The sequence below is a fragment of the Streptomyces sp. NBC_00080 genome (genome assembly GCF_045041255.1).
Taxonomy (GTDB): Bacteria; Actinomycetota; Actinomycetes; order Streptomycetales; family Streptomycetaceae; genus Streptomyces; species Streptomyces coriariae.
The window spans coordinates 4,344,902-4,570,654 of sequence record NZ_CP108235.1 but is presented as its reverse complement, the minus strand read 5'-3'; the positions used below and the strand labels follow the sequence as shown (position 1 = coordinate 4,570,654).

The following is a 225,753-nucleotide window of genomic DNA, read 5'->3' as shown; positions in this document are numbered from 1 at the left end:
CGCGGCACAGCGTTCGGGCACGTCCACGTCGATCCGGCAGGGCACCGCGCAGTCCGCGGCGAGACCGGAGAGGGCGCCCGCGAGCCCCCGGTCGGCCAGCACCGGCGGCAGGATGCCGCGTGCGACCGTACGCAGTTCGGCCAGCGCCCGCTCGGCCGCGGACTGGGCGCGCTCCAGGAGTTCGTCCGCGCCGGCCGGGTCACGGGCCACCATCCGGCGGGCCGCCCCGACCAGCACGGTGACGGAGACCAGCCGGTTCTGGGCGCCGTCGTGCAGGGAGCGCTCGATGCGGCGCAGTTCGGTGGCGTGGGCGTCGAGGGCGGCGGCGCGGGTGGCGGTCAACTCCGCGACGCGCAGGGAGAGATCGGCATCGGGACCGGCCGACAGGAGCCGCCGCCCGGGACCCGACTGGAGCCGGGCCATGCCAGGACCCAGTCCCAGGATGATGGCGATCCAGCCCACGCCCAGCAGCGTCACGGCGAGGGCGTCCGGCCAGGTCCGCGCGTTGCCCATGCCCACGGAGGTGGCGGTCGCGCCCTCGGGCATGAACGTCCAGTACAGCGGGAAGGCGGTGTCCCGCACGGCGAGGACCGGCAGCAGGACGCCGAGCAGCCCGAGCAACGCCCCCACGGTGGAGTGCCGGACCAGCCAGCCCAGTTCGCGCCGGGTCGTGGGGTCGACGAGGGCGGCCCGCAGCCGCGTGGGAGGGGGCTCCGGGGCGGCGACCTCGGGACCTCGGCGGGCCAGCCGGTCGCGTTCCCGGCCGGCCAGAGCGTGCAGGGCGCGCAGGAGCACGGGCGCCATGAGCAGCCCGACTCCCACGACGCTCGTCACGGCGGTGGCGGCCAGCCACAGCAGGACGACCAGGGCGAGCAGGGCCGTGCCGAGACCGGAGGCGAGCTGGGCGATCGCCCGACCGGCGGCGCTCAGGGTCCGCAGGGCGATGTCCTCGAGGCCTTCGCGTCGGACCGCCACCGCACCTCCCGCCGCCGTCTCGCTCGTGCTTCCCGTCATGCGAACGACCTTATGCCGTAGGCCAGTTCTTCGTGGCCCAGGGACGAAGGAGTACAGCCTGCCGTACCCCGAACCGGGCGGACTGCGGGATCGGCCCGAGCGGTGCCGGTCCATAGCGTCGGTGACGACAGCGGGAACGGCACACGGCCCCCGCGGGACCACCCCACAAGACCCGGGAGCAGCCCCCATGCCGAACACGACGACCCCCGATCCCGCCGACCGGCTCAGCTCCGGGGACATCGCCCGCACCCTGCTCTGGGCCGTGGTGGTGATCAGCGCGGTCACCAACATGGCGGCCTCCTTCGGCGGTGCCGACACCTGGGTGCACCTGGTCTGCGGCGCGATCACCGTCCTGTGCGCGGGCACCCTCGTCGTACGGAACCTGCGGGGCCGTCGATGAACGCCACCCGCACCGCCGTCGGCGCCCCCGCCATCGCCCTGACCGGGGTCAGCAAGGCCTACCCGGGTGGCGTACGGGCCCTGGACGACGTGTCGTTGACCGTGGAACGCGGCACCTTCCTCGCCGTGATGGGGCCGTCGGGGTCCGGCAAGAGCACGCTGATGCACTGTGCCGCCGGGCTGGACTCCCCGACCTCGGGCAGCGTCCGCATCGACGGCCACGAGATCGCCGGGCTGAACGAGACCCGGCGCACCGAACTGCGCCGGGAACGCGTCGGCTTCGTGTTCCAGGCGTACAACCTGATCCCCTCGCTCAGCATCGAGGACAACATCACGCTGCCGCTGCGGCTGGCGGGACGCAGGCCGGACCACGACTGGCTGCGGACGCTGGTGGAACGGGTCGGACTGGCCGACCGGCTGACCCACCGCCCTGCCGAACTCTCCGGCGGCCAGCAGCAACGGGCTGCCGTGGTGCGGGCGTTGGTGGCCAGGCCGGCCGTGGTCTTCGCCGACGAGCCGACCGGCGCGCTCGATCTGCGCAGCGCCCACGAGGTCCTCGACCTGTTGCGCGACCTGGTCGACGACCTCGGCCAGACGGTGGTGATGGTCACCCACGACCCCGCCGCCGCGGCCCGCGCGCACCACGCCCTGGTGATGGCCGACGGCCGGGTGGTCGAGGCCGTCGAGGCGCCGACCGCGCCCGAACTGGCAAGCCGCCTCGTCGCGTTGGGAGAGGTCTGAGTCATGTTCCGTTTCGCGATACGGATGGCCGGACACCGGATCACCGCGCTGATCGCCGTGGCCTGCGCGGTCCTCGGCGGTGCGGCACTGATCACCGCGACCGGTGTCCTGGCCGAGTCCGGCCTCCGCTCCCAGCTGCCCGTCGGCCGGCTCGCCGGCGCCGACGTCGTGGTCGCGGCCGACCAGGAGTTCCGACCGCCCGGTGAGCTGCCGCTCGCGCTCCCGGAGCGGCGCAGGGTCCCGTCCCGCCTGGTCGGCGAGCTGGCCGGGCTGCCCGGTGTCACCGCGGCGGTCGGCGACCTCAGCTTCCCCGCGGCTCTCCTCGACGCCCGCGGACAGGTCGTACCGACCCGGGACCCCCAGGTGGCGGGGCACGGCTGGTCCTCGACGAAGCTGGCGGGGCCGTCGGCCGGCGCACACCTCGACGGCGGCGCGCCGACCGGTTCCGGCGAGGTCGCCGTGGACAGCGCCACCGCCGCCGCGGCGGGGATCGCGGCGGGCGACAGCGTGCGGGTCGTCGTCGACGGCCGGCCCGCCGCCGGCTACCGGGTCTCGGCGGTCGTCGACGTACCGGCTGCGGGCGTCTTCTTCGCCGACCCGACGGCCGCCCGCCTGGCGGGTCACGGGGACCGGGTCGATCTGGTGGGCCTGCGCGCCGAGCCCGGTGCCGGGCAGCGCGTCGCCGCCGAGGTCCGGACGAGGCTGAAGGGCACCGGTCTGCTGACCGTCACCGGGCCCGACCGGGGCGACACGGCCGCACCCGGCGCCGGCGCGTCCCGCTCGCTGCTGGTCCTCCTGGCCGGTTCGCTCTCCGGGATCGTCCTGTTGATCACCGGGTTCGTGATGGCGAGCGCGCTGGCCGTGTCGATCGCCGGACAGCGCCGCGACCTGGCGCTGATGCGGGCCGTCGGCGCGACCCCGAAGCAGATCCGCCGCCTGGCCGCCGCCCAGTCCACCGTCGCCCTGGCCGTGGCCCTGGTGCCCGGCGTGGGGCTCGGCTATGTGCTGGCCGGGCAGTTCCGGCGCCTGCTCGCGGACCGCGGCGTCGTACCGTCCGAACTCCCGCTGACCTACAGCCCGTTGCCGGCCCTGGCGGCGATCCTCCTGCTGGTCCTTGCCGTCCAGGTGTCGGCCCGCTGCTCGGCCTGGCGCACCTCGCGGATGCCGGCCACCGAAGCGGTCGCGGAATCGCGCAGCGAGCCGCGCGAGCCGTCGCGGACCCGAACGCGTGTCGGCGTGCTGGTCATCGTCGCCGCGACCGCGCTGTCGGCGCTGCCGCTGTTCTCCCGCACGGTCATCGGCGCGACGGCCACGTCCATCGCGGGCATCATCGGGGCGATCGGCCTGGCGCTGGCCGGCCCGGCGCTGGTCCGCGGCGTCGGCGGCGCCGCGGCGCGTGCGACCGGGGCGGGCGCCTCCGCCCCCACCTGGCTGGCGATGGCCAACCTGCGCGCCTACGCCCTGCGCAACGCGGGGATCGTCAGCACCCTGGCCATGGCGGTCGTGTTCGTGCTGACGTACACCCTCACCCAGACCACCGTGCTGGCCGCCACCGCCGACGACACCCGCACCGCCACCCTCGCCCAGCAGCGCCTGACCGCTCCCGGCCTGGGCGGACTGCCCACCGGCACGCTCGCCGCCGTACGCAACACGGCCGGCGTGCGGGCCGTGGCCCCGGTCGGCACGACCACCGTGGTGTGGCAGTACCGGCAGTTCGGCGACACGGTGAGCGAGTCGGCTCCCGCGACGATCCTCATCCCGGACGCCTCCGACGTCCTTGATCTCGACGTGACCGACGGCAGCCTGGGCCGCCTGCGCGGGGCCACCGTCGCCGTCAGCGGCGACGCCGCCGACACCCGCTCCGCGACCGTGGGCCGCCGGGTGAGCCTGGTGCTGGGCGACGGCGCGCGGGTCGAGGCCGAGGTGGTCGCCGTGTACGGCCGCGGCCTCGGCTTCGGCTCGGTGGTGCTCTCCCACGACCTGGCCGCCGGACACACCACGACGAAGCTCGACCAGTCCCTCCTGATCCGTACGGACGGCACGGCGACGGCCCGGCAGAGCCTCACGGCCCTCGCGGCGTCCCGCCCCGGCCTGAGACTCCAGCCCGCGAACCTGCCGTCCGCCGGCGGCCTGGAGGACGCCCCGCCCGAGGTGTGGATCAACCTGGCCACCATCGTGGTCCTGCTCGTCTACCTGCTGCTCAGCATCGCCAACAAGCTCGTCGCGGCCACCGCCCAGCGCCGGGTCGAGCTGGGCGCCCTCCGGCTGAACGGCACCACACCCCGGCAGATCCTGTCGATGATGCGCCGCGAGGCCGCGGTGACCGCCGCCACCGCGCTCGTCACCGCGCTGCTGCTCTCCGCGCTCCCCCTCGCCCTGCTGGGCCAGGGCTTCCTCGGCCGTCCCTGGCCCGCGGGCCCCGTCTGGCTCCTGCCCGGCCTCGCGCTCACGGTCACCGTCACGGCCTTCCTCACCATCGAACTCCCCACCCGCCAGGCACTGCGCACCGCGCCGGCCGACGCCGTCCGCGCCCACTGAGCGACGGCACCCGGCGGCAGGAGGGTGACAGCGGACAGATGGCCGTTACTCACTTTCGGGTGACGGCCTGTCTCCCGGTGGGGTGGCGCGCCATGGCGTCCGGGCCGTACAGGCCAACTCCCGCAAGGGGTCATCAGCTGTCGTAACGTCAACTTCAGTACTTAGTCACCTAAATGGACGTTGCAGCCGAGAGTCACAGAGATATGGACAACAGGTAACACACGCCACGTTTCCTACCCATCTCCCGCACTCCGTGGACAGAGTGTGTCTGCGGCCAGCCGACCGCACCCGCACATCGCACCCACCCCCACGGCGTCCACGAAGGCCGCAGTGGGAGGGTGCCCGCACATCCCAGGGGAACTCTTTGTCCACTTCCGCTTCTGTCACCGCTCGTCGTCTGACCGCCACCGCCCTCACGGCCGGCGCCCTGGTCGGAGCGATGGCACTGCCGGCGTCCGCGTCCGACCACGCTCGTCCCAACCGCCCGGAGGTGCGGATCAGCGCCGTCCAGTACGACGCCCCGGGACGTGACGACCGCTCCCGGAGTTCGCTGAACAGGGAGTGGGTGGAACTCACCAACACCACGCGTCACACGATCAACCTCGACGGCTGGACCCTCAAGAACGAGGACGGCCGCACCTACACGTTCCACCACTACCGCCTGGAGGGCCGCTCCACGGTCCGCGTCCACACCGGCGAGGGCCGCGACACCCGTCGGGACCTCTTCCAGGACCGTAACAGGGAGGTGTGGGACAACCGCTCCGACACCGCCACCCTGCGCAACGACCGCGGCCGCTTCGTGGACGACGAGTCCTGGGGCCGCAACCGCCACCACGGTGGCGGGCACCACGACGGCAACCGCCACCACGACGGCAACCGCCACTGACCGACCCACACCCCGGTGAGCCGATGACCACCTGACTCGGCACACCGGCGCGCAACAGACGGCGCGCCCCGGCCCTCCAGGGCCCGGGCGCGCCGCTCGCATGTGTGGCCCTCGGGGCCACGGGGCCGCCGTCAGCCGGTGATGACCTCGTTCTTCGCGAGGCTCTCGGTCCGTGAGGTGACCGTGCCGCCGAGGGACTTCGCGGTGGCGGAGACTCCGGAGGTGTCGGCGCCCGCCCGCTTCGCCCGCGCGGCGAGGGAGTCGAGGGCGTCGAGCGCGTACCCCGAGGCGTAGAACTCCTGGTACAGCTTCTTGTAGGCCGCGTGATACGCGTTGTCGAAGGCGTCCGCCGCCAGGAACCGCTCCTTGAGGAGGTTGCCGCCCATGCCGCCGCCACCTCCACCGCCGCCCGGACCGCCGGCCTCCGCCGTGTCCGCGTCCTGCCGGCCGTCCTGCTGACCGTTCCCCGGAGCCTGCGGCATCCCGGACGGCATCACGGACGGCGTGTCCGCCCCTCCGTCCTGTGCGGCGGCACCCGGCATCCCGCCTCCTCCTCCGCCTCCTCCTCCGCCCATGCTCGTACTGTCGTCGGGCCCGGTGGTGGCGGTGCCGCTGAAGGTCAGGTTGAAGTCCCAGCCGAGGACGGAGAACTTCTTGGTGCCGAGGTCGTACCAGAGCACGTAGTTCTTGCCCGGCCCGGCCATGTCGTCGAAGTTCAGGAGCAGGTTCTGTGTCGCCACGTACTCCGAGAAGGACTCCACGTCGACGTACCTGTCGAGGTTCTCGGCGAACTCCGCGTCCGACGCCTGGTTGACCCACTTGAGGAGCTTCATCACCGGCGAGAGGTCCTGGCTGCCCTTGAGGTTGAGCTGCTTGAAGGACTCCTCGTAGTCGGTGGGGTCGTCTCCCACGTAGTCGAAGCTGCTGCCCGCCCGGGCCTTGTAGGCCACGCCCGTGCCGCCGAGTTCCGCGTCGACGTAGTCCTTGCTCGGGTTCTCGACCATGAGCCGGGTCGCGACCGGACGGCTGTTGACCTTCACCGCGGTGAAGGCGAACTTCTCGGCCGTCTGACCGGACTTCTTCATCAGCGACAGTGACAGGGCCTCGTTCAGCGGCAGGGCCTCGTCGACGCCGGGGCGCAGCGAGAGCTCGCGGTGGCCCTCGTAGGCGCGGCCTTCGACGTACTCGTCGATGCTGATGAGCCAGGGCAGTTCCTCGGGTTTGGAGGCGGAGAGGCTGAACTGTGTCATCCCGCCGCCGCCACCGCCCCCACCTGCGGCCATGCCGCCGCCCTGCGGAGCCTGCTGCCGACCGCCGTTCTGCTGCTGGTCACCGTTCTGCGCCCCGGTGTTCTGCCGCTGACCGCCGTCCTGGCCCGCGGGGCCGCCCTGGCCGCCGCCTCCCGTGGTGCCGCCGCGCAGGCTCTGGAGCGTGGAGTTGCCCTTGAGGCGGATACCGACGTCGTTCAGGTACACGCCGTCGACGGTGAGGTCGGCCTTGATGTACTCCTTCTCGCCCTCGTCCTGGTACTTCTCCATCATGTCCGTGAAGTCGGTCTCGCTGTACTCGAGTTGGATCGAGTGCGTCCGTGAGTCGTCGAACAGGTCGACCGCCCCCGTGACGTTGTCCGTGATCTCGTCCCCGTCCGCCGTGGAGGCGCTGGTGACGAAGGGGGTGACGCGTACGTCCCCGAAGAAGATCAGCAGAACCGAGAGCCCCACGGCGAGGGAGCCGGCCGGCTTCCAGTGGTGGCGAAGCCGCAGCGGGACGCGGTGCGCCAGCCGCTTGCGGGGGGCGGTCATCAGAGGTCCGTCTGGTCGTAACCGGTCAGCACGGTCACGCGCTGCCCCATGGCGCGCTCCTGGAGCGCCGCGACCAGCTCACCCGGCTCGTGGCCCTTCTTGATGCGGACCGTGTAGAACACCTCGGTCAGGGTGCCGCCGCGGATCGACTCCGTGCTCACCAGCTCGAACTCGTCGGTGTGGCGCAGCAGGACGTCCTGGATCGCGTGGGTGTGGTCCTCGCCCGCCGGGACCTGGACCTTGACGACCTGACGCTGGACGTTGAGGGCGAACCAGTCGAACTTGCTCATCGCCAGGATGATCAGGGCGATCACGGTGCCGCCGACCGCGGCCAGCGTGTAGAAGCGGGCGCCGCACGCCATGCCCACGGCCATCGCCAGGAAGATGAAGCCGACGTCCCTGGTCTCCTTGACCGCGTTGCGGAAGCGGACCACCGACAGCGCTCCGACCAGGGAGAAGGCGCGAGCCAGGTTGGAGCCGACGACCAGCATGATCAGGGCGACGATCATGCCGACGATGACCAGCGTCTGCACATAGGACTGGCTGTAGGAGACGTTCTTGTGCGTGGCCCGGTAGACGTAGCCGATCATCGCGGAGAGCACGAAGGACAGGGTCATGGCGAGCACGATGTCGGTGACGCTGAACGTACCGCTCAGGTCCTGAACGTTGAGATTCACGAGTGGGATGCCTCCGTGGGGCGTCGCGTCGTGGGGGACGCGGGCGTGGGAACGAGGGGGACGAGGGCGGGCGCCTGCGGGAGGTCTTCCTCCCGGACGTGGAAGACGGACCTGGGGGCCAGCCCGAACGCCTCGATGCTCTGGACGTACTTGGAGACCCGGACGAGGCTCAGGTTGCGCCTGGCCGCCAGGTCGGTGATCCAGTACGGGGTGCGCTCGTTGACCTTCACCTCCATCACCGACAGGTGCGGTGGGACGGTGAACCGGTTCTGGGCGTTCGGCGTGCCGAAGTGGAAGTCCCGGTCGCGGCCGCGGATGCGGCGGTCGAAGGTGACGCGCAGTCCCGTGTCCTGGTCGCGGCCGACCAGCGCCTCACGCTGGTAGCCGGTGATGGCGGTGGGCCGGAGGTTGAGCCTGACCACCAGCTCGAGGACCTCGTCGACGAAGGCGTTCTCCTTCGCCGAGTGCTCGATCATCTCCCGCTCGTCGCACAGCTTCCGGGCGGTGGCGTAGGGCACGGTGATGCGGCGCTTCTGGGTGACCCGGTTGACCCGCTGCTTGATCTCCACGCAGACGGGGGAGTCGTCGGTGACCCCGTCCAGGTCTCCGTAGTGGCGGATGCGCAGTTTGCGGCGGAACTTCAGGCCCTCGATCTTCTCCCAGTAGAAACGGAGGTGAGGAGTGTCGTAGTAGAGGCTCCACACGCCGTAACCGCCGACGGGGCTGTGCAGGTCGCGGTCCATCCGCTCGCCCAGCTCGTCCCGGATCTGTGCCGCCTGCTCCACCGGAACCAGGTACTTGAGCTCGTACCGGTTGAAGGCGTGGAGTCTGCTGGCCACCCGCAGCGCCTCGTCGTCCGCGAACTGCGGCGGCGATCCCCCGGCCCGCACCGGGGTCTCGTCGCCGCCCGGCCCGCCGTCGCCGGAGCGACGGCGCTTCAACCAGCCAGTCATGACGTCCCTTCAGATCGTCGGCCTTCAGTCACATCCCTGTAAGAAACAGGTAAGAGATGAAAGGCCGATGAGGGGCGTCTCTGAACAGCGTTAGTACCGGGGGTGAACTCGAAGTGAATGCGAGGGGGGTGGACGCGGGGACGGTGCGTGCGGGGACGGGGTCCCCGCGGATGTGCCCCTACTCCGGGAGGTCGCGCTTCTCCAGCGGGCGTACCGCCGGGCCTTGCAGGATCTGTCCGTCCGGGGCGAAGCGGGAGCCGTGGCAGGGGCACTCCCAGGCCTGCTCGCCGTGGTTGAAGGACACGATGCAGCCCAGGTGGGTGCAGCGCGCCGAGACCGCCCGGAGTACGCCGTTCTCGTCCCGGTGGACGGCGTACTGCCGTCCGCCCAGGCGCAGCACGGCGCCGTGGCCCCGGGGGATGTCGTCCGGCGCGGGGGCCGTCACGGCAGGCAGCCGGTCGCCGATGAAGTGCCGGGCCACCTGTGCCTGGTGTTTCAGGAACGTGGTCCCCTCGCGGACCACGGACGCCAGGCGGCGCGGGTCGTAGAGGCCGCTCCAGGCTGACTCGCGCCCGTTGATCAGGTCGCCGAGCAGACGGCCCGCCATGATGCCGCCGCTCATGCCCCAGCCGCCGAAGCCGGTGGCCACATAGGTGTGGCGGCTGCCGGGGTGGAGCGGTCCGACCAGAGGTACGGAGTCGGTGGAGTCGTTGTCCTGGGTGGCCCAGCGGTGGGTGAAGGTGAGACCGGCGAAGCGGTCGTCGGCCCAGGCGGACAGCCGGGCGAACCTCTCCTCGGCGTCGGCGGTGCCGGGGGTGAAGTGCTCCCCGGTGACGATCAGCAGACGCTTGCCGTCGCGGTACGGGGCGGTGCGCACGGAGCGGGTGGCCCGTTCCGGCGTGATGTACATGCCCCGCGGGGCGCGGTCCTCGTCGATGGTCGCGGCGACGACGAGCTCACGGCGTGGGCTGAGCCGGGTGAACAGCAGGGCCCGGTCGAAGACGGGGTGGTGCGTGGCGACCACGACCTCGCGGGCGCGGATCGACACACCGGCGTCGGTGCGCAGCACGCAGGGTTCGCCCTCGGTGAGGCCGACGACCCGAGTTCCCTCGTACACCGTGCCGCCCCGCCGGAGCAGGTCGTCGGTGAGCGCCAGCAGGTACTTGCGGGGATGGAACTGGGCCTGTCCGCTCACCCGGACCGCGCCGGCGACCGCGAAGGGCAGCTCGGTCTCGGTCACGAACTCGGCCGGCAGCCCCGCCTCACGTGCGGCTTCGGCCTCCGCCCGCAACTCCGCGACGTGCCGGGGATCCTCGGCGTAGGTGAAGGCCGCCGCCTCCTCCCACGCGCAGTCGACACCGAGTTCCGCGACGATCTCGGCGGCGTGCCCGATCGCCTCGGTCTGCGAGCGCGCGTACAGGGCGGCGCCCTCGGGGCCGCGGGTGCGCCGCAGATGGTCGTAGATCAGGGTGTGCTGGGCGGTCAGCTTGGCCGTCGTGTGGCCGGTGACCCCGGCGGCGATCCGGTCGGCCTCCAGCACCGCCACCTCGCGTCCCTGCCGGACCAGCTCCCAGGCCGTGCTGAGGCCGGCGATGCCGGCGCCGATCACGGCGACGTCGACGGTGAGGTCACCGGAGGGCGGCGGAGCCGGGGCGCCGGGCGGCGCGGTCTCCAGCCAGTAGGAGCCCTGGGTTCCTGTCTCGGCGTTCATGGCGGCCGAGTGCCCGCAGGACGCGGTGATACGCGGTATTGCGCCCTCATGTGTGGATATTCCTTCCTGTCGGGTGCGCATCCGGCCCGGTGACCCGGCCATCCGGCCCGGTGAACCAGGCTCGGCCCGCTGAACGGCGGGTGCGTCTCGTCCCTGATGTGGCACTCGCTGTGGCATGGAGTGGACGCGTAGGGCGACATGGGTTGTTCGGCGGTGGGCCGGCTCCGTCGTGGCCGCGGTGCGGCGGGCGGGGGAGGGGCCGGGCCGGGAGCGGGACCTGGCGGTGCAGGCCGGCAAGGCGGCGCTGGCCGCCTGGCTGGCGTGGGCGGTCGTGGGCTGGTGGCTCGAGGCGCCGATGGCGTTCGTCGCGCCGTGGGTCGCCGTCGTGCTGGTGGAGGCGACCGTGTACCGGTCGGTCGCGCACGGGCTCCAGCAGCTCGCGGCGATCGCGGTGGGTACGGCGGTGGCGACGGCCGGGGCGCTGCTGCTGGGCAGCACGATGGCCGCGATGGCCCTGGTCCTTCCGGCGGTGCTGCTGCTCGGGCAGTGGCAGCGGCTGGGAAGCCAGGGCGTCTACGCAGCCACCGGTGCGCTCTTCGTGCTGACCGGTGGCCAGGTGAGTATCGTCTCGTCGGCCGCCCGCATCGCGGAGGCGGTCTTCGGCGCGGTGGTCGGGGTGGCGGTCAACGTGCTGATCCGGCCACCGGTGTACCTGCGCGACGCCCGCGCCGCGCTGGAGGACGCGGCTCGTGAGGCACAGGAGATCCTGGACGCGGTGGCCGACGGCCTGGCCGACGGCGAGTGGGACGGGCAGGCGGCGGGGAGCCGGCACGAGCGGGCCCTGCGGCTGGGCCGGCTCGTCGACCAGGCCCGGTCGGCGATCGGCTGGAGCCGGGAGAGCATGCGCGGCAATCCGCGGGGGCGCCGCACGCGGCTCCTTTCCTCACCCGGCAAGGCCTACGACGACGCGCTGGTCGTGCTCGACCATGTCGCCGTCCACACGGTGGGGGTGACCCGGACCGTGTGGGAGATCGCGGAGCGCGGGGAGGCGGCCCGGCCGCCCGCCGGCATCACCCACGCCTACGCGGACTTCCTGCGCCACACGGCCCGCGCGGTCCGGCTGTACGGTCGGACCCGGTTCGCCGCCGGTGGCTCCGACGACCGCGCGGCGGAGCGACTGCGCGAGGCGGTCGAGGACCTCCACCGCAATCTCGACGAGTTCCGCCGGCAGCTGCCAGGAGCCGTGTCCGACGACCCGGACGCGCTGGAGACGTACGGAACGCTGCTGGCCCAGGCACACCGCCTGGCCGACCAGCTCGTCCGGGACTGACGCCCCGGCCCTCGCCCTCGCCGTCCCCGGATCGCCGGGGCTCGCGCGGCCGCCCGCGCCTAGGTGGCCCGCGCCTGTGTGGCCCGCGCCTGTGTGGTGGCCTGCGCCGGGTCGGTGTCGGGCCGTGAGCGGAAGGTCCGGCGGTAGGTGTCCGGAGGCACGCCGACCGTACGGTTGAAGTGCCGGCGCAGTGTCGTCGCGGTACCCATGCCGGTGGCCGTCGCGATGACGTCGACGACGTCGTCGGTGGTCTCCAGCAGCTCCTGTGCTCGGCGGATCCGTTGGGTCAGCAGCCATTGCAGCGGGGTGGTGCCGGTCACCGTCCTGAAGTGGCGGCCCAGGGTGCGCGAGCTCATCCCCGCCCGGCGGGCCAGGTCCTCCACGCCGAGGGGTCGGTCGAGCCGTTCGATCGCCCAGGGGAACAGGGAGGCGAGCGGGTGGTCGTCCCGGGCGGGCACCGGGGCGGCGACGAACTGGGCCTGGCCGCCCGCCCGGTGCGGCGGCACGACCAGGCGGCGGGCGACCGCGTTGGCGACGGACGAGCCGTGGTCGAGGCGGACGAGATGCAGGCACAGATCCATCGCGGCGGCCTTGCCCGCGGAGGTGAGCACGCTGCCGTTGTCCACGTAGAGCACGTCCGGGTCGACCTCCAGCCGCGGGTAGCGGGCGGCCAGGACCTCGGTGTGCGCCCAGTGCGTGGTCGCGCGCCTGCCGTCCAGCAGTCCGGCGGCGGCCAGCACGAACGCGCCCGTGCACAGGGAAGCCACGCGCGCACCCGCCTCGTGGGCCGCGCGCACCGCGTCGACGAGTTCGGCGGGCGGCTCCTCGTCGACGTCCGCCCAGCCGGGGACGATCACCGTGTCGGCGCGCCGGAGGCGGCGGAGGCGGTCGAGCCCCTGGTCGGGCTCCAGCCGGAACCGGCCGACCCGCACGGCGTCCGACCCGCAGACCTCGACCTCGTACCAGGGGACGGTCACGCCGACCGGGGCGGCGCCGAACACCTCGTACGCCATGGACAGTTCGAAGTGCAGCATCCCCTCGGTGACGGCCAGCGCGACGGTACCCATGTCCGAAAGTGTACGGGGCATGTCGTTCCGGACACTCCCACGGAGCCCCCCGCCCTCGCCAGGATGTTCTCGACGGATCACGCGGGTCATGGGGATCGCGCGGATCACGCAGATCACGGATCTTTCAAAGGCGGGGGACGAACCATGGCATCGGCATCGGCATCGGCATCGGCATCGGGAGCGGGAGCGGGAGCGGGAGCGGCGTCGGGGCCGGGAGCGGCCTCGGTGCCGGGGACGGCCGCGGTGCCGGGGACGGTGCCGGCGTCGGGGTCGGGGCGGACGGTGACGGTGTACGGCGCGTACGGCCACACCGGACGCTTCGTGGTGGCACAGCTGCGGGACCGCGGGTTCGTTCCGGTCTTCTCCGGCCGCGACGCCGAGAAGCTGCGAGCGACGGCGGCAGCGGCGTCCGCGCCCGCGCCCGCACCCGGACCGGAGGTCCGGCCGGCGGCGGTCGACGACCCCGCCTCGCTCGACCGTGCCCTGGCCGGCGCGGACGCCGTGATCAACTGCGCGGGGCCCTTCGCCACGACCGCCGCTCCGCTGATCGAGGCGGCACTGCGTGCCGGGATCCCGTACGTCGACGTGGCGGCCGAGATCGAGGCCAACCTCGACACGTTCGCGCACTTCGCGGACCGCGCCCGCGCGGCGGGAGCCGTGATCGTCCCCGCGATGGCCTTCTACGGCGGTCTCGGTGATCTGCTGGCCACCGCCGCGATGGGCGACTGGACGGCGGCCGACGAGGCGACCGTCGCGTACGGACTGAGCGGTTGGCATCCGACCCCCGGGACGCGCACCGCCGGTACGGTCTCGCGGGAGCGGCGCGGCGGCCGGCGCGTGCGCTACACCGGCGGGCGGCTGGAGTACCACGACGACCGTCCGACGCTCCTGAAGTGGGCGTTTCCCGACCCGATGGGCACCAGGGAGGTCGTCGGGGAGTTCACCATGGCCGACGTGGTCACCCTCCCCAGCCACCTCGCCGTCCCCGCCGTACGCACCCACATGACGACCGAGGCGGCCACGGATCTCGCGGCCCCGGACACACCGGCGCCGACCGCGGCCGACGGGAACGGCCGGTCCGACCAGACCTTCGTCGTCGACGTCGTCGTGCGCTCGGGCGACACCGAACGGCGCGCCGTGGCGAGCGGCCGGGACATCTACGCGGTCAGCGCGCCGCTCGCGGTGGAGGCGGTCCACCGCATCCTCACCGGCCGGACCCGCACGGTGGGTGTCGCCTCGGCCGGCGAGATCTTCGACGCGCCGGACTTCCTCCGCGCCCTGTCCCCGCACATCTCCCTCGAGCCGCTCCAGGAGCGGACGGTGTCCTGACCTCGCATGCGGGCGGCGGTGCGCCCCGGCCGCCGCCGGGTCAGGACCCGAGGCGGCGGCGGTCCTCCTCGTCCCACTTCCGGGTGTCGCGCGGCTGGACGTACGGCTCCTCGTCGGCCGGGTGGCCACCGGCGACGGCGCGCTGGCGGACCATCTCCGCGTCGAACTCCAGGCCGAGCAGGATGGCCAGGTTGGTGATCCACAACCACACCAGGAAGATGATCACACCGGCCAGCGTGCCGTAGGTCTTGTTGTACGAGCCGAAGTTGGCCACGTACAGCGCGAACCCGGCGGACGCGACCATCCAGATCAGCAGGGCCAGGAAGCTGCCCGGGGTGACCCAGCGGAAGCCACGCACGCGTGCGTTCGGAGTGGCCCAGTACAGGACCGCGATCATCACCGTGACCAGGACCACCAGCACCGGCCACTTGGCGATCGACCACACGGTGAGCGCCGTGTCGCCGACCCCGAGGGTGGTGCCGGCCTGCCGGGCCAGGCTGCCGGTGAACACCACGATCAGCGCGCTGATCACCGCCATGACCATCAGTACGACGGTCACGCCGACCCGCACCGGCAGCACTTTCCACACCGGACGGCCCTCGGGGATGTCGTAGACCGCGTTGGCGCTGCGGATGAACGCGGCGACATAGCCGGACGCCGACCACACCGCCAGCACCAGACCGACGATCGCCATCACCGAGCCGACCCCGCCCTTGCCCTGCATCTGCTGCACCGCGCTGCGCAGGACGTCCTGAGCCGCGCCCGGCGCGAGTTTCTGGATGTTGTCCAGGACCGTCTGGGTGGCCGACTGCCCGACGATCCCCAGCAGCGACACCAGCGCCAGCAGCGCCGGGAACAGCGCCAGGATCGAGTAGTAGGTCAGGGCCGCCGCGCGGTCGGCCAGCTCGTCCTTCTTGAACTCCTTCAGGGTGCCTTTCAGTACCGCTCCCCAGGAGCGTTTGGGCAGGTCCGTGGGCTTGTCAGGGGCCTGCTGCTCCACCTGCTCGTCCGGACCGGCGGCGACCGGATCCTGCCCGGCCCCGCCCTCGCGGTCCGCCGTCTGCTCGCCGTGCCGCTTGTGCGGCTTCAGTGTCCGTGCCATGCCGTACGGGTATCCGGCCGATCGGCACCCATGCGCAGATATGGAACATGTCGGACCTTGCGGCGATGGTGGCCACGGCGGTGCTTCCCCGGGCGCCGGACGCGGTTCTCGGGCCCCCGCACCGCCGCCCGCCGCGCGTCCCCGCGGGTCAGCCGCCCACGTACCAGCTGAATCCGCCGTTGCTGGCGGCCACGGCCAGCAGCACGATCCACAGCACCACGTCGACGATGCCGAGGATGATGCCGGCCCGCGCCATTCCGGCGCCGTTCCTGACCGCCGCCTGGCGGCGGGCGACGGCACCGAAGACGATGGCCAGCGGCCCCAGGACGATGTTCAGGATGAACAGTCCGACGATGCCGCAGCAGAGGCTCGCGATCGCCAGGCCGTTGGCGCGTGATCCCGAGGACGCGGTGGAAGAGCTGCCATAACTCGTCATCGAATACTCCCGGTTGTCGGTTGCACGGACCGAACGGGCCTCGCGCTCCTCACTTTCGACTTGCTCCTCCGAGTGCCCCTCCGACGCGTTCCCATGTCGACGGACCGTCAGTTGCGTTGCGGATAATGCAACTTAGAGGTCCCGACCCGACTCTCGGTGCGGGGGCAGCCCGGTCTCGCCGGGCGGAGGTGCGGTGCGGGGAGCCGCCCCCGGGGGCACACCCGGCGCGTCCGTGCGGTCGGCGTACGGGACGGGCCCAGGCGCAGGCACAGCTCCAGCAGACCCAGACCCAGACCCAGCAGACCCAGACCCAGGGACCGGCACAGGCACAGGGGCCCAGGAGACAGGGACGTGAGCGGCGAGGGCCTGGGGGTGCGGGCCGGGGAAGGGCCACGGCGGCAGGACCGGGACCGGGGGCGGTGCTGGTGCCGGTGCCGGTGCGGGGACGGTGCGGGTCGGCGGGTGGCGACGCGCCAGCCAGAGGACGGCCGCCGTGTACAGGGCGATGCCGACCAGGTCGAGGGCCACGAGCTGCCAGGGAGCGTCCGCGGCGGTGTCGTCGCTCTTGAGGCCGTCGACGACGGCGGCCGAGACGCCGAAGGCCAGCAGGTTGTTCACGGCGTGCAGGCCGATGGCCGCCTCCAGCCCGCCGGTGCGTACGGTGAGCCGGCCCGCGACCACTCCGTACAGGACCAGGTCGGCGAAGCCCCACGGGGTGCCCCAGCCGTGGGCGGCGGCGAACAGGACGGCCTGGGGCACGAGCGCCCACCAGGGAGAGCGCAGGAAGGCGCCGACCGCCTGCGTGAGCCAGCCGCGGAAGACGTACTCCTCGGCGGCCGCCTGCAGCGGTACCAGGACCACCAGCATGGCGAGGGCCGGGCCGAAGACCTCCCAGCCCGCCCACCGCGACGGAGCGGCATCGTCCGCAGGCAGCAGGAGCACGGCCCCGGTGCTCACGGCGAGGACCGGGAGGGCCACCAGCACGCACCGGCCCAGCCAGGGCCACCGCAGTCCGCCCGTCACGGACGAGACCGTGCCCGCCGGGCGACGGCCGACCCAGCGCACCGCGAGCAGGACGACGGGTATGGCGGAGGCGATCGCCAGCAGGTCGAGGGCGGTGCCCGAGACGGGCCCGAACTCGACGGTCCCGTCGGCGGCTTCGGGGTAGCCCCTGGCCGCTCCCAGGGCGGAGCCGAGGGCGTAGAGCAGTCCGGCCACCAGCACGCACGCCACGGCCACGAACCCGGTGCCGAGCACGGGCCGCCACCATCGGTGACGTGCCGAGACGCGGGCCATGCGGTGATAGGGGAGCAGTTCGGGCAGGAGCGCGGGCACCGGGGCGGCGAGCGGATGCGTCATGGCGACAAGCCTCCCCGCGGGCCCGTTCCCCCACATCGGCCGCGGGCACGAACGGCGCCTCTGCCGGAGGGTGGAGAGCGGCGTCCTCCCCGGGGCCGGTGCCGCGCCGCCGCACCCCGGCCTACGCTCGTGCCGAGATGGAGACGATACGCAACTGGCTGCTCCCCGCACTGCTCGCGACCGGACAGATCGCCTGGCTGTGGCCCGGAGCCGGTCTGGCCGGCGAGGAGGTGCCCGGGGTGGCGGCACTCGTCGCCGTGCTCGGCGCGCTGGTCGTGGAGACGGCCGCGCTGGGCCGTCGACGGCAGGCGCCGGTCCGGGCCCTGGCCTGGTCCCTCGGCGCTCTCCTGGTGGGCCAGACGGCCTGGCAGGACGGCTACTTCGGGGTGGGTGCGCCGGTCGCGCTGTATTCGGTCGCGGTGCGCTGCCCCGTGTCCGTGACCGTACGCGCGGTCGCCGCGGCCGTGGGCGTCGAGTGGCTCCTGTCGCTCGTCCATGTCGGGGTCCGGCCCGCGCTCGCCTCCGAGTGGGTGCTCGGCGCGCTCCTGTACGTCGTCTGCGCGGGGCTCGGTGAGGCCCGCAGGCAGTGGCTGAAGGGACGGTCGCTCGCGACCCGACTGCTGGCCGGCGCGGAGGAGACCCGGCGGCTGGCGGGCGACACCGAACGGCGGCGGCTGGCCCGTGAACTGCACGATGTGAGCGCCCATCACCTGACCTCGGTCGTCATCACGGCCGACGCCGCGCGAAGACTCGGCGACAGCAGGCCCGAGCTGACGGCCGAGGCGTTGTCGTTCGCCGAGCGCACCGGCATCGAGACCCTGACGGCGCTGCAACGGCTCGTCGGTCTGCTGCGCGACGCCGACCGTCCGGCTCCCCCTCCGATGACCGCGCGCATCGAGGAACTCATCGCCGGATTCGGCCGGTTGGGGCGACCGATCGACGCCGTGCTCCCCGACGACCTGGCCGGACCGGCGGCCGAGGCGGTGCACGGGATCGTCCGCGAGGCCCTGACGAACGCCCTGCGGCACGCCCCGGGCTCCGCCGCGCACGTCGGCGTCCTGCGCGGGGAGGGCGTCCTGGAACTGTGCGTCGACAATGCTCCCCCGCGCGGCTCGGCACCGGACGGCGTCGACGCCGTCGGCCCCGTCGACGGGCTGGGGTCGGGACGCGGCGTCACGGGGATGAAGGAGCGGGCCGCGGCCGTCGGCGGAAGACTGACGGCGGGCCCCGCACCCGGCGGTGGCTGGCGGGTCCGGGCCACCCTGCCCGACGTGACGGGACCGTGGGGTCCGCCCGAGGGCACGGGCCGGCGCGACGTGCTGCGGGAACAACGGCTGGCCGATCCCGCGCTGGTGTGCACGGCGACGCTCCTTCCCCTGGTGTTCGCCCTGGTCACGGCGGAGGAGTGGTCAGGCGCGAGCCTGCGCGCCGCGGTGCCCGGCCTGCTCGTCGTGGCGGTGCTGCTGACCGCTCACGCGGTGCCGCTGCTGTGGCGACGGCGTGCCCCGTGGCCGGCGCTTCTCGGCGTGCTGGCCACGTCGTGGCTGTGGCCGGTGGCGGTCGCCGGGGCCGGGCTGCCGTCGCGGGTGTTCGTGTTCTTCGCCGGCGGCGCGCTCGCGGAGCTGCTGGCGGTGTACGCGGTGGCGGTCTACGGCCGGGGCGCCGCCCCTACCTGGCCCGCGTGGGGCGCGGCGGCGATCTCGCTCTCCGGGACCCTGGTCGCGACGGCGGGCGCGGACGGCTCGTTGTCGGGCGAGGAGTCGATGGGGCCCACCGCCGTGGTGATGTTCGTGCCGCTGGCCGTGGTGCTGGGCGCGGTGTTCGCCGGCCTGTGGGGTGCCGGGCTCGCCGTGCGGCGCCGCCGGCTGCGGCTCCTGGCCCTGGACGACTTCGCGTTGGCGGGCGCGCTGTGGCACGCGGAACGGGCCGCGGACGCGGAACGGCACCGGCTGGCCGCGAAGTTGCGGGACGCCGTCCTGCACCGCACGGCGGCACTGGTCGAACAGGCCCGGCAGGGGCGGCTGGAGGCGGTGGCCGCCGAGGCCCGGTCGGTACTCGCCGCCATGCGCGAACTCCTGCACGGCCTGGGCGAGTCGGAGGATCCCGGGCACGGACTGGCTCCGGCGCCCACCGTCGCGGACCTCGGCACACTGTGCCGGACCGCGCGCGCGGCCGGGCGGGACGTGGCCCTGCGGGGCCTGCCGGAGGCCGCGCGGGACCTGCCGCCCGATGTGGCCCTGTCGGCGTACCGGATCGTCGAGGCGGCGCTCGGCGCGGGCGATCGAGGACCGGCCCGGGTCACGCTGAGGCGACGGCGGGACATCCTGCGCGTGACGGTGTCGGGCGTACCGCTGGCCGTCACCGGCCCCGTGGCCGAACGCCTGAAGGTGCGAGCGGGAACGGGTGCCGGACGTATCACTCTCGAACGGGCCGGTGTCGTAAGGGCGTTGCTGTCGACCGGGCCCAGTCCGGCGCCCGCACCGGAGGTGTCCCCGTCGTCACCCATGTGACGGACGGGGCGGGGCCGTACCCCGGCCCGGCCGACCTCGACCGGCGGATCCTCGCGCTCCTGCTGGCCGGCCTGACCGACCAGACGACCGCAACCCAGCTGGGCCTGTCACCCCGCACGCTCCACCGCCGCCTGCGCCACCTCATGGACACGGCCGGAGTCCGCACCCGCATGCAACTCGGCGCCCATGCCGTCCGACACGGCTGGTCGGAACCACCGGTACCGAGCGGGCCGTAACGACACCTGCCCGCCACACGACCACGGTCCTTCCCGAGGGAGGAGGTCGGTTGCTCCCGCGCGCGGCCCAGCGCCAACGGGGCGGGGTACGTGCGAACAGGGCTTCTGAAATGCGGAAGCCCTTCCGACACGGTCTTCCGCCCTGGACGGATGGCCGCTTGCCGTCTGTCCAGGGAGTGCGGTCAGGGCTAGCGTGTGCGGTACGGCCCGAGCCCCCGGCAGCGTCGAACACCTCTCGCGCTCCTTCGAGGGCGCACCTCGCGCATCAGTGCCGGAACCGCCCCGACCCCAACGGGGCGCCCCCGCCGTCGCCACTCGATCCCGGCGCCGCACCGATGCGCCCCATGCGGGCATCCCCCCTCCGCTGCCCGCCGCGTCGCACGCAGCCACCGCAGGCGGTACGCATGTACGTACTGATCGTTCCGGCTTCTGTCCCCTTCGTCCTGCTCGCCACCGTCATGGGCCTGTCCTGGTGGGAAGACCGCATCCTGCCGGCGGCGCCGGCCGAGCCGGTCGACCCTCCCGCAAAGGCTCCGTTCGTCCCAGCGGCCGAAACACGGCCCTTCCCCCAGCTGCTGTTGCGGCAGGGCACTGTCGGTGACCAGCCGGTGAGTGGGAGCGAGGGTCTCCACCTTCGTGTCAGGCAGGACGAGGATGCCGGCCGCGTCGCAGCCGTCGACCAAATCGGTGACCCGTCCGGCGTCCCAGCTTCTGCGGGTCCATGACACCGTCACCGATGCGGAGGCCGTCTTCGCCGGCATCCGCAGCAGGGATCGGTGATCTGCTGTCTCCGGTGGTGGGTGCGCGGTGTGAGCCGGCCGGCGAGGAGGCTGGGTCAGGCGATCCCGGTGCCGCGCAGCAGCAGCAGCGCCACGTCCACCACCACCACCGCGACCGCCGCAGCGAACGCCGCCCGTTCGCAGCGGCGTCCCAGCACCGTCCCCGTCACCGCGACCAGGCCGGCCACCACGAGCGCGGCCGGTCCCCACCTGCCGGGGGGCCCGGCAGGACCCAGCACCAGAACCGCGGACGCGGCCACCAGCGGCACCGGCAGCAGCAGCCGGGTGCCGTCCGGGCCCAGCCGGTGCGGCCATCCCCGAACTCCCGTCGCCAAATCCCCGCGAATGTCCGGCAGCACGTCACCCAGATGGGCGCCGACCCCCAACAGCGCCCCGGCGGTGACGACCCACCAGGCCGGCCATGGCTGCCCCGGCAAGGCCAGCGCGACGAACGCCGGGAGCGCGGCGAAGCCCACCGCATACGGTGCCCAGGACCATGCTGTCGCCTTGAGCCGCAGGTCGTAGGCCCACGCCGCCGCCACCCCGGTCAGGTGAACGGCGCCCGCCCGCAGGCCACAGGCGAGCGAGAGCGGCACGCACAGTGCCAGCGCGGCATACGCGGCCACCCACACCTCCGTCACGCCGACCGTGCCGTCGACGACGGGTTTGCCCCGGCGGCCGGCGGCGATGTCCCGGCGCGCGTCGAACGCGTCGTTGCACCAGCCGACGGACAACTGCCCGGTCAGCACGGCGGCGGCGGTCAGGACACAACGCGCGGCGCTCTGGCCGGCGGTGACGGCCAGAGCCGCCATCAGGGCGGTGACCGCCACGACAGGCCCGGGGTGGCACGACCCGGCCAGACCAGCCACCCGGTCGGCCCAACTCGCCGTCGGGCCGTCGGCCGTCGACTGCTCGGGAGTGACCACCGGCCAATCCTAGGCGCCCGAGCCCCACCCGGCTGGAGCACACGCCCCCTCGGGAGGAACGGCCGGACGGGCCATTCATGGTGTCGAAGTCCCGGTCCGGGGAACATGTGGGGAGCAACTCACCCGAGTTGGGAACCGGACGGGAACCATATGACGCGGATCGCAGCCGTTCACGGTGCCCTGGCACCGCACCGTCGTACCCAGTCCGAGATCACCGACATGGTCGCCCGCACCTGCCTGCCGGAGGGAACCGACCGCAGGGTTCTGGACCGGCTGCACCTCAGCGCGAAGGTCGGCGCGCGTCACATGACGCTGCCGCTCGAACGGTATGGGGAACTGGACGGTTTCGGCGCCGCCAACGACGTCTTCATCGCCGCTGCCACCGACCTGGGCGCCAAGGCCGTCCAAGACGCACTGGACATGGCGGGTCTGTCCGCGGCCGACGTGGACCTGCTGATCTTCACCTCCGTCACCGGCATCGCCACCCCCTCGATCGACGCACGGCTGGTCGGCCGCCTCGGACTGCGGCCGGATGTCAAACGGCTGCCTCTGTTCGGCCTGGGCTGTGCCGGCGGCGCAGCCGGCCTGGCCCGTATGCACGACTACCTGCTGGGCCGGCCCGACCACGTGGCGGTACTGCTGTCCGTCGAACTGTGCTCGCTCACCTTCCAGCGCAACGACGCCTCCATGGCCAACATGGTCGCCACCGGACTCTTCGGCGACGGCGCCGCCGCGGTCGTTGCCTGCGGGGCGAACCGCCCGGACCGCCCGGACGAGACCGCCGGCCCGACGATCGTGGACACCCGCAGCCACCTGTACCCGGACACCGGCCGCGTCATGGGCTGGGACATCAAGGACTCAGGCTTCCAGGTCGTCCTCGACCCGCAGGTCCCCGATGTCGTACGCCGTTACCTCGCCGATGACGTCGAGGGGTTCCTCGGCGACCACGGGATCAAGCCGAAGGACGTGACCGCCTGGGTGTGCCACCCCGGCGGCCCCAAGGTCCTTGAGGCCGTCACCGACGCCCTCGGCCTGCCCGACGACGCACTCGATGTGACCTGGCGTCACCTGGCCGATGTCGGCAACCTGTCCTCGTCATCGGTGCTCCACGTACTGCGCGACACCCTGGCCCAACGCCGTCCACCGCCGGGCACCCCGGGTGTACTGCTGGCCATGGGGCCCGGCTTCGCCAGCGAACTCGTTCTACTGCACTGGTAGTTCGAACCGACGAGGAATCACGAAGGGCACAGGACGAAGGACACATGATCTGGTACGGACTGCTGGTGGCCGCCGTCGCCGCCGAGCGCGTCGCCGAACTCGTCGTCGCCCGCCGCAACGAACGGTGGAGCACCGCCCGCGGCGCGACCGAGACCGGACAGGGCCACTACCCGGCCATGGTCGCCCTCCACACCGGCCTGCTGGTCGCCTGCCCGGCCGAGGTCTGGCTGGCCGACCGGCCCTTCGTACCCGCCCTGGCCTGGCCGATGCTGGCCGTGCTCGCGGGCGCCCAGGCGCTGCGGTGGTGGTGCATCCACACCCTGGGACCCCGTTGGAACACCCGGGTGATCGTCGTACCCGGCCTGCCGCTGGTGACCGGCGGCCCCTACCGGTGGCGGTGGCTGCGGCACCCGAACTACGTGGCCGTCGTCGCCGAGGGCCTGGCCCTGCCCCTGGTGCACACCGCCTGGATCACCGCGACCGTGTTCACGGTACTCAACGCCGCCTTGCTCACCGTTCGCGTCCGCTGCGAGAACCGGGCGCTGGCCGCCGCGATCACGCCGACCACGACCGCGCCGGCGTGATCGACGTCCTGGTGGCCGGCGGCGGACCCGCGGGACTGGCCGCCGCCATCCATGCCGCGCTCGCCGGCCTGGAGACGGTCGTCGTCGAACCCCGGACCTCACCGGTGGACAAGGCATGCGGAGAAGGAGTCATGCCCGGCGGTGTAGCCGCGCTGCGGGCACTGGGCGTCGAGGCCAGTGGCCGCGAACTGCGCGGCATCCGCTACGTGGACGGTGCCGTCCGCGCCGAAGCGTCCTTCCGCGGCCACAGCGGGCTGGGGATCCGCCGTACGACGCTGCACTCCGCACTGCACCAGCGCGCTCTCGGCCTCGGCGTGCGGATCGTGCCGGGCAAGGTCGGCGAGGTGCGACAGAACGCGGACACGGTCACCGCCGCCGGAACCACAGCCCGTTGGCTGATCGCCGCCGACGGCCTGCACTCCCCGGTGCGCCGCGGACTGGGGCTGGAACTGCCGGGCCGCCCCCACGGCCGCTACGGGCTGCGCAGGCACTACCGCGTCGAACCGTGGACGGACTTCGTGGAGGTCCACTGGTCCCGGCACGGCGAAGCCTATGTGACACCGGTCGGCGACGACCTGGTGGGCGTCGCGGTCCTCAGCCGCAACCGTCGCGGGTACGACGAGCACCTGGCCGACTTCCCTGCCCTCACCGCCTCGCTGCGCGGCCCGGCCACGACGGAGGTACGCGGCGCCGGACCACTGCGACAGCGGGTGCGGCACAGAGTCGCCGGCCGTGTCCTGCTCGTCGGCGACGCCGCCGGCTATCTGGACGCCCTCACCGGCGAGGGCATCGCCCTCGCACTGGCGACGGCCGGGGCCGCCGTCCGCTGCCTTGCCGCCGGACGGGCGGACGCGTACGAACACACCTGGACCCGGCTGACCCGCCGCCACCGACTGCTGACCGGAGCCCTGCTGGCCGCGAGCCGCCGTCCCGGCACCGCCCGCCTCATCGTCCCCGCAGCATCCCGGATGCCCCCGGTGTTCTCAGCAGCGGTCCACGCACTGCAGTAACGGTAGGCCGGCCCTGGAGACCGCCTGGGCGTCTCCTTCCCCGACCTGCCTGCCGGGTCTGCGAAGACCGACTGCAGTGCACCGGCGACGCCGACGGCCGAGGCCGCCGCGACATCCTCCTGTCGCGGCCTTTGCGACAGATCCGGACCTCGGTCCGACGCGAGCAGCGGTCTTCCCGTCCTTGGGCCAAGTGCCGTGCAGGGCAACGGATATGAGTGCGCCGTCACACTTCGACATTGTCCACATCCTGAGATGAGGAGGTTTCGGACCCTCCGTCGCACTGGGACAGGATTAGCATGCCGTACAAGCGTCCCAGACCCCGGCGGCTTGTCGTTTCGCGACACAGATGGCTGCGTGGAGCGGACCTGTCGTCCGTCACCCGACGCATCCCTGGAGAGAACCGGGCGGGCCCCATGTCCTGTTGCGCAGGCACTCGGACCGGCCGTCGTTCCGCCTCCGCCGCACGTACGCCCCCGCCGGCAGCGCGCCACGAGGAGCCGGGACTCCCGGCGTCCCCGTCTCGCTGCCGGATGGTCTTTGGAACCGAGGCGTCATGCCCCTCCCACGGCTCACCATCAATCGTCATGACCGGCGGAAACGGGCACTGATCACCCTCGCCGGTGAGATCGACCTGGAATCGGCACCGCTGGTGTGCACAGCACTGGCGCGATGCCTGAGCGACGGCATCCGCATCGTCGATGTCGACCTCACCCCTGTGGCCTTCTGCGACTGCAGCGGCCTCAATGCCTTCCTCTACGCCGCGCAGCGGACCAGGGAGGCCGGCGGGATCCTACGACTGCACAACCCGCCACCGTCACTGGCGCGGATCCTCGAGCTCACCGGCTGCGGGTTCCTGGTGGTCGGCCTTCCGCTCGGGCATCTGCCACCGTCTCTCGGGGACGTCCCTGACCCGGTCGCTCCAGCCCTGCCGGACCGGAGTGTTCCGCTGGTGGCTGTCCTCTCGGGCGATGTGCGGTGAAGGCCCGGCCCAGGCAGGGGCAGCCGCACGAGTCGCATGCAGGCGAGTCGTCCACCACGGACGCGGTGCGGTTGCGCCGCGTGAACCGCTGGCTGGCGCAGGACTTGGCCGGAGAGCTGGCGGATCTGTACGTCGACTCCCGAGAGACGTCCGCCGCCGAGGCGTACCGCAGCCGCAGCCGTCAGGACTTCCTGAACCGTCTCACCGGCGACATCCGGCGGCCGGGGTTCGCCATGGTGATCGCGGAGACGGACCACCTGGTGGGATGCGCTTTCGGCTTCCCGGTGGCCGGTGACGGCATCTGGTGGCTCGGGTTCCACGGAGCACAGCCGCGGAGCATCGAGCAACTCACCGCCTCCGGCGGCGTCTTCGCGATCACCGGCATTCTGGTCCAGCCACACCCACAGAACCAGGACGTGGCCCGCCGGTTGCAAGAGCGGCTGCTGAGCGGCCACCGGGCATCCCTCGGCGCCGCCTTGGTGGATCCGGACGATCACCCGACCCTCGCGTCCCTCCGCTCCTGGGGATGGCTGGACATGGGAGAGGTGTGGCGGCACGCGGGCCCGACAGTGTTCCGTGCGCTGGTATTCCCCCTCGGAGAACGCACCACGGCGCGGCTGGAGGGCCTGGCCGACGATGAATGGACGCGGTGGCCCGGATGAGGGCCGACAGCCGGTCGGCCCTCATCCAGGTGCTGGTCGCCGAGCAGGCGGCCCGACGCGGCGCGCCGGTCGGTGTGGTGGACGTGTGCACCGCGGCCGTGGCCGCATTGCCGGTCGGCGGAGCCGGGGTGTCGGCGATGTCCCGGACCGCCGCGAGCCATCCGCTGTGCAGCACCGACGACATCAGCCAGCAGTTGGAGGAGCTCCAGCTCACCCTGGGTGAGGGCCCCTGCGTGGACGCCTTCACCCACGGCTCGGCCGTCCTGTCCCCCGATCTGCTGACCGGCGGGCTGCAGGACCGCTGGCCGGTGTTCGCCGACGTGGCCTTGGAAGCCGGGGCACGCGCCGTCTTCGCACTCCCCCTGCAGATCGGGGCGATCAGCCCGGGAGTCCTCGACCTGTACGCCGACGTGCCGACCGTGCTGGACGCGGAGGAGCTGGCCGACGCGCTGGCGTTCGCCGATCTCGCCACGCTGCTCCTGCTCGACGCGCGGATCGACGAGACGGGCGCGCAGGCCGGCGCACCGTCACCGGACCACGGCTTCGAGGACCTGGGCGGATACCGGGCGGAGATCGACCAGGCCACCGGCATCCTCACCGTCCAGCTCGAAGTCGGCATCGACGAAGCCTTCGTCCGGCTGCGCGCCTACGCCTATACGCAAGGGCGCCGGCTCGCCGACGTGGCCGCCGACGTGGTGGCCCACCGGCTCCGATTCTCCCCGGACAGCGAACCGAAACGGAGCGACAACGGCAACTGACCCATCGGCTCGGGCCGACGAACGTCCTGCACTTCCCGCCCCCTCCCGGCGGGACCAGTCTCAATCGAGGGTGTCACGATGAATCAGCAGCTCCTGGCCAAGACCTTCGTCGAGCTGGCGGACAACCTGGTCGCCGACTTCGACCTCATCGATTTCCTGCGCCTGCTCACCGACCGCTGCGTGAGCATGCTCGATGCGAGCGCCGCCGGGGTGCTGCTCGCCGACCGGGACGGCAAACTGCGCGTGATGGCCGCCTCCGACGAACAGGTGCGCCTGCTGGAGCTCTTCCAGCTCCAGAACGACGAGGGCCCCTGCCTGGAGTGCTTCGGTACCGGCGCACCGGTGATCGTCCCCGATCTGACCCGGGAGGTCGACCGCTGGCCGCATTTCGCAACGGCGGCCCACCGCAGCGGCTTCGGCGCTGTCCAGGCCCTGCCCATGCGGCTGCGGGACGAGACCGTCGGTGCGCTGAACCTCTTCCGCGCCGCCCCCGGCCCCTTCGACCCGCCCGCCACACTCATCGCCCAGGCCCTGGCCGACGTCGCCACCATCAGCCTCCTACAGCAACGCTCCACCCACCGCAGCACCGTGCTCAACGAACAGCTGCAGACCGCGCTGAACAGCCGCGTACTGATCGAACAGGCCAAGGGGAAACTCGCCGAACGCCAGAGCATCGACATGGAACGGGCGTTCACTGCGCTGCGCGGCTACGCCCGTGCGCACAACCGGCGACTGTCCGATGTGGCCCGCGCCTTCATCGACGGCTCCGAACCCCTCCCCGGGCTGGTGGCCTGACCACCCCGGAGACCCCGGCCGCGGCGAACACCACGCCACGCGCCACGCCTCCACCCACGCCCAGAGCGGTGACGACCTGCTTCGTACGGCGGCTCATGGCGGCGGTGTCCAGCTGCCGCGGGAAGCGCCGCATGGCCGCCCGGACGGCGAGTACCGCGCCGATCCGATCAAGAGGCAGCCCGCGGCTGACCTCGCACGGTATCCACCACCGTCGAACGGGACTACGCTCTGGTGTGAGGCCCCAGTCCCCGGTATCGATGCAGAGTCCAACTCCCGGGGAGGCCCCCTGTGTTCGTCCTGCTCCTCATCCTCATCGCCGCCCTGTTCGGCCTCGGCTTCCTCCACCCGATCTGGTGGGTGGCCGCAGCGGTGCTGGTCTACGGCGCGACCCGGCACGCACGCGACCGTGGCGGAGGCCGGAGCCGCAGCGGCGGTTCCGACCGCGAGGACTACCGGGACTACCGGGAGCGCCGGGATCGTCAGGACCGCTGGGACCGCCGCTACAGCCGCCAGAACCGGGTGCGCTGGAGCCGCGAGGACCGTCGGGACCACGAACACCGCAGGTGACTCGTGGAGCGACCTGGCAGTCATGTGTTCCGGACGGCTTCGGCCGGGCCGGACACGTCGAACTCGTTGAGAGGTACATGCCATGCATCGCACCACCCTGCTCCGTGAGGACTATTGGAAACTGCGGGCCGAGGCCACGTGGGGGAACGCGTCCGCGGGAGAGGATCTCGTCGCCCTGCGCGCCGAGAACGATCAGCTGCGGCGGGCGCTGGCCGGTCGCGCGGTCATCGACCAGGCCCGCGGCATGATGATGGTCCTGACCCCCTGCACCCGGGAGACGGCCAGGGAGCTCCTGGTCGACATCTCTCGGCAGTGCAACACCAAACTTCCGGCGGTGGCCGCGGCCGTGGTCGCCGCCTGGGAGGGCAAGCCGCTCTCGGAGCGGATGCAGCGGGCGCTGCGGCGTGCCCTGCGGCGGCTTCACGCCGAAGACCGACGGTGCGACTCACCCCCGGCCGATGAGCGGTCCAGGTAGGGAGAGGCCATGATCCACGCAGCCGACGTCCGGGAATGGCGCAACCGCGACGTCGTCGACACCGAGTCGCGCAAGATCGTTGTCCTGGAGGCGGTCTACCTGGACACCACCAGCGACGAACCGGCCATGGCCCCGGTACGGACCGGACTGCCCTACCGGGCCGGTGCGGCCGGCGAACGGCAACTGGCGCGCCGCTGGGTCCAGACAACGAACAAACCCCAGACCGTCGGCCTGGGGTTTCAATCTGGAGCGGGTGACGAGAATCGAACTCGCGCTCTCAGCTTGGGAAGCTGCGGACATCGAGGGCCTGGTGTGGGCGCTGACCTGCTCGAACGGCCGGTTCGAGGCTTCTGCAGGCTCAGCTGCTTTCACCGTGATTCCCCGCTGTTCCCCGCTCGTTCTGGTGCGGTTGTGGTGCAGCCACCGTCGACATGGAGCTACACGAGTCGGCGCGTCTGCAAGCGCATCAGAGGTGTTGCTTGGCTTCTCTGACGAGTCGGCTGATGTCGTCACGGGTCCGTGCCCTGGCGTCGTCGAGTTCGGTTCTGCTGTCTGTCTTGGACAGCACCGTAACGTCTGCCAGCACGTCCTCCGCGGCCCGGCTCAGCGTCTCGTCATCGGTGAGCATCTGTACCCGGAACAGCGCCTCTTGGGCGTTGGAACGTAGATCGTAGGCGCGGATCCGCACAGCGTCGGGGTCCTCCGGTGGTGGCTGTTCGTTCTCGCAGAACCAGAGGTGAACCAGGCAGCGGCGGTAGTTGACCAACGCACCGGCGTAGACAGAGTAGGCATCGAGCCGTTCCTGCCGGAGCTTCTCGCGGCGGGTGAACTGGTGGCTCCTGTCGGCGGTTCGCTGCTGGAAAGCCAGGGTGATCCCCGAACCAAACAGCGTCCCCAGGACGGCTATACCGCTGGCGATGATGGTCTCCACACCCCAAGCTCATCACGCCTTGCCGTCCTCGGACGCCCAACCCAAGTCCGATCTCAACACGCTTTCCAACTGTGGTGGGGTCTTGGGCCGGGTGCAGGGGTGTTCACCTGCGTTCATGGGCGGCCAGCCATCGGGGCGGGGGCGGCTCCGGGTCTCGTCTGAACGGCCGTGAACGGCGCTGAATGAGACGGAAACTGAGGCGGAGAGCAGGGCCGGACTCGCTAGCATCGACGCTGTTGAAGGGGGAGTCATGGCGCTGGTCCGCAAGGGTTCACGACGGATCTTTGTCGACGGCACGGTCTACCGCTGGCGGCTGCGAGGCAGGCCGACGTACTTCCAGGGGCTGACTTGGTCGCCGTGCACGTTCGCGGTCGAGCATGCGGACACCCCGGGCGTGACGCTCGTGGTCACCACCGACCAGCCGCATTTGAGCAACTGGTTCGGTCGTGAGGCTGAGCCTTTACTGCCGTCCGGTGTTGCCGCGGCTGTTCGACGTGCCCTGCGGGAGGGTTGGACTCCGACGGCTCCGGGCTCCGCGTTCCACCTCGATCAGTCCGCCGGCTTCACGCCTTCGAACTGACCGGATGCGGGGCATTGTTGGTGCTCGTACCTCAGCCGACGACAGTCAGCCACGATCGCGGGTTCGTCAATGGATCAGGCGGGCGTGTGCCTCGCTGTACCCCCACTGGCCTCAGCCACGCTGCCTGGTGACGTCCGTCAGAGCATGCGGCAACGGCGGAACCGTGGTGACGAAGCATTGGGCAAGGACTTCTTCGTCCCGAAGCAACTTGGGTGGGGGTGCCGCCTTGGGCTGGTGTGCCTCTTACCTGCGCTGACGGTCTGCAGACGTTCGCGCTCGTCCGCCGTTGTTCGTCGGCGTTGTCACGCAGTTACTGACCTTTTCGGTTTGGCTTCGGGTGGTGACGATGGGTGATCGCTGCGGTATGCCGGTGTTATGCGGTATGCGGAGGGTGGGGGCCTGACTGCTGAGCGTCGGGCTGTGCGCGAGGTGCTCCGGCTGGAGGCCGGAGAGAGGTTCGCACGTGATGACAGAACGTCGGACATCGCCAAGGACCTGCGGGTGAGCGAGCGTTCGGTGGAGCGCTGGCGCCATGACTGGCGTGAAGGCGGCATGGCGGGTCTGAAATCGAAGGGTCCGGCGAAGTTACCGAAGCTGTCGGACGAACGATTTGCCAGGCTGGAGGAAGAGCTGGCCAAGGGTCCGGCTGCACATGGCTGGGAAGATCAGCGGTGGACCCTGGAACGTGTGCGAACGGTGATCGGCCGCCAGTTCCAGATCAGCTGCTCCATCGCGGGAGTGTGGCGGCTCCTGCACCGCCACGGCTGGTCCTGGCAGAGCCCGGCCCGTCGCGCGCTGGAACGCGACGACCATGCGGTCGAGCTCTGGAAGAAGGACGTGTGGCCGCAGGTGGAAGGACCGCGGCGGCGCTCGGGGCCTACATCGTCTTCGAGGACGAGGCCGGGTTCGCGATGACGCCGCCACGAGCCCGCACCTGGGGCCGGCGCGGACAGACTCCCGTGGTCAGAGTGCGGGGACGGTCCCGGCGACGGATCTCCATCGCAGCGATGTGCTGCTACCGGCCCGGTGAACGCTCCCGGCTGATCTACCGGCCCCGCTTCCACACGCTCCTCAAAGGAGCACGCAAGAGCTTCGCCTGGCAGGACTACCGTGACCTCCTGGTCCGCGCGCACCTGCAACTGGGCGCCCCGATCATTGTCGTCTGGGACAATCTGAACACCCATCGCACCGCCGGGATGCGCACGTACGCCGCCGGCCACGAATGGCTCACGATCATCCAATTGCCGCCCTACAGCCCGGACTTGAATCCCGTGGAAGGCATCTGGTCGCTGTTACGGCGCGGTCCGATGGCCAACACCGCGTTCACCGATGCCGACCACCTCACCCGCACCCTCCGTCGAGGACTCGCCCACATCCAGCGCCATCCCGAACTCATCGACGGCTGCCTCACCGAGACCGGACTGACCCTCACCTCGAGTCACCCGAAGCTAACCCGAAAAGGGCAGTAGACACTCACCCCCGCGGCTCCAGCTCACTTCTTGCGGCGCTTGCTCGTCCTCTTCTTCAGCTCGGCTTGGCCGCGCTTCGTCCAGTCGCCTTGGTGGAGGTAGCAGCGCGATGTGCCCTTCACTGTCTTGTTCTGGCACCGACCGCCGGCCGCCGTTGGCCAACCACACTTCCCTTGCTTCCACTCGCCCACCGTCAACCCCCGGTAGTCCAGCTCCACCTGTCGACAACCAGCGTGCGTGGCCTTGCAGCCGTAGGGGAGGGCGCACGGCAGGCGGCACCCGGGCCCCACGCGCACGCGGTCAGTACATCCGGCGCACCTCCCCGATGTGCACGCCTTCCGACTGTGGTTTTGGGGCGGTGGGGCGCGGGCAGGGGTGTTCACCTGCGTTCATGGGTGGCCGGTCGTCTGGGCGGCTACCGCCTCCGGTCTCGTCTGAGCGGCCGTGAACGGTGCTGAATGAGAAGGAAACTGAGACGGACGGCGGGGCCGGGCTCGCTAGCATCTTCGCTGTTGAAGGGAGCCATGGCGTTGGTCCGCAAGGGATCACGGCTGATCGTCGTTGACGGTACGGCCTACCGATGGCGGCTGTGAGGCCGGCCGACATACTTCCAGGGCTTGGCCTGGTTGCCGTGCACGTTCGTGGTCGAGCATGCGAACACCCCGGGAGCGACGCTCGTGGTTACCACCGACCAGTCGCATTCGAGCAACTGGATTGGTCGAGAGGCTGAGCCTGTACGGCCGTCCGGTGTTGCTGCGGCTGTTCGACTTGCCCTGCGTGAGGGGTGGACTCCGATGGCTCCGGGTTCCGCGTTCCACCTCGACCAGTCCGCCGATTTCAAGCCTTCGCACTGAACAGCCTGGGGAATTGTCGGGGCTCTGGTGAGCGTACCGTCGGCCTGAAGTCACGAGGAGGTGGTCGGTGTTGTACGCACACGAGGTGATCCTGAACGAACTTGCGCAGGGGCTCAGGCCGGTGGTCGAGGGTGTCGAGTGGTTCGAGGGCCTCGTGGAGGATGACCAGCGCAAGGTCCTTCATGCACTGGTGCTGTTCTGCGGACAGGCCCGCGCCTGCGAGGAGGACGTGCCGGAGAGCATCGCGCGTTCCGGCATCCGTCCCTCTTACACGCCGGCGGTGATGCTCACGAAGTGGCGTTTCGGAATGGATCGACTTCCGGCCTACGAACTGACCAAGTCGTTCCGCCTGCTCGTCGCCCTCTTCAGCATCGCGGATACCCGCAGGCGGACGCTGTATTGCGCCGATGGGTGCGGTCACGACTGGCACAACCTGTCGGACCCGCGGCGGGATGCAACCTAGGTGTCTTCTTGCCCTGGGTCTTCCCGGGGATCTTGGTGAGCTGGGTTTTGCTGGTCAGGGCAGTGCTCATGGCCGGCCAAATGGTCGTCATTGGTCGTTGTTGGCCACCATCGAGCGACCTCGGACGGCCCAGAGACGGCCCAGCTTTCCGGTACAAGGACGCGTTCGGTCGACGGCGGAGACGAGCAGAACGCGCCCAGCGCCGTATAGGTAATCCACGGTCACCCCATCTGCCATGCCAGCCAAGGGGATTGAGACGGGGCTCACTTGTTCCTGGATCGAGCTGCGATCTTGCCTGGGCTTGACCTACCATCAGTTCTGCGCGCTGGAGTGCAACATCCTGCGCGCAGTCGAAGCCCTTTGCGTCGCTTCTTGTGATCTGCGCCCCGATGGTGCAGGGAGTTCCAGGAGGCGCGGGACCGGGGCGGGGCACGCAGGGTCATATACCTGCAAGTCCTGGCCCAATCGATGTCGGCCCGCAAAGTCGCTTGAGGAGCATTCGGCTTTCTATGGACCCACTAGCTACACCACGTTTTGCCGAGCGCACCCGCCTCGGCCACTGAGACACCCAGCGTTGCGTCGAGCGTAGGGCTTCTCGGTTCGAGCCACTTCACCGTGGCCGAGCTGACGAATGCCCTGCGCAAGAGACCCGGCTCGGTCACCTGACCTGAAAGGTACTGAGACTGTTGGACGCGGCCGTGACGCTCGGCATCCTCGCGATCTTCGGGGTTCTATCGATTCTGCTGTTCGCTATTCGGGGGTTCCTCGACCAATTGCCTGATGTCTTCGCCTCAGCGCATCGCGCTCGGACTGCTTGGCGGGACCTCAAGCAGACCCATACTGAGCAGGGGCAACCGGAGAGTTCTCGCTCTCAGCCCTCCCCATAGGCCGTCCCGTGCTCAGGAAGGCATAAGCCAGATGTCGAAGGTCCCGGACCATGATCGGTCCGGGGCCTTTGGCTGGTGCCGTCGGCAGATTCGAACCTGCGACACCCGCTTTAGGAGAGAGGCGGGGGAGTGGGGGCGCTGACCTGGAGCTTCGATACCTGGCCGGGCCACCGAGAACTCGACCGCGAGACACCGCCGTTGACCGTGACTGACCCCTGGATCTGGCACGGCAGTGGCACGAACCTCAGCCGACGACAGTCAGCCACGACGGCGAGCGCGCCGAACGACCACGCACGCGTGTGCCTCGCTGTACCCCCACCGGCCTCAGCCACGCTATAGGGGTTTGTCGTCGATCAGAGCAAGCGGCCATGGCCGGCCGTGACGACGGCCGGAGTCCTCAGCATGGGAAGCTGAGGTGATCTCTGGTCCTATAGCTTCGTCGGCTTCGGTGACGGTGTCCCAAGGACTGATCAGCCTGATGATGGAGCGTCATATTGTGCTACCCACCTGCGGTCTGGCGAATTGCGTTCAGAAGTTCGGTCAGTTCTTTAGACTGCAATTCCCTCCAATCTCCAATCTTCTTTTTCGGTGACATCATTTGATCGTGAATTCGCTCGCACGTGGCGACCGTCTCTTCGATTACGAAAAGCAGGCCCGCCCAATCCTTCACATCGATCGGGATCTCGTCATCCAATGCCCAATAAGCCACTGGCCAGCGGTCAAAACTTGCAAAATTAAGAGCCTCTTTCATTTGCGACAAGCGCGCCAAGATGGGGGACATAATCGCGCTATTCCCTGGCAGGCCAAAGGCTGAGGATGGTCCAACGTAGTGGGCGATTCGCTTGGCCCGCTCTTCTTCAGTCAAGTCCCAGAGGGAGTGGAATTCGTTCTCAAGTGCAGTGATGCGGTCTTGTAGTCCCCTCACTTTAATGGCCGCTAGTTCATGTTCCGCATTCTGGCGAAAGTCGGTAAGGCTAGTTAGAGTGAGATTGGTATTTCTCGCGACCCGGATCGCCCCAGCCTGAAAACCCTTTTCGGCAAAAACAAGGCCACGGTCCGCACCCACATCGGAGACAATTGCGGAGAACGTGAGAATGCGTTCTTTTGGTACGGCCCGATTCCACCTCTTGCATTCAACTACCCACAACTGGGTGACACCTGCCGACTTGATCCGTGCAGTTACGTCGATATCGTGTTCACCCCGTGCGCCTACTACTTTCTCCTCGACTCTTGCCGTAAAACCCAGTTGAGTCAGAGTTGCTGCGACTTCATGCTGATACTGCTGCCATTTTGGCCTGCTGTCGGCCAACGTAATTCCCCTTGTGGGTAGTTGTATGCTGCTTGACTGCGTTGTAAGTAATCCGTCCATGGAAGGGCCGCGCTTATCTGCGCGAGGTGCAACTTTCAGGCATGCGATCAGGAAGGCGTTTGGCTAAACCGAAATCCCAACAACGCATCTTCCGGGCGCGCGTCTCCCAGTTGCAGCCTTACATAATCCTGCCAGTGAAGGCCGATGTCGCGGAGATCTGTCAGCGGTAGGTTATCGCTATTGATGAGTGCAATATATTGGAAGCCAAGGTCCTCGCTACTTTGCTTGGCATAGTTCAAAGCAAGGGCGATCTGGCGCTCATCCACACCTTCGAAAAGCAAACTATCGTGGATTAGGAACCCAGCCCTGTGCTCTGCTGTCTGCCAGACCTGCGTGAGCGCAATGTCGTAAGAATAGATCCCCATAAGGTCTACTCCGTTTGAGCCACGGCGCTGCATCTTTGTTTCGAAGATGAACCCGTTTTCATTCAGGCCGAAGTTGATTTCGCCCGGCTGTCCGTAAAGATACTGCGTGACCTCGACAAATCGAGATGTTACGGTCGACCACTTCGGGCGACGCTCCGAACGATCCAGCAGTGCGCGACTGAGCAAGGCTTGGCGCCCAGACGCCACTGTTGCTTCCTTGGCGGCCGAACTTTCAAGGCTAGTAATTCGCTTTTCGATCTCTTCAAGACGTTCCTGTGTTCGGCCCAAGCGAAATTGTAGCTGGCCGAGATCCTCGACCGCGCCGCCCTCGTTGAGTAGTCGCATCAACTCGGAGCGTTGATCATCCAGGAGATCTAGCCTGCTGGAAATCTCGCCAGCCCGTGTTCGGAGGCGGACGATCTCGTTCTCCAAGTAATCTCTGCGATGCGTCGTTACTTCATTGTGGAATCGAATTACATCAGAAAGATCCCTGCTCACGCTGTCCGGGAATAGGAGGCCAGCTTCCCTATAGATATCTTTCACCCGACTGAGGTCTCCAGCCGACTCTGCTGACATTTGCTGCTCGTATCGAGAGATCTTCTGCTTTAGGATATTCGACTCGTTCACGAGTTCGCGCATCTCTGTCGTGAGGTGCCGGGTTTGTTCCTCAACGGCAGAGTATTCAGGAACAATGCGAAATTCTTCCACCTGACTGCGCAGGCGTTGTTGGTCGGCGACCAGTCTAACTTGTTCGTTTTCCAAGGCGGCCAGTGTGGACCTTTTTTGCAAAGCGGAATCCGGTGACGGTGTGCGCACACTTTTTTCTTGGTCTTTAAGTACTTGCCATTCGGACGCGTGTCGCCAGTTAAGTCCCACCAGGAACGCGTTGTACACCTGCTTCTGGTAGCTACGGATCTGGCGAGATGTCGTGAACGGATCGAGATAGGCATCCCGACCAGACCGAGCAAAATACGAGATCAGTGAGCGGAATGTCGGCGCGTACTTCTCTGCTGCGGTCGCTTCAGTGAGGCCGAAACAGATCTGACCCAAAACTTCCTTCCACGCCTTGGTGGTGATTTCAATTTCGCCATTCAATGAGACTTTCGCCCCATCCATCAGGGGCAGGTCGCGCGCCGGATTAGTGAGAGTGACGGCGGTCGGCTTACTCAAGGAGCGGCGCACGGTGAACGCGCGGTCTCCGTACTCAACGTCAAGAGAGAATTCCCAGTCGTCATCGCGAAGTTGGTGGATAACGTTCTTCTGGGTAACCGAAGAGCCGAGGCAAAAGTGCACAATCTCAACAAGCGTGCTCTTCCCTACGCCGTTGCGTGAGTCGCGATCGGTGGAAGTCGCGTTCCTCTCGGCCACGATCAAATTGAGGCCGTCCGTGAACTCCACCTCGCGGAACGATTCTTTGTTGGCCCTCACCTTCCTAATCTTTAGCGACGCCATGATAGAGTTCCTTTGTCTAGTTCGACGATTCCGACGGTATACAAGAAATCGAGGCAAAGGATAAATCGCTCGTAAGAGATATCCTCTCTCGCTTCTCTCACTTCATCCCAAAGGGATGATACTGTCGTGCTATTTTTGCGCAACGCCAGAATAGAACTCGCCTGCCCCAGGATAGAGTTCTTCGTGTTGACGTATTTATTGGGCGCGATCATGATGTGGTCTCAAAGATGTCGCAGACCTGGAATAGGTGGGCAAGTACAGCCAGGCCGGCTGCGTGGCGCTCGAAGTCCGCTGAACCACCGGCAGCGAAATGCTCCAGCAGGACGAAGAGGCCATCGCCCTTGGCGCCGGTTCTCCGATGCTTGTCGTACTCTTGCCGAAATCCCGAGATCAGTCTAGGTGGGAAGTCTGGATCCACGTGAGTGACCATACTCTGCAGGTAGTTCGCGACGAGTGGGGCCTGCATCAGCCCCATGGTGATCTTCTTTGCACTGCTGGGACCAAGGTCGTTCAAGCTGATCTTGTCTTGAGGGGGCAGCGAATTGAATGCCGTCGAATCGGCAATCTCGCTTGAGATGATCCGTCTGCACACGACTTCAAGTTCGGGGAATCTGATGTCGCTCATCTCATTTTCAAGGTTCCTGTCCACCCAATCCAGGTGATCAAGCTTCATTGCTCTCAGCGTCTCATCGGGGTAATCGTCTGGTTGGCCGTCGACGAGTCGATGGCAGGCAGCGCACAATAGTAGTAGATTCTCGAAAGTGTTCCTGTCCTTGTCGGGTATGGCGGAATTGGCACGCGGACCTTCATTCGAAAAGGCCAATATATGCGCGATGTCGCCGATAATGGTGGTGCTGCTCTGCTCTGTAGCGGGATGAATCAATTTCCTCCGGCACGACGGAAACGCGCAGCGGCCAGCGGCGGAACCGAACAACTGCTTGATCGTCTGCTCGGTGTAGGACCTCGACGCCATGCTCCCCCCAACTTCGTTACACACAGAGTATGTTCGTGCGGGATGGCGTGCCAGATCAAGGTGGTTCCATGGTTCTGGCTGCGGCGGGGGAGCGTTATGCAGTCCTCCGTTTCTGGAGGATCCGAGGAACCGGAGCACTCACGTGCAACGTGCTGGAAGCGCCGCCGGTCACTTGGGAACCCAGGTCAGCGGAGCGGGTTTGGCCGGTGTCCTGCCCGGTTTGGGGTTGAGCGTGATCAGGGGGCCATACGCTGGCCGGCAACTCGGGCAGGCCGTGATCATGCCCGGAATTTGAACGAGTGGCCTGCTCTTGCGTCAGGCGTCTGATTGTCGTGCGCGCGGCACGGGCGCCGGCCGGGCTGGAGCGGGGCGGAGACAGGAGCGCAGGCCCGGCCGGGGGCCGGGCCGCGCGCGGTGAGCGGAGCGAGCCGCCTTGAACCAGTAGAGAAACTTTGAATCATGGCTTGGGTGCTCGGTCGTGACGGCCATCGCTGGCGGGTCCGGCTCTGACTGCCGTGTGGTGTAGAACCCTCGGTATGGGGAGTGAGCGACGAGAGCTGATGAGGGCGCTTGGGGCACGCCTTCGAGGGCTTCGCACGGAGGCCGGTCTGACTGGTGCTGTTCTGGCGCAGCGTGCTGGCGTGGGGCAACCGACCGTGTCCAAGGTGGAGAACGGACGCATGGTCCCCAGCCTCGACGTGTTGGGACGCCTGTTGCTCGCTCTCGATCTCGACGCGTCGACGTCTCGCGAAGTGCGGGAGCTCTTGGTGGCCGTAGAAGCTGCGCCTGACGCAGTCGAGGCCAACGGCGTGGCTCCGCTCGGGTCGGTCCTCGATGACGCGGTGCGGTCTGCTCGGCTGGTCAGGTCGTTTCAATGCGTCGTTCTGCCGGCCATGCTTCAGAGCGCCGAGTACGCCAGGCACATCTTCGCGAGTGCGCCGTACTCGACGCCGGAAGCCGTCGGTCGCGCTGTCGCTGCTCGTGTCGAGCGGCAGAGCCTCTTGTACGAGCCGGGCCGTGAGTCGGTGTTCGTGTTGACCGAAGCGGTGTTGCGAACCTGGCCGGGGGATCCTTCGCTCATGCTCGCCCAGTTTGACCGGCTGCTCGCTGTCGAGAGTCTGAGCACCGTGCGCCTTGGGGTGATCCCGTGGCGTCGCGCGGTGCCGGTCATGCCCCGGCACGGGTTCACCTTGTGTGACCGGCGGGCGGTCGTTGTGGAAGCCTTCCGCGGTGAGCGAGTCGTCGAGGACTCCGACGAGGTTGCCGCGTACGAGGAGACCTTCCGGCGCTTCGAGGAGGCGGCCGTCTTCGGCCGCGAGGCGCGCGAGCTCCTGGTTCGTGTGATGCGGGAGTTCCAGGAGTTGGAGGACTCCACCACCCGTTAGAGGAATAATTCCTAAAGATGCCTGGCCTGCTGGTCGCGCGTAGGAATACTCTGCTCGCTGAGTCGTCTAGCCCCCTAGACGAGGAGGAGTGTTTCTCATGCCCAAAAGCTGGTGCCGGATGTTCCCCGGCCTGACCTGGCAGGTTGCCCAGGCCCGTCACTTCGTCGCCGCGTTGCTGGAGGACGAGACCGCAGAGCTGGTCGACGACGCCGTCCTGGTCGTCGGCGAGCTGGCGGCCAACGCCGTCAAGCACACGCGGAGCGGCTGGTACCGAGGATGGTTCCTCGTGCTCGTCCACTTCGCGGATGACCTGGTTCGTATCGAGGTCGTCGACCAGGGCGGCGACGAGGAACCCATGGTTCGCAACGTCACCAGGCACGTGGAAGAGGACGGCCGCGGGCTGATGCTGATTTCGGCCTGCGCCAAGAACTGGGGTGTGAAGGACCGGCCTTCGGGTGCCCGCTGCGTCTGGGCCGAGCTGGTGCGGACCGGCTCGTGATGGGTGGCTTTCCCGCGGTGATCGGTGGCAGCCTCGCGGGCAGTGGGGGGTGAGCCCCCGGGGAGTGCCTGGGCGTCGGGCCGGCTTCTACGTGATCGGGGTTCATTCGGGCAGGCGACTCCCGCCCATTCCGTCTAGGGCCCTAGACTCCTGGTTACTTCTAGGAGGTGTGGTCATGTCGGACGAGTTGCAGCGGATCATGGCGATCGATGATCCGTACCTGCTCCTGCGTGAGGTCACGACACGGTTGGCCGACGCGCAGCAGGAGGTGACCGAACTCGCCCGGCTCCGCCGTCGTGTCGTTCAGGACCTCCACTCGCAGGGGTTGTCCTACGCGCAGATCGCCGAGAAGGCCGGTCTGAGCCGCGGGCGGATTCACCAGATCCGCCACACGGGCCCGGCGCCCGAGGGTGCTTTCCTCGGCGCGGGCGCCGTCACGGTCGTGACTCCGCTGCGGTGGGACGACGAGAAGAAGCGGCCGGTCGTCGCCATGGCGGACGTTAACTCTGGCAGGCGGCTGGAAGAGCTGGCCAAGTCGTACGGGCTCGACGTCAGCTCCGGCCACGTCCTGGTGAGCGGTGAGGTCGACCTCAACCGTGACGGCCTGGTCGTCGTCTGTGGGCCGGGCATGTCGCAGACCATGAGCGACCTCTACGCGCAGGATCCCGTCCTCAGCTGGGAACACCCCGAAGACGAGCCGTGGGCGCTGCTGGATCGACGTACCGGCACCGCGTACCGCGCGGGAGCGGACACCGAGCCGCAGCGGCCGCACGACGTCGGATACCTCGGCAGACTGCCCCGCCCGGACGGCAACGGCTCCGTACTCGCGATCGCCGGTATCCACACCGCGGGCTCCCTCGGAGTCGTCCAGCTGCTCGCCTCCGACCTGAACACGCTCTGGGGCCAGGTGGGAGAGCATCACTTCTCCACGCTCGTAAGCGTCGAGTACGACCCCGAGACGGACGAACCGCAGTCCGTAGAACTGCTCACCCCTCTCTACCGGCACGACGAGGAGACGACGGCGTGAACGTCGCCATCGCCTCACTGCCCGCAGAACCTGGACAGGCGAACGAGGACTTCGCCGCCGCCGCTTCCGGGGCGGCTGTACTGCTGGACGGGGCCGGCGTCGCTGGGGCAGATACCGGGTGCACGCACGGCATCGCCTGGTTCTCCTCAACGCTGGGGGGCCTGCTGCTGAGCACCATCACCGCACACCCTGCCCGGCCGCTCGCCGGCTGCCTGGCCGACTCGATCCGGGCTGTTCGGTCCTTGCACGAGGACAGCTGCGATCTGTCCTATCGCGCGAGTCCAACCAGCACGGTGGTCGCCGTCCGGGCCGGCGCAGAAGCTCTGGAATACCTAGTGCTCGGCGATTCGACGCTTCTCCTCGCCGACCAGGACGGGAAGACAACCGCGATCACAGACCAGCGCCTGGACGAGGTCGGGAAACGACTTCGCGGCCCGGTCGACGAATTGCCTACCGGCTCACCCGAGCATGCCGCCGCCTTGGCCGATTACCGCGACGCTCTGACGGGGCTCCGTAATCGGCCCGGCGGCTTCTGGATCGCTGGACCTGATTCGCGAGCGGCCGATCACGCCCTCACGGGGACGGTTCCAGTGGCGTCGCTGGCGTCTGCCACGCTGCTCAGCGACGGTGCGACACGGCTCGTCGACTCCTTCGACCTGGACACCTGGGAAGAGACGCTGACTGTTCTCGGTTCATCCGGGCCGGCTGAACTCATCCGCCGCGTCCGGGCGGCAGAGCTCGACGACCCCGATGGCCGGCGCTGGCCCCGCGGCAAAGCACAGGATGACGCCACGGCGCTGCACTGGACGTTGTCGTAGCGCTCGGCCGCTACTGCTTGGGCTGGGTGCTCTCCCGCAACTCGCTGATCAGCACTCCGTCGAGTGGTTGGAACGGTGGCAGCCCCAGGCTTTGCCGACATGCGGCGATCCGTTCCAGAGCCCAGGACTGGACTGCGTTCCCGTCCTGAACGATCTGCAGGAGCTCCCGCACCGATCGTTGAGCGTCGTCCATCCAGGGGGCGACAGGCTCACCCTTGAGCGCTGCCGCGAACCGATTCTGCGCCACGGGGACATCGCCCATGAGTGCGGCAGCGACTCCGGCATGCCAGGACTCCCAGAACCATCCGAGCCTGACCGGCTGGGCGATCAGGTGATTCGCTACGGCCTCCAAGTCGGCGAACCTACTGCGGAGCTCTTGCACTTTTGACCCAGCGCGTGAGGCAAGGTGCTCTGCTTCTCGCGAGAACTGCTCATCGTTGCGGTAGTGCTCAGTCGCTCCCACCCGCTCACTGACGTTGAACGTGAAGTGGTCCGAGTCTTGCCAAAGCCACATAGCTCCGACGTGCAGTCCGCTGCCCTGACTCCATTGAGGCGAGGGGAACTCGACGAGCCCCAGCCACCAGCCATGATCGTCTAGCCACAGGCGAGAGCGGCCATGCTGGCGAAGCCCAAGGGGTCGGAGTCGAGCCTTAGCGGCCGCAGCCACGAGCCGCGATGCGGGAGATGTGGACGCCATGACGGCATTCTCCTCGCCGGCCGTTGCGATCCGCCATGACCCAACCACCTCGTATACCCCCCTAGACAGTTGACGGCCCGTCGGTCTACTGTGGTCGTCAACCCCCCTAGACAGCTAGGGCGGGCCACTCCTCTGCTGTCTAGGGGGGTATTCAGTCCCAACGATGCGGCTTGGTCGCATCACCAACCAAGTGAGGTTCAAGAAATGCGTGTCATCCCCGTAGACGTCTCGGCCGCGACGCTCCTCGTCACCAAGCTCCCCGAGGTCAAGGTGAAGGACCGCCAGACCGGTGAGATCGCCATCGACCCGGTCACCAACGACCGGCTCATGGTGCTGGAGCTGGTGTTCATCGCGGCGGGCGGTTCGGACATGATCAAGGTCACCGTTCCCGAGAAGGGCATCGGTGAGGGCCTGGTGATGGGAGCTCCGGTCATCCTGCCCGGCCTCATCGCCCGGCCGTGGGAGAGCGAGTTCGGCGGGCGGATGCGTCACGGCATCGCCTACCGCGCGGACGCTGTCATGGTCAACGCCCCGGCTCCGGTGCAGGGCTGAACGCCATGACTGACACCGTCTGGACGCTGGCACTGTGCCTGCTGGCAGTCGCCGCCCTGCTGGTCCTGCGCCGCCGTGCACCGGTCGCGTTCTGGTGGCTCGTCGGCTACCCGTTCGTCGCGCTCCGCGTGCTCACCACCTACCGGGCCACGATGGACGCGTGCGGCCTGACGGTCCCGGCCTCGGCCGTCCGTCGGGCCACGGCCCGGATGATCGGACGGGAAGCCGCGCCCGTCCCGCCTCGGCGGTCGCTGCCGTGGCCGACTGGGTCCGGGCTCGTGATGCGGCTGCGCATGGCGACCGGCCAGGCCCCCGAGGACTTCATGGCCTCGGCCGACCGGCTGCGCCATGCCTGGGCCGCGCACGCCGTGCACATCCGCCCCACCAAGCCCGGCTGGCTCGAACTGCGCCTGATCGGCTGGGACGTTCTCTCCGACGTGCAGCCCGCACGGCGCTGGAAGCAGCGCGGGCCGCTCACCCTTCCGCTGACGCTTCGCGATGACGGACGGTGGCACGTACGGGACTTCCGCGCCGTGCCGCATGAACTCATCCTCGGAGCAACGCAGTCCGGCAAGTCCGTGTACCTGCGGAACCTGGTGTGCGGCCTGGCCCGGCAACGGGTCGTCCTCGTCGGCGTCGACTGCAAATGGGGCGTCGAACTCGCCCCGTTCGCACCCCGGTTGTCCGCACTCGCCGACACCCCGGACCGGGCGAACGAACTCCTTGACGTCCTGCTGGACGAGATGGAGGCACGGTTCCGCCTGATCGGTCTGTCGTCCGCTGCGGGTCCGGATGCCGTGCTCACCTCGGACGTGTGGGGGCTGCCGGACGCGGTGCGGCCGGTGCCGGTCGTGGTCGTCGTCGACGAGGTCGCGGAACTCTTCCTCGCCGCGAGCCGCGACGACGAGAAGCGACGCGACGCCATGGTCACCAAGCTGATCCGCATCGCCCAGCTCGGCCGCGCGGCCGGCATCTACCTCGAAGTGTGCGGGCAGCGCTTCGGCTCCGAACTCGGCAAGGGCGCGACCATGCTCCGCGCCCAGCTCACCGGCCGCATCTGCCACCGCGTCAACGACGAGTCCTCGGCGAACATGGCGCTCGCCGACATCTCCCCGGAAGCGGCCCTCGCCGCCACCTCCATCCCGGCCGAACGGCCCGGCGTCGCCATCGTCGGCGACTCCTCCGGCGGCTGGTCCCGCGCCCGCTCACCGCACCTGTCCCTGGACGAGGCGGCGGCCATCTGCCGCGAGACGGCCGCACTGGTGCCGGAACTGCCCCGCCTCGACTCCTTCCGGCCCACCGTCGCCGTCGAGTCCTCCAAGACGCTCACCCCGGCCAGCGTGCCTACCGCCCGCCCGGTGACCGAGTAGCCGCACCCCCTCCCCACGGTCGGCGTGACCGCCTCGCGCCGCGTCCCTACCCCTCCCATGCCTCGAACAGGAAGGAACCCGAGCCGATGCGCGCCCAGTTGGCCCGTGTGGACGCCGTGATCGTCCAAGCCGTCATCGCGGGTGCCCTGTCCTTCTCGCACCTTCACGACCTTGCCGATGCGGCCGGGCAGGGCGGTTGGAAGGCATGGGCCTATCCCGTTTCCGTTGACCTGCTGCTGGTTGCCGCCTGGCGTCGGATGCGCGAACAGCAGCGCGCCGGACAACCGGCCGGGGGACCGCGGCTGTGGTTCCTGATCGCCCTGGCCGCGTCCCTCGGGGCCAACATCGCCACCGCCGGGCTCCTCGACCTGGACGACGTCCCCGCGTCGCTCCGCGTCGTGGTGGCCGGCTGGCCCGCCGTCGCCTTCTTCGGGGGAACCCTGCTCGCCCACACACCCCGCACCCCGGACGCACCGACGGCCACGGCTACGCCCGAGACGGACACCGAACCGGCCCACGTTCCGGCTGCGGTCGACGCGCCCGAACGTGCCGCGCTTCCGGCCCTGGTCACCGGCCCGGACTCCGATTCGGAGCTGGCCGCAACCCCCGAACCAGTTGCGGCTGTCCCCGCTCCGACGCCTGCCCCGGCCGTCACCCTCCCACCCGCCCTCGTCGACCGCGCCCAGGCCCTGGCCGAGGAACACCGCGCCACCACCGGTCTCGCCCCCGACCCCGACGCGGTCCGTGCCCGCCTTGGACTTCCTCCGTCCATGACGCCCTCTGTCGCCGCCCACCTCTGAGAAGGGACGAACACCGTGAACCCGCGCTTCCGCAACGTCCGCCGCACCGGCCCCGTACAGGTCGCCTCCTACATCGCCCGTGGCCGCAACCGCCACCTCGCCGCCTGTACCGCACCCCGATGCGACTTCTCCACCGAGTACGACAGCCGCGCCGCCGCCGAACTCGCCGCCCGCACCCACCGCTGCAAGGCCTGACAGGAGACCGCCGCCATGACCGTCCCGCTCTGGTTCGCCGTGCTCGTCGTCGCCGTCCTCGGCATCCAGCTCGCCCGCCCTCCGTGGTGGCTGGTCGCCCTGCTCCTCCTCGGCGGCTACCTCGTCGCCAACAGCGTCCTCGCCCCCGCCGTCGCCACGCTCCTCGACTGACCCACAGAAGGGACCGCCCCGTGTTCACCCCCAAGTACCCCCGCCCGGACACCGCCCCGATCCCCACCATCACGCCCCCGACGACCTACAGCCCGTCGGTCTACACCCCCACCGCCTACGCCCCGGCCCCGGTCCCGATGGCCCCCGCCTCCAACCGGCCGGCGGTCCAACTCACCCCGGGCAGCCTGCTCACCCTCGCCGCCGGTGGGGGAGCCCTGGTCCTGGTCGTCGGCGCCGTCCTGGTCTCCATGCTCCTCGCCGTCGCCGTCACGGCCGCTTCCGTGGCCGTCTGCGCGGTCGTCATCCGCTCGATCCTCAAGAGCGACCGCCGCTGACCTCACCTGCGCAGCATCCCGGCCTGCCCACGCTGTCTAGCCCCCTACGCAGGCCGGGGTGCCCGTCCCAAACTTCCACCCCTCCAAGGAGGCACCCGCACATGCGCCCCCAGGCTCCCACCGGAGCCATCCGCCAACTGGCAGCCCTCGCCCAGCACGGCGACCTCAGCACCTACGCACACCAGATCCAGCGTCTCGGCGGCTGCGAGCGGCCCGTACGGATGGAGGGCCACCGCCTCGACGTCCACGCCGCAACCGGCGAAATCGTCCGTGAGATCTTCGACCACGACCTTCCCGCTGGACAGCTCCTCATCCGCTGCAACAACCGCCGCGCGACCCGCTGCGCCGCCTGCGCCGAGGTCTACCGCAAGGACACGTACCACCTCGTCACGGCCGGCCTGAGCGGCGGCAAGGGGATCGGCCCGGCCGTCGCCCAACACCCCCGCGTCTTCGCCACCTTCACCGCCCCGTCCTTCGGCCCCGTCCACAACCGGCCCGGCGGCGGTCGCTGCCGCTGCGGACGCCTCCACCCGGACGACGACCCCGCTCTCGGCACCCCGCTGAACCCGGAGCGGTACGACTACCGCGACGCAGTCCTCTGGAACGCGCACGCTGGTGCCCTGTGGGCCCGCTTCACCACCTACCTACGCCAACAGATCGCCTCCCGCGCGAACGTCACCCGCTCCGAACTGCGCCACTGCCTGAAGCTCTCGTACGCCAAGGTCGCCGAATACCAGCGGCGCGGAGCCGTGCACTTCCATGCCGTGATCCGCCTCGACGGCCCCGAAGGTGCCGAGGACGCCCCGCCCGTCTGGGCCACGACAGAGCTCCTCACCGACGCGATCCGCTCGGCCGTCCGGCTCGCCGAGACCCCCGGCCCGACCCTCGACGACCGCGCCCACACCTTCCGCTTCGGCGAACAGCTCGACATCCGCCCCATCCGCTCCGCCGACTTCACCGGAACCACCGACCTGACCAGCCGGGCCGTCGCCGCCTACATCGCCAAGTACGCCACCAAGGGAGCGGAGAGCGCGACAGGCACCATCGACCGCCCGATCCGCAATCCCCTCACCGACCTGATCGGCACCGACGTCACCGACCACGCCCGCCGGATGATCCTCACCTGCTGGCACCTCGGAGGACTGCCCGAACTCGAAGAACTCCGGCTGCGCAAGTGGGCCCACATGCTCGGCTTCCGCGGCCACTTCTCCACCAAGTCCCGCGCGTATTCCGTCACCCTCGGCGCCCTCCGCCAGGAACGCGCCGACCACAACGAAGCACTCACCCGCGAACGAGCAGCCCTGGCTGGCCACCCCCTCCCGGACCCGGACACCGTCCTGGTCCTCTCGCACTGGCGATTCGCTGGTACCGGCCTGACCGCCGCCGAATCCTGGCTCGCCACCTCACGACGACCCGACACACACGACTCGGAAGGAGAACCCGCCGAATGACCGACCGCTATCTGTCCGTCGACCAGGTCGCCGAGTTGCTCGGCACGACCAGCCGCTTCCCCCGGCGACTGATCGAGGAACGGCGCATCCGGTACGTGAAGGTCGGCCGACATGTCCGCATCCCCGAGAGCGCGGTCGAGGAGTTCGTTCAGTCCCGCACGGTCGAGCCGATCAGGCTCCGTCGTCGCACCGCACTTCGGAGGGTTGCCTGATGGCCAACAGGAAGGGGAGGCGTCGCCGCTTCGGTGCGGTACGGCAGTACCGGTCCGGCCGCTGGACCGCGTCGTACCTCGGCCCCGACAACGAGCGCATCCGCGCGGACGAGACGTTCGAGACCAAGAAGGACGCGGAGATCTGGCTGTCCCAGGTTGAGGCAGACCTCAGCCGCGGAGACTGGCGCGCTCCCGACGTCGGTGCGGTCAACTTCCGGGTCTATGCCGAGAAATGGGTCGAGGAACGGGAGCTGGCTGTTCGGACCGTGGACTTGTACGAGCACCTCCTCAGGCTCCACATCCTCCCGACCTTCGCGGCGCTCGACCTGGACGAGATCACCGCGCCCCGCGTCCGTGAATGGCGGGCCGAGCGGCTCCGCACCACCAAGACCAAGACCACCGTTGCGAAGGCATACCGCCTCCTCAAGGGCATCCTCGAAACGGCGGTTGACGACGACCTGATCAGCCGCAACCCGTGTCGGATCAAGGGTGCGGGCAAGGAATCCGCGGCTGAGCGCCGTATTGCCACCGTCGCCCAGGTCGACGCCCTCGCCGACGCGATCGGAATCCGCTGGCGGCTCATGGTCTACCTCGGTGCGTACGGTCCGATGCGACCTGAGGAACTGGCCGGCCTGCGCCGCCGGGATGTCGACCTCGACAACCTGGTGATCCGCGTTCGCGTCGCCGAACCGGAGCGGACCAACGGCAAGCGCGCCCCTGGAGAGACCAAGTCCGACGCCGGTGTCCGTGCCGTCGTCCTCCCTGGCTTTCTCCACAAGGAGGCGAAGCAGCACCTCGCCTGGTTCGCCGAGAAGGAGCCTGACGGCCTGGTCTTCGTCGGGGAGAAGGGTGCCCCGTTCCGGCGTACGTCCTTCGGTCGGAAGTGGGCCCGTGCTCGCGCCGTCGTGGGCCTCCCGGACGGCTTCCGGTTCTACGACCTTCGTCACACCGGACACACGCTCTCGACCCGGTCGGGCGCCACCCTGAAGGACACGATGGTCCGCGCCGGACAGTCCTCTGAGAAAGCCGCGCTGATCTACCAGCACTCCGACGAGGAGCGTCAGCGTGACCTGGCGGCCGGCCTCGACGACCTGGTCCGCGCCGAGCGTGCGAAGCACCACGAGGGCAAGGATCACGACCCCGCGCACCACAACGAGAAGCCCACGGGTAGCTAGTCGCGCCCTTGTGGTGCGGATGTGGTGCGCGCCCCGCTCACAGGTCTGGACAACAAAGAACCCCCAGGTCATCGACCTGGGGGTTTCACATGGAGCGGGTGACGAGAATCGAACTCGCGCTCTCAGCTTGGGAAGCTGATGTTCTACCATTAAACTACACCCGCGAAAGGCACCGGTTCGACCGGTGTCGGAACGCTCCGTCACTCTACCTCATGCCGGGCCCCGGGCGATGAAGCCATGGGGTCCGAGCGCGTTTCAGGGGATGGATCCTGCTGCGAGCGGCCGGAGTTGGGGCGTACGGTGGGGTGGTGGAAGTGGGGTCGGGCGGGGTCGGAGTGCCGCCTGGAGGGTCGTCCCGTTCGTCCCGTAATGTGGCTTTCGTGGTCCGGCGGGCAGCAGCCGGACAGGGCTCTTGGGGAAGGGACTCGAGGACTTGATGGAGCGCACCGTCGTCCGTTGTGCCGATGGGCACGTGTTCAGCACCGCTTCGTTCCCGATGCAGCAGGCCGAGCGGCTCGGTCCCGGGCGGCTCGTCCGGTGCCCTCGGTGTACCCGGTTGCGGAGTGCCGTACCGGTGATTCTCGAGAAGCGGTAGCGGCAACAGGAGCCGGAGGCGCTGGAGGCGCCGCCGGTCTGGCGCGCGGAGTCGTCCGATGGTGGTCGCTCCGCGCGCTTTGCGTATCCTCGGGACGTGCTTCTCTCAGACAAGGACATCCGGGCCGAGATCGACGCCGGGCGAGTGCGGATCGATCCCTACGACGAATTTATGGTGCAGCCTTCGAGCATCGACGTACGGCTCGACCGGCTGTTCCGGGTGTTCGAGAACCACCGGTACCCGCACATCGACCCCTCGGTCGAGCAGGCCGACCTGACCCGGCTCGTGGAGCCCGAGGGCGATGAGCCGTTCATCCTCCACCCGGGGGAGTTCGTGCTCGCGAGTACCTACGAGGTCATCACGCTTCCCGACGATCTCGCCTCGCGGCTGGAGGGCAAGTCCTCCCTCGGGCGGCTCGGGCTGGTCACCCACTCCACCGCCGGGTTCATCGACCCCGGGTTCTCCGGGCATGTGACGCTCGAGCTGTCCAACCTCGCCACCCTGCCGATCAAGCTCTGGCCCGGTATGAAGATCGGTCAGCTGTGCATGTTCCGGCTCACCTCGCCGGCCGAGTCCCCGTACGGCAGCGAGCGGTACGGGTCCAGGTACCAGGGCCAGCGCGGGCCGACGGCCTCACGGTCCTTCCTCAACTTCCACCGGACCCAGGTGTGAGCGGCGACGACCTGACCGGCGCGGGCGTGACGCGGGAGAACCTGACCTACGAGCAGTTCGGCACCGCGGTCCGTGAGCTCGCGCAGACCGTCGCCGACGACGGCTACGTACCCGACGTCGTACTGAGCATCGCCCGCGGCGGAGTGTTCGTCGCCGGCGGGCTCGCCTACGCCCTCGACTGCAAGAACATCCACCTGGTGAACGTGGAGTTCTACACCGGGGTGGGGACGACGCTCGAGATGCCCGTCATGCTCGCACCCGTCCCCGACGTCGTCGACTTCTCGGACAAGAAGGTCCTGATCACCGACGATGTCGCCGACACGGGCAAGACGCTCAAGCTCGTCCGCGACTTCTGTCTGGACGCCGTCGCCGAGGTGCGCAGCGCCGTCATCTACGAGAAGCCGCAGTCGCTCGTGAAGTGCGAGTACGTGTGGAAGCGGACCGACGACTGGATCAACTTCCCGTGGAGCGTCCTGCCGGTGGTGCGTAAGGCGGGCGAGGCCGTCACGCCCTCCAGGGAAGCCCTCTAGGGAAGCCCTCTGGGGACCCCGTGGGGCATGGCCCTGCGGGAGTGGGCCGTCTGGGCATGAGGGGGGCCGGCCGTTTCTGGTGGCGGCCGGCCCGGTACGGCTCATGTTTTCTTCTGTTTCTCCGCGTTGCCGTCCGTCACTTCGCGCGGAGTACTTTGACGCCGTCCCGCTCGAAGTCGTAGACGTAGTCGTTGAGCCGGAGGCCGTCGACCGCGCCGGTCCACATGAAGTCGCGTCCCTTGCCCACGGCGACCGTGTAGACCGTCGGCTTGGCGTTGACGTTGGTGAACGAGGCCCTCAGCTGGGCGAAGGTGCACTGGGCGGCCTGGGTGCAGGTCGTCTCGCCGCCCGTGAGGTACCAGTAGCCCGTCCGGGTGGCGTCGAGGAAGGGGCTCCAGCCGTTCGTCACCGGGGACGCGGCCGGCACCCACACCAGCGTGGAGTAGTCGTCGCTTCCCGTCACGTTCGGGTCGATCTCGAACCTGATGTTCGGCATGTTCGGCGTGGAGCCCCCGTAGCCGACGTTCTCGCCCGTCTGGAACACGTGGAAACCGATTCGGCGCAGCCCCAGCAGCTGCTTCCCGAAGAAGTCCACTTCATTGCCGAAGTCGACCTTCTCCACCACCGTCGGAGTCACCGTCTGGGTGGCGCCCAACACCTCGATGCCGAGGCTGCCCCGCCCGTACGGGGGCCTGGCGGCCGTGCCCGTGGCGCCGAACGGGCCGAAGGGGCCGTTGCGGAGTTCGGCGACCGGCGAGCCGATCGTGTTGCGGGCGATCACGCCCCAGTGGTCAGAGTGGGCTCGGCCGTCGTCCGTCCGGGCGGCTGCCGATCCCGGGAGGATCAGGGCGATGACGGCGACCAGCAGGGCGGCCACGAGCGCCGTTCCCCGCCTCACGCCAAAGCGAGCTTTCACGCGCACTCCTTGTAGGAGGTGTAGGGAACAGTCACAATATATTACGCTCTGTAGTTATCACGGTGCGACATGCGGTATTTCGGATGGTTCGTTCCGGCTGGTGGTCGCGAGAGGTTGCTTCAGGTGAGGGCATGCCAAGGGCCCCCGACCATCCGTCGGGGGCCCTACCGGTGTCCGCCAGGTACTAGAACGTGCCCAGCTTCACGATCGACAGCAGTGCGATCAGCTGGATCGACGACGCGCCCAGCGCCTTCGGCCACGGCAGGTCGTGGGAGCGGCTGACCATCAGGGTCAGCAGGGCGCCGGCCGCCACCCACGTCACCCAGCCCAGCAGCTGTACGAACGACGCGTCGCCGCCGAAGAACATCGCGACGACCAGACGCGGGGCGTCCGTGAGGGACATGATCAGCATGGAGAGGCCGACGGTGGGCTGCCAGGCGCCGTCGCCGCCGAGCTGGCGGGCCAGGGTGTGGGTGACCACGCCCAGGATGAAGGAGCTCAGCACCATCGCGACGGCCGTCGTCAGGACGATCGGGATCGCGTTGGACAGCGTCGCGTTGATCGCGTCCGCGCGCGTGTCGTCGAAGCCGAAGACCGCGAGCAGGCCGTAGAGGAACGTGACGACGAGGGCGGGGCCCCACATCGTGTAGTCCCGCATCTGGAGGAAGGTCTGCTTGGGGGTGAGGACGATCCCCTTCAGCAGCTCCTTCCAGTGCAGACGCGGACCGACCGGGCCCGCCGGGGCGGAACCCGCGTGATACGTACCACCCTGGTTGTACTGGTCGTACTGCTGGTGGTCGTCGATCGAGAAGGCCTGGGTGTGCCCCGGGTTGTTCGCGGCGTACGGGTCGTGCGGGGCACCCCCCGGGCCGCCGGGGCCGCCCGGAGCGCCGTACGGGGCGTCGCCGCCGAAGTACTCCGGCTCGTCGCCGTTCTGGCCGCCGTTCGCCTGCGGCCACTGGCCGCCGCCCGCGCCCGTGCCGCCGTACGGCGGACGCTGCTGCGGGTACGGCGGCTGGGCCGACGGGTAGCCGTACGACGGCCCCGAGGGTCCCGACGGTCCCGAGGACCGCGACGGTCCCTGGGGCGCCTGCCGCCCGTGCGGAGGGTCTTGCGGTCGCGCTTGCGGGGCACGGTTGTCCCGGCCGCCGCGTCCCATCCTGAATCCAGCCACGCCTTCGAACGTACCTGGTCCCGGAGAGTGACGTGGCGGGGCCGACCGTCCGGGCACGGCTTTGCTGCTGAGCTGTGACATCCCCTAAGGGGAGTAACGGGGCGGGATTCAGTGGTTCTTCAGGGGAGGGTCGTAGGGGGTGGGGAGGTTGTGCAGCGACGCCCCCGTGTCCACGGTGGGACACGGGGGCGTCGGTACAGCTGGGGCGAACCTGGGGCACAGCCGGGGTGCGGCCGTTCGGGTTACTCCACCGGTTGGGGTTCCGGTTCGTTCTCGGTCTGTGCCTCGCCCGCGGGGGGTTCGTCGTCGACCGGGGTCTTGACGGATTCCAGGAGGAGCTGGGAGACGTCGACGACCTGGATGGATTCCTTGGCCTTGCCTTCGTTCTTCTTGCCGTTGACGGAGTCGGTGAGCATGACGAGGCAGAACGGGCAGGCGGTGGAGACGATGTCGGGGTTGAGGGAGAGGGCTTCGTCGACGCGCTCGTTGTTGATGCGCTTGCCGATCCGCTCCTCCATCCACATCCGTGCGCCGCCGGCGCCGCAGCAGAAGCCGCGTTCCTTGTGGCGGTGCATCTCCTCGTTGCGCAGGCCGGGGACGTTGGCGATGATCTCGCGCGGGGGCGTGTAGATCTTGTTGTGCCGGCCCAGGTAGCAGGGGTCGTGGTAGGTGATGAGGCCCTCGACCGGGGTGACGGGGATGAGCTTGCCCTCGTCGATGAGGTGCTGGAGCAGCTGGGTGTGGTGGATGACCTCGTAGTCGCCGCCGAGCTGCGGGTATTCGTTGCCGAGGGTGTTGAGGCAGTGCGGGCAGGTCGCGACGATCTTCTTCGCCGACTTCGGCTTGCGTGACTCCTCGGTGACGTTGCCGTCGTCGTCCGTCTCCTCGCCGAACGCGGCGTTGAGGGACATGACGTTCTCCATGCCGAGTTCCTGGAAGAGGGGCTCGTTGCCGAGGCGGCGGGCGGAGTCGCCGGTGCACTTCTCGTCGCCGCCCATGATCGCGAACTTGACGCCCGCGATGTGCAGGAGTTCGGCGAAGGCCTTGGTGGTCTTCTTCGCGCGGTCCTCCAGGGCGCCGGCGCAGCCGACCCAGTACAGGTACTCGACCTCGCCGAGGTCCTCGATGTCACGGCCGACGACGGGGATGTCGAAGTCGACCTCCTTGAGCCATTCCAGGCGCTGCTTCTTCGCCAGGCCCCAGGGGTTGCCCTTCTTCTCCAGGTTCTTGAGCATCGTGCCCGCCTCGGACGGGAACGCGGACTCGATCATCACCTGGTAGCGGCGCATGTCGACGATGTGGTCGACGTGTTCGATGTCGACGGGGCACTGCTCGACGCAGGCGCCGCAGGTGGTGCACGACCACAGCACGTCCGGGTCGATGACACCGTTCTCTTCGGCGGTGCCGATCAGCGGGCGTTCGGCCTCGGCGAGCGCGGCGGCCGGCACCCCGGCCAGCTGCTCGGCGGAGGCCTTCTCCTCGCCTTCCACGGTCTTGCCGCCGCCGGCCAGGAGGTAGGGGGCCTTGGCGTGCGCGTGGTCGCGCAGCGACATGATCAGGAGTTTGGGGGAGAGCGGCTTGCCGGTGTTCCAGGCGGGGCACTGCGACTGGCAGCGGCCGCACTCGGTGCAGGTGGAGAAGTCGAGCAGGCCCTTCCAGGAGAACTGCTCGACCTGGGAGACGCCGAAGACGTCGTCGTCGCCGGGGTCGGCGAAGTCGATCGGCTTGCCGCCCGACGTCATCGGCAGCAGACCGCCCAGCGCGGTGGCACCGTCGGCGTTGCGCTTGAACCAGATGTTCGGGAACGCCAGGAAACGGTGCCAGGCCACACCCATGTTGGTGTTCAGCGAGACCACGATCATCCAGATGAACGACGTCCCGATCTTGATCATCGCGACGAGGTAGACCAGGTTCTGGAGCGTGCTGACGCCCAGGCCCTTGAAGGCCAGGACGAGCGGGTACGAGGCGAAGTAGCCGGCCTCGTAGTGCTCCACGTGGTGCAGTGCACCCTCCAGGCCGCGCAGCACGTAGATGGCGAGGCCGATGGTGAGGATGACGTACTCGACGAAGTAGGCCTGACCGGACTTGGAGCCGGCGAAGCGGGACTTGCGGCCCGCGCGGGAGGGCAGGTTCAGCAGGCGGATCGCCATGAGGACGACGATGCCCAGGATCGTCATCACGCCGATGAACTCGATGTAGAGCTCGAACGGCAGGAAGTCGCCGATGATCGGCAGCACCCAGTCGGCCTCGAAGAGCTGGCCGAAGGCCTGGGCGAGGGTCGGTGGCAGCGTCAGGAAGCCGATCGCCACGAACCAGTGGGCGAAGCCCACGATGCCCCAGCGGTTCATCCGCGTGTGGCCGAGAAACTCCCGTACCAGCGTCACGCTGCGCGCGTAGGGGTTGTCTGTCCGGGTTCCGGCGGGGAGCGGCTGGCCCAGCTTGAAGTACCGGACGAACTGGCCGATGGCACGTGCGATCAGGGCGACGCCGACCACGGTCAGAAGCAGCGACACGATGATCGCGGCGAGTTGCATTTGGGGGCTCCTCGGGCCTGCGAGGGAAATTACTAAGCGGTAACTTATGCAGTCCGTTTGAGACTACCCCGTATTCTCCGTCGCACTGTAGCGGGATGCTGAGTGATCTCAGTCGCTGAGGGTTGCCTCAGGATCGGGTCGGATTCGAGTGGGCGGAGTGTCGGGTTCCGGTTGAGGTCCGGTCGGGTTCCGGTTGAGGTCCGGTTGAGGTCCGGTTGAGGTCCGGCTGGGATCCGGTGGCGAATCGGCCGTGTTATTCGTACCAAATTGGTACATATGTGACTAATTTATATCCGTGCTCTACGGGATCGTCGCCGCCATCACCGCCCTGTTCCTCGCCGCCGTCCTCGCCGCGCTGCTGCGCGTACCCGCCCTGCGCCTGGGGTTGCTCGACCGGCGGCAGCGGCAGCGGCGGGTGCCTCTCTTCGGGGGTGCCGCCGTGGTGCTCGCCACCTGTCTCGTCGCGGTCGCCGGGGACTGGACGGGCATCGCCCCGCTCGGCGACGGCATCGAGGTGCTGCTCGCCGCCGGGGGCGCCGTCGCCGCGCTCGGGCTGGTCGCGGACGTGTGGCGGCTCAACGCCCGGTTCCTGGTGATCGGTACGGCGGTCGCGGCCGCCTTCGTGGTGCCGTACGGCGACACCGGAGTGGTTGCCGGAGCGGCCGGTGTCGGCTGGATCACCTTCGTCGCCCTCGCGTTCCGGTCGCTGGACCACGCCGACGGAGTGGCCGGAACCGTCGGGGTCGTCACCGCCTTCGGCGTGGCCGCCTGTGCCGCCGTCGAGGTCATGGACGGGCTGGCGGTACTGCTGAGCGTGTTCGCCGCCGCGCTGACGGGCTTCCTGATGCACAACTGGCCCCCCGCACGTGTCGCCCTCGGGGCGTGCGGATCGCTCTTCGCGGGGTTCCTCCTTGCCGCGGCCGCCGTGATCGCCCGCGCGGGGCATGATCCGGTCGCCGGGGCGGGGGTGCTGGTCGCGCTCACCGCGGTCGCCGCGGCCGACGTCGTCCTGGTCGTGCTGTCCCGGCGGCTGGCCCGGCGGCCGTTGCTGCGCGGCGGGTCCGACCATCTCGCCCACCGGCTGCGGCGGTTGGGGCTCACCGCGCAGGGCGTGACCGTCCTGGTCGCGGTGGCGGCCTTCGCCGCGGTGCTCGTCGGGGTGCTGGTGCACGCCGGATGGGCCGACGCGCGGGCGGTGTTGTGGGTGGCCGGTGGGGCACTCGTCGTCGTGCTCGGGATGCTGCGGGTCGCGGTGTACGGGCCCCCACGCGCGCGTGGCCGACGCGACCGGCGGGCTCGGCGTGCCCGTACCGCGGGTGCGGCGAGGGGGACGGGCGGTGCCGGTCATGGTGCCGGCGGCGGTCTTCGGGAGGCGCGGGCCGCGGGTCGTTCGGCGCCCCGCCCCGAGCAGCGTCCCGGGTCGGGTTCGGCGTCGGTGTACGCGCCCCGGCGTCAATCCGAGGACCAGGCGCATCACCCGGAACCCGGTGTGAGGAGAACCGGTCGATCCGTATCGCCGCAGGTCAACGCGTCCTTGCGTGTAAGGAACGGATAAGAGTTGAGTGGGTGCGACTCAGGTCTGTTGACCGAGAGGTGAGCCTCGTGCACACTTGAGTCCGTTCCACTCAAGTCAGCTGGAGGAAGATCACCATGGCACGTGCGGTCGGCATCGACCTGGGCACAACCAACTCCGTCGTCAGCGTTCTGGAGGGCGGCGAGCCCACCGTCATCACCAACGCCGAGGGTGCCAGGACCACGCCGTCCGTCGTCGCCTTCGCCAAGAACGGTGAAGTGCTCGTCGGCGAGGTGGCAAAGCGCCAGGCAGTCACGAACGTGGACCGGACCATCCGCTCCGTGAAGCGTCACATGGGCACGGACTGGACGATCGAGCTCGACGGGAAGAACTTCAACCCGCAGCAGATGAGCGCGTTCATCCTGCAGAAGCTCAAGCGCGACGCGGAGGCCTACCTGGGCGAGAAGGTGGCCGACGCGGTCATCACCGTCCCGGCGTACTTCAACGACTCCGAGCGTCAGGCGACGAAGGAAGCCGGTGAGATCGCCGGTCTCAACGTCCTTCGTATCGTCAACGAGCCCACCGCGGCCGCGCTCGCGTACGGCCTGGACAAGGACGACCAGACGATCCTCGTCTTCGACCTCGGTGGCGGCACGTTCGACGTGTCCCTCCTGGAGATCGGTGACGGCGTCGTCGAGGTGAAGGCCACCAACGGCGACAACCACCTCGGTGGTGACGACTGGGACCAGCGTGTCGTCGACTACCTGGTGCAGCAGTTCAAGGCCGGCCACGGCGTGGACCTCGCCAAGGACAAGATGGCGCTGCAGCGTCTGCGTGAGGCCGCCGAGAAGGCGAAGATCGAGCTGTCCTCGTCCACCGAGACCTCGATCAACCTGCCCTACATCACGGCGTCCGCCGAGGGCCCGCTGCACCTGGACGAGAAGCTCACGCGCGCCCAGTTCCAGCAGCTGACGGCCGACCTGCTGGAGCGCTGCAAGACGCCGTTCCACAACGTCATCAAGGACGCCGGCATCAACCTCTCCGAGATCGACCACGTCGTTCTCGTCGGTGGTTCGACCCGGATGCCCGCCGTCGCCGAGCTCGTCAGGGAGCTGACCGGCGGTCAGGACGCCAACAAGGGCGTGAACCCGGACGAGGTCGTCGCCATCGGCGCCGCGCTCCAGGCCGGTGTCCTCAAGGGTGAGGTCAAGGACGTCCTGCTCCTCGACGTGACCCCGCTGTCCCTCGGTATCGAGACCAAGGGCGGCATCATGACCAAGCTGATCGAGCGCAACACGACGATCCCGACGAAGCGTTCGGAGATCTTCACGACGGCCGAGGACAACCAGCCGTCGGTGCAGATCCAGGTCTACCAGGGCGAGCGCGAGATCGCGGCCTACAACAAGAAGCTCGGCATGTTCGAGCTGACCGGTCTGCCGCCGGCGCCGCGTGGCGTCCCGCAGATCGAGGTCGCCTTCGACATCGACGCCAACGGCATCATGCACGTCACGGCCAAGGACCTCGGCACCGGCAAGGAGCAGAAGATGACCGTCACCGGCGGCTCCTCGCTGCCGAAGGACGAGGTCGACCGCATGCGCCAGGAGGCCGAGCAGTACGCGGACGAGGACCACCGCCGCCGCGAGGCCGCCGAGTCCCGCAACCAGGGCGAGCAGCTCGTCTACCAGACGGAGAAGTTCCTCAAGGACAACGAGGACAAGGTCCCGGCCGAGGTCAAGACCGAGGTCGAGGCCGCCGTCGAGGAGCTGAAGGCCGCGCTCAAGGGCGAGGACACCGCCGAGATCCGCACGGCCACCGAGAAGGTCGCCGCGGTCTCGCAGAAGGTCGGCCAGGCCATGTACGCCGACGCCCAGGCCGGTCAGGGCGCCGACGCTCCCAAGGCCGACGCCCCGAAGGCGGACGACGACGTCGTGGACGCCGAGATCGTGGACGACGAGCGCAAGGACGGTGCCGCGTGACGGAGGAGACCCCGGGCTTCGAGGAGAAGCCCGACGTCCCCTCCGGCGCCACCCCTGAAGACGCCGAGCCGAAGGCCGATTCCTCCTCCGCTTCGGCGGCGGGGGCGGCCCCGGCCGGGGACACGAACCAGACAGCCGGTCTGGTGGCCCAGCTGGACCAGGTGCGCACCGCTCTGGGCGAGCGCACCGCGGACCTCCAGCGCCTCCAGGCCGAGTACCAGAACTACCGCCGCCGGGTCGAGCGCGACCGGATCGCGGTCAAGGAGATCGCCATCGCGAACCTCCTGACCGAGCTCCTGCCCGTCCTCGACGACATCGGCCGCGCGCGGGAGCACGGCGAGTTCGTCGGCGGCTTCAAGTCGGTGGGCGAATCGCTGGAGACCGTCGCGGCCAAGATGGGCCTCCAGCAGTTCGGCAAGGAGGGCGAGCCCTTCGACCCGACGATCCACGAGGCCCTGATGCACAGCTACGCGCCCGACGTCACCGAGACGACGTGCGTGGCGATCCTTCAGCCCGGGTATCGGATCGGCGAGCGCACCATCCGCCCCGCGCGGGTGGCCGTCGCCGAACCGCAGCCCGGTGCACAGGCGGCGAAGGCCGACGAGGCCGAGGCGGCCGACGACAAGGAGAGCGGTGGCCCGGACGAGGGCTGAGCTCGATCGGATGAGTGATGGGGAGGAGGGACGTCGAGGATGAGCACCAAAGACTTCGTCGAGAAGGACTTCTACAAGGTCCTCGGCGTCCCCAAGGACGCCACCGAGGCCGAGATCAAGAAGGCGTACCGGAAGCTCGCCCGTGAGTTCCACCCGGACGCCAACAAGGGCAACGTCAAGGCGGAGGAGCGCTTCAAGGAGATCTCCGAGGCGAATGACGTCCTCGGTGACCCCAAGAAGCGCAAGGAGTACGACGAGGCCCGCGCCCTCTTCGGCAACGGCGGCTTCCGCCCCGGTCCGGGCGCGGGCGGCAACTTCAACTTCGACCTGGGCGACCTCTTCGGAGGCGGTGCCCAGGGCGGTGGTGCCCAGGGCGGCTTCGGCGGCGGCATCGGGGACGTGTTCGGCGGCCTGTTCAACCGCGGCGGCCCCGGCGGCACGACCCGTACCCAGCCCCGGCGCGGCCAGGACATCGACACCGAGGTCACCCTGACCTTCACGGAGGCGATCGAGGGCGCGACGGTCCCGCTGCGCATGTCCTCGCAGGCCCCCTGCAAGGCCTGTTCGGGGACGGGCGACAAGAACGGCACCCCGCGCGTGTGCCCGACCTGTGTGGGCACGGGCCAGGTGGCGCGGGGCTCGGGAGGCGGCTTCTCCCTGACCGACCCCTGCCCGGACTGCAAGGGGCGCGGCCTGATCGCCGAGCATCCCTGCCTGGACTGCAAGGGCAGCGGCCGCGCGAAGTCGTCGAGGACCATGCAGGTCCGCATCCCCGCCGGGGTGACGGACGGTCAGCGCATCCGGCTGCGCGGCAAGGGCGCCCCGGGCGAGCGTGGCGGCCCGGCGGGCGACCTGTACGTCGTCGTCCATGTCGGCGCCCACCCGGTGTTCGGCCGCAAGGAGGACAACCTGACGGTGACCGTGCCGGTCACGTTCACCGAGGCGGCACTCGGTGGCGAGATCAAGGTGCCGACGCTCGGCGGGCCGTCCCTGACCTTGAAGCTTCCGCCCGGCACGCCCAACGGCCGCACCATGCGGGCGCGGGGCAAGGGCGCGGTCCGCAAGGACGGCACCCGCGGCGACCTGTTGGTCACCGTCGAGGTGAGTGTTCCGAAGGACTTGTCGGGGAAGGCTCGTGAGGCGCTGGAGGCGTATCGCGAGGCGACCGCGGGCGAGGATCCGCGGGCGGAGCTGTTCGAGGCCGCGAAGGGAGCATGAGAGTGATGGACGGCCGTCGGCGTAACCCGTATGAACTGACCCAGGAGACTCCGGTCTACGTCATTTCGGTGGCGGCCCAGCTCTCGGGCCTGCATCCGCAGACGCTACGCCAGTACGACCGCCTGGGTCTCGTCTCCCCCGACCGCACCGCCGGCCGGGGGCGCCGTTACTCGGCCCGCGACATCGAACTGCTGCGCACGGTGCAGGCCCTGTCCCAGGACGAGGGCATCAACCTGGCCGGCATCAAGCGGATCATCGAGCTGGAGAACCAGGTGGCCGCGCTCCAGGCCAGGGCCGCGGAGCTGGAGGCCGCGCTGGACGGCGCGGCCGCGGCGATGCAGCAGCGGGAGGCGGCGGTGCACGCCTCCTACCGGCGGGACCTGGTGCCGTACCAGGAGGTGCAGCAGACCAGCGCGTTGGTGGTCTGGCGGCCCAAGCGGCAGCAGCCGACGGACTGACACCTGGCGGTACGTATACGAAGGAAGGGGCCCGGAGATTCGTCTCCGGGCCCCTTCCTCGTTCTCCGCGGCCGTCACTCGCCCATGTCGACGCCCGGCTCCGGCCGCTCGGGACCCGGCGGCTGCTGCTCCGGCTTCCGGACGGGAGCGGGGGGCCGGTTGCCGCCGCCCCGGGGCACGCCCATCTGCCACAGGTGGGAGCCGGGGATGTCCGGAGCGGGGGAGGGGGCCGGTGCGGGCGCCGGGGGCGTCGTCGGGGCCGGGGCCGGGGCCGGGGTCTGGGGCGATGCAGAGGCAGGTCCCGGTGCCGGACTCGGGGCTGTCGTCGGGGTCGGGGACGGGGACGGGGTTGTCGTCGGGGTCGGGACCGGGGCTGTGGCCGATTCGGGGGCGGGGACGGGTTCCGGGTCCTGTTCTCGTCCCTGGTCCTGATCCTGATCCTGGGCCTGTTCCCGTTCCCGTTCCCGTTCCGGTGCGGGCCTGGCCTTCTCCTGGTGCGGGGCGGCGCTGCCCGTGCCCGCAGCCGGTGGCTGCGCCTCCGTGCCTGTGCCCTTGCCCGGGTCCGTGCCCGGGTCCGTGCCCGCGTCCTGATGCCGGTCCTGCCCCAGGTCCGGGCGTCGCCAGCGGTCCGGGATCGTCGACAGGCGTCGTACGGCTTCGGGGTCGCCCGCCGCTGCCGCCGCGACGGCGCGTGCGCGCAGGGCGCTCTGGCGGGCGATGGGCGAGAAGCCGGGAGCCGCGTTGCCGGTCTCCGAGGGCAGACCGCGGACGCCCATCCCGTTCAACTGGCCCTGGATTCCCGTCTCCGGGGTGAATATCTCGCGCGGCAGCTGCCAGGAGGCCGCGCCGTCCACGTCGACGCGGTGTTCCCTGCCGTCCACGGCGAAGGTGAGCCCGTAGCCGATGTACTGGTCGTCCTTGTCGAACAGCAGGTCCCCGGAGATCTCCCCACCGCGGTCGCGCACCTCGTCGGCGAGGACCTGGAGGGCGGGCGGAAGGGGGTTGGTGCGGCCGAGACTGGTGACGTATCCGTCGCTGCGGGCCACTCTCTGTTCCTTGGTCCCCTTTTCGACGTAGGGGACCTGGAAGCGGGTCTCGCCCTTCTCGTCCTGGTACGTCTCGATGGCCCCGACACGTGCCTCGACGAAGCTCAGACGCTTCTCCCCACCCTCGCCGTGGCCGAACTTCGCCTCCATCGCCGGGAACTGGACCTGGTGCTGCAGTGCCGGCGGCGGTCTCGAGCCGATGATCGTGACGTGGGCGTCGGGATTCTGGATCAGGATGATCTCCGCGTTGGCCACGGCGGTTCCGCCGGATCCCACGACGATCCACTCCCGGGCGGCGTGCGGGTCGAAACGGCTCTCGGCGACCTCGTCGCCCAGTAGTGCCCGCCCCTCCGCGGCCTTGCGCGCCGCCTCCCACTTCTGCGTCGAGTCGAGAGCGGTGAAGCAGTTGCCCATGCGGGCCTCGTCCGCGGCGCCCAGGCCGGCCGAGAGGGCGTCCTTCAGTTCCGCGTAGGAGTTCAGGGCGCCGAGCACGGTACCGGCGTCCGTGCCGCTCCGCTCGGCCCGGGTCAGCCAGGCGCGCATCTCGCCCGCACCGGCGAACCCCTGTCCCTCCAGCTCTCGCAGCCGATCGCTGATCAGGCGGACGGCTTCGCCGCGGCTCTCCACGGCGAATTCTCCGCGCGGCATTCCCGGTACGAGTTCCGGTGTGAGGCCGGTGGCGATGCTGGGGGTGCCGTCGCAGGCCACCCAGAGGGGGGTCGCGCTCTCCGCGCCGTCCTCGCCCAACGTGCGCACCTCGGCGAGGAGTTCGCCGTTCTGCCCCAGGCGCAGCCGGGCGTGGCCGTTCACCACGTCGCCCTGCGTGGCGAGTTGGTCCTCCCAGACGCGGACGGCGTGGATGGAGATGCGGTGCCGGGGATCCTCCACCGCCGAGTACGGGTCGACGCCCATCCACTGAACGAGGTCGCGGTCCTGATCCGCCGACTGCACGATCCCGGCACCGGGGTCCAGGTGCCAGCGGCCCGCGCCGTCCACCAGCAGCGCCTCCGGATCCCGCCCGGTGAGACTCGCCCCGCCACCGATCACGACTTTGCGCAGCGGGAGTTGCCCCTCGGCGAGCTGCCCCTCCAGCGTCCGGACGGTGCGCTCGCTGACCTGGGCGCGGTACTCGGCCCACCGCTCGGCGGCCGGTTCCAGCTCGTCGCGGGGAAGCGGCAGCCCGTTCTGGTCGTAGCCGGGCATGGGCATGGTGACGTCACGCCGCCCGATGAACGCCTCGACCTGCCGCTCGGCCCGCAGCGCTGCGTCCCGGGACGCCTGGAGCGCGGTGGCGTCGGCGGGGGAGAGGTTTTCCATGGGGCGGGCGAGGGTGGTGAGCAGGCGCCGGGAGCCGGCGGAGAGGAAATCGGCCGACACCCGGTGGCGCACCTGTGCCGCCCTCTCTTGGGGGCGGAACGCTTCCTCGTCGCTCATGACGGCGGTCGGCCGGATGCCGTAGGGATCGAGCAGCGCCGAGAACTGCGCACGCGCTTCCAACTGCTGCTGTGGAGAAAGATCGGGGGCCGCGCTCCGCGCGGCGAGCCAGTTGAGCTCACCTATGCGGCCTCGGTCCGCTGCGGACAGCTCCTGGTGCGCGGGGAGTTCGGCCCCTTCGCGCAGGAGATTGTCCCGTACGGGGGTGAGACCATCGGCGGCGCGCTCGCGCACGGCGGCGAGCTCACCGAGTTCGTGGGCGAGGACTCGTCCCAGCATCGCGGTGGGAAGGCGGTCGGACACCCGGATGACGTAGTTCTGCGAGGCGGTGTTCGTCGCCGTGTCGGCGATCGCTCCCGTCGTCAGCGGAATGGCGTCCACCCAGATCTGGGCGGACTCCCCCTGACTGTCCTGCAACACGAAATACTGACGGCCGTCCGCGGTCTGGGCCGGAGTGAGGGAGGCCAGTCTGTCCCCCAGGACGACGGCCGCCACCGCACCCATGTCCCGCCTCGCGGCCCACACGAGATCCTGCTGCTGCGCGGGTCCGCCCGTGCGGAGCGTGCCCATGGCGATCTGCGGATCGGCCGATGTGTCCACGTGATGCCCTCCCCCAGGCTCTGTACATATGCACACCGCACAACAGACTTTAGGATCATCCCATGTTGAGAGCCCGTTCTTCACTCGAAGCGCACCTGTACATGGACCTGCACCCATGCGAGTGCGGGAGCTCCGACTTCGTCCGTCGGCACCGCCTGGAGCAGCGCGGTGACGGCATCGTCGCCGTGTACGAGGGGCCGTGCACCCAGTGCGGCCGCAACCGGAACTTCGCCTTCCTGATGGCCGACGAGATCCCCCCGCCTCCGCCGGCCTTCGGCGGCCCCGAGCCCTCCGAGATCATCGACCCCGGCGAGTTCGCGGAGGTCGCGCACGACATCTCGCGCCGCGCGGGACTGGACATGCTCAACTCACCCGAATCCGAGCACCACAAGTACCGGGGAGCCATGGCGTACGCGCTGGCCGCCTTCGAGGAAGTGGTGAAGTTCGTCCTCCCGGGGCAGGACGCGGTTCCCGCCTCGGCCTTCACCTCCGAGGTGGGCAGGGCCCGTTACGAGCGGGAGCCGGCGAAGTTCGACCGCGACATTCTCGAGATGGACATCGACCTCACGCGGAAGATCCTCGCCGACATCGACGAGGTCAGCCCTCCGCCCGGGGGGACCGGACCCCGGGCCTGAGGGCGGGCTCGGCGGCGCGGACGGCTCAGCCCAGCTGTTCCGTCGTGCCGTCCGGGTGGATCAGGAGGCGGATCGCGCCGCCGTAGCGGTTGTCGGTGATGGTGGCCGGGGTGGGGGCGCCGAGTTGCTGGGCGCGTTGCTGGAGGATCGCCAGGACCACGTCCTGGATGTCGCCGTAGGGCGGGGCGGTGACCGGGACGCCGTCGATCAGGCCGGCGTTGGGGGAGAAGACGTGCACCTGGGCGTCCGCCGTGGCGGGGGGTGGCGGCGTCGGTTCGGTCATCGGGGGTCGGGGTTCCTTCCGGCTCGGTTCCGGCTCAGGCGCTCTTCGCCTCGTCCTGCTCGGGGACGTCCACGGCGACGTCCATGGTGACGTCGACGGTGCGAGCGTACGTGCCTCGGGCGAGGCGCTGAAGACGGCCCGACTTGACGAGGGCGGACAGTACGTTGCTGATCGTCTTCGAGGGGTCGCCGTAGACGCCGGGCGGGAGGGCGCGCAGGACGTCACGGGCCGAGAAGGGGCCGGGGAAGGTCGACACGGCCGTCTCCACGGCCGCCCGGATGCTGGGGGCGCCGGAGGGTGCGGGGGCGGCGGCCTGGCCCGTGCCGGTGGACGTCCTGCCGGTCGGGGCCGGATGCGGGAGGCAGGCGCGGATGCCCTGCAGCGCGGTGCGGATCGGCTCCAGGTGGATCTCGTCGCCGTCCGAGGCCTCGGTCGCGGCCAGCATCGTCGCCACCTTCTCGATGTTGGCGAGCGAGGAGGCCAGCTCGCGCAGCAGCGGTTCCAGGAAGTCACGGCGCAGGGCCGCGACCGGGTCGGTGGTGGCGAGTTCGACGGAGACCGAGCCGGTGAGGGCGCGGAGCGGGCCGGCGGTGTCCGGGGTGCCGTCGGCGGAGTCGCAGGAGCCTCGGCCCCCTTCCGGAGCCAGTGCCTCCACGGCCTTGCGTGCGGCGCGGATGGTGTCCGGCATCTCCGGCGCGATCTCGCCGCCGGGCACGCTCGCCAGCATCGTGACCAGCTGCTCCAGGCCGGTGAGCGTGGGCAGGGCGGAGCGGATCAGGGGGGCCAGCAGAGCCTGTCGTACGGCCTGGGCGGGATCCTCGTACGAGAAGGCGATCCGCTGCCCGGACTCGGCCGCTGCCATGTCCTCGCTCCTGCTTTCCGGGTGGGTGGGTCTGAGCTGGTGGCCGCCGCTGTGCGGCTGCTGTGCGGTGGTGTGCTCGTGCAACTGCCTCGGGATGCCGGGCAACTCGCGTCGTGGCCTGGCCAGTTGGTCCTGGCGTGCGTCGAACGCGTCGAGGATTCGCTCCAGCGTGGGCTGGCCGCGCTCGGCGTCGTGCCGGGCGGCCGTGTCGGTGCTGCGGGAGCGCAGGCGCAGCAGTCGGCGGGACGTTTCGCCGGAGCTGTAGCCGGGGCCGGCGCCGGGGCCGTCCGCCGTGTGGGTGGGCAGGTCGCCGTTCGCGTCGCCGACGCCGAGGGCGCGGCGGATCCAGCGGCGGTCGTCGAGAGTGGTCGCGGCCGCGTAGCCGTAGGGCTCGGCGTGGGCGACGGCGTCCTGGAGGCATTCCGCCCACAACGGACAGGAAGCGCACAGGTCGCGGGCGGTGCGGAGCAGCACGAGGTGCTGGTGGCGCTGTTCGGGCGAGGTGTACGGAATGTCCGTGGGTGCCTCCAGCAGCGGGTGCTGGAAGACGTCCGGTCGGCGCTGGCAGGGCAGAGCGGCGTCGGGAGTGTGGACCCCCGTCCCCGCCCCCGCTCCCCGTACCGGCCCGCGCGCGGGGCGCGTGGGCAGCGCCGTATGGCTGGCCATAGGCATGTGTGTTGTCCCCCGTGGTGATACGTGATCGGGGGGGACTCTAAAACGTTCCGTCAACCCGGTGCAACGCATCTGCAAAGCATGTGCCGACTTGGCACAGTGACGAGACGAAACGTTCACACGGGCCTCAACTGTCCGACGGGTCACTGGCTTTGCGCGTCCGCAGGCGGTCAAGTGCCTGGCGGGCGCGGCCTGCAACCGCTTTCGCGCTGCTTCCGCGCATCGCCAGTACGCCGAGCACGCCGAGGAATCCGAGTGGTACACCCGCTTCCGGCAGGAACATCCCGACGACGGAGGCGATGACGAGGATCACATCCGCGAGGACGACGGTGACGCCCCGTCGGCCCGGGTGCTCCTTCACCATCCACGCGCCGAGGAGCGCCATTCCGGCGAGGGCCCAGTAGCCGAAGGCGGCTGTGCCGGTGACGGTGGCGCCGGCGTCCTCGCTCGTGCGGGCCGCGTCGCCGACCGCGGAGAAGTAGCCGGTGAAGGCGATGGCGAGGATGCTCACCCCCATCGCCAGGAGCAGCTGGGTGCGGCGGCGCAGGAGCCAGAGCACGAGGCCGAGGAGCAGCGCGGTGACGACCGCGAAGAAAGCGGAGCCGCTCTGGGAGGCGAGGGTGATCACCGTGTAGAGCGCGGCCACGCCGAAGACGATGCGGGGGAGGAGGCGGACGGCCCAGGCGTCGCTCTTCTCCTGGCGGAGGAAACGGCGGAGGAGCGGGAGGGCCGGGGCGGTGGCAGCCGGGGCGTCGGGTGCCGGGGCGGTGGGGGTGTCCGGTCGGTCGGTGGTGGGCCTGGGGGTGGTGCGCGGGGTGCGGGCGTCGCCCGGAGTGCGGCTCATGGGCCGGTCACACTCCCATTCCGGTGTCGTTCGACTGCTCCGGGGCCGGAGGCGCCTTCGGGGGAGCCGTCGGGGTGTCGGTCCTGTTCGGGGCGACGACCGACTTCGCCTGCGGGGTGACGCCCGGGAGGAAGCTGTGCGCCTGGACGGTAGCTGCCCCCGTTGTCGGGAGGGTGAGTGATTCGAGGGTGGCCGGTCCCGTCCTGGCGTTGACCGTGACGCCAGGGAGGTACGGGGCGTGGGTTCGGATCTCGGAAGTCGGCGCTGCTGTGGGCACCTGTGACAGCTGCTCCTCGACGCTGGGCAGAACCACCTCGTGATCGGGGCGCAGCACTTTGATCTCTTCGACGAGCCGCTCGACGTCCGCCTCACGACCGACGCCGTCCAGAGTGGCCACACGGGCGCAGACTTCCAGGACGGCCGCGCGCTGGGCTTCCGGTGTGGGCAACGACCTGAGCTGCTCAACATCGAGGTACCCGGCGGTCCAGTACTTCTGGGGCGGTGGGCTGTTCTCGTCGGGCGCGCGGAAATGTACGTGGGAGCGCACCCAGCCTTCGGACAGCAACTGCCTGCTCTCGGACGGAAGCCCCTTCAGCACGTCCTCTGGCAGGTCGTACATGAAGTGGATGTTTTCCGGCCCCGTCGTGCAGCGCAGTTGGGGCATCTCCGTCTCATAGGCGACACTCCACGGCACCATTTCTCCGGTGAAGACGATCGCCTCACCATCGGTGGCCTTGGCGTAGTTCTCCGAGAGGGCGCTCCAGGCGTCACGGGCCAGGGCATCGCCCTGTGCCTTGTTGAGGCCCAGGACCGTGTACACATCGGCGTCCCACAGGTGGAGTTGGCCCAGTTCCTCCCCGCCAGGCGTGCCCTCCAGGTAACGCGCGCTGCCGTCGACGCTCGCGTTTTCCATATCGGTCCAGACAGAGGCCAGGAACTGGCTGCTGAGTACCTGGTCCTGCGGCAGATCGGGGTGCGGAATGCCGAAGGACCAGAAAGCAGACTTCATGCCCTCGCGGGGGGCTTTGACGTCGAGCTTCCTGGCGTAGTCGACGATGTACTCCTGGGGGCTCTTCCCGGCTTTGTCCGCAGCCTCGATGATCTCGTAGGCGATGCGTTCGCCCTCCCCCTCGGGAAGAGCGGCAGCTGCGGCGGTCTGCCGGGCAAGGGCCTGTTGGACGGGAGTCCTTACGGCGGTGGCCTCGCTCACTCGATCTCCTGCGGGTAGCAGTCCACGTTGATGGTGACGCCACGGAGGCCCACCCCCGTGGGGGTCACTCCCCCGCTGAAGACTTCGAGCATGATGACCGGCTCCTCCGGGCTCGCGCCCCGCCATACGGCGAGTCGGTACGGATTGCGGTTGCGCAGACGCCTCTCACGGGAGGGAAGCCGGTGGCTTCGGCTTTCGGGGAAGTCGGGAGCATCCCAGCCGCCCGAGAATTCCGGCGCTCCGAGCACGTCCCTGGCGGCGGCTTCGTAGTGGGGCCATACGTTTGCAGCTTCCTCGAGTACCGAGTCGTTCTCGCCGGACGATTCGGCCCTGAGATGCCACGTCGTCCAGCCGAGCGACCTGACCGGGCTCCACCCGCCCTCCACGACGGGCGTGAGGCTCAGTCGGCCACCCGTCGCGGTACGCACGGCGAGTACGCGATCCTCGGGCAGCGGCTTCCAACCGAACAACGCGCACCAGTCGTCCAGTGCGCGGCCCGGGGTGGGCGGGCCGGCCCATACCGCGGGCCAGTCCACGTGCCCGAGGCCGGTCAGCTCCTGGGCAAGGTGCTGCGGCGATTCCTCGATCTCGTAAGTCGGCATGTGTGCTCCCGCCTCAGTTTCTTCGTACGTCAGTGCCTTGAGCCGGCTCATGGTTGTCGGGCTCGCGAGGACCATGACAGCTGAGCTCGATCCTCGCATCGGCCGCTGTCGGCCGATCCTCGGAGCCGGTTCCCAGCGTTGCCTTCAGCTCGAACACAGGGGCTCCCGGCGTGCGGAACCGCCACACCGCGACCCGGTACGGATCACGCTGGTCCAGGCGCCACTGCGGGCTGTACCAGGGCCCTCGACCCGGCAGTTCCGGGAAGTCCGGGGTGTTCCAGGTGCCGTGCCAGGTCGGGTTGCCCAGCAGGCCGCGCAGGGCGGTCAGGCAGGCGGTCCAGTGGGCCTCCGCCAGGTCGGTGACGAGGGGGTTCTCGTCCGTGTCCCGGGCCCGGGCCGACCACACCGTGTGGTCGATCCGGGTCACCGGTCCGCCGGGGGCGGCGGAGGCGAGATACAGGCGGCCGCCCAGGCTGGTACGGACGCGCAGTCCCGCCTCGGCCCACAGCGGACGCCAGTCGAACCCGGCGCACCACCGCGCCCGCTTCTCCGCGTCCTCCGGGACCCCCGCCCACACCGTGGGCCAGTCCACGCCGATGAGCCGCTCCAGTTCCGCGACCAGTTGGTCGGGACTGCGGTCGGCGGTCAGGGCGGGCATCGGATGGCTCCTTGGTGGGGGAGGGGCGGCGGGGGTGACAGGACTGGGCTAGACGCGGCCGCTGGGGTCGCGCGGGTCCCTGCGGGGCGGCGTGGGTGCCGGGGCGGGTGCCACCGGCGGCTCGGCGGGCCGGGGGCGGGGGGCCGGCGCCTGCCGTACGGGCGTGGGAGCGGGTGCGGGTGCGGGTGCCGGGCGGGACTCGGTCGGCGTAGTGGACTGCGGAGCCGGCGCACTGCTGGACCCGCTGACCCGGCGGCCTCGGGTGCGGGGCGGCTCCGGAGCCGGCGACTCCTGGCCTCCCTGCTCGCCGAATTCCCGGTCGTAGTTCTTCTGGGCGACCTGCGAACTCTGGTAGGCCGTCTGCCGTTGCTCACGCTTGGACTGACCGAGCCAGCCCTTTTCCTGCATCTTGGCCCGGCCCTTGCCCTTGAAGGCGAGCTTGTCCACCGCCCAGGCGGTCCCGCGTGCCGTGCTGCCCGTAGCGCGGGCCGTGCCCTTGGCCGTGGTGCTCGCGACGCGGCCTGTGGTGCGGGCGGTGGAGCCTGCGGCGGACGCGGCCAGACCGGGAGCCATGGCGGTCACCTTGCCGGCCATGTCCCCGACGCCGAGAGCGTCGTCCGCGCCCTGGACCTGCGGGCTGAACTTCCCGGACAGCAGGTTCTTGAGCAGCATGATCACTGCGACCGTGACCAGCAGGAGCATCAGCAGCTGCATGCCCAGCGGGACCTGAAGCGGCAGGATCAGCTGGTAGAAGAGCAGCAGGATCGTGAGGATGACGCCGAATCCGGCGCGCAGGACGAAGCTGTGCACGAAGGTCTGCCACCAGCCCCGCAGCAGCTTCTGCTGCGTCGGGTGGATCGAGATGATCGCGACCAGGGGCAACAGGATCACCATGATGAGCGTGACCGCGTGCCACAGCAGTGTCAGGGCGCTGAGCACGACCACCATCAGGCCGACGATGAGCGAAGCGACCAGGGCGTAGACCCCGATGCTGATGCGGTTGGCGGGTTTGTCGCCGGACCACTGCTCGTAGATGCGCGCATCCTCGTTCTTGGCGATGTAGTTGCGCAGCTCGCCGTACTGGTTTTCCTTTGCCTTGATGATGTCGCCCTCTTCGCCTTCCTCGACTTCGACCGGCGAAGGGTGCTGGTAGTACTCGATGTTCGTCACCGACTGGATGATCACCTGCTTGACCCGCAGGTCGGTGCAACGCTTGCCCGTGCCGAAGTCGCACTTCTCGGTGCCCTTGTACTCCATGCGAGCCTTGCCCGGGTCGCCGAACTGGCCGATGGCCCACGGGCGGAACGCGAGGGTGTCGTACATGGCACAGCTGGAGATGCGCATGCCGCGCTGCGGTGCGTTGTCGGGCAGGTCGCAGGGCGGGTCGACACCGTCGATCGCGCCGTCCAGCACGGCCTCGGTCAGGGCCGCGTTTCCCTGCGCGATTCCCGAGTCGGCCGTTTCGACCACGGCCACGTAGTTTCCGTTGACGAGGAACGCCGACACGGCGATGACGACGAACGCGGCCCAGCCGACGCCCGACCAGACCTCGCGCATGTCGCCCTTGCGCCACTTGCCGAACACCCAGAGGCCGGTGAGCAGGATCATGGTGGGCACGGCGAGCTTGAAGACGCCGTTGTTCAGGCGGTCGACGACGCTGTCGTCACCCGAGACCGTGCCGTCGTAGAGGGCGGCCAACGGGCTGGGGTTGGAGGAGATCTCCTTGATGCTGATCGCGGCCCGGCTCATGATCTTGCTCAGGTCGAAGATGGCCTGGGCGACGCCGTTGTAGATCTCGTTCTGGAGGCTGCACTCGTCGTCGTCGGCGGCCTGCCCGCGCTCGCCCTGCTTCGCATCGTGTTGGCTCTGCTGGGTCGAGGCCCAGTTGAGACCCCGCATGGCGCTGAGTTCGTAGAGCGTGTACTTCGACGCGGGGCCGTCCATCTTCGTCGCCCCGGCGACGAGTTCGCGCTTCCCGTCCCATTGCTTCACCGAGGGGAAGATGTTCTCCGCGGCGGGGCCTGGCATGTCGGCCTTCTGGTTGATGCTCTGCTGCGCCCAGTCACAGGTGTCGAAGAGGGCCTGCGCCTGCTGTGGAGCGGAGAACGAGAGCGCGATCACCCCGAGCACCAGGAACAACATGGCCCGCGCGGCGATGCCGGTGCTGATGAGTTTCTCGCGCAGGGAGCGCCTCGTCCGGGGCCGTGCCGGACGGCCGGAGCGCGGCCGGATGCGGGTCAGCATGAAAAGCCCTTCGGAGGGATCAGTTGGCGTAGTAGTTCGTGAGGACGCACCCGTCCACCTGCGCAGGCTCCTGCTTGTAGCCGCTGGGGATCTGGCGTTCCGGATCGCACGACAGGGCCACGAGGCCGGAGGTCTTCAGGTCCTCGATCGTTTCGGTGCCGCCCGGCTCCACCGCGAAGTCCTTGCCGATCAGGATGGAGCTGTAGTTTCCGGCGTGCATGGAGGTCTGGAACTTCTTCATGTCCGACAGCACCAGCAGCGTGCTGGAGTCGTCGTAGTTGTCCCGGCAGACGGCACGTTCCTTGATCCCCCAAGCGGGGTCGCGGGTCATGTTGTCATCGCCCCAGGCGGGATCATGGTCTGCCAGGGAGGAGTCGTCGTACTCGGCGCCCGGCGTGAGATCCAGGCAGGATCCGTACTGGTTGAGGTAGTACGCGATGGACGCCATGTCCGACGCCTCCGGCAGCTCCGTGCTCGCCGACTCGCCGCTGTCGCCCTTGCCGGCGCCCGTGCTCGCGCTGCTCTTGCCGTCGCCGTCGCTGTTCCCGGTGTCGCCGTCGTCGCCGCCGCAGGCCGTCAGTGACGCCGACATGAGGAGGACGGCGCCGATGGTGATCGCTCGCCTGATTCGCATGGTGTGTCTCGCCTTACTCGGGGACGTAGTTGGTCAGGACGCAGCCGTCCACGAGGGCCGGCTCCTTCTCGAAGCCGCTCGGCACCGCGAGGTCCGCATCGCACGTCAGGAATCTCAGGTCGGACTGCCGGAGGCTGCGGATCGCCTCGTCGCCGACCGGTACGACCGCGAAGTCCTCGCCGACCAGGAACTCGTCGCCGCTCGCCTTGGCGGCGGTCTGGAACTCCTTCATGTCGGAGACGGTGAGCAGCGCGATGGGCCGGTCCGACCCGTCCGTGCACACGGCGCGCTCCTCGATGCCCCAGGCCGGGTCCTCCGACTCGTCCGTACCCCAGGCTTCACCGTCGTGCCCGCCGTCGTACTCGTCGCCCGTCACCACGCCCTGGCAGGGCGTGTACCGGTTCAGGTAGCTCGCGACGGACTCCGTGTCCGACGCCTGGGGCAGGCCACCGGTCGTGGTCTGCCCGCTGCCGCCGTCCGACTCGGCGTCCGAGCCGAAGACGGAGTCCGCCCCGGTCCTGGCCCCCGAGCCGGACTCCGAGTCCGACCCGCACCCGCTCAGCGTCGTGAGCAGGGCGAGGGTCGCGGCCCCGGTGGCGAGACTTCTGGACAGGCGCACGGTGGGACGGGCTCCTCGGTGGGTGGGTGTGCGGGTGGGACCGGTGAGGCGCGTCATGCCGTTGCCGTCGCCGTTTCCTGCGTGGGTGTCGCCGACTGTGCCGGGTCCTCCTCCGCCTCCTGGAGGAACGTCCAGTCCCAGACGCTCAGCGGTGGGTTGATGCCCTGGCGGGCCGGGCGGGTGGTGCCGTTGGTGTCCGTGGCGGCGAGGATCTCCTTGAAGACCAGGTCGACGGCGACCGTGCCGACGCGCTTGTCCGCGTCGCGCTGGAGGCAGACGCCGGTGCGGAGTTCCTGGAGGGCGGCGATGACCTTCGGGTCGTTCTCCGGGCGGCCCAGAAGCGGGGCCACCAGGGACGCCTCCTGCGCCGACTTCTGCTTGAAGGCGAAGACCGTGTGGATCTGGTTGGCGCCGCCGCTGCGGGCCTCGGAGTCCTCGATCTGGACCAGGTCGATGGCCTGCTGGGTGATCAGGACGGTGACGGCCAGGTAGGAGCGGCCCTGCTTCAGCGCGCGGCGCATCAGGTCGCGGCCGGACTCGGTCGCCGTGACGACGTACGCCTCGTCGACGAAGAGAGCCTTCGGGCGCAGGCCGATCTCGCCGGTCACCGGGTTCTTCTCGTAGCCGACGTCGAGCATCTGGCTGCCCAGTTCCACGACCGCCATAAGGGCCGTCGCGGCGAGGCGTTCCGCCGGGTTCCAGCTGCGCGGGTCGGAGGCCGCGGGCGACTGGAAGCCGCGCAGGGTGATGACCGTACGGCGCTTGCGCATGCTGGACAGGGGCTGCGGGCGCTCCGCGAAGGAGAGCCGGGCGTAGGGGAGCGTGCGCAGCTCGGTGAGGAGCATCTGCGCGAGCTTCAGGTCCTTGATCGCCTCGCGGTCGCCGCTGGCCACCGCGTGGTCGTACGCCGCGACGACTTCGTCCACGACCTGCCACAACGTCGGGCGGGGGACGGCGAGTTCGGCGTCGCGGGCCGTGTAGCCCTGCTCGACGGCCTGGCGGATCGCGGAGTTGTAGCGGCCGATGACGGTCGCCATGCCCTCGATGACGGGGAGGCGTACGCGCTGGTAGTCCTCGTCGCCGAGGAAGCCCCGGAGCATGGACTCGGCGAGCAGTCGGCCCGCGGGGACGTCGCGGGCGATGACCCACGGGTCCAGGACGCCTGCCTGGCCCTTCAGGAGGTCGACGACCTCCGTCTCCGCCCAGAAGTCCGGGTTCACCGGCTGGAACTTGCTGGCCGGGGTGCCGAGGAGGCCGGTCTCCGCGTCGCCGGCGAAGTCCGGGTCGTTCACCTGGGCGCCGAAGGCCAGGTAGTAGCAGAGCTGGGCGAAGTCGGTCTTCGGGTCGATGACCAGGCAGCGGACGCCCGACTCCGACTCCTCGTAGAACTTCTGGAGGGCCAGCGAGGACTTGCCACCGCCGGAGGCGCCGACGATGGCCAGGCCACCGCCGTCGTTGCGGGCCGGGCCGACGTGGAGTGAGTAGTGGACCGGCATCTTGCCCGCCCAGCCGACCAGGTTGCCGACCCAGCCCAGCCGCTTGCCGGAACGGTGCTCGGGGTTGTCGCCCAGCTCCGTGCCCGCGGTGGGCAGTCCGGCGCCGAGCTGCTCGACCTCCTGGAGGCGGAGGTAGGGCGCGATCGGGAGCTTGGGCGCGTCGCCGGGGAGCTGTGCCTGGAGCAGCCGCCACTGCTGGCGGGTCGGGCGCAGCAGGGTGACCTTCAGGTCCTGCTTGAACTGCATCTCCAGGACCCGGCGTCGGCGCTCGAGCTCCTTCACGTCGTGCGCCGAGATCGTGAAGCGGATCTGCGCCTCCATGCCCGGCATCTTGTGCTCGTCGATGTCGTCGACGAGCTCCTGGGCTCGGGTGACCTGCGTGGCCAGCTTGGTGTCGGGGCTGCGGCCGGAGTTGGCCATGTCGTTCATCTCGTCCACGAGGTTGCCGCGGATCTTGTCGGCGCGGTCCTTGAACTTCAGGTACGGGATGAGCGTGAACCGCATGTCGATCTCGACGGGGAAGTCCACGTGCTGGGCGGCGTAACGCGCCCACGCGGTCGACTGGCGGAAGCGGGTCTCCGCGGGCCAGTTGGCGGCCACCAGGGTGGTGGTGTAGCTGGTCTGCTGCTCGCCCGTCACCTCGTCGTACTGGTTCAGGACGATGTGCGTCTTGCGGTTCTCGCCGGAGAAGTCGACGACCAGGTCGAACTGGTTCGGTCCCCAGGCACGCGAGCCGAGCACCGGCTCCGGCGGGACCGGCAGGTCGCCGTGGAGCGGCTTGCGGATCAGCCAGACGAGCTCCTCGCGGCTGAGCGGGGTGCCCTTGAGGCCCTCCAGGCTCTCGTGGACCTCGACGGCGACCTGCGTCCACTCGGCGAGGACGTGCGGGGAGAGGTACTCGTCCGTGACGCCGGTCGCGGTCGCGGCGGCCTGGTCGGCGGCGCCGCGGACACCCTGGAGGAGGCCGGGCTCGTCGTACGGCTCGTCGTCCTGGGCGACGACTCCGCTGCCGCCGTTGGTGCGCTTCAGCGAACCCAGCTTCACCAGCAGGATGTTGCGCTCGCGCTTGGCACCGATGCGCTCCTGGTACTCCGCCTTGCGCAGGTTGTACGCCTTGTAGTTCTCCGTGGGATCCCAGGCGACCGCGTTCAGGTCTTCCGCCCAGGTCAGCGCGGTGATCGGCTGGTAGACCTTGCGGTAGTGGCACTCGACGTTGCGGTCGCCGCGGGCCAGGTTCAGCAGACCGCGGGCCGGGCCCTCCGCCATCGCCTGGAGCTCGCCGGCGTTCAGGTACTCGTCGATGGCGTTGGGCAGGACCATGCCCGTCCACACCGAATCGCCGTGCACGAAGATCATGTCGTCGGCGTAGCGGTAGGGGAGGCGGAGGTCCTCGCGGCGGGCGGCGGCCGACGAGCCGGACGGCCTGGAACGTGCCGAGGACGACTGCTTCGAGCCGCCCTGGCCGTTCTTCTTGCTCGACGAGGCGGCCATGATCATGGCGACCACGAAGAAGGCGGCCGCCCCGCCCAGAAGGATCATCATGAACATGGAGGACTCATCCTGCGGTAGTCGACATCGGGAAGTGGTGGGGTGATCGCGGGGTCAGCGCCTGGCGGCGGCGAAGGCGCTGCCGCGCTCGGCGGCGACGCGGCGCGCGGCCTCGTAGCGGGCCTGCCAGCGCGGCGAGCCAGGGGTGAAGAGGATGACCTGCCAGTGCAGTTGCTCCGGCTCCTGGTCCGCGGCGAGACCCTGCAGCCGCTTGGGCTGGAACCACCAGTCGGTCCACACCACGAGTTGCTGGCTCAGGGTGAGCGCCGAGGGCAGCGGGCGCCCCCAGACGAAGTAGATGCCGAACGGCGGGCCGAAGTAGAGGACCGACGTCCACATCGACATGCCGAGGAAGGGCAGGAACGCCGACACGGTGAACAGGGTGATGAGCCAGACCAGCCCGAAGCCGAAGGCCGCGCCCAGTGCGGGCAGCAGCAGTCCGGGCAGCGGGATGTTGCCCCAGTTCCAGATCCGCTTGGGGCGGTTGACCAGGTCGGTGTGGTCGTACGCGACCAGCGGCTCCGGTGGTGCCTCCTGGCTCATGTCTGCGAACTCCCCTGTTTGAAACGGCGGCTGACGGTACGTCGGGCGGTGCCCGAGCGGTCCGTCAGTTGCCGCCGCCGATCTGGCTGCCGAGACCGATCAGCACACCGGCGAGGCCGCCGGCACCACCGATGATCAGGGCGGCCAGCGCGATCATGCCGAAGCCCTGGAAGGCCTCGCGCATGCCGTCGCCGCGCTTCATCGACAGGAGCATGCGGATGCCGAGGATGAGCAGGGCGATGACGGCGACCATGGTGCCCGCGTTGCGCAGGATGTCCTCGATCTGCCCGAACATGTCGTTCAGGGTCGTCTCGGCCATGTACATGGTGGTTCCTCTCGGTGGTGGAGCTGCGGTAGTGGTATGGGGGTGCGGGTGGCGCGGTCCGGTCAGGGCTTGGCGGGCTTGGCCGTGGACGACGGGACGGCCGCGGAGGCGGATGCCGAGGGCGAGGGGGATCCCGAGGCACCGGCCGGGGGCGCGGCCGTCCCCGTCGCGGTATCGCTGTCGGTGTCGCCGTCGGCCCGGCCGCCCTCGGCGTCGAGCACGCCGCCCCGGACGTCCTTGATGAACCAGCCCTGGGCCGTGTTGACCATCGTCATCCGGTAGGCGCGGCGAACGGCGACGCCCTTGGCGTCGGTCCAGTCGACGGCCACCCGTACCTGGACGGCCTGTCCGGCGTCGTAGGCGTACGGCTTGGTGTCCTGGGCGCTCGCCGGGACGAGCGCGACGACGGTGCCGATCTGCGGGCCCGTCAGGCGGCCGGCCAGACCGGTGGTGGCCGTCAGGGTCGCGTCCGGCGTGAGGAAGCGGGCCATGGCGGTGGCGTCGGAGGCGCCCCAGGCCTGGAAGTAGCCCGGCAGCACCTCCTTCTGGAGCTGCGTGGACAGCGTGTCGTCCACGACCTCGTCGCCCTGGTCGACCTCGGGCACGTCCGCGGCGGCCGGCAGCGGCATCTGGCCCACGTCGCCGGAGACGCGCATGCCCTCGCCCGTCTTGAGGTTCTGGACGTACACGGGGACGGTGAGCGTGGTGAGCGTGCCGTCGTCGGTGCGGACCTGGACCCCGATGTAGCGGCCGTGGTCGCCGTACTCCGGAAGCTTCTCGGCGGTGCCGTCCCAGGTGACGGAGAGTGCCTTGCTGGTGCCCTCACCGCTCCAGCCGCAGTCGGGGTCGACACCGGCGGAGGCGTAGCGGGCGAGGTCGGTGCGGCGGGTGGACGAGGTGTCCGGGGAGAACGTCATGCAGAGCTGCGCGTACTGCTCCGCGAAGGCCGCCGCCTGCTCGGTGGGGAACTCGGTGAGGCGGTACCGGGTGGCGTCCGAGGAGTCCAGCCCGGCGGTGGTGGTGCCGGAGGACTTGCCGATCACCAGTCCCATCACACCGCACGAGCCCAGCGCGAACACGCAGGTCGTGATCAGCAGGGTGGCGCGGAGCGCGACGTGCGTACGGCGCCCGCCGCCGGAGATACGACCGCCGGGCTTGGGCACGTCGAAGTCACGCGCGGGGGCGTGACCGGGGGTGGCCGGGGCGGCGGCACCGGGGGTGGCGGCACCCGCGGCCGGGGCGGTCGGGCCCGTGGCCGGGGGCGCCGTGGCCCTCAGCGACATCGTGGAAGAGCTGTGGGCGGGGGCCTGGTGGCCGTGCTGGGGCGGGTGCTGGGCGGCCGTGGTGGGCGTGGGCGCCGGCGCGGTGGCCACGGCCGTTGCCGTGCCGCCCCGCTTGCGCTGCTCCTTCTCCGCCTTCTTCTGCTCGTACGCCGCCTTGCGCGCCGCGCGCTCGCGCTCGCGCTTCTCCTTCTTCGACTCGCCCTGGGGCCGGGTCTCACGGGGCGGCAGGGACGGGACGGCGGCCTGGCCGGCCCGGGGCGTGCTGCGCACCCAGGCGGCGGCGACCTGGGCGCGGGCCGCGTCGGAGGGCAGCGGCTGCGGCTGTTGCGGGGCGGGGGCCTGCTGCGGGGCCGGGGCCTGCTGCCCTTGCCCCTGCCACGCCTGCTGCGGCTGCTGGGAAGGACCGAAGGACCCGGGCTGCCCGGAAGGCTGGCCTCCGCCGACCGCGCCAGCAGGGCTGTTGTGGTCTGTCATCGAGTCGGTTACTCCAGCGAGTCGGTTCCCCGTCCGCCTGGGCGGGTTCACGACCGCACCGCACGACGGGCCCTGGCCCGGCCAGGTGCGCTTGGCAGTGTGACAAAGACCTGTCACCGGACCGGTGTCGCTTTCCTCGCCGGGACTGCGGGAATTCCCGATGCCGCGTCCATGAGGAAACCGGTGGGGAAAAGTGTCAGGGACACGCCGGGAAGGCGCCGTGCCGTACCGACCCGCTCTGGGCCCAGAATGCGCTGGGCGCGTGTGCCCGAGGTGCTGGGTACCGTCACCCGGCACCACCCCCTGGACCCGACGGACCCGGCGAAGGACGAGAGTTGACCGACCACAACGGGCACCCGCAGCAGCCGCAGTACCCGCAGCAGCCGCAACCCCCGGAGCAGCCCGACCCGCGCACCTGGGAGATCCCCCAGCAGGCCCCGCCGGTCCAGCAGGTACCTGTGCCTGCACCGGCTCCGGCCCCGGCTCCTGCTCCGGCATCCGCCCCCGTCGCCGTACCGGCCCCTGAGCCGGCCCAGGCTCCGCAGGTCTTCCAGGCCGACCGCGCCTGGGTCGACGGGTATGAGCCCGGCAACCCCTGGCAGGCCAGCCTGTGCGTGGAGACGCCGTACGGGACCTTCGCCTATCCCCTCACGCCGAACACGATTCCCGAACTCCTCGAGCAGATGGTCCTGGTGGCGCAGGAGCAGCAGGGGATGCCGGTCGGCTTCGACGAGGACCCCGAGCCGTCGTCGCCGGACCAGGAGGTGGCGGACGAGGAACAGCAGGCGTCCGCCTCCGACATCCACAGCGGCCGGGCCGCGCGCCTGACGGGCTGGGCCGTCGTCCACGACCTGTGGGAACGCGAGGACCCGACGGCGCGCATCGTGATGGGCGCGGTCGTGGTGGTGCTGTTGCTGCTCGGTATCGTCCTGACCTGATCACGCGGTACCCGGCCGGGCGCCGCCCGATCACCCGACAGCCGCAGCTCGACCGAACGACCGATGGGGGCACGATGTCCGGCACCGCAGAGGGCTCCGAGGAGCCGGAGTTCTACTTCGCGGACGTCTTCGTCTTCGTCTCCGACTATCTCGCCCAGATGATCCGCCGCCGGGTGAACGGCACTTCGGCCACCTGGTGTCCCACGTGGTGGGAGCACCCCGAGGCCGGGGCCCGTCTGTCGGCGCTCTGGCTGGCCTGGGAACATCTGCGTCAGGACCCGGCGCTCGGCATGTCGACGTGGTGGCTGCATCACGCGGACCCGCATCTGCGGGTCCTGATGGACGCGGACTCGGGCCCGTTCGCGGCCTGTTCGCCCAAGGACGGGCACACGGCGTACCCGTTCGACCCGCTGCCGGTGGATCCGCGGCCCGAGTGACCGCCGCGGCGGGCAGCCGGACACGCGATCCGTGAACGGCGCCGAGGCGAGGTGACCCGGCTTCGTGTTTTCCCCCGGATTCCCGCCCGCCGTCCGCCCGCTTTCCTCGCCGGGAATTCCCCCGACTCCTCGCTTCCGCCTCCCCCTACCGTGTCCCGGTGACCCGCCGTACCGGCTCAGCACAAGGGAGGCGCGGGAACGTGGACTTGCCTGCGGAGAACAAGCGCACGGGGCTCTTGGCCCTGGGGGTGCTCGGGTTTCTCCTGATCGCCGTGCTCACCGTGTTCACCGTCTTCGACGGAGACGACGAGGGCGACGGCGGTGACGCCAAGGACGGCTCCGCGGTGCCCACGGCCACCGCGGGCGGCGGCGCCGCAGGCTCGGACGGGGAGGGAGCCGACGGCGACGGATCGCAGAGCACCGCGGTGGCCCCGATCGTCTCGGCCGCCGAAGCGGTGAAGGCGCACGCCGCCATGGTCCAGTACATGGCCGGGCTCACCACGTACGACCACGAGAGCAATGCCGCGACCTGGAGTGCTCCGCTGGTCCGGCTCACCACGAACGACGACCGGATGAAGGTCGCGACCTCGCTGCCGACCGGCAAGGAGTGGGCGACCTGCCAGGCCGAGCAGTGCTCCTCCAAGGGGGAGGCCGTCGTGGTGCGCGATGCCCTGGTCTCGGACGACCTGGTGCGTGACAGCGGCCGCTCGATGTCCACCCTGGTCAAGGTGACCGCCACGCACACCGCGGGCGGGCAGACCACGACCGAGTCCAACCAGTGGCTGGTGACGGTCAAGGAGGACGGCGGCGACTGGCTCGTCTCCGGGTTCGACGTCTTCGGCCTCGGTGACGTGGGCGCGTCCGACGACTCGGGGGTGTGAGCCGGCATGGTTGCACCAGCGGTACTGGCCGCCGCCGGCAAGGCGGCGAAGGTCGCCAAGGCCGCGAAGGCGGCCAAGGCGGCGGCCCAGCGCGGCGGCGGTCAGGGTGGCGGCGGCGACAAGAAGAACAACAAGTGGATGTGGATGGCCGGCGGTGTCGGCTGCCTGCCCATCGCCGGGGTCGGCACCCTCGTCATGGTCCTGGTGGGAAGCATGATCGGCGGGGTGGGCGCCGGTGCCGCGGCTGCCTCCTGCGGCGACTACGCCGACAACGCCAACGCCGGCAACACCGGTGACGCCGCGGCCACCAACCCGGTCATGCCGGCCGGCAAGATGTACATGCCGAGCGAGACGGCGCGCAACGAGATACCGCCGAAGATGATCCTCGCCGCGATGCGCGCCGCCGCCCGCTACGACGGCCTCGACTGGACGCTCATCGCCGGGCAGATGTACCAGGAGACCAAGTACGGCCAGGACCCCTCCGCCGCGCCCGGCGGCAAGAACTCCCTCGGCTACATGGGCATCCTCCAGTTCGGCAAGCCGGCCTGGACCGACTACGGCGCCGACGGCAACGGCGACGGCACGAAGGACCTGTACAACATCGACGACGCGGCCTGGGCCGCCGCCAACTTCCTGCACGCCAAGAAGGCCGAGACCGCTCCCTTCAAGGCGCTCCAGATCTACTCCGGTTCCACGGCCGCCAACACGATCTACCCGCGGGTCGTCCTCACCCAGGCCGCGCGCTACCGCGGGGTGCTCACCGGCGACCAGGACCTCATCAAGCGCTGGTACGCGCATCTGAAGGAGACCATCGAGAAGAACCCCGGCTTCCCCACCCTCGGGAAGCAGTCGGACATTCCCGAACCGGTCGGCAACAACGCCCAGCCCGGCTCCGCGCTCAGCATCGCCGCGACCCCGGCCCGCTCCTGGTCGACGCCGGCGCTGGACGACGACAGCGGTGACGGCAGCACGACCGCGATGTCCCTCGCCGCGTACAGCAGCGACATCAGCGGCAACAGCGGCAGCGGCAGCATCGGCGCCGGCTACGCGACGACCGTGTCCTTCCCCCTTGCCAAGGAGCCCACCACCGGCAAGGACTGGCAGTGGCCCATGAAGCAGGGCACGTACACGGTCGGTACCCCGTACCACCAGAACGGCCGTATGTGGAGCCTCGGTTACCACACCGGCCTCGACCTGGTGGCCTCCAGCGGCACCCCGATCTACGCCCCGGCCGACGGCAAGGTCGTCCACGCCGGTCCCGGCGGCTCGTACGGCAACATGACGAAGATCGAGCACGCGGGCGGGGTCATCACGCTCTACGGCCACCAGACCTCGATCAAGGTGTCCGTCGGGCAGACCGTCAAGCGCGGCCAGCAGATCGGCACGGTCGGCGCGACCGGCAACGTCACCGGACCCCACCTGCACTGGGAGGTCCTCGTTCCCGGTGTCGACAACCCGTTCGTGGGCGGCCAGGACAAGGGCCCGGGCATGGTCGACCCGGACGAGTGGATGAAGGGCAAGGTCACCGCCAACCCCGACTACGGGACCGTCCCGGGATCCGACGAGAGCAGCAGGGACGCGCAGTACGCCGACTGCGCCGAGGACAACGGCGGCGCCGCGGTGGCCCCGGACGGCGCGGGCGCCTCCGGTGTCCTTCCCGACGCCGACGACCCGGTGATCCGCGCGGTCCTCGGCTGGGCCCAGCGCGGCATCGGGGTCCCGTACGTGTTCGGCGCGCCGCGGCTCCAGGGTGAGAACCCCACCAGCTTCGACTGCTCCAGCTTCACGCAGTGGGCGTACTACATGGCCAGCGACGGCAAGATCAACATCGGTACGACGACCTACACGCAGGAGCCGTACCTCAAGAAGTACGAGGTGTCGCTGTCCGAGGCGCAGCCCGGCGACGTCATCTTCTTCCGGCCGGAGGCGGGCCACTCGGGCCATGTGGGCCTGGTCTGGGACCCCAAGGGTCACAAGATCATCCACGCCCCGCGTCCCGGCAAGTCCGTCGAGTTCAGCAACTGGGACTACCAGGACACGATCACCGGGGTCTACCGCGTGCCGATCCCCCAGGGCACGAACGCGGTCGAGGGCGACGGCACAGACAGCGGAACAGGAGCATGAACCAACAGATGAGGCGTCACCTTCTTCCCCTCACCGGGGCCCTGGTGTCACTGGGGCTGGTCGCGGGCTGCGGCGCAGGCGACGACACGGGGACGGGCGACGCGACGGACGGGAAGGCGACGCCCAAGGCGTCCGCGTCCATCGCCCGAGGCCCCGCGTACGAGGGCGCCGCGCTGCCCGGCCTGGCCCGGAAGCCCGTGTGGAGCCTGACCGCGGACGGTGTCTCGGGATGCCCCGGCGACCCGGTCGAGCGGGCCACGAGCAGGGTCGTCGGAGACCACTCGCAGACCTGCGTGCTCGGTGACGCCGTCGTCCTCACCGAGGACGCGACGACGTACCCCGACAGCACCGGCGGCACACCCGAGGAATACCTCTTCCGGGCCCGCCTCCTCGACGCGGCCACCGGCCGGGAACGCACGTCGGTCGAGGTCACGATCCCCGCCGACGGCTGGTCGAGCGACCGGGATCCGGCGCCCGCCGAGTTCTTCACCATCGGGCAGTGGAAGGACGGCACACCCGCGCTCCTGGCCGTCGACGGCGACGTGACCCCGGCGAGCGGCCTGAAGAAGGAGTCGGTCCGGACGACGTACACCATGTACGCCCCCTCCGGCGAGAAGCTGGGCAGCTCGGCCTACGACGGCGAGGACGGCACCGACTACACCGTCGAGGCCGGCCATGTACGGCTGAAGGTGGGGAACGACAGCGGCTCCTACGCCCCGCTCGGCGGCGGAGCCACCGTCGAGGTCCAGGACCGGTGGGAGGACCAGGCACCGATCGGCCCGGGCTTCGGCTACCGGGTGGCGACGTCCCTCGCCGAGTTCTACGTCAGCGGCGACCGGCTCCAGGTCTCCGACCGGCTCACCGGCAAGGAACTGTGGGACACGGAGGGCGTCACCCTGCCCGCCGCCGTGGCGGCGCAGACCCCGGACGGCGACCGGGCGGCCGCCTCCCTCTTCCCGCTCGCCGGGGACAAGGGCCTGCTCGCCTGGGGCCTGAAGGACGACACGTACGACGCGCTCCTGACGGTGGTCGACCTCAGAACGGGGCGCACCCTCGTGGAAGGTCCCAAGACCTTCCTCGACCCCAACGACGCGCACGAGCCGGTCGTCGTCCTCTCCGCCGACGGGAAGAGCGTCGTCACCCAGTTCGGCGGAGGCGCGGTCGCCTGGGACGCGGAGACGGGCGACGAGCTCTGGCGTCAGGAGGCGGACGAGCAGGACATCGAGCCGGTGGCCCTGCCGACCGGCGACGTCCTGTACGCGTCCGTCAGCGACCTGGGGCTGGCGGCGCTCGACATGCGCACCAAGAGGGTGCTGGCCTCCGGCCTGGAGCCCGGCTCCTCGCTGAACGACGACGTCGACGTCCTGGAACGCACGTCCGACGGCCACGCCCTGTTGGCTACGAGCGAGGGCGTCTTCGTCTTCGCTCCGGAGAAGGCCTGACCCCGGTCCTCCCGGACACCGCCTCCCAGCACCCCCACCCCCCAGACAACTCAGCAAGTCCACAGTCCAGAAAGGACGGACCCGCGGGTGACCGCAGAACAGCAGAAGAAACCCCGCGCCGAGGACGACTGGACCTTTGAGATCGTCATCGCCGTCGCGGTCGTGCTCCTCGTCGCGGCCGGGGCCTGGCTGGCGGCGAAGGTCGGGGCCGGGTACGCCGACGCGCCCGCGCCGCCCGGCAACCCGCTGACGTTCCTCGTCGAGGTGATCAAGGGCGACTACAGCTGGCCGGGCTCGGCGGCCAGTGCCGTCGCGGCCGGTGAGGCGGTGGTGGTCGGGATCCTCGGCCTGGCCGCCTACCGGGTGCGGGAGCGGTTCAGGAACAAGCCCAAGGTGGACGGTGCCGCCCAGCACCTCGCGAAGGGCGAGGAGCTCGGCAAGCTGACGATGAAGGGCGCGGCCGCCACCGCCGAGCGCCTCGGCGTGCAGTCGGGCACGCCCGGCGTGTTCATCGGACGGTCCGTCAAGGGGCGTCAGCCGCTGTACGGGTCGTACGAGGACATGCACGTCGACATCTGGGGCCCGCGGACCGGTAAGACGACCCGGCGCGCCATTCCCGCCATCCTGGACGGGCCCGGCGCCGTCCTCGTCACCTCCAACAAGCGCGACATCGTGGACGCGACCCGGGGTCCGCGGACCGCGCGCGGCCCGGTGTGGGTGTTCGACCCGCAGCAGGTCGCGCAGGAGGAGCCGAGCTGGTGGTGGAACCCGCTGTCGTACGTCACCGACGTGGCCAAGGCCCGCAAGATGGCCGACCACTTCGCCAGCGGTTCGCGGGACGCCAACGCCTCCACCGACGCCTTCTTCGACCCGGCCGGCCAGGACCTGCTCGCCAACCTGCTGCTGGCCGCCGCGTGTGCCAAGGCGCCGATCACCCAGATCTACACCTGGCTGTCCAACCCCAAGGACGACGCCCCGGAGCGGATCCTGCGCGGCGCCGGACACGCCATGTCCGCGGACGGGCTGGCCGGCGTGATCAACGCCCCCGACAAGCAGCGCAGCGGCATCTACGGTGTCGCCCAGCAGATGGCGTCCTGCCTGGTCAATCCCGAGGTCAACCGGTGGGTCACGCCCCCGGCCGACGAGTACGCGGGCGAGTTCGACCCGCACGCGTTCGTCCGCACCGGCGGCACCCTGTACTCGCTGAGCCGGGAGGGGCGCGATTCCGCCGGGCCGCTGGTGACCGCGCTGACCGTGGCCGTCGTCGAGGCGGCCGAGGAGTACGCCACCACCCAGCGCGGCGGCCGTCTCCCGCTGCCTCTCGTCGGTGTCCTCGACGAGGCGGCCAACGTGTGCCGCTGGCGGACCCTGCCCGACCTGTACTCGCACTACGGCTCGCGCGGGATCATCCTGATGACGATCCTGCAGTCCTGGGCACAGGGCATCGAGGTGTGGGGCGAGCGCGGCATGGAGAAGCTGTGGTCCGCCGCGAACGTGCGCGTCTACGGTGGTGGCGTCTCGGACACCCGCTTCCTGGGCGACCTGAGCGAGCTGGCCGGCGAGTACGAGCTGCGCGAGTACCAGACCAGCCGTGAGTCGGAGTTCGGCGGCTGGTCCGGCAACCGGGCGATCAGCGAGTCCACGCGCCGCGAACGCGTCCTCCAGGTCTCCGACCTGGGCGCGATGCCGCCCGGCCGGGCCCTCGTCCTCGCCTCCGGCACCAAGCCGGTACTGGTCGAGACGGTCCCGTGGTGGGAGGGCGCGTACGCCGCCGAGGTCCAGGCCTCGCTGAAGAAGTACGACCCCGGGGCGCGCTGAGCCGACGGCGGCAGCACCGAGGACAGGGCAGGGCCCGGAGGCGACTGCCTCCGGGCCCTCCCCTGTCCGTGGTCTTCGGCTGTCGGCTGTCGGCTGTCGGCTGGGCCGTCGTGCCGTCGTGCCGTCGTGCCGTCGTCCGTCGTCCGTCGGGGATCAGACGCGTGCGGTCCGCCGGCGACGCGTGCCGAACCAGGCCGCCGCACCGCCGACGGCCAGCAGGGCCGCCGCGAGGGCGCCGTAGAGGACACCACCGCCCGAACCGGTGGCGGCGAGCGAACCGGTGGCGCTCGTCGTGTTCGTGGTGCCGCCGGTCGTGCCGCCCGTGGTGGTGGCCGCGGAGGAGGATGCGGAGGCGGACGCGGACGCGGACGCCGACGCGGACGCGGACGGCGTCGTGGACGGAGTGCCGCTCGGCGGGGTGACCAGGGCCGGGCCGGCCTTCACCTTGGTCTGGGCGCCGTTGAACCCCCAGGAGTCGGCCATGGAGAACAGCGCCTCCAGCGGGACGACGGTGTCCTTCTTGATGTCGCTCTTCTTACCGAGGGAGAGGTACAGCTTGATGCCCTCGGTGCCCTTGGCGGAGCCGAAGCCCTTGGCTATGGCGGGGAGTTCCCACTCGCTGTCGTTGGACTCCTTCAGCTTGACGATCTTGCCGTCGACCTCGGCCTCCAGGATGAAGTCCGGGTTGCCCGCGCCGTCACGGAACTGCTGGGCCGACACGGTGCGCTGAAGCTCGGCGGGGAACTCGCCGGGGCCGGTGGCCGTGGCGTTCAGCACCAGCTCGGCACGCTGACCGGGCCGTGCGACGGCGCCCGTCTTCTGCTCCCACGCCACGTTGAGCTTGCCGGGCGTGATCGCCGGGTCGATCTTGAAGACCTGGGTGTTGCGGGACGGGTCGTCGTCGGTGTCGCCGACCAGCCGCCCGGCGGTGAGGGTGAAATCACCGTCGTTGGTGGGGTAGGAGGCGCCGAGGCCGACCGTGACCTTCCAGGTGTACTCGGTCTTCGCCGGGATGGAGAAGGTGGACGCCGCGTTCCCGGTGGCCGGGAAGAACAACCCCTGGAAGGAGCCGTCCTGGCGGCCGACGGCCGACTTGGTCGCGGGCGCGTCGAGCGCGGTCACGTCGAAGACGACGGAGTCCTTCAGCACCGGGCTCGGACCGTCCGGCGTGCCCGGCAGCCAGGCCGAGAAGTCCTGTGCCTTGTCGGAGGAGTTGGCGACCGTGAGGACCATCGACTCCGTCGCCCCACCGCGCTTGAGCGGGCCGGTGGGGGTGGGCGCGCCCAGCGTCATCTTCAGCGCGTGTTCGCCCGCCTTGTCGGCGGCGACAGCGGTGGCCGGGACGAAGGCGGCGCCGGCGACAGCGGTGACGACGGCGGTCGCGGCCACGGTGCGGATGCGGCGGGCGGCGACGGAACCAGCGGACATGATGAATCCCCCCAAGGAATCGATCAGCAAGGGCACGCCGTGATGACGGCGTGCGAAGACACGAGCGAGAGGTGCAACGACGAAGTGCGACGAGAAGGAGGAGAAGTGACCGCCCGCCGGTACTGCTTGTCCCCCCGGCGGCTCGCGGTGCACTCATCCTGACCCGGATTTCACAGGTGATCAATCGTCGCTCCGTCACCACTTCGCAACAGCGCCGGAAGCGACGATTCCGCTGGTCACGGGCCTATAACCGGGGGGTCACGCTCCGCTCCGCCGTCCCCTGCGGAGGCGGTTGCCGTGGCGCGGCGGCGACGGCTGTGGTGAGGAGGCCGCCGGTCGTGGTCGGTACGACGGCCGTGGCGAGGCCGGCGGGATGCGTGCGTTACTCGGGTCGGAAGGGAAGCCGGCGTGATCGTGACCGCGAGGAACGGACTTGGTTGTGCGACTTTTTGCGCACTCGCCGGCTGGTTCTCTGTCCAGGTCTTTTCAACGTCTCCGCGTGCTCTCCATGCGTCTTCACCTGCTGAGCGGAGCGTGATGTTGCTACTTCGTTAAGTAGTTCCGCTTGACGCCGACGGCCGCCGCCGCGTTGTCTTTTCAGACACCTGGGTCTACATGTCACACCCATGTGTCCGGAATCGCACCGAACGCACCTGAAGTGAGCCCCCGAATGCGTCGTATCGCCATAGCTGTGGTCGCCTCCACGATGTCCCTGTCGCTCGCCGGGTGCGGAATGCTGGGGGCCTCGGAGAACAGCAGCAGCGCGACACCGACCCGGAGCAACGACGTCACGGTGGGCGTGCTGATGCCGGAGGAGACCAACACCCGGTACGCGGACTTCGACTACCCCATCATCAAGAAGAAGGTCGCCGAGCTCACCGAGAACAAGGGCCGGACGGAGTACGCGAACGCAGCCGGGGAAGCCAAGACGCAGCTCACCCAGATGCAGAAGATGATCGACGAGAAGGTCGACGTCATCCTGCTGGACGCCGTCGACTCCAAGTCGATCGCGACGATGGTGCAGAAGGCCAAGGACGCGAACATCCCCGTCATCGCCTACGACCGCCTGGCCCAGGGGCCGATCGACGGGTACGTCTCCTTCGACAACGAACTCGTCGGCGAGGTGCAGGGCCGCACCCTCGCGGAGGCCATCCCCAACCTTCAGGCCAGCGACAAGATCGTCATGGTGAACGGCTCGCCCACCGACCCGAACGCCGGGCAGTTCAAGGCGGGCGCGCTCAACGAGCTCAACGGCCGGGTCACGGTGGCGAAGTCGTACGACACCGACAAGTGGAGCCCCGAGGTCGCCGAGGCCAACATGACGAAGGCGATCGAGGCGCTCGGCGTGTCCAACATCGCCGGCGTCTACTCCGCCAACGACGCCATGGCCGGCGGCATCATCAAGGCCCTGAAGGCCGCGGGAGTCAGCTCCGGCGACCTGCCTCCGATCACCGGCCAGGACGCGGAGCTGGCGGCCGTGCAGCGCATCATCAGCGGCGAGCAGTTCATGAGTGTCTACAAGCCGTACCCCAACGAGGCCGAGGCCGCCGCCGAGGCCGCCGTCGCCAAGGTCCAGGGCCGTGACATCCAGTTCGACGCGCTCACCCGCGACCGGGTCGACAGCCCGACCACCAAGGACATCCCGGCCAAGCTGGTGACCGTGGTCGCGCTGACGAAGAGCAACATCAAGTCGACCATCGTCGCCGACGGCATCTACAAGGTCTCCGAGATCTGCACCGCCAAGTACAAGGCCGCCTGCCAGGCCCTCGACCTGCTCTGATCCGAGCCACGGACTCCGGGCGGGCCGAGCGCCCGCCCGGACCGTACCGCCCGGACCGTACTGGCCCGGCCCGCACCGGCCCGCACCGGCCCGCACCGGCCCGGCCCGTGCCCGCCCGTGCCTCCGCTCACGCCACCCGGGTGAACTCCACCGTCACCTCCGGCGGTCCGCCGGCGACACCTCGGTAGATGCCCTTGTGCGGGGTGACGTCGTCGTAGTCGCGACCCCGGCCGACCACCACGTGGGACTCGTCGGGCCGGGTCCGGTTCGTCGGGTCGTAGCCGTGCCAGTCGCCGGCCCAGTACTCCACCCAGGCGTGGCTCTGCCCGGCCACCGGGCGGTGCAGCTCCGCGTCCCGCTCGGGGTGGAGGTAGCCGGAGACGTACCGGGTGGGCAGGCCCAGGCCGCGCAGCAGCGCGATCGTGACATGGGCGATGTCCTGGCAGACCCCGGCGCCCTGGTCCCAGGCCTCGGCGGCCGAGGTGTTCACGCCGGTGACGCCGGGCAGGTAGGACACCTGGTCGGCGACCATCGCCGACACGGCCTCCGCCGTCCCGTGCGGGTCCAGGCCCATGGCCGCCTTCCTCGCCTTCTTCACCAGCTTCGGCGGGACCGTCGTACGGGCCGTGGGGCCGGCGAACTCCAGCAGGCGGGAGCCGGCCGTGTGCGCGGCGATCTCCGGCCAGCCCGGGGCCGGCGGCAGCGGGCCCGGCGGGGCCGTCTCCACCAGGCTGGACGCCGTGATGGTGAGGTCCGCGTGCGGGTCCATCAGCTCGAAGGCGGTGACCTGGGTGCCCCAGTAGTCCCAGTACGACCAGGTGGTGGCCGCCGGGCGGACGGTCACCCGGGAGTCCAGCGTCGTCTGGCCCGGCAGGGTGAGGGGGGTCATCCGGACCTCGTTGTGCGAGAGGACGGCGGCCTGGGTGTAGGAGACACGGGTCGTGTGCCGGATGCGGAGCCTGCGGGTGGTGGCCGCGGTGGTCATCGCGCTCACGCTCCTTCCTGGGCCCACACCACGGGCCCCTGGTACGGGTAGAACCGCTCCGCCACCGCCTCCGCCGACGCCATACAGGCCGTCTGCAAGTCGCCCAGGAGGAGCGGCAGTTGCTCCTCCAGGGCGGGCGAGTCGAGGTATTCGAGGCGGGTGCGCAGCCGGCCGATGGGACGGCGGGCCGGGTCCTGCCGGGGACGGCCGAGCGCACTCAGGCACTCCTCGGCCGTCGTCAGCGCGTGCAGTGCCGACCGCGGGAAGTCCCGGTCCAGGAGCAGGAATTCGGCCACCCTCGGGGTGTCGCCGAAACCGCCGTACACGCGCGCGTACGCCTCGTCGGCGCCGGAGGCGCTCAGCAGGGTCGGCCAGTCGGGCGCGTGGGCGGCGTCCAGGACGCGCACCGACAGCAGCCGCACGGTCATGTCCACCCGCTCCAGGCTCCGGCCCAGGACGACGAACCGCCAGCTGTCGTCGCGGCTCATCGTGGAGTCGGCGAGCCCGAAGAAGAGGGCCGCACGGCTGCGGACGAGCTCCAGATAGCCGTAGGGGCCCGTACGGGAGGCCGCGCGGCGCTGGTCGGCCAAGGCGTGCCAGGTGGCGTTCAGGCACTCCCACATCGCCGAGGAGACGGCCTCGCGGGCGCTGCGCGCGTTCAGCCGGGCGGCGCCCAGCGCGCCCTCGATGGCGCAGGTGGAGCGGGAGTCGAAGGCCAGCTGGTCCAGGACCTGCCGCATGTCGACGGTGTCGGGGCCCGCGTCGACGCCGAGGATCGCGTACAGCGACCGGCAGGCCGCGTCCTCGTCGCGCCAGGGATCCTCCAGCATGCGGTGGAGGTAGGCGTCGAGGATGCGCGCGGTCGCGTCGGCCCGTTCGACGTAGCGGCCGGTCCAGGTCAGCGCTTCCGCTATGCGGGAGAGGATCACGTCGTTCACTGCTGCTGCGCCCCTTCCTGTACGGCGGTGGGGACCCCGTCCGGGCCCAGCTGGCGGGGTGCGACGGCCGGGGGCGCGTCGTCGGCCGGCAGGGCGGCCGGGCCGTCCGCCGGACCCTCGGCGAGCACCCAGGTGTCCTTGGAGCCGCCGCCCTGACTGGAGTTGACGATCAGGTTGCCCTCCTGCAGGGCCACGCGGGTCAGTCCGCCGGGAAGCACCCAGACGTCGGTGCCGTCGTTGACGGCGAACGGCCGCAGGTCGATGTGGCGCGGTGCCATGCGGTCGCCCGCGAGGGTGGGGGAGGTGGACAGGGCCACGGGCCGCTGGGCGATGAAGCCGCGCGGGTCGGCGGCGACGGCCTTCCGCGTCTTCGCCAGGGTCTTGGCGTCGGCCTTCGGACCGATGACGATGCCCTGCCCGCCGGCGCCGTCCACGGGCTTGATCACCAGCTTGTCCAGCTGGTCGAGGACGGCGTCGAGCTGACCGGGTTCGTCGGGGCGGTACGACTCCACGTTGGGGAGGACCGGTTCCTCGCCGAGGTAGTACCGGATGAGGTCCGGGACGTAGGTGTACAGCAGCTTGTCGTCCGCGATGCCGTTGCCGACGGCGTTGGCGAGGGTGACCTTTCCGGCCAGGGCCGCGGTCATGATGCCCGGGCAGCCGATCACCGAGTCGGGGCGGAAGTGGAGCGGGTCGAGGAAGTCGTCGTCGAGCCGCCGGTAGACGACATGGACCGGTACCTCGCCCTTGGTGGTCCGCATCCACACCCGGTGGTTGCGGCACACGAGGTCGTGGCCCTCGACCAGCTGCACGCCCATCAGCCGTGCCAGCAGGGCGTGTTCGAAGTAGGCGGCGTTGCTGGGGCCGGGGGTGAGGACGACGACCCGCGGGTCCGCGGTCCCCTCGGGCGCGGCGGCCCGCAGGGCGGCGAGCAGCCGCGCGGGATAGCCGTCCACCGGCACGACGTGCTGCCCGTCGAAGAGCGAGGGGAACACCCGGGTCATCGCCCGCCGGTTCTCGATGACGTACGACACCCCGCTGGGGACCCGCACGTTGTCCTCGAGCACCCGGAAGTCCCCCGCCTCGTCCCGGACGAGGTCGATGCCGGCCACGTGGATGCGTACCCCGCCGGGCGGGTCGACGCCGTGGGCGGCGCGGTGGAAGTGCGGGGAGCCCAGCAGCAGCCGCCAGGGGACGACGCCGTCCTCGAAGGCGCGGCAGGGCCCGTAGGCGTCGGCGAGATAGGCCTCCAGGGCTCTGACCCGCTGAGCGACCCCTCGTTGTACGAAATCCCATTCCAGCGCGTCGAGGATCCTGGGCACCAGGTTCAGCGGCCAGGGACGCTCCTCGCCCGCGAAGGCGTAGGTCACCCCGCGGTCGGTGAAGGCGCGGGCCATCTGGTCGGCCCTGAAGCGCAGTTCACCCGGTTCGATCGGCTGCAGCGCGGCCAGTACCGGCTCGTAGGCGGTCCTGACCTCACCCGGCCGCTCGAACATTTCGTCCCACGCGTCGGCCAGCGCGTACGCGTCAAATATGTCCGCCATGGGCCGACGTTAAGTGGGCTACGTGACACGGCGATCACTCCGGCATTTCCGGGAGTGCACGGGTGCTCGGTGTGCCCGCGGGGCATCGCGGGTGTGGTGGCCCGTGGCCTGGCCCGGCCGGACTCCCCCGTGGTCCGGCCGGGTTGGCTGTGCCCTCCCCCGAGTGGGGAGCACCCGGGGGCAAGCGGAACCCACCTTGCCTTGCCGCGAGCGCCCGGCACCACCGTCAGCTTGTTGCAGTGCGAGGGGAGGAGGCCGGGAGAAACAGGAACAGACCGGTGGTTTTCTCGGGCGTCGGCCGGGGCAGCCGTGTTGCGGAGCCGGTCCGGGCCGCGCATAGTTGCGCTCCGGAAGCGGCGTACGGCGGGGGTGGGATGGGCGATGGCCGGGCACGGGACGGAGGAGCATCCACACGGTGCCGACCGACTGTGCGAGGCCGGGGATCGGGTGTATTCCCGGGCCGTGCGGCGCGGTCGGGTGGCGCGGACGGACGCCGAGCCGGTCCCGTGCCTCCTGGAACTCGCCCTGTTGCACCCCGACCCCGACGACATGGACTGGCTGGTGCCGACCTCCCCGCAGGAGGTCATGACCCGTCTGCTGCGCGGACTGTACGACGAGGTGAGCGCGAGCGGGCGCCGGATGGGCTCGGCGGTCGCCGCCTTCGAGTGGTACGCGGGCCTGGGCGGCCCGGCGCGGGGCGGGACGGCCGGCGAGGGCGCGGCGATCCGGGTACTGGACGGCGCCTCCCGCATCCAGGCCGCCCTGGACGCGGCGACCGTGGCGTGCACGACCGAGGTCCTCACCGTGCAGCCCGGCGGCATCCGGCGTGAGCACGAGTTGTCGGAGGGCCTGCACCGGGCGCTGGAGCTGCGCGGCCGGGGCGTTCGCATGCGGGACATCTACAACCATGTCGCCCGGCACGGCCAGGGTCTGCTGACCTACCTGGAGCTGATGGGCGACGCGGTGGAGGCCCGCACGCTGGACGAGGTCATCGACCGGCTGATCCTCTTCGACCGCACGGTCGCCTTCATCCCGGCGAACACCGACCGCACGATGGCCCTGGAGCTGCGCCACCCGGCCCTGGTCTCCTACCTGGTGACGGTCTTCGAGCGGTTGTGGCGGCTGGCGATCCCGCTCACCGCGCCCCTGCCCGAGACCCGGATCGAGGGCATCTCGCACCGGGAGCAGTCGATCGCCGCCCTGCTGGCGGAGGGGCATCAGGACGCGGTGATCGCCGAGCGTCTGGGCATCAGTGTGCGCACCTGCCGCGCGCACATCGCCCGGCTCTCGGAGACCCTGGGCGCGGCCAGCCGGACCCAGCTGGGGGTGCGGATCGCGCAGGTCGGCCTCGACCGGCCGTCCGGGGAGGCGGAGCCGCCGTCGGTCAGTCTCCCGGCGCCGGGGGCCGGTCCGGACCCGGCCGCTGCTCCTGCTCCTGCGCCGCCCGGTTCGGGTTCCGTTCCCGGTCGAGGATCCCCGACTGCCCGATGAGGTAGCCGAGTTGGGCGCGGCTCTCGCTGCCGAGGGTGGTGGCGAGTTTGGCGATGTGGACGCGTGCGGTCCGGATGTTCATGCCGAGACGGTCGGCGATGACGGCGTCGGTGTGCCCTTCGACGAGGAGGGCGGCGATGGCCTGCTGCCGGGGGGTGACGCCGTTGAGGGACGGGCGGTGCACCGCCTGCGGGTACATCGGGGTGGCCAGCCGCCAGAGGCGGTCGAAGGTGATGGTGAAGTACGTGAGGAGGGCGGGGTGGCGGACCTCCAGGGCCAGTCGGCCGTCCTCGCCGGCGGGGATGAAGGCGACCTTGCCGTCGATGACGATCAGGCGGTCGGTGACCTCGTCGAGGGTCCGGGCCGCCACGTCGCCCCGGAGCTGCTCGTAGCGGGCCAGGACGAGGGGCTGGTGGCGCTGGGTGTGCTGGTAGAGGGTGCGGATGCGGCAGCCGCGGTCGAGCAGGGCCTGGTCGCGAGCCATGGCCACGGTCTGGGCCGTCTCCCCGCGCGGCCCGCTGTAGTGGACGTTGGGCTGGATGCAGAGCAGTTCGTCCGTCGCCTCGGCCGTCGCCTCGGTGATGGCCCCGTTGATCTGTTCCGTGCCGCTGAGGAGCCGCAGGGAGGCGGGATCGGCGGCGGCGGTGCGGCTGCCGGTGATCCGCATCAGGGGTTCGAAGAGGGTCGCCAGTCGTTCCTCGCGGCGCCGTTCGTCGGCGATGCGGGTGCCCGAGGCGCGCAGCAGCCGGTGCAGGGCCAGGGCGGGGGAGACGGGTTCGAGCTGGTCCGGGTCGTCCACGACCGGGTGCAGCAGGCCGAAGGACAGCAGACAGGGCGCCGCCGTCTCGGCCTCCTCGGTCTTGACCCGTCCGTCGCGCAGGGCCGCCTCGTAGAGGTTCGTGCCGGCGGCGCACAGGTTCTCCACGCCGTGGTGGGCGTGCGGCGGCGCGTTCACTGCGGATCTCTCTCCCGTTCGAGGACGGCGGACGGTGGACGGCGGACGGTGGACGACGACGGCGTGCGGTCGACTGCGGGCGGCCGGGAGGTGCGCGGCCCCGGCCGGGCGCGGGCGTGCCGTTCCCGGTTCTCGGTCCCGGGCCCGCCCGCGGGGTCAGGGTTCCTGTTTGAGGATCCCCGACTGAGCTATGAGGAAGCCGAGTTGGGCGCGGCTGCCGCTGCCCAGAGCCGTGGCGAGTTTCGCTATGTGGGCTCGGCAGGTGCGTACGTTCATGCCCAGACGGCGGGCTATGGCCTCGTCGACATGCCCCTCGACGAGGAGCTTGGCGATGGAGTGCTGGATGTCCGTGATGCCGTCGGGGGCGGTCTCGTAGGGGGCGCCGGTGGCCAGCGGGACCGCGCGGCCCCACATGAACTCGAAGACCTTGATCAGGTAGCGGACGAGTCCCGGGTGCCGGAGCTCGAGGGCGACCTGTCCGTCGTCCCGGGTCGGGATGAAGGCGACGGTCTCGTCACAGATGATCAGCCGCTCCACGAGTTCGTCGATGGTGCGGTACTCCACCTTGCCGTCGGTGAACTGGGAGACGTAGGCCAGCGTCTCGGGGCTGTACCGGGCCGTGTGCTGGTAGAGGGTCCGGATCCGGCAGCCGCGTTCGATCAGCGGCCGGTCGCGCTCGAGGCCCTGTACGAGCGTGTGTTCGAGGCGCCGGCGGCTCGGCTGGACGGTGAGCATCTCGGTCTGGCACTGGGAGGTGGCCAGATCGAGTGCCGCGTTGATCCGGTCGATGCCCTCCAGCACCGTGATCGAGTGTGTGGTCGGCGTCGGCTGGGCGCTGAGGGTCATGAACGGCTCGAAAGCGTCGGCGAGTTCGACCGACAGCCGTCTGCGCTGGGTGATCTCGCGCTCGATCGGGTTGAGCAGCTGGGACAGGGCGATCGACGGGGGCACCGGACGTAGCCAGTTCGCGTCGTCGGGGTCCGCATGAAGCAGGGCGAACTCCATCAAACACGGAGCAGGCTCCACGTCGGCACGGGCTATGCGGCCCGTCCGAAGAGCGTTCCCATAGAGACGGCGACCTTCCTCGCACAGCTCAGTCGACGCATGAGGATGTGTCTGCTTTGTCTCATTTTTCGTCAAATCTCCACCCCCCAGGGTCCTGAACGTGCAGGAACATGATGCATCGATTGTGTGGCCATGACGTGCCCGAATGGGCCATCGTCGTAGTGGACGGGGGAGAGGTGACCTTCAAATGAGGACGAAGCCGACTATGCATAAGAGAATGCTTCGCTCGGCGCTTGCCGCCGCCTTCTCCGCCGCCTTGGCCTTCGGGGCGCTGAGTGGCCTTGCGGGAACGACGGGTGACACGGCGCGCGACAGTACCTGGAGCACGGGTACCGAGACCGTCGCGGCGCCCGCGGACAGTACGTGGGTCGCGCCCAGTGACAGCACGTGGGTGATCACGGCGGCAGACGTGCCGGGTGACAGCACGTGGGTCGCTCCCGGCGACAGTACGTGGGTCGCCGAGTCATGACCACTCCACCCGACGACCGCTCCTTCCGCCGCGAAATGGCCACCGCCTACCGCTCCGGCTGGCACTTCATCGACCTGGTCACCGCCATCCCCCACAGTGGTGACTCGTTGATGGTGACCGTGTTCGGCGAGCCGGTGGTCGTGACGCGCGACGAGGACGAGGACGTACGGGCCTACCGGTGCCTGCGCAAGCCCCGGGGGGCGCCGCAGCCCGTGCGGTGCGCCATTCGTTACGGAATGATCTTTGTGAACCTGGACCAGCGGGACCACAGGCTCGTGGAGCCCGAGACCCCGCCCCTGAAGACCATCTCAGCCACCCCCCGCAGTGCCTGACGCGATTCCCCCGTCGTAACAGATCGCTCAGGTGCTTCCCCCCGCAGCGGCGTCACCGTGACCTGAACACGGTGACGCCGCTGTAATTTGCGGGGACATTTCCGCACATGCACCCGCTTGAGCGTTGGCCGAAAAACGACGGGGACGGATCTGGTCATCCGCCATGCCTCACCCGCGTCAGCCGCGACCCATCGCCCGGGTCAGCTCGATCTCGATCACCACGCGCGCGGGGTTCGGGCTCGGCGTGCGCCCGTAGCGCTCGGCGTACCGGCGCTCAGCCTCCGCGACCCGGTCCGGCTCCCCTCGCACGTACGCCCTGCCCTCCAGGGTGGCCCAGCGCCGGCCGTCCACCTGGCACACCGCGACCCGGGCGCCGTCCGGCCCCGCCGCCAGGACGTTGCCGACCTTCGTGCTGCGCTTGTCGGCGATGACCCGAGCGAGTCGGGCCCCGGGTTCGTATGTCACTCCGACCGGAACCACGTGCGGACCGCCGTCCGGACGTGGTGTGGTCAGTGTGCACAGGTGCCGTTCGCGCCAGAAGGCGAGATACGGCGCGTCCGGGGCGCCCGGGTCCTGGGGGTATGCGGCCATGGTCCGGAACCTAACCCGTTCCCGGACTCCCGCGCACACCTTGAGCGGAATAGACTCAACTTTGTGTACGCTGACTGAGTCAGACACGGGAGACTGCTGACGCCAGGAGGAGAAAGCGACGTGGACGCCGAGCTGACCAACCGGAGCCGGGACGCGATCAACGCGGCCAGCAACCGGGCCGTGTCCCAGGGACACGCCGACCTCATCCCCGCCCATCTGCTGCTCGCTCTGCTCCAGGGGCAGGAGAACGACAACATCGTCGACCTCCTCGCCGCCGTCGACGCGGACCAGGCGGCCGTGCGGGCCGGGGCCGAGAAGGTGCTCGGCGCGCTGCCCAGCGTGACCGGGTCCACCGTCGCGCCCCCGCAGCCCAACCGCGAGCTGCTGTCCGTCATCGCCGACGCGCAGAGCCGGGCCGCCGACCTGGGGGACGAGTACCTGTCGACCGAGCACCTGCTCATCGGCATCGCCGCCAAGGGCGGACAGGCCGCTGACGTGCTGGCCCGGCAGGGCGCGACCCCCAAGAAGCTCCAGGAGGCCTTCCAGAAGTCCCGCGGCGGGCGCCGGGTGACCAGCGCCGACCCCGAGGGGCAGTACAAGGCCCTGGAGAAGTTCGGGACGGACTTCACCGCCGCCGCCCGCGAGGGCAAGCTCGACCCGGTGATCGGGCGGGACCAGGAGATCCGGCGCGTCGTGCAGGTCCTCTCCCGGCGCACCAAGAACAACCCCGTCCTCATCGGCGAGCCAGGCGTCGGCAAGACCGCCGTCGTCGAGGGGCTCGCCCAGCGGATCGTCAAGGGCGACGTGCCCGAGTCCCTCAGGAACAAGCGGCTCGTCGCGCTCGACCTCGGCGCGATGGTCGCGGGCGCCAAGTACCGGGGCGAGTTCGAGGAGCGGCTGAAGACCGTCCTCGCCGAGATCAAGGACTCCGACGGGCAGATCATCACCTTCATCGACGAGCTGCACACGGTCGTCGGCGCGGGCGCGGGCGGCGACTCCGCGATGGACGCCGGCAACATGCTCAAGCCGATGCTCGCGCGCGGTGAGCTGCGCATGGTCGGCGCGACGACGCTCGACGAGTACCGGGAGCGGATCGAGAAGGACCCGGCGCTGGAGCGCCGCTTCCAGCAGGTGCTGGTGGCGGAGCCGTCGGTCGAGGACACCATCGCGATCCTGCGCGGCCTCAAGGGCCGCTACGAGGCCCACCACAAGGTGCAGATCGCGGACGCGGCCCTGGTGGCCGCCGCGACCCTCTCCGACCGGTACATCACCTCCCGCTTCCTCCCCGACAAGGCCATCGACCTGGTCGACGAGGCGGCCTCCCGCCTGCGCATGGAGATCGACTCCTCGCCGGTCGAGATCGACGAGCTCCAGCGGTCCGTGGACCGGCTGAAGATGGAGGAGCTGGCGCTCAGCAAGGAGACGGACGCCGCCTCCCGCGAGCGGCTGGAGAAGCTGCGCCGCGACCTCGCCGACCGGGAGGAGGAGCTGCGCCTGCTCACCGCCCGCTGGGAGAAGGAGAAGCAGTCGCTCAACCGGGTCGGCGCGCTGAAGGAGAAGCTCGACGACCTGCGCGGCCAGGCCGAGCGCGCCCAGCGCGACGGCGACTTCGACACCGCCAGCAAGCTGCTGTACGGCGAGATCCCGACCCTGGAGCGCGACCTGGAGGCCGCGTCCGAGGCCGAGGAGGAGGCCGCGAAGGACACCATGGTCAAGGAGGAGGTCGGCTCGGACGACATCGCCGACGTCGTCGCCTCCTGGACCGGCATCCCCGCGGGCCGCCTCCTGGAGGGCGAGACGCAGAAGCTGCTGCGCATGGAGGAGGAGCTCGGCCGCCGCCTCATCGGCCAGGCGCAGGCGGTGCAGGCCGTCTCCGACGCCGTACGCCGCTCCCGCGCCGGCATCGCCGACCCCGACCGCCCCACCGGCTCCTTCCTCTTCCTCGGCCCGACCGGCGTCGGCAAGACCGAGCTGGCCAAGGCCCTCGCCGACTTCCTCTTCGACGACGAGCGGGCCATGATCCGCATCGACATGTCGGAGTACGGCGAGAAGCACAGCGTCGCCCGCCTGGTCGGCGCGCCCCCCGGCTACATCGGCTACGAGGAGGGCGGCCAGCTCACGGAGGCGGTGCGCAGGCGCCCGTACAGCGTGGTCCTGCTGGACGAGGTGGAGAAGGCGCACCCGGAGGTCTTCGACGTCCTGCTCCAGGTCCTGGACGACGGCCGGCTGACCGACGGCCAGGGCCGCACGGTCGACTTCCGCAACACCATCCTGGTGCTGACGTCGAACCTGGGCAGCCAGTACCTGGTCGACCCGGTGACCACCGAGGCGGAGAAGAAGGAGCAGGTCCTGGAGGTGGTGCGGGCCTCGTTCAAGCCGGAGTTCCTCAACCGGCTCGACGACCTGGTCGTCTTCTCGGCGCTGAACAAGGAGGAGCTGGAGCGGATCGCCCGCCTCCAGATCGACCGCCTGGCCAAGCGGCTCGCCGAACGCCGCCTCACCCTGGAGGTCACCGACGCGGCCCTGGCCTGGCTCGCCGACGAGGGCAACGACCCGGCGTACGGCGCCCGCCCGCTGCGCCGCCTGGTCCAGACGGCCATCGGCGACCGGCTCGCCAAGGAGATCCTGGCAGGCGAGATCAAGGACGGCGACACGGTCCGGGTGGACACCTTCGGCGAGGGCGAGGGCCTGATCGTGGGCCCGGCGACCGGCAAGACGCTGTAGCGCCACCGCCACCGCCACCGCCACCGCCACCGCCACCGGCCCCCGCCTGCCCGGTCACCTCACGTCGTGAACGCCGAGTACCGCACCCGTACGGTCTCGGCGTTCACCTGCGTCACGTCCACGTTGACGTAGTAGGCGTCCGTCCCGGGGCGGTCGGTGACGTCGAGCTGGAAGCAGTAGTCCGAGCCGTGCCCACAGGCCTGGGTCCCGGGGCCGCCCGGCTCGGGCGCCTCCGGATAGGTGCCGGCCAGCCAGGCGTCGAAGCCCGCGCGCGGCATCCGGAAGTCGGCCTGGTAGTTCGTGTCCAGCCAGGACTGCACCGTGCACGAGGTGTCCTCGGCGCCCGCCGGCAGCTCGGCTCCGCCGAACGCCAGCGCCTCGGCACAGGGCACCTTCTTCAGCCGGGTCCCGTCCTGTTCCGCGTCGTCGGTCAGCACCCAGACGACGGCCAGCACCAGCAGGCCGGCCACCAGCAGCACCGGCAGGGCCAGGACCGCCGCCACCACACCCCACCTGGTCCGGCCCCGTGGCACCGGCCCCGGCGATACTCCGGCCGCGCTTCGCCCGTTCGCCATGCGATTCCCCTCCACCTGTCACCGCCCCTTCGCGCAACAGGCCGGATCATGTCAGCTCACGGCTGACAGGCCCGTGCTGGGCTTGCCACCCCCCTCCCCGCATGGGGGAGGATGGCGGGATCCGTACGAAGGGAAAATCACGGTGAGTATCGACCCGTCCTCGATTCCGAACTTCGGGGGCCAGCAGGAGCCGCAGCCCCAGGGTGGACCGGCGGGCCCCGTCGTCCCGGATCAGGATCTCGTGAAGCAGCTCCTCGACCAGATGGAGCTGAAGTACGTCGTCGACGACGAGGGTGACCTCGCGGCGCCGTGGGAGGAGTTCCGTACGTACTTCATGTTCCGCGGCGAGGGTGACCAGGCGGTCTACTCGGTGCGGACGTTCTACGACCGGCCCCACAAGATCGACGACAAGGTGGCGCTGCTCGAGTCGATCGACGACTGGAACCGCCGCACCCTGTGGCCGAAGGTCTACACCCACACCCACGACGACGGCACCGTCCGCCTCATCGGCGAGGCGCAGCTGCTGATCGGCGCCGGTGTGAACATCGAGCTCTTCGTCTCCTCGACGGTGAGCTGGGTGCGGGCGGCGATCGAGTTCGACAAGTGGCTCGTGGAGCAGCTGGGCCTGGAGTCGGCGGTCAACGACGCCGACGAGAAGCCCGAAGACGGCGCCGAGGGCGCCGAGGGCGACAACTAGGTCCCCATCCTGCCTGTACGCCGAGCGGGCGCCCGTCCACAGCCTGTGGACGGGCGCCCGCTGCCGTGTGCTCGCTCCCGTGTGCTCGCTCCCGCCCGGCGCCGTCAGGACGCCAGTGCCGTCAGCCCGCCGTGACCCGGGCGACGCCTCGTTCGCGTACATGTTCGCGTGGGGGCCCACGGGGTTACGCACTCGAGAGACAGTGAGCTGTTGTGTACACATGAGACACTCGGTACCTTTGGGTGCATGACGCAGCCCATGCCCATAGAGTCCATCCGCGATGTCCGGGCACACCTGGCCGAGGTCGTGGAGCGGGCCGACCGGGACGACGTACCTACCGTCATCACCCGGCGCGGCAAGCAGGTCGCCGCCGTGGTGTCCATCGAAGTGCTGCGCAAATACCAGGAGTGGGAAGAGCGCGAGATCAACCGGATCATCGACGAGCGCATGGCCAACCCGGCACCCGGCATCCCGATCGAGGACATCATGAGGGAGACGCTGGCGCGCAGTGAGTGAGTACCGCACCGTCTTCCGAGCCGAGGCTCAGGCCGAACTCCGCAAGGTGCGGCGAGACATGGCCCTCCGCGTTTTGGCCAAGCTGGCTGAGCTGGAGAACGACCCGATGGGGTTCAACACAACGGCCCTCGTCTCCCAGCCCGGCCGGCGGCGCCTACGGGTAGGGGACTACCGCGTGATCTACACCATCGACAACGGCGAGCTGGTGGTGTGGGTCGTACACGTCGGGCATCGCTCCACCTCTACGACACCTGAGCACTCCTGACATCGGGTCAGAATATCCAGACGATCCAGCACGGGATCAGTGAAGAGGCCGGGCCCGTAACAGCCTGCACCGCAGGCGATGCAGGTGCCAGGCCGACCGGAGTGAGAGGGGAGACCGTGCCGCAGGAAAGGCGACGTGCGGATACGTCGTGAGGGAGACGCCACGATGAGGGCGAGGGTTGCAGCGGCTGCCGCGCTGGTGCCCCGACGGCTCGAGGCAGAAGCTGCCGGAGCCGAACGGCGGTCCGCGTTCTGGTCGAGTGCAACGCCCCTGCCGAGCTGACGGAAGATGACGTCCGAGGTCGGAACCGCCGAGAGGCGCCCGCCCACACCTCGTGGCCGGACACTCCACGCGTGCCGTCAGCCCGCCAGCGCCTTCAGCCGGGTGGCCGCTTCCTCCAGCACGCTCACCCGCTTGCAGAACGCGAACCGTACGAAGGGCGCGCCCTCCTCGCGGTGGTCGTAGAAGACGGCGTTCGGGATGGCGACCACGCCCGCCCGCTCGGGCAGCGAGCGGCAGAAGGCGAAGCCGTCGGACTCGCCGAGGGGGCGGATGTCGGTGGTGACGAAATAGGTGCCCGCCGGGCGGAAGACCGCGAAGCCCGCGTCCGCGAGCCCCGCCGCCAGCAGGTCGCGCTTGACCCGCATGTCCGCGCGGAAGTCGGCGAAGTAGCTGTCGGGCAGGGCCAGCGCCTCGGCGACCGCGTACTGGAACGGGCCGGACGACACATACGTCAGGAACTGCTTCGCCGAGCGCACCGCCGTGACCAGTCCGGGCGACGCCGTGACCCAGCCGACCTTCCAGCCCGTGAACGAGAAGGTCTTGCCGCTCGACCCGATGGTGACCGTCCGCTCCCGCATCCCGGGCAGCGTCGCCAGCGGCACATGCTCGGCCTCGTCGAACACCAGGTGCTCGTACACCTCGTCCGTCACGACGAGCAGGTCCCGCTCCACCGCCAGCTCGGCGATCGCGGTCAGCTCCTCACGGGTGAGGACCGTGCCGGTCGGGTTGTGCGGGGTGTTGATCAGCAGCAGTCGGGTGCGCCCGGTGACCGCGTCGCGCAGTTCGTTCAGGTCGAGGCGGAAACGGGCCTGCCCGGGGTCCGGGCGCAGGGTGACCGGCACCCGCGTGGCGCCCGCCATCGCGATGCAGGCCGCGTAGGAGTCGTAGTACGGCTCGAGGGCCACGACCTCGTCGCCCGGCTCCAGCAGCGCGAGCAGGGTGGCGGCGATGGCCTCCGTGGCGCCCGCGGTGACCAGGACCTCCGTGTCCGGGTCGAAGGAGAGGCCGTAGCGGCGGAGCTGGTGGTCGGCGATCGCCGTGCGCAGCTCGGGGACGCCGGGGCCCGGCGGGTACTGGTTGCCGCGCCCGTCCCGCAGCGCCCGCACGGCCGCCTCACGGACCTCCTCGGGGCCGTCGGTGTCGGGGAAACCCTGCCCCAGGTTGATCGCGCCGGTCGCCGCGGCCAGGGCGGACATCTCGGCGAAGATCGTCGTCCCGAACTCGGCGAGACGGCGGTTGAGGAAGGGGCGCGCGGTGGAGGTCATGCCCGTCATCCTGCGCCGAAGCTCTGGAGTTCCTCAACTGACGTTCACGGATCGGGACCTGCGCGGGGGCCCAAGGCACCACCTCTGAGCAGGGGGAGAGCCGTCGTTGTCTGTCGTTGTCTGTCGTCGTCGGCCACCCTCGGACGGCCCACAGACGGCCCCGCTGAGGCACCACCAGCAGATTTACAGCGGGCTACATCCACCGTCTGCCACCTGCGATTTTTCCTGCGCCTGCCGCTGTTGGGGGACGCCTGGGGGAAACAGAGTCTGCTCCCCGGCCACCTCGCCGGACGACTGCATGCCAACCTGGGTTCGATACGCGTACGAGATCACCGTCAGATCTGCGTCTTCCACAAGCCACGGTGAGGTGCAGTGGAGGACACCCCCCGAGGTCGCCGGCTCCTCCCCCGTACGGTCCAGCTCGATCGAGTGCACGACGACCAACGCGTTGTCGGGGTAGTACTTCCGCTGCTTCTCGACTTCGGCACGGGTGAGAATCACCTCCAGTCCTGCGGAGGTCGTTCCCTTGACCTCGACGTGCAGCCGGCCTTCCCCCCTTGTGAGCAGGAGGTCGAAGGACTCCTTGTCGCCGACGTCCTTGACCTTCCACCCTTGCGCCTTGAAGTACTCGGTGGCCATGCCGACGCTGCGCTGCTCGATAGCTCGCCGCTCGCTCGACGTGAGCAGAAAGCCCTGTCCCGCCCTGCGCGGCCGCGCGCTGCCCGGGGTGCGCCGGCCAGCGGTCTTCGCCGCACTCCGCTCGGCCTCTAGCACCTCTGGAGTCGGGTCCCCGGGGATGTAAGGGGTCAGCCGCTCTGCGGCGTACAGGATGCCGAGCAGTCGGGTCATGAAGAGGAGGTCCTCCAGCAGGATCTCCTGCGGGGGCAGCTGCTCTCGGTCGTACTCGATGGCCAGCACATTCCCAGGACCGTAGCCCCGCCCCAGGGGTGTCCGGGCGTCCAGTTCGATGGTCTTGTGCAGGTCCGGGCGCTCGGCTGTAGCTTCCGCCAGTAGCGGCCGGGCCCAGTCGACACGGGCCCGGAGGTCTTCGACCCTGCGGGCCTTAAACACGCCTCCGGTCCAGATCGTCGTCCCTTGATTCAGGGACAGGTAGACCCGCTGGCCGGAGGCGCTAAACAGGTAGACCACGTACCAGCCGGTGGTCGAACTGGGCGACTGCTCGCGCCCGAACACTCGAACCCACGGGATCTCCGACTTCAGCCCCGTACCGTCACGCCCCTCGACACCCACGTCTTTGGGCGGAACCCCGAGCGCGGCAGTCAGCCGAGCCCTGTCCTGCCTCAACAGATCGGGCAGGTGCTGTCGGATGACGGCACCTCGTTCCTTCATCTCTTCCGTGTTCGTCGCCGTCCAAGACGGCTGAAGCTCAAGGACTTTGCTCAGGAGATCATCCACGCGGCGCAGCGTAACTCCAAGCGCTGACAACGCACTTGCCACGGCTAGAGGCACACGGTCGACGAGGGTGTGTGTTGGCAGTCCCTTAAGGATCACCTCCTGTTGAGCGACCTGACCAGCGCAGACGCCCGCACAGTGTTCTGCCCGCAGCACCGCCTTGTACCAGTGAGCCCGCATGCAGTGCGTGCCATGCGAGTACTTGACAAGGCTGTGGTCGTCAACTCCTGTACCTCTCCACCGGCCCGGCCTACCAGGTATTTCCCGTCTTTGCCTTACAAACGGTGGATAGGACATCGCTGCACCCCCTACTCTGGGGTAGTACCACCCGTCAACCGAACTGATCCTTCGAACAGTGATCTTTGAGTAGAAGGAGCAACAAGTGATCACCGATGGCCAGACGCGCCTATTGGCGCTTTGCTCGATTCGTGTAGAGGGTAAAAGCGTCGACTGGGCACTCATTGCCCGATGCGCCCTCAGGGGCCACCTCGATGCCCTATGCGACGGGAACATCCCCGAGGAATCACCGGCGGCAAGGAAAGCTCTGCCCATTCTGCGCCACGGCCTTCGCACCCCTCTCAGCGACCACGCCTCTCGCATCGACGAGGAGCTTCGCTTGGCGGAAAAGGTTGGCGCCAGGCTGACCACCGTGCTCGACAGCAGCTATCCCGAGAACCTCCGCACCCTCAAAGACCTCCCACCCTTCCTGTTCTTCCGGGGGGATCTGATTACAGAGGCCGACAGGCACACAGTAGCTGTAGTCGGCACTCGGGACGCGACGGATATCGGTTTGTCGCGAGCGAAAAGGGTAGCGCGAGAATTGGGTGAGGCTGGATTTACCATTTCATCCGGTCTCGCGCGCGGCATCGACACTGCCGCGCATGAGACGGCATTGCACTTCGAGCGTCGCACTCTCGCCGTCCTGGGCACTGGGATCACACGTTGCTACCCCAAAGAGAATGCTGGACTCCTGGAGGAAATCGCACAATCGGGAGCAGTTTTGTCTCAGTTCTGGCCATCTCGCTCTCCCGGTAGGGATACTTTTCCGAGGAGAAATCACGTTACGTCTGGAATGAGTCTGGGCAGCGTCGTAATCGAAGCCTCCCGAACTTCTGGAGCAAAAATGCAGGCGCGTGTCGCGTCCGAGCAGGGGCGACATGTCTTACTGCTGCGTTCGCTGGTAGATACACAGGAGTGGGCCCGCAAGATGGTGGAATCCGGTCGAGCAACGACCGTGGATAGCACCGACCAGATAATCGAACGCTTGCGCGACCCTCGGCCGTCTCATCCCGAACCCCTTACGGAGCAGTTGCGCCTCGACGTAGAGTGATCCACAGCGCTCTCTCTGTAGCCGACTGAGGGTTCAAGGGGTCATCTGTGTCGTATCGCCGCTTCGCCCGCCCGACCCGCGAGAACTGGACGATAGCCCAGTGGGTGGCATGGCTGAAGAGCCAGGACTTCACCCCGTCCGTCACTCCGACGGAAGTAGACGTATGTGCAATCTGCCGCGCCCCAACACCTATAGGGTCTCAGGGCACTCACTTTGCACGGTGCTTTCCGTGCAATAGTCAGTATTCCACGGTCCTCGCCGGCTTCATCCCTATTTGCTATTCAGTGCACGGGGGGCTTGAAGGGGCTCTTTGGCGAGTCAAGAATGAGGAATCGAGTAGTTGGCTCCAGTTACCTCTGGCGTCCCTTCTGTGGACATTCTTGGATAGCCATATTAAGTGCATCGAGGATGCGTACGGCGGGCCATTCGACATGGGCGTCACCGTGCCCTCTTCTAAGCAGCGGAACGGCATCAATCACCTCGACGACCTCTTGTCTTGCATAAAGACATGGCCTGTGGCGTGGAGGCAGGGTGTCTTGACCAAGACGCGCAGCGAGTCTGCCTCCGAGCGGCGCCAACGAATAGTCCCGGACCTCTTCGCCGCCGATCCGAGCGTCAACGGCAAAAGGGTCCTCCTTCTAGACGACACCTTCACGTCTGGTGGCACCATGGCCAGTGCTGCTCGCGCCTTGCGTGACGCCGGCGCAGCCTGCGTCATTGGCATCTCCTTCGGCCGGCAGCTAAATGCGAACCGTGAAGAGGCGCGAGATTTGATAGCGGAGCTTCCCCAGAGGCCCCTTGATCTAGAGACATGCCCAGTGCATGGCATGTCTGATTACGACCTCTTCCTGATGGGTGGATAATCCGCACCTGCTATGCGGTATTTATGTGCACTGGCCCACGGCGGGCTCGGGGGTGCACACGTCCCCTATGCACTGGACTCGCCCTGTCCGCCCCCGCCAGTTATCTCTGAGCGTCGAACAAGCCTCGCAGCAGGTTCCGACTGGCGAGCGAACGGCAAAGACCTCCAAGGAGGCCAGAGGGCTCACATACTGTCCCATGAATTACCGGAATGCTTTTCCAGGCTTTCCGCTTCCCCGCCAGATAGTCGCTTTTGACCTGCACTTCCCTTCTCCCTGCTGTGACGCCCCGGGTCGGCCATAGGGTGGCCGTGAGGGTCCTGCGCAAGCCCAACTAGGTCCGTAGACCCGTCAGGCAGTGGCGTCAGATGAGGCCCGCCCCACGGCGAGCAGGTGAGAGCTGGCGGCGAGCAACTCCGGGTACGGCTCAGCCATCCGCGCGGCTGCGATCGCGGAAGCGATCAAGTCCTCAGTGGGTCCGTCGCCAGGCTGCTGTTCGACTGCCTTGACGAGTGACCAGGCCGGACCCTCGATGCCAAACACCTCTACGTCGATCAGTCCCGACTCCCGCAGTTCGTCGGCCAGTTCTTCCGCGCGGTGGAAGTAAGCCAGGGTGAAGTGATCCCCGTCGTGTACGGCTGTGCGAAGAATCTTGGACACCGGCTCGTGCATGTGCTCGGTGTGCAAGTGGGCATACGTGACATGCTCGAAAAGCGATGCGTAACGGTTGATCGCCGCTGCCGCTACGAGTCCGCCCGGCTTGACCACTCGCCGCGCTTCAGCGAGCGCCGTACGGCGGTCGGCAGCATCGGGCAAGTGGTAGAGCGGACCGAGTAGTTGGACCACGTCGTAGCTGTCATCACCAGCATCCAACGCTCGGGCATCTCCAATGGATGCCGCGCAGACCGCTGCTGCCTGCTCAACGTGACGCGGGACCGGATCCACCAGACGCACGGTGTAACCGTCCTTGACCAGCCACTCGGCATGCACTCCGGTGCCTCCACCGACGTCCAGCACGCTCGCGGGTGCTGGCGGTAGGAAGCGGCGCAGAAGCTCCTGAGTCCTGGCCAACTCAAGACGGCCGTCCGCGGAGCGATGCAGACGCCTGCTTTCGTCCACAGTTTGCCCGTAGAAGCGCAGAACGGAAGGAGCCAATCCGACATTCGACATAACGGCAGTATGCTGTGTACCGGTGGACCAGTCCAGCAGTGACGGCAAGAGAGGTAGTCATGGCGCTACTGAAGTACGAGGAGATCGCCGAATCGCTACGCGCCCGGATCGCTGCCGGCGAGTTCGCGCCGGGTGAGATCCTTCCGTCCGGGCGTGACCTAGCCGAACAGTGGTCAGTGTCGCGTGCGACAACCGTCAAAGCGTTGGACGTGCTGCGTAACGACGGAGTCGTTACGGCCAAGCAGGGGACCGGCTTTGTGGTGACAGAGACGCCCGTCGCACGACCTGCGGGTTCACGGAAGGCTGGCTCCGCACGCATCACAGGCGGCATGCCCTTCCTGCGCGTCGGTGAGCCTGATTGGGCAGAGCCGCCGAGCCGAGTGGCAACCGTGCTCGGAATGGACCCTGGCACCACCACCCTGCGGCGGATTCGAGTCTTGCAGCTCCCGAACGGGAGTCCCCACAGCTACGCGGAAGCTTGGTTTCCGCCGGACATCGCGGAGGCCTCCCCCAGGCTTGCTCAGACCGCACCCATCCCGGAAGGAACGACTCGCTACGTGCGCCGGCAGACCGGCCGCTTTCCCGCAGAGGGAGTGGACGTCACCACGGTTCGCATGGCAACCGAGACGGAAGCCCACCACTTGGGCCTCTCCGAACCAACGGCAGTCGCCGTGGTTCTCCACACCGCCTACGACCAAGAGGGGCGCCCCCTCGTGTGCGAGGAGGGCATCACGCCTTCCCCTCACTACGAACAGGTAGACACCTATGCGATGTAGGCCCGAGTGACCCATGAGAAAGCTGGACCGGTCCGCCGGTCCAGCTTTTTTCATGCCATCCGACCTATCTGACCAGCGCAAACATCCAACTCCCCAATAAAGGGGGTGACTTGGTGCTTGACTGGACCGGTCCACCGGTCCAGTCTATGGATGTGCCGAAGGCCAACTCCCAAGAAGGTCAGGGATGTTCCGGCACGGCTGTTTGACCTGCACGAATGCATAAGGCGGGGACGCTGTAATCCCGCTGAAGGCCAGGCGCAACAGGGTTTCGGCCCGTACTGGCGAGGTGGCCCGGCGACCGCGAGCAACGGCCGGCGTGTGGGGACATGGTCCCCCTTGCAGTGATCTTCCGTACCCCTTCGACCGAGGAGCCCCGATGTGCCAACGACAGCTTTGGGTGTCGCCGTGATGGACCGGACGGCGTCGCCTGTGCAGTAGCTCGGTCCGCGTAGTTCTAGCCTTCGCGGCGGCTCACGCTGCGCCGGTTGCCTCCCTCGCCCGTCCGGTCCCGCAGCTCGCGGAGTCCGTACGGACGGGGTCGAGGGGAGCCGGACATTCCGACCCCAACGGCGAGCGCCCCCGGTGCGGGAACACCGAGGGCGCGGTTCGGGCCGTTGCCACCTTGCAGGGAGAACACGACCCAATGACGTACATCGTGACTGTTCAGGACGCTGTTACCGCGTTTGCCGACTTCATGGAGCCGACGAACGCGGAGCTGGACGCGATCGAGCTGGAGTCCCCGCTCATCCTGGCGGAGGTCGACCTGCTCGACGCGCAGATCAAGGCCCTGGACCACCCCGAGAACGAGGTCGACACCCGCCGCATCCGCCGGGCCCGCAACCGGGTCCTGGCCGCCCGCCGGGACCTGACCAACCGCACCGCCGCCGCGACCGCGCCGGGTGGTGCGGCGTGAAGGCCAAGACCGCACTGCCGGCCGTCGCGATGACGGCCGTCTCGATGGTGCTCACCCTGGCCGTGGTGGTGATGTGGCTGGGCACGGCTATGCCGTGGCCGGTCGCGCTGGTCGTCGGTCTCGGCATCGACGGGGGATGGCTGGCCACCCTCGCCTACGAACGCAGGCTGGCCGCGCAGGGCGACCACAGCAACGGCGTGACCGCCGTCGGCTGGGGATTCGGCCTCATCGCGACCGGCGTCCTGGTCGCTCACGCCCTGCTCGCGAAGGAGTCGTCCGGGGCGTGGCTGGCCGTCGCCTGGCTTCCGGTCGCGGCGAAAGCGCTGTGGCTGGTGCATGGGCTGTGGGAGCGCACCGCGCTCACCCCGTCAGCCCTCGGAGCGATCCGGGGCATCCAGCAGGAAGCCCGGGACGAAGCGGCCGTGGCGCGTGCCCGACTGCGGGCCGAAGCGGGCACGGAGGAGACGCGGCTGACGGCCGTGACGCAGGCCGGGGCGCGCGTCGCCCGCGTGCAGGCCAAGACCGCCGCCACGCTCGCGGGGGCGTGGTCGACGCTGGAGTCGGCGCGTCAGGGAGAGGGGACGGGCAGGGCGCTGACCAGCGTGACGGCCCGCGTCACACCCGACGTCACACCCGCGTGGGATCTGCCCGTGTGGGGCCCCACCGAGCCCGTTCCGGCGCTGGAAGCCGGCCCCGCGCTCACGGACGCTCAGCTTGACGTGCTGGTCGACGAGATCCGGCACAGTCAGACGCCGGCGCTGTCGTACCGGGAGATGGCCGTGCGGTTCCGGGCGGCCGGCCACTCCGCCTCTGAGGTCAGGTTGCGGCAGGCCTGGAAGCGCGTCGCCTGATGGCCACGCTGCCGGTCTACCGGTGGCGCCTGGCCCCGGACGGCTACGCCACCCGCCGCCAACTGCGGGCGCGTGACCTGCGCCCCGGTGGTCAGGGCGTGGCCGCTCAGCTCGAACGGCCGCGCCGCCGCCGGGGCCCGCTGGTCGCCTACCTCTACCGGGTCGACCTGGCCAAGCCGGTCCGGCCCATGACTCCCGCGAAGTGGGCGGCTCTGGCCCTGGCCAACACCGCCCGCCGTACCTGCCCTTCCTGCCGGCGTGACGCCGGATACGTCATTCCTCCCGCGCTCGGCATGTGTGTGCCCTGCGCCTACCCCGACCCTCACGGGTCCGAAGGGACTGCCTGAGATGGGCAACTCCGAGATCCGACGTGTGGACCGCGAGATCGTCAGGGCCGAACGCAAGCTGGAGGCGGCCCGCAACAGCGAGTTGTGGCCGCTGACCGCGTCGGAGAAGCGCAAGGTGATCACCGCTCTGGCGGGCGGTTCCGGCGCGATCTTGCGGGGCAACAGCACGGCCCGCGCCGAGAGCAAGCTGGACCGCCTGACGGTGCAGATCGAGTCCCGGCTGTCGGCGGAGCTGAGCGCGCTGCGGACGGTGCGGGAGACCCTCATCCGCGAGGACGCCAAGGCCAAGGCCCAGGACAAGGCCGCGAAGAAGTCCTCGGGGTGGTGGTGATCGTGTTCCGTTCCGGCGACAAGGTCGCGATCGTGGCCTGCCAGGACGACCCCCGCGCCATCGGCCGGATCGGCCGGATTATCGACGAGGTCCCGCCCGGCCCGCTCACGAACGGCCGGTGGACGGTCAAGGGCGTCGGCCTGTTGATCGGCCCCGTGCTCTGCCACGGCCACGAACTCCGCAGGACCGGCTGACACACAGCCGGGCCGGGACGGCCCCCGCCCGTCCCGGCCCCCACCCTTCCCGCATGTCCTTGCCTGCCCCCGTCGTGGGGGTGCTGAGGAGACTTCCGCATGTCCGAGAACGTCGTTCACCTGCACAAAGACACCGCCCCCGCCCAACCGGCCGTCCTGACCGTGGTCCCCGACCCGGCGCCGGCCGCTCCCGCCGCTCCGACGGCCTTGGCCGGTCCGGCTGTTGAGGCCGTCGACCTGCCCGGCAACCCGCTCGCGGACTGGCTCACCGCCCCCGAGGCGCCCGTGCTGCCCGTGTGGGCCCGCTCGCGTGCGTCCGTGATCGCCAACGTCCGCGCGTTCGGCCGGCTCACCTGGTGGCACACCCGCTACCACTCCTTCCGTACCCCGAAGTACCTGGTCAAGACGGTGTTGCTGGCCGCGCGTGGCTTCTTCCGGGCCGCCGCCGGACTGTGGCCGACCCTCTCGGCGCAGGACCACAGCGCGGTGGTCAAGGCCCTGCGGGCGCAGTCCAAGGCGCGGCCGGAGGATGTGGAGCTGGCCGCCCGGCTCCAGATCGCCCACGGCATCCGCACCCGGGCCCGGCGCTGGCGGTTCGGTGCCGCCGCCGCTGCGGTCGCCGCCGCCGCACTCGGTATCGCGCTGGCGCCCCCGCTGCTGCAAGCCGGCATAGGGGCCGCCGTCGTCACCCCGCTCGCCTACCTGGGACGGGGCAAGGAAACGCGTCTGCTGGACCAGGCGGCGCCGCCGCTGAAGGTGGACATGTCCGCGCAGCAGCTCAATGAAGCGCTGCGGGCCGCCGGCCTCCTCAAAAGCGGCAGCGGCAAGGACGAGAAGGACCTTCCGAAGGTGCTCTGCACGATGGGCCCGGTCCGCGACGGCCGTGGCTGGGCCGTGATCTTCGACCTGCCCCGGGGCGGCGGCAAGACCGCCTCCGACGTCCTCGCCAAGCGGGAGGTCATCGCGCAGGAACTCGGAGTCGACGAGATCCAGGTCATCATGTCCCGCGTCCGCGCGGCCAAGGGCGGCAACGCCGGCCGCGTCTCGATGTGGGTGGCCGACGACGACCCGTACTTGGGCCCGCTCAACCCCTCGCCGCTGGAGAAGGCGGAGAGGTTCTCGATCTGGGACGCGGTCCCGTTCGGGCAGGACGCGCGCGGCAACCGCGTGGCCGTGCCGGTCATGTGGCAGTCGATGTTCTTCGGCGGCCTGCCCCGCCGGGGCAAGACGTTCTCACAACGGCTGCTCACCGCCGCCGGTCTGCTGGACGCCTACGTGCGCCACTACGTCGCCGACGGCAAGGGCGGCGCCGACTGGATGCCCATGAAGGCCGTCGCCCACCGGCTGGTCATGGGCGCCGAAGACGCTGCGATCGAAGCACTCAAGGCCATGCTGCAAGAGCTGCTGGCGGAGATGGAACGCCGGTTCGCGCTGCTGCGGGACCTGCCGACGTCGGTGTGCCCGGAGGGCAAGCTGACCCCGGACATCATGGTCAAGTACAACCTGCCGGTCATCTTCGTGACCATCGACGAGTTGCAGGAGTACTTCACCGCGATGGAGCGCGAGGACCGCGAGCAGGTCATCAACGACCTGTGCCGGATCGCCCGCCGGGGCCCGGCCGCCGGGTTCATCTCCAACTTCGCCTCCCAGCGCCCCGACGCCGAGTCGGTGCCGGCGAAGCTGCGGGAGATCATCACCATCCGCTACTCCACGCAGGTCGTCGACCGCACCAGCTCCGACATGGTCCTCGGCAAGGGCAAGGCCGCCCAGGGCGCAGACGCCTCCGTGCTGTCCGAGGACCACAAGGGTGTGGGTGTGCTGGTTACCGGCCCCGCGTCGTTCGTGACCGTACGGGCCGACTACCTCGACGGCACCGGGTTCGCCGCACTGTGCCGCAAGGGCCGCGCCCTGCGCGAGGCCGCCGGACAGCTCACCGGCGACGCGGCCGGCGACGTCACCGCCGCCGCCGACGCGGCCGGACTGACCGTGCCCGCCGTCGTCTCCGACGTCCTCGAGGTCATGCGGCACGCCCCGCGCATGTTCACCACCGACCTGCTCGCCGGACTCGTCAACCTCGACGAGGACGTCTACGGCGACTTCAACGCCGAACGCCTCGCCTCCGAACTGGAGAGCGCCGGCGTCAAGCGCACCAGCAAGCAAGTCAAGATCAGCGGCGCCAACGCAGCCGGCTACCAGCGCCGCGACATCGAAGCCGCAGTCCCCGCCGAGATCCTCCTCAGCACCGGCAGGTAAAGGGCCCCCGCCCTACCCCGGCCCCACCGGACACCCCCTCCACCCGGCCGTACGCCGCCCTCCGCGACCGCACCGGAGTAGAGGGGGCTCCTTACCCCGGTAGAGGGGCAGGTAGAGGCCCCTGACCTGCAAGGTAAGGCCGGTAGAGGGGGCACGCCCGGCCCCCTGCCAACCCCTCCGCAGCGTCCATCGCGGACCCTGCCCGCCGCCCCGACCGAGCACCGGAAGGGAACCATCCATGTATCCCGAACACGCCCACAACACGCCCGCACTACGGTCCGTGGAAGTCCACCAACCCACCCCCATCACCCCCGCCGCGCCATACGCGGCACCCCTCGTGCCCATGCAGCCCGGCGCCGTCCCGGCGGTGGCGAGCGTGGTCCTGCCGGACGGGCGGGTCGTCACCGGCTACGCCGTCAGCCCCATGCAGCCCGAACCGGTCGCCACCCGGCCGGCCGTGTCCAGGACGGCGGTGAACGTCGCCCTCGGAGGCGTCGGGTTCCTCGCCGTATGCGGCGGACTGCTGCTGCTGACCACGTTCATCACCGCGCTGGCCACGCTGGTCACCCAGCTCATCACGCTGGCCGCCGTGATCTTCGGCGGCTGGATCGCCGTCCAGGCCATCGGCCCGCAGCACGGCAACGGTGGCACCGTCGTGCATATCCGCAAGGCGATCTTCAAGCGCAACCGTTTCAACGGCTAGAGCTCAGCGCCGAGGTCAGCTCTCATGGCGCGCCGCAGCAACGAATGAGCCTCTTTGTAAGCCCGACGGAGTTGCGCGTATTCGTCGCTGTCGTTCGGCACGCCGTCTGCGACTGCAACACACAGATCGCGAATCGCGTGGTGAGTGTTCTCCGTTGCAGCCACAACCCGTGTGGGTGCTGTGATCTCAACTTCGTAGCGACGGCTGATGCACTCCACGTACGCATCCCAGACCGCCGCTGCACGCTCCGTCGACCGCATGTCCCTCGCTCGTGCAAGAGAACCCACTGTGTGTCGCGTCTTGGACAAGACCGCCAGATACGAGCCGTAGAGGACCCGCCTGTTCTCGGTGTTCTGGTCAACCCTGTGCCGTTTCGAACGCCAGAACTCAAGCGCTCCCGCTGAAAGCGTGGCGATACCGCCTCCCGCAAGGGTGCTGACCAGCGCAGTCCATTCCACTCGCCCCGCCCCTCACGACACCAGCGTTCGTCCAAGCGAGCCAACGACACAGGGCGGCCCCCGTTCTCGGCAAAAGTCCGGGGCCGCCCTTGCCCAACCAGCCCACTACAGACCTGTTGGAGGTCATCCAGCATGACGCAACCCACCCCCATCGGGCGAGCCCTCGCCTTACTCTCCCGGATCGAGCCCCTTCGGGTGCTGGACGCCTACTCGTGCATCGGCGGCGGCACCGAGGGCTACCGACGCGCGTTCAAGAACTGCCACATCACCGGCGTCGACATCCAGGCGCAGCCGGACTACCGGGGCGATGCCTTCCACCAGGGCGACGCGGTCGAGTTCATCCGCGCCCACGGCCACGAGTTCGACTTCATCCACGCGTCCCCGCCCTGCCAGGGCGAGGGCGCCCCGACCAAGGGCACGAACGCCGCCCGCAACAAGGCGATCGGCCGCACCTACCCCCGGCTCATCGTCCCCACCCGGGCCGCGCTGGAGGCCACCGGCCGCCCGTACGTCATCGAGAACGTGCCCGGCTCCGAGGTCCGCAAGGACATCCGCCTGTGCGGGGAACAGTTCGGCCTGGCCGTGCTCATGCACCGCTACTTCGAGTTGGGCGGCTGGACCACCGCACAGCCGGCCCACCCCCTCCACCGGGGCTACGTGCGCGGCTACCGGCACGGCGAATGGCGCGACGGCCCATACGTGGCCGCCTATGGCAAGGGCGGCGGCAAGGCCACCGTCGCCGAGATCCGCGACGCGAAGCGCATCGACTGGTCCACCGACCACCTCAGGCTCCGCGAGGCGCTCCCGCCCGCCTACACCGAATGGATCGGGCGCGCCTTCCTCGCCGCCCACACCCCCGTTCTGGGGGTGGCCGCATGACCGCCGTCCCGGCCCCGCTGGACACCGCGCTCATGCTGGCCACCCACGGCGTCCCGCCCCTGCCCCTACGGGCGGGGAAGGCGCCGTTCGGCAACTGCGCCGCCTGCACCGGCAACGCGTGCGGCGGCCGGCCGAACATGAAAGCCGCGGGCTCCTGCTCCTGCCCGAACCCGTGCCACGGGTGGGCCGCCGCCACCACCGACCCGCACGTCCTCACCTCCCCGGCCTGGGCGGGCGCGTGGCGCCGGGCCGCCGCCGTCGCCTACCACCCCGGCGGCGCCGGCGTGACCGTCGTCGACCTGGACGACCCCGCCGCCGTCCAGTGGGCCCGCGAGACCCTGCCCGCGACCCGGACCGTGGCCACCACCCGGGGCGAGCACTGGATCTACCGGGGCACCATGCCCTCATCGAACGCGGTCCGGCCCGGCGTCGACATCAAGTCCCTTATGGCGTACGCCCGTTGGCTCGGATCCGGCACCGGCTCCACCGCCGCTCTCCCGGACGCTGTGCGGGCCCTGGCAGTAAAGGAGCCGTCCCCGGTCCGCAGGGCGCCACAGACGCTCACAGTGCCCCTGAGGACCCATGGGGGCGAGTGCAGGCACCGTACGCCCGCCTATCTGGACCGTGGCATCTCCATGGCCGTGCAGCGCATCACCGAGGCCCGTAGCGCCATCCACGCGACCGTGTACCGCACGTTCCTCGCGGTGCTGTCGACGCACGGACGGTGCGGCTGCCTCACCGACGCCCATGTCACGCGGCTGTTCACCGCCGCGCAGGCCAAGGGCGAGACCGCCCGGCACTGCACGGACGCGTGGACCAACGCCCTGACCACGTTGGGACTGAGTCATGCCTGAGGACGAGAAGAACCCCGCCCGGCAGATCATCGCGGACTACGCGCAGTCCCATTTCCGGTACTTCCGCACCGCCGACGGGACCGTGTACGCGCAGAAGAACGGGCACCCCGTCGCCCGGCCGATGCGCTCGCAGGGCGCCACCGGCAGCCACAGGCAGGAACTCATGGTCGGCCTGTTCAAGGACGGTCGCGGCGTGTTCAACGGATCGGCGATGAAGGAGGCGTTGGACTTGATCGAAGCGCTCGCGCTGGAGGCGGACACGCACGCCGTGAACATCCGCGTTGCCCCCGGCTTCGACGGGGCGACGTGGCTGGACCTGGGCCGCGATGACGGGAAGTCCGTCCGCATCCACCCCACCGGGTGGGACATCATCACCCCCGACCCGCGCGAGGTCTGCTGGAGGCGCACCCAGCTCACCGGCGAACTCCCGCTGCCCGTCAAGGACACCGACGGCAAGGGCATCGACCAGCTGATGCGGCTGTGCAACTTCGCCAACGCCGAAACCGAATGCCTGGCCATCGCATGGCTGATCGGCTGCCTCGGACCGTCCGTGCCGGTCCCCGCGCCGTTCCTCACCGGACCGCAGGGAGCGGGCAAGTCCACCGGGGGCCGGATGCTCACCAGGATCATCGAGGGCATGAGCGGCGACCTGCGCCGGGCCCCGAAGGACGAGGAGAACCTGATCGCGGCCGTGGCAGCGGGATGGATCACCGCGCTGGACAACCTCTCCCACATGACGCCGGACCTCTCCGACGCCATGTGCTGCATCGTCACCGGAGCCGAGAGCGTCAAGCGCGCGCTGTTCACCGACGGGGACGTGTTCCGCGTCGGCTACCGCCGGCCACTCCTGCTGACCGGAATCGACGTCGGCGTCATCCGGCCCGACCTCGCGGAACGGCTCCTGCCGCTGCGGCTGGAACGGCCCCGCGTCCGGCGCACGGAGGCCGAACTGTGGGCGGACTACGCGGAAGTCCTGCCCGTCGTTCTCGGCTCGCTCCTGGACCTCACGGTCAAGGTCCGCGCTGTGGAGGCGGAGACCCCCACCGACCTGCGAATGGCAGACTTCGCCCACCTGTGCGCGCAGTTCGACGCGGCAACCGGTCTCGGGGCCCTCGCCGCGTACCGGGCGAGTCTGGACGACCTGAACGACGACGTGATCGAGGGCGACCTCCTCGCACAGACCGTCCTCAGGCATGCCGAGACCATCGAGCCGGGCGCCGCGCAGCAGATGACGTCCACAGAGTGGCTGCACTGCCTCAGCCTCCTCTACAGCGGCGACGAATGCCGTGCCCTGCCCAAGGGATGGCCGACCACCGGCAAAGTCCTCTCCGACCGCCTCAAGCGCCTCCAACCGACTCTGGCCGCCCGGGGTGTGCTGATCGACTCGGGCCGTACCAAGGCGGGCCGCTACCTCGAAATGACTCGCACGGTCGTCCTGCCCCTGCCTCCACACGAGCAGCAGCGGCTGCACTGATTCCCGCGATCCGCACGCCAGGGGACAAGTAAGAGGAGCACCAGCCCTGGGGTGTGCTCCTCTTGCTGTTCGGCGCAGCGCGCCGCCCCAAGGTCGTGCCGCGCAGCGGCTCCTTCTTCGCTCTGTAAGGCGCACCGAACTACTACAGGCAGCCCCTTCTTTGTCCTAAGTAGGAAGACGCTGCGTCACCTGCGTCACCCGGGCCGGAAAACGGCCGCTGACCTGCGCCGACAGCGGTGACGCAGACGGCTGGCTCTGCGTCATCCTGCGTCACCTGCGTCACCCGGTGACGCAACCGGTGACGCACGGGTGACGCAGCCCCGATCCGCAGCGTCACCAAAAACCGCAGGTCAGAGCCCTAAATGACGCAGGTGACGCGGTGACGCAGAAATCCGAACCTCGGACAGACACGCCCCGAATCCGGATCCTCACCCGCGCACGGAGGACACGCGATGAGTGCTGTACGTGAACAACCGGACCCGCGCGCCACGCTCCGTGGCGGGTTGCCGGATCGCTACCTCACCCCCGACGACATCGCCGAGATGTTCGAGGTGCCCAAAGAGACGGTCTACCAGTGGCGCCGGAAGCGCGTGGGACCGCCCGGATTCCGCATCGGCAAGTACATCCGCTACGACCCCGCCGACGTGCTTGCCCACGTCGCCGAACGCAAGAGCACCGAACAAAACGCTGCCTAACCCAACACCCACCGCAGACAGCAGGGAGAGCCGCGACCTGGCGGCTCTCCCTGCTGCGTGTTGAGAGGACCCCCGCCTCATGGCAGGCCACATCCAAGACCGCTGGTTCAAGACCGAGACGAACGCCGGCGGAAAGACCGTCCGCATCAAGAGCGACCGCCACGGAAGTGGTCTGCGCTACCGGGCCCGTTACATCGGTCCAGACGGCGCAGAGAAGTCCAAGAGCTTTCCCGACGGAAAGAAGCGACTCGCCGAGAAATGGTTGAGCGCCATTGAGACGGACATGACGCGCGGTCAGTACACCGATCCCAAGTCCGTGCGGATCACGTTCCGGCAGTACGCCGACAAGTGGTTGGACAGCAAGACGTCCAGCCCGATGGCCCGGAAGGAATTCGGCCGGCGCCTGCGACTGCACGTCTACCCGGTGCTTGGCTCCCGGCCGATCGGGACCTTCCGGCCCGAACACATCCGGGAGCTCCTGGCCGCGCTGGATGCGAAGCCCGGTGTAGGCCCTTCCTACACCCGGAACATCTTCGCGGACGTTCAGTCGGTCCTGTCTGCCGCTGTGGATGACGCGCTGCTGTCGCGCAACCCGTGCGGTGCAAGGACCGTTCGGCGCCCCAAGCCTGACCCGCATCGCGTAGTCCCATGGGTGCCCGCGCAGGTGTTCGCTGTTCGAGCAGCTCTTCCGGAGCGGTACCGAGCGATGGTCGACGTCGGCGCCGGATGCGGTCTACGGCAGGGCGAGGTGTTCGGACTGGCTGAGGACGCCATCGACGCCGACGGGCGCACGCTTCACGTGGTCCGGCAGATCAAGCATGTGGAAGGGCACCCGGTGTTCGCTCTCCCCAAGGGCGGCAAGAAGCGGGATGTGCCATTGCCCGACTCGCTGGCGGAAGCTCTCCGGGCGCACATGGATGCCTGCAAGCCGGTGGAAATCACGTTGCCCTGGGACGTGCCGGAGGGCCCGAAGGTGTCCGCCCGGCTGATCTTCACGGCGGAGCAGGGGGGCATGGTGTGGCGGAGCAACTTCAACGGCAAGGAGTGGAAGCCCGCTCTCGCGGTCGCGGGCCTCATCCGCCCGGAAGTGGATGAGAACGGGAAGTACGAGTCGGCGCGTGAACACGGCATGCACGCCCTGCGGCACTTCTACGCTTCCGCGTTGCTGGACGCGGGCGAGAACATCAAGGCCATCAGCGAGTACATGGGGCACGCCGACCCGGGGCTGACACTGCGGGTGTACGCCCACCTGATGCCCGACGGCCGCGAGCGTGCCCGTCGTGCGATCGACTCCGTGTTCCAGCGCATCTCTCAGGAAGCTCACGGCCCACAGACGGCCCAGTGAGACTCAGGCGGCCCCTGACCTGCCCTTCTGTGCAGGTCAGGGGCATTTTCTTGGGGAGAACCCTCTGAAGTTCCTCAACTCTGCTTTGGCAGATGAGACGGGCGGGCATCCCCCGTGCACGTGGCGCTCGGACGCCACGCGAGGCGCCCACGGGGGGCCGCTTCGGGGGACACGGAAGGAGGGTGGCGCCATGGTCTTCGGCATCATCCTGGCGGTGATCGGAATCGTGCTCGTGGCGGCCCTGCTGGTCAACGTCCGCAGTCGCGGCGCCGCGAGGTCGTACCGCGGCGGTCGGCCGCGCCGCTACAGCGGCGGCGGCAGCGCGGCCGGCGGTGGCGGTGGCAGCTGGTGGGCCGGCGACAGCGGCGGAGACGGCGGCTCCGGCGGCGGTCACCACGGAGGCCACTCCTGCGGCGGCGGGTCGTCCTGCGGGGGCGGCGGATCGTCCTGCGGCGGGGGTGGCGGATGCGGCGGAGGCAGCTGACACGGGGCAGCTGAGCTCCCCGCGGGGGAAGCCGCATCCGGACCGCGGGGCCCGAGCTGACCACGGGCTCCGCGGTCGTACGTGCGGGGCGGCCGCATCGTCTACCCGCGCTCGCCCCTTTCATGTGGGGCGCGCGGATGCACACCTGGGCCGCCCGGGGTACGCCATAGTTGAACAATTGAGCTGTGGACCCCCCGAGGGATGGAAACCGCACGAAGTTGGGTAAAAACGCTGTGGAGCAACCGCAGTTCATGATTCCCTCTAGACGACCAACGCAGCCCCTCGGACCCCTTCGGACGTCCCGTGCGGACGACCTTCCGGACCGGGCCGACCGGGGCCGTTCTCCCGGCTTCGACCGGGGTGCGCCGACCTGCCCCCTCCTCTCTTTGCGTCTCCGCGGAGCCGATCCATGCTCACGACCCTGAACACCTCCTACACCGACACGCGCGCGGCCGATCTCGCCTGGGCCCTGGGGCGAGAGCCGCTGCCCGCCCTCGCCACACTCGACCTCGAACTGTCCGCCGCCAGGTTGCAGCTGAGACTGCTCGGCGCATCCCACCAGGTGCTGCTGGAGGAGGAGCAGGGCAGTTGTTCCGAGACGGTGGCCTGCCTCGCCGGCAGCAGCACCCCGCTCCCGCTGGGCGTCGCCAAGCGGGTGGGCGACTGGGAGTACGAGTTCGCGGCGCGCGTCGAGGAGCTCTCGCCCGGCCAGTTCGCGGGCCGTGCCCAGGAACTCCTGGCCCTCGTCTCCGAGCACCCGCACGGTCTCGCCGGCGTCTTCCCCGGCAGCCCGCACGCCTTCACCGCGCTGCTCGCCCACCGCAGCGACGGCCAGGTGCACTGGCGCACCTGGCACGCCTACCCGCAGGACGGGCAGCTGGTGGCGACCAGGACGAGGGTGGGTGTCCGGGTCCGGTCGGGCGACCCCGGCCTGTCCGTGAGCGCCTCCGCCCAGGGAGTCTGAGGCACCGGCGGCTCAAACGTCCGCTGCGCGAACGACCTCGGATTCCACACGTGTGGGTGACGAAGGGCCACCATGCAGTGACGTAACGTCGCAGTCGTGATCGAACCGCACGCACCGGCCCCGCCCGGTGTCCGACCGGACCGGGAGCCGCCCCCGCCGGGGCCCGCGCGGCTCCCCGTCCGGCCGGCCACCGGGCGGTTCCTGGTCCTCGCGTGCGTCTTCGTCTGCGCGGCCTGCGGTCTCGTCTACGAACTGGAACTCGTCGCACTCGCCTCCTACTTGATGGGCGACTCCGTCACCCAGGCCTCCGTCGTGCTGTCCGTCATGGTCTTCGCGATGGGTATCGGCTCCCTCGCCGCCAAACGGCTGCGCCGGTTCGCCGCGGCCGGCTTCGGCGCCCTGGAGACGACCCTCGCGCTGGTCGGCGGATGCAGTGCCATGGCGCTCTACGCGGTGTTCGCCTGGACCGGCGACTGGGGTGGCGTGTGGGCCCAGGGCCCCCGCGTGCTCCTCGTCGCGTTCTCCCTCGCCATCGGTGTGCTCATCGGCGCCGAGGTGCCCCTCCTCATGGAACTCATCCAGCGCATCCGCCGCCAGGACGCGGGCGGCGCGGTGGCCGACCTGTTCGCCGCGGACTACGTGGGCGCGCTGGTGGGCGGCCTCGCCTTCCCGTTCCTGCTGCTGCCCTTCCTGGGCCAGCTGACCAGCTCCCTGCTGACCGGCGGGGTCAACGTCGTGGCCGGGGCCGCCCTGGTCCTGGGCCTCTTCCGACGCGACCTCAGCTGCCGGGCCCGCTGTCTGCTGCTCGTCGCCAACATCACCGTCCTCGGCGTCCTCGCCTCCGCCGCCGTCCTCGTCGACGACTTCGAACGGGCGGCCCGGCAGGCGGTCTACGGCGACGGAGTGCGCGTGGCGGTGCGGACCGGCGTCCAGGAGATCGTCCTCACCGGCGACGCCGACGGCCGGCCCCTCGACCTCTACCTGGACGGCCGGCTCCGCTTCGCCGGCCACGACGAGCGGCGGTATCACGAGGCCCTGGTCCGGCCCGCGATGAGCGGCCCCCACGCGCGCGTGCTGATCCTCGGCGGCGGCGACGGCCTGGCCGCCCGCGAGGTTCTCGGCCACCCCGGCGTGCGCCGCGCCGATGTCGTCGCACTCGACCCCGGCCTGGTCAGGCTGGCCCGCACCGACCCGGGCCTGTCCCGCCTCAACGACCACGTCTACGGCGACCCGCGCATCCACGTCGCCACGGGGGAGGCCTTCCAGTGGCTGCGCGGGGCCCCCGCGGCGACGTACGACGTGGTCGTCGCGGATCTGCCCGACCCCGGCATGACGGCGAGCACGAAGCTCTACTCCCAGGAGTTCTACGGCCTCGCCCGCCGCGCCCTCGCCCCGGGCGGCCGCCTCGTCGTGCACGCAGGGCCGGTCGCCGGCCGGCCGCGCGCGTTCTGGACGGTCGAGGCGACGATGCGCGCGGCGGGCCTGTACACCGCCCCCTACCGCGTGGACGGCCTCGACGCCGGCCGCACCGTGGGACCCGACACCGCAGGCGGCTCCCGGGCCCCTCGCGACTGGGGTTTCGTCCTGGGCACCGCCGACACGCGCCCGCCACTGCGCCTCGACCGGCTCGGGCCGCCGCCGCGCACCCTGACCCAGGCGGAACTGACGGCGGACGCGCGGGCGGCGGAGGCGACCCGGGTGCCGGGGCTGCGGCCCTCGACACTGGTGCATCCGCGGTACTGACCCGGCGCCGGGGGCGTATCACCGGCCGGGGCCCGGCGGAGCCGAATCCCGGTTTCGCCGGGTGCTTTCCCGTGCCCGCTGGGTAGGCTCCGATGTCATGGAGCAAGAGGTGTTCGTTCCGGTTCCGGCCGAGCGGTTGAGGGCGGCTCTCGCAGATCCGGCGCAGGTGGCCCGGGCGGTCCCCGGGCTCCAGCAGGACGCGGGCACCGAGCCCGTCGCGGGACGGCTGAAGGTGCGGGTCGGCGGCCACACCATCACCTACCGGGGTGCCCTGCGTGTCTCCCCGCGCGAGGACGGTGCTTACGCCCTGGAGGGCGACGCGACCGAGGTGCGCGGCAGCGGGGTGGTGAAACCGATCCTCACGCTGTGGCTGCGGGAGGCGGAAGCGGGCACGACACTCCGCTTCGAGGGGACGGCGTCGGCGGACGGCCGGATCGCGGAGCTGCCGTCGGAGGCGGTGGACGCGGCGGTCACCCGGCTGCTGAACCGCTTCGCGACGAACCTGGCCGCGGAAACGGCGGAAACGGCGGAAACGGCGGAAACGGCGGAAACGGCGGAGGCGGCGGAAGCGGCGGAAGCCGTGGATGCGGACGCCTTGGACGACGCCGCCGATCACGTCGACGCGGGCAACGCGATCGATGACGTCGATGACGTCGACGAATCACCGGTCCCCGGGGCCGTCTTCGAGGCGGAGGTGTCGCCCGCCGGACTCGAGGACCTCGCCGGGCCCGGAGAGCCGCCCGCCGAGGCCGCGCACGCGCGCCGGACGATGATCGGGCGCAGTGCCGAGGAGGTGGACCACGCCCCGCCGCGCGGGCGCTACGCGCCGGTCCCGGCCCCGCAGACGGTCGTACCGAACAGCACGCTGCGGTGGGCCGCTCCGGCCGCCGCACTGGTCGTGGCGTCGGCGATCGTGGTGGGCAGGGCGCTGCGCCGGCGCGGCTGAGGACCGACACGTCCACGCGGGCCGACAGCGTGGTCCGGTGCCTCGCCCGGCGTCTCGGCCGGTCCGCCACCGCACCGGTCCGACCGCCCCAGTAGGGTCGTCCCGTGAGTGACGAAGACATCACGCTGACCGCGGGCGACGCGGAGGTGACCGTCCAGCCGGGCAACGGCGGCCGGGTCGGTGGGCTGCGCGTCGGCGGCCTCGAACTGCTGCGCCAGGGAGAGCGCTTCGGGTGCTTCCCGATGGTCCCCTGGTGCGGCAGGATCCGCGACGGCCGTTTCCGGGACGGCGGAACCGTCCGCCAGATGCCGCTCAACGCCGCGCCCAACGCCATCCACGGCACCGTCCGCGACGGTGCCTGGAAGGTGGCGCGGCGGACCGCCGACGAGGCCGTCCTGACGTACGACCTGGTGGAACCCTGGCCGTACCCCGGCCGGGTCACCCAGGTGGTCACGCTGACCGAGGACACCCTGACCCTCGCGATGGCCGTCGAGACGCACGGCTCGTCCTTCCCGGCGCAGATCGGCTGGCACCCCTGGTTCAACCGCAACCTCGGCGGCCCGGACGACCAGGACGTGCGGGTCTCCTTCGACCCCGCGTGGCAGGAGGAGCGCGGCGAGGACCATCTGCCGACCGGCAACCGGATCGAGCCGAGGCCCGGCCTCTGGGACGACTGCTTCGGCATGCCCGGTGGTGTCGCCGTCGGCCTCACCTGGCCGGGCCGGCTGGAGCTGAAGGTGACCAGCCCCGAGGAGTGGGTCGTCGTCTACGACGAGCAGGAGGCGGCCGTGTGCGTGGAGCCGCAGACCGGGCCGCCCGACGGACTGAACACGCTTCCGCGCCTGGTCACGCCCCTGGATCCGCTGGAGGCCACCACCGCGTGGCAGTGGACCCGGCTCTGAGTTCGGCCTCCTGGCTTCGCCTTTAAGCTGGGCGGCATGACGGACGTACGTGGCGCGCTGCTGCAGCAGATCAAGGACAAGGCCGTGGTGCACGGCAAGGTGACCCTGTCGTCGGGTCTGGAGGCGGACTACTACATCGACCTCCGCCGCATCACCCTCGACGGGGAGGCCGCTCCGCTGGTCGGGCAGGTGCTGCTCGACCTGACCGCCGAGCTCGACTTCGACGCGGTGGGCGGTCTGACCATGGGCGCCGACCCGGTGGCCGGGGCCATGCTGCACGCGGCCGCCGCGCGCGGGAAGAAGCTGGACGCCTTCGTCGTCCGCAAGGCGGCGAAGGCGCACGGGCTCCAGCGGCGGGTCGAGGGCCCGGAGATCAAGGGCCGGCGCGTCCTGGTCGTCGAGGACACCTCGACCACGGGCGGTTCGCCGCTCGCCGCGGTGGAGGCCGTCCGCGAGGCGGGCGCCGAGGTCGTGGCCGTGGCGACGATCGTGGACCGGGCGACCGGCGCCGACGAGAAGATCCGCGAGGGCGCGGGTGTGCCGTACCTGTTCGCCTTCTCGAAGGATGAACTGGGTCTGGACTGACGGGCCGTATTGACCTGCACTTGACCGGGGCGTGGACCAGGCATGGACCATTCGCCCAGGTCTGGAAAGATGGGGCCGACGATGACGTCGCACCCCAGGTCTAGGTCAGGGCCGTAGTACGCAGATCGACAGATCGCCAACCCGCAGATACCAAGGAGCGGACAGATGCCCATCGCAACCCCCGAGGTCTACAACGAGATGCTCGACCGGGCGAAGGCAGGCAAGTTCGCCTACCCGGCCATCAACGTGACCTCGAGCCAGACCCTGCACGCGGCACTGCGCGGCTTCGCGGAGGCGGAGAGTGACGGCATCGTCCAGATCACGACGGGTGGCGCCGAGTTCGCGGGCGGCCAGTACAGCAAGGACATGGTGACGGGCGCGCTGGCCCTCGCCGAGTTCGCGCACATCGTCGCCGAGAAGTACCCGGTCACCATCGCGCTGCACACGGACCACTGCCCGAAGGACAAGCTCGACGGGTTCGTCCGTCCGCTGCTCGCGATCTCCGAGGAGCGCGTGAAGGCCGGGCGCAACCCGCTCTTCCAGTCCCACATGTGGGACGGCTCGGCCGAGACCCTCGCCGACAACCTCACCATCGCGCAGGAACTGCTCGCCCGGACCGCCGCCGCGAAGATCATCCTCGAGGTGGAGATCACCCCGACGGGCGGCGAGGAGGACGGCGTCTCGCACGAGATCAACGACTCGCTGTACACGACGGTCGACGACGCGGTGCGCACCGTCGAGGCGCTGGGCCTGGGCGACAAGGGCCGCTACCTGCTGGCCGCGTCCTTCGGCAACGTCCACGGCGTGTACAAGCCGGGCAACGTCGTGCTCCGCCCCGACCTGCTCAAGGAGCTGAACGAGGGCATCGCCGCGAAGTACGGCAAGCCGGCCGGCTCCCAGCCGTTCGACTTCGTCTTCCACGGCGGCTCCGGCTCCAGCCCGGAGGAGATCGCGACCGCGCTGGAGAACGGCGTCGTCAAGATGAACATCGACACGGACACGCAGTACGCCTTCACGCGTCCCGTCGCCGACCACATGTTCCGCAACTACGACGGCGTCCTGAAGGTCGACGGCGAGGTCGGCTCCAAGAAGACCTACGACCCGCGGACCTGGGGCAAGCTGGCCGAGGCGGGCATGGCCGCGCGGGTCCTCGAGGCCACGCAGCACCTGCGTTCGGCGGGCCAGAAGATCAAGTAATCCCCGAAGGCACCTCTGGAGTACCTCCGGACCCCCGGAGGTACCCGGAGGTACTACGGGTACGGGTGAGCCCGGCGTCTGTCTACGGCGCCGGGCTCGCTGTATACCTAAGGGCATGCCTGACGTCCGGTTGGCCTCGCCGCAGGGCAAGTGGATCCTGCTCACCACCGTGCTCGGCTCCAGCATGGCCCTGCTGGACTCGACGGTCGTCAACGTCGCCCTCCCGCGTATCGGCCGCGACCTGGACGCCGACCTGGCCGCCCTGCAGTGGACCGTCAACGCGTATCTGCTGACGCTGGCCGGGCTGATCCTGCTCGGCGGCTCCCTGGGCGACCACTACGGGCGGCGCAAGGTGTTCGTGGTCGGGGTGGTGTGGTTCGCCGCCGCCTCGCTGCTGTGCGGTATCGCCCCGAACGCGGGCGTGCTGGTCGCCGCCCGGGCGTTGCAGGGGGTCGGCGGCGCGCTTCTCACGCCGGGTTCCCTCGCGCTCATCCAGGCTTCCTTCCACCCCGAGGACCGGGGGCGGGCGGTGGGTCTGTGGTCCGGGTTCGGAGGCATGGGGGCGGCCGTGGGGCCGTTCCTGGGCGGCTGGCTGGTGGACGGTCCGGGCTGGCGGTGGGTGTTCCTGCTGAACGTGCCGCTGGCGGTGGTGTGCGTGCCGGTGGCGCTGCGGCACGTACCGGAGTCGGACGGGCGGCCCGTCCGCTCCGGCGCGAGCGGGAGTGCGGCGGGGAGCGCGGCCGAGAGCGTGACCGGGAGCGGGGCAGGGGGCGGGACAGGGCGTCCGCACGAGCGCTTCGACGTACTGGGCGCCTTCCTGGGCGCGCTGTCGCTCGCCCTCGTCACCTACGCGCTGATCGAGGCCCGGAGCGGGCCCGTAGGGGTCGTCACGGGTGCTGCGGTCGCGGGACTGGTCGCCGGTGTCGCCTTCGTGGCGGTGGAGCGCCGCCACCCGGACCCGATGCTGCCGCTCGACATCTTCGCGTCCCGCCAGTTCACCGCCGTCAACCTGGTCACCCTGTGCGTGTACGCGGCCTTCGGCGGGTTCTTCTTCCTGTCCGCGGTCCAGCTCCAGGTCGTGGTCGGCTGGTCCGCCCTCGGGGCCGGTACGGCGCTGCTGCCGACGACGGTGCTGATGCTGCTGCTGTCCGCCCGCTCAGGCGAACTGGCCGAGCACATCGGGCCGCGGATCCCGCTCACCGTCGGCCCGCTGCTGTGCGCCGCCGGGATGCTCCTGATGCTGCGCGTCGGGCCCGGCGCGTCCTACGCCACCGACGTCCTGCCCGCCGTCCTGGTGCTGGGCTTCGGCATGGTCGCGCTGGTCGCCCCGCTCACCGCGACCGTGCTGGCCTCCGTGGACGTCACACGGGCCGGGGTGGCCAGCGGCGTCAACAACGCGGCGGCCCGCGCGGCCGGTCTCGTCGCGGTGGCCGCGCTGCCCCTGCTGACCGGGATGAGCTCGGAGGCGTACCGCTCGGCCACCGCCTTCGACGACGCGTTCCAGCAGGCCATGGTGCTGTGTGCGGGGGTGCTGGTGGTGGGCGCGGTGGTCGCCTTCACGACGGTACGCCGCCCGGCCCCGGACTGCCGCCGGCCGGAGTGCAGGACGCACGGGAGCGTGCTGGCACCGCCTCTTGAGGGGGAGCGGACGAAACGACGCCTGGCCTAGCCTGCGGAAGGCTCCGCCCGGCCCGCATCCGCGGGTCCTGTGAGCTGTTCCGTCTCGCAGGTGGGGCCCGTACGTGCGGCGGCTGCCTCATTCCCGGTCTCCTTCAGACGGAGGAGTACGCCAAAGAGGTATTCGGAATGCCCGGCGGAACGGTGAACGTGGAAGCATTGTTGGAGCTTCGGCTCGAACGCCAGGATCGGATCGTCCGGGCGAACGGTCCCGAATTTTTCTTCGTCCTCGATGAGGCCGCGATCCGGCGCATCGTCGGCAGTGCGCAGATCATGAAGAATCAGTACGAGAAACTGCTGACGCTGAATGAGATGGAGAACGTCACGATCAAGGTGGCCCCTTTTACGGCCGGGCTCTACCGACAGTTCCGTTCGCCGTATGTGCTCTTTCAGTTCCCGGAGGAGGACGAAGATCTCGTCGCCTACCTGGAGAAGCCGGACGGGCAGGTTCTCCTCAGCGAGAGGTCACCCTTCACGGGGATGGACGCCAAGGATCCCAGCGACTGCCTGGACGACTTCTGGTTCGTGGAGAAGCAGGTTGCGCTGGATCTGACCGAAGAGTTCTTGATGCGGGGTCTCCAGTAGGGAGACGCGGGGGGGGGTGGTGATGTTCCGGAATACTGGAAAGGCGTCGCTCTACGCGTCCGCTTCCGGCGGTTCCAGGGACTCTACGAACCCGACGAAGAGTTTCCAGGACGACACGGGAAAGGATAACTCTTCCCGATCCGGGTGCGCGGAATTTCTCACCATCACTCGCCTGCCGATCGCAAACTCGAGGCAGTTTCCCTGCTGTGCCGAGGACGAGCCTTTCTGTGGGAGCCAGCTCGGCTCTCGGCGCCGGCGCCGTATCGGCCTGCAGGAAGAATCGGTGGGAGTCATCACGCTCCTTGTCTGGTGGATCCAGAACAGGTAGCCATCGGGCGGTCGGCGGCTGGCAGCCGTGGAAGACCGGCGCCTCGTGGTCCTGAGGGAGACCTCCAGGACCACGAGGTCCCGTCCCGGGCCGGGGCCGAGGGCCCGCGGATGGCGCAGACTGGACGCATGTCCATTCACGAAAACCTCCTCGGGGGACCGCCCCCGACCCACCTCCCCGACGACCCCGAGCCGCGCGAGCTCCTCGCGAACGGCACGGCGCCCGCCGACGTCGCCGCGAAGTACCCGACGTCCTCGCTGGCCTGGGCCCAGCTCGCCGACGACGCGTTCGAGCGGGGCAGCGTGGTGGAGTCGTACGCGTACGCCCGTACGGGGTACCACCGCGGCCTGGACAGCCTGCGCCGCAACGGCTGGAAGGGCCACGGCCCGGTGCCGTGGGAGCACGAGCCGAACCGCGGTTTCCTGCGTGCCCTGCACGGCCTCGCCCGCGCCGCGCAGGCGATCGGCGAGCAGGCGGAGTGGGAGCGCTGCTCGCAGTTCCTGAAGGACTCCTCGCCGACGGCGGCCCAGACCCTGGGATAGCCGTTCGCCTGTGTGCCCTTCCGTGGCCCGCCTGGTGTGACCAGGCGGGCCTTGCGTTTTCGGGAGAGCATTGCGCAGTATGTGCCGGTGGGGACCGGGGCCCCCGTGTCGGTAACGGCAGGGGCGGACCGCTACCCGGAGTACACAACAGGAGACAGCGATGTCCCAGCAGGCTCAGCCCCAAGAGGCTTCGGAGCCCGAGACCCCGCATCTCGACTTCGCCGGCACGACGCCGTACGAGGACTACGTCAAGGCGGACGTGCTCACCCACCTCCAGCACACCCTCTCCGACGATCCCGGAGAGATGGTCTTCCTGGTCACCACCCAGGTCATGGAGCTGTGGTTCACGGTCATCGTGCACGAGTGGGAGACCGCCGCGCAGGCGCTCCGCCAGGACCGGGTGCCAGTGGCGATCGACGCGCTGAAGCGGTCCGTCCGCGAGCTGGACGCGCTGAACGCGTCCTGGCGGCCGCTCGGGCAGCTGACCCCGGCGCAGTTCAACTCGTACCGCTCCGCGCTCGGCGAGGGCTCCGGCTTCCAGTCGGCGATGTACCGCCGCATGGAGTTCCTGCTCGGTGAGAAGTCCGCGTCCATGCTGGTCCCGCACCGCGGCGCGCCCCGCGTCCACGCGGAGCTGGAGAAGGCGCTGCACGAGCCGAGCCTGTACGACGAGGTGCTGCGGCTGCTGGCCCGGCGCGGTCACGCGATCCCGGCGGCCGTCCTGGAGCGCGACATCTCGCGCCGGTACGAGCCCTCGGCGGAGGTCGAGGCGGTCTGGACGGCCGTGTACGCGGGCGACGAGGGTGACGAGATCGCGCGCCTCGGCGAGGCCCTGACGGACGTCGCCGAGCTGGTGTGGCGCTGGCGCAACGACCACCTCGTCGCCACCCGCCGCGCGATGGGCGCGAAGGCCGGCACGGGCGGCTCGGCCGGCGTGGCCTGGCTGGAGAAGCGCGCGCAGAAGAACGTGTTCCCCGAGCTGTGGACGGCCAGGTCTCATGTCTGAGCGCCCCGGCTTCGAGCAACTCGCCTTCAGGGCGAAGGAGTTGGACGGCGGCGACGATCTGGCGGGCAAGCGCGCCCAGTTCCTCCTCGACGACGGCGTCTACCTCGACGGCAACTCGCTGGGCGCACTGCCGCGCTCCGTCCCCGGGCACGTGGAGGACGTCGTGCGCCGTCAGTGGGGCGCGCTGAAGATCCGCTCCTGGGACGAGAGCGGCTGGTGGACGGCGCCCGAGCGGATCGGCGACCTGATCGCCCCGCTGGTGGGCGCGGCGGCCGGCCAGATCGTGGTCGGCGACTCGACGAGTGTCAACGTCTTCAAGGCACTCGTGGGAGCGGTACGCCTGGTGGACGGCGCCCGGGACGAGATCCTGGTGGACGCGACGACCTTCCCCACGGACGGCTACATCGCCGAGTCCGCGGCCCGTCTCACCGGCCGCACCCTGCGCGCGGTGACACCGGGCGAGGTGCCGGCGGCGCTGTCGGAGCGTACGGCCGCCGTGCTGCTCAACCATGTCGACTACCGCACCGGGCGGCTGCACGACCTGCCCTCGCTCACCGCCGCCGTGCACGCGGCCGGCGCGATCGCCGTGTGGGACCTGTGCCACAGCGCGGGTGCCCTGCCCGTCGGTCTCGACGAGCACGGCGTGGATCTCGCGGTCGGCTGCACCTACAAGTACCTGAACGGCGGACCGGGTTCACCGGCGTATTTGTACGTCCGCCGTGGTCTCCAGGACCGGTTCGACTCACCGCTGCCCGGCTGGAACTCGCACGCCGAGCCCTTCGGCATGCGGGAGACGTACGAGCCGGCGGCAGGTGCCCCGCGCGGGCGGGTCGGCACCCCGGACATCCTGTCGATGCTTGCCCTGGAGGCGGCACTCGAGGTCTGGGACGGGGTCTCGGTCGAGGCGGTGCGGGCGAAGTCGTTGGCCCTGACGGACTTCTTCCTGGAATGCGTCGCCGCGTACGTCCCCCAGGGGCGGGTCGAGTCGCTGACTCCGGTCCGTCACGAGGAGCGTGGCAGCCAGGTGGCGCTGCGCTGCGAGGACGCCGGGGAGGTCATGGAACGGCTGATCGGGCGCGGGGTCGTCGGCGACTTCCGCCGCCCGGACGTCCTGCGCTTCGGCTTCACCCCGCTGTACGTCGGGTTCGCGGACGTGGAGCGGGCGGCGCGGGTGCTGGCGGAGGAACTGGGCTGATCCGCCGGCCGGCCGGTCGGCCGGCAGTCAGACAGGCCGGGACGGTGGGCCCGGTGGGCTGAACCGGCCGGGTCTCCCGGGCGTACTCAGGGGTACGCCCAGGGGGATTCCCGGCGGGCGGGCCTGCCGGGGCGGCGGAACAGCAGAACCGTTCACCTGGACCGGTTGCCTCTCACCGAGCGTGACATCCGCGTGTCCGCGCACGTCACGGGCCTGATACCGTCCCGGCCAACGGCCGAATTCTCATCTGGTCCGCCAAATCTGTTTCGCCGCTGAGAGGTTGGAGCATGCCGGACGACGTTGTCGCAGCCCGGGCCACCGCCGAGGAGGCATCGGCCTTCGCGCATCCGCCCGTCGAGCCCGACGTCACCACGGCGTACGGCGATCACCCCGACCAGGTGATCGACTTCTACGTCCCGCGTGCACAGGTCGGCCCCGGTGGGTCCGTCCCGCTCGTCGTCGTGCTGCACGGCGGGGCCTGGCGGGCGCCGTACGACCGGCGGCACATCACGCCCTTCGCGGACTTCCTGGCCCAGCGAGGCTTCGCCGTGGCCAACGTGGAGTACCGGCGGGGCGCCGAGAGCCCCGCCCCGGAGGGGACATCCCCGATCGCGGGACGCTGGCCGGACACCTTCGACGATGTCGCCGCGGCCCTCGACGCCCTCCCCGCCCTTGTCCGGGAGGCGGTGCCGCAGGCCGACGCCCGCCGTACGGTGCTCACCGGTCACTCGGCGGGCGGCCACCTCGCCCTGTGGGCGGCGTCCCGGCATGTGCTGCCCGCCGACGCGCCCTGGCGCACCGGGGGATCGGCCTCGCTGCGGGGCGTCGTCGCGCTGGCCCCGATCGCCGACTTCGCGGTCGCCGAGAAGCTGGACGTGTGCGGTGGAGCGGCCCACCAACTCCTGGGCGGAGAAGAGCAGTTCGGCGAGCGACGGCCGTACGCCGACCCCGCGCTGCTGTTGCCGACCGGGGTCGCGACGACCCTCGTCCAGGGCCGCACCGACCTGGTCGTCCCGCAGGCGGTCGCCGAGGCGTACGCGGACGCGGCGGCGAAGGCGGGTGAGGTGGTGGGGCTGACCCTCCTGGAGGACGTCGGCCACTTCCCGCTGATCGACCCGGCGGCGGACGCGTGCGCGGTGGTGGCGGAGGAGATCGCGCAGCTGGCGTGGTAGCCGTGCCCCCGGTCCGGCGGGGTGAAGTCCCCTAGGTCGTACCCGTAGTACCTGAGAGCTACGTCGAAGAAGAGCTCCTCAGCGGGACGCGAACGACGAGCGCCGATCCGTAACTTCCAAGCCAGAAGGGCCCGATGGCCGGGCGCTGTGGCGGGGGAGGGGCGGGATGGCGGAGCTTCGTTTTCGCGGGCGGTGGCGCCGTGCGAGGGAAACGCGCGGGGGGCGGCACTGGGTTCGCGCCCTGTTGGCCGTCCTCGTCACCGCCGCCGTGGTCGTCCCCCTCACGGCCGCGGCGGCCCGGCCTCGGATCCCGGCCCCGGCCCCCGCCGCCCTCGCCCCGCCGACGGCGGCGACGCTGGAGAGGGTGTACGCCGCCAACCGGGCCAACGCCACACTGGCGTCCGGGATGGCCGCCGACCACGGGGACCGCCACCGCGCCTCCGCCGAGCGGGAGTTGGCCGCCCCGTCCCGCAATCTGCTCTCCTTCGACGGCCGGGGTTCCGGCCGTGCGGTCGAGGTCTTCGGGGACCTCGCCCACGCCGACCGTGTCGCCGTTCTCGTACCGGGCTCCGACACCTCGCTCGACACCTTCGGACGCTTCCGCGCGGGAGCGGCCGCACTGCACCACCGGCTCACCGGGCAGACCGGCGCCGGCCCCCGTACGGCGGTGGTGGCCTGGCTCGGATACACCACCCCCGGCACGATCAGCGCCACCGTGATCACCCCGGACCGCGCCGAAGAAGCGGCCCCGGACCTGCGGGAGTTCCTGCGCGAACTGCGCTCCGTCACCGCACCGGGTGCCCGGTTCACCCTCCTGTGCCACTCGTACGGCACGGTGGTCTGCGGCCGCGCCGCCCCGCACCTGGACGTGACGGATCTCGTCCTCCTCGGCAGCCCGGGAACGGGTGCGGCATCGGCGGCCGACCTGCGCACCCGCGCGCGGATCTGGGCGGCCCGGGGCGCCGACGACTGGGTGGCCGATGTTCCGCACGTCAGCGCCGACCTGTTCGGCACGACGGTCGGCTTCGGCACCGATCCCCTGTCCCCGTCGTTCGGCGCCCGTGTCTTCGCGGCGGGCTCCGGCGGCCACAGCGACTACTTCAGGCCGGGTTCGCCCTCCCTGGCCAACATCGCCCGGATCGTCCTCGGCGAGACCTCGGAGGTCACCGGTGCGTGAGACCCAGGAGCGTGAGACCCAGGTGCGTGAGTCACCGGTGCGTGAGGCGCCGGAGCGTGAGACCCAGGAGCGTGGGGCGCAGGGGCGGGCGCTGTTCGGGATCCGGCGGGCCGCCGTCCGGATCGACGCCGCCACACCGCCGCAGCGCGACCGGGCCGTGGACGCCCTGCGGGCACTGGCGATCCTCGGTGTCGTCCTCGGCCACTGGCTGGTGACGGCGCTCGTCGCCGACGGCGGAACCCTGCGGGCCGCGAGCCCGCTGGGGCCCATGCCCTGGCTGGCCCCGGTGTCGTGGATGTTCCAGACCCTCGCGGTGTTCTTCATGGTGGGCGGCCATGTGGCGACCCGGAGCCTCGCCTCGGCCCGCGCGCGGGGCGCGACCTACGGCGCATGGCTCAGAAGCCGGCTGGCGCGGCTGTTCGTCCCGGTGGCCGCCGTGCTGGCCGTGTGGACGGTCGCCGCGGTCGGCCTCCTGCTCGGCGGCGCGTCCTTCGTCACCGTGCACACCGTGGTCAAACTGGCGCTGTCCCCCCTCTGGTTCCTGCTGGTCTTCGCCGTGCTGACGGCCGCGACCCCGCTGCTGGTCCGGCTCAACCCGCTGTGGCCGCTGGCCGTCGTCCTCCATGTGGACCTGGTGCGCTTCGGCCTGGGCGGCCCGTCGTGGCTGGGCTGGGTGAACGTGGTGGCGGGCTGGCTGGTGCCGTACACCGTGGGCGCGGCCTGGACCCGCGGTGAGCTGGAGCGGCCCCGCGCGGGCCGACTGCTGCTGGTCGGCGGCGCGGTGGCGACGGCACTGCTCGTCGGCTGGGCCGGATACCCGGCTTCGATGGTGGGTGTGCCGGGCGCGGCGGTGTCCAACCTCAACCCGCCGACGCTGGCCGCCGTCACCTTCGGTCTCGCCCAGTGCGGACTGGCGCTGCTGCTGCGTGACCGGCTGCGCCGGGCCGTGCGCGGGCCCCTGGCCTGGGCGGCGGTCGCGCTGGTCAACCTCTCGGCGATGACGGTGTTCCTCTGGCACCAGACGGCCATGATGGCCACCACCGCGACGGGCCTGTTCGCGGGCCGCCTGCCCGGCCTGCACACGGTCCCCGACGGGCTGGGGTGGGTGGCGGCCCGGCTGCTGTGGCTGCCGGTCTTCACCCTGGTGCTGGGGGTGTGCTGGGCCGCGTTCCACGGCTGTGAGAACAGCGGAGGGCGATGGGGGCGGAAGAGCGAGGGCCGCTCACGTGTGGTGCGCGTCGGAGGGCGGCCGAAACCGTCGGGTCTGCGGGAGACATGGCATGTCTAGGGTGGTGCGGATGAACGGTGTGGGGGAGTGGCTGACCGCGAGGTTGCGGGTCCTGCGTGACGACCTGTGGACGACCCGGGCGGCACCGCTGCCGTCGTTCGTATGGCTGCGCCGGCTGCCGCACGTGCATGTGGTCCTGGTCGCCGTCGGCATCACGCTGGGCGGAGTGGATCAGATCGCCGACGAATACCGTCAGGGCACGAACTACGGTTTGCTGTGCGCGGCGGCGCAGGGCGGGGCGGTGGCCCTGGCACTGTGGCGGCCGGTTTTGGCGTGGTGGCTGTCGATGACGGTCACGGTGGTCGTGGCCATGGGCGCCCGGTCCCAACTGCTCTCGGGCCAGGCCGAGCCCTACGCCTCATGGCCCTGGGGCGGAGCGGGCCTGATCGCACACGCCATGGTCCTGCTCCTGCTGTCGCTGCGCGTGCCCACCCGAGCCTCCGTCGCGGCGCTGGTCCTCACGGCGCTCGTCACCTACGTCATGGAAGGACTCATCGGCGCCGCCGACTACGCGCCGACCGGTCCCGTGGCGGTGATCGTGTTCGCCGCCGTGGTTCTCGTCGGCAGCTCTCTGCGCGGTCGGCGCGAGGCCCGTAGGCAGCTTGTCGAGCAGACCGGCATCACCGCCGAGGAACGCGCCCGCCGCACCCTGCTGGAGGAGCGCAACCGGATCGCACGCGAACTGCACGACGTGGTCGCCCACCACATGTCGGTGATCTCCATCCAGGCCCAGGTCGCCCCGCACCTGGTGGAGAACCCGTCCGAGGAACTGAAGGAGAACCTCGCCGGCATCCGGAAGAACGCCCTGGAGGCGCTCGCCGAACTGCGCCGGGTGCTCGGGGTGCTGCGCTCGGAGAACCCGGAGGACCCCTACGGGCTGGGCGCGGCCGGCACCGGAGCCGCCCCGGACACCCCGCAGCCCACGCTCGACCGCCTCGACGCCCTCATGGAGAACACCCGCGCCGCGGGGCTGGAGGTGGTCGCCACCGTCGAGGGCGAGGCGCCGGTGTATCCGCCGGGCGTGCAGCTGTCGGCGTACCGGATAGTCCAGGAGGCGCTCAGCAACGCGCTGCGGCACGCGCCGGGTTCCCAGGTGCGGGTGGAGGTCACCCACCATGGCCACGGCCTGTACCTGGAGGTCGTCAACTCCCGCCCGCGCGCACCCGTATCGTCCTCCCCGGGAGCGGGGCACGGTCTGCTCGGGATGCGCGAGCGGGCGGTGATGCTGGGCGGCCATGTCAGCGCCCGTCCGACCCTGCACGGCGGTTTCGCGGTGTCGGCGTTCCTCCCGCGGGAGGGTGCGGCGACGCCCCGCGACGACTCGGACGCTCTCCCCGCCTCCCGCTCCGGAGAAGACTCCGCGGATCCCGCTACCCCCGAGGGCCTCGAACTCGTCTTCCCGGACGACAGGGACGACAGGGACGACAGTGACGACAGGGACGACCGGGGCGGCATGAACGGCATGAACGGCATGAACGGCATGAACGGCATGAACGGCATGAACGGCATGAACGGCATGAACGGCATGAACGGCATGAACGGTATGAACGGCACGGACGCTGTGCACGACGCGGGCGCCCCGACCCCGACAGGAGAAGGAACCCGATGACGACCGGCGGCACCATCCGCGTACTGATCGCCGATGACCAGGAGATGGTCCGGCAGGGCTTCACCGTGTTGCTCAACGCCCACCCGGGCATCGAGGTGGTCGGGCAGGCGGTGCACGGCCTGGACGCCGTCGCCAAGGTCGACGAACTCGCCCCGGACGTCGTCCTGATGGACATTCGCATGCCCGAGCTCGGCGGCATCGAGGCCACGCAGCGCATCACCCTCGCGCACCCGCACATCAAGGTGCTGGTCCTCACCACCTTCGACCTCGACGAGTACGTGTACGACGCGCTGCGGGCCGGGGCGTCCGGCTTCCTGCTGAAGGACGCCTCCGCGGACCGGCTCGCCGAGGCGGTCCGGGTGGTGGCGGCCGGCGACGCCCTGCTCGCGCCCGTCATCACCCGCAAGCTGATCGCCGAGTTCTCCCGTCTCGACGGCAGGCCCAGGGCCCCGCTGAAGGAGCGGGTCGGCGATCTCACCGAGCGCGAGACGGAGGTGCTCACCCTGATCGCCCAGGGACTGTCCAACGCGGAGATCGCCGACCACCTCTTCGTGGCCGAGCAGACCGTGAAGACGCACGTGGGCCGCATCCTGGTGAAGCTGGGGCTGCGGGACCGCACCCAGGCGGCGGTGTTCGCGTACGAGTCGGGGCTGGTGAGACCGTCGGGGTACTGAGCGGCGGCGTTCCCGGCGGCCCCGGTCGGCGGCGTCCGGTGGCTCCCGACGGCTCCCCGTCGGACCCGTAGTACTTGAGAGGGATCCGCACGAACCCCTCTCACTGGTGACGACCTGGACCCCCTCCTCCGCCTACCGTTCTCAACGTGACAGAGACGACGCAGACGCACACCACGCGCCCGGACGATCCGGACGACTCCTACGAGGCCTACCGGCCGCGCAGTCCGGAGTTCCGGGCGGCCGTGGAAGCCCTGCGCGGCCTGCGGGAGGACCTCTTCCACGACGCCTTCGCCTACCGCCCGCTGCCCCGCAAGGAGCCCACCGGCCGCGCCCTTGGCCGTCTGAAGGGCCGCAGGCGGGAGTACGCGGCCTGGTCCCGGCACACGCTGGTCGGGGCGGCCGGTGCCCTGGCGATGTTGATCGCCTGGGCGGACGCGGAGGGCAGCGGCGTCGGTCTGCTGAGCGGGCTGCTCGCCCTGGCCCCGGTGCTGCTGACGCTGGTGCGGCCGGTCGGCGCGTTCTGGCTGTCGCTCGCGGGGACCACCGGCGTCGCGATCATCGGCAGCACGTACACCGAGTGGCCGTGGCTGCCGGGCAGCTTCGCCGCCCACCTGATCGTGCTGACGGTCGTGGCGATACGCACCCGCCCGCGCACGGCGGCGTGGATGTGGATGGTGACGGCGGCCTACGGCTTCGTCGCCGAGACCGTCTTCAGCTGGGGCCACTACTTCACGAACGTCGCGCCCATGCTGGTCTTCTCGGCGATCCTCCTCCTCGCCGTCACCGTCTGGCACATCCGCCGGCAGGCCGAGGAGAAGGTCACGGCCCAGCAGACGGTGACCGCGCACGAGCGCTCCCGCCGTACCCTGCTGGAGGAGCGCACCACCATCGCCCGCGAGCTGCACGACGTCGTCGCCCACCACATGTCGGTGGTCGCCATCCAGGCCGAGGCCGCCCCCTACCGGGTGGAGAACCCGCCGCCGGAGCTGGAGAAAGCCTTCGCCACCATCCGGGAGAACGCGGTGGCCGCTCTCACGGAGCTGCGCCGGGTCCTGGGCGTGGTCCGCGCCGAGGACTACGAGGTCCCCGACGCCCCGCAGCCCACGCTCGCCGAACTGGACGGGCTGCTCTCCAACGTGCGGGAGACGGGCCTGGACGTGGAGAAGACGGTCACCGGCGCGGTGCGCGAGCTGCCGCAGGGCGTGGAGCTGTCGGCCTACCGGATAGTCCAGGAGGCGCTGAGCAACACCCTGCGCCACGCCCCCGGGGCGGGCGCCCGCGTGGAGATCGGCTATGTACTGGGCGGCCTGGGGCTGCGGATAGTCAACGGCGCACCGCCGAACCCTTCCCTGGTCAAGCCCTCGCCCGGGGCCGGTCACGGCATCACCGGAATGCGGGAGAGAGTCGGCATGCTGAACGGCGAGATGACGGCGGAGCCGACCCCGACGGGCGGCTACGAGGTGACGGTTTTCCTGCCGGTGCCCGCCGCGAGCGAGAGTGGAACATGACGATCCGAGTACTGATCGCCGACGACCAGATGATGGTGCGCGAGGGCTTCTCGGTCCTGCTGAACGCGATGCCGGACATCGAGGTCGTGGGCGAGGCGGTCAACGGCCGGGAGGCGATCGACCGCGTCCGCGAGCTCGCGCCCGACGTGGTCCTGATGGACATCCGCATGCCGGAGCTGAACGGCATCGAGGCGACGCGGGAGATCGTGGCGGCGGACGACTCGGCGAAGGTCCTGGTACTGACGACCTTCGACCTGGACGAGTACGTCTACCAGGCGCTGCGCGCGGGCGCCTCGGGCTTCCTGCTGAAGGACGCGTCGGCCCGCCAACTGGCCGACGGGGTGCGGGTGGTGGCGGCCGGCGAGGCGCTCCTGGCCCCGTCCGTCACCCGGCGTCTGATCACGGAGTTCTCCAAACTGTCCGACACCCCGCGACTGTCGTCGACCGCGCAGGCGGCCTACGGCGACCTGACGGAACGGGAGACGGAGGTGCTGGTCCTCATCGCCCAGGGCCTGTCGAATCTGGAGATAGCCGGCCGGCTGGTGGTCGCGGAGTCGACCATCAAGACCCACGTGAGCAGGATCCTGGTCAAGCTGGGCCTGAGAGACCGCACCCAGGCGGCGGTCTTCGCCTACGAGGCCCGGTTGGTGACCCCGGGCTGATCCCGGCCGGTCGGGCCGACCGGCCGCCCGGAACCGGCGGGCCCGGCTGGGGAGTATGCCGTCGGCGGAAAGCAGAAACCGGCTGCTCGCCGATCACGTCCATGTCTTTGGTCGGACCCGTCGGAGGTGTCCGACGGGCGGGGCCGACGTCGCGCGACGCCGGCTCGGAACATGGAGGGGCAGGGCATGAACCCGGTTCAGCAGATGGAATTCCACGCCTCGTGCGGGCATAGGATCTCGGCTCCGGTCGACCGGGGCGGGCAGGACGTCCGCTGCCCCCACTGCCACCAGGTGGTCCGGGTTCCGCAGCCCGACGTTCCGTACGCCTCGCCCGTCCCCGTGCCGACCGCCGCCGCTGATCCGGCGGCCCTGACCGCCCTCTACGTGATCGCCCTGATCGGCGGTCTCGCGGGCGCCGCGCTCGTCTACATGGTCATGTTCGACGATTTCTCGGAGTCCGAGCTGGTCACGATCACGCCGGTGTGGTTCTTCCCGGTCGTCTTCGGCCTGTACGGGTTCGTCTCCCAGCGCCTGCTGCGGCTCATCGCCGCAGGGCGCGCGGGGACCCTCAAGGAGGCGGCCGGTGTGGCGATCGACCTGACCGGCTACTGGGCGGCCCTGGCGTTCTTCCCGTTCCTGGTGCTGAAGTGGCGCAGTTCCCTGCTCGTGTCGCTGGCGGCGGCGGCTTTCTGGGCCGTCCTGCTGTGGTTGTTCTTCACGCTGATCTTCCCGACCCTCTGAGCCGGCGGGGCGAGATTCTCCGCCGGGTCGTTCAGAGATGCCGGACGAATGCGCGCCAGCCCTCTCCGGAGACGGTGAGGAGCGGGCCGTGCGGCTGCTTGCTGTCGCGTACGGCACGGCCACCGGCGACTGTGGGCGCGACCTCGACGCAGTCGCCCTGCTGAGCGGAATAGGACGACTTCCGAAAGCGCCCCACAACCTCGGTCACGATCAGACTTCCTTCATGCTCCGCAGCACGTCCCGGATAAGTCGCGCGCTTGCCTCGGGTGACAGTGCTGCCGATCGTAGTAGGTCGAACGCATTGCCGTAAGCCGCGAGATCCTCCGGCGCTTCAAGCACGGACGTGCCCCCACACGAAGTGCGTGTGGGCCCGGTTCACGCTCGCGGAAAGTCCGGAGAGGGCCCATGTTCCGGCGGATTCATGAGGCGCTCGCCGGGCTGTGGCACAAGAACGTTCCCGTGCCGAACGACCGGGACCGGGACACGGTCTCGGAGGCACGGACACCGGACCCGTGCGTATGGCGGTTGCCGGACCCGTGCGAAGCCCGCTGGCGCGGGTGGGCCAGACGCAACCGCGCGGCCGGCCACTGCCTCCCGTTCCCGCAGGAGGAAGCGTGCTGGCAGTGCCCCGCACGTCCCCGGAATCCCCTTTGGGAAGCCGCTGACGACGTGGTCCGGCTGTACGTCACCGAAGGGGCCACACCCCACCGGGGCGGCCCGACGGTGCCCCAGCCACCCGCCCGTTTGAGGGAGGGGCAGGTGGGCCGTGCATCGCGGGGGCGGTGGCGGAGCGGGGCGTGCGGCGAAGACACCCCTGGTCAGCAGGCCGATCCCCGGCTAGCGTCCGTGCATGGCAGTCGTTGACGCTCTCTCGTTCGACCCCTGGGATCCCGCGTTCGTGGCGGATCCCTACCCGGCCTACGCCGAACTCCGGGAGCGGGGGCGGGTGATCTACTACGAGCCGACCGACCAGTGGCTGGTGCCGCGGCACGCAGATGTCTCGGCGCTGCTGCGGGAGCGGCGGCTCGGGCGGACGTATCAGCACCGGTTCACGCACGAGGACTTCGGGCGGACGGCGCCACCGGCCGAGCAGGAGCCGTTCCACACGCTCAACGATCACGGGATGCTCGACCTGGAGCCGCCCGACCACACCCGCATCCGGCGGCTGGTGTCGAAGGCGTTCACCCCGCGCACGGTGGAGCGGCTGCAGCCGTATGTGCGGCGGCTGGCCGGGGAGCTGGTGGACCGGCTGGTGGCGGCGGGCGGGGGCGATCTGCTGAGCGATGTCGCCGAGCCGCTGCCCGTCGCCGTGATCGCGGAGATGCTCGGCATCCCGGAGTCGGACCGGGCGCCGCTGCGGCCCTGGTCGGCGGACATCTGCGGCATGTACGAGCTCAGCCCGTCGAAGGAGACGGCGGCGAAGGCCGTGCGGGCCTCGGTGGAGTTCTCCGAGTATCTGCTGGAGCTGATCGCCGCCCGGCGCAAGGAGCCCGGCGACGATCTCATCTCCGGTCTCATCGCCGCGCACGACGAGGGCGACCGGCTCACCGGGCAGGAGATGATCTCGACCGCGGTGCTGCTGCTCAACGCGGGGCACGAGGCCACCGTGAACGCCACCGTCAACGGATGGTGGGCGCTCTTCCGGAACCCGGGACAACTGGCCGCGCTGCGCGCCGACCACTCGCTCGTCCCCACCGCCGTCGAGGAGCTGATGCGGTACGACACCCCGCTCCAGCTCTTCGAGCGGTGGGTGCTCGACGACATCGAGATCGACGGCACCACCGTGCCCAGGGGAGCCGAGATCGCCATGCTCTTCGGGTCGGCGAACCGCGATCCGGCTGTCTTCGCGGATCCGGACCGGCTCGATCTCGCCCGCGCCGAGAACCCGCACATCTCCTTCAGCGCGGGCATCCACTACTGCATCGGCGCCCCGCTGGCCCGTATCGAGCTCGCCGCCTCCATGACGGCACTGCTGGAACGGGCCCCCACCCTGGCCCTGGCGGCTGAGCCCCGGCGCAAGCCGAACTTCGTGATCCGGGGGCTGGAGGGGCTCAGCGTGACCCTCTGAGGCGGCCGCCTTCGAGGCGACCTCCGAGCCGGGCGAACAAGGCCCACAGGGCGAGACCTCCGGCTGTTCCGCCCAGCAGGGCCAGCGGTAGTTCGGCGTAGAGAACGCTCCAGTCGGGGCTCTGCTCGAAGCGCCGGAAGCGGCCGCGGACACTGACGGCCCACACCGCGAGCCCCGCGCCCCAGCCGAACGCCATGGTCAGGCAGCCGGCGGCGGCCTGCGTACGTTGTCCCATGCCCGGGACGGACGCACGCCGGCCGCCTCGGGTTCCCCGCCGACCAGGGCCGCTCCCGCACGGTCCGCTCCCGCACGGTCCGCTCCCGCACGGCCCGCAGGCCGGCCATCGGTTGCGCGAGCCGGGCAGCGCGCAGAAACTCCCGTGCGCCCGCTCGTACGCCTCTGCGATCATCCCCGAATGGAGCACCGTCTCGAACCGCTGGTCATCCGGCACACCCACCGTCTCCCCTCCCCGAAGGGCTCCGCCGGACAAGGAGCGGCCGCCGCGCGGCAGTTCGACGCGGCGCTGACCTCCGTCGGCTTCAAGCTCTCCGCGGAGTTGCTCGAGCGGCTGTCGGGGCTGTCCGAGGCGGCGGTCGTGCACACCGCCAAGCGCACGCTGCGCACCGTGAGCGAGATGGTGGGCGACCACGTCCGGCACAACGTGTACTTCATCGACTTCCCGGCGAGCGTGCCGGACACCGAAGAGTTCTGGATGCGGTGCGTGACGAAGGCGCTCGGCGACGAGAAGGCGCGCGAGAACGTGCTGACGCAGCTGGCGCACGGGGTGCTGGACCTGCTCAGCCTCCCCACGTACGGCCGCTATCAGCACACCTACGAGGAGATGCTCGCGGCGCAGGACGAGCTGATCGCCTCGGCGGGCGACCGGGTGACCGTCCTGCACCTCGGGCGCGACCTGGACGACGAACTCACGGACCTGTACCTGGCCCTGGCGGGCAGCACGACGCCACTGGGCGAGGATCATCTGCGCGACCTCAAGAACCTTGCCGAGCGGTGCGCGCTCGGCCCCCAGCCGGAGTCGATCCCGGTCCGGGAGAACCGGGCGGTCCTCAACGAGGCCCGGCTCGCCGCCGGCGCGGACCTGCTGCTGGACACCGTCACCGATGTGCTGCGGCTTGCCTGCGCGCTGTCGGGCGGCGACGTGACGCTGCAGGAGCCGACCCGGTTCCGGGCGCTCTCGCGGCCGGTCCGCCGGGCGCTGCTCGCGGGCCTGGACGCCGTGGTCGCGGCGAACCCCGCGAAGCTGGCCGATGTGCACGCGTACCGCGAGCCGTTCAAGCGGCTCGGTGAGCGTCTCCACCCGCACGAGTACCCGCGCTGGCCGCACGCCGCCGACGTGTTCGCCGTGGCGCGGGGCGAGAAGGAGGCGCGGTCCTTCGACAGCCGTGCCGAGAAGCTGCTCGACGCCTTCGACGTCCTCGGCGCGGTGCGGCTGCTGGAGTCCGCTCCCGGCAAGCTGTTCCGCGCCCTGGACCTCCTGCTGCGCATCGCCGCCGACCAGGAGCAGCGGGACGCGGTGGTGGCCGCCGCGGTGCGGGTCGCTCCCAAGGTCTCCGGCCGGGTCGTGCTCTCGGTCCGCGAGCACTTCCACAACCGGGAGCGGGAGACCGACGAACCCCGGATCTTCGTCAACCGCCGGGGCCGCGCCTGGGTGACCTCCGATCACCGGCCGTCCGTCCCGGCCGCCGACCGGGACCGGCTTATCGCCGCCCTCGACACCGAGCTGCGCCGCCGACTTCCGGCACCGGGGCGGCTGCTCGTCGACCCGGACGTCCTCGACGTGGCGCTCCCGCTCAGCGGCCGGGCGACCGCGGCCGGGCTCGGCGTACTGCCCAGGGGCTCCCTCTCCACGGTCGACGGCGAGCGGCTGCGCTTCTTCGTGTACTGGAAGGAGACCGAGGACCGGACCGACTTCGACCTCTCGGCGCTGCTCCTGCACGCCGACTACAGCACCGACTCCTGGCTCTCCTACACCTCTCTCACGGCGGTCGGGGGTGTGCACTCGGGTGACGTCACCGAGGCGCCCGACGGGGCCTCGGAGTTCATCGACCTGTCCCTGGACCGGGTACGCGGCTCGTTCATCGTCCCGCAGGTCAACATCTTCGCCGGGGAGGGCTTCGAGGAGGTCGAGGAGTCGTTCTTCGGTTTCATGGTGCGCGACGGCGAGCAGGAGGGCCGGCCGTTCGAGCCGCGCACCGTGCGGATGAAGTCCGAGCTGCGCGGGGCGGGACGGGTGGCGCTGCCGCTGGTGTTCCGGCGCGAGGACGACGGCCGGTGGCGCGCGAAGTGGCTGCACCTGTATCTGAAGGGCATCTCGTCGGCCAACCGGGTCGAGGAGAACCAGGTGTCGGTGTCCAAGGTCGTGCGCGCCCTCGTGGAGCGTGAGCAGCTGACGGTGGCGTACTTGATCGACCTGATGTCCGGCGGCACCACGGACGCGGAACTGTGGGACGGCGAGCCGGTCCCGGACGAGCCCGTGACGTACATCGGTCTCGAACGTCCCGAGGGGCTGCACCCGGACTCCCGGGTGATCACCCTCGGAAATCTGCGCGACCTGATCCCGGGCTGACTGCTAGCGTTGCCCTTGGCGAGGCCATGAAGGGGCTTCCTTCTCAACTCCACTCTGATACAAGTTCCTTCGCTTTCCTCGCCGTTTGCTTCGACCGGGAGGCGCCCACGCGGCGCCTCCCGGTTCTCGTATGTGCCCCCGCCGGCGTGAACCGGCCCGGGCGCCAGGCAGCCGGCACCGGACACCACGCGCCGCGCGCCCGGCAGCCTAGGTCGTCAGGTCCCGCCGGCGCAGCGCCGCGAGCCCCGCGGCCACCAGCGCCGCCGCGGCGGCGGAGAGCACCAGCACCGGCGCCCACTCCATCCCGCCGCCCGGCAGCTTCGGCAGGTGACCGAAGGGGGACAGGTCCAGGACGGCCTGCGGGGCGTCCAGGGCCGGGCCGATCCAGCCGATGAGCAGGATCGCGCCCGCCACACCCCACGCGGCCGGCGCCAGCCGCGGGGCCGTGCCGTACAGCAGGACGGTCAGGCCGCCGACCAGCCAGACCGCCGGGAGCTGCACCAGACAGGCGCCCATGATCGGCAGGATCTCCTTGCCGTAGCCCGCCGCGAAGCCCAGCCCGGCCAGGAGCATGATCAGGGTGGCGCCGCCGAAGGCGGTCAGGAGGTGACCGGCCGCCCAGCGCAGCCGGCCCACCGCGTTCGCCAGGACCGGTTCCGCGCGGCCCGACGTCTCCTCGCCGTGCAGCCGCAGGACGGACGACACGATGTACAGGGCCGCGATCAGGCCGAGCATGCCGATCATCGAGGCGAGGAACGCGTCCGTCAGGTCCGACCGGCCGCCCATCCGTTCGAAGATCTCGCGGGCCCTTTCGTTGTCGGCGACCAGGTCGGCCGCGCCCTCGGTGAGCCCGCCGTACACCACCCCCGCGAGGAAGAAGCCGACGCTCCAGCCCAGCAGGGCGCCCCGTTGCAGCCGCCGGGCCAGCGCGGAGGCCGTACCCAGACGTCCTGTCGGGGGGCCCGGTCGAGTGGGCAGGAAGCTCATGCCCACGTCCCGGCGGCCGGCCAGCCCGTACGCCAGCGCGCCCTGCGCCACGGCCGCCGCCGCGAACAGGGGCAGCACCCACCACCGCTCGTCCGCGAACGCCCGCAGGTTCTCCAGCCAGCCGAGCGGGGACAGCCAGGTCAGCGCCGACGAGCCGGTGTCGGTCGAGGAGTCGCCCGCCGCCCGCAGGACGAAGGCCGCGCCCAGCATCGCCGCCGTCAGCCCCCGGGCCAGTCGCGCGCTCTCGGTGAGCTGCGCGAGGACCGCCGCCGCCGTGGCGAACACCATGCCCACCCCGGCGAGCCCGAGGCCGAACGCGACCGCGCCCGCCGCTCCCCGACCCGCCAGGCCCGCCGTCACCAGCAGGGCCAGTACGGCGTTGGCGACGCCCGCCGCGAGCAGGGCCGCCGTCAGGGAGGCGCGGCGGCCGACCATGCCGGACGCGAGGAGTTCCTGGCGGCCGCTCTCCTCCTCGTCACGGGTGTGCCGTACGACGATCAGCAGGCTCGTCACGGCGGCGAGCGCGCCCGCGTACACGCCCACCCGCCAGGCCGTCAGCGCGCCGATCGAGTCGTCGAAGACGGGGCCGATCAGGGCCCGCAGGGAGGCGTTGGTCTCCATCTGCCGCAGCAGGTCGGCCCGGTCGGCCGGGGTGCTGTAGAGGCTCTCGAGCGTGTTGGGCATGGAGAGGACCATCAGGGTGTTCACGGCCACCCAGACGGGGATCAGCACCCGGTCGCGGCGCAGCGCGAAGCGCAGGAGCGGGCCGGTGCCCGCCAGCGTGGTCATGCCCGCGCCTCCTGGTAGTGCCGCAGGAACAGCTCCTCCAGCGTCGGTGGTGTCGACCTCAGCGACCGTACGCCCGAGTCCGCCAACGACCGCAGCACCGCGTCGAGTTTGTCGGTGTCGACGTGCAGCGTCACGTGCTTTCCCTGTACGTCGAGGTCGTGCACGCCCGGCAGCTGGGCCAACCCGTTGGGGGAGCGGGTGAGTTCGGCCGTCACGCTCGTCCTCGTCAGGTGGCGCAGGTCGGCCAGTGAGCCCGTCTCCACGGTGCGGCCCTTGCGGATGATGCTGACGCGGTCGCACAGTTCCTCGACCTCGCTGAGGATGTGGGAGGACAGCAGGATGGTCCGGCCGCGGTCCCGTTCCTCCCGTACGCAAGCCTGGAAGACCTCCTCCATCAGGGGGTCCAGGCCCGAGGTCGGCTCGTCCAGGATCAGCAGGTCGACGTCGGAGGCGAACGCGGCCACCAGGGCGACCTTCTGGCGATTGCCCTTGGAGTACGTACGGCCCTTCTTGGTGGGGTCCAGTTCGAAGCGGTCGATCAGGTCGGCCCGGCGGGCCGCGTCCAGGCCGCCGCGCAGTCTGCCGTACAGGTCGATGACCTCGCCGCCGGAGAGGTTGCGCCACAGGGTCACGTCGCCCGGGACGTACGCGATGCGGCGGTGCGCCTCGACCGCGTCGGTCCACGGGTCGCGGCCGAGGACCTGCGCGGCGCCGGAGTCGGCACGCAGCAGGCCGAGCAGGACGCGGATGGTGGTGGACTTGCCGGCGCCGTTGGGGCCGAGGAAGCCGTGCACCTCACCGGTCTCGACCTCCAGGTCGAGGCCGTCCAGAGCGTGGGCGCGGCCGAAGGACTTGTGCAGTCCGGACACCGAGATGGCCTTCGTCATGGCATCGAACGTACGCTTCTTTCAGAAGTTTGTGAAGTTAAGGAATCGTGCGAAGAACCGTTAGAATGCGGGGCATGAGCGAGAACGGGCGGGACGCGGAGGCCGTGTCGAAGTTCGTCGAGTCCTTCGCGGCCCAGCTCGTCGAGGCGGGGATGCAGCGCATGGCGGCGCGGGTCTTCGCCGCGCTCCTCTCCTCCGACGAGGGTGTGATGACCTCCGCCGAGCTGGGTGAGCAGCTGCGGATCAGCCCCGCCGCCGTCTCCGGCGCGGTGCGCTACCTGGCTCAGGCGCACATGGTGTCCCGCGAGCGGGAGCCCGGCTCGCGCCGGGAGCGCTACCGGGTGCACGGCGACCAGTGGTACGAGGCGCTGACCAACCGCGACACCCTCATCAAGCGGTGGGAGGGCGCGCTGCGCGAGGGCGTGCTGAGCCTCGGCCCGCACACGCCCGCCGGACGCCGCATGGCCGAGACGCTCGCCTTCTTCGAGTTCATGGAAGGCGAGATCTCGGCCATGATGGAGCGGTGGCGCGTCCACCGTGTGACGGTGTTCGGACAGGACTAGCCCTCGCTAGCGCTCCTTCGTCTCCTCCAGCACCGTCCGCCCCAGCAGCAGGTAGCGGGACGGGTCCCGCCGCTTGAGGTACTGGGCGTAGCCCACGCCGGCCACCGCGATCAGCGCGACCAGCCAAGGCGTCGCCTTGAGCACCGGCGAACCCGACTCCGGCCCGGCCGCGACCCCCATGTTGGACACCAGCAGCTTGACCACGGCGAGCATCGCGACACCGCCGACCAGCGGGGCGGTGAACGTCCTGAACCAGTGCCTGCTCTCGGGGTGGTGGGAGCGGAAGTAGACCAGCACGGCGAACGAGCACACCGCCTGCACCACCAGGATCGCCATCGTGCCGAGGATCGCGAGCAGCACGTACGTACCGGTGTACGGGTCCTTGCCCGCCGCCCAGAACGCGCCGATCAGAACGGCCGAGACGACGGTCTGGACCAGGCCCGCGATGTGCGGGGAGCCGTGCCGGGCGTGGGTGCGGCCGACGGTGTTCTTCAGGGAGGGCAGCACGCCCTCGCGGCCCAGGGCGTACATGTAGCGGGCGGCGCAGTTGTGGAAGGCCATGCCGCAGGCCAGCGAACCGGTGATCATCAGCCACTGCATGACGTCGACGGCCCAGTGGCCGACGTACCGCTCGGTGGGGCCGAAGAACAGGCCGAGCGGGTTGTCGCCGGCGACCTGCACGGCCGACGACTGTCCGGTGCCCGTGATGGCCATCCAGGAGACGAACACGTAGAAGACGCCGACGCCCAGCACCGAGATCATCGTGGCCTTGGGGATGATCTTCTTCGGGTTGCGCGACTCCTCGCCGTACATCGCCGTCGACTCGAAGCCGACCCAGGACCAGAACGCGAAGAAGAGCCCGAGGCCCGCGCTGGTCCCCTTGAAGGCGTTGACCGGGTTGACCGGGTCGATGCTGAAGCCGTCCGGGCCGCCGCCGTGGAAGGCGACCGAGACCGCCATCGCCGCGAGGATCGTCACCTCGGTGGCGAGCAGGACGACGAGCAGCTTCTCGGCGACGGAGACGCCGAACCAGGTGCCCGTCGCGTTGACCGCGAGCATCAGCACCGCGAACGCCCACCAGGGGATGTCGAGGCCCGTCTGGTCGTGCAGGGTGGTCGTGGCGAAGGTCGAGAAGATGCCGATCAGCGCCGGCTCGAACACCACGTACGCGAAGGTCGCGAGCAGCCCCGAGGCGAGCCCGACCGAGCGGCCGAGGCCGTAGGAGATGAAGCCGTAGAAGGCGCCCGTCGAGGTGATGTGCTTCGCCATCGAGGTGAAACCGACGGAAAAGATTGCCAGGACGACCATTGCGACGAGATAGCTCGCCGGGGCGCCGATGCCGTTGCCCGACGACACCATGAAGGGCACGTTGCCGGTCATCGCGGTGATCGGCGCGGCCGTCGCGACGGCCATGAAGACCACCCCGAGCAGGCCGATGGCGTTGGGCTTGAGCCGGTGAACGGCACCTTCCCCGCCTGACTTCGCCGCTGTGCCCGCCGCTGAGGCGACGCCCTCGTCCACTGCCATCGGGGTGGCCCCTCTCCTGGTCGTCCACTGGTGTGCTGGACCGGAACTCTGTAGCCCGAATGAGTCGGTCAAGGGTGTCGAGACGTTAAATGCTTGTCAACCAGACCTTTAGAAATCTGGCAGACCCCTGAGAAATCTGGTCGCAACACGCGCCTCGTACGGTCGCCGCCATGAGCGCCTACACCTCCACCCTCGGCGGCGAGCGGTACCGCTTCGACTCGCTCGCCCGGCTGCTCGCCGCAGCGAGCCCCGAACGTTCCGGCGACCGCCTGGCCGGTCTCGCGGCGCAGGACGCCCGGCAGCGGGTCGCCGCGCGCCGGGCGCTGGCGGACGTGCCGCTGACCGACTTCCTGACCCGGCCCCTGATCCCCTACGAGGACGACGACGTCACCCGGCTCATCCTCGACACCCACGACCAGGCCGCCTTCGCGCCGGTGGCGTCGATGACGGTCGGGGAGCTGCGGGAGTGGCTGCTGTCGGAGGCCGCGGACGCGGTGACGCTGGCCGCGCTGACGCCGGGGCTCACCCCGGAGATGGCGGCCGCCGTCTCCAAGCTCATGGGGAACGCGGATCTGGTGGCGGTGGCCCGGAGGATCCGGGTGGTGACCGCGTTCCGCTCGACCATCGGGCTGCCGGGCCGACTGGCCACCCGGCTGCAGCCCAACCACCCGACCGACGACCCGGCGGGCGTCGCGGCCGCCCTCCTCGACGGTCTGCTGCTGGGCTCCGGTGACGCGGTGATCGGCGTCAACCCGGCCACCGACAGCCCGAAGGCCGTACGGGACCTGCTGGAACTGCTGGACGGGGTGATCGGCCGGTACGCGATACCCACCCAGTCCTGCGTGCTGTGCCACGTCACCACCAGCGTGGACCTGATGGAGCGGGGCGCCCCCGTCGACCTCGTCTTCCAGTCCGTCGCGGGCACCCAGGCCGCGAACGCCTCCTTCGGGGTCACCCTCGGTCTGCTCGACGAGGCGTACGAGGCGGCGCTGGCGCTGCAGCGGGGGACGGTCGGCCGGAACGTCATGTACTTCGAGACCGGGCAGGGCAGTGCCCTCTCCGCCGGCGCCCACCACGGGGTCGACCAGCAGACGGTCGAGGCGCGGGCCTACGCGGTCGCCCGCCGCTACGACCCGCTGCTGGTGAACACGGTCGTCGGCTTCATCGGCCCGGAGTACCTCTACGACGGCCGACAGATCCTGCGCGCCGCCCTGGAGGACCACTTCTGCGGCAAGCTGCTCGGCCTGCCCATGGGCCTGGACATCTGCTACACCAACCACGCCGACGCCGATGACGACGACATCGCCACGATGCTGACGATGCTCGGCGTCGCCGGGGCCTCCTTCGTGATCTGCACCCCGGGCGGCGACGACATCATGCTCAACTACCAATCGGCCTCGTACCACGACGCGTTGTACCTGCGGGAGGTGCTGGGGCTGCGCCCGGCGCCGGAGTTCGAGGCATGGCTGGATTCGATCGGGCTGCTGGACCCGCGCGGCGGCATCCGCGAGCTGTCCGGAACGGCCCATCCGCTGATGGAGATCGCCGCATGACCATCAGCCGGATCACCACCGACGGCCAGGGAGAGCTGTGGGCGTCCCTGCGCCTGCGCACCCAGGCCCGTATCGGCCTGGGCCGGGCCGGTTCCGCCCTCCCCACCCGGCACCGCCTGGAGCTCCAGGCGGCGCATGCCGCCGCCCGGGACGCGGTGCACTCGCCGTTCGACCCGGACGCGGTGGCCGCGCGGCTGACCGGCACCCCGGTGGTCCGGGTCCGCAGCGCCGCCCCCGACCGCCTCACCTACCTCCAGCGCCCCGACCTGGGCCGCCGGCTGAACCCCGTCGACCGGGCCCATCTGCCCACCGGGGAGTGGGACGTCGTCTTCGTGGTCGCCGACGGGCTGTCCAGCCGGGCGGTGCACGAGCACGCGGCGGCGCTGATCCGGGCGACGGCCGCGCGGCTGCCGTCCGGCACCAGGGTGGCGCCCGTCGTCCTCGCCGAACAGGCCCGGGTGGCCCTCGGCGACGACGTCGCGCACGCCATGGGCGCCACGGCCGTGGTGCTCCTCGTCGGCGAACGCCCCGGCATGTCGGCGGCGGACTCCCTGGGCGCGTACCTGACCCACCGGCCCGTACCGGGCGTCACCACCGACGCCGACCGCAACTGCCTGTCCAACATCCGGCCGCCGCTGGGCCTCGCCTACGAGACGGCGGCGACGAAGCTGGTGGCGCTGCTTGCGCGGGCGCGGGAGCTGGGGCGGTCGGGGGTCGGCCTGAAGGACGAATCCGGTGACGGGCCCGTGGCCGAGGAGCTCCTCTGAGTGGCGGCCGGTTTCGTGGCGAAGGGGGCGCATCATGACGTCGATGACGGAGCGACCGACGACAAGCGGCACCGAACCCCACAGCGTCGAGGAACTCCAGGACGTCCTCGACGAGCCGATCGTGCCGGACGGCTGCAAGGCCGGGATCATCAAGGGGAACATCGTCTCGTCGCCGTGGTCGAGGGGGTACTGAGCAGGCCTACTCACCGCCCCGGCAGCATCAGCCCCAGCGCCCCCTCACGCACCGTCCAGGTGCGCACCCGTACCGGCCCCGCGACCGCCGCGTCCGCCCGGTAGCGGAAGTCCGCGCCCGAGACGGTCACCGTCCGCCCCCGGGCCTCCAGGGGCAACGCCACCGCGCCCAGGGACAGCGGCCGTACCCGCACGACCGCCGTGCCGGAGGGTCCCGGGGTCACCGACACCGCCTCCACCGGCTGGTCGAGGTCGACCAGGGTCACCCCGTCGACCTCGATCCGCAGCCGGGCCGGGCCGGGCGTGGCCGGGGCGGCGGAGAGCCGGGACGGCCGCGACGGCACCAGCGTCCGGAAGAGCGACTGGTAGGTCCGCAGCCAGGGGTGGCCGCCGCCCTGTGCGAGGCCGGCCTCCGCCACTGTCGGCTCCGCCTGCGCGGCGAGCGGCACCGGCGGGATCCGCAGCGCGCCCAGCACCACCCCGTCGCTGTCGTCCACCAGTACGTCCAGGCGCCGCTCGGCGCCGTCCAGGACGGCCCGGGCCGCCGCCACCGCACCCGAGGGCACCCCCAGGGCGTGCGAGACGCCCAGGCCCGCACCCACCGGCACCACCGACAGCACGGTTTCGGCCAGGGCCCGCTGGCGGTGCAGCAGGGCCACCGCCCGCATCAGCGCACGGTCGTCGCCGACGACCACCGGCCGCCGCGAGCCCCGCCGGGCCAGCACCCGGGCGAATTCCTCCTGGTCCTCGGGCAGGCACACCTTCGTACTCGCCGCACCCGCGCTGAGCACGTCTTTCGCGATGCGTACGGACTCCCCGTCCCAGCGCCGGGCGACCGGATCGATGATCACCAGCAGCTGATCGGACGTCGCGAAAGTCGCCACCTCGGTCCTGCCTCGCTTCCTCGGGTAGCATCTTTGTGCAAGAGCCCCTTGCGCTATTGCGCCAGGGGCTTGGTCTATTCCGGGGCATCCGGGTCCGACAAGCGGCGACCGACGACGGTCGCGGTGCACGTGGTGCACGCGGTGGAAAGTGCCACCGCGTACGCCCCTGGCCTTGGACATGCCCCACCCGGAAGGGGTGTACGCGCGTGCCCGCACTTGTGCTGCTCGGTGCTCAGTGGGGTGACGAAGGCAAGGGAAAGGCCACCGACCTTCTCGGTGGCTCGGTGGATTACGTAGTGCGTTACCAGGGCGGCAACAACGCCGGCCACACGGTCGTCGTGGGCGACCAGAAGTACGCACTCCACCTGCTCCCTTCGGGAATTCTGTCACCCGGCTGTACGCCGGTCATCGGTAACGGTGTCGTTGTCGACCCGTCGGTCCTGCTCTCCGAGCTGAGCGGTCTGAACGAGCGCGGCGTCGACACGTCGAAGCTGCTGATCAGCGGCAACGCGCACATCATCACCCCGTACAACGTCACTGTCGACAAGGTGACGGAACGCTTCCTCGGAAAGCGCAAGATCGGCACCACCGGCCGCGGTATCGGCCCGACCTACGCCGACAAGATCAACCGGGTCGGCATCCGGGTCCAGGACCTGTACGACGAGTCGATCCTGACCCAGAAGGTCGAGGCGGCGCTGGACGGCAAGAACCAGCTGCTGACCAAGTTGTACAACCGCCGCGCGATCGCGGTCGACCAGGTCGTCGAGGAACTGCTCGGCTACGCGGAGAAGCTCGCTCCGTACGTCACCGACACGGTCCTGCTCCTCAACCAGGCGCTCGAGGCGGACAAGGTCGTCCTCTTCGAGGGCGGTCAGGGCACGCTCCTCGACATCGACCACGGCACGTACCCCTTCGTCACCTCGTCGAACCCGACCGCGGGCGGCGCCTGCACGGGTGCGGGCGTGGGCCCGACGAAGATCAGCCGGGTCATCGGCATCCTGAAGGCCTACACGACCCGTGTCGGCTCGGGCCCGTTCCCGACCGAGCTGTTCGACGAGGACGGCGAGGCGCTGCGCCGCATCGGCGGCGAGCGGGGCGTGACGACCGGTCGGGACCGCCGCTGCGGCTGGTTCGACGCGGTCATCGCCCGCTACGCGACCCGCGTGAACGGCCTGACGGACTTCTTCCTGACGAAGCTCGACGTCCTGACCGGCTGGGAGCAGATCCCGGTCTGCGTGGCGTACGAGATCGACGGCAAGCGCGTCGAGGAACTTCCGTACTCGCAGAGCGACTTCCACCACGCGAAGCCGATCTACGAGACCCTGCCCGGCTGGTCCGAGGACATCACCAAGGCGAAGTCCTTCTCCGACCTGCCGAAGAACGCCCAGGCGTACGTCAAGGCGCTGGAGGAGATGTCCGGCGCCCCGATCTCCGCGATCGGCGTCGGTCCGGGCCGGGACGAGACGATCGAGATCAACTCGTTCCTGTAGTCCACGGCGGTAGCTCGGCTTGGGCCGGTCTTGGACATCCTTGACCGGCCCATGGCCTGTTCGCGGTTACGCCCGTAACTGGCGGAAGCAAGCATCTACGCGGGTAGTTGCCCCTCCTTCCTCACCAGTTCCAGGAGCCCCGTATGCCCGTGAACCCCATGAACCGGCGTGAGTTCGTGCAGAAGTCGGCCGTCACCGGAGCGGCCGTGGCCGTCGCCGGAGCGGTCGGTTCCGGTACCGCCGAGGCCGCCACCGGCCACGCTCCCGAGAAGACGCCCCGCACCTGGTCCTTCTCCATCCTGGGCACCACCGACCTGCACAGTCACGTCTTCGACTGGGACTACTACACCGACGCCGCCTACGCGGACAGCAAGGGCAACTCGGTCGGGGTCGCCCGGATCGCCACGCTCGTCGAGCAGCAGCGGGCGGCGAAGGGCGAGGGGCATGTCCTCCTCGTCGACGCCGGCGACATCATCCAGGGCACCTCGCTCGCCTACTACTTCGCGCGCGTCGACCCGATCACCGGGACCGACGGCAAGCAGGGGCCGAAGCACCCCATGGCCGTCGCCATGAACCACATGCGCTACGACGCCGCCGCCCTCGGCAACCACGAGTTCAACTACGGCATCGAGGTGCTGCGGAAGTTCGAGCAGCAGTGCCGCTTCCCGCTGCTCGGCGCGAACGCGCTGGACGCCAAGACCCTCAGGCCCGCCTTCGCCCCGTACACGGTCAAGAAGATCCGCGTCCCGGGCGCCCCCGACATCAAGGTCGGCATCCTGGGCCTCACCAACCCCGGCATCGCCCTGTGGGACAAGGACAACGTCAGCGGCAGGATGGTCTTCCCGGGGCTGGTGGAACAGGCGAAGAAGTACGTGCCGAGACTGCGGGCGCTCGGCTGTGACGTCGTCTTCCTGACCGACCACTCCGGGCTCGACGGATCGACCTCCTACGGCGACGCGCTCCCGTACGTCGAGAACGCCTCCAACCTCGTCGCCGAGCAGGTCCCCGGCATCGACGCGATCCTCGTCGGGCACACCCACGTCGAGGTTTCCTCGTACACCGTCAAGAACGCGGAGACCGGAGAGGAGGTCCTGCTCTCCGAGCCGTACTGCTGGGGCTACCGGCTGACCGTCTTCGACTTCGAGCTCGAACTGCACCACGGGCGCTGGAAGGTCACCGGCAAGAAGGCTCAGACGCTCGACCCCCGCACCGTCGACGAGGACCCGGAGATCACCAGGCTCCTCAAGGCCGACCACGACCTGGTCGTGAAGTACGTCAACACGGCCGTGGGTACCTGCACGCAGGACCTGTCGGCGGCGGAGTCCTGCTGGAAGGACGTCCCGATCATGGACTTCATCCACGAGGTCCAGCTGAAGGCGGTGGCCGCCGGGCTGTCGGCCGCCGACGCCGCCCTGCCCCTGATCTCCGTCGCCGCGCCCTTCAGCCGCACCGCCGACATCCCGGCCGGTGACGTCACCATCCGCGACATCGCCGGGCTCTACATCTACGACAACACCCTGTACGGCAAGAAGCTCACCGGCGCCCAGCTCAAGGACTACCTGGAGTTCGCGGCGAAGTACTACCACCAGGTGCCGGCGGGCACGGCGGTCGACACCGCGACCCTGACCAACGCCAACAGCTTCTGGGACTACATGTACGACACGGCGGCGGGCGTCTCGTACGACATCGACATCGCACAGGCGGAGGGGGCGCGGATCAGGAACCTCACCTACGACGGCGCCGCCGTCGCCGACGACCAGGTCTTCGTGGTCGCCGTCAACAACTACCGCGCCAACGGCGGCAGCGGCTACCCGCACATGGCCGCCGCCGACATCGCCTACAGCTCCACCGACGAGATCCGTCAGCTGATGATCGACTACGTCACGTCCGAGGGAACCCTGGACCCGGCCGCCTTCGCCGCCGCCAACTGGAAGCTGACGCAGGCCGGCACGGCCGTCTTCTGACGTCGGCCGGCCGGTCCCGGGTCAAGGGAGAAATGCCGCATACAGGCATATCCTGGGGTTGACAGGCGTGTGTGTCGACCAGAAGGAAGTGACTGCGATGCGCATGATGCTGAAGGTGTCCATGGACACCGAGAAGGCGAACGAGGCCATCCGCAACGGCACCCTCGGGAAGCTGATCGAGGAGTCCATGGCGCAGCTCAAGCCCGAGGCCGCCTACTTCACCACCGACCACGGCAAGCGCACCGCCTTCCTGTTCTTCGACATGGAGGAGAGCGCGCAGATGCCCGTGCTCAGCGAACCGTTCTTCCTCCACCTCGGGGCGGAGATCTCCTACACCCCGGTGATGAACAGGGAGGACGTACAGAAGGGCCTCTCGCAGCTCGGCCGTTGACCGCCCACCCGACCGGCCGCTCAGCTGAACACGATCATCGACCCCTGCGCCAGGCTCCGCGTCGCCGCCGCGTGCAGCCCGAGCCAGACGTGCCGCTCGCGCGCGAACGGGCTGGAGTCGTACGGCGCCGCAACGGCGGGCTCCTCCAACTCCGTGGGCCCGGCGGGCGGTTGCGGAGCCAACGGCGGATTGGCCGGATCGATGCCGATCGACGGGGCCACGAACTCCAGTTCCCGCAGCAGGGACTGCGCGGAACCCAGGGGTCCGCCGCCCGCGAGGAGTTCGTCGTTGGACAGGGGCTGCGGGAAGTCGACCGGAACGTAGGCGCCCGCGTGGTCGTAGTGCCAGACCAGGTGCGACTGCTGGGCCGTCGCCTCGAACATCTCCAGGAGCTGCTCGTAGTCGCCGCCCAGCGCGTCCACCGGCGTCACCGGCAGCCCGCACACCTGGAGGAGGTAGGCGCGGCGCAGGAAGTGCAGGGCGTCGTAGTCGAAGCCGGCCACCGGGGCGACCTCGCCGGACAGCCCCGGCATGTACTGGTACACCGGCACGGGCGGCAGCCCCGCCTCGGCCAGCACCTTGTTGTACTGGGCGAGTTCGTCGGCGAAGGGATTGTCGGGGGTGTGGCACAACACGTCGACGAGTGGCACCAGCCACAGGTCACAGGCCAAAGAGAGCTCCTCACTCAGTACGTTGACCGGTCAGGGAAGACTAGTCGGTGCGACCCGCATCAGCTCCCCCTGTGCAGATCCCATACCCACACTCCGGCCACCCGCCTACCCGGCCGGCCGACCAGCTTCTCCACCGTCTCACGCAGCCGGTCGTCGTGCGGTTGCGGGGCCAGCACCAGCGCGCCCGCCCGCCAGTACGCGAGGTCCTCGCGGGTCTCGGCCCGAGCCCGGGCGTCGATCACCGGGACGACGCCCGTGTACCGCACGTCCCGCAGCAGACTCGCCGTGAAGCGCAGCGGGACGCCGTAGACGCCGGTGCGGTCGCCGTCGCCGTACGGGCCGTTGAAGTAGCCGCCGGGCATCCGGAAGCCGAGGCCGGCCGCCGTCTGCCAGTGCAGCGCCTCGGCGTCCTCGGGTTCGGCGAGCGGCACCGGGACCAGACTCTCGTCGCCCCGGACGTAGGACTTCCAGGTGCCGTCGGTGAAGAAGGCGGGCACCTCGGCGCGCGGCTCGGATTTCAGCGGGGCGGGGACGAGGGGAAGCAGGGCGAGGCAGACGGCGAGCAGACCGGCGTACTGGGTGCCCAGCCGGCGGGCCTGGGCGAGGCGGTCGACCGCCAGGGCGAGCAGCATGCCCAGCGGCGGGGCGCAGACCAGCGCCACCCGGCTCTCGATGACCGAATCGAAGAGCGGCAGGCCCGCCAGCGCGGCCCAGGGGCCGGGGACCGTGGTGTCGGTGAGCGGGAGGGCGATGCGCGAGCCGAGGGACAGCACGGCCGCGGCCGCCGCCGTACCGGCCAGCGCCTTGACCACCGGCCGCCGCCGCAGCCCCACCGCGATCGCGAACGCGAGCAGCACCAGCGGCCAGCCGTAGAAGGCGTTCTGCTCGGTCGGGTTCAGGGAGAGGGCGTCGGCGCGGTGGGCGTCGCCCGCGATCAGGGAGCGTTCGGCGAAGGAGACCAGCGCCCGGACGGAGTTGGCGACGCCGGGCGCGGTGCCGTGGTCGATGCCGGTGTAGCTCTGCGGGCCGGAGAACTGCCAGGCCAGCGGGTAGACGACGAGCGCCAGACAGACGGCGGCGGCGACCGCCAGACCGCTCAGCAGGGGCCGTACGGCGTTCCGCGCGACGTCGGGGCGCACGGCCGCGTAGGCGGCCGCGAACAGCAGCATGCCCATCGCGGCGAGCAGCAGCGGTTCCTCGCCGAGGAAGAACTGGTAGGCCGCCATCAGGCCGAGGACGACCGCGTTGCGGGTGACCCGTTCCCCGGCCGTGAGCCGCAGCGCGCGGTCGATGATCGGCGGGATCATGAACAGCACGACGAAGTTCGGGTGCGCGTTGGCGTGGCTGATCAGGGGCGGCGCGAACGTGGCCAGCGCGGCTCCGGCGAAGGCGGCCGCCCGCTGGCGGACGAGCCGTTTCACGATCAGCCGGTACCAGGCGACGGCCGTCCCGGCCAGGCCCAGCGTCATCACCAGGCTCAGCGTGACGGCCGGGCCGGACAGCAGCGTGACGGGCGTGAGCGGGACGGACAGGCCCAGCATCGTGGTGTTGGCCATCAGGTTCACGCCGTCCGGGGCGCCCTGGAGGCCGGTGAAGAGGGGATTGCGCAGGTGAGCGATGTTGTCGGCGGTCACCGCGAAGAACCACTCCCACTGGTTCTGGTCCTGGAGGGAGTCGGTGAGATAGCGGTGGGCCGGGTCGAGGAGGCGGCCGGAGTAGAGAGCCACCGCCATCGCGAGGAACAGCAGGACGGCGACGACGTCCGCGGGTCTCGGCGCCGGGATCCGGAGCCGGACCAGATCGCGCAGGACCCGGAGGTAGTCCGCCGGACGGACCTTCGAGCCGGGCTGGTGCGACCAGTGCACGGGCACCTCGGCGACCGGCCAGCCGACCCGCTGGAAGTGGCGCAGCACCTCCACGTCGATGGCCCAGCCGTTGAGGCGGGAGGCGGCGAACGCGACGCGGGCCTTGTCGCCGTCGAACAGCTTGAACCCGCACTGGGTGTCGCGCGTCCCGGGCAGTGTCGTCCCGCGTATGAGCAGGTTGCCCGCCCGGCCGGCGAGTTCGCGTACCCGGTGCCGGCGGTCGCCGAGGGTCGCGCCGGGTACGGCCCGCGAGCCGATCGCCGCCGCGTTGCCGTCCGCGAGCGCCTTCTCCAGGCGCTCCAGCTCCTCGACGGGAGTGGCGAGATCGGCGTCCATGACCAGTACCTGGCGGCCCCGGCAGGCGGCGACACCGCGGCGCAGGGCGTGGCCCTTGCCCCGGTTGCCGGAGCCCGCGACGAGCTTCACCCGGGGGTCGCGGCGGACGGTGACCAGCTCACGGGTGGCGTCGGTGGAACCGTCGTCGGCGACCAGGATCTCCCAGGTGCGCCAGTGGCTCCCGGTCGCGTCGAGGTAGCGGGTGACGGCGTCCAGGGTGGGACCGAGCCGGCGCTCCTCGTTGAAGGCGGGGACGACGACGGAGAGTTCGACGGGCGCGGTGCGGTGCGCGGGGTCGGGCGTGCCGGTAGGAGACGTACGGGTAGGGGGCGTACGGGTAGGGGGCGGACCGGGGGCGGGCGAGCCGGGGGCGTGCGCCCTGCTCATTCCGCCGCCAGTCGCTCGATCAGGGCCATGGAGTCGTCGTTGTACGCGGCGAGCATCGCCCGGGCGGTGGCGGTGTCGCGGTCGTACAGGGCGTCGACCAGTTCGGTGTGGCCGGACCACAGGTGGCCGCGCAGATCGGTCGGCCGGCGCAGGTGCTGCACCGTGCACACCCAGGACTGGAGCCGCAGCCGGTGCAGGAAGTCGGCGAGATAGGGGTTGCCGAACAGGGCGCTCAGCTCGCGCCAGAAGCGCAGGTCGTAGCCGATGAGGACGGTGAGGTCACCGGCGGCCGCGGCCCGCTGCGACTCCTCGCCGCGCCGGCGCACCCCCGCTATGGCGGCGGCGGTCCGCGGGTCCTCGTAGTTGTGGTGGCGCTGGCGGCCCTCGTCCAGGGCGAGGAACATGCCCTCGATGATCAGGCTGCGCGCCTCGATCATGCCCCGGAAGTCCGCGACGGAGTACTCGTGGACCCGGAAGCCCCGGTGCTGGTCTGCCTCCAGGAGGCCCTGTGCGGAGAGGTCGACGAGGGCCTCGCGGACGGGGGTCGCGGAGACGCCGTACTGCTCGGCGATCTCCTTGACGGTGAACTCCTGGCCCGGCTGGAGCCGTCCCCCCAGCACCTCGTCGCGCAACGCGTCGGCGATCTGCTGTCGCAGGGTGCTGCGCGTCACGGCTCCGTTGCCGGTGCTGCCGGGCATGGTCGGGGCGTCTCCATCGTCAGGTACGGGAAAAGCGGCGTGCTCGTCGGTATGTACGAGCACGCCACCTTACGCGTTCGACGAAATCAAGACCTTGGACGATCGGTGCGGTGGAGGGTGCGACGGGGGTGCGTTGTCGGGTGCGGGCCGGTGGGGGCCGGTCGCACGGTTCCCCGCGCCCCTGAGGGCGCCTGGGGGCGCCCCCGGCCGGCTTCCGTGCGGGCCCCGGCCGGTTCTAGTCCGTGTACTCGTCGGCCACCGAGAGTGCCGTGTCCAGGGCTGCGAGGCCCTCCTTGATCTCGGACTCGGACACGTTGAGCGGGGGCACGAAGTGGGTGCGGTTCATGTTCACGAACGGCCACACGCCGGCCTTCTTGGCGGCCGCGCCGAAGGCGGCCATGGCCGCGTTGGCCTCGCCCGCCGCGTTGTACGGCACGAGCGGCTCGCGGGTCTCGCGGTTCTTCACCAGCTCCAGGGCCCAGAACATGCCGACACCGCGCACCTCGCCGACGCACGCGTGCCGCTCGGCGAGTTCCCGCAGCCCCGGTCCGACGACCGAGGCGCCCAGGTTCTTGGCGTTCTCGACGATGCCCTCCTCCGCCATGACGTTGATCGTCGCGACGGCGGCCGCGCAGGCCAGCGGGTGCCCGGAGTACGTCAGACCGCCCGGGTAGGGCCGCCTGGCGAAGGTCTCCGCGATCGCGCCGGAGACGGCGACCCCGCCGAGCGGCACGTATCCGCTGTTCACGCCCTTGGCGAAGGTCATCAGGTCGGGCGTCACGTCGAACAGGTCGGCCGCGAACCACTCACCGGTGCGCCCGAACCCGGCCATGACCTCGTCCAGGACGAAGACGATCCCGTACTGGTCGCAGAGCTGCCGCACCCCGGCGAGATAGCCGGGCGGCGGGACCATGATCCCGGCGGTGCCCGGGACGGTCTCCAGGATGATCGCGGCGATCGTCCCCGGCCCCTCGAAGGCGATCGTCGTCTCCAGGTGCTCGAGCGCCCGCGCGGTCTCCTGCTCCTCCGTCTCCGCGTAGAAGCGGGAGCGGTACAGGTACGGCGCCCAGAAGTGGACGACCCCGGCCGTCGCGCTGTCGGAGGCCCAGCGGCGCGGGTCGCCGGTGAGGTTGACGGCCTGCTGGGTGCCGCCGTGGTACGAGCGGTAGGCGGACAGCACCTTGGCGCGTCCGGTGTGCAGCCGGGCCATGCGCACCGCGTGCTCGACCGCGTCGGCCCCGCCGTTGGTGAAGAAGATCTTGTCCAGGTCGCCGGGCGTCCGCTCGGCGATCAGCCGGGCGGCCTCCGAGCGGGCCTCGACGGCGAAGGCGGGCGCGAAGGTGGTCAGGTGTGCGGCCTGCTCCTGGATCGCGGCGACGACCTTCGGGTGCTGATAGCCGATGTTGGCGTAGACGAGCCCGCTGGTGAGGTCGAGGTACCGCTTGCCGTCGTAGTCCCAGAAGTACGACCCCTCGGCGCCGGCCACGGCGAGCGGGTCGATGAGCTCCTGGGCGGACCAGGAGTGGAAGACATGCGCGCGGTCCGCGGCCTTCACGGCGGCGCCGGCCTGGGGGCTGGACTGAGGGGTCATGTCAGTGAGCGTAAATGTCCGCGATGCGGAAGCGGTATCGGCGTCCTGTTCCGTGGAGGGGGCGATTCCGCGACAGGTTGTCGGGCGTGGGGGGAGCCCTTCCGGTATTGACAGCCTGCTGTCGAAATGACAGACTGCTGTCATCAAGCCTTACGGGGATCCGCTCACCGAGGAGGAACCATGAGCCGCAAGCCGGTGCATCTCGCCGTGTACGACACGCTCGCCGACTGGGAGACGGGGTTCGCGACGGCGTACCTCGCGCGCAACGGGTACGAGATCCGGACGGTCGGCGGATCGGAGGAGCCGGTGGTCAGCACCGGCGGACTGCGGATCCGGCCCGACCTGGCGCTGGACGCCGTACGGCCCGAGGACAGCTCCCTGCTGATCCTGCCGGGCGCCGACCTCTGGGACACCTCCGACGACCTCGCGCCCTTCGCCCGCACGGCGCGCGCGTTCCTCGACGCCGGGGTGCCCGTCGCGGCGATCTGCGGGGCCACCGCGGGACTCGCCCGCGAGGGCCTGCTCGACGACCGGGACCACACCGGTGCGGTCTCCTTCTACCTGGCGGCGACCGGCTACGCGGGCGGCGACCGGTACGTCGAGGCGGACGCGGTCACCGACTCGAACCTGATCACCGCCGGTCCGACCGAGCCGGTCGCCTTCGCGCGTGAGATCTTCCGGCTGCTCGGCGTCTACGAGGGCGAGGTGCTGGACGCCTGGTACCGGCTGTTCCACGACTCCGACGCGGCGGCGTACGAGGTGCTGGAGAAGGCGACGGCCGACCGGTGAGCAGGGAGCGACAGGATCTGCTCAGCCGCAGCGCCCTCGGGGTGTTCCGGCTGAACGGACAGTTCCTCACCGTGGCCGAGGAACTGGCCGGGCCCGCCGGTCTCACCGCCGCCCGGTGGCAGGTGCTCGGCGCGGTGCTCGGCGACCCGCTGCCCGTGTCCGGCATCGCCCGTGCCATGGGCATCACCCGGCAGAGCGTCCAGCGCGTCGCCGACCTGCTGGTGGAGCAAGGCCTCGCCGAGTACCGGCCCAACCCCGCCCACCGGCGCGCCAAGCTGCTCGCGCCCACGGAGGCCGGGCGGGCCGCGGTCGCCCGTATCGATCCCGGGCACGAGGCCCTCGCCGACCGGCTGGCGGAGGCGTTCGGGCAGACGGAGCTCGCCGAGGCCGTCCATGTACTGGAACGGCTGTCCAAGGTGCTGGACGGCCTGGCGTCCGCTGCGCCCGCTGTTACGCAACCGTAGACACCACACCGCACTACTCCCCGAACCGCCGGATTATTCTCGGCTGGGTTGCACATGTCTCGATCACACATGTGCGGGAAAGGCGGCGCTGCGATGGAGAAGCTGGGCCAGGGGGACCCGCAGCGCATCGGCGGCTACCGGCTGCTCGCGCGGCTGGGCGCGGGCGGCATGGGGCAGGTCTACCTCGCCCGCTCGGACCGGGGGCGCACCGTCGCCGTGAAGCTGGTCCGGCGGGAGCTGGCGGCGCGCGAGGAGTTCCGGGCGCGGTTCCGGCAGGAGGTGCGCAACGCGCAGCGGGTCGGTGGCTTCTGGACCGCGCCGGTGCTCGACGCCGACACCGAGGCCGCCGTGCCCTGGGTCGCCACCGGCTATGTCGCCGGGCCGAGCCTCCAGCAGGTGGTGAGCCACGACCACGGTCCGCTGCCCGAGCGGTCGGTGCGCATCCTCGCCGCCGGGCTCGCGCACGCGCTGGCGAACATCCACGCGGCCGGGATCGTCCACCGTGACCTCAAGCCGTCGAATGTGATGGTCACCATCGAAGGGCCCCGGGTCATCGACTTCGGCGTCGCGCGGGCGCTGGAGAGCGTGACCGGCGACAGCCGGCTGACCCAGACCGGCGCGGTGATCGGCTCGCCCGGCTTCATGGCCCCCGAGCAGCTGCGCGGCGATCCGGTCACGCCCGCCAGCGACGTCTTCTGCCTCGGCTCGGTCATCACCTACGCCGCGACCGGCGCCCTCCCCTTCGGCTCCGCCGACAGCGCGGCACACGCCCTGATGTTCCGCATCGCCGAGGACGAACCCGACCTCGCGGGCGTCCCCGAGGGCATCGCCGACCTGGTCCGCGCCTGTCTGCGCAAGGACCCGGGCGCCCGCCCCTCCCTCGACCGCGTCCTGGAACTCACCGGCGTCGACGACACCGTCTCCGACGGCCGCTCCCGCGACCCCTGGCTGCCCGGTGCCCTGGTGGCGCAGCTCGGCCGCCACGCCGTGCGACTGCTGGAGGTGGAGGACCCGGAGGGTGCGGCCCCGTACCCCTCCGGTTACGGGGCGCGCCCCACCCTCCTCGACCACGCGGCGACCGCCCCCGAGGCCTTCCCGGAACACTCCGGCCCGCGCGGCCACGCGCCCTCGCCGGACCGCCGCCCCACCCTGGTCGCGGGCGCCGACGGCATCCCGGCGCAGCCCCGCCCGCCCGGCGGACAGGCCGCCCCGGCCCACCCGGTGTACGGCTATCCCCAGCAGGCCCCGGCCGCCCACGGTCACCCGCAGCAGCCGTCGGCCGCCTGGTCCGCGGCGCCGTACAACCCGTACGCGGACGGCACCGCGGGCCCCGGCGCCGCTCCCGCGCACGACCCGTACGGGCCGGGCCCCACCGGCCCGCAGGAGCCGGCGCGCCGCAGCGGCCGGACGACCGCCGTGCTCGTCGCCGTCGGCCTGGTGGTCGCGATCGCCGCGGGCGGCTCGGTGTACGCGTTCATGAACGGTGACGACGATGCCGCCGCGAACGCGGCGCCCACCGGGTCCGGCGGCTCGACGTCCTCCTCCGCGAAGGCCTCGGAGCTGCCCGCGCCGGACTCGTCGCCGTCCCCTTCCGCGTCCCCCTCCGCGTCCTCGGCGAACGGGGTGGTCCCGGCGGCCTACCTCGGCACCTGGACGACCACGATCGAGAACGAGAGCGGCACGAACACGCGTCGGCTGACCCTCGCCCAGGGCAAGGTGGGCGACGCGGTGCTCGCCCTCGTCGCCGACGGGGACGGCTACCACTGCGAGTTCAGCGCCGCCCTCTCCGAACGGCCGGGCGGTGAAGGCCCGTTGAAGATAGGTCCGTCCAAGGTCACCACCGGTGAACCCCTCTCCTCGTGCAGCCCGGGCGCCGCCTCCGAGGTGACCCTGCTCGCCGACGGCACACTGCGCCGGGTGAACACCGGCACCGGGGAGAAGCTGACCTACACCCGGCGGTGAACGTCGTGCGACGTCCGGACCCCGGAGGGCGTGCGCCTGCGCCGATGAAGCCCGTCCGGCGATTGAGGACGAGGCCGTCCAGGCCGAAAGAGGGGTCCGGGGGCGCAGCCTCCAGGGACGGGAAAGGGAAGGGGCGGCGGGGGCGAGAAAAGACGCGGCGAAGACGCCCCCTCACCGAGGCTCGGGCGGCCGCTGCCGCGGCATGTTCGGCCGCGCGTTCGCCCCCGGCGGCATCGGAAACCGCCCGTACCCCCCGCCCACGTCCGCCCGCCCGCCGGAGGCGACCGCCCCCTGGATCCCCATGGGCGCCGGTCCGGTCCGGAACTCGACCATCCAGTCCGCCGTCTCCGTACGCACCAGCTCCGAGACGTCCTCCGAGAACCGGCGCAGCACCGCCAGACACCGCTCCGCGGCCTCGCCCGCCGTACCCTCCGCCGGGCCCAGCACCTCCCGGACGCTCTCCGAGGCCCAGTCGAACTGGAGCACCTGGAGCCGGCGCTGCACGGCCTGCGCGGTGGCCACGTCCCTTATCCAGCCGGACGTCACCCCGAAGAACCGGTCCACCGCCACACACGCCACCGCGAGCAGCAGCGCCAGATACCCCCAGGCAGCGGCGCCGTCCAGTACCCGGGCGAGGTCCAGCAACGGCAGCGCGGCCGCGCACACCGCCCCCGCCGCCGCCCCGGTGCGCAACCCCCGGGCGCCCCGCCGCTTCCACACCCGGTCCGCGAGGTACCAGGCGGCGGTCTCCAGCGCCCCGCGCTCCACCCACCGGTACAGCTCGTCCAGCCGCTCGGCTGGCTCACCCCAGTCCCCGAGCGGAAACGTCCGCCCGGCCAGGTCGCCCGGCCGCAGCCCGGCAGCGCCCTCACTCCGCCCGTCCTGAGGCGGACCCTCGGGCTGCATCTCCGGCTGCTGACCCACCCGGCACTCCCTACTGATCCCGGCCGATGGAACCCGACCGATCCCGACCGCTCACGTTGCGTGACACCCGTGACGCCTGATGCTGCTGCGCCGGACCTTTCCTACCTCCCAATGGGTGGCGAAGAGGAAGGTTTCATCTCTTTTACGCCCGGAAGTGGGCCTTGATCAGGTATAGGCCTCACACCTGACTCACTCGAAAGAGTGCTGGGGCGACACCCGCACAGACCACGTAGGCTCGTGCCGAGCGGGAAAAACCCGCCCGAAGGCACGCCCGACAGTCGTAGGACACAGGAGCTGATCGTGATTCCCGGTGGTGGCCAGCCCAATATGCAGCAGCTGCTCCAGCAGGCCCAGAAGATGCAGCAGGACCTGGCCCGTGCCCAGGAGGAGCTGGCGAACACGGAGGTCGACGGACAGGCGGGCGGCGGGCTGGTGCAGGCCACCGTGACCGGCTCCGGCGAGCTGCGCGCCCTGCGGATCGACCCGAAGGCGGTGGACCCGGACGACACCGAGACCCTCGCCGACCTGGTCGTCGCGGCCGTCCACGCGGCCAACGAGAACGCCCAGACGCTCCAGCAGCAGAAGCTCGGTCCGCTGGCCCAGGGCCTGGGCGGCGGCAGCGGCATCCCGGGACTGCCTTTCTAGGAGGACGGTCCGCCTTTCTAAGACCGGCCTCGGCCAACTACCGTACGTACCGCAAGGAATCCCAGGAAGGACGGCAGTCCGTTGTACGAAGGCGTGGTCCAGGACCTCATCGACGAACTGGGGCGACTGCCCGGCGTCGGTCCCAAGAGCGCGCAGCGGATCGCCTTCCACATCCTCCAGGCGGAGCCGACGGACGTACGGCGGCTCGCGCAGTGCCTGATGGAGGTCAAGGCGAAGGTCCGCTTCTGCGCGACCTGCGGCAACGTGGCGCAGGAGGAGCTCTGCGGCATCTGCCGCGACCCGCGCCGCGACCCGAGCGTCATCTGCGTCGTCGAGGAGCCGAAGGACGTCGTGGCGGTCGAGCGCACGCGTGAGTTCCGCGGCAAGTACCACGTCCTGGGCGGCGCGATCAGCCCCATCGAAGGTGTCGGTCCCGACGACCTGCGTATACGAGAACTTCTCGCGCGGTTGGCCGACGGGACGGTCACGGAGCTGATCCTGGCCACCGACCCGAACCTGGAGGGCGAGGCGACGGCCACGTACCTCGCCCGCATGATCAAGCCCATGGGCCTGAAGGTCACCCGCCTGGCCAGCGGCCTCCCGGTGGGTGGGGACCTGGAATACGCGGACGAGGTGACCCTCGGTCGCGCCTTCGAGGGGAGACGACTCCTAGATGTCTGACGCCACGCTGCACGCGACCGACCACAACCCGGACGATTTCGTGGTCCAGATCGCGGATCAGGTCGAGAGCTTCCTGGTAGCCGTCACGGAGGTCGCGAAGGGCGACGAGCCGGGCCTGGCGGTCCCCTTCCTCCTCCTGGAGGTCTCCCAGCTGCTCCTGGCCGGCGGCCGCCTCGGCGCCCACGAGGACATCGTCCCCGACGAGCGCTACGAGCCCGACCCGGGCTTCGAGCCGGACGCCGACGAACTCCGCGAGAACCTCGCCCGCCTCCTGGAGCCGGTCGACGTCTACTCGGAGGTCTTCGACCCCTACGAGCCCCGCAAGGCGCCCGTCCCGGCCCGGATCTCCGACGACCTCGCCGACGTCATCGCCGACCTGCGCCACGGCATGGTCCACTACCGCGCGGGCCGTACCACGGAGGCCCTGTGGTGGTGGCAGTTCTCCTACTTCTCCAACTGGGGCTCCACCGCCTCGGCGACCCTGCGCGCGCTGCATTCGGTCCTCGCCCACATCCGCCTGGACCAGCCCCTCGAGGAACTGAACGGCCTCGACATCGACCAGTCCCCCCTGGGCGACGAGACCCTCGAGTTCGAGGCGGGCCGGGTCATGGAGGAGGAGATCGGCGGCCGGCTGGGCCTGGGCCCGGTCAAGTAGGCCTGCCCGGCGGGGAAGAGCGGTGCCGGCCGCCCAACTCCTTGCAGATCTCGCGGCCGCCCTTCGGCCGTCCCTCGTCACCCTGCTGCCCCAGGAGCAGCTGAGCGAGTGGGGCGGGCGCTGGCTCGCCACTCACGGCGGCCGGCTCGGCAGCAAGCTCGCGGACTGAGTGCGGCGTCGTTCACCACCACCCCCACACGCCCTTCCCCATCGCCGTCACCCCGCCCGCCAGGGCCAGGCCCAGTACCAGCAGTCGGGCCCGGTTCTCCGGCAGCCGTCCCGCGAGACCCCTGCCGATCAGTGCGCCCGCGGTCATCGCGACGGCCACCGACGTCCACTGGGGGCCGCTCAGCTGCGGGAGGCCGTTCGCCGCGACCGAGAAGGCGTTGACGACGACGCTGTAGAACTGCGCGTTCGGGATGAACTCCCGTACCGTCCAGCCCGCGTTGACGGCGTACAGGGAGACGGGCGGGCCGCCGACGCCCGCCGCCGAATTCATGAAGCCGCCCGCCGCGCCGGCCACGACCGCGCCCCGGGTGCCGCGCAGTGTGGGGATGCGGACGCCCCGCATGACCAGCAGGACCGCGACCGTCACCAGCCCGCCCATGACCGACAGCAGGACGGGTTCGGGGAGCCGGCGGGTCAGCCAGGTACCCGCCGGGACCGTGCACGCGGCGGCGACGCACAGCGGGACCATCGCGGCCGGCCGCACCCGGCGCCAGCCGCCCGCCAGGCCCACGACGCTGATCGCGCCCGCCGCGCAGTTCGCCAGGACGACCCCCTGGGCCGGGCCGACCAGCAGCACCAGCGCGGGGACGGCGACCAGGGCGAAGCCCATCCCGGTCAGCCACTGCACACAGGAGCCCAGCAGCACGATCCCCGCCAGCAATACCTCACTCGTCCCGCTCGTCATGGTGTACCTGCCTACACCATGCCTTCGGGAGTGCGCTCCCTCGTTCCCGCAAGCCCGGGACGGGATCGTTGATCTCGCAAGCGAAACCGACTCCCGCTCAAGGAAGGCCTGTCATGAAGGCTCTGCTCTCCTCCCGTCCCGTCCTGTGGTTCCTCTTCCTCTTCAACCTCGCCGTCGCCGCCGTCGCCCCCTTCGTGGTCGATGGATCGCAGGGCGTGATGACGGCCGTCGGGATGGGCGTCGTGTCGCTCGGGGCCGGTGTGAGCCTGGTCCGGGACCGGGGCCCGAAGACCGCTTCCTGAGAATTGGCCGGGTGTTGGACGTCCCCTGTACGCGGGCTGCACGGGCGCTAACCGGCCGGAAGCGAATCTTGGGTCATCCCGACAGCAGCAAGCCGCACAGGAGTTGCGATGACCCGCACGACCCGCATACGCGCCGCCCTCGTCACCGCCACCGCCGTCGTCACCGCCGCCACGGTGTCGGTCGGAGTCAGTGCGGCCGGCTCCGAGAAGCCCTCGAAGCCCACCAAGAAGCAGATCGCCGCCCTCTTCGACGGCTGGAACGCCGCGCTGCGGACCGGTGACGCGGAGATCGTCGCGGACCGCTACGCCAAGGACGCGGTCCTGCTGCCCACCGTCTCGAACAAGGTCCGCACCGATCGCGCCGCCATCGTCGACTACTTCGAGCACTTCCTCCAGAACAAGCCGGTCGGCAAGAAGGTCCGGACGATCGTGAACGTCCTCGACAGCAACTCCGCCATCGACACCGGCGTCTACGCGTTCACGCTCACCGACCACGACACCGGCGAGAAGCGCGTCGTCGAGGCCCGCTACACCTACGAGTACGAGAAGCGCGACGGCGTGTGGAAGATCGTCAACCACCACTCGTCCGCGATGCCCGAAGGCTGATCCTCACCGAGAGCCCGCCCCCGGGCGCGTCCGCCAGGGCCACCGTCCCGCCGTCGTCCGTCACCAGTTGTTTGACGACGGAGAGGCCGAGCCCGGAACCGGAGCGCCCGGTCAGGCCCTGGCCGCGCCAGAAGCGGTCGAAGGCACGGGACTTCTCCGCGTCCGACATGCCCGGTCCCTCGTCCGCGACGGACAGGACCACCTCCCTGGCTCCGGCCTCGGTCCGGACGGTGATCTTCCCGCCGTCGGGTGACACCTCCAGGGCGTTCGAGAGCACGTTGTCCAGCACCTGGTCCAGGTGACCGGGGCTGGCCAGCACAGACGGCCGGTCGTCGACAACACTCCCCCTGAGCGCGATGGTGACTCCGCGCTCGTCGGCGGCCGGCCTCCACACCGACAGGCGTTCCGCCACGATGTCCGTCAGGGACAGCGGTTCCGCCGCGGTCACCTTGGCCTCGGCCCTGGCCAGCACCAGCAGGCCGTTGACCAGCCGGCTCATCCGCACCACCTCGGCGGTGGCCTGTTCCACGTCCTCCCGCACGAACTCGTCGTCGACACCGTCCGCGATGTTGTCCAGCGAGAGGCGGAGCGCCGTCAGCGGGGTCCTGAGCTGGTGCGAGGCGTCCGCCACGAAGATGCGCTGCGAGGCGATCAGCGTGTCGAGGCGCTCACCGGCCTGGTTGAGGGTGCGGGCCAGGGTCTGGGTCTCCTGGGGGCCCGTCACGGGGGAGCGGGCCGTCAGGTCGCCGTCGCTGAACTTGCTCGCCATGTCGTTCAGCTGGCGCAGGGGGCGGGTGATGCGGCGGGCGACGACCGCGCCGATCAGTGCGGCCACGCCGAGCACCGCCACGGCGAGGCCCGCCCTGAAGCCCCAGATCGTCCACAGCCTGTGGGTGAGTCCCGAGGTCGCGTAGACGATCCGTACGGCTCCGACGACCCGGCCGTCGTCCTTCGCGGGGACCGTGATCACCAGGTCGCGGCCCCAGATGAGGTCCGACCCCCAGTCGGTGGTCGGCCGGCCCCGCTCCAGGGCCCTGGCCAGTGCCGCGTCCCGTTCGGGGCGCGGCAGTGCCGACGTGCACCGGGCGGTGGTGGTGGCCTGGACCTCGTCCTCGGTCTCCACGGCGTACGCCCTGGCCATCTCCTCCAGCGCCTGGCAGGAGGCGGTGTCGCCGTTGCCCAGCAGCAGCGCCATGGTGGTCGCCTCGCGTGCGATGGACACCTCGGTGTCGCCGCGCAGCTGGGCGGTGAGGGTGAAGGCCACCGGCACGGTGAACAGCAGGATGGCGACGGCCACCAGCAGCACATAGCTGCGGATGAGTTGCTTGATCATGACGTCGGGCCGGCCGGACCGACGGGACCGCTCGGGCCTGTGGGAGCGGCCCCGCCGACTATCTCCAGCCGGAAGCCCACTCCCCGCACCGCCTCGATGGCGACGACCCCGGCGAACTTCCGCCGCAGTGCCGCCACGTGCACATCCAGCGTCTTCGTCGGCCCGAACCAGTTCGCGTCCCAGACCGCTTCCATGATCTGTTCGCGCGACATCAGCGCGCCCGGTTCCTCGGTGAGGAAGGACAGCAGGTCGTACTCCTTCGGCGCGAGCGCGATCTCCGCGCCGTCCACGTGGACGCGGGCCGCCTTGCGGTCGACGGTCAGCCGGGTGCCGTAGCGGTCCGCGCCGCCGGACGTGCCCTCGTCCGCCGTACGCCGCCGCACGCGCCGCATCACCGCTCGTATGCGCGCGATGACCTCCCGTACCCCGAACGGCTTGGACACGTAGTCGTCGGCGCCCAGCTCCAGGCCGACCACCCGGTCCGTCTCGTCGCTGCGGGCGCTGATCACGATGATCGGGACGTCGCCCCGCTCGCGCAGGGCCTTGCACACGTCCAGGCCGTCGGTGTCGGGCAGGCCCAGGTCCAGCAGGACGACGTCGTAGGGGTCGGAGTGGGCGAGCGCGGCGGCACCCGTGGTGACCCAGTCGACCTCGAAGCCGTAGCGCTTCAGCCCGCGCCGCAGCGACTCGGCGACCGGTTCGTCGTCTTCCACGAGGAGTACGTGCACAGCCGCACGATAGTGCTTGAAACTTAATTCACAGCTATCACTTCGGCTTCAGTGGGAAGGGAAGACCCGACGACGGGCGTCCGGACCCCTTTCCGGCCTCTGCCGCGAGCCTCGACGAGTCTCACCATGCGGTACTCGGGAGGTGGTTTTCGGGCGCTCGTTAGACTGAGCCGACCCGCAGTACAAGGGCGTATGTGCGGAAACAGACAAACTGAGCGAGGAGCGCACGTGGGCCTTGTCGTGCAGAAGTACGGAGGCTCCTCCGTAGCCGATGCCGAGGGCATCAAGCGCGTCGCCAAGCGAATCGTGGAAGCGAAGAAGAACGGCCACCAGGTGGTCGTGGTCGTTTCCGCGATGGGCGACACGACGGACGAGCTGATCGATCTCGCCGAGCAGGTATCCCCGATGCCCAGCGGCCGGGAATTCGACATGCTGCTGACCGCCGGAGAGCGGATCTCCATGGCCCTGCTGGCGATGGCGATCAAAAACCTGGGTCACAGCGCCCAGTCGTTCACCGGCAGCCAGGCAGGCGTCATCACCGACTCGGTTCACAACAAAGCCCGGATCATCGACGTCACGCCGGGGCGCATCCGGACCGCGCTGGACGAGGGCAACATCGCCATCGTCGCCGGGTTCCAGGGTGTCAGCCAGGACAAGAAGGACATCACCACGCTGGGGCGTGGCGGGTCCGACACCACGGCCGTCGCCCTCGCCGCCGCGCTGGACGCCGAGGTCTGCGAGATCTACACCGACGTGGACGGCGTGTTCACCGCCGACCCGCGCGTGGTGAAGAAGGCGCAGAAGATCGACTGGATCGCCTTCGAGGACATGCTGGAGCTCGCGGCCTCCGGTTCCAAGGTGCTGCTCCACCGGTGTGTGGAGTACGCCCGCCGCTACAACATCCCGATCCATGTCCGCTCGTCCTTCAGCGGACTCCAGGGCACGTGGGTCAGCAGTGAGCCACTCGTTCCGAAGACACAGCAGCAAGGGGAAAAGCCGGTGGAGCAGGCCATCATCTCCGGTGTCGCGCACGACACCTCCGAGGCCAAGGTCACGGTCGTGGGCGTGCCGGACAAGCCGGGCGAGGCTGCCGTGATCTTCCGGACGATCGCCGACGCCGAGATCAACATCGACATGATCGTGCAGAACGTGTCCGCGGCCTCCACCGGTCTGACGGACATCTCCTTCACGCTGCCCAAGGCCGAGGGCCGCAAGGCCATCGACGCGCTGGAGAAGAACAAGGCCGGCATCGGCTTCGACTCGCTGCGCTACGACGACCAGATCGGCAAGATCTCCCTGGTCGGCGCCGGGATGAAGACCAACCCGGGCGTCACGGCCGACTTCTTCAAGGCCCTGTCCGACGCGGGCGTCAACATCGAGCTCATCTCGACCTCCGAGATCCGCATCTCGGTCGTGACGCGCGCCGACGACGTCAACGAGGCCGTGCGCGCCGTGCACACCGCCTTCGGGCTCGACTCCGACAGCGACGAGGCCGTCGTCTACGGGGGCACCGGCCGCTGATGGCCACTACCGTGCGCCCGACCCTCGCGGTCGTGGGAGCGACCGGGGCCGTCGGCTCGGTCATGCTCAGGATCCTCTCCCAGCGGGCCGACATCTGGGGCGAGATCCGCCTCGTCGCCTCACCGCGCTCGGCCGGCCGCAAGCTGGCCGTGCGCGGTGAGGAGGTCGAGGTGGTGGCCCTGTCGGAGGAGGCCTTCGACGGGGTCGACGTCGCCATGTTCGACGTGCCCGACGAGGTCGCCGCGCAGTGGGCGCCGGTCGCCGCCGCCAAGGGCGTGGTCGTCGTCGACAACTCGGGCGCCTTCCGGATGGACCCGGAGGTGCCGCTGGTCGTCCCCGAGGTCAACGCGCACGCGCTGCGGACCCGCCCGCGCGGGATCGTCGCCAACCCCAACTGCACGACCCTGTCGATGATCGTCGCCCTGGGCGCGCTGCACGCCGAGTACGGGCTGCGCGAGCTGGTGGTGTCGTCGTACCAGGCGGTGAGCGGGGCCGGGCGGGCCGGGGTGGAGACACTGCGGCGGCAGATGTCGCTGGTCGCCGGCACCGAGCTGGGGACCGGCCCCGGTGACCTGCGGCGGGCCGTCGGCGACGACACCGGGCCGTTCCCGGAGCCGGTGGCGCTGAACGTCGTCCCGTGGGCGGGGTCGCTGCGCGCGGACGGCTGGTCGTCGGAGGAGATGAAGGTGCGGGACGAGTCCCGCAAGATCCTCGGGCTGCCGAAGCTGCCGGTGGCGGTGACCTGTGTGCGCGTCCCGGTGGTCACCACGCACTCCCTCACCGTGCACGCCCGTTTCCAGGACGAGGTCACCGTGGACGGCGCCCGCGAGATCATCGCGACGGCGCCCGGTGTCGTCCTGTTCGACAATCCGGCGGCGGGGGAGTTCCCCACGCCCGCCGACGTGGTCGGCACCGACCCCACCTGGGTGGGCCGGGTGCGGCGGGCCCTCGACGACCCGACGGCGCTCGAACTGTTCGTGTGCGGGGACAATCTGCGCAAGGGGGCCGCGCTGAACACCGCGCAGATCGCGGAGCTGGTGGCGGCCGAGCTGTCCTGAGGCGGCCGTACCGGCGTCCGGGGAGGTGCTGCCGTGAGTAAATGCGCTGGCCAGGGATCGGTGGGTTTGTAGGATCTCCAGTGCAATGTGAGCGGGTCGATGGTCCGAACCACTTGTATCGGACACCTTTGGCATCCGAAGATTTTCCTCCCCGCTCTCCGCAACCGTGCGCAGGGCGGGGAGCGTCTTTGCGGACACCCTGCGGGGTGTGCGCAGACGTGTGAACGATCAAAGCGTTCGGGGACGCGGTGATCTGGGCGTGGGGACGCCCGTTCATATGGCATATAGGGGAAGAGCGGGACACATGAGACGGGTGCGCGGGGCCTTGGTCGACGCAAAAGTGACGCCGGACGCGTACAACCCCCACGGGGGGAAGTGTGTCCAACTGGCGTGGCAGAGGTACTCGAACTCCCAGTGGCGCCCCGCGGCGCGGCCCTTCGGCCGCCGCGGGCCGTCCTCCGGCCCCGTATGTCCGGCTCGCCCGGCGGCATGCCGGTGATCGCGCCCATGCCCGCAGCGCGGCCCGCCCGCGTCCCCAGTCAGCGTGACGGCGCGGAAGCCGCCGAAGCGACCGTCGTCGCCGAGACCGCCGAGGCGGCCGGCACCACCGTCGACCACCTCACCGAGACCTACCGGGCGCACTACCGCTCGCTGCTCGGCCTCGCCGCGCTCCTCCTCGACGACACCGCCTCCTGCGAGGACGTCGTCCAGGAGGCCTTCATCCGCGTCCACTCCGCGCGCAAACGCGTCCGCGACCCTGAGAAGACCCTGGCCTACCTGCGTCAGACGGTCGTCAACCTCTCCCGATCCGCCCTGCGCCGCCGCATCCTCGGCCTGAAGCTGCTCTCCAAGCCGATGCCGGACATGGCCAGCGCGGAGGAGGGCGCCTACGACCAGCTGGAGCGCGACTCGCTCATCAAGGCGATGAAGGGCCTTCAGCGCCGGCAGCGCGAGGTCCTCGTGCTGCGCTACTTCGCCGACATGACCGAGGCTCAGGTCGCCGCGACCCTCGGCATCTCCCTCGGCTCGGTCAAGGCTTACGGCTCGCGCGGCATCGCCGCCCTGCGCATAGCCATGGAGGCGTCGGCGTGAGCGGGGAAGCCGAAGGGCAGGGCTCGCACGGCGGTCACGACAGTCACGATCGCCACGAGCCGTTCGCGTGGCATGAGCCGACGTCCTCGTCGCGTACACAAGAGCCGAAGCAATCGCACGCTGGGAACTCAACCGTGAACCACCACCTCGACGAACAGAGCCCCGACGGGCTCGACTCGGACGAGCTGGCACTGCGCCGGATGCTGCACGACGCCGTCCAGGAGATGGAGCCGCGCGACGGCTCGCTGGACCACCTGCGGCGGGCCGTTCCCGTCCGGCGGGCCCGCAAGCGGCAGGCGGCCGTGGGCATGGCGGCCGCGGCTCTCTTCCTCGGCACCGCCGTCCCGGCCGTGCTCCACGTCTCGAACTCCGGCGGCTCCGACGCCAACCCTTCCATCGCCGGCCAGGCCTCACAGGCGCAGGGGGGCGCGGATCAGGGCAAGGGCCCCGACGGCGGTTCCTCGGGCAAGGTCGGCGACTCCTCCGGCAAGACCGGTGAGCAGGACAAGGGCGGCGCCACCGACTCCGACCAGGGCAAGGAGTCCGAGGGCGGCACCGCCTCCAGCGGCACCGGCCCCTCCTCCGAGTCCGCGGCGAGCGCGCCCGCCTGCACGGCGGACCAGCTCGATGCCGGCACTCCGAGCGTCGACGTCCCCGACTCGGCCGGCACCGTCTACGGCACCTTCCTGGTCCAGAACGCCTCCAGCGCCACCTGCACCGTCAGCGGCGCGGTCTCCGTGACCTTCGGAGCCCAGGGCGCCGCCGACGCCTCGAAGATCGCCGTCGTGGAGCACGCCTCCGGGGACGTGGCGGCCGGCCTGCCCGACCCCTCCCTCTACGTCTCCCAGCACGCGCTCGCCCCCGGCTCGGCCTACGAGGTCAAGTTCGCCTGGGTGCCCTCCGAGACCTGCCCCACCACGGGCGGCAGCAGCGGCGGCGACAGCGGCGGCTCGGCGTCCCCGTCCCCGACTCCGACCGAGCAGTCGAGCACGACCGGCGAGACCACCTCCGGCACCTCGGCCCAGATGTACACCGAGGACGGCACGGTCGACGGCAGCGTGAACGTGTCCTACACGGCCGAGAGCGGCTCCCCGACGAGCGTGGCCACGGTGTCCGACGCGTGCGCGGGGACGATCTACCGGACGGGCGTGCTGGCGTCTTCCTGAGCCCGCGGCTCATGGCGACCGGCTGAGCCGGCGCCGGACTCCCCGGCCTTCTCGGACTCCCCGGCCTTCTCGGACTCCCCGGGCTGTTCGGGGAGGATGCCGAGTTCGGCGTCCCGCGCGAACTCCACCTCGCGGCGCAGCAGCCGGAACCACATGAACACCACGAACCCGGCGAAGACGAACCACTCGCCGGTGTAGCCCAGGTTCTGGAACGCCTTCAGATCGAGCCCCGTGTCGGCCGCCGCGGTCGCGGGCACCGCCGTCATCCCCGAGTCGGCGGTGTCGAGCGTGATCCAGGCGTCGTAGAGGTCGTACGGCACCAGGTTGACCAGCGAAGCGGCACTGATCGCCGAGGTCTGCCCGGCCGGCAGGCCGCCCTGGGCGCTCACCCCGTTGTCGCCCGGCGTCTCGGAGGCCTGGAGCGTGCCGGTGACCGTGACCCGGCCGGCCGGCGGCTGCGGGGCCTTCGCGGAGTCGGCGTCGCCGGGCAGCCAGCCGCGCACCACGGGCAGCGCCTTGCCGCCGTCCGTGCGCAGCAGGGTCAGCACGTAGTACCCGTCCCTGCCGTCCAGCTGCCGGTCGGGCACCAGCAACTGCTTGCCGTAGTGCCCGATGGCGGTGGTGCGCCGGCCGGAGGTCGACTTGTCCACGGGCAGCAGCTCGGCCAGCGGCCGCGCGGCCTGCGTACGGGCGGACTCGGCCTGCTCCTTCGCGCTGCGGTGGTCGTCCACCCGCGCTTCGAACCGGCTCAGCTGCCAGGACCCCATGAACACGCAGAAGGGGATGGCCAGCAGCACGAAGACGTTGATCCCCCACCAGCGGGGCGTCAGCAGGAACCGGTACACGGCCTCCACGGTACGGGGCGCGCGCCCGACGCCGACCCGCGGGGTGAGGGTCGGGCGGCACGTGGGTGAGGGTCGGGCGGGGCTCGGGTGGGGCTCATTGGTGGGAAGGAGGTGCGAAGTCGGTGGGAAGTTATCCACAGCCTGGGGACCTTGGCGTCCCATTGCCCTCGCGGGCGGGCAATATGGGGTCATGACTGAGAGCAACGGGTCCGCCGCACCCGAGCAGTACGAGGAGATGCCGGACTGGGAGAAGCGCTTCCGGGCGCCCCGGGTGTCGCTGCCCGACTGGGCGGAGGACGCGCCGGACCGCTCCCTGTTCGTTTCCAATGCGACGGGGACGTACGAGCTGTACGCCTGGGACCGCGCCACGGGCCACCAGCGCCAGGTGACCGACCGGGCCAACGGCACGACGGACGGCGTGCTCTCCCCCGACGGCGCGTGGATCTGGTGGTTCGACGACAAGGACGGCGACGAGTTCGGCGTCTGGCGCCGTCAGCCCTTCGGCGGCGGAGCCGACGAGCCCGCCACCCCGGGCCTGGACGCCTCCTACCCGGCGGGCCTGGCCCTCGGCCGCGACGGCCGTACCGCGGTGGTCGGCCGTTCCACGGACGAGGAGGGCACGACGATCCATGTGGCGCGGGTCGGCGAACCCCCCTTCGAGCTGTACCGCCACCGGGAGTCCGCGGGCGTGGGCGACCTCTCCCACGACGGCTCCCTCATCGCCGTCGAGCACACCGAGCACGGCGACGCGATGCACTCCGCGCTGCGGGTCCTGCGCCCCGACGGCTCGAAGGTCGCCGAGCTGGACGACACCAAGGGCGGCGTCGAGGAGCTGGGCCTGGAGGTGCTGGGCTTCGCCCCGGTCGACGGCGACACCCGGCTGTTGATCGGCCACCAGCGCCGAGGCCGCTGGGAGCCCCTGGTCTGGGACGTGGCGACCGGCCTGGAGACGGACCTGGACCTGGACCTGCCGGGGGACGTCAGCGCCGAGTGGTACCCGGACGGCTCGGGCCTGCTCGTCGTGCACGGCTTCGAGGCCCGCAGCGAACTGTTCCGTTACGACCTCGCGAGCGCCGCGCTGGAGCGGATCACGACCCCGCCCGGCACGGTCTCCGGGGCCACGGCCCGTCCGGACGGCAGCGTGGAGTACCTGTGGTCGTCCGCGGCCCGGCCGCCGGCGGTCCGCTCGACGACCGGCGAAGTGGTCCTGGACCCACCCGGCATGAAGTCCCCCGGCTCGGTCCCGGTGGAGGACGTGTGGGTGGAGGGCCCCGGCGGCCGCATCCACGCGCTGGTCCAGCGGCCCGCCGGTGCCACCGGCCCGCTGCCCACCGTCTTCGACATCCACGGCGGCCCGACCTGGCACGACAGCGACGCCTTCGCGGCGGCCCCGGCGGCCTGGGTGGACCACGGCTACGCGGTCGTCCGCGTCAACTACCGCGGCTCCACCGGCTACGGCCGCGCCTGGACGGACGCCCTGAAGCACCGGGTGGGCCTGATCGAGCTCGAGGACATCGAGGCGGTCCGCGAATGGGCGGTGAGCTCGGGCCTCGCCGACCCCGCCCGGCTGATCCTCACCGGCGGTTCCTGGGGCGGCTACCTCACCCTCCTCGGCCTCGGCGCCCAGCCCGACGCGTGGGCCGTGGGCATCGCTGCCGTCCCCGTCGCCGACTACGTCACGGCCTACCACGACGAGATGGAGGCGCTGAAGGCGATGGACCGCACGCTGCTCGGCGGCACCCCCGAGGAGGTCCCGGAGCGCTTCGAGGCCTCGTCCCCGCTGACGTACGTCGACAAGGTGCGGGCCCCGGTCTACATCTCGGCCGGCGTGAACGACCCCCGCTGCCCCATCCGTCAGATCGACAACTACGTCAGGCGCCTGGAGGCGAGGGGAGCGGTGCACGAGGTGTACCGCTACGACGCTGGCCACGGCTCGCTGGTGGTGGACGAACGCATCAAGCAGGTACGACTGGAACTGGAGTTCGCGGAACGACACCTGCCCCGATAAGCACCGCACTCCCACCCCCTCCGGCGACCCCCACCCCTCTGAGCAACTCCCGGGCGGGGGCTCGCCCAGAGCGGTGGTGGCTCGCCGAGAGGGTCGGGGGGCTCGCCCAGAGGGGTGGTGGCTCGCCGAGGTCGGGGGGCTCGCCCAGAGGGGTGGTGGGGGTTAGCCCCCCGACCCGCCTCGTCGCCTGCGCCGCAGCAACTCCGCCAGCCCCCGCCGGGTAGCGGCCAGCACCACCCGATCCGAGCCCCGCAGGACATACGCGTCCGAGAGATCCCACAGCAGTCCGGACCCGCCCTGGCCCTCACGGCCGGTGTCCAGCGCCAGCACCCGCCAGTACCCCGCCCGAAACGCCTCCCCGACCGTCTTGCCCTCCAACTGCGCATGCCCCCCGACCTGCAGCGCGGCGAACAGCAACACCCGCCGCTCGACCGGGATCGCCCCCAGGATCTGCCGCCCCATCATCGCCCCGGCGAACGAGGGCGCCGCGAGATGCGTCACGCTCCGGCTCCGGGTCAGCGCCTGCGGATGCGCGGCCCGCAGGGTGCGGTACACGGCGGTCGCGAAGTCGTCGTCGTACAGCCGCAGCACCACCCGTAGATCGGGCCGCAGCGACCGCGCGTACAACGCGGCCTCCAGATTCGTCGTGTCGGAGCTGGTCACCGCGAGCAGCGCATGCGCGCGGTGGATCTTCGCGGCCTCCAGCACCCCCTCCTGCGTGACGTCCCCCAACACCACCGGCACCCGTAACCGCCGCGCCACCGCGAGCCCCCGCGCCTCCGGCCCGGCCTCGACGCACACCACGGGGATGTTCAGCTCACGCAACCGGATCAGCACCCGCGTGCCGATCTTCCCCAGCCCGAGCAGTACGACATGCCCGCCGAGACCCCGGGGCGGCCGGCGCAGGGTCCCCGTCCCGCGGAACGTCCCGAGCGCTTCCAGCACCGCCGCCAGCAGCACCGGCAGCAGCAGCAATCCCATCAGCCCGGAGAGGAGTTGCAGAACCTGGCGTTCGGTGGTGGCCCCGACGGCCGGGTCGTTGATGGCGAACAGATCCAGCAGCGTCAGATACAGCGCGCCCAGCGGATGGATGCCGGTCACCAGCCACAACGCCACCGCCAGCGCGAACACACACCCGACCAGCCCGGCCAGTGACCACCGCAGCCGCCGCGAGAACAGCGAGGCGAACGGCATCACGACCCCGACGCCCCGCCCGGCAGGCAACGCGGGCCCGGCGGAGTAGGCGACCTGCTCCAGGACGACGGACCCGCGCCTCCCGGACGCGGCCGCCTCCCGTACGGCCGCCGCGTCGGGCAACAGCAGCGGCCCCTGCTCACCGCTGGCCTCGGAACCGTCCGCGAAGGCCGGGTCGCTGCCGATCGCGGAGAGCAGCGCGAGCGTGGGCAGGCCCGGCGGGTCGGACTCCCCGGGGCCGGCCGGCGCCCGCTCCACGGCGCGCAGCAGCAGCCCGTCCGTCTGGACGACCTTGCTGGTGCCGACGACGGCGGTCGCGGCGAGCGCGGGGGCCGCGGTGTCGGCGTCGGACAGCACGGTGGTCGAGGCGTCACCGGCGGAGGCGTCATAGGCGTCACCGGTCGCGCCCGCGCCCTCGGCGGCCAACGCGGCTGCCTGGTCGAGGAGTTCCTCGATGTGCTGGCCCAACCGCCGGTTGTAGAGCCGCAGGACGAGCCGCAGCCGGGGGTTGAGCCGGCGAGCGGTGAGGGCGGCCCGGATGTTGGTCTCGTCGTCGTCGTACACGAGCGCCAGCGCGGCGGCCCGCTCCACACCCGCCTCGGCGAGCACCGCCTCGGTGGCCTCCACGGCCTCCAAGGTCCGCTGTCCGCCCGCGGGTTCGCTCGGGACGGTGGGCGTGCCGTTGCCCGCCGCGCGGTTGACGGCCGCGCTCACCACCCGGTCGAGCAGCGCCGCCGACACGGCCCGGGCCCGCCCCACGACCGGCGGCCGTACCGTCCGTTCGGCGGGCGGCACGACGAGCGTGACCTGCTCCTCGTACACCCCCCGCAGTTCGGCGGCGAGCCGGTGCGCGAGACCGTCGTCACCGCACACCACCATGTGCGCGCCGGCGGTCCCCGGCGGCTGACCCTGATTCGGAACGCTCCCCACGAGGGAGAAGACTGCCTCACCGGGACGGGAGGTTCCACGGATGAGGTGAACACCCCGTACGGAACTCCCGTATGAAAGGGGAGGGAATGCGAGAAACAGGCATCAGGGAGAACACGGAAGCCGGAGGTGCGCGACCCGTGGCCATCACCAGAGCGGCCCCGCACGAGAAGGGCGCCCGCCGGGACCGACCGCAGGCATCGCCCGCACCGCCCGCACCACCCACACCGCCCGCGCCGCTCGACGCGCCCGGGCGGCTCACCTCGCCCCTGGTCCTGACCATGCTGCTGCTCCTGATGGTGCTGCTGCAGAGCCCCATCCGGCGCGCCCTGTCCGCCCCGGTGATGCAGAGCTGGACGACGGTGTTCGTGGCGGTGGTGGTGCAGGCGCTGCCGTTCCTGGTGCTGGGGGTGCTGCTGTCGGCGGCGATCGCGGTCTACGTACCGCCCTCCTTCTTCGCCCGCGCCCTGCCGTCCCGCCCCGGACTCGCCGTGCCGGTCGCCGGGGTCGCGGGCGCGCTGCTGCCCGGCTGCGAGTGCGCGTCGGTCCCGGTGGCCGGAGCCCTGGTCCGCCGGGGCGTGACCCCGGCCGCGGCCCTCGCCTTCCTGCTCTCCGCCCCGGCGATCAACCCGATCGTGCTGACGGCGACGGCCGTGGCCTTTCCCCGCAACCCCGAGATGGTGCTGGCCCGTTTCGTCGCGAGTCTGCTCGTGGCGTGCGCGATGGGCTGGCTGTGGCAACGGCTGGGCCGCACGGACTGGTTGCGGCTGCCGGCTCACGCGCCGCACGAGGGGGAGACCAAGGGGGCCGCGTTCTGGGACTCGGTACGGCACGACGTGATGCACGCCGGCGGCTTCCTGGTCCTGGGCGCGATGGCGGCGGCGACCCTGAAGGCCGTCGCCCCGGAGAGCTGGCTGCGCACGGCCGCGGAGAACCCGGCGGTCGCCGTCCTGACGCTGGCCGTCCTCGCGGTGGTCCTCTCCATCTGTTCGGAGGCGGACGCGTTCGTGGCCGCGTCCCTGACCCAGTTCTCCCTCACGGCCCGGCTGGCCTTCCTGGTGGTCGGCCCGATGATCGACCTCAAACTGTTCGCGATGCAGGCGGGCACCTTCGGCCGGGGCTTCGCGCTGCGCTTCGCCCCGGCGACCTTCGCGCTGGCCATCGTGTCGGCGGTCCTGACGGGATGGGTCCTGCTGTGAACCGACAGTCCCAGGCGGCCGTCCTCTTCCTCCTCGGCGCGGCCCTGCTGCACGCCGGAACCACCGATCTCTACCTCCGCTACGTCAAGGCGGGCCTGCGCCCGCTGCTGCTGGCGTCCGGCGTGATCCTGATCGTCACAGCGCTGGCGACGGCCTGGTACGAACACCGCAGGACGAAGACGAAGCACGAGCAGGAACAGGGGCAGCAGGAACAGGGACAGCGAGAACAGGGGCAGCAGGAACGGGAGCACCGGAAGGCAGACGCGGAGACCCCCGCCGCTTCCGAACACCTCACGCCCGAACACACCCACGCCGGGCACGCCCACCCCGAACCCCGGGTCTCCTGGCTCCTGATCCTCCCCCTCCTGGCCCTGATCCTGGTCGCCCCGCCGGCCCTGGGCTCGTACAGCGCGACCCGCACGGGTACGGCCCTCCAGGAGCCTCTCGCCTACCCGGCCCTCCCCGCCACGGACCCGTTGCCCCTGAGCGTCGTCGACTACGCGGGCCGTGCCGTATACGACCGCGGCCGCACCCTCACCGGCCGCGAGGTCCGCCTGACCGGCTTCGTGGCCCTGGACCACGACGGCACGCCCTATCTGGTCCGCATGGCCCTCAACTGCTGCGCCGCCGACGCCCAGCCGGTCAAGGTCGGCCTGACCGGCCACATCCCCCCGGTCCTCCAGCCGGACACCTGGCTGACGATCACCGGCGCCTACACCCCTCGCACCACCCACGACCCGGTCAACGACGGCCCCATCCCCTTCATCGAGGTCACCACCGCCACCCCGACCCCGACCCCGCGGGACCCCTACGACGAGTCGTGGAACAACTGAGGGGTGGAACTCTCCGCGATACGGCCCGGTTAAGGCTCCCTCAACCCCTGGTGGCCGGGCGGTTAGCGCCTCATGATGGGGCCATGACGGCGGCCTCGCGTGCCTTGACACGACTGGCGACCTGGCCCGACCTCGCGGAGGTCCGGCCCAGCTGCGGCACCGGTCGGGCGTTGCGCTCGGGCCGGGCCGAGATCGCGCACTTCCACTCCGACCGGAGTGTCGACCTGCATCTCACCGGCAAGGCGATCCACCGGTTCGAGCGGGACCTGAGGCACTCCAGCGCGATCCGGCTGCTGCCCGGTTCGCCCTGGGTGACCGTCCATCTGGAGTGCGAGACGGACATCGACCTGCTCATGACGCTGGTCAGCGCCGCCCTCCAGGCCCACCAAAGGCACCCGGACCTGGACCTCACCGCCCTTCCGCGCTGCAACGAGCACCGGGAAGTGGCGCTCACCCGTGACAGCGTCGGCGGCATCTAGACCTCCGAGGCGCCTTTCACCCGGTGCCGCAGTCCGTGCCGGTCGGCAGCTGCCCGCCCCGGCCGTCTGGTGAGCTGACGGTCCGTCAGTTATGGTCGCCCTGGCGTGCTGAAGCCATCACCCATACCGACGCCGACGCCGATACCGATACGGAAGGGGCGAGCGCCATGGAGACCGAACCGGATCGTCCGACCCGTCCCCCGAGCCCGCAGCCGCCGGGCGTCCCCCGCTGGGTGGCGATGTTCTACGACCCGGCCTCGACCTCGTGGCGGCCGGGCGCCGAATCCCCCGACCGCACCCCCGTGCTGTACGCGATCGGCGAGATGACGCAGGTCAAGCGGGCCCGGGGCGACGAGGTCGCCGTCGCTCTGTGGGGGCCGAAGGACGGTGAGTGGCAGCGCTACGACCCGTCCCCGGCCGCGGCCGCGCCGGAGGCCGCGCCCCCGCCGCCGGGCGACGGCGCCGCACGGCCCGGCCACGCCAAGCTCGCGGAACGCATGGAGGACCGCCGGCACCAGGTCCTCATGGCGGGCCTGAGCAAGGCGGGCCTCTACGATCTCGCGCCGGACGACGTGACGGCCGTCCGGACCCTGGTCGACCAGGTGGACGAGGCCACGCTGCGCAGGGTCGCCCACTGGATGGCCTTGGCCGGCGGGCCGGTTGAGTGAGGGGGCCGGAGGGCAGACACGTCGTATGACGGTCTCCGTGAACCGCGAACTCTGTTACGGCTCCGGCGAGTGCGCCTTCCGCCTGCCCTCCGTCTTCACCACGGCGGACGACGGGTTCGGAGCCGTCGTCCCGGGACGCGAGGACACGGGCGACGACCCGGAGGTGCGGGACGCGGCCGAGCGCTGCCCGTCGCAGGCCATCAGTCTCTGAGGGCGCCCCCGGGCGGGTAGCTCCAGCGGAAGGACTCCAGCGCGCGGGTCCGCGCCTCCACCACCGCCATGCGCGCCTCCCGTTCGACGGGGTCGACATGTGCGGACTGGCCCGTCACCTGACCGTCCCACTTGCGGTAGAGCAGCCCGGTCCGCGCCGAGAACCAGCCGCGGCTCACCGAGTTGAGCGCCAGCAGGACACCGGTGTCCTCGGACGCGGGGAGGGCCATCCAGCCGCCGAGCGCGGTCAGCAGGTCCCGCCGTACGAAGAGACTCGCGGGGTGCACCGGCGCGCGGAAGCCGTTCGCCTTCCAGTGGTCGAGGACGGCCCCCCGCTCGATCGGCCCCTCGGCGGGATCGCCGGGAAAGCCGATCGTGGAGCCGTCCGGCAGGAGGTCCAGGGCGCTCGAGGTCGCCCAGCCGAGGCCAGGATCCCGTTCCAGGGCGGCCAGATCGCGGGCCAGGGTGCCGGGCGCGAGCCGGTCGTCGGCGTCCAGGACCTTCACGTACTCGCCCTCGGCGTGCGCGAGCGCGATCGTGCGGGCGACTCCCGGTCCGCCCGGACGTCCCTGACGGAAGGTCACCCGGGTGTCGTCCGGGATGTGGGGCGCGACCTCGTCCGTCGTGCCGTCCTCCTGGATCACCCAGCGCCAGTCCCAGCCCGCGGGTAACTCCTGGGTGCGCAGCGACTCGTAGGCCTCGGGCAGATACCGGGCCGAAGGGGCGTGCACTGCGGTGACTATGACGATGCGTCGGCTCACGAGGGCACTTCCGGGCAAAGTTCCGGGAGATCCAGGCGCCCTGAGCGCTCGCGCCCCCCGTGGTCACGGACCGCGATCACTCTGCTGGGTATCGGCACCTCGCCAGCCTACGACTCCCGGTCACCGGAACTCACCGAGGGTGCACCGAGGGGGCTCACCGGGACGGGCCGGGCGGGAAAGGGGGCGGGGGAACGCGGGACCGGCCGGGAGAACGGCAGGAAAAGGCCCGGTCGCTGGCGACGGGGGATGCACCAGCGACCGGGCTATGGCCAAGGCTAACAAGGTGGCCGGGTCGGCGGGAGCCGACTTCTCAGCTGCTCCGCCGTTGTGATCGGGATCACTCTCCCGGTCAGTCCTCGCAGGGCGGCTCGTAGGAGAGCCGGGGCAGGTATTCGTGCCACTTGTCGGCCGTCAGCACGCCTCGCGTGGTCGCGCAGATACGGCTGATCGCCGCGTCGACGTCCAGGTTCCACAGCCGTACGGTGTCGGCGCCGCTGGAGACGCCGAGCATGTGGCTGCTGGGGCTGAAGGACAGGAAGTTGCCGGTCTTGGCGTTGGGGCTCATCGACTGCCCGATGGGGGAGGCCCCGGTCGGGTCGGTCACGTTCCACAGCCGGATCGTGTTGTCGTTGCCGCCGCTGGCGAGGGTGTCGCCGTCCTGGCTGAAGGTCAGCGACACGACCGCCTCGGTGTGGCCGGTGAGGGGCGAGCCCCGCCGGGACGCCTGCGCCGGGTCGGTCACGTCCCACAGCCGTACCGTGTCGTCGTCGCTGCCGCTGGCCAGCGTGTGGCCGTCCGGGCTGTAGACGAGCGCGTTGACCGGGCCGACGTGCCCGGTGAGCGGCTTGCCGACGGGCGTGGTGTGCCGGGGGTCGGTCACGTTCCACAGCCGTACGGTGTGGTCCGCGCTGCCGCTGGCGAGGGTGCGTCCGTCCGGGCTGAACACGAGGGCGTTGACGAACCCCTTGTGCCCGGTGAGCGGGGAGCCGAGCGCGGTGGCGTGGGCGGGGTCGCCGACGTCCCACAGCTGGATGGTGCGGTCGTCGTAGGCGGTCGCCAGCGTGCGTCCGTCCGGCGCGAAGGCCAGTGCGTCGGGGCCCAGGAACCGGGTGCGCAGCTCGACGGGCGGCCCCGCGGAGACCGGCCGGGCCGGGTCGGTGACGTCCCACAGGTACACCGCCCGGTTGGCCGTCAGCACCGCGAGCGTACGGCCGTCGGGTGAGAACGCGAGCGTGCGCTCGCTGCCGTCGTCGGGCATGAAGGGCGCGCCCAGTGTGACGGGCCGGTCGGGGTCCGCCACGTTCCACAGCCGGACCCTGCCGTCGCGGGCGGCCGTGGCCAGCACCCGCCCGTCCGGCCGGAAGGCGCCGCTGCGGCCGATCATGTCCGCCGTCGGGATCGACCAGAGCCGGACCTTGCTGTCGCCGTTGCCGGTGGCGAGGGTCCGGCCGTCGGGGCTGAAACCGACGGCGTACATCTCGCCGCTGCCCCCCGCGAGCGGCTCGCCGACCTGCGAGGGGTACGCCGGGTCGCTCACGTTCCACAGGGTGGCCGTGCTGTCCGCGCTGCCGGCGGCCAGCATGGTCCCGGCGGGGTTGAACGCGACCGACCACACGGGTCCTGTGTGCCCGGTGAGCGGTGGGCCGAGCTGGGTCGCCCGGCCGGGGTCGGTCACGTTCCACAGCCGGATGGTGTCGTCCGCGCTGCCGCTGGCGAGGGTGTCCCCGTCGGGGCTGAAGTCCAGCGAGTGCACGGTGTCGGTGTGACCCGCCAGGACCCTGTCGATGCGCTCAGGCCTGCGCGGGTCCGTCGTGTCCCACAGCCGGATCGTGTTGTCGTCGCCGCCGGCCGCGAGGGTCCGGCCGTCCGGGCTGAACGCCACGGAGCGCACGGCGGCCGTGTGGCCGGTCAGCGCGCCGAGCGCCCTCGGCCGGCCCGGTGCGGTCATGTCCCACAGCCGGACGGTGTGGTCCTCGCCCGCGGAGGCCAGGGTCCGCCCGTCCGGGCTGAAGGCGAGCAGGTAGATCGTGCCGGTGTGGCCGGTCAGGGGCTTCCCGAGCGGGCGCGGGCGGGCGGGATCCCGGACGTCCCACAGCCGGACGGTGCCGTCGTCGCCCGCGCCGGCGAGGGTGTGGCCGTCCGGGCTGAACACCGCGCTGCTCACCCAGCTCCGGTGGCCGGTGAGGGGCTTGCCCAGGGGCTTGGGACGGGACCGGTCGCCGACGTCCCACAGCCGGACGGTCCGGTCGTAGCTGGCGGTGGCCAGGACCTTGCCGTCCGGACTGAACGAGGTGAGGTAGACGGCACCGGTGTGGCCGAGGAGCGGTGTGGCCAGCGGCGCGTTCACGATCGAGATCAGACGGTTGTTGGTGCCCGCGTCGTCCGGCCGCAGGTCGTGCGCCACCAGGTCGAGCTGCGCGGACAGCGACGGATCCGTGTACTGGACGCGGTCGGCCTCCGCGACCACCTGCTCGAACACGGCGTCGTTGCGCTGCTGCCAGGCGACCACGGCCGCGCCGACGGCGAGGATCGCCAGCACCACCAGCGCCGACACGGCGCCCCGGCTGATCCACACGATGCGCCTGCGCAGCCTGACCGACGCGGCCAGGAACTCCACCGCGCTGCGGGTCAGGAAGGTGTCGCCGGCGGACTTCGCCCAACTGTGGGCCTGCTCCAGCCGGGAGCCCCGGTAGAGCAGCGCCGCGTCACGGTTCGAGCCGTCCCAGGCCCGGCCGTCCTCCTCCAGCCGCTGACGCAGCAGATGGTCGCTGCGGTCCTCGTCGATCCAGTCGCGCAGCCGCGGCCAGGCGTGCAGCAGCGCCTCGTGGGTGATCTCGACGGTCTCCGCGTCGAGGGTCACGAGCCGGGCGCGCACCAGGGCCTCCAGCGACTCCTCCGTCTTGCCGGGATCGGCCGATTCCTCCGCCAGCTGCCGACGGGTGCCCCGGCGCCGGGTGGCCTGGGTGTCCTCGCCGAGCCGGACCAGCCGCATCAGGAGCAGCCGGGCGGCCGTACGCGCCGCCGGGTCGAGCCCGGACCAGGCCCGCTCGGCGGTCGCCGCCACCGCGCCCTGGATGCCGCCCGCCGCGCGATAGCCGGCCAGTGTCAGCCGTCCCGCCTTCCGGCGCTGCCAGGTGGCGAGCAGGGCGTGCGAGAGAAGGGGAAGCGCGCCCGCGTGCGCTCCGCGCGGACCGTCGACGGTCACCTCACGGATGATCAGCTCCGCCAGCCCGGGCTCGAGCTCCAGCCCCACGGCCCTGGCCGGCCCGGTCACCGCCTCGCGCAGCTCCGAAGTGGACAACGGCCCCAGCACCATGTGCCGGTGCTGGAGCGCGTCGGAGAGTTCGGGGTGGCTGAGGCACTCCTCGTAGAAGTCGGCGCGGACACCGAGGACGACGAGGACGGGGGGCGGTAACGGCGTGCCGTCCGTGCCGGGGTCGGGGCCGGCAGGGGTGCAGGCGTCGTGCAGGAGCTGGATGAAGAGGCGCCGGTCCGCCTCGTCGGGACAGAGGGTGAAGGCCTCCTCGAACTGGTCGACGATGATGACGGGGCGGGCGGGGAGACCGGAGGGGTCGGAGAGACCGGAGGGGTCGGAGAGGTCGGACGCTTCGGAGGTGGTGGACGCTTCGGAGGAGGCGGCCGTGTCTCGTCGCGCCCAGGCGGTGACGGCCTCCCGGACGGCCCGCGCGAAGCCGGGGGTGCCGGGTTTCCCGCCGGGAGCCGTGGCTGTGGTCGGTGCCGAGGTCGAGCCAGGGGCAGAGGCCGATGCCGATGTGGTGAAAGGGGCGAGCTCGGGGATACGGCTGGTCAGCTCGGCGAGCGGATCGGCGCCCGGCACCAGTTGCAGGACCCGCGCGGAGTCGTCGGCCTTGGCTGCCCGGCCGCTGCGGTGCCGGTCGGCTGCCGTACCGGCCGCACCGTTCTGGAGGGCGGGCACGAGACCGGCGCTGAGCAGGGATGACTTGCCCGCCCCGGAGGCGCCGACCAGCATGACCAGGCCGCCCGTCCGTTCCGCCGCGCGAAGCTGGGCGACGAGGGCGTCCGTGCTCCGTTCCCGGCCGAAGAACCAACGGGCGTCCTGCTCGCGGTACGAGGCGAGCCCGCGATAGGGGCACACCCCTCCGGGGACACCCTGAGCCTCGGCCGCCGGCCGCTCGCCTTCCTCTTCCGTCACCGGGGCGACGGGGGTGTCGCCGAGGACCGGATCGGCCACCGCCCGCTCCCACAGCCGCTGCCACTGGCCGAGGTCGTACAGCCCGGTGGACACCGGTGCGGGCCGCGCGCGCCGTGCCTCGGGTATCAGGACGTGCAGTACGGCGGCGAGGGCGGCGAACTGGGCGGGTACGTTCCTGGCCCGTCGCCAGTCGCTGATCCGCTGGGTGGACACCCTTACGGGCCGTCCCCGCTCGTCGACCCGCTGGAGTCGGGCGACCGTCTCGGACACGCGCTTGAGCGGTGGGTTGCCGGCCTCCTTGTACAGCAGCGCGAGTCGTTCCGCGAAGGCTGTGCGTGCGCCCGAGTCGGAACTCAAGGCCTCCACCCCTAACTTCCCCCGCACCTGCAATCCGGACCGGAAAAACCACTTTATATGGCTGACCTGCGGTTAAGTGGCTGACCGGACATCGGATCCTCCTCGGTTCGGGCCTCAGCTGGCAGGATCCGGAGGCAGAAGCGCATGAACCGGGCGTAACGCGGGCGACCGCGCGCCCGGCGCGCGAACCGCGCCGTCATGGCGTGGTCGACTCCACCCGCACCGTTCGTCACCGGTCCGCACGAGGGGAGGGACCGGTGGCCAACGGTGCGGCGTGTGACGATCCTCGGGTTTCGACGAGCCGACGGTGGAGGACGAGGGCTCCCCGCTACCGCCGGGTCGAGCCCGGGTCGTCGGGACCCGGTGGGTGAAGAACAGGGCGAGGACCCCGGACCGCACGACCCTGCGCGGTGAGACGTCGGGGAGGAGCCGCGGGATCAGGATCGCGGCGGCCGGCAGTCCGGGGGCCGGCCGGGTGGCGGCTCGGCGGGCCGACCGCGACCCGGCCGCCCACGCGTCAGCGTTCCCGCGGGGCCGTGCACAGGGCCCAGATCACGAAGGCGTACAGCGCGATCAGGGTGAGCGACCAGACGGGGTAGTACGGGATCGACAGGAAGTTGGCGATGATCAGCAGCCCCGCGATGCCGACCGCGACGACCCGCGCCCAGGTGGCACGCGAGAAGAGACCGACGCTCACGCCGATGGCGATCACGCCGAGGACGAGCTGGATCCAGCCCCAGCTCGTCAGGTCGAACTTGAAGACGTAGTTGGGGGTGGAGACGTAGATGTCGTCGTCGGCGATGGCCATGATGCCTCGGAACAGATCGAGGACACCGGCGATGAACAGCATCACGCCGGCGAACGTCACCAGCCCGCCGGCGGTCGCTTCGGACGCGGACGACCTGTGGTGTGCCGTGCTCGTGGTCATGGCGGATTCCTCACTTCGTCGGTGATGCGCGATGTGCGGCACTGCCTTCTCCGAGCCTGTGGCGTGGCCGGCGCGGGGAGATCACCCGGGGCGGGTGAAGTTTGCGGCGCGGATCCCTGGTGCCCTGTAAGCGGACACACCGGCGATGCGGCAGGCGTCCGGGCGCTCGCACGGGACGACGCCGACCGCGCTCCCGTCGAGGCGCCGGCACGCGGACCGCTCATGATCGGCCGAAGGGAGCCCCCGACCTCGCCATGGCCATGACCTTCGTCGGCGCCCCGGGCGTCCGGCGAGACCACCCCACGGAGCCGCAGCCATGACCGACAACCAACTGGACGGACACGACGTGCGGCACCGCGCCCCGAAGGAACGGGCCGCGCTCGGCAAGGCCGCGCGCGCGAACGCGCCCCGCTCCAGCCACGCCGAGTTCGCGCCCGGACCGAAGCGGCCGGACCCCTTGAAGATCATCGAGAAGCAGTCGGCGACCCGGCTGCCCGGCCTCGTGCCGATCCGCTACAGCAGGATGTCCGAGTCGCCGTTCCGGTTCTACCGGGGGGCCGCCGCCATCATGGCGTCCGATCTCGCGAACACCCCCACAACGGGGCTGCGCACCCAACTGTGCGGTGACGCCCACATGCTGAACTTCCGGCTGCTGGCCTCACCCGAGCGGCGCCTCATGTTCGACATCAACGACTTCGACGAGACGCTGCCGGGCCCCTGGGAGTGGGACGTCAAGCGCCTGGCCGCGAGCCTCGTCATCGCGGGCCGGGCGAACGGCTTCAGCACGAAGGAGCGGGCCAGGATCGTACGGGCCACCGTGCGGTCGTACCGGGAGAGCATGCGGTCCTTCGCCGGACTCGGCAACCTGGCGGTCTGGTACGCCCAGTTCGACGTCAACTGGGTACGGGACCGGTTCGGGGCGGACCTGTCGGCGCGGGGCCGCGAGCGGTGGGCGCAGGCCGTGACCAAGGCGCTCTCGCACGACACCCTCCAGGTCTTCGACAAGCTCACCCACGTCGTCGACGGCAGGCGCCTCATCGCCCCCGACCCCCCGCTCATCACCCGGCTCGACGACCTGCTGCCCGGTGAAGGCCGCGGTGGCGACGTGGAGAAGGGGATCCGTCGGCTGATCGAGCGCTACGGCCAGTCCATCCAGTCGGACCGGCGGTACCTGCTGGAGCAGTACCGGGTGGCCGACATGGCCCGCAAGGTCGTCGGCGTGGGCAGCGTCGGCACCCGCTGCTGGATCGTGCTGCTGCTCGGCAGGGACGACGAGGATCCGCTGTTCCTACAGGCCAAGGAGGCCGATGAGTCGGTGCTGGCGCCCTTCGCCGGGGTGAGCACGTACCGGACGCAGGGCGAGCGGGTGGTCGCCGGACAGCGGCTGATGCAGGCCACCAGCGACATCTTCCTGGGCTGGGAGCGGGTCGAGGGCATCGACGGCCGGCGACGGGACTTCTACGTACGGCAGTTGCGGGACTGGAAGTGGGTCGCCGTGGCCGAGGACATGGTGCCCCGCGGCATGCGCACCTTCGGCGCGCTGTGCGGCGCGACGCTGGCCCGGGCCCACGCGAGATCCGGCGACCGGATCGCCATCGCCGCCTACCTGGGCGGGGGCGACAGCTTCGACCGGGCGCTGGTGACCTTCGCCGAGCAGTACGCCGACCAGAACGAGCGCGACCACGAGGCACTCGTCACCGCCGTCAAGGAGGGGCGACTGCCGGCCCAGGCGGCCTGAAGGCGGGCGCGCCCGACAGGCGCGGAGGTGGCTCACGGCCGCACCCCGCACCCCGCACCGGCCGGGCGGAAGGCTTCCGTCCCACCGCCTCCGTCCCACCGCCTCAGGCCACCTGCCGCAGGCCACCTGCCTCTGGCCGATCCAGCACGACCTTTCTCCTGAGCCGCCGCAACGGTGACGGCGCGGCGGGCCCCGGCCCGAGGTCCCGGAGCGGACCGTCGTCATGGATCCGCGTCGTCCCGGGGCGCGGGGGAGTAGGTTGGTGGAGCGAGGATCCTTCGTATACCGGCGTTCAGGCCGGTCTCGTCCTCCTGGTTCGACCACACCGGGTGCTCCGCGCTCGAGGCAGGTTCCGCCTTATGGCAGCCGAAGCCGCTCACCGGTCCGATCGTGCCTCGGCCGCGCCGAGGGTGTCGTCCTACCCCGCGGTCGCCCGGCAGGCCGCCGACGCGCTCCGCTGGTTCTTCGCCTGTGACGACACCGGGAGTTCTCCCGCGAGGCGCGAAGACGACGGCTCGCGCGGACAGTCCTTCGTGGACGGCAGAAGCCGCTGATGGCCGCCCCCGCGGCACCTCCGTCCCCCTCCGGCAGGGCAGCGCTTCCCCCGACCGCGCCCTCGCCGGAGGGGCCCACCCCCGAACGAAGCGTGCTTCCCGACGGGTTCACGCCCACCGAGGCGCAAGGTCCTGGCTGTTCACGCCTGCCCGCCGATCACTGCCCACCGCCCACTGCACACCGCCCACTGACGCGACCGCCGTACGGCAGCCGACAGGAGCAGGTATGACCATCGCACTACAGCCCCCGCTTCCCTCCCATCCCCTCCTCCGCCTGAGCCTGGCGCCCCGAGGCGCCATGCCACGGCCCATCGACGGTGCGTGGTGGCCCCGCTCCTACGACCTGCTCACCGAACTCCCCCGTCTCCTGGGCGGACTGCCGCCCGAGTGGGGCCAGGTCACCAGCGTCACGGTCAGCGGGTCGAAGTGGTCCGCGACGCCCGGCCGGACCCTCGTCTGCAACCAGGTCGTACGACTGCGCAGAACCGTGACGGCGTCCGCCCCGGACACCGTCGTCCTGCTCGCGCCCGGCCAAGGGCGCTGGGATCTGCTGGTCGTCCCTCCGGACACCACCGAGCAGGCCGCACAGTTGTCCATGGCGGCCGCGGCAGACGCTCACTCCTGACATCGCTCGGACGACTGCACCCCCGGCGCCGCACCCCTGAGGTGTCCTGCCCGGACGCGTGGGCTCGGTCAGTCCGCCGCCACGGCGTCCGTCGGTGGGCGGGAGGCCGGCAGAAGACGCGACCGGCTCACCGTGAAGCCCACCGAGGCGCCACCGCCGGGCCGCGCACCCGCCGACACGGAGCCGCCGTGGGCCTCCGCGACGTCGTGGACGATGGCGAGGCCGAGTCCGGAGCCGGGCAGACCGCGAGCGCTGTCGGCCCGGTAGAAACGGTCGAACACGCGACGCGTGTCGTCGGCGGTGATGCCGGGCCCCCGGTCGTGGACGGTGACCGCTCCCCGGCGGATGCGCACCTCGATGGGCTCGTCGCCGTCGGCGTCGAACTTGGCGGCGTTCTCCAGCAGATTGCCCACCGCGCGTTCGAGGCCCTGAGGGCGGCCGCGGACCACGGAGCCGTCGGCGTCGACGTGGACCAGGCGTCCGCTGCGCCGGTACACGCGCCGCGCCGCTCGCCGCGCCACCTCGGCCAGGTCCACGGATTCCTCGGTCTCCTCGCGGCCGCCCGCCAAGGCCAGTTCGACGAGTTCGTCGACGAGGTGACCGAGTTCGCGCGTCTCGTGCCGGACGTCGTCGAGGAGCCGGTCGCGGGAGTCGGGGGACAGCTCGCCGACCCGGTGCAGCACGGTGGCGTTGGCCAGCAGGCTGGTCAGGGGGGTCCGCAGCTCGTGGGCGGCGTCGTGCACCAGCCGTTCCTGGGCCTCGCGGGCGGCGACCATGCGGCCGAGCATCGTGCTGAAGGACGCGGAAAGCCGCCCGACCTCGTCGCGTCCGTCCACCGGTTCCGTGGCGTAGTGAGTGACGCGGCCGTCCGTGCTGACCTCCTCGGCGACTTCGGCCAGCCGGGCCAGCCGTCGGGTGACGCGTCCGGCGAGCAGCCGGCCCGCGGCCGCCGCGACGAGCATGACCGCCAGACTGACCGCCGCGATCTGTCGCGCCATGCCGGCCAGCACCTGGCGGGTCTGGTCGACCTGGACGGCCACCTGGAGGGCGCCGCGGCTCTCGCCGAGTGCGGTCGTCAGCAGGCGGTAGCTGTGACCGCCCGCGTCGATCTCGGTGGTGTCCGACTGCCCGGCCTCACCGGAGGCGGCGAGGGCGCGCGCGGCGTCGGACACCGGCAGCTTCGCCAGCGGGCCGCTCAGGCGGATGGGAGTACCGTCCCGGCCCACGGCCTGCAGGACCGGCTGCGGTGCCGCTTCACCGCCCGGGGCGGGCAGGTCCAGCCCGGGAAAGGGGGCGGGGGTCCGAGTGTCGGGATCCCGGCCGGGGCTCTGGCCGGCCGGGGCGGCCGGAGTCTCCTCCTGGCGCTTCTCCATGCCACGGGTCAGGGCCACGGTGGTCGACCGCAGGGTCCGGTCGACCTCCGCGAACACGCTGTCGGAGGCGGCGAGATAGCTCAGCGCACCGACCGTCACCGCCACCACGGCACCGACGGCGGCGAAGGCGAGCGCGAACCGCGAGCGCAGACTCACGGCCGCCGCGCCGCGTAACCCACGCCGCGTACCGTGCGGATCAGGTCGGGTGCCCCGGCATCGTTGAGCTTGCGCCGCAGGTAGCCGATGTATCCCGCGAGGTTCTTCGCGTCCACACCGGCGTCGGGACCCCAGACGCTCCGGTAGATCGCCGCATGGTCCAGAACGAGCCCCTCGTCGCGCACCAGAAGCTCCAGCAGGTCGAACTCGGTCCTGGTCAGCCGGAGTTCCGCCGCTCCCCACCAGGCGCGCCGCGTACCGGGGGAGATGCGCAGCGAAGCCATCCGCAGCACGTCACCCGAGGGCGAGCCCTCCTCGACCGCGTCGCCCTCGGCGCCCTCCTTGTTCCGCTCGGCCGGCGAGGCGGGCGATGCCGTCAGCACGGCCCGACGCAGGAGCGCCCTCAGACGCGCGAGCAGTTCGGGCACTTCGAAGGGTTTGGGCAGGTAGTCGTCGGCGCCGGCGTCCAGACCGTTCGCCCGGTCGGGGATCCCGGCCCGCGCGGTGAGCAGCAGCACGGGGGTGCGGTCACCGTCGGCGCGCAGCACCCGGCACACGGCCACACCGTCGATGTGCGGCATCATCACATCGAGGACGAGCGCGCTGAAGGACTCCCTGCGGGCCAGGACCAGGGCCTCCACGCCGTCACCGGCGGTGACGACGTCGTACCCCTCCAGCTCCAGCGCCCGCTCGACGGCTTCGCGGACGGCACGATCGTCGTCGGCGACGAGGACACGTTCCGGCATGCGCGCATGCTCGCACAGCGTTCTGTGAGCCCCTTCTCATCCAATTCCGGACTGGCTCCGGCCGCGCTCTGAGACCGCTCTCCCACGATGGAGGACCCCACCACCCTCAGGCCACAGGAGCCCCATGTCCTCCCACACCCGCCCCGTTCTGCGCCGGCCCGTGGTGCTCGCCGCGTGCCTCAGCATCGCCCTCGGTACCGTCGGCTGTCTCGCGTTCGACCCGGGATCCGCCTCGGCGACGGTCGCCAAGCAGGCGGTCCCGGCCTCCGCGGCCCGCACCGGAGCCGGTGGCGCCAACACCGCCGAGGTCGTGAAGGCCGCCAATGCCTTCCTCGCGACGCTCTCCGACGAACAGAAGGACGCCGTCCTCTACGACTTCGACGACGAGGCGAAGAAGACCGGCTGGTCGAACTTCCCGACGCCCGTCGTCGAACGCAACGGCCTGAAGCTGGGCGACCTCACCGACGCGCAGGACGCGGCGGCCATGCAGGTCATGGAGGCGGCGCTCAGCAAGCAGGGCTACGAGGAACTCGTCGAGATCCGCAAGGCGGACGACTACCTCGCGTCGCTGTCGGACAGCGAGGACACCGGTGACGGCGCGTCGGCCTCCCCCACCGCCACCCGCACGCCTCCCTCCGGAGCCCCGACCGATGGCGCCACCGGCGGTCCCGGCGGTCCCGGCGGCGGAGGCGGCGGCGCCAACTTCGGCTCGGAGTGGTACTACCTCTCCTTCTTCGGACAGCCCAGCAGGACCGGCGAGTTCACCGTCCAGTACGGCGGTCACCACGCGGCGTACAACATCACCTACGCCGGGAGCAACGTGACCATGTCACCCACCCTGACCGCGGTCGAGCCGGAGGAGTTCATCCTCGACGACAAGGCCTACGCCCCGCTCGCGGACAAGCGGGCCGCCACCATCGGCGCCGTCCAGTCGCTCACCGCCGACGAACTGGCCGCCGCCGAGATCGACGGCAGCTTCGACGACCTCTACCTCGGCCCGGGCAACGACGGTCCCTTCCCGACCGAACCCGAGGGCGTCCTCGTCAGCAGCCTGACCAAGAAGCAGCAGGCGAAGGTCACCGCGATGCTGCGCACCTGGGTCGACGACCTGGACGAGAAGGCCGCGGCACGCCTCCTGGCCAAGTACGTGGCCGAGTACGACGAGACGTACATCGGCTGGAGCGGCGGAACCACCATCGACAACGACCAGACGTACGTCCGTCTCGACGGGCCGTCCGCCTGGATCGAGTTCTCCAACCAGCCCGGCGCCTCGACCGACGAGATCCACCAGCACACGATCTTCCGGGACGAGACCTCCGACTACGGCTGGGAGTGACGTCCGTGCGCCGTCTCGTCTCCGCCCTGCTGCTCTCGGCGTTCTTGCTGGTCGGCGGCCTCGCGTCGCCGGCCGCCGCCCACCCGATGAGCACCTCGGCCGTCCTGCTCGACATCCGTGACGACCGGGTCGAAGGCGAGGTACAACTGCCCGTCGACCGCCTGGCGATCGCCGTCGACCGCGACCTCACCCCCGCCGGCGTGCTCGGCGAGGACCGGTCCTTCCTCAAGCGCTACACGGCGCAGCACATCAGCGCCGTCGGCGAGGACGGCACCCCCTGGACCGTGGGACTCGGCACGGGGTCGGTGCGGACGATCGACGGGACGGCGCACCTCGTCTACCCGCTCACCATCCGCCCGCCGGACGGACGGGTCACCGACTTCCGTCTGCGTTACGACGTCATCGTCGAGGAACTCCTCACCCACAAGGTCATCGCCACCGTCCGGTACGACTTCGACCGCGGCATCCTCAAGACGGACGACGCCGAGACCCTCGGCGTCCTCGACTGGGACACCAAGAGCCTGCGGGTCCCGGTCGACGAGGGTTCCTGGCTGAAGGGCTTCGTCACCACCGCGGGGCTCGGCATCGAGCATGTCGGTGAGGGCGCGGACCATCTGCTGTTCCTGCTGATGCTGCTCATCCCCGCCCCGCTGGTGGCCACCACCGGCCGATGGCGCACCGGAGTCGCCGGAGACGCCGGAGACTCTTCGCCGCGCCGCAGTCTCGTACGGGTCGTGCACGTCGTGTCGGCGTTCGCCCTGGGCCACTCGCTCACCCTCGCCCTGGCCGCCTCGGGAGTGATCCACGTCCCGTCACGGCCGGTCGAGACGCTGATCGCGTTCTCCATCGCCGTCTCCGCGGTCCACGCGATACGGCCGCTGGTGGCGCGAGGCGAGGTGCTCATCGCCGCGGGCTTCGGGCTCGTCCACGGCCTCGCGTTCGCCTCGCTCATCGGCGACCTCGGCCTGGACCGCGGGTCGCTCGTGACCACGCTGCTGGGCTTCAACCTGGGCATCGAACTGACCCAGTTGCTCGTCGTCGCCCTGATCATGCCGTCGCTGCTCGTGCTGTCCCGCACGACCGTCTACCCCGCGTTCCGCATCGCGGTGGCCGTCATCGGGCTCGTGTTCTCGGTGTCCTGGATGCTCGAACGCGCGAAGCTGACCGCCGGCGACCCGTTCGAGGGCGCTCAGACATGGCTGGTCGGGCACCCTCTGCTCGTCGCCGGCGCGGTCGCGACCCTCGCCGTCGCGGCCCGCCTCCGGCGTGGGGTGCCCTGGGCGGTGGCCGGAAAGTAGGCACGGAGATCAGGGCCCGGCCAGGCTCACCGCCACTCTCCACGTCAGTTCGCCGCGTCCCTTTCGGCGGCATTTTCAGAGGCACCCTTCGACCCGCCCTTCGCCTCGCCCTGAGAGGTGGCGGCATCCCAGATCCCCGCCGCCACCCTCTGCGCGAACTCCGTCGGCGACGGCTCGTTCGGCAGCTGCGCGGGCACCGTCGTGCCCTTCTTGCTGCCTGCCCGGTCGGCGAACAGTGCGACCGTCAGGGCGAGTCGGCCGTCGTACCCGGTGGTCCACACGGTCCGCCGGGTGATGCCGCCGCCCGCACCGGCGATGGCGAAACCCTTCGCCTCCGCCGAGCCCGCGGCCACCTCGGCATCGGCATCTGCATCGACGGCAACGGCGACGGGCGTCGGTCCGGCCCCGGATCGCGCGCCCGCCACCAGCGCCTCCTTCTCGTCCAGGACCTGCCGCACGTCGGGACGCGCCCGGTAGACGGTACGGCCCTCCTTCGTGATGCGAGCGACGGTGTACGGGCCGGTGTACTTGCCGTCCGCCGCCACCGTCGCGTACACCGATGCCAGGTCCAGCGGGGTCGGCGCCGGCTTCCTCAGCAGCTTGCCCAACGGCTCGCCCGGGTGCTCCACCTCGCTGAACGGATCCAGCGCCGTACCCGCCTCCACCGCCCCGCTCACCGCGTCGTTGAAGGACTGCCGCGCATAGTCCGAGCCCCCGTACAGCACCCGCACCGCTCCGTCGCCGGGCACCATGCCCACGACGGCGGTGTGCACCCGCACGCCCTTCTCGCCCCCCGGGTGTTTCTGCGCCAGTTGGGTTGCGCTGTCCTGCAGCGCCAGGTCGAAGGTGGTCGTCACGCTGTAGCCGCCGCTCGCGAGCCGGTCCTCGGTGATGCCGAGCCGGTCGGCGGCCTCCTTCGCGGCGACGTCGATCAGGTACTGCCGCTGCCCCTCGGTCTCGCCCGGCGGATAGAACCGGAACGCCGGGAAACGCGCCGCGGCCCGCTGCTTCGCCGTGATGCTTCCGCTCGCGGCCATCGCGTCGAGCACCCACTCCCAGCGGTTCTCCAGTTTCGCGGTCACCTTCGGATCGGAGCCCGCCTTCTCGTAGTACGAGGGGATGTTGAGGATGGACGCCAGCGCGGCACCCTGCGCGACCGTCAGGCTCTTCGCGTCCACGCCGAAGTAGTTGCGCGCGGCGGACTGGATCCCGGCGGCACCCCGCCCGAAGTACACGGTGTCGAGATAGCCCTCGAGGATCTCGTCCTTGGTGTGGGTGCGGTCCAGCTTGATCGCGATGAGCGCCTCACGCGCCTTGCGGGCCAACGAGTGTTCCGGGCTCAGCAGCGCGTTCTTCACGTACTGCTGGGTGATGGTGGAGCCGCCCTGCGGGTCGCCGCCCGTCAGCGTCGCCAGCGCGGCCCGCGTGATGGCCTTCGGCGAGATCCCGCTGTCCGTACGGAAGGAACGGTTCTCCGCGGCGATCACCGCCTCCTGCACATGCCGCGGGACCGCGGACAACGGGATGTCCTGCCGGTCGACCGGTCCGCGCCGGCCCAGATAGGCGCCGTCCGCGTCGAGGAACACGGTGCTCTGGGTGACGGTCTCGGGGTGCGGCTTCGGAATGGACGTCAGGTGGTACGCCACGACGGCCGCCGCGCACAGCGTGGCGAGCAGCGTGAGGAAGGCGTAGAGCAGCCGGCGAAGCCGCCGACCGCGGTTGCGCCGGAACCGGATCCGCAGCGGCGCGCGCTCACGGTGCCGGCGCCTCGACAGCATCCCCTTCCCCGGCCGCCGGGCGGCGCGCCCCGGTCGAGGCGGCCCGTCCGGCTCGCCCCTGTCCCCGTCCCCGTCCCGGTTCCCGTCCTCGACCAGGTTCATATCCGCCACCACTCGCGGTCCGACCGTACGGCGACCCTGCCGGCGGCGTCGTACACCGTGACGACCCGATCGTCGCCGTCCATGGAGAGGAGCGCCTGCACGTTCCTGCTGGGCAGTGGCGTGCTCGCGTACCAGATGCCCCACCCCGGGCTGCCCGCCAGGACGAGGACCTTCGCGGTGGTTCTGCCGCCGTCGCCGGTTCTCACCTCGACGCGACCCGGATCGCCGCTCAGACCGTGGAAGAGGCCAGACAGGAAGAACCCGCCGGTCACGCTGTCCACCCGGAGGGAGACACCCGGTTCGTCGAGGGGGTGGTCGCTGTCGTCCCCGGGGAGGGGCACCGACCAGTGCGCGCCGTCGGCCGTCAGCCAGATCCGTACCCCCGCCCCGGCGGTCACCCGCTCGCCCGGCGCCACGACCCGGATCGGGCTCGTGGCCTGGCGACTGCCGTCCCCCGACCGGGCTCCGGACGTCCCGTCCTGCGCACCGCCGCCCCCGAGACGGTCGGCGCCGAGGAGGGCGACGGGGATGAGCAGCGCCGCGCAGGCGGCCGAGGCCACGGCAAGGCGACGTCGTCGCCGGATGCGGCCCTCTGCCCGGATGTCGGAAAGAGGGACCTCGGACGGGACGACGCTCCGGGCGGCGGCACGGGTGAACTCCTCGCGCAGGTGCCCGGGGCCGGTGCCGGCCTCCTTCAGACCGTGTCTGGCATGGGCCCGCACCGCCCCCACCGAGCAGCCCAGCAGCTGGGCGATCTCCGCGTCCGCCAGCCCCTCCCAGACCCGCAGCACCACAACAGCCCGTCGTCGCGCGGCCCGTCGTCCGCGCGGCCGGCGCAGATGGGTGCGCACCAGACAGCGCCGCACATGGAAGTCCACGTCGTTGCGCGGAACGCGTCGCCACCGTGCGTACATCCGCACCAGCGTTCTCCGCGCCAGCTCCTCCGCGGCCCCGGGATCGTCGGTGAGCAGCCGAGCGGTCACGACCAGCCGGGACCAGTGCGCCCGGGCGTACGCGGCGAAGTCGTGGCCGGCGGCGGCGAGTACCACGGGGCGCACAGGGCGGACAGGGCGGACGGGGCGGACGGGGCGGCCGGGGAGTACGTCGGGGGTCGGTGGCACGTGGGCGGTCCTTCGGCTCGGGAACTCGGTCGTGGCCGGACGCATGGGGCCGTCCGTCCTGGTCGGGCAACCGTTCGGTCGTGCAAGTAGGTTGAGCAGGCAGTGAGCCAACGTCGTCAGGGGAGAGGGAGCCTGGAACCCGTGTACGCCGTCTTCCTGGTGGGGTTGCGCTTCGCCGGCTGCGACCTACGCGACCTACGCGACCTGTACGCACGACGGAGGTGGCGGGGTTGCAAGGAAAGGGCACAGATTCCGGTGGGGGCATGACCGAGGACGAGTTCGACGCGTTCTACGCGACCGCGTTCCCCCGGCTGACCGGACAGCTCTACGCCTTCACCGGAGACCACGGGGAGGCCCAGGACGTCGTGCAGGAAGCGTTCGTACGGGCCTGGGACCGGCGACAGCACTTCCTGTCGGACAGCGCTCCCGAGGCGTGGATCCGCACGGTGGCCATGCGGTTGGCGGTGAGCCGCTGGCGGCGTGCGAGGCGCTGGCTGGAACTCGTACGGCGCACTCCGCCGCCCGAATCCACCCCGGGCCCGGGTCCCGAGCGCACCGCGCTCGTGGCCGCCCTGCGCGAACTCCCCCAGGCCCAGCGGATGGCGATCGTCCTGCACCATTTGTGCGACCTGAGTGTGGAGCAGGTAGCCTCCGAGACCGGCGCGCCCGTGGGGACGGTCAAGGCGAGGCTGTTCCGGGGGCGGGCAGAGCTGGCGAAGCGACTCGCGGAGGACGACGCCGACGGACACGTGGACGAGGCCGACGGGCCGGTCCGGAAGGAGAGCCGCCGTGTCCGATGAACTGTCGGCCGCGCTACGCGAGTTGGCCGCCGCCCGGGCGACCGCTCCGATCGTCGGCGGCCCCGCGACACGTGCCCGGGCGCTGCGCCGCAGGCGTCGCCGCCGTGCCGCCGCGACCCTGGGTGCGGGGACCGCGGTCCTCGCGCTGCTGGGCTTCGCCCTGACCCTGCATCTCGGCGAGGACCCGGACCGCCCGGCCGGGCGCGGAACCGCCGCCGGGGCGTCTTCGGGTTCCGCCCCGCCGTCGCCGGCCACCCCGATACCCGCCTCCGGCACGCTCGACCTGCCCGGGAGCGACCTCACGTTCGGCGGTCGGATGATGCCGATCCTCTCGACGTTCGACCTCCCGCCCGGGCCCACGAGCACGACCCCGATGACGGTGGTCGCGAAGCCGGTCCGGATAGCGCTGGCCGCCGACCTGGCCGCCAAGGGCGCCACCGTGGTGAACGTCGCGTACGCGGTCCAGCTGCGCGACGGAAAGGGCGGCCTGCTCTACGTCGGCGCCTTCGCCCCGGACGTCGAGGCTCGGGGGGACTACGACGTCACAGCCGGCGTGATCGCCCTCAGCACCGAGGACGCCCGGTGGTTCTACGCCCGGATCCGCCTCGGCACCAGCATCTCGGTGACCACCGGCCCCACCCCGACAGCCACCCCCTCACCCAGCACCACGGCCCCCGCCACCACAGCGTCCCGATCCGCCGGGAGCCTGCGCCGGGGGTGAGGCCGGAGCATGGACCGCATCGGGCCGAATGCGGTGAGCTGTTGTCGACGAGCCGTTGTCGACGAGTGGTTGACTAGGTCGCGGTTTCCGCGACGAGGACGGCGACGGTGATCGGGCCCGGGGCCTCAGCGGTGGCTGCGTCGGCTACGGCGGCCCGGACGGCGCGGGCGACTTCCAGTGGCTGGTGTCCTGGGGCGACCGAGAGTTGGACCTCGATGCGGCGGCCGGGTGGATCGTCGTGGTCCTGCACCTTGACCGGGCGGCTTCCCAACACGGCGGTGAGGCGGGCGACGCCCGGAACAGCCGTCGCGACGTCCGCCAGCTCACCGACGGGTCCCCGCGTGGGTCCTGTTCCGGTCTCCGGGGGCGAGCTTCGCGCGGCTGGGGCTGCGGCAGCCGCTTCCGGCGCGGGCTCCGTGGACCTCGTTGAGGTTGGCGACCTGACGACCGTCTCCGAGCCCACCTGGAGATCCGTGACGCGCAGGTCGGCTGTGACGGTGGCCAGGCCGAGCCGTTCGGCGGCCGCACCGAGCAGCGCACTCCTCAACTGGGCGGCGGTTTCGGGCAGTGGCCGGTCAAGGGATGCCGCGAAGGCGGCTTCGATCCTGAGAGGGCCGGGCGGTAGCGCGCTGGCCGGCGGACGCACGACCGGCTCGGACACGGGCTCGAGCGGTACCGGCCCGATGCGCAGGGACTCCAGCCGAACACCGGGAATCACGGCGGCCGCGCGCCCCAGGACCCCGACGGCCGCTCGCTCGGTGATCCATGTCCCGTCGCCCGGCCCGCCGAGCGGGAGCAACCGACCGAGGTCGAGCTGGTGCCGTCCTGCCTGCGTCCACGCCTCGGTTTTCACCGCCCTCTCACCCTCTTGCTCCCACGGCTGCGGTCCTCGTCCCGCCCACACTGCGCTCGGAGTGTCCGCGAGGGCCCCAGGCGGGACGTTCGGGCCACTCGTCGGACCGCTCCCCTCGCGGCATACATTTCGGTCAAAACATACTAAAACGACTACAATATCAACGGTGAGTGATAGGTGGGCCTCTTGAGGGAGGAATGTCCCGATGACTGAGAACACCGGCGTAAAAGTCGGCGGTGCGCCCGGCTCTCGCGGCCGGACGACCGTCGCCGATGTGGTGGTGGAGAAGATCGCCGGAATGGCGGCACGGGACGTGCTCGGCGTCTATGCCCTGGGCGGTGGACTCGCCCGCTCGATGGGAGCCATGCGGGAGCGGGTGCCCGGCGCCGGCAGTGGCAAATCCGCCACGCGCGGGGTCAGTGTCGAGGTCGGAGAGCTACAGGCGGCCATCGACCTGGAGCTCGTCGTCGACTACGGCGTCTCGATCACGGACGTGGCCGCCGAGGTGCGGGAGAACGTGATCTCCGCGGTGGAGCGGATGGCGGGTCGGGAAGTGGTGGAAGTCAACATCACGGTCAGCGACGTGAAGCTGCCGGCCGACGAGGAGGACGAAGGGGAAGAGCGGCAGCGCATTCAGTAGCCGGGGCGCGCGGAGCAGCCGGCCTTGAGTGAAGGAGCGCGTGATGAGCAGGGCCGTGGTGGGCTTGATGGCCGGAATGGCGCTGGGTTTCGCGGCGTATTTCGGTAGCTTCTGGGCTTTCCTGCTGGTGCTGGGGCTGGGTGTCGTCGGTCTTGTGGTCGGGCGGTTCACAGAGGGCGATCTCGAAGCGGGCGACTTCGTCCGCCGCCGGGACCGCCAGGAGCGGATCCGCGACGACCGGCGACGCACTCGGGGGGACTGGCGGCAGTGACCGGTGAAGCAGATCGGCGTCCGGCCGTTCCCCGCGAGGAGCGCGGTGCGATCACCGTCGCCGACCGGGTCGTTGCGAAGATTGCCGCCCATGTGGCGCGCGAGGCGCTGAGCAGGTTCACCGAGTCGGCCGGCCGCGTGCCGCCGGGCCGCCGGACGCCACGTGTGAACACGTCTGTGCGGCGGGCGCCGGGGCGGAATACGGCAGGACGAGACGCCGAGTCCGCCGCGCTGCGGCAGGCGGCGCTCGGCGAGGCGCGGCTGCGCATCGCCGTCGAGCTCGGCTATCCGTCCGACATCGGGGCGCAGTGCGCCGCGGTGCGCAGGGAGGTCACCGAACGGCTCAGGACATGGGGCGGCATGGACGTGTCCGAGCTCGTGGTGTCGGTGGAGAGGCTGCACCCGGTGCATGGGCGGCGCAAGGACCAGGAGAGGGTGAGATGAGCGCGCACACCTGGCGGCAGGCGACCGGTGCCGGCGACAGCGACCCTCCCGCCGATCCCGGACAGGCGGCTTCGTCCGCCGACGACACCCCGGGCACGGGCGCGACGGCGACGACCGACGCACCAGGCCGGTCGGCGCGCCGCTTCTGGTCGGCGCGGCGCATTCCCGCGGCCCTGGTGGCCCTGCTGTCCGCCGCGGCCGTCGGACTGCTCCTGTACGACGTGGTCTCGGTGCGGGCAGGACGGCCTGCGATGAGCTGGCGGCGACGACTCGCCGAGGAACTGGCCACACGGCCACTGGACGACATCTGGGTGATCGTCGGGGCCGCGGTGGCGATGGCCCTTGGCCTGTGGCTCTTCCTGCTGGCGGTGACACCGGGTATGCGCAGGCTGCTGCCCATGCGGCGGCTCACCGTCATCCCCGGCACAGAGGATGTCCGAGCCGGGCTCGACCGCCGCGCGGCCGCTCTGGTGCTGCGTGACTGGGCGGTACGGGTGCCCGGTGTCCGCTCGGCCCGGATCGCTGTCGGCCGCCGGAAGGTCAAAGTCCTGGCGCAGGCCCATTTCCGCGGGCTCGAAGAGGTCCGCGAGGATCTGGACGCCACGCTGGGGGAAGCCGTGAAGTCCTTGGGTCTCGCCCGGCAACCCACACTGACCGTGCGCGTCCGGCGCCCGAAGAAGGGCTGAGGTGATCCTGATGCGCAGGACGGTGAACCGGGTGCTGCTGGGGCTTCTCGGCCTCGGACTGTTCGCCCTGGGCGGCGGCGTGCTGTTGGGAGGGCTGGATCTCCAGCGCCGCTGGGGTTTCGGCATGCCGGGCTGGTGGCCCTTCGTCGGGCCGGACGATGTGCTGTTGGGTGCCGAGGGACGTACCCGGTGGCGGGACGAGGGCTGGTGGTGGCCGACCGTGATCGCGGTGCTCGCCGTCCTGCTGGTCCTGCTGTTGTGGTGGCTCCTCGCGCAGCGCGGACATCGCCTGGACCGGGTCCTCGTCCAGAGCGAGGACGGCTCGACGGCCCGGCTCGACGGCCGCACGCTGGAGGACGCCATCGAGGAAGAGGCGCGAGCACTGAAAGGGGTCTCGCAGGCTCAGGTCCGGCTGTCGGGCCGACGTACCGCTCCCACCGCACGCGTGCGGCTGTTGCTGGAGCCCTACGCGGAACCGGCGCGAACTCTGGGACAGCTGAGCCGCGAAACGCTCGCACACGCCCGAGACTCGGCCGGCCTGGACCGCCTCCCGTCGAAGGTCCGACTCAGGGAGGCCCGCCACCGCGCCCGACGCACCGCATGAGGTCCCGCGCAATTCCTTCCCGGGAGGCATCCCGTCGTGGTCCTTTTCCTCGCCCTGCTCGTCGCCGGAATCGCTCTGGTCGCCATCGGCGCGGCCGTCGACGGCGTGCTCTACCTGATGTCCGTCGGCGTACTGCTTCTCATCGCCGATCTGCTCTACCTGGCGGCCCGCTCCATCTGGCGCTCCACCCGGCGCCCGGCCCGCTGAAACCCGCACGAGGAGCCGGTGGGCCTCGGGCACCCGCTCAACGGTCGCTCGCCGACGCTTCCCGTGGTTCCCCGCGCGATCTGGCAAGAGGAACCCATCCAAGCGCGCCTGGCGGCCATCGCCCTCGCTTGGGCGGACGGTACCTGCCGCGCATCAATGGCCATAATGGATGAAAATGGTCGAAACATACGCCAAAACCGCGGAGGCGTGGCGATGCGCGGCAACGCCGAGAACGACGAGGGCTCCGTCGAGGACTACGACGACGAACACGGTGACGAACTCGACGCCGAGGACAGTGACGAGTACGCCGATCCTGAGGCTTACGACGAGGAGTCGGCATCGTTCGAAGAGGAGCCGGCGTCCTACGACGAGGAGGACGCAGCCGGTGCGGGCCCTGACGTCTTCCTCGACGTTCCGATCCTGAAGGTCGACGAGATCGACCTGGACGTCGAGGATCTGCGGGCGCATGTATCGCTGCAGGCCGAGGTGCTGGATCTGCTCAAACTGAATGTGGGCGCCGACGTCTCGCTCGGCCGGGTGCACCTGGGCATCTCGGGTGTCGAGGCACAGGCCCAGCTCAGGGTGCGTCTCCACCACGTCGCGAAGATCATCGACCGAGTGCTCACCACTCTCGACCGCAATCCGGAGATCCTGCACGAGCTGGCGCGTGGAGTCGGGTCCGCCGTGCAGGATGTCGGCGGCGGAGCCCGTCAGGCAGTGGGGGAGCTGGGTACGGGTGCCGGAAGGGCCGTCCAGGAGGTCGGTTGGGGCGCCGGAGCCGCCGTACAGGACGTCGGTCAGGGAGCCGGGAGGGCCGTTCAGGACGTGGGGCAGGGCGCCATGGCTGCTGTCCAGGACGTGGGCAGGGGCGTCGGCTCCGTGGCGCAGGATGTCGGTCGGGGAGCCGGGAGGGCCGTTCAGGACGTGGGCGGTGGCGCCGGGCGCGCGGTGGAGGATGTCGGCCATGGGACGAGCCGGACCGTCGGAAGCGCAGGCGAGGCGGTCGGCAGCACCGCCGGGAGCGTGGCCGGACAGGCCGCGGGCGTGACGGAAGCGGCGGGCGACACGGCACTGGGCGGCGGCCATGCCGTTGCGGACGCCGCTGAGACGGCGAACGCCACCGCCGAAGGGACCGAGCCGGCCGAGCCGCGTGCGGCGCGCAAGGGCGCGGAGGGAGAGCGGGGCAGGGCCGGCCGGAGCCAAGGCGGCACCCGCACGCGCCGGGTGCGCGGAGAGGACGGGAAGCTGCCGCCAAGATCCAGTCGCCTGCGTACCGCCAGGGAGCCGGAGGAGCCGCCCTGAACGCGAGGGGCGGGAGCCGGGAGCCCGGTGGGGGACATCTTGTTCCGGTCGACGGTCCACGCCGAACGGCTCCGCTTCACGCAGGAACCCCGGACAGCCGTTCGCTTCCCCGGCACCGGGAAGCGAGAGTCGACGAGCCGCAGCGACCGGACCCGGCTACCGGACCCGGTCGTCCCCGGTCAGGAATACCAGGACGTCACCGTCGCCTACCACCTTGCGACCCGGCTCACCAGGGAACCGGAGGCCGGGCGGAGCGGTGACGACGACACGGACGGGTGATTCGCAGTGCCAACGGTCGCGGAGTCGGCAAAAGACGCGCGGCGGCAACGGTGGCTACCCCTCCCACCAAGGCGCCACCCAGGGCGGCTGCCTCGGTCCTGCTCTGATGGTCCGCAGACGTTCGTGGGCGTCCGCCGTTGTGCGTCTGCTTTGCCACTCCGCCGGACGGACATGAACCCGGGTGAACGCCCCGGCATCGGGCCGGCCAGACCTCGGTCGGACACTCACCCGCTCAACGGTCGGTCGCCGACCGGTGCGTTGTCAACGAGACCCGACGGCCGAACCCTCTTGAACGCCGGCGTCCGTCCCTGAAGTCGTCAGTCGGTATCAGTAGCCGAAGAAGTGGCGGGCCGCGTCTGTGACCTGCGGGCATGTAGTCGACCAACGCCGCGACCTGCGATCGGGCTGTCGACGGTTGTCAGCGTTGGGCGTTGTCGAGCACCCTCGTACGGCCCAGGCACGGCCCGACCGGGGGTGCTGCCGTGCGCGCCCCTCGATGCGAACTACGGGCAAGACGGTCGCCGAGGTCGCCGACGCTGGTCACGGGGCCATTGCCGACCACGGACGGACGCTCGCCGTAAACGAGGTGCCAGACCAGCGAGCGGCAACTGACGTGTGAGAGACGGGAAGAGACGGGCTGTCACATGCCTGTGACATGGGGCCGACGGTTCCGGAACGCATGACCCAATAACGTTGTTCTCGCTGGTCAGAGAGGCCGGCGCGTCAGAAGCCAAACCGCCAGGAGCCGTCATGCGCACCGCACTCCGTACCACCCTCGCCCTCCTCGCCCTCGTGGGTACGGCCACCGCTTCTGTCGTGACAGCCACTGCCGCCGACGCCGCCACCGCGACCCCGTCCTCCACGAGCAGCACCTGCGTTGCCACCAAGACCATCCCCTCCGCCTTCGGTGGCTGGAAGGTCAAGCTGGTCAACAGCGCCGACAGCGGCGCGTCCGCCAAGCTCCTCGACGAGAAGGGCCATGTCGTCTCGACCGTGGACCAGAGCAGGACCGTCGACTCGGCCAATGGTCTGCGGATCACCGGAGTGCTCAGCGCCAAGCCCGTCTTCGGACAGCGCAGCGAGGGTGGGTCCACCCCCTGGAAGTCCACCGCCTTCCCGGTGCTGTCCGCCGACTGCACGCAGAGCGGCAAGCTCGTGCGCACCCTGCGTCTCGACTCCCGTACGTCCGCGCAGATTTTCAAGGTCTCCGCCGGCCACTACCAGGCCCGCGTCTACCAGAGCGGCAAGCTGGTGCGGTTCATCGACGCGCACGGTCGCGCCGGCGCCGCCCTGTTCGGCAGCCGCACGCTCGTGCTGAACCCCGACGGCACGACCGTCACCTGGACCGGCGCCAAGACCGCCGCCAACCCGCGTCTCGGCCGCTACAAGCTTGCCAACGGTGCCATTGTGGAGCTCGTCAAGCGCGCGGGTGTCTACGGGGCGCAGCTGACCACCGGCCACGGCACGTTCCCCGTCGAATACGCCAAGGGTCGCCCGTCCGTCCAGCAGGACGACGTCACCCTGGTCGTCCTGGGCGCCGACGGCACCCTCAGTGGCTACGTATATGGCAAGGCCCAGAAGCCCCCGGTCTACCTGGGCGCCTGAGGCACCAGCGGCCCCTGACTTGTCTTTCCGGGCAGGTCAGGGGCCGTTGCCGTTGGCGAGATCACTTCGGCCGGCCAGCTCCACCGGTACAGCTGGGAGCATCTGGAGGACGAGCACGGCTTCCTCACAGACCAAGCGATCGACCCCGTGGAAGAGCCTCTGGAGACCATCCCGGCCGACGAGTTCCATCGGGTGTGGACTCGGTGAGCGCGCTGGACAGCCACTTCAGGAGAGAGGCTGGGGCGTAGGGGCGGTGACCTGGGTCTTCGATGACTGGTGTGACCCCCAGCAACTCAACCGCCAGGCACTCTCGTTGACCGTGGCTGCCCCCTGCATCTGGCACGGCAGTGGCACGAACCTCAGCCGACGACAGCCAGCCACGACGGCGGATGCGCCGGCCGACTGCGCGCGCGTGCGCCTCGCTCCCCGCGGCCCTCGACGTGCACCCCCGGATCGCCATGCAGATCCTTCGCCACTCCGAGATCGCGGTGAGGACGGAGGTCTACACCCACGTACCTTCCGCCGACACCCGCCGGGCGCTCCGCAAGCGCGGAAAGGCACTGGGCGGCGGCAGCAAGCAGAAGCAAGCAGAAGCAAGCAGAAGCAAGCAGAAGCAAGGAGGGGAAGGAAAAGAAGGGCAAGCGCGAGCAGCAGAAGCGAGCGGAAGAACAGGTGGCCAGGAACGGCCGGCAACAGTCGTAGCGGTTGCTGTACTCCGCTGCTGTACGCACGACAGAGGCCCATTCGCGATCAAGCGAATGGACCTCTGACCTGTGTCGGGGTGGCGGGATTTGAACCCACGACCTCTTCGTCCCGAAGCAACCTGGGTGGGGGTGCCGCCTTGGGCTGGTGTGCCTCTTACCTGCGCTGACGGTCCGCAGACGTTCGCGCTCGTCCGCCATTGTTCGTAGGCGTTGTCACGCAGTTAGACACTCAGCCTTGCTACTTCTGCCGTGTGGGAAACAACGGTGCAAGGGTGCTGACGGCTGTCCTACGATGAGTCTGCCTGCGTCGGTCGGCGCGCTGTAGACCCGCAGCACCGGCCCGTTGTGGAGGGGACCAGCCCGTTCGAGCCGGGCCAGGTGGGCTGACATCTGCTGAGCGGTTCGATACGGGGTTCGTCTACGCCTCAGGGTGGGGCCATGGAACGGGAACAGCTCGAACGGCTGCTGCGTGGTGGCGACGACACGTCGTCGGCCGCTCTGGCTGCACTCCGCGCCGACGCTTCATACGTCGTCTGGGACGGAACGACCTCACCCAAGTCACTCGCGACGGTCTACGGGCGCCGACTCCGTCACACCCTTCGGAGGGGCATCGAGACCTCCGGCTTGGCCCGGGCCGTGCAACGCCTCGACCTATGCAGCCAACCGGTTCGACTGGGGCAGATCAGGACTGCCGACGGATCGTGGATCTTCATGCTGTTTCTCGACGCGGACGGCAGCATGCTGGTGGCGTGCACTGGCGTTCGGCAATCCCAACCAGACTCGGCACGACCAGACACCTGCTGAACCCGCGCCCGGCCAACACGCTTTCCAACTGTGTTGGTGCCTCGCAGTGTCGCGTACAGGGCCGTTCACCTGCGTTCACGGACGGCCCGCTCGTGAGCTGCAGCCGACTCGTGGTCTCGCCTGAACGGCCGTGAACGGGGCTGAATGAGACGGAAACTGAGACGGAGCCCGCGCAGAACTCGGGTGACGGTTGGACGCGATCGGCGCTAGCGTGCGGCGGTGATCAGCAATGAGGGAATACGCCTGGGTGCGGAGGCCGCACATCGCCTGGCACAGACGGGACTCTATGAGTTCGAGGCGGGGCTGACGGAGGCCGAGTTCACGCGCATCGAGCGCGAGCACGGCTTCGAGTTCGCGGACGATCACCGAGCATTCCTTGCGGCCGGGCTCCCGACCAACGTCCCTCCCGAGGACGGGCAGACCTGGTCCAGGCCCTGGCCGGAGTGGCGCGGCGGCGATTTGGACAGCTTGCGTCGACAGCTCGACTGGCCGGTCGAAGGCGTTCTGCTCGACGTTGAGCACAACGCGTTCTGGTACGAGGGTTGGGGTGAGCGTCCAGCCAACGGAACAGCGGCACTGGATACGGCGCGGCGTCATCTGGCGGAGGTGCCAGTGATGGTGCCCGTGTATGCCCACCGATACCTGCCTGCCGGCCGGGGAAGCTTCGGGCATCCGGTGCTCTCGATGTGGCAGACCGACGTCATCTTTTACGGCCTGGACCTGGCCGACTACATGCACCAGGAGTTCGACGAGGCGCGGGGCGAGGTCGATGACAGCTGGAACCCGCAAGCGACGGCCCTCTTCTGGCGGGACCTTCTCTGACTCTTAGAGGAGCCCGGGCAGGCGGCGGACGCTCTCAGCTTGGGAAGCTCGTGTCTTCTGGCTTTGGTCGCCCCGCTGACCTGTGGCTAAGAGCGCTGGCACCCTGATGGACCGCCGCTTGATACCCCGCTGTTCCCCGCGGTTCCCCCCTGGATCTGGCACGCGTCTGGCACGACCTCTTTGTCCCGAACTATCGGCCGGGTGACCATTGCGGTCCAGGACGCTGGTCGCGGTGTCATCGACGGCCGTTGACAGCCACCTTCGGATGCGGTGGTTGCTGCAGTTCGTTGCTGTCCGACACCACCGCCGCATGGGCCCGAGCTGTACATCTGGCAAGGCAGCTTCGCTTATCCAGCCCGGCACGGGCACGGCTCCCGGTTCAGCCAGCGGGCAGGCGCAGGCCGTTGAGACCGAGCATCGTCCGCTCGGCGTAGCAAGGTTTGACTGCAGCGTAAACCACCACCGAAGATCTATATATGGACACGGAAAACGGAAATAGAGAAACGAAGGGGTCCAGTTCCACGGAAAGCTCGGATTCGCGAAGAGGACGCGCATCGTGGCAGCAATTTGCACTCGCTCGCATCCATGAATTGGAGGCTAGGGAGGAGGCCGCTCGATGTCAAGAGAATATCAGCGCCAAGACTGAGCGGCTACTGGATGGCGTGTCAAGGAATCTTGACTACGCCAAGGACGGTGCAGAGAGATCGAGGTCAATTCGTACAGGTCCTGCCTTAGAGCGAACTTGGAATCACATCTACGCAGCTCAAATCCTCCTGTTGGAGGTCGTGGAGAACGGTGATCTGCCCGCCTGGGGCTGGGAAATCCTTGCGATGGCCCGTCAGCATCTCGGCTCGACGGATCCGCGACGGATGCGGTTGGAAGAGATCCTTATCCAGCCAGAAGAAATGAAACCGCTAGCCCCAGAGGACAGAGAGATTGCTGTCCAGACTCTCAGGGCGGCGCAAGATGCTTCTTCCGTCGAGAAGATGCAGGCGCGCAGCTTCCGGGCCATTCTTGTGGCGACAACGATTATCTTGATGGCCGTAGCTGCAGGCCTTGCCGTCTTCGGCTACTTCCTCCCAAATGTGATGCAGATGTGCTTCCATACAGACACAATCGGCACGAAACTAATTTGCGCCGCTAGCGAGACACGTAAGCCTGGCCCCTACGATACGCTTGCAGTGGAAGTAATCGGTTTGGCGGCAGCAGCTCTCACTGCCGCCTTCACCATTCGTAAACTCGATGGCACGTCCACCCCGTACTCAATTCCCTTTTCACTTGCACTTCTCAAACTGCCAGCAGGAGCAATTTCGGCAGTGATTGGCCTCGAGTTGATCGCGTCTGGAATACTTCCAGGCGTAATCAGGCCGATCACTCGTGAAGATATCTTCGCTTGGGCGGTAATTTTTGGAGCCTCTCAGCAGATTCTAACCCGGTATATCGACGCAAAAGGGCGCGAGGTTCTCGACAATGTGCGAGGGTCGGAGTCCAAGCAGGCAGGATCTGAGACGACCTGAAGCCGGGCCGCAGGGCGGACAACTGCGCCGGAGCAACTTCCGGGGCGACCGAGGCAAAGGCTCGGAAAGCGGCGGGTGTCACGGCCGAACTGCACTTCCACGATCTTCGACACACGGGCAATACGCTGGCTTCGACGGCTAGCGAAAAAGGAGGTACAGGACGAAATATTCAGGATCATCCATGATGAGTGGCAACTTGGTGGGGTCGCCGCTCGTTGGTGGGTTCCAGAGCCAAGTGCCGAAACCGAGCGTCAGCAAGACCGAGAACAGTGAACGTCTTGATGCTCTGGCTCCCTACTCGCTTCCGCCGACAGGATTTGAAGCTGCGACACCCGCTTTAGGAGAGAGGCGGGGTGGGGGCGCCGACCGACCAGGCGCGCGTGTGTCTCGCTGTACCCCCACCGGCCTTCACCATGCTGCCAGTGCCGTCGACCAGAGGCAGCCGCGACGGCCGGCACGTGACGACGGTGCCTGAGCCCTCAGTTTGGGAAGCTGCGGGCATTTGGTGCTGGTCCGAGCGCTGACCTGGCTGAACGGCGGAGGTGTGGTCCCGCTGGGCTCTGTTGCTTTCACCGTGATTCCCCGGTGTTCCCCGCTCTATCTGGTGGCTTGTGGTGCGGGTGCTGAGGATCGATCTGGCACAGGGCGGGGCGTGCCTACTCACTCGTAGACGACTGCGGCACTCAGCGCACGAGCAAAGAGAGTCCAGTCGCCGTTGGCCGGCATCTCCTGGCCGAAGTTCCGGTACCAACTGGGGGAAGACCCGATCCAGGCGGTCAGCGCATCCAAGAAGCGGTCCAGGGTGGCGTTCTCCCACTGCTCGCCCCGCTCCACGAAGTCGTCCCGGAGCTGGGCGATGAAGGCCACCAGCTCTTCCCTGCTCGTGACTTCGTCCTCAGGACGGCCGGGCGGCAACTGCAACATGGCGACACCCTACCCATCACCCCAAGATCTCCGTCGATGTAGCTGCTACAGAAGCCCGTTCACGATCGCGTGAACGGCTCCTGACCTGTATCGGTGTGGCGGGATTTGAACCCACGACCTCTTCGTCCCGAAGCAACTTGGGTGAGGTTGCTTCCTTGGGCTGCGTGACTCTCACCTGCGCTGATGGTCCGCAGAGGTCCGCGCTCGTCCGCCGGTGTACGTCGGCGTTGTCACGCAGTTAGACACGCACCCGCTGCCGCGCGCGGGACAGGCCGGTTCGGGGACGCTGAACGCGGTCCTACGCTCAGTCTGCCCGGGTCGGCCGGCCCGCTGTAGACGAACAGCACCGGCCCGTTGTGGAGGCGCGAGCCCGTTTGAGCCGGGCCGGTGGAGTGGTAGTGCTGAAGCGGCCCGTTGCGGGCGTCGCCTGTGCCTGAGTCGGTGACAGTCAGTCAGGGTAGTGGGTGCGCCAGCGGGTCAAGTTCGTGAATGCCTTGCTGGCACCATCACCGAACCTTGGCCACGCTGTCCCAGTAGACGCCCAGAGCAAGCTATGCCGGCGGGACCGTCAGGCCACCTCAGTGCCCTTCGGTTGGGGTCTCGAAGCTCACAAGGTCAAGCAGGTAGAGGCAACCTCTACCTCCAACCGGCCGACGGTCCAGCTCACCCCGGGCAGCGTGCTCACCCTCGCCGCCGGTGGGGGAGCCCTGGTCCTGGTCGTCGGCGCTGTCCTGGTCTCCATGCTTCTCGCCGTGGCCATCACCGCCGCTTCCGTGGCCGTCTGTGCCGTCGTCATCCGCTCGATCCTCAAGAGCGACCGACGCTGACCTCATCTGCGCAGCATCCCGGCCTGCCCACACTGTCTAGCCCCCTACGCAGGCTGGGGTGCGCGTCCCGAACTTCCGCCCCAAGGAGGCACCCGCACATGCGCCCCGAGGCTCCCACCGGAGCCATCCGCCAGCTGGCAGCCCTCGCCCAGCACGGCGACCTCAGCACCCACGCACACCAGGTTCAGCGCCTTGGCGGCTGCGAGCGGCCCGTACGGATGGAGGGGTCCCGCCTCGACGTCCACGCGGCAACCGGCGAAATCGTCCGCGAAGTCGTCGACCGCGACCTTCCCGCCGGACAGCTCCTCATCCGCTGCAACAACCGCCGCGCGACCCGCTGCGCCGCCTGCGCCGAGGTCTACCGCAAGGACACGTACCACCTCGTCACGGCCGGCCTGAGCGGCGGCAAGGGAATCGGCCCAGCCGTCGCCCAACACCCCCGCGTCTTCGCAACCTTCACCGCCCCGTCCTTCGGCCCCGTCCACAACCGGCCCGGCGGCGGTCGCTGCCGCTGCGGACGCCTCCACCCGGACGACGACCCCGCCCTCGGCACCCCGCTGAACCCGGAGCGATACGACTACCGCGACGCCGTCCTGTGGAACGCACACGCCGGTGCCCTGTGGGCCCGCTTCACCACCTACCTACGCCAACAGATCGCCTCCCGTGCGAACGTCACCCGCTCCGAACTGCGCCACTGCCTCAAGCTCTCGTACGCCAAGGTCGCCGAGTACCAGCGACGCGGAGCCGTGCACTTCCATGCCGTGATCCGTCTCGACGGCCCGGAGGGTGCCGAGGACTCTCCGCCCGTCTGGGCCACGACAGAGCTCCTCGTCGACGCGATCCGCTCGGCCGTCCGGCTCGCCGAGACCCCCGGACCGACTCTCGACGACCGCGCCCACACCTTCCGCTTCGGCGAACAGCTCGACATCCGCCCCATCCGCTCCGCCGACTTCACCGGAACCACCGACCTGACCAGTCGGGCCGTCGCCGCATACATCGCCAAGTACGCCACCAAGGGAGCGGAAAGCGCGACCGGCACCCTTGACCGCCCGATCCGCAACCCCATCACCGACCTGATCGGCACCGACGTCACCGATCACGCCCGCCGGATGATCCTCACCTGCTGGCACCTCGGAGGACTGCCCGAACTCGAGGAACTCCGGCTGCGTAAGTGGGCCCACATGCTCGGCTTCCGCGGCCACTTCTCCACCAAGTCCCGCGCGTACTCGGTCACCCTCGGGGCCCTCCGCCAGGAACGCGCCGACCACAACGAAGCACTCACCCGTGAACGCGCGACCTTGGCCGGCCACCCTCTCCCAGACCCGGACACCGTCCTCGTCCTCTCTCACTGGCGCTTCGCCGGTACCGGCCTCACTGCCGCAGAAACCCTGTTCGCCGCCTCACGTACCCCCGCGCCCGACGGAGAAGGAGAAGCGACTCCATGACCACGGCCACGCTTCACCGCAAGTGGCACACGACGGCTGAGGTCGCCGAGATGCTCGGCTTCAGCCTGTCCAAGACGAAGATGCTCGTCCTCACCGGCGAGATCCGTTCCGTCAAGATCGGCCGCAACCGCCGCATCCTCCCGGCCTGGGTGGACGACTACGTGAACCGCTGCGCCGACGAATCCGAAAGGTGGTCCGCGTGAGCGGCAAGCGAGGCAATGGCGAAGGATCGATCTACGTCTACCGGAACGGCTACGCGGCCTACGCGTGGGTCACCACGCCGGAGGGCAACCGCAAGCGGAAGTACGTCTATGGACCGACGCGCAAGGACGTCCACGAGAAGTGGCTCAAGCTCCACAACGAAGCCAAGAAGGGGCCGGTCGCGACCAACACGCCGAGCCTTGCTCAGTACCTCGCGTACTGGCTCAAGGAAGTCGTGGAGCCCAACCTTCGGCCGCTGACCGCCGCCACGTACGAGACGACCGTGCGCCTCTACATCGTGCCGCTCCTCGGCTCCAAGCGACTGGACCGGCTGACCGTTCAGGACATGCGGAGCTGGCTCAACAAGCTCTCGGACACCTGCCAGTGCTGCGCCCAGGACAAGGACACCAAGCGGCCCGAGGAGCGGGGGCGGTGCTGTGCCAAGGGGGAGTGCTGCCGACAGACGCTCTCGAAGCGCTCGGTCAACGACGCCCGGACGATCCTCCGTAGCGCACTCACCAATGCCATGGTTGAGGAACGCATCTCGAAGAACGTCGCCCAGCTGGTCAAGGTCCAGCGGGCCCGGCGTAAGCGGCCTGAGCCCTGGTCGGTCGAGGAGGCATGCAGCTTCCTGGAGAACGCCCAGCTCTGGCGCGACTACCTGTACTGCGCCTACTCGCTGATTCTCGTCCTCGGCCTGCGCAAGGGGGAGGTGCTCGGCCTCACTTGGTCGGACGTGAACCTGGACACGGGGGAGCTGCATATCCGTCATCAGCTTCAGCGGGTCCGCCGGCGTCTCCTGCACACCGACACGGCCAAGACGGAGGCGTCGGAGGCTGTGCTCCCGCTGCCGGACATCTGCCTGGCCGCCCTCCGGCTCCGGCAGAAGGAACAGCAGGCGGCGAAGGAGCGGGCCGATGATCTCTGGACGGAATCGGACATGGTCTTCACCACCCGCTACGGCACCCCGGTCGAGCCGAGGAACTTCACCCGCGAGTTCGACCGCCGCTGCGAGCGCGCCGGCGTCCGCCGTATCCGCGTGCACGAGACCCGGCACACCTGCGCCTCGCTCCTGGCCGCACTCGACGTCCACCAGCGGATCGCGATGCAGATCCTTCGTCACTCCGAGATCGCGGTGACGATGGAGGTCTACACCCACGTGCCTTCCGCCGACACCCGCCGCGCTCTCCGCAAGCTCGGAAAGGCACTGGGAGGCGGCAGCAAGCAGAAGAAGGAGGAGGGGAAGGAAAAGAAGGGCAAGCGCAAGCAGCAGAAGAGGACGGAAGAGCAGGCGGCCAAGGAGGGCCAGCAAGAGTCATAGCGGTTGCTGTACTCCGCTGCTGTACGCACGACAGAGGCCCATTCACGATCACGTGAATGGGCCTCTGACCTGTGTCGGGGTGGCGGGATTTGAACCCACGACCTCTTCGTCCCGAATTAGGCTCTGGAAGATCGTCGACCTGAGACTCATGGCAAAGATGCAGGTCAGGGCATCGGGATGTATCGGTTTCCGGCGGCCCCCCGAGCCCTCTGTCTCAAGATCTTCTCCAGAGTTTCTCCACAGCGTTAGGCAAGGCTGCGGGGTGGGTTCGCTGCGCTGCCGTCCGCACACGCCATCCCTCTACGCTTAGGGCCGGGGCGCTCTCCACGCCCGTTCGGTGGCCTCACCCCAGCCACCTGGAGGATCGACCGCTTCGCTGGGTGCCGAGGTCCCGCCGTCTGCCTGATCATCCACCGCCACGTCCAACGCCTTTGTTAGGGACAGTTACTGCAGGCCGTTGCTCCACCTGCTGACCAGGCGTTCCCTGTGCGTGCACGTCGCTTGGGGGAATCCAGGCCCCCAGTGCGGCGGTCAACGAGTGCGTTCGCGGGCGCCCGAAGCCTGGGCGGTACATGTGGCCACGAGTGAGACCAGCCCTCCCCGATCCTTCGGCGGCTCGCTCAACAAGGCTTCCAACTAGACTAGTTGTGTACGATCATCGATACGTGATTTGCTGGACCTTGCGCTGTTCCTCAAGGCCCGGCATCGCCGCAATCCACCCTAACCAGCGCTCATGGCAGAGCTATGCGCTGAGAGGCTGGATATATCCATGGGTGGATACGCGTTCCGCATCCCCGAGCACGAAGTGACTTACGGGGTAAAGGTCAAGGTCTCCGACCTCAAGGTCGACCCTCAGGCTCAGAGGACACTCAATGAGCGGCGAGCACAGGGCATCGCCAACAGTTTGGTCCCTGAGGCACTCGGGACTGTGATCGTTTCGGAGCGACCCGGCGGCGAGCTCTACATCATCGACGGGCAGCACCGACGTCGTGCGTGCGAACTGGCGGGCATCCCCACCATCTTCGCGGAGATCCATCATGGGCTGTCGCAGGCACAGGAAGCCATCTTTTTCCTGATCAAGAACAAGGAATCACACAAGCCCCGGCCCATCGATGAATTCCACGTTGGGCTCACCGGTGGCGTTCCTCTGTTCGTGGACACCGATGGGATCCTCAAAGCGCACGGCTTGGCCCTCGGCTCGTCGTCTACGAACAGTGTGGGCGCCGTGTCCGGTGTGCTTCAGATCGTGGATCGGTATGGCGCCGAAGCCCTCGACCGCACGCTGACGGTCGCAGAGAAGGCTTGGGGGCGGTCCTCGGAGACGTGGGACGGCATGCTCCTCGGGGGCATCGGAATGTGTGTCGGGCGATGGGGTGATCTCATCGACGATGCGGAACTGGCTCGAAAGATGCTGGCCATGGGTACCGCGGCCAAATGGCGGTCTGAAATCCTCAGCCAGTCCTCGCGCGGCGGTTTCAACAACAGCGGTGCTGGGTCGCGGGTGACTACGGCGGGCCGCCTCGTCCTCCATGCGTGGAACAGGGGCCGCAAGCCCGAGAACCGCATCGAGGCGTAGCTCAACGACAGGTCGGCGCCCGTCACCAGGGCGAGAGTTCACCGGCTGGTCCCGAGCGCGCTTCACCGTCGCAATGCCTGTTCGCTCGAACCGCATGCGATGGTGGGATGCCCCGCCCAAGCGGGCCGCAGAACAGGCTCCTGTCAGCCCAAGGCGGCCGTCTGCCTCGTGCGGGTGGCGAACGCTTCGCGCATCATGCGTGACGTTCGACGTGTCTCTCGGCTGGCCGCCCGTCAGATAAGGGTCAGCATGCTTTTCCAGCTCTTCGAGGGGGCCACTGCGGAGGCCCTCGTCCCCATCGGTGTGGTCGGTGTGGTCTTCGCCGCTGTGGCCAGGATCGTGAAGAACCTGCCCACCGACTCGATCAACAAGTACATCGAACACCGCACGTCCAAGTACCAGATCATCGCTCGCGACACCAAAGGACGGGTAGCCAGTACACAGAAGCAGCGCCTGGTTTTCCTCGGCTTCGTCGTGGCATGCATCGCCGGTGTCTGCCTCTTCTTCATCTCGTCGACGAGCGGCGGCACCCCTCCGCCGGCCTCGCGCCCTGCGCCGATCTCCACTCCGGCTCCGACTTCGGCAAGGTGAGGCAACGCGCAGTTCACTGTCAGCATTTCTTGCGGCTTCAACCATGACCAGTGGCCGGAGCAGTAGGTAAGTCGGCAAGTGCACTCTGCGGCGCCCCGTCCCATCGAGACGGGGCGCCGGTGTATCGCTGTTGACACCTAGGGGAGGAAGTCACGGTCTCCCCCGCCGCCTCACAGTCCGGTTCGGTGGATGTAAGAGATTACGGTCAAGGTCTCCTCCTCGATGGTCCACGGCGAGGTGCAGTGGAGGACTCCACCAGTCGCGGTCACAGGCTCAACGGTGCGGTCCAGTTCGATGGAGTGGACGATCACAAGGGCGTTGTCCGGCGCGAACTTGCGCTGCCATTCGACCTCAGCCCGCGTCAGGATGATCTGGCTACCGTCGGACGTGGTCCCCTTCACCTCTACGTGACGCTTCTCGTCCCCACGCGCCAGGTGCAGGTCGTACGGCTTGCTGGCGCCGACGTCCTTCACGGTCCATCCCTGGGCCTCGAAGTGCTCCGTGGCGAGCAGGACGCTGCGCTTCTCGATGGCCCTGCGCTCGGCGGCGGTCAGGAGAAACCCTTGACCGCCCTTTCGGGCGCTCCTGCGGTTCGCGGTCGTCGCCGCACTCTGGGTAGCTTCTCGGACCTCCACCGGCAGATCGCCGGGAACGTAGGTTGCATCGTCCGCGGCCTTATAGAGGGGACCCAAGAGCCGCGCCATGAAGAGCAGATCTTCGCTCAGGACATCCGAGTTGGGGATGGCATCGCGCTGGTACTCGATGGCCACGACGTTGCCCGGCTCATAACCCTTGCCAAGCTTCGTGCGTGCATTGAGACGGATCTCTGTCAGCAAGTCAGCGCGCTCGTTGACGACTTGCTCGATGAGCGGGCGGGCCCAGTCGATGCGCTTCTTCAAGGCGGCAGGCTCGCGGGGCTTGAGCTCGCCGGCGATCCACTCGGTCGTGCCCTGGTTGAGCGACAGGTAGACGCGTTCACCGTCGCCGCTGAAGAGATAGACGACGTACCAGCCGTCGGTTGCGCTCGGAGTTCTGCTCTTCGAGTAGACGCGGGTCCATACGACTTCGGCCCTCTGGCCGGCCCCGTCCTTGCCCTCCACTCCTACGTCGTCGAGGGGTATCTCCATGGCTAGGGCGAGAGCCTCGGCATGCTCACGCAGCCAGTTGCGGATCTCGGTACGAACGATGAAGCCACGGCGCTGCATCTCTTCGGTGTTCTTCGCCTGCCATACCTTCTGAAGGCTGAGCACCTCACTCAAGAGTTCATCCACGCCCGAACAGTAGCCACGGGCACTGACATTGGGCTGTGCAAGTTGGCAGATCACTGCGGTTCGGGCCGGGTGGGCGGACCTGCCTACGACGTAGCTGCCAGCCCCGCGCGACGTTCCATCCGGACGTCTTGGAGGCACAGGCGACGATGCGGCGTGCTTCGTGTGGCTTGACGGCCTAGCCCGTAGATCGGCTAGGCCGTCGTGTTGCCGAGACGTCTGAGTGGGCGGCTACGAGGTGAACTCAACTGGAGCGATTCTGCCCGTCGATCTCTCGTGTGTAAGGCAGGTCGGGGGCTGGCTCGGGTTCAAGATGCAGTTCATCCTCACGAGCGCGCGCCCAGAACTGGCCTTCCAGTGAGAACTTGGGGCGCGCATCGTCAGAGGAGACAGGAACGA

At 70.3% G+C, this 225,753-nt stretch carries 215 protein-coding genes, 1 tRNA gene and 3 pseudogenes (2 of these 219 only partly in view); 145 read left to right on the top strand and 74 right to left on the bottom strand.

Annotation, left to right across the window (positions count from 1 at the left end; translation table 11 throughout):
• Positions 1–1,014, bottom strand: the 5' portion of a protein-coding gene (locus tag OHU34_RS20390) for a sensor histidine kinase (RefSeq protein ID WP_142265313.1). 276 nt of this gene lie to the left of the window's left edge; 1,014 of the gene's 1,290 nt are visible here — the first part of the coding sequence; its start codon is at positions 1,012–1,014; its stop codon lies off the left edge, out of view.
• Between the two features lie 187 nt (positions 1,015–1,201).
• Here OHU34_RS20390 and OHU34_RS20385 point away from each other — a divergent pair, with 187 nt between their 5' ends.
• From OHU34_RS20385 to OHU34_RS20370, 4 genes are all read left to right on the top strand, one after another.
• Positions 1,202–1,414, top strand: a complete 213-nt coding sequence (locus OHU34_RS20385) for a hypothetical protein (RefSeq protein ID WP_142265314.1) — start codon at positions 1,202–1,204, stop codon at positions 1,412–1,414.
• Positions 1,411–2,154 carry an ABC transporter ATP-binding protein gene (locus OHU34_RS20380; protein WP_142265315.1) on the top strand — a complete coding sequence of 248 codons (744 nt, stop codon included), beginning with the start codon at positions 1,411–1,413 and terminating at the stop codon, positions 2,152–2,154. Before OHU34_RS20385 ends, OHU34_RS20380 begins: the two co-directional genes overlap by 4 nt.
• Positions 2,155–2,157: 3 nt before the next feature.
• On the top strand, positions 2,158–4,692 hold the full coding sequence (locus OHU34_RS20375) for an ABC transporter permease (RefSeq protein WP_230195150.1): 2,535 nt from the start codon (positions 2,158–2,160) through the stop codon (positions 4,690–4,692).
• Positions 4,693–5,056: 364 nt separating this feature from the next.
• Positions 5,057–5,578, top strand: coding sequence for a lamin tail domain-containing protein (locus OHU34_RS20370; protein ID WP_230195149.1), 522 nt, complete (start codon positions 5,057–5,059; stop codon positions 5,576–5,578).
• Between the two features lie 131 nt (positions 5,579–5,709).
• On the opposite strand, the gene OHU34_RS20365 is transcribed toward OHU34_RS20370, so the two are convergent.
• The 4 genes from OHU34_RS20365 to OHU34_RS20350 all read right to left on the bottom strand — a co-directional run bounded on the left by OHU34_RS20365 (position 5,710) and on the right by OHU34_RS20350 (position 10,721).
• Positions 5,710–7,380: a CotH kinase family protein gene (locus OHU34_RS20365; protein ID WP_405767696.1), complete on the bottom strand. Its 1,671-nt coding sequence runs from the start codon at positions 7,378–7,380 to the stop codon at positions 5,710–5,712.
• The gene (locus OHU34_RS20360) at positions 7,380–7,997 is read right to left on the bottom strand and encodes a DUF4956 domain-containing protein (protein WP_372481728.1); all 618 of its coding nucleotides are present in this window, start codon (positions 7,995–7,997) and stop codon (positions 7,380–7,382) included. Before OHU34_RS20360 ends, OHU34_RS20365 begins: the two co-directional genes overlap by 1 nt.
• Before the next feature lie 56 nt (positions 7,998–8,053).
• On the bottom strand, positions 8,054–8,896 hold the full coding sequence (locus OHU34_RS20355; RefSeq protein ID WP_230195172.1) for a polyphosphate polymerase domain-containing protein: 843 nt from the start codon (positions 8,894–8,896) through the stop codon (positions 8,054–8,056).
• A 292-nt stretch (positions 8,897–9,188) separates the two neighbouring features.
• Positions 9,189–10,721, bottom strand: coding sequence for an FAD-dependent oxidoreductase (locus OHU34_RS20350; RefSeq protein ID WP_142265319.1), 1,533 nt, complete (start codon positions 10,719–10,721; stop codon positions 9,189–9,191).
• A 175-nt stretch (positions 10,722–10,896) separates the two neighbouring features.
• On the opposite strand from OHU34_RS20350, the gene OHU34_RS20345 reads away from it, so the two are divergent.
• A complete protein-coding gene (locus tag OHU34_RS20345; protein WP_405767693.1) occupies positions 10,897–12,051 on the top strand; it encodes an aromatic acid exporter family protein in 1,155 nt (384 codons plus the stop codon).
• 59 nt (positions 12,052–12,110) lie between these two features.
• On the opposite strand, the gene OHU34_RS20340 is transcribed toward OHU34_RS20345, so the two are convergent.
• Complete coding sequence (locus OHU34_RS20340; protein WP_405767690.1) at positions 12,111–13,118, bottom strand: helix-turn-helix domain-containing protein; 1,008 nt, start codon at positions 13,116–13,118, stop codon at positions 12,111–12,113.
• Between the two features lie 225 nt (positions 13,119–13,343).
• Here OHU34_RS20340 and OHU34_RS20335 point away from each other — a divergent pair, with 225 nt between their 5' ends.
• Complete coding sequence (locus OHU34_RS20335; RefSeq protein WP_405767688.1) at positions 13,344–14,447, top strand: saccharopine dehydrogenase NADP-binding domain-containing protein; 1,104 nt, start codon at positions 13,344–13,346, stop codon at positions 14,445–14,447.
• A gap of 40 nt (positions 14,448–14,487) precedes the next feature.
• Here OHU34_RS20335 and OHU34_RS20330 read toward each other — a convergent pair whose 3' ends face one another.
• The 3 genes from OHU34_RS20330 to OHU34_RS20320 all read right to left on the bottom strand — a co-directional run bounded on the left by OHU34_RS20330 (position 14,488) and on the right by OHU34_RS20320 (position 17,344).
• On the bottom strand, positions 14,488–15,549 hold the full coding sequence (locus tag OHU34_RS20330; protein ID WP_142265322.1) for a YihY/virulence factor BrkB family protein: 1,062 nt from the start codon (positions 15,547–15,549) through the stop codon (positions 14,488–14,490).
• Between the two features lie 148 nt (positions 15,550–15,697).
• Entirely contained in the window at positions 15,698–15,985 is a 288-nt protein-coding gene (locus OHU34_RS20325) for a DUF4190 domain-containing protein (protein WP_142265323.1), read from the bottom strand.
• A 132-nt stretch (positions 15,986–16,117) separates the two neighbouring features.
• Positions 16,118–17,344 carry a CPBP family intramembrane glutamic endopeptidase gene (locus tag OHU34_RS20320; protein WP_405767686.1) on the bottom strand — a complete coding sequence of 409 codons (1,227 nt, stop codon included), beginning with the start codon at positions 17,342–17,344 and terminating at the stop codon, positions 16,118–16,120.
• A gap of 137 nt (positions 17,345–17,481) precedes the next feature.
• Here OHU34_RS20320 and OHU34_RS20315 point away from each other — a divergent pair, with 137 nt between their 5' ends.
• Together OHU34_RS20315 and OHU34_RS20310 are read left to right on the top strand one after the other, a co-directional pair.
• Entirely contained in the window at positions 17,482–19,854 is a 2,373-nt protein-coding gene (locus OHU34_RS20315; protein ID WP_405767684.1) for a histidine kinase, read from the top strand.
• Positions 19,851–20,090, top strand: coding sequence for a response regulator transcription factor (locus OHU34_RS20310; RefSeq protein WP_230195144.1), 240 nt, complete (start codon positions 19,851–19,853; stop codon positions 20,088–20,090). The genes OHU34_RS20315 and OHU34_RS20310 overlap by 4 nt, the downstream gene beginning before the upstream one ends.
• A gap of 835 nt (positions 20,091–20,925) precedes the next feature.
• Here OHU34_RS20310 and OHU34_RS20305 read toward each other — a convergent pair.
• Positions 20,926–21,795 carry a UbiA family prenyltransferase gene (locus OHU34_RS20305; protein WP_405767681.1) on the bottom strand — a complete coding sequence of 290 codons (870 nt, stop codon included), beginning with the start codon at positions 21,793–21,795 and terminating at the stop codon, positions 20,926–20,928.
• 150 nt (positions 21,796–21,945) lie between these two features.
• Between OHU34_RS20305 and OHU34_RS20300 the strand changes: the two genes are divergently transcribed.
• The 10 genes and pseudogenes from OHU34_RS20300 to OHU34_RS20255 all read left to right on the top strand — a co-directional run.
• Positions 21,946–23,013 carry a type III polyketide synthase gene (locus OHU34_RS20300; protein ID WP_142265327.1) on the top strand — a complete coding sequence of 356 codons (1,068 nt, stop codon included), beginning with the start codon at positions 21,946–21,948 and terminating at the stop codon, positions 23,011–23,013.
• A 44-nt stretch (positions 23,014–23,057) separates the two neighbouring features.
• The gene (locus OHU34_RS20295; protein WP_142265328.1) at positions 23,058–23,597 is read left to right on the top strand and encodes an isoprenylcysteine carboxyl methyltransferase family protein; all 540 of its coding nucleotides are present in this window, start codon (positions 23,058–23,060) and stop codon (positions 23,595–23,597) included.
• Entirely contained in the window at positions 23,594–24,607 is a 1,014-nt protein-coding gene (locus tag OHU34_RS20290) for an NAD(P)/FAD-dependent oxidoreductase (RefSeq protein ID WP_142265329.1), read from the top strand. Before OHU34_RS20295 ends, OHU34_RS20290 begins: the two co-directional genes overlap by 4 nt.
• Before the next feature lie 553 nt (positions 24,608–25,160).
• Positions 25,161–25,586, top strand: coding sequence for an STAS domain-containing protein (locus tag OHU34_RS20285; RefSeq protein ID WP_142265330.1), 426 nt, complete (start codon positions 25,161–25,163; stop codon positions 25,584–25,586).
• An 80-nt stretch (positions 25,587–25,666) separates the two neighbouring features.
• A complete protein-coding gene (locus tag OHU34_RS20280; protein WP_230195141.1) occupies positions 25,667–26,248 on the top strand; it encodes a hypothetical protein in 582 nt (193 codons plus the stop codon).
• A complete protein-coding gene (locus tag OHU34_RS20275) occupies positions 26,245–27,006 on the top strand; it encodes an ANTAR domain-containing protein (protein ID WP_142265332.1) in 762 nt (253 codons plus the stop codon). Before OHU34_RS20280 ends, OHU34_RS20275 begins: the two co-directional genes overlap by 4 nt.
• A gap of 78 nt (positions 27,007–27,084) precedes the next feature.
• Positions 27,085–27,801, top strand: a complete 717-nt coding sequence (locus tag OHU34_RS20270; protein WP_142265333.1) for a GAF and ANTAR domain-containing protein — start codon at positions 27,085–27,087, stop codon at positions 27,799–27,801.
• A 288-nt stretch (positions 27,802–28,089) separates the two neighbouring features.
• Positions 28,090–28,368 (top strand): hypothetical protein, encoded by a 279-nt coding sequence (locus OHU34_RS20265; protein WP_142265334.1) that lies wholly within the window; start codon positions 28,090–28,092, stop codon positions 28,366–28,368.
• Between the two features lie 82 nt (positions 28,369–28,450).
• Positions 28,451–28,843, top strand: coding sequence for an ANTAR domain-containing protein (locus OHU34_RS20260; RefSeq protein WP_230195140.1), 393 nt, complete (start codon positions 28,451–28,453; stop codon positions 28,841–28,843).
• A gap of 9 nt (positions 28,844–28,852) precedes the next feature.
• Positions 28,853–29,002: pseudogene (locus OHU34_RS20255) on the top strand (PRC-barrel domain containing protein); the annotation flags it as partial.
• A 307-nt stretch (positions 29,003–29,309) separates the two neighbouring features.
• Here OHU34_RS20255 and OHU34_RS20250 read toward each other — a convergent pair.
• Positions 29,310–29,774: a hypothetical protein gene (locus tag OHU34_RS20250; RefSeq protein ID WP_405767677.1), complete on the bottom strand. Its 465-nt coding sequence runs from the start codon at positions 29,772–29,774 to the stop codon at positions 29,310–29,312.
• 250 nt (positions 29,775–30,024) lie between these two features.
• Between OHU34_RS20250 and OHU34_RS20245 the strand changes: the two genes are divergently transcribed.
• The 5 genes and pseudogenes from OHU34_RS20245 to OHU34_RS20225 all read left to right on the top strand — a co-directional run bounded on the left by OHU34_RS20245 (position 30,025) and on the right by OHU34_RS20225 (position 33,140).
• Positions 30,025–30,354: a hypothetical protein gene (locus OHU34_RS20245; RefSeq protein WP_405767675.1), complete on the top strand. Its 330-nt coding sequence runs from the start codon at positions 30,025–30,027 to the stop codon at positions 30,352–30,354.
• Between the two features lie 375 nt (positions 30,355–30,729).
• Complete coding sequence (locus OHU34_RS20240; RefSeq protein WP_405767672.1) at positions 30,730–31,269, top strand: winged helix-turn-helix domain-containing protein; 540 nt, start codon at positions 30,730–30,732, stop codon at positions 31,267–31,269.
• Complete coding sequence (locus tag OHU34_RS20235) at positions 31,266–31,823, top strand: transposase (protein ID WP_405772308.1); 558 nt, start codon at positions 31,266–31,268, stop codon at positions 31,821–31,823. Before OHU34_RS20240 ends, OHU34_RS20235 begins: the two co-directional genes overlap by 4 nt.
• A gap of 524 nt (positions 31,824–32,347) precedes the next feature.
• Positions 32,348–32,677: pseudogene (locus tag OHU34_RS20230) on the top strand (hypothetical protein).
• A gap of 85 nt (positions 32,678–32,762) precedes the next feature.
• Positions 32,763–33,140 (top strand): DUF5958 family protein, encoded by a 378-nt coding sequence (locus OHU34_RS20225; protein WP_405767669.1) that lies wholly within the window; start codon positions 32,763–32,765, stop codon positions 33,138–33,140.
• Between the two features lie 1,386 nt (positions 33,141–34,526).
• Here the strand turns inward: OHU34_RS20225 and OHU34_RS20220 are convergent.
• The 4 genes from OHU34_RS20220 to OHU34_RS20205 all read right to left on the bottom strand — a co-directional run bounded on the left by OHU34_RS20220 (position 34,527) and on the right by OHU34_RS20205 (position 38,186).
• Entirely contained in the window at positions 34,527–35,336 is an 810-nt protein-coding gene (locus OHU34_RS20220) for a restriction endonuclease (protein WP_405767667.1), read from the bottom strand.
• A 107-nt stretch (positions 35,337–35,443) separates the two neighbouring features.
• Positions 35,444–37,213, bottom strand: coding sequence for a DUF2326 domain-containing protein (locus OHU34_RS20215; protein WP_405767665.1), 1,770 nt, complete (start codon positions 37,211–37,213; stop codon positions 35,444–35,446).
• Positions 37,201–37,425: an ABC-three component system middle component 6 gene (locus tag OHU34_RS20210; protein ID WP_405767663.1), complete on the bottom strand. Its 225-nt coding sequence runs from the start codon at positions 37,423–37,425 to the stop codon at positions 37,201–37,203. Before OHU34_RS20210 ends, OHU34_RS20215 begins: the two co-directional genes overlap by 13 nt.
• Positions 37,422–38,186 (bottom strand): hypothetical protein, encoded by a 765-nt coding sequence (locus OHU34_RS20205; RefSeq protein ID WP_139058351.1) that lies wholly within the window; start codon positions 38,184–38,186, stop codon positions 37,422–37,424. Before OHU34_RS20205 ends, OHU34_RS20210 begins: the two co-directional genes overlap by 4 nt.
• A gap of 536 nt (positions 38,187–38,722) precedes the next feature.
• Here OHU34_RS20205 and OHU34_RS20200 point away from each other — a divergent pair.
• The 4 genes from OHU34_RS20200 to OHU34_RS20185 all read left to right on the top strand — a co-directional run bounded on the left by OHU34_RS20200 (position 38,723) and on the right by OHU34_RS20185 (position 41,915).
• Positions 38,723–39,571 (top strand): helix-turn-helix domain-containing protein, encoded by an 849-nt coding sequence (locus OHU34_RS20200; protein WP_405767660.1) that lies wholly within the window; start codon positions 38,723–38,725, stop codon positions 39,569–39,571.
• A gap of 97 nt (positions 39,572–39,668) precedes the next feature.
• Positions 39,669–40,070 carry an ATP-binding protein gene (locus tag OHU34_RS20195; protein WP_405767658.1) on the top strand — a complete coding sequence of 134 codons (402 nt, stop codon included), beginning with the start codon at positions 39,669–39,671 and terminating at the stop codon, positions 40,068–40,070.
• A gap of 175 nt (positions 40,071–40,245) precedes the next feature.
• A complete protein-coding gene (locus tag OHU34_RS20190) occupies positions 40,246–41,097 on the top strand; it encodes a sigma factor-like helix-turn-helix DNA-binding protein (protein WP_405767656.1) in 852 nt (283 codons plus the stop codon).
• On the top strand, positions 41,094–41,915 hold the full coding sequence (locus OHU34_RS20185; RefSeq protein WP_405767653.1) for an integrase: 822 nt from the start codon (positions 41,094–41,096) through the stop codon (positions 41,913–41,915). The genes OHU34_RS20190 and OHU34_RS20185 overlap by 4 nt, the downstream gene beginning before the upstream one ends.
• 10 nt (positions 41,916–41,925) lie before the next feature.
• Here the strand turns inward: OHU34_RS20185 and OHU34_RS20180 are convergent, their stop codons facing one another.
• The gene (locus tag OHU34_RS20180; protein WP_405767651.1) at positions 41,926–42,267 is read right to left on the bottom strand and encodes a hypothetical protein; all 342 of its coding nucleotides are present in this window, start codon (positions 42,265–42,267) and stop codon (positions 41,926–41,928) included.
• A 549-nt stretch (positions 42,268–42,816) separates the two neighbouring features.
• Between OHU34_RS20180 and OHU34_RS20175 the strand changes: the two genes are divergently transcribed.
• From OHU34_RS20175 to OHU34_RS20135, 9 genes are all read left to right on the top strand, one after another.
• Complete coding sequence (locus OHU34_RS20175) at positions 42,817–43,164, top strand: hypothetical protein (RefSeq protein WP_069768393.1); 348 nt, start codon at positions 42,817–42,819, stop codon at positions 43,162–43,164.
• Positions 43,165–43,169: 5 nt separating this feature from the next.
• Entirely contained in the window at positions 43,170–44,534 is a 1,365-nt protein-coding gene (locus tag OHU34_RS20170) for an FtsK/SpoIIIE domain-containing protein (RefSeq protein ID WP_405767648.1), read from the top strand.
• Positions 44,535–44,620: 86 nt separating this feature from the next.
• Positions 44,621–45,334, top strand: coding sequence for a DUF2637 domain-containing protein (locus OHU34_RS20165; protein ID WP_405767645.1), 714 nt, complete (start codon positions 44,621–44,623; stop codon positions 45,332–45,334).
• Between the two features lie 15 nt (positions 45,335–45,349).
• Positions 45,350–45,529, top strand: a complete 180-nt coding sequence (locus OHU34_RS20160; protein ID WP_405767642.1) for a mobile element transfer protein — start codon at positions 45,350–45,352, stop codon at positions 45,527–45,529.
• A 15-nt stretch (positions 45,530–45,544) separates the two neighbouring features.
• On the top strand, positions 45,545–45,700 hold the full coding sequence (locus OHU34_RS20155) for a hypothetical protein (RefSeq protein ID WP_167467581.1): 156 nt from the start codon (positions 45,545–45,547) through the stop codon (positions 45,698–45,700).
• 20 nt (positions 45,701–45,720) lie between these two features.
• A complete protein-coding gene (locus OHU34_RS20150) occupies positions 45,721–46,035 on the top strand; it encodes a SpdD protein (RefSeq protein ID WP_405767640.1) in 315 nt (104 codons plus the stop codon).
• Positions 46,036–46,136: 101 nt separating this feature from the next.
• Positions 46,137–47,486, top strand: a complete 1,350-nt coding sequence (locus OHU34_RS20145) for a replication initiator (RefSeq protein WP_405767638.1) — start codon at positions 46,137–46,139, stop codon at positions 47,484–47,486.
• Positions 47,483–47,698: an excisionase family DNA-binding protein gene (locus tag OHU34_RS20140; protein WP_405767636.1), complete on the top strand. Its 216-nt coding sequence runs from the start codon at positions 47,483–47,485 to the stop codon at positions 47,696–47,698. The genes OHU34_RS20145 and OHU34_RS20140 overlap by 4 nt, the downstream gene beginning before the upstream one ends.
• Positions 47,698–48,873 (top strand): tyrosine-type recombinase/integrase, encoded by a 1,176-nt coding sequence (locus OHU34_RS20135; RefSeq protein WP_405767634.1) that lies wholly within the window; start codon positions 47,698–47,700, stop codon positions 48,871–48,873. The genes OHU34_RS20140 and OHU34_RS20135 overlap by 1 nt, the downstream gene beginning before the upstream one ends.
• Positions 48,874–48,963: 90 nt before the next feature.
• Here OHU34_RS20135 and OHU34_RS20130 read toward each other — a convergent pair.
• Positions 48,964–49,037, bottom strand: a tRNA-Gly gene (locus OHU34_RS20130).
• Between the two features lie 527 nt (positions 49,038–49,564).
• Between OHU34_RS20130 and dcd the strand changes: the two genes are divergently transcribed.
• Both dcd and OHU34_RS20120 read left to right on the top strand, forming a co-directional pair.
• On the top strand, positions 49,565–50,140 hold the full coding sequence (gene dcd, locus OHU34_RS20125; protein ID WP_020133056.1) for a dCTP deaminase: 576 nt from the start codon (positions 49,565–49,567) through the stop codon (positions 50,138–50,140).
• Positions 50,137–50,670 carry a phosphoribosyltransferase gene (locus OHU34_RS20120; RefSeq protein ID WP_405767632.1) on the top strand — a complete coding sequence of 178 codons (534 nt, stop codon included), beginning with the start codon at positions 50,137–50,139 and terminating at the stop codon, positions 50,668–50,670. Before dcd ends, OHU34_RS20120 begins: the two co-directional genes overlap by 4 nt.
• A 136-nt stretch (positions 50,671–50,806) precedes the next feature.
• Here OHU34_RS20120 and OHU34_RS20115 read toward each other — a convergent pair whose 3' ends face one another.
• The 3 genes from OHU34_RS20115 to OHU34_RS20105 form a co-directional block, all read right to left on the bottom strand.
• Positions 50,807–51,586 (bottom strand): hypothetical protein, encoded by a 780-nt coding sequence (locus OHU34_RS20115; RefSeq protein WP_405767630.1) that lies wholly within the window; start codon positions 51,584–51,586, stop codon positions 50,807–50,809.
• Between the two features lie 184 nt (positions 51,587–51,770).
• Positions 51,771–52,841, bottom strand: a complete 1,071-nt coding sequence (locus OHU34_RS20110; RefSeq protein WP_405767628.1) for a Yip1 family protein — start codon at positions 52,839–52,841, stop codon at positions 51,771–51,773.
• A gap of 161 nt (positions 52,842–53,002) precedes the next feature.
• The gene (locus tag OHU34_RS20105; protein ID WP_142265337.1) at positions 53,003–55,294 is read right to left on the bottom strand and encodes a heterodisulfide reductase-related iron-sulfur binding cluster; all 2,292 of its coding nucleotides are present in this window, start codon (positions 55,292–55,294) and stop codon (positions 53,003–53,005) included.
• A 295-nt stretch (positions 55,295–55,589) separates the two neighbouring features.
• Here OHU34_RS20105 and OHU34_RS20100 point away from each other — a divergent pair, with 295 nt between their 5' ends.
• From OHU34_RS20100 to OHU34_RS20080, 5 genes are all read left to right on the top strand, one after another.
• Positions 55,590–56,849 (top strand): undecaprenyl/decaprenyl-phosphate alpha-N-acetylglucosaminyl 1-phosphate transferase, encoded by a 1,260-nt coding sequence (locus OHU34_RS20100; protein WP_230195112.1) that lies wholly within the window; start codon positions 55,590–55,592, stop codon positions 56,847–56,849.
• Positions 56,850–56,944: 95 nt separating this feature from the next.
• On the top strand, positions 56,945–58,783 hold the full coding sequence (gene dnaK / locus OHU34_RS20095) for a molecular chaperone DnaK (protein WP_020129150.1): 1,839 nt from the start codon (positions 56,945–56,947) through the stop codon (positions 58,781–58,783).
• Entirely contained in the window at positions 58,780–59,436 is a 657-nt protein-coding gene (gene grpE, locus OHU34_RS20090) for a nucleotide exchange factor GrpE (protein WP_142265339.1), read from the top strand. The genes dnaK and grpE overlap by 4 nt, the downstream gene beginning before the upstream one ends.
• A 39-nt stretch (positions 59,437–59,475) precedes the next feature.
• Entirely contained in the window at positions 59,476–60,654 is a 1,179-nt protein-coding gene (dnaJ, locus tag OHU34_RS20085) for a molecular chaperone DnaJ (protein WP_142265340.1), read from the top strand.
• Positions 60,655–60,659: 5 nt separating this feature from the next.
• Positions 60,660–61,112, top strand: a complete 453-nt coding sequence (locus tag OHU34_RS20080) for a heat shock protein transcriptional repressor HspR (protein ID WP_020129153.1) — start codon at positions 60,660–60,662, stop codon at positions 61,110–61,112.
• A gap of 74 nt (positions 61,113–61,186) precedes the next feature.
• Here OHU34_RS20080 and OHU34_RS20075 read toward each other — a convergent pair whose 3' ends face one another.
• Positions 61,187–64,192, bottom strand: a complete 3,006-nt coding sequence (locus OHU34_RS20075) for a hypothetical protein (protein ID WP_405767624.1) — start codon at positions 64,190–64,192, stop codon at positions 61,187–61,189.
• Positions 64,193–64,254: 62 nt separating this feature from the next.
• On the opposite strand from OHU34_RS20075, the gene OHU34_RS20070 reads away from it, so the two are divergent.
• A complete protein-coding gene (locus OHU34_RS20070) occupies positions 64,255–64,827 on the top strand; it encodes a hypothetical protein (protein ID WP_230195110.1) in 573 nt (190 codons plus the stop codon).
• Positions 64,828–64,852: 25 nt separating this feature from the next.
• On the opposite strand, the gene OHU34_RS20065 is transcribed toward OHU34_RS20070, so the two are convergent.
• From OHU34_RS20065 to OHU34_RS20005, 13 genes are all read right to left on the bottom strand, one after another.
• Positions 64,853–65,110: a hypothetical protein gene (locus OHU34_RS20065; RefSeq protein WP_020129155.1), complete on the bottom strand. Its 258-nt coding sequence runs from the start codon at positions 65,108–65,110 to the stop codon at positions 64,853–64,855.
• Positions 65,111–65,144: 34 nt separating this feature from the next.
• Positions 65,145–66,638 carry a WhiB family transcriptional regulator gene (locus OHU34_RS20060; protein ID WP_142265342.1) on the bottom strand — a complete coding sequence of 498 codons (1,494 nt, stop codon included), beginning with the start codon at positions 66,636–66,638 and terminating at the stop codon, positions 65,145–65,147.
• A 133-nt stretch (positions 66,639–66,771) separates the two neighbouring features.
• Positions 66,772–67,488 (bottom strand): hypothetical protein, encoded by a 717-nt coding sequence (locus OHU34_RS20055; protein ID WP_230195109.1) that lies wholly within the window; start codon positions 67,486–67,488, stop codon positions 66,772–66,774.
• A gap of 7 nt (positions 67,489–67,495) precedes the next feature.
• Complete coding sequence (locus tag OHU34_RS20050) at positions 67,496–68,698, bottom strand: hypothetical protein (RefSeq protein ID WP_230195108.1); 1,203 nt, start codon at positions 68,696–68,698, stop codon at positions 67,496–67,498.
• Positions 68,695–69,300 (bottom strand): hypothetical protein, encoded by a 606-nt coding sequence (locus OHU34_RS20045; RefSeq protein ID WP_230195120.1) that lies wholly within the window; start codon positions 69,298–69,300, stop codon positions 68,695–68,697. The genes OHU34_RS20050 and OHU34_RS20045 overlap by 4 nt, the downstream gene beginning before the upstream one ends.
• Positions 69,301–69,313: 13 nt before the next feature.
• Positions 69,314–69,958, bottom strand: a complete 645-nt coding sequence (locus tag OHU34_RS20040) for a hypothetical protein (protein WP_230195119.1) — start codon at positions 69,956–69,958, stop codon at positions 69,314–69,316.
• A 48-nt stretch (positions 69,959–70,006) separates the two neighbouring features.
• Positions 70,007–72,202 carry a hypothetical protein gene (locus OHU34_RS20035; protein ID WP_230195121.1) on the bottom strand — a complete coding sequence of 732 codons (2,196 nt, stop codon included), beginning with the start codon at positions 72,200–72,202 and terminating at the stop codon, positions 70,007–70,009.
• A 19-nt stretch (positions 72,203–72,221) separates the two neighbouring features.
• Positions 72,222–72,836: a hypothetical protein gene (locus OHU34_RS20030; protein WP_230195107.1), complete on the bottom strand. Its 615-nt coding sequence runs from the start codon at positions 72,834–72,836 to the stop codon at positions 72,222–72,224.
• 13 nt (positions 72,837–72,849) lie between these two features.
• A complete protein-coding gene (locus OHU34_RS20025) occupies positions 72,850–73,455 on the bottom strand; it encodes a hypothetical protein (protein WP_230195106.1) in 606 nt (201 codons plus the stop codon).
• A 53-nt stretch (positions 73,456–73,508) separates the two neighbouring features.
• Positions 73,509–76,499, bottom strand: a complete 2,991-nt coding sequence (locus tag OHU34_RS20020; protein WP_405767618.1) for an ATP-binding protein — start codon at positions 76,497–76,499, stop codon at positions 73,509–73,511.
• Positions 76,500–76,553: 54 nt separating this feature from the next.
• The gene (locus OHU34_RS20015; protein ID WP_020129164.1) at positions 76,554–77,042 is read right to left on the bottom strand and encodes a hypothetical protein; all 489 of its coding nucleotides are present in this window, start codon (positions 77,040–77,042) and stop codon (positions 76,554–76,556) included.
• A 64-nt stretch (positions 77,043–77,106) separates the two neighbouring features.
• Positions 77,107–77,361, bottom strand: coding sequence for a hypothetical protein (locus OHU34_RS20010; protein WP_230195104.1), 255 nt, complete (start codon positions 77,359–77,361; stop codon positions 77,107–77,109).
• A gap of 68 nt (positions 77,362–77,429) precedes the next feature.
• Positions 77,430–79,124, bottom strand: coding sequence for a conjugal transfer protein (locus OHU34_RS20005; RefSeq protein WP_405767616.1), 1,695 nt, complete (start codon positions 79,122–79,124; stop codon positions 77,430–77,432).
• Between the two features lie 335 nt (positions 79,125–79,459).
• Between OHU34_RS20005 and OHU34_RS20000 the strand changes: the two genes are divergently transcribed.
• The 6 genes from OHU34_RS20000 to OHU34_RS19975 all read left to right on the top strand — a co-directional run bounded on the left by OHU34_RS20000 (position 79,460) and on the right by OHU34_RS19975 (position 86,764).
• The gene (locus OHU34_RS20000; protein WP_405767614.1) at positions 79,460–80,062 is read left to right on the top strand and encodes a hypothetical protein; all 603 of its coding nucleotides are present in this window, start codon (positions 79,460–79,462) and stop codon (positions 80,060–80,062) included.
• Between the two features lie 74 nt (positions 80,063–80,136).
• Positions 80,137–80,499 carry a DUF4913 domain-containing protein gene (locus OHU34_RS19995; protein ID WP_054241912.1) on the top strand — a complete coding sequence of 121 codons (363 nt, stop codon included), beginning with the start codon at positions 80,137–80,139 and terminating at the stop codon, positions 80,497–80,499.
• 200 nt (positions 80,500–80,699) lie between these two features.
• Complete coding sequence (locus OHU34_RS19990) at positions 80,700–81,380, top strand: hypothetical protein (protein ID WP_405767611.1); 681 nt, start codon at positions 80,700–80,702, stop codon at positions 81,378–81,380.
• A gap of 6 nt (positions 81,381–81,386) precedes the next feature.
• A complete protein-coding gene (locus OHU34_RS19985; protein ID WP_405767609.1) occupies positions 81,387–83,504 on the top strand; it encodes a peptidoglycan DD-metalloendopeptidase family protein in 2,118 nt (705 codons plus the stop codon).
• An 8-nt stretch (positions 83,505–83,512) separates the two neighbouring features.
• On the top strand, positions 83,513–84,946 hold the full coding sequence (locus tag OHU34_RS19980; protein WP_405767606.1) for a PQQ-binding-like beta-propeller repeat protein: 1,434 nt from the start codon (positions 83,513–83,515) through the stop codon (positions 84,944–84,946).
• Positions 84,947–85,033: 87 nt separating this feature from the next.
• Positions 85,034–86,764: a type IV secretory system conjugative DNA transfer family protein gene (locus tag OHU34_RS19975; RefSeq protein ID WP_405767604.1), complete on the top strand. Its 1,731-nt coding sequence runs from the start codon at positions 85,034–85,036 to the stop codon at positions 86,762–86,764.
• A gap of 153 nt (positions 86,765–86,917) precedes the next feature.
• Here OHU34_RS19975 and OHU34_RS19970 read toward each other — a convergent pair whose 3' ends face one another.
• Complete coding sequence (locus OHU34_RS19970) at positions 86,918–88,192, bottom strand: hypothetical protein (RefSeq protein WP_142265358.1); 1,275 nt, start codon at positions 88,190–88,192, stop codon at positions 86,918–86,920.
• Positions 88,193–88,862: 670 nt separating this feature from the next.
• On the opposite strand from OHU34_RS19970, the gene OHU34_RS19965 reads away from it, so the two are divergent.
• Entirely contained in the window at positions 88,863–89,972 is a 1,110-nt protein-coding gene (locus OHU34_RS19965) for a sugar ABC transporter substrate-binding protein (protein ID WP_142265359.1), read from the top strand.
• A 127-nt stretch (positions 89,973–90,099) separates the two neighbouring features.
• Here the strand turns inward: OHU34_RS19965 and OHU34_RS19960 are convergent, their stop codons facing one another.
• Genes OHU34_RS19960 through OHU34_RS19950 form a run of 3 tightly spaced genes read right to left on the bottom strand, consistent with a single transcriptional unit; the run spans position 90,100 to position 93,439 of the window.
• On the bottom strand, positions 90,100–90,957 hold the full coding sequence (locus tag OHU34_RS19960) for a transglutaminase family protein (RefSeq protein ID WP_142267972.1): 858 nt from the start codon (positions 90,955–90,957) through the stop codon (positions 90,100–90,102).
• 5 nt (positions 90,958–90,962) lie between these two features.
• On the bottom strand, positions 90,963–91,895 hold the full coding sequence (locus tag OHU34_RS19955) for an alpha-E domain-containing protein (RefSeq protein WP_057601130.1): 933 nt from the start codon (positions 91,893–91,895) through the stop codon (positions 90,963–90,965).
• The gene (locus OHU34_RS19950) at positions 91,892–93,439 is read right to left on the bottom strand and encodes a circularly permuted type 2 ATP-grasp protein (RefSeq protein WP_405767601.1); all 1,548 of its coding nucleotides are present in this window, start codon (positions 93,437–93,439) and stop codon (positions 91,892–91,894) included. Before OHU34_RS19950 ends, OHU34_RS19955 begins: the two co-directional genes overlap by 4 nt.
• A 381-nt stretch (positions 93,440–93,820) precedes the next feature.
• Here OHU34_RS19950 and OHU34_RS19945 point away from each other — a divergent pair, with 381 nt between their 5' ends.
• Positions 93,821–94,930: a helix-turn-helix transcriptional regulator gene (locus tag OHU34_RS19945; RefSeq protein WP_142265361.1), complete on the top strand. Its 1,110-nt coding sequence runs from the start codon at positions 93,821–93,823 to the stop codon at positions 94,928–94,930.
• Here the strand turns inward: OHU34_RS19945 and OHU34_RS19940 are convergent.
• Positions 94,824–95,885 (bottom strand): LuxR C-terminal-related transcriptional regulator, encoded by a 1,062-nt coding sequence (locus tag OHU34_RS19940; RefSeq protein ID WP_142265362.1) that lies wholly within the window; start codon positions 95,883–95,885, stop codon positions 94,824–94,826. The genes OHU34_RS19945 and OHU34_RS19940 overlap by 107 nt on opposite strands.
• 156 nt (positions 95,886–96,041) lie before the next feature.
• Positions 96,042–96,890 (bottom strand): hypothetical protein, encoded by an 849-nt coding sequence (locus tag OHU34_RS19935; RefSeq protein ID WP_057601134.1) that lies wholly within the window; start codon positions 96,888–96,890, stop codon positions 96,042–96,044.
• 525 nt (positions 96,891–97,415) lie between these two features.
• Between OHU34_RS19935 and OHU34_RS19930 the strand changes: the two genes are divergently transcribed.
• The gene (locus tag OHU34_RS19930; protein WP_054241900.1) at positions 97,416–97,751 is read left to right on the top strand and encodes a hypothetical protein; all 336 of its coding nucleotides are present in this window, start codon (positions 97,416–97,418) and stop codon (positions 97,749–97,751) included.
• A gap of 177 nt (positions 97,752–97,928) precedes the next feature.
• Here OHU34_RS19930 and OHU34_RS19925 read toward each other — a convergent pair whose 3' ends face one another.
• Positions 97,929–98,342: a pyridoxamine 5'-phosphate oxidase family protein gene (locus OHU34_RS19925; protein ID WP_160159991.1), complete on the bottom strand. Its 414-nt coding sequence runs from the start codon at positions 98,340–98,342 to the stop codon at positions 97,929–97,931.
• A gap of 120 nt (positions 98,343–98,462) precedes the next feature.
• Here OHU34_RS19925 and clpB point away from each other — a divergent pair, with 120 nt between their 5' ends.
• Positions 98,463–101,066 carry an ATP-dependent chaperone ClpB gene (clpB, locus tag OHU34_RS19920; RefSeq protein ID WP_142265364.1) on the top strand — a complete coding sequence of 868 codons (2,604 nt, stop codon included), beginning with the start codon at positions 98,463–98,465 and terminating at the stop codon, positions 101,064–101,066.
• 59 nt (positions 101,067–101,125) lie between these two features.
• Here the strand turns inward: clpB and OHU34_RS19915 are convergent, their stop codons facing one another.
• Positions 101,126–101,569 (bottom strand): hypothetical protein, encoded by a 444-nt coding sequence (locus OHU34_RS19915; RefSeq protein WP_405767597.1) that lies wholly within the window; start codon positions 101,567–101,569, stop codon positions 101,126–101,128.
• 214 nt (positions 101,570–101,783) lie between these two features.
• Here OHU34_RS19915 and OHU34_RS19910 point away from each other — a divergent pair, with 214 nt between their 5' ends.
• The 3 genes from OHU34_RS19910 (at position 101,784) to OHU34_RS19900 (ending at position 103,119) form a co-directional block, all read left to right on the top strand.
• On the top strand, positions 101,784–102,338 hold the full coding sequence (locus OHU34_RS19910) for a YbjN domain-containing protein (protein ID WP_020129182.1): 555 nt from the start codon (positions 101,784–101,786) through the stop codon (positions 102,336–102,338).
• A gap of 246 nt (positions 102,339–102,584) precedes the next feature.
• Positions 102,585–102,854 carry a type II toxin-antitoxin system Phd/YefM family antitoxin gene (locus OHU34_RS19905; RefSeq protein ID WP_107466709.1) on the top strand — a complete coding sequence of 90 codons (270 nt, stop codon included), beginning with the start codon at positions 102,585–102,587 and terminating at the stop codon, positions 102,852–102,854.
• The gene (locus OHU34_RS19900; RefSeq protein ID WP_142265366.1) at positions 102,847–103,119 is read left to right on the top strand and encodes a type II toxin-antitoxin system RelE/ParE family toxin; all 273 of its coding nucleotides are present in this window, start codon (positions 102,847–102,849) and stop codon (positions 103,117–103,119) included. The genes OHU34_RS19905 and OHU34_RS19900 overlap by 8 nt, the downstream gene beginning before the upstream one ends.
• Before the next feature lie 359 nt (positions 103,120–103,478).
• Here the strand turns inward: OHU34_RS19900 and OHU34_RS19895 are convergent, their stop codons facing one another.
• Both OHU34_RS19895 and OHU34_RS19890 read right to left on the bottom strand, forming a co-directional pair.
• The gene (locus tag OHU34_RS19895; RefSeq protein ID WP_405767590.1) at positions 103,479–104,675 is read right to left on the bottom strand and encodes a pyridoxal phosphate-dependent aminotransferase; all 1,197 of its coding nucleotides are present in this window, start codon (positions 104,673–104,675) and stop codon (positions 103,479–103,481) included.
• Between the two features lie 174 nt (positions 104,676–104,849).
• Positions 104,850–106,082, bottom strand: a complete 1,233-nt coding sequence (locus OHU34_RS19890) for an MrcB family domain-containing protein (RefSeq protein WP_405767587.1) — start codon at positions 106,080–106,082, stop codon at positions 104,850–104,852.
• 379 nt (positions 106,083–106,461) lie between these two features.
• Between OHU34_RS19890 and OHU34_RS19885 the strand changes: the two genes are divergently transcribed.
• Both OHU34_RS19885 and OHU34_RS19880 read left to right on the top strand, forming a co-directional pair.
• Positions 106,462–107,409: a DNA-processing protein DprA gene (locus tag OHU34_RS19885; protein WP_405767584.1), complete on the top strand. Its 948-nt coding sequence runs from the start codon at positions 106,462–106,464 to the stop codon at positions 107,407–107,409.
• Between the two features lie 431 nt (positions 107,410–107,840).
• Entirely contained in the window at positions 107,841–108,272 is a 432-nt protein-coding gene (locus OHU34_RS19880; protein WP_405767582.1) for a ComF family protein, read from the top strand.
• 348 nt (positions 108,273–108,620) lie between these two features.
• Here the strand turns inward: OHU34_RS19880 and OHU34_RS19875 are convergent, their stop codons facing one another.
• The gene (locus tag OHU34_RS19875) at positions 108,621–109,439 is read right to left on the bottom strand and encodes a class I SAM-dependent methyltransferase (protein ID WP_405767580.1); all 819 of its coding nucleotides are present in this window, start codon (positions 109,437–109,439) and stop codon (positions 108,621–108,623) included.
• A gap of 59 nt (positions 109,440–109,498) precedes the next feature.
• Here OHU34_RS19875 and OHU34_RS19870 point away from each other — a divergent pair, with 59 nt between their 5' ends.
• The 22 genes from OHU34_RS19870 (at position 109,499) to OHU34_RS19765 (ending at position 130,595) form a co-directional block, all read left to right on the top strand.
• The gene (locus OHU34_RS19870; RefSeq protein WP_405767577.1) at positions 109,499–110,215 is read left to right on the top strand and encodes a GntR family transcriptional regulator; all 717 of its coding nucleotides are present in this window, start codon (positions 109,499–109,501) and stop codon (positions 110,213–110,215) included.
• 643 nt (positions 110,216–110,858) lie between these two features.
• Positions 110,859–111,128: a DUF6284 family protein gene (locus OHU34_RS19865; RefSeq protein WP_405767575.1), complete on the top strand. Its 270-nt coding sequence runs from the start codon at positions 110,859–110,861 to the stop codon at positions 111,126–111,128.
• On the top strand, positions 111,125–111,979 hold the full coding sequence (locus OHU34_RS19860) for a protein spdB (protein WP_405767572.1): 855 nt from the start codon (positions 111,125–111,127) through the stop codon (positions 111,977–111,979). The genes OHU34_RS19865 and OHU34_RS19860 overlap by 4 nt, the downstream gene beginning before the upstream one ends.
• The gene (locus OHU34_RS19855) at positions 111,979–112,326 is read left to right on the top strand and encodes an RRQRL motif-containing zinc-binding protein (protein WP_405767570.1); all 348 of its coding nucleotides are present in this window, start codon (positions 111,979–111,981) and stop codon (positions 112,324–112,326) included. Before OHU34_RS19860 ends, OHU34_RS19855 begins: the two co-directional genes overlap by 1 nt.
• A 1-nt stretch (position 112,327) precedes the next feature.
• The gene (locus tag OHU34_RS19850) at positions 112,328–112,657 is read left to right on the top strand and encodes a hypothetical protein (protein WP_405767568.1); all 330 of its coding nucleotides are present in this window, start codon (positions 112,328–112,330) and stop codon (positions 112,655–112,657) included.
• Positions 112,648–112,851, top strand: coding sequence for a hypothetical protein (locus tag OHU34_RS19845; RefSeq protein WP_405767565.1), 204 nt, complete (start codon positions 112,648–112,650; stop codon positions 112,849–112,851). The genes OHU34_RS19850 and OHU34_RS19845 overlap by 10 nt, the downstream gene beginning before the upstream one ends.
• Positions 112,852–112,950: 99 nt before the next feature.
• On the top strand, positions 112,951–115,104 hold the full coding sequence (locus OHU34_RS19840; RefSeq protein ID WP_405767563.1) for an FtsK/SpoIIIE domain-containing protein: 2,154 nt from the start codon (positions 112,951–112,953) through the stop codon (positions 115,102–115,104).
• Between the two features lie 238 nt (positions 115,105–115,342).
• Entirely contained in the window at positions 115,343–115,807 is a 465-nt protein-coding gene (locus OHU34_RS19835; RefSeq protein ID WP_405767560.1) for a hypothetical protein, read from the top strand.
• Positions 115,808–116,397: 590 nt separating this feature from the next.
• A complete protein-coding gene (locus OHU34_RS19830; protein WP_405767558.1) occupies positions 116,398–117,144 on the top strand; it encodes a DNA methylase in 747 nt (248 codons plus the stop codon).
• Positions 117,141–117,998 carry a DNA primase gene (locus OHU34_RS19825; protein WP_405767555.1) on the top strand — a complete coding sequence of 286 codons (858 nt, stop codon included), beginning with the start codon at positions 117,141–117,143 and terminating at the stop codon, positions 117,996–117,998. The genes OHU34_RS19830 and OHU34_RS19825 overlap by 4 nt, the downstream gene beginning before the upstream one ends.
• Positions 117,991–119,472 (top strand): ATP-binding protein, encoded by a 1,482-nt coding sequence (locus tag OHU34_RS19820; protein ID WP_405767552.1) that lies wholly within the window; start codon positions 117,991–117,993, stop codon positions 119,470–119,472. Before OHU34_RS19825 ends, OHU34_RS19820 begins: the two co-directional genes overlap by 8 nt.
• 452 nt (positions 119,473–119,924) lie before the next feature.
• Complete coding sequence (locus tag OHU34_RS19815; RefSeq protein ID WP_405767550.1) at positions 119,925–120,167, top strand: helix-turn-helix domain-containing protein; 243 nt, start codon at positions 119,925–119,927, stop codon at positions 120,165–120,167.
• A 79-nt stretch (positions 120,168–120,246) separates the two neighbouring features.
• Entirely contained in the window at positions 120,247–121,512 is a 1,266-nt protein-coding gene (locus tag OHU34_RS19810; protein WP_405767548.1) for a tyrosine-type recombinase/integrase, read from the top strand.
• Positions 121,513–121,702: 190 nt separating this feature from the next.
• Positions 121,703–121,996 carry a hypothetical protein gene (locus OHU34_RS19805; protein ID WP_142265368.1) on the top strand — a complete coding sequence of 98 codons (294 nt, stop codon included), beginning with the start codon at positions 121,703–121,705 and terminating at the stop codon, positions 121,994–121,996.
• A 409-nt stretch (positions 121,997–122,405) separates the two neighbouring features.
• Positions 122,406–122,960 carry a DUF2617 family protein gene (locus tag OHU34_RS19800; RefSeq protein WP_142265369.1) on the top strand — a complete coding sequence of 185 codons (555 nt, stop codon included), beginning with the start codon at positions 122,406–122,408 and terminating at the stop codon, positions 122,958–122,960.
• Positions 122,961–123,056: 96 nt separating this feature from the next.
• Positions 123,057–124,703, top strand: a complete 1,647-nt coding sequence (locus OHU34_RS19795; RefSeq protein ID WP_405767545.1) for a polyamine aminopropyltransferase — start codon at positions 123,057–123,059, stop codon at positions 124,701–124,703.
• Between the two features lie 97 nt (positions 124,704–124,800).
• Positions 124,801–125,649, top strand: coding sequence for an SRPBCC domain-containing protein (locus OHU34_RS19790; protein ID WP_405767543.1), 849 nt, complete (start codon positions 124,801–124,803; stop codon positions 125,647–125,649).
• Positions 125,650–125,753: 104 nt separating this feature from the next.
• Entirely contained in the window at positions 125,754–126,551 is a 798-nt protein-coding gene (locus OHU34_RS19785; RefSeq protein WP_405767541.1) for an aldose 1-epimerase, read from the top strand.
• A 36-nt stretch (positions 126,552–126,587) separates the two neighbouring features.
• Positions 126,588–127,136 (top strand): orotate phosphoribosyltransferase, encoded by a 549-nt coding sequence (pyrE, locus tag OHU34_RS19780; protein ID WP_020129189.1) that lies wholly within the window; start codon positions 126,588–126,590, stop codon positions 127,134–127,136.
• Positions 127,137–127,301: 165 nt separating this feature from the next.
• Positions 127,302–128,333: a class II fructose-bisphosphate aldolase gene (fbaA, locus tag OHU34_RS19775; RefSeq protein ID WP_142265373.1), complete on the top strand. Its 1,032-nt coding sequence runs from the start codon at positions 127,302–127,304 to the stop codon at positions 128,331–128,333.
• Between the two features lie 115 nt (positions 128,334–128,448).
• Positions 128,449–130,002: an MFS transporter gene (locus tag OHU34_RS19770; RefSeq protein ID WP_142265374.1), complete on the top strand. Its 1,554-nt coding sequence runs from the start codon at positions 128,449–128,451 to the stop codon at positions 130,000–130,002.
• 26 nt (positions 130,003–130,028) lie between these two features.
• Entirely contained in the window at positions 130,029–130,595 is a 567-nt protein-coding gene (locus OHU34_RS19765) for a DUF5753 domain-containing protein (protein ID WP_308285910.1), read from the top strand.
• 51 nt (positions 130,596–130,646) lie between these two features.
• Here OHU34_RS19765 and OHU34_RS19760 read toward each other — a convergent pair whose 3' ends face one another.
• Positions 130,647–130,889, bottom strand: coding sequence for a DUF397 domain-containing protein (locus OHU34_RS19760; RefSeq protein ID WP_372481722.1), 243 nt, complete (start codon positions 130,887–130,889; stop codon positions 130,647–130,649).
• 162 nt (positions 130,890–131,051) lie between these two features.
• On the opposite strand from OHU34_RS19760, the gene OHU34_RS19755 reads away from it, so the two are divergent.
• The 11 genes and pseudogenes from OHU34_RS19755 (at position 131,052) to OHU34_RS19705 (ending at position 142,497) form a co-directional block, all read left to right on the top strand.
• Entirely contained in the window at positions 131,052–131,465 is a 414-nt protein-coding gene (locus tag OHU34_RS19755) for a DUF3151 domain-containing protein (RefSeq protein WP_020129192.1), read from the top strand.
• 160 nt (positions 131,466–131,625) lie between these two features.
• Positions 131,626–132,471 carry a tryptophan 2,3-dioxygenase family protein gene (locus OHU34_RS19750; protein WP_020129193.1) on the top strand — a complete coding sequence of 282 codons (846 nt, stop codon included), beginning with the start codon at positions 131,626–131,628 and terminating at the stop codon, positions 132,469–132,471.
• The gene (gene kynU / locus OHU34_RS19745) at positions 132,464–133,666 is read left to right on the top strand and encodes a kynureninase (protein WP_405767538.1); all 1,203 of its coding nucleotides are present in this window, start codon (positions 132,464–132,466) and stop codon (positions 133,664–133,666) included. The genes OHU34_RS19750 and kynU overlap by 8 nt, the downstream gene beginning before the upstream one ends.
• 287 nt (positions 133,667–133,953) lie before the next feature.
• The gene (locus OHU34_RS19740; protein WP_405767536.1) at positions 133,954–134,838 is read left to right on the top strand and encodes an alpha/beta hydrolase; all 885 of its coding nucleotides are present in this window, start codon (positions 133,954–133,956) and stop codon (positions 134,836–134,838) included.
• Positions 134,839–135,082: 244 nt separating this feature from the next.
• Entirely contained in the window at positions 135,083–136,015 is a 933-nt protein-coding gene (locus tag OHU34_RS19735) for an alpha/beta hydrolase (protein ID WP_405767533.1), read from the top strand.
• A 100-nt stretch (positions 136,016–136,115) separates the two neighbouring features.
• Positions 136,116–137,303, top strand: a complete 1,188-nt coding sequence (locus tag OHU34_RS19730) for an acyltransferase (protein WP_142267973.1) — start codon at positions 136,116–136,118, stop codon at positions 137,301–137,303.
• Positions 137,296–138,615 (top strand): annotated as a pseudogene (locus tag OHU34_RS19725) (sensor histidine kinase); the annotation flags it as partial. The gene OHU34_RS19730 and the pseudogene OHU34_RS19725, both read left to right, overlap by 8 nt.
• Positions 138,616–138,908: 293 nt before the next feature.
• On the top strand, positions 138,909–139,586 hold the full coding sequence (locus OHU34_RS19720) for a response regulator transcription factor (protein ID WP_020129199.1): 678 nt from the start codon (positions 138,909–138,911) through the stop codon (positions 139,584–139,586).
• 146 nt (positions 139,587–139,732) lie between these two features.
• Positions 139,733–141,094, top strand: a complete 1,362-nt coding sequence (locus OHU34_RS19715) for a sensor histidine kinase (RefSeq protein WP_142265383.1) — start codon at positions 139,733–139,735, stop codon at positions 141,092–141,094.
• Positions 141,091–141,756, top strand: a complete 666-nt coding sequence (locus OHU34_RS19710) for a response regulator (protein WP_405767532.1) — start codon at positions 141,091–141,093, stop codon at positions 141,754–141,756. The genes OHU34_RS19715 and OHU34_RS19710 overlap by 4 nt, the downstream gene beginning before the upstream one ends.
• Before the next feature lie 186 nt (positions 141,757–141,942).
• Complete coding sequence (locus OHU34_RS19705; RefSeq protein ID WP_142265384.1) at positions 141,943–142,497, top strand: hypothetical protein; 555 nt, start codon at positions 141,943–141,945, stop codon at positions 142,495–142,497.
• 31 nt (positions 142,498–142,528) lie between these two features.
• Here the strand turns inward: OHU34_RS19705 and OHU34_RS19700 are convergent, their stop codons facing one another.
• On the bottom strand, positions 142,529–142,705 hold the full coding sequence (locus tag OHU34_RS19700) for a DUF397 domain-containing protein (RefSeq protein WP_142265385.1): 177 nt from the start codon (positions 142,703–142,705) through the stop codon (positions 142,529–142,531).
• 2 nt (positions 142,706–142,707) lie between these two features.
• Positions 142,708–142,836 (bottom strand): Scr1 family TA system antitoxin-like transcriptional regulator, encoded by a 129-nt coding sequence (locus OHU34_RS19695; protein WP_308285914.1) that lies wholly within the window; start codon positions 142,834–142,836, stop codon positions 142,708–142,710.
• Between the two features lie 511 nt (positions 142,837–143,347).
• On the opposite strand from OHU34_RS19695, the gene OHU34_RS19690 reads away from it, so the two are divergent.
• The gene (locus OHU34_RS19690) at positions 143,348–144,565 is read left to right on the top strand and encodes a cytochrome P450 (protein ID WP_405767528.1); all 1,218 of its coding nucleotides are present in this window, start codon (positions 143,348–143,350) and stop codon (positions 144,563–144,565) included.
• On the opposite strand, the gene OHU34_RS19685 is transcribed toward OHU34_RS19690, so the two are convergent.
• Entirely contained in the window at positions 144,549–144,800 is a 252-nt protein-coding gene (locus OHU34_RS19685; RefSeq protein ID WP_405767526.1) for a hypothetical protein, read from the bottom strand. The genes OHU34_RS19690 and OHU34_RS19685 overlap by 17 nt on opposite strands.
• Positions 144,801–144,980: 180 nt before the next feature.
• Here OHU34_RS19685 and OHU34_RS19680 point away from each other — a divergent pair, with 180 nt between their 5' ends.
• The gene (locus OHU34_RS19680) at positions 144,981–147,152 is read left to right on the top strand and encodes a TerD family protein (protein WP_405767524.1); all 2,172 of its coding nucleotides are present in this window, start codon (positions 144,981–144,983) and stop codon (positions 147,150–147,152) included.
• A 207-nt stretch (positions 147,153–147,359) separates the two neighbouring features.
• On the opposite strand, the gene OHU34_RS19675 is transcribed toward OHU34_RS19680, so the two are convergent.
• Positions 147,360–148,928 carry an ABC transporter permease gene (locus OHU34_RS19675; RefSeq protein WP_405767522.1) on the bottom strand — a complete coding sequence of 523 codons (1,569 nt, stop codon included), beginning with the start codon at positions 148,926–148,928 and terminating at the stop codon, positions 147,360–147,362.
• On the bottom strand, positions 148,925–149,815 hold the full coding sequence (locus tag OHU34_RS19670; RefSeq protein WP_142265390.1) for an ABC transporter ATP-binding protein: 891 nt from the start codon (positions 149,813–149,815) through the stop codon (positions 148,925–148,927). Before OHU34_RS19670 ends, OHU34_RS19675 begins: the two co-directional genes overlap by 4 nt.
• 74 nt (positions 149,816–149,889) lie before the next feature.
• Between OHU34_RS19670 and OHU34_RS19665 the strand changes: the two genes are divergently transcribed.
• Positions 149,890–150,378: a GbsR/MarR family transcriptional regulator gene (locus OHU34_RS19665; protein WP_142265391.1), complete on the top strand. Its 489-nt coding sequence runs from the start codon at positions 149,890–149,892 to the stop codon at positions 150,376–150,378.
• A gap of 6 nt (positions 150,379–150,384) precedes the next feature.
• Here the strand turns inward: OHU34_RS19665 and OHU34_RS19660 are convergent, their stop codons facing one another.
• Positions 150,385–151,905 (bottom strand): APC family permease, encoded by a 1,521-nt coding sequence (locus OHU34_RS19660; RefSeq protein ID WP_405767520.1) that lies wholly within the window; start codon positions 151,903–151,905, stop codon positions 150,385–150,387.
• 170 nt (positions 151,906–152,075) lie between these two features.
• Here OHU34_RS19660 and OHU34_RS19655 point away from each other — a divergent pair, with 170 nt between their 5' ends.
• The 3 genes from OHU34_RS19655 to OHU34_RS19645 are packed head-to-tail and all read left to right on the top strand — an operon-like array spanning position 152,076 to position 154,418.
• Complete coding sequence (locus tag OHU34_RS19655) at positions 152,076–153,458, top strand: ethanolamine ammonia-lyase subunit EutB (protein WP_405767517.1); 1,383 nt, start codon at positions 152,076–152,078, stop codon at positions 153,456–153,458.
• A complete protein-coding gene (gene eutC, locus OHU34_RS19650) occupies positions 153,455–154,225 on the top strand; it encodes an ethanolamine ammonia-lyase subunit EutC (protein ID WP_405767515.1) in 771 nt (256 codons plus the stop codon). The genes OHU34_RS19655 and eutC overlap by 4 nt, the downstream gene beginning before the upstream one ends.
• 34 nt (positions 154,226–154,259) lie before the next feature.
• The gene (locus tag OHU34_RS19645) at positions 154,260–154,418 is read left to right on the top strand and encodes a hypothetical protein (protein WP_405767513.1); all 159 of its coding nucleotides are present in this window, start codon (positions 154,260–154,262) and stop codon (positions 154,416–154,418) included.
• Positions 154,419–154,428: 10 nt separating this feature from the next.
• Here OHU34_RS19645 and OHU34_RS19640 read toward each other — a convergent pair whose 3' ends face one another.
• On the bottom strand, positions 154,429–155,301 hold the full coding sequence (locus tag OHU34_RS19640) for a diacylglycerol kinase (RefSeq protein WP_405767510.1): 873 nt from the start codon (positions 155,299–155,301) through the stop codon (positions 154,429–154,431).
• A 206-nt stretch (positions 155,302–155,507) separates the two neighbouring features.
• On the opposite strand from OHU34_RS19640, the gene OHU34_RS19635 reads away from it, so the two are divergent.
• From OHU34_RS19635 to OHU34_RS19625, 3 genes are all read left to right on the top strand, one after another.
• Positions 155,508–156,791 (top strand): adenylosuccinate synthase, encoded by a 1,284-nt coding sequence (locus OHU34_RS19635; RefSeq protein ID WP_028806748.1) that lies wholly within the window; start codon positions 155,508–155,510, stop codon positions 156,789–156,791.
• 143 nt (positions 156,792–156,934) lie between these two features.
• Positions 156,935–158,755, top strand: a complete 1,821-nt coding sequence (locus OHU34_RS19630) for a bifunctional metallophosphatase/5'-nucleotidase (RefSeq protein WP_405767508.1) — start codon at positions 156,935–156,937, stop codon at positions 158,753–158,755.
• Positions 158,756–158,852: 97 nt separating this feature from the next.
• Positions 158,853–159,146, top strand: a complete 294-nt coding sequence (locus OHU34_RS19625) for a hypothetical protein (protein ID WP_142265397.1) — start codon at positions 158,853–158,855, stop codon at positions 159,144–159,146.
• A gap of 20 nt (positions 159,147–159,166) precedes the next feature.
• Here the strand turns inward: OHU34_RS19625 and OHU34_RS19620 are convergent, their stop codons facing one another.
• The 4 genes from OHU34_RS19620 to OHU34_RS19605 form a co-directional block, all read right to left on the bottom strand.
• Positions 159,167–159,817, bottom strand: a complete 651-nt coding sequence (locus OHU34_RS19620; protein ID WP_142265398.1) for a hypothetical protein — start codon at positions 159,815–159,817, stop codon at positions 159,167–159,169.
• Positions 159,818–159,876: 59 nt separating this feature from the next.
• The gene (locus OHU34_RS19615; protein ID WP_405767505.1) at positions 159,877–162,405 is read right to left on the bottom strand and encodes a dolichyl-phosphate beta-glucosyltransferase; all 2,529 of its coding nucleotides are present in this window, start codon (positions 162,403–162,405) and stop codon (positions 159,877–159,879) included.
• Entirely contained in the window at positions 162,402–163,103 is a 702-nt protein-coding gene (locus tag OHU34_RS19610; protein WP_142265400.1) for a GntR family transcriptional regulator, read from the bottom strand. Before OHU34_RS19610 ends, OHU34_RS19615 begins: the two co-directional genes overlap by 4 nt.
• A 235-nt stretch (positions 163,104–163,338) precedes the next feature.
• Complete coding sequence (locus OHU34_RS19605; RefSeq protein WP_142265401.1) at positions 163,339–164,694, bottom strand: aspartate aminotransferase family protein; 1,356 nt, start codon at positions 164,692–164,694, stop codon at positions 163,339–163,341.
• A gap of 180 nt (positions 164,695–164,874) precedes the next feature.
• Here OHU34_RS19605 and OHU34_RS19600 point away from each other — a divergent pair, with 180 nt between their 5' ends.
• The 3 genes from OHU34_RS19600 (at position 164,875) to OHU34_RS19590 (ending at position 167,909) form a co-directional block, all read left to right on the top strand.
• Positions 164,875–165,483, top strand: a complete 609-nt coding sequence (locus OHU34_RS19600) for a type 1 glutamine amidotransferase family protein (protein ID WP_142265402.1) — start codon at positions 164,875–164,877, stop codon at positions 165,481–165,483.
• Positions 165,480–165,947, top strand: coding sequence for a MarR family winged helix-turn-helix transcriptional regulator (locus tag OHU34_RS19595; protein ID WP_142265403.1), 468 nt, complete (start codon positions 165,480–165,482; stop codon positions 165,945–165,947). The genes OHU34_RS19600 and OHU34_RS19595 overlap by 4 nt, the downstream gene beginning before the upstream one ends.
• Positions 165,948–166,040: 93 nt before the next feature.
• Entirely contained in the window at positions 166,041–167,909 is a 1,869-nt protein-coding gene (locus tag OHU34_RS19590; protein ID WP_405767501.1) for a protein kinase domain-containing protein, read from the top strand.
• Positions 167,910–168,080: 171 nt separating this feature from the next.
• Here OHU34_RS19590 and OHU34_RS19585 read toward each other — a convergent pair whose 3' ends face one another.
• Positions 168,081–168,815 carry an SLATT domain-containing protein gene (locus tag OHU34_RS19585; RefSeq protein WP_372481721.1) on the bottom strand — a complete coding sequence of 245 codons (735 nt, stop codon included), beginning with the start codon at positions 168,813–168,815 and terminating at the stop codon, positions 168,081–168,083.
• 318 nt (positions 168,816–169,133) lie between these two features.
• On the opposite strand from OHU34_RS19585, the gene OHU34_RS19580 reads away from it, so the two are divergent.
• The 4 genes from OHU34_RS19580 to OHU34_RS19565 all read left to right on the top strand — a co-directional run bounded on the left by OHU34_RS19580 (position 169,134) and on the right by OHU34_RS19565 (position 170,983).
• Complete coding sequence (locus OHU34_RS19580; RefSeq protein ID WP_028806749.1) at positions 169,134–169,478, top strand: YbaB/EbfC family nucleoid-associated protein; 345 nt, start codon at positions 169,134–169,136, stop codon at positions 169,476–169,478.
• Positions 169,479–169,559: 81 nt separating this feature from the next.
• Positions 169,560–170,159, top strand: a complete 600-nt coding sequence (gene recR / locus OHU34_RS19575) for a recombination mediator RecR (protein WP_020129225.1) — start codon at positions 169,560–169,562, stop codon at positions 170,157–170,159.
• Positions 170,152–170,814: a DUF5063 domain-containing protein gene (locus tag OHU34_RS19570; RefSeq protein ID WP_142265406.1), complete on the top strand. Its 663-nt coding sequence runs from the start codon at positions 170,152–170,154 to the stop codon at positions 170,812–170,814. The genes recR and OHU34_RS19570 overlap by 8 nt, the downstream gene beginning before the upstream one ends.
• 22 nt (positions 170,815–170,836) lie before the next feature.
• Positions 170,837–170,983 (top strand): hypothetical protein, encoded by a 147-nt coding sequence (locus tag OHU34_RS19565; RefSeq protein ID WP_160159992.1) that lies wholly within the window; start codon positions 170,837–170,839, stop codon positions 170,981–170,983.
• Between the two features lie 12 nt (positions 170,984–170,995).
• Here OHU34_RS19565 and OHU34_RS19560 read toward each other — a convergent pair whose 3' ends face one another.
• Entirely contained in the window at positions 170,996–171,727 is a 732-nt protein-coding gene (locus OHU34_RS19560; protein ID WP_142265407.1) for a sulfite exporter TauE/SafE family protein, read from the bottom strand.
• A gap of 113 nt (positions 171,728–171,840) precedes the next feature.
• Between OHU34_RS19560 and OHU34_RS19555 the strand changes: the two genes are divergently transcribed.
• Positions 171,841–172,029, top strand: coding sequence for a hypothetical protein (locus tag OHU34_RS19555; RefSeq protein ID WP_142265408.1), 189 nt, complete (start codon positions 171,841–171,843; stop codon positions 172,027–172,029).
• A gap of 108 nt (positions 172,030–172,137) precedes the next feature.
• Positions 172,138–172,635, top strand: a complete 498-nt coding sequence (locus OHU34_RS19550; RefSeq protein WP_230195045.1) for an SgcJ/EcaC family oxidoreductase — start codon at positions 172,138–172,140, stop codon at positions 172,633–172,635.
• Here OHU34_RS19550 and OHU34_RS19545 read toward each other — a convergent pair.
• Together OHU34_RS19545 and OHU34_RS19540 are read right to left on the bottom strand one after the other, a co-directional pair.
• Positions 172,601–173,968 carry a HAMP domain-containing sensor histidine kinase gene (locus OHU34_RS19545; RefSeq protein ID WP_230195044.1) on the bottom strand — a complete coding sequence of 456 codons (1,368 nt, stop codon included), beginning with the start codon at positions 173,966–173,968 and terminating at the stop codon, positions 172,601–172,603. The two genes, OHU34_RS19550 and OHU34_RS19545, sit on opposite strands and share 35 nt — an antisense overlap.
• Complete coding sequence (locus OHU34_RS19540) at positions 173,965–174,696, bottom strand: response regulator transcription factor (RefSeq protein ID WP_142265411.1); 732 nt, start codon at positions 174,694–174,696, stop codon at positions 173,965–173,967. Before OHU34_RS19540 ends, OHU34_RS19545 begins: the two co-directional genes overlap by 4 nt.
• Positions 174,697–174,924: 228 nt before the next feature.
• Here OHU34_RS19540 and OHU34_RS19535 point away from each other — a divergent pair, with 228 nt between their 5' ends.
• From OHU34_RS19535 to OHU34_RS19520, 4 genes are all read left to right on the top strand, one after another.
• Positions 174,925–176,217 carry an aspartate kinase gene (locus tag OHU34_RS19535; RefSeq protein ID WP_020129234.1) on the top strand — a complete coding sequence of 431 codons (1,293 nt, stop codon included), beginning with the start codon at positions 174,925–174,927 and terminating at the stop codon, positions 176,215–176,217.
• On the top strand, positions 176,217–177,275 hold the full coding sequence (locus OHU34_RS19530; RefSeq protein ID WP_142265412.1) for an aspartate-semialdehyde dehydrogenase: 1,059 nt from the start codon (positions 176,217–176,219) through the stop codon (positions 177,273–177,275). Before OHU34_RS19535 ends, OHU34_RS19530 begins: the two co-directional genes overlap by 1 nt.
• 468 nt (positions 177,276–177,743) lie before the next feature.
• Entirely contained in the window at positions 177,744–178,367 is a 624-nt protein-coding gene (locus OHU34_RS19525) for a SigE family RNA polymerase sigma factor (protein WP_230195043.1), read from the top strand.
• A gap of 134 nt (positions 178,368–178,501) precedes the next feature.
• Positions 178,502–179,533 (top strand): hypothetical protein, encoded by a 1,032-nt coding sequence (locus tag OHU34_RS19520; protein ID WP_142265414.1) that lies wholly within the window; start codon positions 178,502–178,504, stop codon positions 179,531–179,533.
• Here OHU34_RS19520 and OHU34_RS19515 read toward each other — a convergent pair.
• Positions 179,503–180,378, bottom strand: a complete 876-nt coding sequence (locus tag OHU34_RS19515) for an SURF1 family protein (RefSeq protein WP_405767496.1) — start codon at positions 180,376–180,378, stop codon at positions 179,503–179,505. The genes OHU34_RS19520 and OHU34_RS19515 overlap by 31 nt on opposite strands.
• A gap of 190 nt (positions 180,379–180,568) precedes the next feature.
• Between OHU34_RS19515 and OHU34_RS19510 the strand changes: the two genes are divergently transcribed.
• Positions 180,569–182,386 (top strand): prolyl oligopeptidase family serine peptidase, encoded by a 1,818-nt coding sequence (locus OHU34_RS19510; RefSeq protein WP_142265416.1) that lies wholly within the window; start codon positions 180,569–180,571, stop codon positions 182,384–182,386.
• A gap of 162 nt (positions 182,387–182,548) precedes the next feature.
• Here the strand turns inward: OHU34_RS19510 and OHU34_RS19505 are convergent, their stop codons facing one another.
• The gene (locus tag OHU34_RS19505) at positions 182,549–184,459 is read right to left on the bottom strand and encodes an NAD-binding protein (protein WP_142267974.1); all 1,911 of its coding nucleotides are present in this window, start codon (positions 184,457–184,459) and stop codon (positions 182,549–182,551) included.
• A gap of 188 nt (positions 184,460–184,647) precedes the next feature.
• On the opposite strand from OHU34_RS19505, the gene OHU34_RS19500 reads away from it, so the two are divergent.
• From OHU34_RS19500 to OHU34_RS19480, 5 genes are all read left to right on the top strand, one after another.
• A complete protein-coding gene (locus tag OHU34_RS19500; protein ID WP_230195041.1) occupies positions 184,648–185,706 on the top strand; it encodes a permease in 1,059 nt (352 codons plus the stop codon).
• Positions 185,703–186,539 (top strand): TIGR03943 family putative permease subunit, encoded by an 837-nt coding sequence (locus OHU34_RS19495; RefSeq protein ID WP_405767494.1) that lies wholly within the window; start codon positions 185,703–185,705, stop codon positions 186,537–186,539. The genes OHU34_RS19500 and OHU34_RS19495 overlap by 4 nt, the downstream gene beginning before the upstream one ends.
• Positions 186,540–186,622: 83 nt before the next feature.
• Positions 186,623–187,018, top strand: coding sequence for a luciferase family protein (locus tag OHU34_RS19490; RefSeq protein ID WP_142265419.1), 396 nt, complete (start codon positions 186,623–186,625; stop codon positions 187,016–187,018).
• Between the two features lie 167 nt (positions 187,019–187,185).
• Positions 187,186–187,686, top strand: a complete 501-nt coding sequence (locus OHU34_RS19485) for a hypothetical protein (protein ID WP_142265420.1) — start codon at positions 187,186–187,188, stop codon at positions 187,684–187,686.
• 25 nt (positions 187,687–187,711) lie between these two features.
• Positions 187,712–187,897 (top strand): ferredoxin, encoded by a 186-nt coding sequence (locus tag OHU34_RS19480; RefSeq protein ID WP_020129245.1) that lies wholly within the window; start codon positions 187,712–187,714, stop codon positions 187,895–187,897.
• Here OHU34_RS19480 and OHU34_RS19475 read toward each other — a convergent pair.
• From OHU34_RS19475 to OHU34_RS19465, 3 genes are all read right to left on the bottom strand, one after another.
• Entirely contained in the window at positions 187,887–188,657 is a 771-nt protein-coding gene (locus tag OHU34_RS19475; RefSeq protein WP_142265421.1) for a glycosyltransferase family 2 protein, read from the bottom strand. The two genes, OHU34_RS19480 and OHU34_RS19475, sit on opposite strands and share 11 nt — an antisense overlap.
• A 349-nt stretch (positions 188,658–189,006) precedes the next feature.
• Positions 189,007–193,197, bottom strand: coding sequence for a hypothetical protein (locus OHU34_RS19470; RefSeq protein ID WP_405767491.1), 4,191 nt, complete (start codon positions 193,195–193,197; stop codon positions 189,007–189,009).
• A gap of 508 nt (positions 193,198–193,705) precedes the next feature.
• Positions 193,706–194,116 (bottom strand): hypothetical protein, encoded by a 411-nt coding sequence (locus OHU34_RS19465; protein ID WP_142265424.1) that lies wholly within the window; start codon positions 194,114–194,116, stop codon positions 193,706–193,708.
• A gap of 316 nt (positions 194,117–194,432) precedes the next feature.
• Between OHU34_RS19465 and OHU34_RS19460 the strand changes: the two genes are divergently transcribed.
• From OHU34_RS19460 to OHU34_RS19450, 3 genes are all read left to right on the top strand, one after another.
• A complete protein-coding gene (locus tag OHU34_RS19460; protein ID WP_230195039.1) occupies positions 194,433–195,854 on the top strand; it encodes a DUF2252 domain-containing protein in 1,422 nt (473 codons plus the stop codon).
• A 359-nt stretch (positions 195,855–196,213) separates the two neighbouring features.
• On the top strand, positions 196,214–196,408 hold the full coding sequence (locus OHU34_RS19455; RefSeq protein WP_020129254.1) for a hypothetical protein: 195 nt from the start codon (positions 196,214–196,216) through the stop codon (positions 196,406–196,408).
• A gap of 226 nt (positions 196,409–196,634) precedes the next feature.
• Entirely contained in the window at positions 196,635–197,033 is a 399-nt protein-coding gene (locus OHU34_RS19450) for a DUF5994 family protein (RefSeq protein WP_230195038.1), read from the top strand.
• 68 nt (positions 197,034–197,101) lie between these two features.
• On the opposite strand, the gene OHU34_RS19445 is transcribed toward OHU34_RS19450, so the two are convergent.
• On the bottom strand, positions 197,102–198,562 hold the full coding sequence (locus OHU34_RS19445; RefSeq protein WP_405767487.1) for an ATP-binding protein: 1,461 nt from the start codon (positions 198,560–198,562) through the stop codon (positions 197,102–197,104).
• Positions 198,559–199,308 carry a response regulator transcription factor gene (locus OHU34_RS19440; protein ID WP_142265428.1) on the bottom strand — a complete coding sequence of 250 codons (750 nt, stop codon included), beginning with the start codon at positions 199,306–199,308 and terminating at the stop codon, positions 198,559–198,561. The genes OHU34_RS19445 and OHU34_RS19440 overlap by 4 nt, the downstream gene beginning before the upstream one ends.
• Before the next feature lie 124 nt (positions 199,309–199,432).
• Between OHU34_RS19440 and OHU34_RS19435 the strand changes: the two genes are divergently transcribed.
• Together OHU34_RS19435 and OHU34_RS19430 are read left to right on the top strand one after the other, a co-directional pair.
• On the top strand, positions 199,433–200,644 hold the full coding sequence (locus OHU34_RS19435) for a DUF3500 domain-containing protein (RefSeq protein WP_405767485.1): 1,212 nt from the start codon (positions 199,433–199,435) through the stop codon (positions 200,642–200,644).
• Between the two features lie 5 nt (positions 200,645–200,649).
• Positions 200,650–201,942 carry a HupE/UreJ family protein gene (locus OHU34_RS19430; protein WP_405767483.1) on the top strand — a complete coding sequence of 431 codons (1,293 nt, stop codon included), beginning with the start codon at positions 200,650–200,652 and terminating at the stop codon, positions 201,940–201,942.
• A gap of 44 nt (positions 201,943–201,986) precedes the next feature.
• Here OHU34_RS19430 and OHU34_RS19425 read toward each other — a convergent pair whose 3' ends face one another.
• Together OHU34_RS19425 and OHU34_RS19420 are read right to left on the bottom strand one after the other, a co-directional pair.
• On the bottom strand, positions 201,987–203,822 hold the full coding sequence (locus OHU34_RS19425) for a transglycosylase domain-containing protein (protein ID WP_405767481.1): 1,836 nt from the start codon (positions 203,820–203,822) through the stop codon (positions 201,987–201,989).
• On the bottom strand, positions 203,819–204,943 hold the full coding sequence (locus tag OHU34_RS19420; RefSeq protein WP_405767479.1) for a sigma factor-like helix-turn-helix DNA-binding protein: 1,125 nt from the start codon (positions 204,941–204,943) through the stop codon (positions 203,819–203,821). Before OHU34_RS19420 ends, OHU34_RS19425 begins: the two co-directional genes overlap by 4 nt.
• A 263-nt stretch (positions 204,944–205,206) precedes the next feature.
• On the opposite strand from OHU34_RS19420, the gene OHU34_RS19415 reads away from it, so the two are divergent.
• Both OHU34_RS19415 and OHU34_RS19410 read left to right on the top strand, forming a co-directional pair.
• Positions 205,207–205,743 carry a SigE family RNA polymerase sigma factor gene (locus tag OHU34_RS19415; protein ID WP_142265433.1) on the top strand — a complete coding sequence of 179 codons (537 nt, stop codon included), beginning with the start codon at positions 205,207–205,209 and terminating at the stop codon, positions 205,741–205,743.
• Positions 205,733–206,464: a L,D-transpeptidase gene (locus tag OHU34_RS19410; protein WP_142265434.1), complete on the top strand. Its 732-nt coding sequence runs from the start codon at positions 205,733–205,735 to the stop codon at positions 206,462–206,464. The genes OHU34_RS19415 and OHU34_RS19410 overlap by 11 nt, the downstream gene beginning before the upstream one ends.
• Before the next feature lie 73 nt (positions 206,465–206,537).
• Here OHU34_RS19410 and OHU34_RS19405 read toward each other — a convergent pair whose 3' ends face one another.
• Positions 206,538–207,317, bottom strand: a complete 780-nt coding sequence (locus OHU34_RS19405) for a hypothetical protein (protein WP_405767476.1) — start codon at positions 207,315–207,317, stop codon at positions 206,538–206,540.
• 205 nt (positions 207,318–207,522) lie between these two features.
• Here OHU34_RS19405 and OHU34_RS19400 point away from each other — a divergent pair, with 205 nt between their 5' ends.
• The 12 genes from OHU34_RS19400 (at position 207,523) to OHU34_RS19345 (ending at position 217,201) form a co-directional block, all read left to right on the top strand.
• Positions 207,523–207,957, top strand: coding sequence for an Asp23/Gls24 family envelope stress response protein (locus tag OHU34_RS19400; RefSeq protein WP_142265436.1), 435 nt, complete (start codon positions 207,523–207,525; stop codon positions 207,955–207,957).
• 43 nt (positions 207,958–208,000) lie between these two features.
• Positions 208,001–208,228 carry a hypothetical protein gene (locus OHU34_RS19395; RefSeq protein WP_142265437.1) on the top strand — a complete coding sequence of 76 codons (228 nt, stop codon included), beginning with the start codon at positions 208,001–208,003 and terminating at the stop codon, positions 208,226–208,228.
• Positions 208,225–208,671 carry an Asp23/Gls24 family envelope stress response protein gene (locus tag OHU34_RS19390; protein ID WP_142265438.1) on the top strand — a complete coding sequence of 149 codons (447 nt, stop codon included), beginning with the start codon at positions 208,225–208,227 and terminating at the stop codon, positions 208,669–208,671. The genes OHU34_RS19395 and OHU34_RS19390 overlap by 4 nt, the downstream gene beginning before the upstream one ends.
• Positions 208,668–209,357 (top strand): DUF6286 domain-containing protein, encoded by a 690-nt coding sequence (locus OHU34_RS19385; RefSeq protein ID WP_142265439.1) that lies wholly within the window; start codon positions 208,668–208,670, stop codon positions 209,355–209,357. Before OHU34_RS19390 ends, OHU34_RS19385 begins: the two co-directional genes overlap by 4 nt.
• A 10-nt stretch (positions 209,358–209,367) precedes the next feature.
• Positions 209,368–209,961 (top strand): alkaline shock response membrane anchor protein AmaP, encoded by a 594-nt coding sequence (gene amaP / locus OHU34_RS19380; protein WP_142265440.1) that lies wholly within the window; start codon positions 209,368–209,370, stop codon positions 209,959–209,961.
• Between the two features lie 36 nt (positions 209,962–209,997).
• On the top strand, positions 209,998–210,168 hold the full coding sequence (locus OHU34_RS19375) for a hypothetical protein (protein ID WP_200839752.1): 171 nt from the start codon (positions 209,998–210,000) through the stop codon (positions 210,166–210,168).
• Between the two features lie 213 nt (positions 210,169–210,381).
• Positions 210,382–211,470, top strand: coding sequence for a hypothetical protein (locus OHU34_RS19370; RefSeq protein WP_142265441.1), 1,089 nt, complete (start codon positions 210,382–210,384; stop codon positions 211,468–211,470).
• A gap of 27 nt (positions 211,471–211,497) precedes the next feature.
• The gene (locus OHU34_RS19365) at positions 211,498–211,749 is read left to right on the top strand and encodes a hypothetical protein (RefSeq protein ID WP_142265442.1); all 252 of its coding nucleotides are present in this window, start codon (positions 211,498–211,500) and stop codon (positions 211,747–211,749) included.
• A gap of 750 nt (positions 211,750–212,499) precedes the next feature.
• Positions 212,500–213,354, top strand: a complete 855-nt coding sequence (locus OHU34_RS19360) for a hypothetical protein (RefSeq protein WP_142265443.1) — start codon at positions 212,500–212,502, stop codon at positions 213,352–213,354.
• Positions 213,355–214,496: 1,142 nt separating this feature from the next.
• Positions 214,497–214,862 (top strand): hypothetical protein, encoded by a 366-nt coding sequence (locus tag OHU34_RS19355; RefSeq protein WP_405767472.1) that lies wholly within the window; start codon positions 214,497–214,499, stop codon positions 214,860–214,862.
• Positions 214,863–215,081: 219 nt separating this feature from the next.
• Positions 215,082–215,684, top strand: coding sequence for a hypothetical protein (locus OHU34_RS19350; protein ID WP_405767470.1), 603 nt, complete (start codon positions 215,082–215,084; stop codon positions 215,682–215,684).
• 476 nt (positions 215,685–216,160) lie between these two features.
• The gene (locus OHU34_RS19345) at positions 216,161–217,201 is read left to right on the top strand and encodes a hypothetical protein (RefSeq protein WP_405767468.1); all 1,041 of its coding nucleotides are present in this window, start codon (positions 216,161–216,163) and stop codon (positions 217,199–217,201) included.
• Positions 217,202–217,861: 660 nt separating this feature from the next.
• Here the strand turns inward: OHU34_RS19345 and OHU34_RS19340 are convergent.
• On the bottom strand, positions 217,862–218,125 hold the full coding sequence (locus OHU34_RS19340) for a hypothetical protein (RefSeq protein ID WP_405767466.1): 264 nt from the start codon (positions 218,123–218,125) through the stop codon (positions 217,862–217,864).
• A gap of 581 nt (positions 218,126–218,706) precedes the next feature.
• On the opposite strand from OHU34_RS19340, the gene OHU34_RS19335 reads away from it, so the two are divergent.
• The 6 genes from OHU34_RS19335 (at position 218,707) to OHU34_RS19310 (ending at position 224,086) form a co-directional block, all read left to right on the top strand.
• A complete protein-coding gene (locus OHU34_RS19335) occupies positions 218,707–218,952 on the top strand; it encodes a SpdD protein (protein WP_405767464.1) in 246 nt (81 codons plus the stop codon).
• A gap of 98 nt (positions 218,953–219,050) precedes the next feature.
• Complete coding sequence (locus OHU34_RS19330) at positions 219,051–220,397, top strand: replication initiator (protein ID WP_405767462.1); 1,347 nt, start codon at positions 219,051–219,053, stop codon at positions 220,395–220,397.
• Positions 220,394–220,600 carry an excisionase family DNA-binding protein gene (locus tag OHU34_RS19325; protein WP_030795959.1) on the top strand — a complete coding sequence of 69 codons (207 nt, stop codon included), beginning with the start codon at positions 220,394–220,396 and terminating at the stop codon, positions 220,598–220,600. Before OHU34_RS19330 ends, OHU34_RS19325 begins: the two co-directional genes overlap by 4 nt.
• The gene (gene xerC / locus OHU34_RS19320) at positions 220,588–221,919 is read left to right on the top strand and encodes a tyrosine recombinase XerC (RefSeq protein ID WP_405767459.1); all 1,332 of its coding nucleotides are present in this window, start codon (positions 220,588–220,590) and stop codon (positions 221,917–221,919) included. Before OHU34_RS19325 ends, xerC begins: the two co-directional genes overlap by 13 nt.
• Before the next feature lie 769 nt (positions 221,920–222,688).
• Positions 222,689–223,495, top strand: a complete 807-nt coding sequence (locus tag OHU34_RS19315) for a DUF6551 family protein (RefSeq protein ID WP_405767457.1) — start codon at positions 222,689–222,691, stop codon at positions 223,493–223,495.
• Between the two features lie 168 nt (positions 223,496–223,663).
• Positions 223,664–224,086: a hypothetical protein gene (locus OHU34_RS19310; RefSeq protein ID WP_405767454.1), complete on the top strand. Its 423-nt coding sequence runs from the start codon at positions 223,664–223,666 to the stop codon at positions 224,084–224,086.
• Between the two features lie 170 nt (positions 224,087–224,256).
• On the opposite strand, the gene OHU34_RS19305 is transcribed toward OHU34_RS19310, so the two are convergent.
• Positions 224,257–225,357, bottom strand: coding sequence for an MrcB family domain-containing protein (locus OHU34_RS19305; RefSeq protein WP_405767452.1), 1,101 nt, complete (start codon positions 225,355–225,357; stop codon positions 224,257–224,259).
• Between the two features lie 241 nt (positions 225,358–225,598).
• Positions 225,599–225,753: the 3' portion of a NaeI family type II restriction endonuclease gene (locus OHU34_RS19300; protein WP_405767450.1), read on the bottom strand. It continues 1,048 nt past the right edge of the window; 155 of the gene's 1,203 nt are visible here — the last part of the coding sequence; its start codon lies off the right edge, out of view; it ends in the stop codon at positions 225,599–225,601.

Bases quoted from the DNA above. Each gene is read 5' to 3' on its own strand.
- OHU34_RS20385 (WP_142265314.1), top strand. From the start codon at position 1,202: ATGCCGAACACGACGACCCCCGATCCCGCCGACCGGCTCAGCTCCGGG.
- OHU34_RS20380 (WP_142265315.1), top strand. From the start codon at position 1,411: ATGAACGCCACCCGCACCGCCGTCGGCGCCCCCGCCATCGCCCTGACC.
- OHU34_RS20375 (WP_230195150.1), top strand. From the start codon at position 2,158: ATGTTCCGTTTCGCGATACGGATGGCCGGACACCGGATCACCGCGCTG.
- OHU34_RS20365 (WP_405767696.1), bottom strand. From the start codon at position 7,380: ATGACCGCCCCCCGCAAGCGGCTGGCGCACCGCGTCCCGCTGCGGCTT.
- OHU34_RS20360 (WP_372481728.1), bottom strand. From the start codon at position 7,997: ATGACCCTGTCCTTCGTGCTCTCCGCGATGATCGGCTACGTCTACCGG.
- OHU34_RS20350 (WP_142265319.1), bottom strand. From the start codon at position 10,721: ATGAACGCCGAGACAGGAACCCAGGGCTCCTACTGGCTGGAGACCGCG.
- OHU34_RS20345 (WP_405767693.1), top strand. From the start codon at position 10,897: ATGGAGTGGACGCGTAGGGCGACATGGGTTGTTCGGCGGTGGGCCGGC.
- OHU34_RS20340 (WP_405767690.1), bottom strand. From the start codon at position 13,118: ATGGGTACCGTCGCGCTGGCCGTCACCGAGGGGATGCTGCACTTCGAA.
- OHU34_RS20330 (WP_142265322.1), bottom strand. From the start codon at position 15,549: ATGGCACGGACACTGAAGCCGCACAAGCGGCACGGCGAGCAGACGGCG.
- OHU34_RS20325 (WP_142265323.1), bottom strand. From the start codon at position 15,985: ATGACGAGTTATGGCAGCTCTTCCACCGCGTCCTCGGGATCACGCGCC.
- OHU34_RS20320 (WP_405767686.1), bottom strand. From the start codon at position 17,344: ATGACGCATCCGCTCGCCGCCCCGGTGCCCGCGCTCCTGCCCGAACTG.
- OHU34_RS20315 (WP_405767684.1), top strand. From the start codon at position 17,482: ATGGAGACGATACGCAACTGGCTGCTCCCCGCACTGCTCGCGACCGGA.
- OHU34_RS20300 (WP_142265327.1), top strand. From the start codon at position 21,946: ATGACGCGGATCGCAGCCGTTCACGGTGCCCTGGCACCGCACCGTCGT.
- OHU34_RS20295 (WP_142265328.1), top strand. From the start codon at position 23,058: ATGATCTGGTACGGACTGCTGGTGGCCGCCGTCGCCGCCGAGCGCGTC.
- OHU34_RS20285 (WP_142265330.1), top strand. From the start codon at position 25,161: ATGCCCCTCCCACGGCTCACCATCAATCGTCATGACCGGCGGAAACGG.
- OHU34_RS20275 (WP_142265332.1), top strand. From the start codon at position 26,245: ATGAGGGCCGACAGCCGGTCGGCCCTCATCCAGGTGCTGGTCGCCGAG.
- OHU34_RS20270 (WP_142265333.1), top strand. From the start codon at position 27,085: ATGAATCAGCAGCTCCTGGCCAAGACCTTCGTCGAGCTGGCGGACAAC.
- OHU34_RS20260 (WP_230195140.1), top strand. From the start codon at position 28,451: ATGCATCGCACCACCCTGCTCCGTGAGGACTATTGGAAACTGCGGGCC.
- OHU34_RS20245 (WP_405767675.1), top strand. From the start codon at position 30,025: ATGGCGCTGGTCCGCAAGGGTTCACGACGGATCTTTGTCGACGGCACG.
- OHU34_RS20240 (WP_405767672.1), top strand. From the start codon at position 30,730: ATGCGGTATGCGGAGGGTGGGGGCCTGACTGCTGAGCGTCGGGCTGTG.
- OHU34_RS20235 (WP_405772308.1), top strand. From the start codon at position 31,266: ATGACGCCGCCACGAGCCCGCACCTGGGGCCGGCGCGGACAGACTCCC.
- OHU34_RS20215 (WP_405767665.1), bottom strand. From the start codon at position 37,213: ATGGCGTCGCTAAAGATTAGGAAGGTGAGGGCCAACAAAGAATCGTTC.
- OHU34_RS20210 (WP_405767663.1), bottom strand. From the start codon at position 37,425: ATGATCGCGCCCAATAAATACGTCAACACGAAGAACTCTATCCTGGGG.
- OHU34_RS20205 (WP_139058351.1), bottom strand. From the start codon at position 38,186: ATGGCGTCGAGGTCCTACACCGAGCAGACGATCAAGCAGTTGTTCGGT.
- OHU34_RS20200 (WP_405767660.1), top strand. From the start codon at position 38,723: ATGGGGAGTGAGCGACGAGAGCTGATGAGGGCGCTTGGGGCACGCCTT.
- OHU34_RS20195 (WP_405767658.1), top strand. From the start codon at position 39,669: ATGCCCAAAAGCTGGTGCCGGATGTTCCCCGGCCTGACCTGGCAGGTT.
- OHU34_RS20190 (WP_405767656.1), top strand. From the start codon at position 40,246: ATGTCGGACGAGTTGCAGCGGATCATGGCGATCGATGATCCGTACCTG.
- OHU34_RS20175 (WP_069768393.1), top strand. From the start codon at position 42,817: ATGCGTGTCATCCCCGTAGACGTCTCGGCCGCGACGCTCCTCGTCACC.
- OHU34_RS20170 (WP_405767648.1), top strand. From the start codon at position 43,170: ATGACTGACACCGTCTGGACGCTGGCACTGTGCCTGCTGGCAGTCGCC.
- OHU34_RS20165 (WP_405767645.1), top strand. From the start codon at position 44,621: ATGCGCGCCCAGTTGGCCCGTGTGGACGCCGTGATCGTCCAAGCCGTC.
- OHU34_RS20155 (WP_167467581.1), top strand. From the start codon at position 45,545: ATGACCGTCCCGCTCTGGTTCGCCGTGCTCGTCGTCGCCGTCCTCGGC.
- OHU34_RS20145 (WP_405767638.1), top strand. From the start codon at position 46,137: ATGCGCCCCCAGGCTCCCACCGGAGCCATCCGCCAACTGGCAGCCCTC.
- OHU34_RS20140 (WP_405767636.1), top strand. From the start codon at position 47,483: ATGACCGACCGCTATCTGTCCGTCGACCAGGTCGCCGAGTTGCTCGGC.
- OHU34_RS20135 (WP_405767634.1), top strand. From the start codon at position 47,698: ATGGCCAACAGGAAGGGGAGGCGTCGCCGCTTCGGTGCGGTACGGCAG.
- OHU34_RS20110 (WP_405767628.1), bottom strand. From the start codon at position 52,841: ATGTCACAGCTCAGCAGCAAAGCCGTGCCCGGACGGTCGGCCCCGCCA.
- OHU34_RS20105 (WP_142265337.1), bottom strand. From the start codon at position 55,294: ATGCAACTCGCCGCGATCATCGTGTCGCTGCTTCTGACCGTGGTCGGC.
- dnaK (WP_020129150.1), top strand. From the start codon at position 56,945: ATGGCACGTGCGGTCGGCATCGACCTGGGCACAACCAACTCCGTCGTC.
- dnaJ (WP_142265340.1), top strand. From the start codon at position 59,476: ATGAGCACCAAAGACTTCGTCGAGAAGGACTTCTACAAGGTCCTCGGC.
- OHU34_RS20080 (WP_020129153.1), top strand. From the start codon at position 60,660: ATGGACGGCCGTCGGCGTAACCCGTATGAACTGACCCAGGAGACTCCG.
- OHU34_RS20070 (WP_230195110.1), top strand. From the start codon at position 64,255: ATGTTGAGAGCCCGTTCTTCACTCGAAGCGCACCTGTACATGGACCTG.
- OHU34_RS20065 (WP_020129155.1), bottom strand. From the start codon at position 65,110: ATGACCGAACCGACGCCGCCACCCCCCGCCACGGCGGACGCCCAGGTG.
- OHU34_RS20060 (WP_142265342.1), bottom strand. From the start codon at position 66,638: ATGGCCAGCCATACGGCGCTGCCCACGCGCCCCGCGCGCGGGCCGGTA.
- OHU34_RS20055 (WP_230195109.1), bottom strand. From the start codon at position 67,488: ATGAGCCGCACTCCGGGCGACGCCCGCACCCCGCGCACCACCCCCAGG.
- OHU34_RS20045 (WP_230195120.1), bottom strand. From the start codon at position 69,300: ATGCCGACTTACGAGATCGAGGAATCGCCGCAGCACCTTGCCCAGGAG.
- OHU34_RS20040 (WP_230195119.1), bottom strand. From the start codon at position 69,958: ATGCCCGCCCTGACCGCCGACCGCAGTCCCGACCAACTGGTCGCGGAA.
- OHU34_RS20035 (WP_230195121.1), bottom strand. From the start codon at position 72,202: ATGCTGACCCGCATCCGGCCGCGCTCCGGCCGTCCGGCACGGCCCCGG.
- OHU34_RS20030 (WP_230195107.1), bottom strand. From the start codon at position 72,836: ATGCGAATCAGGCGAGCGATCACCATCGGCGCCGTCCTCCTCATGTCG.
- OHU34_RS20020 (WP_405767618.1), bottom strand. From the start codon at position 76,499: ATGTTCATGATGATCCTTCTGGGCGGGGCGGCCGCCTTCTTCGTGGTC.
- OHU34_RS20015 (WP_020129164.1), bottom strand. From the start codon at position 77,042: ATGAGCCAGGAGGCACCACCGGAGCCGCTGGTCGCGTACGACCACACC.
- OHU34_RS20010 (WP_230195104.1), bottom strand. From the start codon at position 77,361: ATGGCCGAGACGACCCTGAACGACATGTTCGGGCAGATCGAGGACATC.
- OHU34_RS20005 (WP_405767616.1), bottom strand. From the start codon at position 79,124: ATGACAGACCACAACAGCCCTGCTGGCGCGGTCGGCGGAGGCCAGCCT.
- OHU34_RS19995 (WP_054241912.1), top strand. From the start codon at position 80,137: ATGTCCGGCACCGCAGAGGGCTCCGAGGAGCCGGAGTTCTACTTCGCG.
- OHU34_RS19985 (WP_405767609.1), top strand. From the start codon at position 81,387: ATGGTTGCACCAGCGGTACTGGCCGCCGCCGGCAAGGCGGCGAAGGTC.
- OHU34_RS19980 (WP_405767606.1), top strand. From the start codon at position 83,513: ATGAGGCGTCACCTTCTTCCCCTCACCGGGGCCCTGGTGTCACTGGGG.
- OHU34_RS19970 (WP_142265358.1), bottom strand. From the start codon at position 88,192: ATGTCCGCTGGTTCCGTCGCCGCCCGCCGCATCCGCACCGTGGCCGCG.
- OHU34_RS19965 (WP_142265359.1), top strand. From the start codon at position 88,863: ATGCGTCGTATCGCCATAGCTGTGGTCGCCTCCACGATGTCCCTGTCG.
- OHU34_RS19960 (WP_142267972.1), bottom strand. From the start codon at position 90,957: ATGACCACCGCGGCCACCACCCGCAGGCTCCGCATCCGGCACACGACC.
- OHU34_RS19950 (WP_405767601.1), bottom strand. From the start codon at position 93,439: ATGGCGGACATATTTGACGCGTACGCGCTGGCCGACGCGTGGGACGAA.
- OHU34_RS19945 (WP_142265361.1), top strand. From the start codon at position 93,821: ATGGCCGGGCACGGGACGGAGGAGCATCCACACGGTGCCGACCGACTG.
- OHU34_RS19935 (WP_057601134.1), bottom strand. From the start codon at position 96,890: ATGGAGTTCGCCCTGCTTCATGCGGACCCCGACGACGCGAACTGGCTA.
- OHU34_RS19930 (WP_054241900.1), top strand. From the start codon at position 97,416: ATGACCACTCCACCCGACGACCGCTCCTTCCGCCGCGAAATGGCCACC.
- OHU34_RS19925 (WP_160159991.1), bottom strand. From the start codon at position 98,342: ATGGCCGCATACCCCCAGGACCCGGGCGCCCCGGACGCGCCGTATCTC.
- OHU34_RS19905 (WP_107466709.1), top strand. From the start codon at position 102,585: ATGACGCAGCCCATGCCCATAGAGTCCATCCGCGATGTCCGGGCACAC.
- OHU34_RS19895 (WP_405767590.1), bottom strand. From the start codon at position 104,675: ATGACGGGCATGACCTCCACCGCGCGCCCCTTCCTCAACCGCCGTCTC.
- OHU34_RS19880 (WP_405767582.1), top strand. From the start codon at position 107,841: ATGGGCGTCACCGTGCCCTCTTCTAAGCAGCGGAACGGCATCAATCAC.
- OHU34_RS19875 (WP_405767580.1), bottom strand. From the start codon at position 109,439: ATGTCGAATGTCGGATTGGCTCCTTCCGTTCTGCGCTTCTACGGGCAA.
- OHU34_RS19870 (WP_405767577.1), top strand. From the start codon at position 109,499: ATGGCGCTACTGAAGTACGAGGAGATCGCCGAATCGCTACGCGCCCGG.
- OHU34_RS19865 (WP_405767575.1), top strand. From the start codon at position 110,859: ATGACGTACATCGTGACTGTTCAGGACGCTGTTACCGCGTTTGCCGAC.
- OHU34_RS19855 (WP_405767570.1), top strand. From the start codon at position 111,979: ATGGCCACGCTGCCGGTCTACCGGTGGCGCCTGGCCCCGGACGGCTAC.
- OHU34_RS19850 (WP_405767568.1), top strand. From the start codon at position 112,328: ATGGGCAACTCCGAGATCCGACGTGTGGACCGCGAGATCGTCAGGGCC.
- OHU34_RS19840 (WP_405767563.1), top strand. From the start codon at position 112,951: ATGTCCGAGAACGTCGTTCACCTGCACAAAGACACCGCCCCCGCCCAA.
- OHU34_RS19835 (WP_405767560.1), top strand. From the start codon at position 115,343: ATGTATCCCGAACACGCCCACAACACGCCCGCACTACGGTCCGTGGAA.
- OHU34_RS19830 (WP_405767558.1), top strand. From the start codon at position 116,398: ATGACGCAACCCACCCCCATCGGGCGAGCCCTCGCCTTACTCTCCCGG.
- OHU34_RS19825 (WP_405767555.1), top strand. From the start codon at position 117,141: ATGACCGCCGTCCCGGCCCCGCTGGACACCGCGCTCATGCTGGCCACC.
- OHU34_RS19820 (WP_405767552.1), top strand. From the start codon at position 117,991: ATGCCTGAGGACGAGAAGAACCCCGCCCGGCAGATCATCGCGGACTAC.
- OHU34_RS19815 (WP_405767550.1), top strand. From the start codon at position 119,925: ATGAGTGCTGTACGTGAACAACCGGACCCGCGCGCCACGCTCCGTGGC.
- OHU34_RS19810 (WP_405767548.1), top strand. From the start codon at position 120,247: ATGGCAGGCCACATCCAAGACCGCTGGTTCAAGACCGAGACGAACGCC.
- OHU34_RS19805 (WP_142265368.1), top strand. From the start codon at position 121,703: ATGGTCTTCGGCATCATCCTGGCGGTGATCGGAATCGTGCTCGTGGCG.
- OHU34_RS19800 (WP_142265369.1), top strand. From the start codon at position 122,406: ATGCTCACGACCCTGAACACCTCCTACACCGACACGCGCGCGGCCGAT.
- OHU34_RS19790 (WP_405767543.1), top strand. From the start codon at position 124,801: ATGGAGCAAGAGGTGTTCGTTCCGGTTCCGGCCGAGCGGTTGAGGGCG.
- pyrE (WP_020129189.1), top strand. From the start codon at position 126,588: ATGACGGACGTACGTGGCGCGCTGCTGCAGCAGATCAAGGACAAGGCC.
- fbaA (WP_142265373.1), top strand. From the start codon at position 127,302: ATGCCCATCGCAACCCCCGAGGTCTACAACGAGATGCTCGACCGGGCG.
- OHU34_RS19770 (WP_142265374.1), top strand. From the start codon at position 128,449: ATGCCTGACGTCCGGTTGGCCTCGCCGCAGGGCAAGTGGATCCTGCTC.
- OHU34_RS19760 (WP_372481722.1), bottom strand. From the start codon at position 130,889: ATGACTCCCACCGATTCTTCCTGCAGGCCGATACGGCGCCGGCGCCGA.
- OHU34_RS19755 (WP_020129192.1), top strand. From the start codon at position 131,052: ATGTCCATTCACGAAAACCTCCTCGGGGGACCGCCCCCGACCCACCTC.
- OHU34_RS19750 (WP_020129193.1), top strand. From the start codon at position 131,626: ATGTCCCAGCAGGCTCAGCCCCAAGAGGCTTCGGAGCCCGAGACCCCG.
- kynU (WP_405767538.1), top strand. From the start codon at position 132,464: ATGTCTGAGCGCCCCGGCTTCGAGCAACTCGCCTTCAGGGCGAAGGAG.
- OHU34_RS19740 (WP_405767536.1), top strand. From the start codon at position 133,954: ATGCCGGACGACGTTGTCGCAGCCCGGGCCACCGCCGAGGAGGCATCG.
- OHU34_RS19720 (WP_020129199.1), top strand. From the start codon at position 138,909: ATGACGACCGGCGGCACCATCCGCGTACTGATCGCCGATGACCAGGAG.
- OHU34_RS19710 (WP_405767532.1), top strand. From the start codon at position 141,091: ATGACGATCCGAGTACTGATCGCCGACGACCAGATGATGGTGCGCGAG.
- OHU34_RS19705 (WP_142265384.1), top strand. From the start codon at position 141,943: ATGAACCCGGTTCAGCAGATGGAATTCCACGCCTCGTGCGGGCATAGG.
- OHU34_RS19690 (WP_405767528.1), top strand. From the start codon at position 143,348: ATGGCAGTCGTTGACGCTCTCTCGTTCGACCCCTGGGATCCCGCGTTC.
- OHU34_RS19685 (WP_405767526.1), bottom strand. From the start codon at position 144,800: ATGGGACAACGTACGCAGGCCGCCGCCGGCTGCCTGACCATGGCGTTC.
- OHU34_RS19680 (WP_405767524.1), top strand. From the start codon at position 144,981: ATGGAGCACCGTCTCGAACCGCTGGTCATCCGGCACACCCACCGTCTC.
- OHU34_RS19675 (WP_405767522.1), bottom strand. From the start codon at position 148,928: ATGACCACGCTGGCGGGCACCGGCCCGCTCCTGCGCTTCGCGCTGCGC.
- OHU34_RS19670 (WP_142265390.1), bottom strand. From the start codon at position 149,815: ATGACGAAGGCCATCTCGGTGTCCGGACTGCACAAGTCCTTCGGCCGC.
- OHU34_RS19665 (WP_142265391.1), top strand. From the start codon at position 149,890: ATGAGCGAGAACGGGCGGGACGCGGAGGCCGTGTCGAAGTTCGTCGAG.
- OHU34_RS19660 (WP_405767520.1), bottom strand. From the start codon at position 151,905: ATGGCAGTGGACGAGGGCGTCGCCTCAGCGGCGGGCACAGCGGCGAAG.
- OHU34_RS19655 (WP_405767517.1), top strand. From the start codon at position 152,076: ATGAGCGCCTACACCTCCACCCTCGGCGGCGAGCGGTACCGCTTCGAC.
- eutC (WP_405767515.1), top strand. From the start codon at position 153,455: ATGACCATCAGCCGGATCACCACCGACGGCCAGGGAGAGCTGTGGGCG.
- OHU34_RS19645 (WP_405767513.1), top strand. From the start codon at position 154,260: ATGACGTCGATGACGGAGCGACCGACGACAAGCGGCACCGAACCCCAC.
- OHU34_RS19630 (WP_405767508.1), top strand. From the start codon at position 156,935: ATGCCCGTGAACCCCATGAACCGGCGTGAGTTCGTGCAGAAGTCGGCC.
- OHU34_RS19625 (WP_142265397.1), top strand. From the start codon at position 158,853: ATGCGCATGATGCTGAAGGTGTCCATGGACACCGAGAAGGCGAACGAG.
- OHU34_RS19615 (WP_405767505.1), bottom strand. From the start codon at position 162,405: ATGAGCAGGGCGCACGCCCCCGGCTCGCCCGCCCCCGGTCCGCCCCCT.
- OHU34_RS19610 (WP_142265400.1), bottom strand. From the start codon at position 163,103: ATGCCCGGCAGCACCGGCAACGGAGCCGTGACGCGCAGCACCCTGCGA.
- OHU34_RS19605 (WP_142265401.1), bottom strand. From the start codon at position 164,694: ATGACCCCTCAGTCCAGCCCCCAGGCCGGCGCCGCCGTGAAGGCCGCG.
- OHU34_RS19600 (WP_142265402.1), top strand. From the start codon at position 164,875: ATGAGCCGCAAGCCGGTGCATCTCGCCGTGTACGACACGCTCGCCGAC.
- OHU34_RS19590 (WP_405767501.1), top strand. From the start codon at position 166,041: ATGGAGAAGCTGGGCCAGGGGGACCCGCAGCGCATCGGCGGCTACCGG.
- OHU34_RS19585 (WP_372481721.1), bottom strand. From the start codon at position 168,815: ATGCAGCCCGAGGGTCCGCCTCAGGACGGGCGGAGTGAGGGCGCTGCC.
- OHU34_RS19570 (WP_142265406.1), top strand. From the start codon at position 170,152: ATGTCTGACGCCACGCTGCACGCGACCGACCACAACCCGGACGATTTC.
- OHU34_RS19560 (WP_142265407.1), bottom strand. From the start codon at position 171,727: ATGACGAGCGGGACGAGTGAGGTATTGCTGGCGGGGATCGTGCTGCTG.
- OHU34_RS19555 (WP_142265408.1), top strand. From the start codon at position 171,841: ATGAAGGCTCTGCTCTCCTCCCGTCCCGTCCTGTGGTTCCTCTTCCTC.
- OHU34_RS19550 (WP_230195045.1), top strand. From the start codon at position 172,138: ATGACCCGCACGACCCGCATACGCGCCGCCCTCGTCACCGCCACCGCC.
- OHU34_RS19545 (WP_230195044.1), bottom strand. From the start codon at position 173,968: ATGATCAAGCAACTCATCCGCAGCTATGTGCTGCTGGTGGCCGTCGCC.
- OHU34_RS19530 (WP_142265412.1), top strand. From the start codon at position 176,217: ATGGCCACTACCGTGCGCCCGACCCTCGCGGTCGTGGGAGCGACCGGG.
- OHU34_RS19525 (WP_230195043.1), top strand. From the start codon at position 177,744: ATGTCCGGCTCGCCCGGCGGCATGCCGGTGATCGCGCCCATGCCCGCA.
- OHU34_RS19510 (WP_142265416.1), top strand. From the start codon at position 180,569: ATGACTGAGAGCAACGGGTCCGCCGCACCCGAGCAGTACGAGGAGATG.
- OHU34_RS19505 (WP_142267974.1), bottom strand. From the start codon at position 184,459: ATGGTGGTGTGCGGTGACGACGGTCTCGCGCACCGGCTCGCCGCCGAA.
- OHU34_RS19490 (WP_142265419.1), top strand. From the start codon at position 186,623: ATGACGGCGGCCTCGCGTGCCTTGACACGACTGGCGACCTGGCCCGAC.
- OHU34_RS19485 (WP_142265420.1), top strand. From the start codon at position 187,186: ATGGAGACCGAACCGGATCGTCCGACCCGTCCCCCGAGCCCGCAGCCG.
- OHU34_RS19480 (WP_020129245.1), top strand. From the start codon at position 187,712: ATGACGGTCTCCGTGAACCGCGAACTCTGTTACGGCTCCGGCGAGTGC.
- OHU34_RS19465 (WP_142265424.1), bottom strand. From the start codon at position 194,116: ATGACCACGAGCACGGCACACCACAGGTCGTCCGCGTCCGAAGCGACC.
- OHU34_RS19460 (WP_230195039.1), top strand. From the start codon at position 194,433: ATGACCGACAACCAACTGGACGGACACGACGTGCGGCACCGCGCCCCG.
- OHU34_RS19455 (WP_020129254.1), top strand. From the start codon at position 196,214: ATGGCAGCCGAAGCCGCTCACCGGTCCGATCGTGCCTCGGCCGCGCCG.
- OHU34_RS19450 (WP_230195038.1), top strand. From the start codon at position 196,635: ATGACCATCGCACTACAGCCCCCGCTTCCCTCCCATCCCCTCCTCCGC.
- OHU34_RS19440 (WP_142265428.1), bottom strand. From the start codon at position 199,308: ATGCCGGAACGTGTCCTCGTCGCCGACGACGATCGTGCCGTCCGCGAA.
- OHU34_RS19435 (WP_405767485.1), top strand. From the start codon at position 199,433: ATGTCCTCCCACACCCGCCCCGTTCTGCGCCGGCCCGTGGTGCTCGCC.
- OHU34_RS19425 (WP_405767481.1), bottom strand. From the start codon at position 203,822: ATGAACCTGGTCGAGGACGGGAACCGGGACGGGGACGGGGACAGGGGC.
- OHU34_RS19415 (WP_142265433.1), top strand. From the start codon at position 205,207: ATGACCGAGGACGAGTTCGACGCGTTCTACGCGACCGCGTTCCCCCGG.
- OHU34_RS19400 (WP_142265436.1), top strand. From the start codon at position 207,523: ATGACTGAGAACACCGGCGTAAAAGTCGGCGGTGCGCCCGGCTCTCGC.
- OHU34_RS19395 (WP_142265437.1), top strand. From the start codon at position 208,001: ATGAGCAGGGCCGTGGTGGGCTTGATGGCCGGAATGGCGCTGGGTTTC.
- OHU34_RS19385 (WP_142265439.1), top strand. From the start codon at position 208,668: ATGAGCGCGCACACCTGGCGGCAGGCGACCGGTGCCGGCGACAGCGAC.
- amaP (WP_142265440.1), top strand. From the start codon at position 209,368: ATGCGCAGGACGGTGAACCGGGTGCTGCTGGGGCTTCTCGGCCTCGGA.
- OHU34_RS19370 (WP_142265441.1), top strand. From the start codon at position 210,382: ATGCGCGGCAACGCCGAGAACGACGAGGGCTCCGTCGAGGACTACGAC.
- OHU34_RS19360 (WP_142265443.1), top strand. From the start codon at position 212,500: ATGCGCACCGCACTCCGTACCACCCTCGCCCTCCTCGCCCTCGTGGGT.
- OHU34_RS19355 (WP_405767472.1), top strand. From the start codon at position 214,497: ATGGAACGGGAACAGCTCGAACGGCTGCTGCGTGGTGGCGACGACACG.
- OHU34_RS19345 (WP_405767468.1), top strand. From the start codon at position 216,161: ATGGACACGGAAAACGGAAATAGAGAAACGAAGGGGTCCAGTTCCACG.
- OHU34_RS19340 (WP_405767466.1), bottom strand. From the start codon at position 218,125: ATGTTGCAGTTGCCGCCCGGCCGTCCTGAGGACGAAGTCACGAGCAGG.
- OHU34_RS19330 (WP_405767462.1), top strand. From the start codon at position 219,051: ATGCGCCCCGAGGCTCCCACCGGAGCCATCCGCCAGCTGGCAGCCCTC.
- OHU34_RS19325 (WP_030795959.1), top strand. From the start codon at position 220,394: ATGACCACGGCCACGCTTCACCGCAAGTGGCACACGACGGCTGAGGTC.
- OHU34_RS19315 (WP_405767457.1), top strand. From the start codon at position 222,689: ATGGGTGGATACGCGTTCCGCATCCCCGAGCACGAAGTGACTTACGGG.